This is a genomic window from Caloramator sp. E03, assembly GCF_006016075.1.
In the GTDB taxonomy this organism is placed as follows: domain Bacteria; phylum Bacillota; class Clostridia; order Clostridiales; family Caloramatoraceae; genus Caloramator_B.
Map to the genome: position 1 here is coordinate 403,700 of NZ_CP040093.1, position 230,686 is coordinate 634,385.

Sequence of the window (230,686 nt, forward strand, 5' to 3'; positions counted from 1 at the left end):
TTTTAAATAACTATATCTATATTATACTCCTCAAGCCACTTATTAACTTGATATATATATGCAAGGGTTTGCGGCCCACTCATAAGTTGACCAAACCAATTACAATTTATATTTTCTGCTCTTTTATCAACCGTTTCAATTAAAAAGTCTCTATTTATTATTTGATTTATAGGTGCATTTTTATCATCAATAATCTCCTTTACTTTTTTACAAATTAAATCTGTATATTTGGGGTTATGTGTTTTCGGATAAGGTGATTTTTTTCTATCTATTATTTCATCTGGGAGAATACCTCGAAGTGCCATCCTTAATATACCCTTTTCCCTTCCATCATAAAACTTATATTTTGGTGGAATGTTATATGCATATTCTACTAACCTGTAATCTGCAAAAGGAACTCTAACCTCAAGGCTATTTGACATACTCATTCTATCTTTTCTATTTAAAAGAGTAATCATAAACCATTTAATGTTTAAATAAAACTTCTCTCTTATTTTTCTTGTAAATTCATCGTCTTCTTCTAGATAATCAACCTGTTTTATTGTATTTTCGTAGTTATATTTAATTTTTCCTTCAATATCAAAATTAATTGCAGGATTTAAAATTGCCCTTCTAATTTCAATAGATTTAAGCCAAGGGAAACCTTTATAATTTATATCATCCTGTTTTAAATACCAAGGGTATCCTCCAAAAACTTCATCTGCACATTCTCCAGATAAGGCAACTGTTGCATTCTTCCTTATTTCCTTGCAAAACAAATAAAGTGATGAATCTATATCTGCCATCCCTGGCAAATCATTTGCCAAAACAGCCTTATCTAAATAATCAATAAGCTTCTCCTGTGTTATTACAATATTTCTGTGTAAGCTTCCTATTGAATCTACCATCATTTTAATATATGGCTTATCTGAGTTGGGAATAAATTCATTAGTTTTAAAGAACTTTTCATTGCCTTCATAATCTATCGAAAATGTTTCAAGAACTGTTCCTTTGTTTTTAAAAAACTCTCCTGCAACAGCTGAAATTATACTTGAATCCAAACCTCCTGAAAGAAATGTGCAAACCTTTACGTCTGCAGAAAGTTGCCTATTTATAGCATCTAAAACAAGTTGCCTAACATTGTCTACACACTCATTGAATGTTTGGTTGTTTTTATATGCTTTTGGTTTCCAATATTCTTTTATATTAAAACCATTCTTTGAAAAGGTTAAACAATGTGCTGGTGGAACTTCCTTTATCCCTTTTAATATACCATTTTCAAGTGACCTTGAAGGCCCAAGTGCAAATAAAGTTTCTATGCCATCTTTATCTAAAACAGCCTTAATTTTAGAATGTTGAAGTAAACTTTTTATTTCAGAGGCAAAAATAATTTCACCATCATTTAAAACATAAAATAAAGGCTTTACTCCCAAATGGTCCCTTGCCATAAAAAGAGTTTTTTTAGTTTCATCCCATACAGCAAAGGCAAATATTCCATTTAAATGCAAAACACAATCTTCTTTATAGTGTATAAATGTTGTCAACAGCACCTCTGTATCTGAATAGGATTTAAATGTGTATCCTAGATTTATTAGCTCCTTCCTTAATTCCTCTGTGTTATAAAGTTCTCCGTTATACACAATAACATATTTATTTCCGCCATATTCTTTAATCATTGGCTGATGCCCTCCTGCAGGGTCAACAACAACAAGCCTTCTATGTCCTAAAAGTATTTCTTCACCACTATAATATCCTTCTTCATCAGGCCCTCTTTTTGAAAGTACCTTAGTCATATTTTTAATGTCTTTAAATCTGTTTTTTATATTCTCATTATAATTTATCCAACCTGCTATACCACACAAAGCTATACCTCCCTTAATTATTTCGAAGTATTTGTTAAAGAAAAATATTTTTACCAATACTTTTTCCCCTGACTATTCTTCAATAAACTATAATATGAAGGGAGGCACCAATTAGCGCCTCCCTTTACATAAATTTAAAATTTATTATAAATCCATCCTAACACCATACTTTTTAAGATAGTCAATTCTTTTTTTATAATCTGGCAATATTGAGCTGACTAAATTCCAAAAATCCTTTGAATGGTTTTTGTGATAAAGATGACACATCTCATGAACTACAATATAGTCAAAGGCATCTGATCTTGCCATACTGCATCTGTAGTTAAACAAAAGCTCATCCCTATAGGTGCAGCTTGCCCATCTTTTTTTCTGCTCCTTTACCCTAATGCCTGTTGGAGTTTTGTTAAAATACCTTTGAAAATATTCTACTTTTTCCTTTGCCTTTTCTAATGTCTTCTCCCTGTACCACATTTCCATAGCCTTTTTAATAATATCACCATCTTTACTTTTTACCGTAACATAAAATTTACCGTTTAAAAGCTTTACAATAGGCTTTCTAACTTTTTCATCTATTACAATCTCAAGGGGGTAATTCCTTCCCAAATACATAAAGGACTCACCATTTACATATTCCCTTTTTATTGGCCTATTTTCCACATCATTTAGTAAAAATAGCTTCTTTACAATCCAGTCCGCCTTCTTTTTTACTATTTCTATAATCTTTTCATCTTCTACCCCTAAAGGTGCCTTAACGATTACTATATCTGGTGCCTTAACAGATATTTCAACTGTTTTGCGTTTTTTATACTCTAAATTAAATTCTATTGTCCTTGTCCCATACTGAAATTTAAGCTTCATATAATCCCTCTATTCCTTTGCAGCATAATGGATCTTTGCCAAGTTTAGAAGTTCTACTGTTAGTTTATCAATTTTGTCCCTTCCAAGTGTCTTAAAGTATCTCTTTATTAAATACATTCTTATACTTCTTTGCACATCATTTGTTTTAGTTGGATTAGTTGCCCAATCGATTGGAGTGTCCTTTAATATTTCATCAACTTCCTTTGTAATATTTTTAACGGTATCCTCTGTATCTGCTGCTATATAAACAGCTATTTCCTCTTTTACCACATCTATATCCTCATCTAAAACAATCTTTTTAATTGTTTGATATAGAGCATACTGCTTTTTGCTAAGTCCTATCTTTTCTGCCTCACTCTCAAGCCCTTTCTTAACTTCCTTTTCAATAAACTCCTCAAGCTTCTTCTTTCTATCTATCCAGCTATTTTCTGTTTCATCAAGTATCTTTTGAAGCTTTTCAAGAAGGCTTGTGTAGTAAACAGGGTTTTCATCCATTTTAACATTAACTACATGCCTTACTGCGTGTTCCATAGCTGATGCCTTTGCCTCATCAGAATTTAATGTTTCTACCTTGTTTTTAAAATCCTCTTCAAACAATGTAATTGGTTTTATCCACTGCACTACTCCCTTTGATTTTAAATGTTCCTCAATAATTTTTCTAACCTTTTCACCACAATCGGATATATCTAAATTCTTTGAAGGTTCATATTTTGCCTTGCAGGCAGCCCTTATATATGAAAGCCATTTTAAATCGTTTAATATATCATTCCCTACATGAAGTGGAAGTAGTGCCTCTACATAGGATGAAAACTTTTTATAGGCTATTTCAAACTCTGCCCTCTTATCCTCCATCTTTAGAGCATTTACAAGTTCATCAAGATTGTTTTTATCTATTCCCCTAAACATTCTAATTATCGCTTCTCTTACCGATAGCATTTCTTTATATATTTCATCCATAGAATACATAGGTGTTCCAAGGTCTTCTTTATCAAATATAGCAAGTGCCTCTTCTAAGAAATTTGTAATTCCATAGTAATCAACTACATAACCACACTGTTTTGTTATTGTTACTTTTTCTATCTTACCTTCTTCAATTTCCCTTTCAACTTCCCTTACGCTTGTTCTGTTTACCCTTGCAATAGCTTGAAGAAGGTTGTGCTCCTTTAGAGGTCTATCTAAATACATAACCTGCTCAATTGGTGCATCAAATCCTGTTAAGAGCATGTCCTTTACAATAATAAAGCAAAGCTTATCCTTTTCAACAGGCTTTTTAAACCTTTTTATAATCTCATCCTGCTGCTGTTTTGTTGTAAAATGTTCCTTTAGGTGTGGAGGGTCATTTAAGCTTCCTGAAAATATAACCCTTGCCTCATAGCCTTCCCCTAAAATATCCTTCATGTATTTATTTAGTGCATTATAATACTTAACACAGGCTTCTCTGCTGATACATACAATCTGTGCCTTAAATCCATTAGGAAGCACATTTTCTTTATAGTGGTATAATATATCCTTTGCTATATCTTCTATTCTTGATTCTGCTTCAATTATAGCTCTTTTATTTGCATACTTTTGCTTAATTGCTTCCTTTTCTTCATCTGTTTTGTCCTCAAAGGCTTCGCAGAAAATATCCTCTAAGCTGTCTCCCTTTATTTGAAGTTCATTTTTTCTGCCTTCATAGACTATTTTTACAGTTGCACCATCATCAACAGCCTGCTGAATTGAATATTTATCAATATATCCACCAAATGTCCTTGGTGTTGATTTATCCTCTTTATCTATTGGTGTTCCTGTAAAGCCAATAAACACAGCATTAGGAAGTGCCTTCCTTAAATTTGCTGCAGTATCTTTATATTGGCTTCTGTGTGCCTCATCTGCAAGGACTATCACATTGGATTTATTGGTTAAAACCTCGTATTCCTTTATAAACTTCCTTGTATTTTTTACACCACCTTCAATTACTTCCCTTTCCTCTGTTTCATTTTCAAACTTTTGTATAGTTGTCATAATAATCTGCGGCTGTGCCTTTGATAGAAGTTCCTTCATCTGTGAAATTGTTTCTGCTCTAACTGGGGTTGTTGTTTTAGATAGTGTTCTTACAAAGGTGTTGTAAATCTGCTTGTCTAAATCTATTCTATCTGTTACAACAACTATTGTCGAATCTTTTAGTTCATCTATTCTTCTAATCTTTCTTGCTAAAAACACCATAGTTAAGGATTTGCCTGAACCTTGTGTATGCCATATAACTCCACCCCTTTGGAGTTTATCCCTTCCATTTAGTATTCTATCTATTGCCTTATTTACTGCTCTAAACTGCTGGTATCTGCACACCTTTTTTATTGTTGTTCCACCTTCTGTTTCAAATAAAACAAAGTTTCTCATTAAATCAAGAAGGTTTTTCTTTTCTAAAACTCCCTGAAGTAGTATGTTTTGTCCAAAGTTTTCTAGACCTTCAATCTCACTTTTTTGAAATGGATATGGGTCCTTCCATTCAAGATAGTGGTCATATTTTGAACTTATTGTTCCAATATATCCATGGTATTTGTTTAAAATCATTGTAAAGAAGTTTATATAAAAAAGCTTTGGGTTTCCTTCTCCAAGGGATATATCCCTCTCATTCATGTATCTTCTTAGCTGCTCATAGGCTTCCTTTTTACCTATATTTTCATTACTGTTCTTTTCTAAAAACGGTGATTTACATTCAATAACAACTACAGGTATTCCATTGATAAATACTACTATATCGGGTATTATCTTGCCGCCTGAAAGGGTTTGTACTTCAAACTGCCTTGTTACTAAAAAATCGTTGTTTTCAATATTTTCAAAGTCTATAAAATGAACTGTGTGAAACTTCTTTTTTCCACTCCCATCTAAGTCCTGCTCCACTGCAAAATTTAGTTCAACAAGTACATTATATATTTTTTCGTTTATTTCAAGAAGGGATGTGCCTAATGTATTGGCATTGGTAATGTATCTTACAGCTTTGTTTATGCTGTTTTCATCCATCCAAGGATTTAATCTCTTAAGTGCCTTTTTTAGTCTATTTATTAAAACAGCATCAGAAAGGGACTCCCTTTCTCCATTCATTACTGATAGTTTATCTCCCTCTATAAACTCATAACCTAATTTTTCTTTTATATACCTTATGGCAGGTAGCTCCACAAGGCTTTCTTCATTTCCTAAATAGGACATTTAACCCCCTCCCAACAGAAATATATTTTATATATCCTTGAATACTATAAATACAGGACAGATATTCTAAAATAAATATCTGTCCATACTATTATAAAATTTATTTTAAATATTTCTCTATCTCATCTAAACTTTTCATATCTAATATATTTTCAACTATAATTTCTAATGTAGCAACATCTAACTCTTGTAATTTATGTTTTAAATCATTTGATATAATTCCAAATTTTTTTGTTAATAACTTTATTGCCGTTTTTGAAAGTGCTATAGTTTCCCCTTTTTCTATTCCTTTTTCTATTCCCTTTTCTATTCCCTTTTCAATCCCTTCTTGTCTAAATATATCTGCCAATGTCATAGCATACTCACTCCCTTCTGTAAAAATTTTCTCTATATCCTTTGTTATTTCCTGAAAATCGCTTTCTGTTATTTGTTGATATGAATTAAATATATATCTCATATATGTCTCAAAATATTGTAGCCCTGTTTGTTTATCCTCAAGTTCTACTAAGTACCTTGCTGCATTTAATATTGTTTTTTTCATCTTACTTGTATCATCTGAAAATATATCTTTTAATATTGATAGCATTATTCTTAACTGTACTTGCCCCTTTATATCCTCATCTTTATATCTTGATATGTCATACAAAAGATATTCAAAATTTGGTATATATCTTTTTATTTCTTCAGTAAGCTCATCATATCCTTCTATTATTGTTCCTAAATTATTTCTTATACTCCATTTTTCACTTCCGTGGTATACCACAAGGGGAATTATTACTGGTAATTTACCTAATCCCTCCTTCTTTATATTCATCTCCCATATCTCTACTATATATTTTAATAGCTGCAGGGCTGTTTGTTTACTTACATAGCTTTTGTGTTCAAATAGAAAATATATATATCCTTCTCTTTTATTTATATTTACCTTAAATAACATATCTGAGTATACTTCCTGTAGCCTTTCGTTTATAAAGCTGTCCTTTTGTAGCACCAATGTCTCTAAATCTATTAATTTTACTATTTCCTGCGGCAGATAGTTTATTATAAAATCCTTTGCTATTTCTATATTAGAAAATGTTTCCTTAAAAAATTTATCATGTGGATTCTGTATTTTCATCTATTTCACCTACTAAACTTTTTCTTATTATTAATACTATTATGTTTTTTATATAATTTCAATTTTAAATTATATATGATATGGCTATCCTTTAACATTTAACTCTAATCTTTCCTGTCAATAGTTTCTGCATTAACCCCTTTTTAAGTATTTCAAGTTTTTCCTTTTTAGCTTGGTATTCTTCAAGCTGGTCGTCTACTGATGATAATATATCGGTAATTTTTTGTTGTTCTGATATGGTGGGAATTGGTATCAATAAATTTTCTATAATATCTTTTTGCACATGTGGTATCCCTGTTCCTGCTGTTAGATTTTGTATGTAAGTTTGTTTTTTAGCCAGGTAGTAATAATAATATTTATTAACATTTCTTTCCTTGTTTATAAACTTTAATAAAGCCATAGTAGATGCAATATATCCTTCAAGTTCAGTTAGTACTATCCCCGCCTGTGAACCATCCCATAGTATTATTACATCATCTTTACTACATTCTACACAAGTTTTATCATCTGTATAATAAACTTCAGTATCCTCCATGGTTATATATCTTTTTACATCTTCTTGTATATATTTAAACATTCTTTTTGGTTTTTTACCCTTATATATTTCAGCTAATTCCCCCAACTTCTTAACTTCCCACTCCTTTGGTATAACCCCTATTTCAGTCTTTTTAAATTCCTTATGCACTATTCCCTTTGTTAAAAGTCTTTGCATTAGCCCCTTTTTAAGCTCTTTTGTTTTTTCTATTAGCTTATCAACATTTTCAATTTGTTCATCTACTGTTGAAAGTATGTCGGCAATTTTTTGTTGTTCTGATAGGGGGGGAATAGGGATGTCTAACTCTCTTATTTCTTCAAGGTGTAAATTTGTTACTGTACCTTGTTTAGCTCTTAATTTAATTTGTTTCATGCATTTTTCTGAATTCAAAAAATAACTTAAAAAAACATTATTGATTTTACTCTTTTCTTTTTTAATTTTAATTAAGCATAAACTAACAAAAATACTAAATTCTCTATCCCAATCAATTATTTTAGCAATACCAATAGTACCATTTTTTGAATATAAAATGTCTCCCTTTTCTGGATTGCACCTTTTTATCAATTCTAAATGTTCCTCTTGAGATATATATTTAACATTATTCCAATCTATATTATTTTTTTGAATATCGGTAACTCGCAAAAATGGTATTCCCTCATCTTGATAATTAGGAGTACTGTGTGTACCATCAGTTATCTTATCTACTAAGTTCTCTAATTTATCTACTTCCCACTCCTTTGGTATCTCTCCTATCTCCGTCAACTTAAACCCTTCTCTTACTTTCAATAGTCTCACCTGCCTTATATTTCTTCAAATCCAAGTTCCTTTAAGTATTCGTTTAGTTTCTTTTCTGTTTCTGTCATCTTTGTTTTTAACTCTTTTATTTCCTTTAATACATTATCTATATCTATTTCTTCCTCTTCTTCTGTTGTGTCTACATACCTGCTTATGTTTAGGTTATAATCATTGTCTATTATACCCTGTTTTTCTACTACTGAAGAATATTTTTCAATGTCCTCAAATTTGTCAAAGGCTTCAACTATTCTTTGTATATCCTCATCCCTTAACTTATTTTTATTTCCATCCTTAACAAAGCCTTGGCTTGCATCTATAAATAAAACTTTATCTTTTCTTTTCTGTGATTTATTTTTGTTTATTACAAGTATGGCAGCAGGAATACCTGTTCCATAGAATATGTTTGAAGGTAGTCCAATTACTGCTTCAATTAAATCATCATCAACAAATCCCTGTCTTATCTTTTGTTCTGCACCACTTCTAAACAATACTCCATGTGGTACAACTGTTGCCATCATTCCCTTATCATTTAAACTTGCCACTATATGTGATACAAAGGCTAAATCTCCATAGGATTTTGGAGGTATGCCGTAATGAAATCTATCATATTTATCATTTTGTGCCTCTTCATATCCCCAGTTTTTTACGCTAAAGGGTGGGTTTGCAAGTATCTTATCAAATGTCTTTAAATGTCCTGCCTCTGTGTGCATTGGATTTCTTATTGTATCTCCCTTTTGTATGTCTGCTCCCTTTGCACCATGAAAAAGCATATTCATTTTACATATTGCCCAAGTTGATAGGTTTATCTCCTGCCCAAATAAAGAAACATTTTTAGGATTTCCTCCATGTTCCTTTATATATTGTATAGATTGAATAAGCATACCTCCACTACCACAGGTAGGGTCATAAATTCTTTCTCCTTCCTTCGGCTTTACTATGTTTACCATAACCTTTACAACTTCAGCAGGTGTATAGAATTCTCCACCCTTTTTACCACTTTCATCTGCAAATTCCTTTATAAGATATTGATATGCATCTCCTAAAACATCCTCTGATTCAAGGTTTGAATTTGCAAGGTTAACACTATCAAATTTAAGTATTAGCTGTGAAAGCTTTTTATCTGGAACCCTTTCCTTATCGTTGTAGTTTGCTGTTGTAAGTACTCCAACAAGCTCTGAATTTTTAGGGCAGTCTTCAATTGCCTTAAATGCCTTATCAAGCTCTGGCCCTATATTTAAGTTTATGTCCCTTAGCTTTTCCCATCTTGCAGCCTCTGGAACAAAGAAGGATTCATAAAGGGTTGGGTCCTCTAATAAAACTTCTATTTCCTCATCAGGTATTCCCTGCTCTTTAAATTCATTTTTTAATTTTTCTCTTTCCTCATTAAATTCGTCATTTATACGCTTTAAAAAAAGCATACCAAATATGTAATCTTTATATTCAGGAGCAGAAAGCTCTCCCCTTAATATATCTGCACACTGCCATAGTATTGATTCAAGGTCCTGTAGTGTAAGTTTTGCCATCTCTTTAACCTCCATATATTATAAATTTCAAAAGATATTGACATCATAAATAATATTTTAACATATTGTAATAAAAAGCTTAATATTTTTAATGTGTAAAAAAGAGGCAGCAATGTGCCCCTTTTTAAATATTTTAAAACTTCTTAAATGCATCTACATTTTTTACCATAACTGATAAAATTGAAACTATCAGTTCCCTTTCTTTTTTGGCTTTTCATCTAAAAATATATCCTTATATTTTTTCATCTTGTCATTTATCCTATCCTTTAATAAATCTAAAACCCTTTCATTTTTCCTTAACTTTTCATCTATCATTATTTCCATACATTGTTCTATATTGCTAACAGCATAAATACTAAAAGTATTATTCCCTACAGCATCAATAACTTCATCCTTTAAAATAAGTTGATCTAAATTTGAATGAGGTATTATAACTCCACAGTCATTAACATTTAGAGCTTTGCATATATAATAAAAACCTTCTATTTTCTCATTTATCCCTCCAACTGGCTGTATTTCTCCCCTTTGATTTATTGAACCTGTTACAGCAATATTCTGTTTTATTGGAATATCAGAAAGGCTTGAAAGAAGTGCTATTAGCTCTGCAGCAGAGGCACTGTCTCCATTTATTTCCCCATACATCTGTTCAAAGCATATATTAGCATTGAAGGACATGTAATTATTTTGGCCAAAGGTTTCTCCTAAATACCCTGTTAAAATCAATACTCCTTTACTGTGAATACTGCCGCTCATTTGTATCTCTCTTTCAATGTTTATAACTCCGTTTTTCCCCGGGTAAGTAGTAACAGTTACTCGGTTTTGTTTTCCAAAGGCAAAATCCCCATAATCAATAACTGCAAGTGCATTTATTTCTCCTATCCTATAGCCTTCAAGATTTATTATATATTTACCTTCCCTATACATATCCAAAAGTTTATCCCTTATAATTCCATGCCTTTTTTCAAGGGAATAAATAGCATCTTTTACATCTTCCTTAGATATTTTAGTATTAGATTTTAGTTTTGCATTTGTGTTAGAAAGATCGATTATGTCCACTATCTTATCAAAGGAGGCAGTAAAATAGTTTCTGCTCTCTGCAATTCTTGAAGAATACTTCATTATTTCAATTATTCCTTCTCTTGTTATAGGAAGTATATTATTTTCTTCGCAATAGTTGCTTATAAATCCAAGAAATTTTAAAATTTCACCATTGTTATTTTTTATATCCTCTTCAAAATCAGCCTTTATTTTAAAAAGCTCTTTAAAATCATTATCATAATTAAAAAGCAGATAATATATATATGGACTTCCAAGTAAAATAACCTTAATATCAAGAGGTATGCTCTCTGGCTCTAAAGTTGCAATAGGAATTATATCAAACTGGTTTTTTAAGTTTTCAATGAAAATATTATTTGAAATGAGGCTGTTTTTTAAAGCATTCCAACCCTTATAGCTTAGTAAAAGCTGTAAGGCATCTATTATTATAAACCCACCGTTGGCTTTATGAAGGCTTCCTGCTTTTATCATAGTAAAGTCTGTAACAAGAATACCCTGTTTATTTTCATACTCTATAATTCCTATCAGATTATGAAATTCTGGTTTATCTTCAAATATTACCGGTGCTCCTTCACCTTCATTATTTGATACGATAATATTTACACAGTATTTTTTAAAAAATTCATCGTCATACTTTTCTGCTATATCTTCACTATCCATAAATGCATCTATGTTTTCAATTATATCCCTTTCCATATCCCTTAAATATTCAATTACCTTTGGATTATATCCATATTTCTCTTCAAGAGTTTTTATCTTCTCTCCTATTATCTCTATTGATACATAATCATCTAATTTTTTAAGCCTATCCTTCATCTCTTTTTTTAGCTGTTTAGTTTTTCTTATAGCTTCAAGAGCAATCATTTTAAGTTCACTAACGTCCTCATTTATTTTATCCTTTGCCTCTTGGGAAAGCTCATTATACTGCCTTTCTGTCATCTCCTCATTATCATTAATAAGAGGAATAAAAGCAAAACCTTCTCCTGTACTTTTAACATTAAATCCTCTAAACTTAGCTTCATCATACAATTTATCAACATATTTCAGCATTTCCTTTTGATAGGCATCCATAATCTCATTTCTTTTCTTTTCATATTCTTCACTTGAAAAAAAATCTGGAACTTCGTTAAATAAACTATCTATAAATTTTTCTATATCTTCTTTAAATTCCTTTGAAGTACCCGGATTTAACCATATTGCTATAGGTATGTTCTTATCCTTAAAATTATATACATAACACCAATCCTTTGGAGTAGGCATTTTTTTAGCATATTCCTTAATCCTTTTTATAACATAACTTCTTTTCCCACAGCCATTGTTCCCTGATACATATATGTTATATCCTTTTTTATTCATCAATAATCCCAATTCAATTGCATCTACTGCCCTTTGTTGTCCAATTATTTCTTTAAATGGAGTTATCTCTTTGCTGTTATCAAAATTTGGAAGTGAACTATAGTCTATCTTAATGTCATCTACAGTTAGTTTTTTATACTCCATAACGTTCCCCCCTTCGCTTTAGTATATAATATTCTTAAAATATCATTTTAAATAATACTTTTTTAAACTTTAACAAAAAAAAGAGGAACGAAAAATCATTCCTCTTTTTACTTTCCTATAATTTTCAATGATGAGCTTGCTCCTATTCTGCTTGCTCCTGCTTCAATCATAGCAACAGCATCTTCAAAGCTATGTACTCCTCCTGAGGCTTTAACTCCCATATCTTCTCCTACAGTTTGCCTCATAAGTTTTATATCCTCAACCTTTGCACCCCATTTACTAAATCCAGTAGAAGTTTTTACAAAATCAGCTCCTGCCTCCTTTGCAAGTTTACATGCCATAACCTTTTCTTCATCAGTTAAAAGGCATGTTTCAATTATTACTTTAACTAAAGCCTTTCCTTCTGCAGCCTCAACTACTGCCTTTATATCATCTCTTACATAATCGTATTCATTTGCTTTTAACATACCTATATTAATTACCATATCAACTTCCTGTGCCCCGTCTTCAATAGCCTTTTTAGTTTCAAAAGCTTTAACGCAGCTACTGTTTGCTCCAAGAGGAAAACCTATTACCGTACAAACCTTAACATCACTTCCTTCAAGCTCTTTTTTAACAAGTTTTACATGGCAAGGGTTTACGCAAACAGAGGCAAATTTGTTTTCCTTTGCTTCTTTGCATATTCTCTTAATATCATCAGGAACTGCCTCGGGCTTTAAAATAGTATGATCGATTATGGATGCAATGTAATCTTTGCTAATCATTTTAACTCTCCTCTCATAAGTGATATCTTTATTATAAAATAAAAAGCTATTAAATAAATATTTTTATTATTTTATATTTTTGTCATATTAATTCAATAAATGCATAATATATTAAAAATATCATAATTGGAGGTATTTCTATGGAAAAAGACAAAAGCAAAAATATAATTGAAAATAATAAGGACAACCAAAATCAAAATATTGAAAACAAATCATCATCAGATAAAGAAATGGAAAATTCTGAATATATATTCTGGGTTAATTAAAAGGGATTAAACAAAATTAATCCCTTTTTATTTGATTTATTATCTATTCCATCAAGTAAAAACCCTGCAGAAAACAGAGCAAAAGCCTGAAAATACTAAAATATAGAACAAATATTTTAGTATCTGGCAGTTCATCCTTCCTTATGGCACAAGTAAAAATACATAGACTATAACTACTGCTGCTGTTGAAACAACCCAAAGGGCATAATCATTTACAGTTCCACTGTTAATTGAATTTATAAAATCAAAATACTTTCTAAAATTATATTTAATCCCCAAGAAAAGTCCATTTTCTCTGACCTGAGAACATTTACTTTTCACAGCGATATAAAATGTATAATAATTATAATCTTTATCTTTTTCTATATTACCTACTTTGATTTTTAATCCCCATGTTAGTGCCACTAATGTAAAAGAAGCTAAAAGTATTATAAATATGATTAGCCAATATTCTGGTCTACAGTATCCTGCAAGCTTATAATCAATATCTGGAACTGTTATAACTTCATTAAAATATTTTTGTGAATACCCTTTTCCATATATTACATCTATATACTTTCCAATGTTTAATGTTGCTGATACTGCCGGAGTTATTATGTACCTTGAAACATACCTTGGAAGTATTCCTGTTAGAAAGCAAAGTATTGCCATAATCCACATAGGAATTCTCATAGTAAGAGGAACTTCCTTTGCATCTTCACATTCCTTTGGAAGCTGACCAAAAAATACTGACTGGATTATATTTATAAATGACGCTAAAGTTAAAACGCTAACTAAAAGTGCAACTATTGTAACAGGAATAAATCCTTCTTTATAACTTGCCTGATATATTAGCCCTTTTGATACAAACCCGTTAAATGGAGGAAGCCCACTTATTGAAAAAGCTCCAATTAAAAAAATTAAAGCAGTTTGAGGCATCTTTTTAGCAAGACCTCCAAGTTTATTAATATCCGTAGTACCAACAGAATAGAAAACTGCATCTGCACAAAGAAATAAAAGTCCGTTAAACAACGTGTAATTTAGTACATGATATAGACCTCCACTAATTCCAATGGCAGTTGAAAGTCCAATACCTGTTATAATATATCCTATCTGTGATATGCTCTGAAAAGCAAGAAACCTTTTAAAATCAGTTTGTATAAGTGTCATAGTAACTCCTATAAACATAGTAATAGTTCCTAATACAACAACCAAAATATGAATTGGTGGCAAATTCATACTTTGAAAAAGAACATATAAAAGCCTTATTATACCATACACCCCGGCTTTGTTTACCATTGAGGAAAAGAACATAAAAACAGCTGCCGGAGCTGTCGTGTATACATCGGCTGCTATAGAATGCCATGGAACAATAAAGGCCTTAACTGCATATCCAACAAATATTATTCCAAAAGCAAACAAAGTTATTGGAGTGTAGTTTTTATGCATTAAGACTGCAATCTGTGCCATATTAAGTGTATGGAGCTGTGCATATAATAGAATTGTCCCTATAAGTATAAAGGATGAGCCTATTGAGCCCACAACTATATATTTAAATGCAGCTTCAATAGCCCCTTCAATATGACTTCTAAAGGCTGTTAATGTTACTGCCGAAAAGGTTGATATTTCAATCATAACAAACATATTAAATATATCTCCAGAGAATATAAATCCTATTATACTTCCCGAAAGCATTAGATATAGTACATAGTATTTATCAATAATATCATCTTTTTCCATATACTTAAAGGAATATAAGCCAGATAAGAATATCGTAAAGGATGCTAATACTGCAAAAAATAGACTAAGCTGATCGACTACAAGACATATACCTACTACACTATCTGGTACAGGTATCCAGTTGCCCATCCAGTAGGAAATAATCTGTCCATCAATAATAACAGGCTTAATTAGAAGTAAAATAAGTATAAAAGATATTCCTGTTGAAACTGTTGTTATTATCTTTCTTACTAAGGCTTTCCCCCTAAATAAAGCATTTAAAAAAGCACCAAAAAACAAAATTATAATTGACAGTACCGGATAGTGCTGCATCACCCATTCAACCTCCTTATTTTATCAGCATCTATTGTCCCAAACTTTTCCTTAATTTTAATTACGAAAGATAAAGCCATTGCAGTAACACAAACACCTATTACTATGGAAGTTAAGGCTAAAGCCTGTGGAACAGGATCAACGAAAAATGTTTCAGGTTTAATCTCTCCTAATGTAAAAATAGATTCTGTTCCCCCTGCCTTAAAACCTACACTAACAAAAAGAAGGTTTATTCCATAATTTATAAGGCTTAATCCTATAACAATTTTAATAAGATTCTTTTTAACAAGAACTGTATATAATCCAAAAATTATAAGCAAAAATGAACATATATAATTCTCGATTATCAAAAAAAACACCTCACTTTAGTAATTATTGCTATTACCATCTGATGGCAGCAATACAAGCATAAGAAGCATTAAAAATCCAACTCCTGTTAAGACTTTATATATAACAGCGGAGCTTGTCCAAAATGTAGTTTCTAAATTATATAATTTTTGAATATTACCAATATTAAAAAACACATTTTTACAAAAATTAGCTACACATATTATTCCAATAAGAGCAAAAAAGGAATACGCTATTACCTCAATTCCTTCATTTTTTCTAATTAACTCCATGTTGAAAGTTTTCTTTAAACCTTCACTCCCATATCCAAGATATATAAGCATTACAGAAAATGCTATCAAAACCCCTCCCTGAAATCCTCCTACTGGAGCTAAATTCCCATTTAGAATTATATAAAACCCAAGTACAAGGCCAATTGGAGCAAAAATATCAGCACCAATTTTTACTATTATGTTTTTAATTTTGATATCATTTTTCATTTTCATCATCCTTCTTCCTTCTACCGTTCTTTAAAATTACATATAAACCAGATACAGCAGTTAATAAAATAAATGATTCACTCAACCTATCATAACCTCTAAAATCAAAAAACACTGCAGCTACAGCATTTATCCCTTGAGTTTTGTCTAAATTTCCTTTAACTATTACATCCTCAAGGCCTTTTGCACCTTTAACATCGTATTTTGATGGATTAGATAATAGATCATATATCTTTGTACCACCTTCATTAATTGTTCGGGGCAGCTTTGCCGCATATATCATTCCAAACATGCCTAATACTGTAATAATAGACAGTGAAAAATATATAAAAAATCTTTTCATAACTTGTCCCCTCCTTTGACCTTCTTTAAAGCCACTAAAAATATAACAGGGGAAAGCAAAGCACCAATAACTGCCTCTGCAATTGCAATATCTGGTGCTTGAAGTATAATAAACTCTAATGCTACAAAGGTACCTAAACCACTTAAAGCTATAATAGACGATAATATATTCTCAAAGTATACAGAAAATACTGCAAAAATAAGAATACCAATTACAATAATAGTATTTAATAAAAGTACGCTATTTGTCATTAAGAATATCCCTCCCATATTCATCACAAACGAAGTTTTTACTGGGCCTTATTCCAAACCTGTAGGCAGCTTTACAAATAGAATGTGTTGCAATTGGATTAGTAAGAAGTATAAAAAAAACTATCAAAATAGCTCTTACTCCGATTGAAATACTTCCTCTATAAAATGAATAGATTGCTCCTCCTATTACTGTACCTAAAGTTCCAAGTGTTGCTATGTTTGTACTTGACTGCATCCTACAGAAAGTATCTGGCATTCTTATCATTCCAACAGTTCCAGCAAAGGCAAAAAAACTTCCTAAAATTAAAAATATATCGACAATTATTCTCATAGTTTTCCCTCCAAATACCTTGATATTAACACCGTTTTTATAAAGCCAATCACTGTAATTATAAGGGCTATATCAAGATAAATTCCTCGTCCACTATATAATGAAAAAAGAATTAAAGCAACTGATGTCATAATTTCAATTGAATTTACTGCAATTACCCTATCAACCACATTAGGGCCCTTTGCTACTCTATATAAAAGCAAAAAACTAAGAAATATGTATAATATGCCAATTATAATTAATTCTATCACTTCCATATCCTCCCAATACAATTTTCAAGAGTACCTTTAATAATCTCCCCATCTTTAACATTATTAGTAGTTGCAACATCAATGCAGTGAATATAGTAGTAATTCTTTCCTCTATCCTCAGCAACGTCCATAGTAATAGTTCCAGGAGTCAGAGTTATAGAATTTGCAAGCATAGATAGGGCATATTCTGATTTTAGGTTAGATGGAATCTTTACTATGCCAGGATTTACTGGTAGAGAAGGACTAAGAGCACATTTTGCTACATCAACATTAGCTTTCCAAAGCTCCTTTGGGAAAATCACAAACACATACTTAATTAAAGCAACAAATTTTGAAGGATTAAATAAATAAAAGGGGGTATCGTGTATAAAAAAACTCGCTGTAAATAATGCTACAATATAACTTACTATAGCTCCTATAAGGAGCTCTTCAAAAGAAAATGCAAAGGTAAACAGTATCAATATTATATAACATAAAATGAATGTGGATATAACAGCTAAAAAATGATTTTTTTTCAAAATATCCCTCCTATCTTTCTATTTTTTCAAAGATTTTATCTTTAATAAAGTCTGTAAGTTTTTCAATCCCTTCACCGCTTTTTGATGAAATTCTAAAAATAGCTATATTGTGATTTAAATCCATTGCCATATTCTCAACCTTTACATCATCAAAATCAAAGAATTCTTTCATATCATACTTATTTATAGCAAGTATATCAGTTGTCGAAAACATAAGAGGATATTTTTCAACCTTATCATCACCTTCAGGTACACTAAGTATTGCTATCCTTATATCTTCACCTATATTGAACTCAGCAGGGCAAACAAGGTTGCCGATATTTTCCACAAAAACAACGTCTGTATTTTCCAGGTCAAAATACGGCAAAACATGTTTTATTGACATCGCCTCAATATGACAAGCTCCATCAGTGTTAAGCTGAACAACTGGTATTCCTAAAGCATCAATCTTTTTTGCATCTACCTGCCCAGCAATATCTCCTTCAATAACAGCTATTTTATATGTTCTTGATAACCTTTTTATAAGTTCAACTATAAGACTTGTTTTTCCAGTTCCTGGTGATCCCATAACGTTTATCATAAAAACCTTCTTCTCCTTAAGTTCCTTTTTTATTTCATTGCTACAATCCTCATTCCATTCAAATATTTGCCTAACAACCTTTATTTCCATCATTCCACCTCCAAGCTATCAATATAAAATTCTCTCCCAGATATTATTTTTATATCATAGCTCCCGCAAAGGGGGCATTTTACCTTATTACGTTTAATTATGCTTTCTTTACAACAATTTTGGCACTTTATCTTAATTGGTACTTTTTTTATTTTAAGTAATGCACCTTCAGCTAGTGTACCTTTTGATGCGATATTGAAATATTCTTGCATTATATCTGGTATTACCCCAGACATTTCTCCTACCATAAGCCTTATTTCAAGTATTCTTTTTGCATTGTGCTTTCTTGCCTCATTCTGCGTTATCTTAAGTATTTCTTCAATTATAGAAAGTTCATGCATAATACCATCTATCCAAACATAAAAAACATGAGGAACTACTTGTAATTATAAGGCACAAATCTGCAACTGCCTTGTCTTTAAACATATAAGTAAAAACAGGTATTTTTCTATATTCCTGCATCAACTCACCTCCTAAGTTTTTAACAAAAATAACTAACATATCCTTGGAAGCTGAGAACCTGATAATTTTGTCAATATTCTTGTCCCACCTATTGATGTTTTAAGTACTACTCTTTGCTTAACCTTTGATGTTACTTTCCCTATAATTGCAGCCTTCTCTCCACCCTTTATTTTTTTTAAAGTATTTACTACTTTATTTGCAACATTTTTAGAAACAACAGCAACTATTTTGCCTTCATTTGCTGAATATAAAGGATCAATTCCAAGTATCTCACATGCTTTATTAACTTCTTCAGAAATAGGAATACTTTCCTCAAAAAGCTCAATACCAATCTCTGTTCCTTCTATAAACTCATTTAAAGTTGTTGCAATTCCTCCTCTTGTGGGATCTCTTAAAATCTTTATATTATTTCCATATTCAAGTATTACTTTAGATAATTCATGAAGAGGCATACAATCAGATACTAAATTCATACTTTCAAAAACCTCTTCCCTTGCTGCCATTACAGCAACACCGTGGTCTCCAACATTCCCTGATACAATTACCATATCCCCATCTTCAATTCTATTTTTATCTAAAAAATCATATTTTAAATAACCAATACCTGTGGTATTGATATATATCCCATCTCCTTTTCCTCTTTCAACTACTTTTGTATCACCTGTAACTATCTTAACGTTACATTCATCAGCAGTTTTGCTTATAGACTCTATTATTCTTTTTAAATTCTCTGTTTTAAATCCTTCTTCAATTATCAAACTAATACTTAAATATTTAGGTTCACCTCCACACATACATATATCATTTACAGTACCACAAACTGAAAGCTTTCCAATATCTCCTCCAGGAAAAAAGAATGGTCTTACTACAAAGCTATCGGTTGAAAATACTATTTTATCAAATCCATTTAATATTGCTCCGTCATTTAACTTGGAAAGCTCTTCATTATCAAAATATGGCAAAAACATCTCCTCTATAAGTTGTGATGTTTTTTTTCCCCCACTTCCATGGGCAAGGGTTATAATATCATCCATTATCTCACCTCATACGGGAATACTTATATTCAGAAGCACAAGCTCCCTCACTTGAAACCATGCAAGGTCCCAATGGATTCTCCGGAGTACATATCCTCGAAAAGAATTCACATTCAAAAGGCTCTATCTTACCTTTTATAACATCCCCACATCTACAAAGCCCTGTATAATCGCAGGTTTTCAATTCTATCGAAAACTTTTTTGTTGCATCAAAATCACTATATTCATTTTTTAATTTGTATCCACTGTTTTTAATAAACCCAATGCCTCTCCATAAATCATCACAAAACTCAAAGTAGTTATCTATTGCTGCTTTAGCCTTTTCATTTCCTTTTTTCTTTACAGCTCTTATATATTCGTTTTCAAGAAAAGGAGTATTATTTTTTATCATCTCCGATAACCTGTATATTGAATAAATTATGTCTCCTGCTTCAAATCCACAAATAACTGAAGGTATTTTATATTCTTTTACTAAAAATTCAAATCCTTCTTCTCCAATTATAACCGCTACATTTCCAGGGCATAAAAATCCATTAACTTCAAAATTGTCCATATTTATAATATGTCTTAAAACTGGTTCAACCCTTTTATGAATACTAAAAAGGCTAAAATTTTTAATTTCCTCATTTATAGCAGTTTCAACTGCTACAGCAGAGTTTGGAGCTGTAGTTTCAAATCCTATTCCAATAAAGACAATTTCTTTGTCAGAATTTTTTTTAGCAATTTCTAAAGCATCCATCGGAGAATAAACAACTCTTATATCGGCACCTTCTGCTTTCCTTCTTTCAAGACTTTCATCAGAATTGGATCCCGGAACCTTTATCATATCTCCATAGGTTGTAATTATAACATCTTTAATTTTTGAAAGTTTTATAATTTCATCTATTATTTCAACAGGAGTTACACATACAGGACAACCAGGTCCTGATATAAGCCTTATGTTCTTTGGCAAAATGCTCTTAATTCCAAACTTTGCAATAGCCATAGTATGTGTTCCGCAAACTTCCATTATAGTTATTCTTTTTTTATATTCCTTTAAAATCCTTATAATATTTTCAACAGCATCAGATTTATTGAATTCTTCCCAAAGCATCAGCTACCTCCTTAATCATTTTTAAATTTTCAAGTGCAACTTCTTCTTCTATTTTCTCTATTGCAAAACCAGCATGAACTATTACATAATCCCCTATTTTTACATCTTTAATAAAATCAATCCTGATGTTCTTCTTAAATCCATAACTTTCTCCAATAGCATCCTTACCATTTATTTTAGTAATCTTCAATGGCACTGCTAAACACATTTTACTTCCCCTCCATAATATGCAATTAAACACTGTCCTAAAGATATTCCCTCATCATTTGTTGATACTCTGTTGTGGCAGTAAACCTTAAAGCCTTTTTTTTCAATACATCCCTTAACCTTTGGTAAAAGATACATATTTTGAAATACTCCTCCTGATAATACTACATCTTCAATCCCTGTTACACTTCCTATTTTTTCAACTATATCAGCACTAACCTTTGCAAGAGTATTCATAAACTTAGAGCAAATTAGTCCTTTAGATATACTTTTTTTAATATCACTTACTATCTGATCAATTACTACTGTCCAATCAAATTGAAAAATTCCATTTATATTCTCTATCTTATATTCATAATATTCATTTGTTTTTTCAGCTAAGCTTTCAACTAAAACTGCTCCCTGCCCCTCATAAGATACAATCTGTTTTATATTAATTATCGAAGCTACCGCATCGAAAAGTCTTCCAATGCTACTTGCAAGAGGAGCATTTATGCCCTTTTTGAGCATTTTCTCTATTATAAAAATATCTTCATTAAACTTGAAATCTTCTGGTATTTTATTATAGGTTTCATATAATACTGAATAGCCAACCCTATAAATCTCTTTAATTGCCTTATCTCCTCCAACTATATGTATAGGCTTTATAGTACCAAGCCTTTCAAAGCCTATATAGCTTCCTTTTAAAAATTCTCCTCCCCAAATCGTTCCATCAGTTCCATAGCCTGTCCCATCCCAAATCACTCCTATAACCTCTTTATCTATATTGTTATCAGCAATGCACGATGCTAAATGAGCATGATGATGTTGTATAAAGCATAAAGGTATTTTATCCTCCTTTGCCCTGTTTAATGCATATTCAGTTGATATATAATCAGGATGAAGGTCACAGGCTATTTTTTCAGGTTTGATATTAAACAAATTTTCAAAATGCTTTATCTGCTCCTGATAATATTGTAATATCTCCATATTCTTCATATCACCTATATGTTGGCTTAAAAATACATAATGTCCCCTTGATAAGGCAAAGGATGCCTTCTGTTCCGCTCCACAGGCTAAGACTTTTCCTACTTCTTTATTTAATTTTATTGGAAAAGGAACATATCCTCTCGACCTTCTTATAGGATATTCCTTACCTTCAAATTCCCTTATAACTGAATCATCACACCTTGTATATATATCTCTATCATTCATTAAAAATCCATCAACAATTGACGATAATTTCTCTATGGCTTCATCATTTTTATATACTATTGGTAAATCCGATATGTTAGCACTTGTCATGACCAATGTATCAATATCCTCATTTAAAATAAGATAATGAACTGGAGTATAAGGAAGCATAACCCCAAGATAGTTATTATCTATAGAAACACTTTTAAATGATTCTTTAAACTTTTTTTTTAAAAGTACAATTGGTCTTCTAAAGGATTTTAACATATTTTCTTCATACTCATTTACAAAGCACCATTTCCTTATAGTTTGAACATCTTTGCACATAAGAGCAAAAGGTTTTTCATCTCTATGCTTTTTATACCTTAATTTATTAACAATTTCATCGTTTAATGCATTACAAGCTAAGTGAAAACCTCCAATACCTTTAATTGCTATTATTTTACCTTCTTTTAAAAACTTAATAGATATTTCTATTGGATTTTCATAATATACTTTACCATTTTTATCTTTGAAAAAAAGTTTAGGTCCGCAATTAAAACAACAGTTCGGTTGTGCATGGTATCTCCTATCTTCTATATCTTTATATTCTCTATTGCAGATTTCACACATTGTAAAGTTTTTCATAGTAGTTTTTTCTCTATCGTAAGGAACATCTTTTATTATTGTAAACCTTGGCCCACAATTAGTGCAGTTTATAAAAGGATATCTATAGCGCCTATTTTTATTATCAAAAAGCTCTTTTAAGCAATCTTCACAAATAGAAACATCTGGGGACACCAATGTAAACTTCTCATCGTCATTTGTACTATTTATTATCTTAAAATCATTAAATATATTATTTTTTTTAATCCTCCTAATCGAAACATTTTCAATAAGTGCAAGCTTAGGACTATTTTGCTTAATTTCCTGTATAAAATTTATCAAGCATTTATCTTCTCCTTGTATTTCCATTACAACTCCATTAGATGTATTTTTAATCCAACCTTTTATACCATAGTTTTTTACCAATTTATGTATAAACGGTCTAAACCCAACTCCTTGAACTATTCCATTAATTTTTAATCTAATAGTATCCATATAAATCACCTTAAAAAATATTATATAACAGCAGTAATAATTAAATAATAATTATACAATCTGTTTATTTTGTCTATAAAGTTTCGTATATAATAGCTAAAGCCCTGATTTATCAAATTTTGAAACTTCCATGGTATATTTTTCCTATTTATGTTATTATTATAATACATCCAAAATAAAATTAAAATGACAATTATTATATAATTTTAATATTTATGTTATTTTACTATGCTATAAAATTTTATGATACAAATTAAAATAACTAATAAAAAAAGCCCCTTCGAGAAAACAATAAAATATGATATAATTTACATTATGATTTTGTAAAATATGATTTTTATAAATATAAAGTAAAGGGGATAGATGTATATGAGTTTTAAAGAAACACTTGCCAAAAAGTATGCTGAAGCATATCTTAAGAAATATGGTGACAGATTGACACAAGTTCAAGGTCACATTTTAAGCGTTAAAATATCAACCAAGGCTATACTTGGAATATATCATATACTAAAGGTGGATATAATATTAAGACCTGAAAGAAGTAAGAATGTCCAACGATGTCAATATATAAGAAAACAATGGTTTAAAAAGCCTGAATTTATGCAGCTCTCTCAAGGAAACCTTGTAATAATTCAAGGAGTAAAAGGTAAGAAAGGAAAGGATAACAGCGAAATAATTCAAGTTCTTAATATAATGAACCTAACAACAAAGAAGGATTTAATTCCTATGGATCATAACAAAATAAAAAAGATACAACAAAAACAAATTATTAAATAATTGCCCGCAAAATCTGCGGGCTTTTTATCTACTATACCAATAAAAACTATTAATTAAAGATATTATTCCTGAAAAAGCTAATACAATTATCCATTGTATTATGTTTAAGGCTTTTGTAGTAAATATTCTTTGCAAAGATGTACTATAGACAACTAATACAAGCATAATCATAGATGATGCAACTGCCAGTACCAGATAAATGTTTTTAAATAGTCCAATTCTAAAAACAGAGTGTCTTTCTGATCTACATTCAAATACGTGAAAAAGCTGGGACATAACAAGTGTGCAAAGCGCCACAGTCCTTGATAATTCAATGTCTCCTTTAAAATAATATAAGCTCATTGAAAAGGAAGTTATTGTACAAAACCCTATAAGTACCCCTCTTATAAGTATTTTTTTCCATAAGCCTTCTGAAAAAATACTCTCATTTTTGCTTCTTGGTCTTCTTTCCATAACATCCTGTTCTCCTGCCTCAAGGCTAAGTGCCATTGCTGGAAGGCCATCTGTAGCAAGGTTTACAAGAAGTATCTGAATAGGAAGTAGTGGAATAGGCAAATTAAGAATAGATGCAAGAAACATGGTAAGAACTTCTCCTATATTACAAGATAAAAGGTATCTTATAAACTTTCTTATATTGTCATATATTATTCTGCCTTCTTTAACTGCAGCTACAATAGTTGCAAAATTATCATCCATAAGTATCATAGATGATGCTTCCTTGGTAACATCTGTCCCTATTATACCCATTGATACTCCAATATCAGCTTCTTTAATAGCAGGGGCATCATTTACTCCGTCTCCAGTCATAGCAACACACATTCCAACTCTTTTATAAGCCTTTACTATTCTATATTTATGGGAAGGGTTTACCCTGGCAAAAACTCTTACTCTATTAATAATGCTATCAAGCTTTTTATCGTCCATAGAATCCAATTCATCACCAGTAAGTACAAGCCCATCTTTGTCTAATATTTTTAGCTGCGATGCTATGGCCTTTGCTGTTAACTTATGATCACCTGTAATCATAACTGGAGTTATTCCTGCAAGCCTACATTCTATTACTGCGTCAAAAACTTCTTTTCTCGGAGGGTCAATCATGCCAGCAAGCCCTGTAAATATTAAATTTTTTTCCGAAGTGTCGACGTTTTCTATTTTTTTATAGGCTGATGCAATTACCCTTAATGCCTCTTCAGCCATCTGATTATTATATTTATTTATACTTTTTCTAATTTCATCGGTTAATTCCTTAACCTCTCCCCTTACCAAGATGCCTGTACATTTTGGAAGTATGCTCTCTAGTGCTCCTTTTGCAAACATATACTTTCCTTCACTACTCATACATATTACTGACATCATCTTCCTTTCAGAATCAAAAGGATTTTCTTTAATAACCTTATATTTTTTTAAAAGGTTTTCCTTTGTTATGCCTACTTTTAAACCCATTATAAGAAGTGCAATCTCTGTAGGATCTCCAGAATATTTTATTTCCCTATTACTAATAGTGATACTTGCATCACTACACAAACAACAGCACTCAACAAATCTTTTTATATCCCCATCCTTTTCTGCATTAATGCTTCCAAATACTATATTTCCACTACTATCATAGCCATCTCCAGTGACGCTGTATAGTCTATCAGCTACATATATTTTCTTAACTGTCATCTTGTTTTGAGTTAAAGTTCCGGTTTTATCAGAGCATATTACATTAGTACAACCCAATGTTTCAACAGCTGGAAGTTTTCTAACCAGTGCATTTCTTTTCATCATCCTTTGAACTCCAAGGGCTAATGAAACAGTTACAATTGCGGGAAGCCCCTCTGGTATTGCTGCAACTGCAAGGCTTACCCCTATAAGGAACATTTTATAAGCATCTTCTCCCCTAAAAATCCCTGTTATAGTTACAACAGCACATATAATCAAACATCCATAAACAAGTATTTCTCCAAGTTTATCAAGCTTCTGCTGAAGAGGAGTTTTTTCAGTTTCTATCTCCTGAAGCATATCTGCAATTTTTCCCATTTGAGTATCCATTCCTACAGCTATTATCTTTGCTTTTCCTTTACCATGGGTAACATTACAACCCATATATAAAAAATTCTCATTAGAAGGTTTTTTGCCACCTATTAAAGGCTTTTTCTCAACTGACACAGACTCTCCTGTTAAAATAGATTCATCGCTCCTAATATTACTACCTTCAATAATTATACAATCAGCTGGAACTCTGTCTCCTGCTTCAACTTCAATCAAGTCCCCAATAACAACTTCTCTTGCTTTTATTATACTTAACTTCCCATCCCTTATAACTTTAGCTGTTGGAGCTGCAAGTTCCTTTAATGACTCAAGAGAACGCTCTGTTTTATATTCCTGTATAAATCCAAGAACTGCATCCATAATAACTATTATAAGTATTGTAATTGAATCAGCAACTTCACCCATAAAGCCAGAAATAGCTGTTGCAGCAAGAAGTACCCATACTATAAAATCGTTAAATTGAGATATAAATATTTTAATTGGAGAAATCCTTTTTCTTTTAACTATTTCATTATATCCATACCTTGACAATCTTTTTTTTGCTTCTCTCGTTGATAGGCCTGAATTATTATGTAAATTTTCATTAAATTTTAAATTTATTTTTTCCAAAAGCACCATCTCCTTTTTTAACCTATAACTATTTATATTTCAAAAATATATTTAGTATCACTTTTTATTTATATTAATTCCAAAATATAGATTATAATGACTTTTTGTAATATTTGTTTTTTAAGCTATAATATTTACTTTTTCAAGGCTTATATATATAATCTTTTATATACTTACGGAGGTGATTTTATGCAAGACATTATTTATATAACTGGTCATAAAAACCCTGATTCAGATTCAGTATGTTCAGCAATTGCTTATGCTGAATTAAAAAGAAAGCTTGGATTTAATGCTACTGCTGCTGTACTTGGTGAATTAAACAGGGAAACTGAATTTATATTAGATTACTTTAAAGTACCAAAGCCCATATTATTAAAAACAGTAAAGACTCAGGTATGTGATTTGAATGTTGATAATCCAATACCTGTATCCCCTGATGTATCAATTAAAACTGCCTGGATGTTAATGAAGAAAAATAATATTAAAACTCTGTCAGTAGTTGATGATAACGGAAGATTAATAGGTATTGTTACATTATCCGATATTACAAACAAATACATGGATATCCTTGAAAATAACATAATATCAACAAGTAAAACACCTCTTAGAAATATTATTGAGACTTTAAATGCGAAACTAATAACAGGAAGCAGTGAAGACTTTAAAACAAGCGGCAAAGTAGTCGTTGCTGCCATGGCTCCAGAGCAGATGAAACCTTTTATTGATGTTGGGGATATAGTCATATCTGGCAACAGGAAGGACAGCCAAAAAGCAGCATTAGAATACGGTGCAAACTGTATAATAGTAACAGGAGATTCTAAAGTTGATGATGAAGTAGTAGAAATAGCCAAAAAGAAAAAATGTATTATTATGACAACACCAAACGATACATTTGCAACTGCAAGGCTTATAAATCAGAGTATACCTGTAAAATATATTATGACAACAGAAAATATAATTAGTTTTGAAACTGATGACTTTGTAGATGAAATAAAAGAAAAAATGCTTCAAACAAGGTATAGAAGCTACCCTGTAGTTGATGAAAATAATAAGATAATAGGATTTGTTTCAAGATATCATCTAATTTCACAAAACAAAAAGAAAGTAATACTTGTAGATCATAACGAAAAATCACAATCGGTTAATGGAATAGATGAGGCTGATGTTCTAGAAATAATAGACCATCATAGAGTTGGGGACGTACAGACAGGAAAACCAATATATTTCAGAAATGAACCTGTTGGTAGCACAGCAACAATAGTTGCAAATATATATTTTGAGAATGGAATAAGGCCTTCTAAAAGTATTGCCGGTCTTTTATGTGCCGCTATAATATCTGACACATTAAATTTTAAATCACCAACCTGTACCTTTGTAGATAAGCATACTGCTGAAAGACTTGCCGAAATATGCAATATTAACATTGATGAATTTGCAATGAAAATGTTTAAGGCTGGAACATCTCTTCATGGGAAACTTCCAGAAGAAATTTTCAATCAGGATTTTAAAGAATTTAACTTTGGGAAATATAAAATAGGAATAAGCCAAGTTAATACCATGGACACAGAAAACATTGCAGACATCAAAAATTCACTAATTGAATATATGGATAAATTATGTAAAGATAAAAACTATAATTTAGTAATAATGATATTAACAGATATAATAAAAGAAGGTTCTGAACTTTTATTTGTTGGTGAAAATAAAGAATTGATATCAAAGGCCTTTAATATCCAAATAAGCGGCAACAGTGTCTATCTTCCAAATATAGTTTCAAGAAAAAAACAAGTCGTACCGCCTCTTTCTAATGCAGCAATTGAATAATAAAACAAAAATGCGCTTGCTTACATATTTGCAAAGCGCATTTTCTAATTCATAACTAAATTTCTACTATCACTATCCATAAAATCTCCCCAAAAAAAATTAAAAAATTATAAGTTTGACACTTTTACTGAAACTGGCTGTTCAAAAATCCCTCGTTTTACTTCAGTTGCAGTTATATGGCTTGCCTTTAACCTTTCTGTAAGATAATTACATGCATCCCAAGGATTAATTTTATCTCCACAAGTAAATACATCAACAGCGGCATAACCAAGCTCTGGCCAGGTGTGTATTGTAAGGTGTGACTCTGAAATAACTACAACACCACTTACACCCATTGGACTAAACTTATGAAAAGCAACCTCTCTAATCTCTGCTCCTGATGAAAGCGCTGAATCGACCATAATTTTTTCAATTAGTTCTCTATCATTTAGTATTTCTGAATCACATCCATAAATTTCTGCAAGAATATGACGACCCAATGCGTTCATTCTAATTCTCAACCTCCCTTAAAAAACATTAATATAGATTTAACACATCAAATAAATTGTATCAAATTTGCTCAAAATGTCAAGTAAATTTATTAAAATCCATAAAAAAATTAAATTAGAAATAAAACTTATCATTTTTTCTTAGAATATCTTCATCTTTTATATCAATATTATACTCATTTTAATTTATTATATGCCAGCATTCATAAATTAGCCTTAATTTTTATAACAAAATTTATACCTTTAGGTAAAATTCCTAAAGGTATAAATTTCTATTATTCAACATCTTTTAACGATAAACTTACTCTTTTTGAAGCAGTATCAATATTAATTATTTTAGCTTTTACAATCTGTCCTATTTTAACTACTTCTTGAGGCTTGTTTATTCTCTTTTCTGAAAGTTTTGATATGTGTATCAAGCCATCAACCCCTGGAATTATTTCTGCAAATGCTCCGAATTCAGCAAATCTTAATACTTTTACATCAACTATATCATCAACCTTGTACTTTTCAATAAATTCCTCCCATGGCTCTTTACCAGCTCTTTTGATACTTCCTGTAATCTTCTTATCCTCTCTATTTACTTTAATTACAATAAATTCAACAATATCTTTTTCATTTAACACTTCCTTTGGAGTTTTAATTCTCTTCCATGAAATTTCTGAAATTGGTATGAAAACATCTACATCTCCAACGCTAACAAAGACACCAGATTCAATCATAGACTTTACTGTACCCTTTAATGCTTGTCCTTCTTTTATATTTTCAAAAAATTCTTTTACTCTCTTGTCTTTCTCCTGCTTTATTATATCCTTTCTTGATACAACAATCTCAACATCATTCTTTTTCTCTTTTATATCAATTATCTTAACTTTAAGCTTCTTTCCAAGGTATTCCTTAATATCCTCATCCTTTGATAATCCGACCTGTGAAACTGGCATAAAGGCTTTAACATCTCCATACTGACACTCAAGGCCGCCCTTGTTTTCCTTAGTTACTATAACATCAATATAATCTTCTTTTTCCTTATATTCATAAAGCTTATTTATAAACTCATCTTTTTCTAGAGCTTTCCTGCTTACTAATACATTTCCTTCTCCATCATTTAGCTTAATTACTTGTAAATCATAAACATCTCCAACTTTAAATTTCTCTTTGAGGTTAACAGGAAAGTTTGATGCTTCTTCAATTGGAAGTATTGCATCGGATTTATAACCAATATCAAAGAATACTTCCTTATCATTTACAAGAAGCACTGTTCCTTTAACTATACTATCTTCATAAACTTCGTTATATCCTATAAAATATGCATCCATTTCAGAATTTTCATTTGCAATTATATTTTCCTTTTCCACTGTTTTATTCTCCTTTTTAACTTTAATATTTTGCTCGTTATTTATTTTGCTTATACTATTTAATTTATCTACGACTTCTTTTATTACATAATCTGGAGTTGAAGCTCCTGCCGTTATCCCTATGCTGCTTGCATTCTTTATAGAGTTAAAATCTATTTCATCTACACTTTCAACAAATAACGTCAAAGGACAGTTCTCACTGCATATTTCATATAGTTTCCTTGTATTTGAGCTTTCCTTTCCACCGACTACAATCATTACATCAACTTTTTTTGAAAGTTCTTTTGCTTCCGTCTGCCTTATTTGTGTAGCATTACATATAGTATTGAAAATCAGCATCTCCTTTGAAATGCCAATAAGATTGCATATTATGTTTCGCCACTTTTCTTCATTGAAAGTCGTTTGAGCTACAATACATACTTTTTCTATATTCTTCGGAAGGTTATTAACATCTTCTACAGTATTTATAATAATTGCACTGTTATCACACCAGCCATTAACTCCTTTTATTTCAGGATGCTCTCTATCTCCTATTATAATAATTTTATATCCTAAACTATATTTTTCTTGAACAATCTTATGTATATTCTTAACGTAAGGGCAAGTAGCATCAACTATAATTGCATTTTTGGCTATAAGGCTATCATAATCTTGCTTTGAGATACCGTGCGATCTTATTATAATCTTTTGTGAATCTTCGATTTTTGAAATATCCTCAATTAAGTCTATCCCTTTTGATTTTAAATCCTCAATTACCTGCCTGTTATGTATAATAGGCCCTAATGTAGCAGCTTTTTCTCCTTTTTCAGCTACTTCCTGTGCTTTTTGAACAGCATTTTGAACGCCAAAACAAAAACCAGCACTTTTAGCAATGAATATTTGCATATTAATCCCCCTTAAAACTATCTAATCTATTACTATCCGTAAAATCTAACTTATTAATTTAGTTTTACGTTAGTATCTCATATTTATAATTGATGAAAAATTGGTTTCATTTTTTCAAAAGTACAAAATTCTTTAAAACCTATTTTTTTCAATTCATCTTTCACAATCTGAATATTGTGTCCAATATCTTCATCTTTATGAGCATCTGATCCAATCGTAATAATTCTTCCTCCTAAATCTTTATATAACTTTAAAATATATTTAGAAGGTGTTAAATCAGCTAATTTATATCTGAAACTTGATGTATTTACTTCAATACCCTTTTCATGTTCAATTACATGTTTCAATATCTCAATTATTAATTCTTTTACGTTTTCATCAGGGTACTCTCCAAATTTATCATATCTTTTTATCATATCCAAATGCCCCAATACACTATATTCATCATATTTCTTTATTACTTTTAATATTTCTTCATAATATCTTTCATTATATTCTTGTTGAGTTTTTCCTTCTTGGAATTCATAAGTCCAAAATTCTTTATTGTCTACTTGATGGCAAGAAAGAATAACAAAATCAAAGTTATATTTATCAAAATCTTCTTTGAATTTTTCAATAGTATCCACTTGTATACCAAATTCTATTCCAAGTTTAATATTTATTTCATTCTTATATTTTTCTTTACATCTTTGAAATTCTTTAATATAAGCTTCATAATTACAATTTAAATCTGTTTTAACTCCATAATCAACATGCTCAGTAAAACAAATTTCATCAATTCCAAGTGATATTGCTTTTTTAATTTCATCCTCCATTTCACAGGTAGAATCATCACTGAAATTGCTATGCACATGATAATCTGCAAACATTGTGTTATCCTCCTTAATCCTTGAGTTCATACAGTTTTTGTATAACCATTTGGCTTAATTCAAAGTAATCATCGTTTGTCATTTTTTCCTTTTTATATTTTGTAAAATCAATAGGTTGTCCATATTTTATCTTTATCTTCGAAAATAACCTATAATTTCCTGTAATGAGAGTTGGTATTACTACCTTACCTGATTTTATTGCAAACATTGCAACCCCAGGGTTTGCCTTCCCAAATTCACCTGTCTTTACTCTTGTCCCCTCTGGGAAAAGCCCTATAATCTTTTTTTCTTTTAAAAGCTTTAATGTTAGCTTAATAGCATTCAAATCTGCTTCTCCTCTTCTAACTGGATAAGCTCCTAAAGCTGTTAAAAACCTCCTTAAAAATGCATTTTTAAACAACTCTGCCTTAGCCATATACCTAATTTGTTTTGGACATGTTATTCCAACTACAATAGGATCAAACAATGAAAAATGATTAGGACATATTAATGCTCCATCATCCATTGGTATATTCCCTACACCTTCAACTTCTATTCTATAAATCGCATTAAATATTATCCAAGCTATATTTTTAATAAAATTATAGAACATAATCTCACTCCCGTTTGTTTACGATTGAAAGTATTTCATCAACAACTTCGTCTATAGATTTTGATGTTGTATCTACTTCAATTGCATCATCAGCTTTCCTTAAAGGATTAACTTTTCTTGTAGAATCGATTCTGTCTCTATTTTCTATATCCTTACATACATCTTCAAAGGTCACGTTACTTCCCTTTTCTATCATTTCCTTATATCTTCTTTTAGCTCTTTCTTCTACTGAAGCTGTAAGAAAAATTTTATAATTAGCGTCTTTAAGTACATTAGTTCCAATATCTCTTCCGTCCATAATAACACTTTTTTTTGCTGCCATATTTTTTTGAATTTCAACAAGCCTCTGCCTAACATAAGATTTTGCTGCAACATCCGAAACTTTGCTGCTAACTTCAATAGTTCTAATATCCTTTGAAACATCTTCTCCATCAAGATATATTCTTCCATTTATAAAATCAATTTCCGTTTCTTTTAACATACATTCTATTGCATCATCATCATTTAAAGATATACCTTTCCTAATTATTTTTAGTGTTACAGCCCTGTACATAGCACCAGTATCTATATATTCTATATTTAGTTTTTCAGCTATAATTTTTGAGATAGTACTTTTTCCAGCACCAGCCGGTCCATCTATTGCTATTATCAAATTTCTCATAACATCCTCCATCAAAAAATCACAATATTATATATTCAATACTATTTTAAAAATTCCTTCAACGTAAATTAATAATTCTATAAATCAATTCTTAAATACTTTTATTCTTCTTTTTTACATGTAACATCTTCCATCATAGTTAATAAAATAAATCTTAACAGTTTAAACCTGCACAGTAACCTGTCGAAAAAGCTATTTGTAGATTAAAGCCACCAGTCAAAGCATCTACGTCTAAAAGCTCCCCTACTATATAAAGTCCTTTTACTATTTTTGATTCCATAGTTGAGGGGTCAATCTCCTTTACGTTAACTCCACCAGCAGTAATTATTGCCTCTTCGATAGGCCTTGTTCCTGTTATTGTGATTTTAAATTCTTTAAGCAATTTAACAATGTTTTTCCTTTCATCTTTAGTTATTGAATTAACTTGTTTTTCTGCATCTATACCTGAGAGCTTAATTACAACAGGAATTATCTTTGAAGGTAAAAGCTCATTAAGAGAATTTTTAAATTGCTTATTCTTAAACATTTCAAAATCCCTAAGTATCCTTCTATCCAGCTCATTATAATCTAAAGCTGGCTTTAAATCTATTAAAACTTCAACTTTTTGAGGAAGTATGTCTATTATTTTCCTACTTGCTGATAAAATTATAGGTCCCGATACTCCAAAATGAGTAAAAAGCATTTCTCCAAAATCTTTATAGACTATTTTATTTTTATGTTTAACGGATATTTCAACGTTTTTAAGCGAAAGCCCCATAAGCTCCTTTACCCATTCTTCTTCTGCTATTAGAGGAACAAGTGAAGGTCTTATATCTATTATGCTATGTCCTAACTTTTTAGCAAAATAGTACCCATCTCCTGTAGAACCTGTTAAAGGATAGGATTTACCACCAGTTGCAAGTATTATAGAATCACACTTTATTTTTTCTCCTCCTTCAATTTCAACTCCCCATATTTTTCCTTTAAAATCAATAATGTCAGTAACTTTAGTATTTAGCATTATTTTTACATTGTTCTCATTCAAATACTTTTCAAAGCATTTTATAATATCACTTGATTTATCAGACTCTGGAAATACCCTTCCTCCTCTTTCTACCTTCAGCTTAACCCCCTTATCTTCTATCATCTTCATCAAATCGTAGTTTGAAAATGTATAAAGGGCACTGTACATAAAATTAGCATTGGTAGTTATATTTTTTATTATCTCTTCAATATCTTTATCAGTAGTTATGTTACATCTTCCTTTTCCTGTAATAAAGAGCTTCTTACCCAATTTTTCATTTTTCTCAATGAGTATAACCTCTTTTCCTCTTTTTCCTGCAATAATAGCTGCCATCATGCCAGCAGCTCCACCACCAACAACAACTACACGACTCATATCTCTATCTCCTTTAAATGGCAAGTATCATTTATTAAAAGTATGTCATAACTTTCCCCATCATATTCAAGTATATTAAGTGATGTATTATCCTGCCTTATTTTATGTATATTTGTAACTTCCATACCCATAAGAACTGAAAGCATTACCTTTATTGTAATGCCATGAGATACAATCAATATATTCTTTTCTTTATTTTCATTTAATATTTTTTCTAATTTACCAATTGCTCTTGAAACTATATCCGGTATCTTCTCTGCATTAGGAATAATTGCAAGATGAGGGCTTTTTCGCCATACATTATAAATATCATTATACTTTTCTTGAATTATATTAAAGTTAAGTCCTTCCCAATCTCCAAGACTTATTTCTCTAAACTCTTTGCATTTTTCAACTTCCTTGTTATGTTCTTTAGCTATAATACATGCTGTTTCATAAGCTCTTTTCAAGTCACTTGAATAAAACAAATCTATATTCTCATCCTTTAATCTTTTAGCAATGGCCATAGCTTGTACTCTTCCCTCATAAGATAAAGGTATATCATTACTGCATCCCTGGGCACGTTGAATTTTATTCCATTCGGTTTCTCCATGCCTTACAATATATATCTTTGACATAACATTACCTCCACAGCTTATAAATTATAACAATAATAAGAATAACATAATTTATTATCATAAAAAAGTAAAAATGTATAAAAAAGAACCCTCTTACGAGGGCTCTTTATATTTATATTTAATAATTTCCTTGTGCATACATTGCATCAGCAACTTTAATAAATCCAGCGATATTAGCGCCTGCAACAAGGTTGTAACCAAATCCATATTCTTCAGAAGCTTTTTTGCAGTTATTGAATATATTTACCATAATCTGATGAAGCTTTGCATCAACTTCTTCAGCAGTCCAGGATAATCTCATGCTGTTTTGTGACATCTCAAGTGCTGATGTTGCAACTCCTCCAGCATTTGCAGCCTTTGCAGGGCCAACAATAACACCATGCTCAATAAAATACTGAACAGCTTCATTTGTACATGGCATGTTTGCACCTTCACATACAAATTTTACTCCGTTTGCTACAATGGCTTTTGCATGCTCTAATGTTATATCGTTTTGAACAGCACATGGCATTACTATGTCAACTTTAACTCCCCATGGCTTTTCTCCTGGGAAGAACTGAACACCAAATTTATCGGCATAATCCTTTACTCTTGCACCTTTGTTAACTCTTAACATTTCTACTAAGTAGTCTATTTTCTCTCCTACAACTCCATCTGGATCATAAATATATCCATCTGGACCTGATAAAGTTACTACCTTACCACCAAGCTGTTCAATTTTTTTACAAGCACCCCATGCAACATTACCAAAGCCTGAAAGTGCAACTGTCTTTCCTTCAAAGCTTTCTCCTTCATGTTTTAACATTTCCTGGCAGAAATATGAAACTCCATACCCTGTTGCCTCTGGCCTTATTAAACTTCCTCCATAGGATAATCCTTTTCCAGTTAGAACTCCGTTTTCAAAAACTCCTTTTATTCTTCTATACTGTCCATATAAATATCCAATTTCCCTTGCTCCAACTCCTATATCTCCTGCAGGAACATCAATATCAGGGCCTATATGTTTATATAGCTCTGTCATAAAGCTTTGACAAAATCTCATTATTTCTCCATCAGATTTTCCTCTTGGATCAAAATCAGAGCCTCCCTTACCTCCTCCTATTGGGAGTCCTGTCAAAGAGTTCTTTAATACCTGTTCAAATCCAAGGAATTTAATAATTCCAATATATACAGAGGGATGAAATCTTAATCCTCCTTTATATGGTCCTATAGCTCCATTAAACTGAACTCTGAATCCACGGTTAACCTGTACGTTTCCTTCATCATCAACCCATGGAACTCTGAAAATTATCTGTCTTTCTGGTTCACAAAATCTTTCAAGCAAGTTTTCTTTGATGTATTCTGGATGTTTTTCTAATACTGGAGTCAGAGAACTTAAAACTTCCTCAACCGCCTGCAAAAATTCTGGTTCATTTGGGTTTCTCTTTTTAACCCTTTCAATCACTTGACTAATGTACTCAGCCGGGGTAAGATTTTCCTTTGCCATATAAAAGCCTCCTCAATAATAAAAATAAAATAAAAATTCAATTCACAATTTCATTATGAATTAATAATTGTTTTTTTTCAACACCAGAATACTATATTATTCAAGTTTTAATTCAAATTATCACAGTTTTCTTTCACTTTTCTCTATTTTCTAATCCATTTCATATATTACGAATTGTCTGATAATTATTTAACTATTATACATCATTAGTTCCCCTTGCCCTATAGGTATATATATTATATTCTTCCCATATATTTTCAAGAGTTTTAAAGGTTTCAGATATGTTCTCCTTTTCCCTTAAGCCTACTGCTACAATTAATGCGTTTATAAGGCTAAGTGGCGCAACAAGAGAATCAACAAAAGAAGCCATATTGCTTTGGGCTATTAAAGTAAGATCCGAATAGGATGCCAAAGGTGATAAAAGGCTATCAGTTATGGCAACTACTTTCGCACCTTTACTGTTTGCGAATTTTAAGGCTTCTACCGTTCTACTTGAATACCTTGGAAAACCTATACCAATTACCATATCCCCCTCTCCAACTCTTAGGAGTTGTTCAAATATATCGCTTACTCCATTTGATACAACTTTAACATTATCAAGTATAAGTCCAAGATAAAATCCCAAAAAATCCGCAAGAGCCTGTGAACTTCTAAAACCAACTATATAAATTCTTTTTGCATTAAATATTTCATTAACAACGCTATCAAAAATGCTGCTATTAATCTTTTCTAATGTAACCCTTATATTTTCCATATCGGCCTTCAAAACGCTTTTTAAGGCATTTTCTTCACTTATAAAATCACTTGATATTTCAATTCTTTGAACAGCCGTCAGCTTATTTTTTATTAACTCTTGAAGAGCTGTCTGAAGCTTTGGATAACCACTAAATCCAAGTTCATTAGCAAATCTAACTACTGTTGATTCACTAACCCCTACTGTATTTCCAAGTTTTGCAGCAGTCATGAAAGCAGCTTTATCATAATGCTTTAGAATAAACTCAGCTATAAGCTTTTGCCCTTTGCTCATCCTTGGAAATCTAATTTGTATAAGTTTCATAAGATCATATTTATTGTTGCTTAAGTCTTTTTCCATGACATCACACCTCATATCTAAAAATAAAGAATTCTGCAAGAAAATTTATTATGAATTTCTTTTTTGCATGTTCATTTTATCATTTTTTTCATATATTTGCAATATATCCTTCAAATTATTTCAGGTGTGATTCGCTTGTATCATATATTGATAAGATGTCCTTGCCATCTTTTCTTGCAAGTCCGAATATTATACCCCTTTGTTTAAGATTTTTATTTAGAAAATCAACAACTTTGTACATATTCTCATACTCATCAAATTCCATTATAGCAATTAGTTTTAAATTCTCATGTTTAATATTCATGCTAAACCTCCCTAAACCATTGTGAAACGTCTTTAAGTATTTTAAAATTTGTAAGATCATAATGAAGAGGTGTTACCGTTACAAATCCCCTTTTAATATTATATACATCTGTGTTTTCCTCATCAATATCATTAGGTGTACCTGTTAAGCTGTATCCTATCGTACCATCTTCCATAGCTGACTCAATATAGCAGTTTTGATATATCCTGTTCCCCAACTGACATACCTTTATTCCTTTTATTTTATCCCTATCAATAGGAGGAACGTTTATATTAAGAACTATATCTTCTGACATATTATTTTTAACAGAATATCTTAATATTATCTTTGCATACTCAGCAGCAGCTCTATATATATTTCTATCTTGAAAGTCCAAAGTTTCATCATATCCTAAAGACACTGCTATAGAAGGTATTTTATAAATTGCGCCTTCAATAGCAGCAGATACTGTTCCAGAATAAATTACATCTGTGCCAAGATTATACCCCTGATTTATTCCTGATATTATTTTATCAAACTTATATGATGAAATTTTGTCAATTGCAATTTTAACACAATCAACTGGCGTACCATCAACGCTAAATGCCTTTGATTTTATTCCTTCAATCTTTACTTCTCTTATAACAAGAGGTCTATGAAGTGTAAGTGAATGCCCGCTGGCACTTCTTTGTTCACTTGGTGCAACTACAATAACATCATTTTCCTCCTCTATTTGCTTAACAAGTGTATGTAACCCAGGTGAATTTATCCCATCATCATTTGTAATCAGTATTCTCATATATATACCTCCATTTTATATATCATATTTATTATATATTTATATTTAAATAAACATACTAATTGTATGCTGTATTTTATTGAAAGGGTGCATAATAATGATTCAAATAGACGACGCAGGAAGTGGAAGCCTTGTTGGAGGAACTATTATTGGAATAATACGGACTGAGACATTAGATTATTTTTACGACATAATTCCTATTGAATTATTTAAAACTCCATATTTTGAAGAAAAAAAATATAAAGATTATTGTATTAACATAATAAAAGAAGGCTTTGAAAACTTAAAGGTTTCAAAGGATGAAAATGTTCAAATTTGCCAAGGTTATATATTTGACAAGGCAAGGGATTATTTAAAAGAAAAAGGATATAATTTTTTAAGTGTAAAAATCTCTGAACCACTTCAGAGCATTATAGAAGAAACATTTATGGACTATGCAATAGGCCTTGGCATACCATTAGACTATCTCCAATATACTAAATATCCTTTTCATTTTCATAGGCTTTTAAAATGGGTTTTAGCTGATTATAAAGAAAGACAAAAACTTTGTAAAACCGGATGGAACAGCTATAAAAAATACAGCTCAGTAAAAACCGAGCATTATACTGATTATCTTTTTAGCCCTAACTTTAGATGTTTAAAATGTGGTAATATAATAAAAGTACCATCTAAAGTCAGCGTAATTAGATTTATAACAAATAAAGAGTATTTTATATATCTTCATGAAGGCTGCTATTCTTCTCAATAGCAATAAGGCAAGGTGCTTCCTCCCTATTTATAAAACTTACTTCCATTATTGAATATTTTTTGGGGCTTAATTCCTTCAAATATTTTAATATATATTCCCTTTCTTTTTTGCCTTCCTCATGGGGATAAGCAACTATTGTAATCAAACCTCCAGGCAATAATAGTTTTAAGCCCTTTTCTAAAGCTGCTATAGTAGTTTCAGGTTTTGTAACTATATTTTTATTACCTTTAGGAAGATATCCAAGGTTAAACATTACTGCCTTTACTCCATCAGTTATATATTTATCCATATTTTCATGTCCATCATTAATCAGTATAACATTGCTTATATTATTTTTCTTTAATATTATGTTAAAATTATCTACTGCCACCTTTTGTATATCAAAAGAATATACTTTTCCATATTTTACTATACCACTTAAAAACAAAGTATCATTTCCATTTCCAAGAGTAGCATCAACAACTATATCTTCACTATTTAGTTTTTTTTCGATTAAATTCTTAGCCATGCCAGTAGCTTTTATAATTATATCAAACATCATATACCTCCTTTGGTATTTTAAAATATACTATTGTACCTTCTTCAATGGAACTTTCAATTTTAAAATAAGTATTTTCTCCATAGAGCCTTTTTAACCTTTCCCTTGTAATTTTAAGCCCAAAGCCAGATTCCATCTTTAAAACCTTTTCATATTCTTCCCTTGTCATTCCTACGCCTGTATCCTTTATTATAAACTCAACAAAGTCTTCATTCTCTTGTGCGTTTATATAAATATCTCCACCTATTAGTTTTGGAGAAATACCATGTTTTATTGAATTTTCAACTAAAGGCTGAAAAATAAGAAATGGGATATACATATTTATTATATCTGAAGGCAAATTAATATAAAGATTAATATCATTAGAATATATTATACTTGCTATTGAAAAATATATTTTTAATAGACTTATTTCTTCATTAAGTTTTATTATTCCTTCATTATTGTTCATAATACTTTTTAAATAAGTATTAATATTCACAAGAAGCTCATGCGACTTTATTGAGTCTATGCGACAAAGTTTTGCAATAAAGTTAAGCGAATCAAATAGAAAATTATTATATATTTTTTCTTTATTAAGTATGAAATATAAGGAATAATCTTTAATCCTTAAAACTCTCTTTCTCTTCTTTATAATCTCGTATTTTTCTTTTATAAACTCAAGTATATACTTATACATTTTTTTAATCAACCTACCACCCCTCATTATATCTTTGTTTTATTTATAATGTTTTTATTTAATTTTAATTACAAATTACACAAAAAAGTTCAGGATGCTCCTGAACTTTTAAAGGGATTTTATATATTCTACTTCTGACTTTGTAAGATATCTCCACTGCCCTTCCTTAAGATTTCCAAGGCTTAATCTACCTATTTTAATCCTTTTTAAAGCAACTACAGGATGACCAATTGCATCACACATCTTTCTAACTTGCCGGTTCTTTCCTTCATGGATAGTTATTTCAACTTCGCATAGCCCTCCTTTTACATTAAGTATTTTAATTTCAGCTGGTGATGTAATATAATCATCTATTTTAAGCCCATTTTTAAACTTTTCTATTTCATCCTTACTGGGAGTTCCCTTTATAATTGCTATATAGACTTTGTCAATCTCTTTTGAAGGATGAGTCAGTTTAAAAGCTACATCTCCATCATTAGTCAATATCAAAAGACCAGAAGTATCATAATCAAGCCTTCCTACTGGATAAATTCTTTCTTTTATCTTTACAACATCAAGTACTGTTTTCCTATTATATTCATCTTTTGCTGAAGTTATTACTTCAACAGGTTTGTTTAACATTATATATATCTTCTTATCCTTTGGTTTTATTACTTTCCCATCAACTTTAACAATGTCCTTTTCATCATCAATTATAGTAATGTCAGTTATTTTTTTATCATTAACTTTTACTCTCCCTTGAAATATTATTTCTTCGCACTTCCTTCTTGATGCAACTCCACATCGTGCCATATATTTTTGAAGCCTTTCTTTCATCACAACACCTCATAAAAAAATTTCTGTTTTTAAATTATAATTCAATACTCAAATAATGGCAATATTGTTATTTTGTCTGTTTGAATAAACAAATTATTAACAAATATAAAATTTCAAAATCCTATTATTAATCTTTATTTTTATATTTTACTTTGAGCAGTATACCAAAATTTTTTAATGCATATAATATATTGCAAGTTTTGTTTTTAATAATTTCATATTTGTACTCATGTATACCATGGTTGTTTTCGTTAATTTATTTACCTAAATTTATCATACTTATAATACATTATTGATATTAACTTTATCAAAATATATTTTAAAAACTTAGGAAAATATTCTTTATTTTTGTATACAATCTTGCTATAATTATTAATGTAATTTAGATTTTGCAATTTTTATTTTAAAATATTGCATTGGAGGTTATAAGATGAAAAAAGAGTTCTCATTAAGTAATGATAAGGTTATGATAAATTTTACTGCCAAATATTGCGATACTCCTGAAAAACTTTTAAATAGTGAAGGCTTTAACAGATTCCTTAAGGCTTACTTAAAAAAAATAGAGCGAAAAAACAGTGCTATATATAAATATTTAACCGAATGCTTTAAAATTTCTGATATGGATTTTATAGAAAAAGAAATGGTAAAAGTTTTTAAAATGTTAGTAACTCTGAGCGTTTCTGAAATAATAGAATTAAATCCTTTATACAAACCACTTTTAACACAACCAGAAAATTTTACTGACATGGTTGAAGACTTATACAGGTTCTGGAGGCGACTTGAAAGGTATACCATAATTTCAGACAACAAAACAAACGAGGGACTTCAAAACGTTAGCTTTATTGATGCTAACACTCAATTCTCAACACTTATTTTAAATCTTTACAGAAAAATAAGTGAAAACGTAAGCAAAATAAGACCTAACGTCTACAGACAACTTCCTGCAGGTGCTAACGCTGCCCTTGTACTAACACATTACAATTGGCAATGTCCTGATGAATATAAAACTTTAATGGAAATACCTTTTATTGAAACAATATCCCTTGATCCTCCCTTTATTGCTTATCCAAAGAAAAACACAAGGGAAGGATTCTTTAGCGAAATATATTATAATCCTCTTAAAGATTGCACAATAAACCCCGATCACTGGTTCTGCTATCCTGCAAAAGTTGGAAGCCTTCTTGCTTTCATATACTTTCATAGGGATTTTATGTCTCACGGAATATCACTATGCAATCTTTTTGAACTTGCAACAAAGGAAGAATGTATTGGAGCAAAACCTGATATTATCTATGTATTTGGTGCAAGAGATATTTCACAAAATGTAAAAACTGTCTTCTTTGATGATAATACAAACAACATAATGATGGGATATGTTAGTTATGGGGATGCTATAGATTATTTTGGATATATGAAAAAGATGACCTTAACACTTCATAACCTCATTATGATAAAAAAAGGTTATCTACCAATACACGGAGCTATGGTAAGCATAACATTAAAAAATGGAAGACATTCTAATATCATAATTGTAGGAGATAGTGGTGCTGGAAAGAGTGAAACTCTTGAAGCCTTTAGAAGCCTTAGTGAGGATTATATAAGCGACATGATAGTAATATTTGATGACATGGGAGTTATTAAGCCAAATGGCAATTACAAGCCCCTTGCTTATGGAACTGAAATAGGTGCCTTTGTAAGGCTTGATGATTTAGATCCTGGTTATGCTTTTAGGGAACTTGATAGAAGTATATTCATGAATCCAGATAAGGTTAATGCAAGACTCGTTATTCCTATTACAAGCTATAAAGACATAATGAGGGGTTACCCTGTTGATATGTTCCTTTATGCTAACAACTATGAAGATGTAGAAGAAAACATGCCCTATCTTGAATTTTTCAGCGATACTGATAAAGCAATTGAAGTATTTAAAGCTGGTGCAAGACTTGCAAAAGGAACAACCTCCGAAAGGGGACTTGTTAAATCCTATTTTGCTAATCCATTTGGTCCATATCAAAGGCAAAAGGAAACCGATATACTGCTAAATGAATACTTTGAAATGTTCTATAAGACAGGTGTAAAAGTAGGTCAAATTAAAACTTGCCTTGGAATACAAGGCAAAGAGAAATCTGGCCCTAAGAATGCAGCATTAAAGCTTTTTGAAGAAATAAATAACTTATAAAAAAAGAATGCCTTAAATAAGAGTTTTTATTTAAGGCATTCTTTTTTATGTAGTACATATTGATTACTCATTTTTTTGCTAAGTCTACGCCCAAGATATTGACAAAACTTAATAGATATAATAAAATCATTTATACCTCCCCGGGGTATTTATAATGTGAGTACAGAAAGGAGAATTAATATGAATAAGAGAAATGCTAAATCCATTCAAAGCTGGTCTTGGATACTGCTCATTATATTTTTAATTTTATCAATAATAAATTATAAATTTGGATTACTTGGGATTATATGCATGAGTGCTCCTTTATATCATGCAATAAGAGGTAATGGAAAAATTCATTGCTCCCATTACTGTCCAAGAGGTTCACTCCTTGGAAAATTCTTATCAAATATGAGCCTAAAAAATAAATTACCTGATTGGATGAGAAGCAGTCTCTTTAAAAATATAATTTTAACAATTATGCTTGTTATGCTATCTATTTCCATGTATCATGCAAATCATAAAGGCTTTAACCTTTTAAAGACAGGTTTTGCCTTGTTTAGATTCATGACAGCCTCTTTATTAGTTGGTATTATAATGGGCATATTCTTTAAGCCAAGATCATGGTGTCAGATTTGTCCCATGGGGCATTCAACGGCTCTTATTGATAAAGCAATAAGGCAGCAAAATTAAAGAAAGTACCACCAGTTGATTTTAAAAAAACTTATGCATAATACTGCATAAGTTAAAATTCACAGCTGGTTGGTACTAACTCTATTTACATATTGAATTATTTAATTTCAAATTCACAGTTTACAACAGCTGTTATTTCCTTATCGATAGAAGATGTATCAAATATACCCGTATCAGAAACCTCTGTTGAATATAGAGGTGTTATTTGAAATACTCCCATTTTGGCTGCTCTAAGCCTTCCTACTTTTGTATTGGTATTTTTAGCTATTTGCTGTGCTCTTTGCATAGCGTCATTTGTAGCAAGCCCTAACATATCAATTTTAAGTTCAGCTATTTTTGTATAGTAATACTGTGGAGGATAGGACTCAAAATGTACTCCCTGATTTATAAGCTCCGTTGACTCCCTTGAAATTTCAGTTATTAAATCTACGTTATAGGATTTTATCTCTACGTTTTGTGAGAGCATATATCCCTCAACTTTATTACCAATCATTCCATAGGGTAATATCTCATTTTTAACCTGTGTATTAATTGAAGAAAAAACTATATCCTTCTCCTCAATTCCTTTTGACATAAGATATTTTTTTACTTTATTATTGCTATCTTTAAGTACATTGTAAGCCTCATTAAGGCTTGATGAATAGGCTGAAAAGTATCCTGTCCATTTAACAAAGTCCGATTTTATCTGCCTTTTTGCAGAACCTGTTATAATTATAGTATTTTTTGATGATTTTACATTTCTAATTCCATAGGATATAAATGCTGCTGATACTATTAATGCTACTGATATTATAATTGATATAATTATACTGCTCTTTTCCTTCATAATTCCCCCTCCCAAATTGTAAACTTTATATTTTCATTATATTACTAATTTAATACAAAATAACTGCTTTTTAATATTTTTATCGCTTTAAGAATTATTAGAAATTGTTGAGTAAAAAACAGTTCCTAAAATTATAATCCCCCCAAGTATTTCTTTTAAGGTTGGTATTTCCTTTAATAATATTGCAGCAAAAATAATTCCATAAACTGGCTCAAGACAAGATATGATAGCTGCTGTTTTAGTTTTTATACCCTTAAGACTGGTTATAAATATTGAATGGGCAATTCCTGTAAAAACTGTACCTAATAATATAAGAAGCAATATATCCTTAAATTGAAAAACAGGTTTTTGTATGAATAAAAATGGAATAAGTACAATTGTTGCAACAAACTGCTCATAAAAAGCTATTATCATTCCTGAGTATTCTTTTACATATTTTCTATTAATAATCGAAAGTACAGCATAAGTAAAACCAGAAACTATTCCATATAAAATTCCTTGAGTTAAATTATTACCTAACTGAAACTCTGGGACAACAAGAACCACTCCAAAAAAAGTAATTAAGCATGTTAAAATATCTGTAAACTTAATTTTTTCTTTAAAAAAATAAGGTTCAAGTAATATAACAAAAACAGGAAAAGTTGAAAATGTTATAAGCCCTATTGCAACAGTAGACACCTGAATAGATTTAAAAAAAGTACTCCAATGAATTGCTAAAATTATCCCCATTAAAATTAAATAAAAATAATGCTTTTTCTCTTTAAGTTTTATATCCTTTTTAAGAATATGCATGATGAAAAATAAAAAAATGCTTGAAAATACCACTCTTCCAAGGACAATAATCATTGGTGGTAAATACAACAATTTCCCAAACAGTCCTGCTAACCCAAATAAAAAAACAGCTATATGAACCTCAATTAAACTTTTGTTTTTTAAACCCATATTAATCCCTTCTCCCCTATATAACTTGCATTACTTATATTTAAAACAATTCATAACTAATATCATTTTACCATATTATGTAGTAATTTTACTTAAAAAGCATATATCAGAATCTATACATTTATAAAATCTTATTAGCTTAAAAATAATTAGACCTTAAAGCTATATTAATTATATGTTTATATTAGAACCATTATTATTTATATTATAAGGTGATATTATGAGTGCGATAATTCTTTTAATCTTCCTTTTTGATTTCATAATGGATATTTTTAATATAATAAATGACAATAAAAATAAAAGATATTTATCAAAATCCCTCCTTATGCCTTTATTGCTTTTATTTTATATAACATATACTAAAAATCTAAATTATTATGTTATCTTTGCTTTAATATTTAGTTTTTTAGGTGATATATTTCTATTAAATGATAATAAAAAAAATTTCATGCTTGGTGGAGCATCATTCTTAATAGGACATACATTTTATATAATTTCTTTTATTAAAGAAATTGAAGTGCATTTTAAAATATCTTTATTCCACATCTTACTAATAGTACCCTATATCATATATGGAATATATGTATATAAAACAATAATAAAAAACATGAAAAATTTAAAAATAACAGCTATTTTATATATGTTTATAATATTATTTTCAAGTATAACTTGCCTTTTGGTAATATTATCTGGCAAACAACAATTAATCCTATCTTTCTTAGGTACTATATTATTTATAGTATCCGACTCACTCCTTGGATATAGCATATTTGTTCATAAAAATAGATATTCAGATTTTTTAGTTATGCTTACTTACGTTTCTGCCCAAACTTTATTAGTATTTGGTTTTTTATAGGTGCCTTAAGTTACCTTTGGTATCTTGGGAACAGTTAGTGTGAAAAAGTTTTCTCCATCCTTGGTGCCTGGCACCGGAGATGGAGAAAATAGAAAAAAAGTTCCATCCAATTGATAAGTGACAAACTTTTTTATGCCGTCGTTGTGGCTATTGATTAGTCATGACTTGTTACTTATTAAATGTTATTTATCGACAATTTTTATATTATATAAAGATTATTTACTCACTCAAATCAAATAATATTGATCTGAAATAAATAGTTTTAATTTAATTACAAAAAGTGTAAATCTAAACATTAATAGGCTGTGCAATATGCTCAGCCTATTAATGAAAATTTATAATTTTTTGCAGCTCCAGGAACAGATTGTGTTTTGATAGATACACGATGACAAAACTTTCTACTCTCTATATTTTAATCTTTAAGTGAAGCATCAATTAAATCCTTAAGTGCTGTTTCATCCATAAAACCTACATGTTGCTCTTTTACTTCAAAACCCTTGCTTATAATATATGTTGTTGGAATTCCTCTAACACTATACATATCTGATATCTTTCCATCATAATCCATAAGAGGCACAAACTTATAACTATTAACCTTTAAAAAATTTCTAACTGTATTGCTATCCTCACCTATATCAGTAAATAAAAAAACTACATCTTTATCCTTATACTCATCAACAACTTTAACAAACCCTGGGAGTTCAGCTTTACACGGTGGACACCAAGTTGCAAAAAAATTTAGCACAATTACTTTTCCCTTATAATCAGAAAGCTTAACCTTTTCCCCATTCAAATTAGTGAGTTCAAAATCTTTTGCAAAATTTAACTGGCCTTCTGTTTGCTCATTTTTTTGCTTATTAATAATCGTTTCATCTTCGCCTGATTTAATCTTCGTAAAGCTATAACCAATAATTACAATAAATGCAATAATTAAAATCATCCAAATTGATTTTTTATTCATAATCACAACCTCCATAAATAACCTGATAACCTATTAAAGTATCCAGTAAATAGCATTAATCCCGTCAAAATCATTATTATTCCCGTAATTAACTTAACTAATTTTGCTTTTTTTAATAATACATTTGTTTTGATATTATATCTTTGTATTAAGTAGGCCATAATAATAAATGGTACTGCAATTCCCATAGAGTAAACAAATAATAAAGCAATTCCATAAACTAGCGAACTTCTACTTGCAGCCATTGATAGAACTGACGCAAGTATTGGTCCTATACAAGGCGTCCAGCCAAATGCAAGCCCTACACCCAATAAAAAACCCTTTAAAAATCCCTCATTTTTAAGTTCAATGTTAAATCTTCTTTCCATCATCAAAAAATTTGATTTAATAATATCTAAATAAAATAATCCCATTAAAATTATTATTATGCCTAATATCTTGTCAAAGAAATTTCTATATGTTATTAAAAATTTCCCCACTCCACTTGCAGTAGCTCCAAGTAAAATGAAAATTAAAGAAAAACCTAATATAAATGAAAATGAATTTCTAAAAAGCCCCTTTTCCTTTACCTCCCCAGAAAGATATGCAAGATAAATCGGTATCAAAGGCAAAAAACATGGGGATAAAAAAGATGCAACTCCTTCAAAAAAAATAATTCCAAAAGTAATATCTCTCATAGAACACCTCCTACCCTACCAGGGTATATTTATATTCTATTATATTTGTTTATAGTTAGCAATAGCTTCCGTGGATATTTATATATGTTAAAAAATTTTTTGCTAAAAATAAAGCTTATCTAAAGTTAGAAGGCTTTAAAGTACTTTATTTATCATGTATAGCAAAAATAATAATTGCACCTTTAATTTTATTTTAATCCTTTTAATTTCAACCATATATCATATATATTTTATTGCAATCAAAAACAAGTTACTATACACTTAAGAGCGCCTCAATCTTGCCACATTTTTGAGGAGAATTACCCGATTTTTTTATTATAAAATTAAAATGTAACACAAAGAAAAAATTTATGAGGAGTGATTTGATATGCTAAGTAAATCAACCCAAAAGAAAATTGCATGTGTAATCTTGACCGGTGCTCTTACTTTCTTCTATGCAGCATCCGCATTTGCTACAACCCAGAATACGCCAAAACAGGCACCTATAAAAATTGACTTTTCAAAAATATCAGAAGCATTTGAAGCTAAATTAAAAAGTCTTGTAGATGCAGGTACTATTACTCAGGCTCAAGCTGATGCAGCATTAAAAGTATTTACATCTAAGGATCAAAGACCAAGCAGATTAGAGAGCCTCGTTAATGATGGCACTATCACTCAAGATCAGGCTAATGCTATTGAAGAGGCCTTTAAATCAGCCAGAGAGTCTAAAAAATCCATTCAAGATGTTTTAAGCAGCCTTGTTTCTTCTAACACCATTACTCAAACCCAGGCTGATTCTGTATCAAAGCTCTTTCAGCAAAAGGATACTAACGGAACACCTAAGGATCAAAGGCCAAGCAGATTAGAGAGCCTTGTTACTGCTGGCACTATCACCCAAGACCAGGCTAACGCTATTGAAGAGGCATTTAAGGCAGTTATTGATACTTTAAAAAGTACATCAAACTAAATTTATTATCAGCCATAAAACTTTAATTCATAAACATATTTTAAAGCAGCAGCATAGAAATATGCTGCTTTATTATTCATTTAATATTAATAATTTTATGGACATTATAACATTAATTAATTAAAATATAATTAGAGATTATATGTTTATTTGTAAAATAATTGAAAATAAATGTAAAAACTTTTAAAACTATAGGATGGTAATACCTATGAGTAATTGTTTGAAAAACAAAAAAATATTATTACTTAAAAACAACTGTCTACCAGAAGATATATCAGATTTTCTCCAAAACAATGGATACATTATAAAATCTATTGGTTTTGAAATAAGCTCTATAAATAAAGAATATGAAAATTTTTCACCGGATATTGTAATAATATGCATGAAGTCAGAAGAAAATTTAAATAATGTACAGGCAGTATATAAAGAATTAAAACAGATGAAAACTCCTATTATGTTCATAACAAATAATACATCCGAAACAATGTTTAAAAAGATTAAAGAAATTAGCAGTTATGGGTTTATTGTAAAAGATACAGATAAATATGTAATACTTTCCATAATTGAAACATTTTTAAAGATATATAAATCTAATTTTAAGAAAACAAGAAATTATAATCATTGGCAATTTGATGAAGACTCTCCAGTTGGAATTTTAAAATGTGACGCTAAGGGAAATATTATTTATGCAAATAAAAGAGTTTTAGAAATATTAGGTTCTCCAAGTATTAAAGAGACAAAGAAAATTAACTTATTAAACTTTCCTTTGCTAATTAAATTTGGCCTTTCAAATAAACTTAAATATTGTCTTGAAAATAAAAAATCAAAGACATTTGAGATAAAATATAAGTCTAAATGGGGTAAAAATTTATGGTTAAGAATACATATAAAAACAAATATAAATAAAAATAAAGTATTAGGTGCTCAAATAATTCTTGATGATATAACTGATAAAAAATTAAAAGAAGAAAGGCTTAAACATTTATCTAATACAGATTTTCTTACAAATACATATAATAGACGTTATTTCAATAAAAGATTAGAAGAAGAAATAGAACGTGCAAATATAACAAATAGAAAGTTTTCATTAATAATGCTTGATATTGATCATTTCAAAAAAATCAATGATGAATTTGGTCACCATGCTGGTGACTTGGTTCTAAAAAGTATAGCTCAATTAATAAAAAATAGAATACGTAAAACTGATATTTTGGCTCGTTGGGGTGGTGAAGAATTTATTATACTACTTCCTGAAACAGAAATAAAAAATGCTGCAATTTTAGCTGAAGATTTAAGAAATATGATAAACAACCTAAAATTCAAAGACATAGGTAATGTTACTGTAAGCCTTGGAGTTGATAATTATCATTCAGATGATACAATTGATTCAATAATAAAAAGGGTTGATAAGCATTTATATGCATCCAAATCTGCAGGAAGAAATTGTGTTGTAACTGGTATATAACGAAATAGTGCCTCTAATGTAAAGGCAAACTATACATCTTACACAGTTTTAGTTTGCCTTACTTTAGATGGCACTATAATTTTATAATCCGTTCTTTTTATAATCTTTATAAAAATTCTCAACTGACCTATTATATGTCTTTTCCCCTTCTTTTGAAAAAAAGCATCCCGGAACTTCACCGTTTTTTCTATGATATAATACACATTCACAACATTTTCCATGCCTTGAGCACGGATAGGTACATGTACAATTTGCCTTTGAATCACATACCATAACAAAAACCTCCTAATTAAAAACTAATTAAAATAATACAAATTATATTTTAGTTCACCATCTAATTTTTAAAGCTATGAACAGGTGCAGGAATTCTTCCTCCTCTTAATATAAAATCAGAGCTGGATATTTTACTTACAGCCATAATCGGGGCCTGTCCTAAAAGACCTCCAAACTCAACCTTTTCCCCAACTGATTTTCCGTAAACTGGTATTATCCTAACTGCAGTAGTTTTATTGTTTATAACACCTATTGCAGCTTCATCAGCAATTATTGCTGATATTGTAGTATCTGGAGTATCTCCTGGAATTGCTATCATGTCAAGTCCAACTGAACATACACATGTCATAGCTTCAAGTTTTTCAATGCTTAATGCACCTGTTTCTACTGCATTAATCATTCCTTCATCCTCACTAACAGGTATAAATGCTCCACTTAATCCCCCAACATGGGAAGATGCCATAATTCCTCCCTTTTTAACTGCGTCATTTAATATTGCAAGGGCAGCTGTAGTTCCTGGACAGCCGCATACTTCAAGACCCATTTCTTCAATTATCCTTGCAACGCTATCTCCAACTGCTGGGGTTGGAGCAAGAGATAAATCAACTATTCCAAAGGGAACACCAAGTCTTTTTGAAGCTTCAAGAGCAACAAGCTGTCCAGCTCTTGTAATTTTAAAAGCTGTCCTCTTTATAGTTTCAGCAACAACATCAAAACTTTCGCCACGAATATTTTCAAGGGCAGATTTTATAACTCCCGGACCACTAACACCTACATTAATCACACATTCTGCTTCTCCAACCCCATGGAAAGCTCCTGCCATAAAAGGATTGTCTTCAACAGCATTGGCAAAGACAACAAGCTTTGCACATCCTATGCTACTATTATCCCTTGTAAGATAAGCCGTTTCCTTTATAATCCTTCCCATGTCCCTTACTGCATTCATATTTATTCCTGATTTTGATGTTCCAACATTAACTGAAGAACAAACTTTCTCAGTACATGCAAGAGCCTCTGGAATTGAATTTATAAGAATTGTATCTCCTTTCGAATTACCTTTATGAACAAGGGCTGAAAACCCTCCAATAAAATTTACACCAACAGCAGAAGCAGCTTTATCAAGAGTTTTTGCAAATTCAACATAATCAGTATCATCACAGCTTTGTGCTATAAGTGATATAGGAGTTACAGATATTCTTTTATTTATTATTGGAATACCAAATTCCATTTCTATTTCTTCACCTGTTTTTACAAGATTTTCAGCAAGCCTGGTTATTTTATCATAAATTTTTTTCCTTGATTTTTTTCCATCACTATCACAACAGTCAAGAAGTGAAATTCCCATTGTAATTGTTCTAATATCAAGTTTTTCCTTTTCTATCATATTTATTGTTTCTAAAATGTTTTTATTATTAATCATTTTCCCAACTCCTATACGTAATTTATTATATTTCATGCATATATCTGAACAAATCTTCACGCTGTATCCTAACTGAAACTCCTATCTCCTTTGCTTTATTTTCAAGTTTTTCTTTTAACTTTTCAAAATCAATTGCCATTTTTTCAAGATCAACAAACATAATCATTGTAAAATAATCTTGTAAAAGTGTCTGGTTTATATCAAGTATATTTACATTATTTTGAGAAAGTACAGATGTTATAGCTTGAATAATACCTATCTTATCTTTTCCTATTACTGTGACAAATGCTTTCATTATTTTCCCTCCTATATATTTTTTATAAAAAAGTACAGAAAAAGGGACTAATTAAATTAGCCCCATAAAAGAACAGAATATATCAAATACTTATTTGCTATGTATTTATAAAATCTCTGTTCTTTTACCTGAGAGCTTCACCAAAATACTTTGGTTTTCCCCTTCGGTGCTCAATCGAGTCTCTCCAGAGTTTCGTCCAATGACAGTTTGATCTTAATCATTCTGCCATCTTCATCCGACAATATGAAACTATATCAAGTATTTTAACATAAAGTCATTTAATATATCAAGTTTTTATTGCAAAAAAATAGTTAACAACAAATAAAATTCATTAACTGTTGTTAACTATTTTCATCCTAAATATATTTAATATGTTCCTAATTTTCTTTTTAAAACCTCATCTACTAACCTGGCTCTATTTTGCCATGAGTTATTTTTAGCAAACTCTATTCTCTTTAGCCTAAGTTCTTCACTGTCCTCAGCCAAAAGATTATCAATAAATTTTCTAAATTGTAAATAATCCTTTGAATTGATAGTATAAACATATTTGCACATTTTTGCCTCATCAAAATCTGTGGCAACGACTATTTTACCTGCACTTAAATACTCATACATCTTTATAGGATTACAACCTCTTGTCATATTTGTTATTTTAAAAGGTATAAAACATATATCAAAATATTGAAGATAATTTATCAGCCTATCGTAGTTTTTATTTTTAAGATAGTATACATTATTAAGCTTTAAGGGAAATCTTGCTAAATTAAACAAAGGTCCTATAAATACAAAGTTGATATCCGGATTTAAATTAGCAATGTTATTAACAAAAGGCCAATTAATCCAAGTTGCAATAGCTCCAAAATATCCAACAGTAATATTGTTATTTTTGGGCATATCACAGGGCCTATCTGAAAAAATATTACTAGCCTTATTAAAATATTCATAGTCAGCTCCATTAGGGCATAAAAATACATCATCTCTATAGTAGCTATGATATTCAAATAGTTTATGAGATGTTGTAAATATGACATCTGCCTTCCTAATTAAAATATCTAGTCCATTTTGCCAACTCTCAAACTCATTGCTAACCTCATCTATTGCATCAAAAACTAATAATCTATAAGGATATTGTTCAATAAAGGATGCAAAAGGAGGATATGTTATCCAAAGAATAGGTAAACTATCTAATTTAGAAATTCTATAGGGGTTTATTTTATTGCAAATATAGAATTCTTTAAAAACCTCTTTAAAATAACTATTTGATTCTTGTGGGTTATAATTGCAAAATATTATTCTATATCCTATGTTATTTAAAGCCTTAAAGAGCTGCTGAGGCCTTTGATAGGATTTATAGTAATTTATTGTTGGGGGATATAAAATAGTATCCAATTTTACCACTTCCTTAATGCTTTTAATATATAATATTTAAAAGCACCAAGAAGTGTTAAGCATTAATTGACAATAATCTTCATAAAGTGCATTCTCTTTGCTGCAGGTTTAATATAGCTTGTATTTATTGCATCAAAGGTATGTTGCGTTATTAAAGGTATTCTAATACCTCCATTATATGTGAAGGCCGTTATTATAGCTGAATGATAAATAAATCCTCTAAAATTTTCATATTGAATTATATCACCAAGCTCTAATAAGTCTAAATCCTGTACTTCCAAAGCTTTAAGCCCTGGAAGCTTAAGCTGATATCTTGATTTTAAACACCAATAAAGAGAATTAGCAACTGACCATGTTACAGACCATGAATCATCATACAAATTATCTGTGCTTTTATTGTTATACCACCAAGCCCACGTACCTGAATAATCCATTGGTGCTCCACCTGCTTTTAAACACTGTGAAATAAAATTTGTACAGTCTCCTCCTCCATCGGCATGTCCTTGAAAATACCTGTATTTAGGATTCGGAGTTATCCCATAGGTATAGGCATATCTTACAGCATCAAACCTTGAGTATAAGTTATTTCTTAGAAAATCATAAGAAATATCCATAGACACTCCTTAAAAGAGTACTTTTATTTATAATATTCATCATATTTAAAAAAGATAACAAAAATATAATTATTCTTTTTCATACTCTTTAAAACACTCTATTAAATATTTGTTACTATCAAAATCCTTAACTGCAACCCTGATATAAGATTTATCAAGACCTTTAAAGGTAGAAGCTTTCCTAATGAGTATGCCTTTTCTTATCATAAAATCAAACAACTTATTTTCATCACCTTTTAAAAGCTTTATCAATATAAAGTTACAGTCTGTATCAAAAGCTCTTAATATATTTATTCTTCTTAAATTTTCAATCATATAATGCCTTTGCTCATTTATATATTTCTTTGTTTTTTGTATATATAAAGTTTCATTAAATATCACTCTTCCTGCTTCTTCTGCAAAAGTATTAACTGACCAAGGAAGTGAAAGCTCGTAATATTTTTGAGCTATAGTTTTATTTGTAAAAGCATATCCAAGCCTGATTCCTGGAAGTGCAAAAAATTTTGTTGCAGCTCTTATAACAGCAACATTTCTGCTTTCTCTAAATAGTTTTATGCTGTCATAATAGAAAGGACAAAATTCAAAAAATGCCTCATCAAGAAGTAAAAAAGCATCCCTATCCTCAATGACCTCTACTATATTTTTTAATCTATCTTCTTCTAACCTTTTTCCTGTTGGATTATTTGGATTGCCAAGTATTATACAATCGCCTTTTTTTATATTTTTATATAATAAAGCCTCGTCTATATTAAAATCTTCATCTAAATATAGCTCTAAAACTTCTTTATTATGTACCCTTGCTCTTTTTTCATATTCTATAAATGATGGATGAAAAACTACTATTCTATTAAACATCATTATAAATACATCTATTATCTCAGCAGCTCCATTTCCAACAACAACTTCATCATCGCTGCAGCAGAGATATCTTGAAATGCTTTTTCTAAGATTCCTGTATTTTATATCAGGATATTTATCAACATCCTTAAAAGCATTATTTAAAACATTGCCTAATATTTTGGGAGGTCCTAAAGGATTTATATTGCTGCTAAAATCGATTATATCTCCTTCATATAAATTTTTATAACTTAAAATATCCCCACCGTGAACCATAACAGCACTCCTTTAATAATTAAATAAAGGATAAGTAATAATATTTCTGTTCTGTACATTATTTCAACAGTTTTTTTAATATCTTCCCTTGAAAGCTCTCTAATCCTGTTTCCTATCTTAGGCTTTTTTACAAGCTCACCAAAATAGATATTGTCGCCTCCAAGCTGAACATTTAAAAGCCCTGCAACAGCTCCTTCTGGATAAGCACAATTGGGACTTTTGTGGTTTTTTCTATCCCTTATCATAATTTTAAATCCGTTTTTAACATCATATCTAAAAATACTCGACAAATTCATAAGTGCACCTGTAACTCTTGCTGGAATAAAATTGAATACATCATCACACTTTGCAGGAAAAAATCCTATATATCTGTATTTTTCATTCATATATCCAAGCATAGAATCCATAGTATTTATCATTTTATACATCATGCCTAATGGTGCGCCACCTATCATTATGTAAATTAATGGCGCAATAACCCCATCAGATGTATTTTCTGCAACTGTTTCAACCGTAGCTCTTACTATTTCTCCTTCATCAAGATGTGAAGTTTGTCTTCCTACTATAAATGAAAGCCTGTATCTTGCCTCATCAAGGCTTACATTAAAAGCTTTATATATTTTAAAGGCTTCATCATGAAGACATCGTGCAGCAATACAAGTATATATAAAATATGCATTTACTGTATGGTATAAAATTTTATAGGGTTTTAAAAATTTTAATATTGTAAAAGGTATAAAAAAAGATAGAAGTATATTAATAAAAACTATAAAGAATCCTCCTATTTTAAGCCCCTTTTCATCCTTTAAAAGCCTTCTTGCTAATTTTTCTTCAAAAGATATTATTCTACCCATAAGCTTTACAGGATGAGGAAAAAAATATGGATCTCCAATAATGATATCTATAATTGAGGCTATAAATAAATCTACCATTTTATCACCTTATCAAACTATAAATATAATCAATATCTATATTTTTTCTAACTATCTTTGCAAGTTTTTCAAGTTCTTCTTCCCTTTTCATATTTATATCAACACTTTTTTTTATTGTTAATCCTTTTTTCATTCTTAACATATTTAATATCTTCTCTCTAAACTCCCCAGAATCGAATATACCATGAATATATGTTCCAAAATACCTATTATCCCTCATATCTCCATCTAATAGTTCTACAACCTGTCCATCCTTTTCCTTTATCCTAACAAAAGGATTTTCGTTCCCTAAGGTTTTGCCTAAATGTATTTCATACCCATATATATTAAACCCAAGTGCTTCCCCTTTTACCCTTACAGTAATTTTATCCTTATCAAGAACGGTAACCGTGTTAAAAACCCCAATACCTTCTTCTTGAGTCCTATCCTCCACTTCACTACCATACTCATCTATTATACTTTTTCCCATCATCTGATATCCTCCACAGATTCCAAAAACAATTCCATTAAAATCTTTAATGATTTTATCAAATCCTAATCTTTTAAGCCATCTTAAATCTTCAATAGTATTTTTACTTCCAGGTATAATTATCATATCTGCACAGTCAATATCCTCCATATTTGACACATATCTTACACTTACATCCTCATCAAACTTAAATGCATCAAAATCAGTAAAATTTGACATCCGCGGAAGCTTTATAACACATATATCAATTATTTTTTTATATTTTTATTAAATTCAATAGCTCCATCCTCCTCATCAAGCTTTAAATCCATATAGGGCACTACACCAACAACTGGTATATTTATAAGTTCCTCAATCCTTTTTATTCCACTTTCAAGGAGAGCTTTATCCCCTCTAAATTTATTTATGATAATTCCTTTTATCATTTTCCTCTCATCTTCCTCAAGAAGCATAACGGTACCGTAAATAGATGCAAATACTCCCCCTCTATCTATATCTGCAACAAGAATAACAGGGGAATTTGCTATCTTAGCCATACCCATGTTAACAATATCATTATCCATTAAGTTTATTTCTGCTGGGCTTCCTGCTCCTTCTATAACAACTATATCGCAAAGTCCCTCTATGTTTTTATATATATCCATTAACATGCCTTTAAGTTCTGCTTTAAACTCAAAATATTCTTTTGCATCCATATTCTTATATGGCTTCCCCTTTATAATGACTTGACTTTTTCTATCGCTTGTCGGTTTTAATAGTATTGGATTCATTAAAACTGATGGCTCAACTTTAGCAGCTTGTGCCTGTAAAACTTGGGCACGTCCCATTTCAAGGCCTTCTGATGTAACATAAGAATTTAATGACATGTTCTGAGATTTAAAGGGATAAACTCTATATCCATCGTTATAAAAAATCCTACACAGGGCTGCTGCAATTAGACTTTTACCAGCTGAAGATGTTGTTCCTTGTATCATAATTGAAGGCATACAATCAACTCCTTGTAACTTCATTTAGCCTCTAAATATTCTAAATCTATCTTTAAATTCGATTGGGGTATTATATATGGTTTCCCGTTTGATGGGTTTTTTAGAATTGAAACATTTATTCCATAAACCCTTTTAATCAATTTTTCGTTTAAAACATCTTGTGGTTTTCCGGTAATTTCTACTTTACCATCTTTCATAACAACGATATAGTCACTGTATTCACATGACATATTCAAATCATGAAGAACGCAGAGTACGGTTATTCCATATTTTACATTGAGATTCCTTAAAGTATCCATAATTTCAATCTGATGATGAATATCCAGATGAGATGTAGGCTCATCTAATAGAAGTATCTTACCCTGTTGTGCCAGGGCTCTTGCAATTATTACCCTTTGCCTTTCTCCTCCACTCAAAAGATTTATATTCTTATCCTTAAGCTGAAGAGTATTTGTAACATTCATTGCCCAAAGAGCTATATCTATATCCTTCTTTTTTTCACCTTCAAATCTTTTAACATGGGGATATCTTCCCATTAGAACAACATCAAAGGCAGAAAATGTACAATCACTATCTATCTGCTGAGGCACATAGGATACAATCCTTGCAAAATCTGTACCTTTATATTCAGTTATATCCCTTCCTTCAATAAAAACAACATCTTCCCCTGGCATTATAGTTCTTGCAATGTGCCTTAATAGAGTTGTTTTCCCTGAACCATTAGGACCTATAATACTATAAAAATGTCCAGAGTTAAAATTCAAAGATATATTTACTAATATTTCATTCAATCCAGCAATAAAATTAAGATTTTCTATTTTTAAAATATCACTTTTATTCATTATTTCACCTTTCTTTTCTCTCTATAAAGAAGATAAATAAAATATGGTGCTCCAAAAAATGAAGTTATAACTCCAACTGGTATTTCAGCAGGAGATAATATGCTTCTTGAAAGAATATCACATAAAACCATAAATGAAGCTCCCCAAAGCATCGTAAGAGGCAATGCCTTTTTATAATCAGGTCCTATTATCATTCTAACAACATGAGGCATTATAAGTCCTACAAAACCGATTATTCCACTTACAGAAACAGATGTTGCTACTATAAGTGAAGATAGTACAAGCATAGTATTCTTTACTCTTTCAACTTCAACTCCAAGGCTTGCAGCTGTTTCTTCTCCAGTTGTTATTATATTTAAGTCCCTTGAAAAAAAATATATTAAAAGTATTGATGGAATTATTACAAGCATTAATAAAACAACATTTTTATAATTTGCCAAGGCAAGACTTCCTAACGTCCAAAATACTATTTTTTCTACCTGATTCCTATCAAGAACCATTATAAAAGAAATTATGGAAGATAAAAAAAAGTTTACAGCGACACCTGCAAGAAGAAGGTTTGTGTTTGAAGCCCTATTGCCAACCTTTGCAATGTTGTAAACAACAAAAGTTGTTAATATAGAACCTATAAAAGCACTAACTGCTACACCACTAAGACCAAATAAAGTGTCCTGCATGCCTAATACTATTGCAATAGAAGCACCAAGTGCTGAACCAGATGATGTTCCAAGTATAAAAGGGTCAGCCATTGGATTTTTAAAAATCCCCTGATATACAAGCCCTACTGAAGATAATCCCATACCTATAAAGCAGGCTAAAAAAGCTCTTGGAAGACGTATGTTTAAAATTATTATCTCATTAGTTTTTGAAATACTGTTTCCATAAAATATTTTTGATAATACTATACTAAAAACTTCTGGTACTGAAATTTTAACAGTTCCTATTGCAGAAGCAGAAGCAATAAGAAGTATAAGTATTATAAAAGATATAAGTACAATAAAACCTTGGCGGTTTTTATATTTAACCACAATTGTCATTCCTCTCTTTAAGCTATATATTTTATTAATGCCATGAAGGTTAGACCTTCATGGCGATTTAAAAAATTTATTTAAAAAGCTCAGGATGTATAAGCTTTGCAAGTTCTTCAAGACCCTGTGCAAGCCTTGGTCCCTGCCTATCAAGCATATTATTATCTATTTCAAGAAGTTTCCCTTCCTTAACAGCTCTTAAATCCTTATATCCAGGAGTAGATGAAATTCCAGCTTTTGAATCATAATATTTAGAGCATATTATAATATCAGGATCGTTCTTTACAAGCTTTTCTATGCTGTATTTCCATCCTTCAGCATCCTCAGCTATGTTAGTTCCACCAGCCATCTTAATCGCTTCATCAATAAAAGTTCCTTTTCCTGCAGTATAATCTCCATATTTTCCATAGCTAATAACATAATAAACCTTAGGTTTGCTCGCATTCTTAACCTTTGATATAACCTCATTAACTTTTTTCTTCATATCGCTTACTATCTTATCTGCTGCTTCTTTTTCACCTATTATCTCTCCAACTTTTTCTATTGTTTCATAAGCTCCATCGAAATTTTCAGCCCCATATAAAACCACAACTTTTATATTAAGCTGTTCTAACTTTTCAAGGCTTTCCTTTTTAAAATGAGTAGAAGCTATTACAATATCAGGTTTTAAAGATACAATTTTTTCTATATTAGGCTCCATCAGAGTTCCTATTGATTCTATACTGCTAATATCCTGAGGATAATCACAGTAGTCAGTTCTCCCAACAAGTCTATCCTTTGCATTTAATGCAGCAACTATTTCTGTTATATTAGGTGCTACAGATACTATTCTTTCAGGTTTTTTGTCTATTGTAACCTGCCTATTATAAGAATCTGTTATTGTTAAAGGATAGGAAACAGAAGATTTTTTCTGTTCTTGAACTTTATTTACTCCAGTACAGGATGCAAAAATAAATGTAATAAATATAAAAAAGCTTAATAAAAGTCTTTTAAATTTAATGTTTTTCATTTTATACCCTCCATCTTTAACTTTCTATTCCTTTTCTAGCCATAACGCCTTTAGTATAATAGTGCTTAATTTCCCTCATTTCAGTAACAAGGTCTGCTGCATCTATTATCTCCTGGGGTGCATATCTGCCAGTCAATATTAATTCTGTTTTTTCGGCTTTTAATTTTATAAGCTCCAACACTTCATCAACACTAATAAGTTTATAAAACATTGCAATATTTATTTCATCAAGAACAACAACGTCATATTCCCCGCTGCTTATGATTTTTTTACATTTTTCCAATCCTTTTCTTGCTGCCTCAAAGTCCTCCAAAGAAGGTTCATTCCTTATAAAGCACCCTCTCCCAAACTGTTCAATTTCAAAGTTAGGTAATATTTTAGCAGCATTAAGCTCACTATATTCCATTCCCTTTACAAACTGTCCTATATATACTTTTTTCCCTGCACAAACAGCCCTAAGACAAAGCCCAAAGGCTGCTGTAGTCTTTCCCTTCCCATTTCCTGTATATACCTGAATATATCCTTTTTCCAAACTATAACCTTCTTTCTCATTCTAATATTTCTTTTAAATTATAAATGCAGTTTATAGCCTTAATAAACATAAAATCATAATCGTAAGAAATAACATTAAAGGTTCCATGATTTATTTTAAATTTATAAAAGTATGTATTGCTGCTAAAAACCTGTGAAAGCATACACCTTATAACTCCTCCATGAGTTATTATTAGTATCCTTTTTTTATTTTTATCAATATCTTTTAAAAAATCGCAGGTTCTATCAAATACATCTTTAAGGCTTTCTCCCTCAGGAAATCTATAATTTAAATAATCCTCTTTCCACTTTTTATATTCCTCATTATATCTTTCTTCAATTTCTTTATAGCTTAAGCCTTCAAATATACCAAAATTTATCTCTTTAAGTCTATCATCAGTTTTGTAATTTAATTTAAGTATCTGTGCTGTTTCAATCGTCCTTTTCATCGGGCTGGAATAGACTTCATCAAATTCTATCCCTTTTATATGCTCTTTTAATCTTTGAATTTCTTCTCTTCCACTATTGCTCAGCTTAGAATCTAAAGAACCTCCAAAATGCCCTTTTTCATTTATTTCTGTTCTTCCATGCCTTAATAATACTATATCCATAGTCTCACCACTAAAAATGTAAATATTGATACTACCTCACCAAGTTCAATTGCAGCACCATAAACATCTCCTGTAAAGCCACCTATCATTCTATAGGAATATTTCATCAAAAATAAATCAAATGTAAATACAGTTATTAAAGAAATCGCAAAGATTGCTTTTTCTATTAAGAATCCTATTGATGTAAAAATTATAAAACTAATTATAAGATATTTTATTGAATCTTTTCCTGTGAACATATTTCCAAGCCCTCCTGGCTTTGCACTTTTGCCAAAACTAAACAAGAAGGATGCTCCAAGCCTTGATATTCCACAGGATAAAATAAGGGTTTTCAATACAAAACTATATGGCAAACTTCTTATTAAAATATATTTTAAAAGCAATATAAAAACTATTGCTATAACTCCAAAACTTCCTACCCTGCTGTCTTTCATTATCTCAAGTACTTTTTCCCTTGAACGTCCTGAAAAAAAGCCATCAGCTGTATCAGAAAGCCCGTCAACATGAAGTCCTCCTGTTGTAAATACTATTGCAAAAACAGCACCAAAAGAAGCTAAATCACTATTTATAAAGTTCAATAAATAATATACTATTCCTGCAATAGAACCTATTATAATTCCAACGAGTGGAAAAAACAGGGTTCCTTTTGCAAGGGTATCCCTCTCCATTTCAATTTGTTTTTTTATTGGAAGGCGTGTTAAAAACTGAATCATTAGAATAAAAGATTTTACCATTATTTTAATCTCAAAGGAATCCCACAGGTTACAATATAAACTTCATTGCAAACTGCAGCAACCCTTTGATTTACCCTCCCTATTATATCTCTATATACCCTTGCAACATGGTTTTCTGGAACAATTGAATCTCCAACTTCATTAGTTACCATAATAAGATTCCCATCTAACTCTTTAACTTTCTCTATAACCATATTAATTTCATTAAATACTTTGTCTTCTATTTCCCTTTGTAGTTCTATTGAAATTTTTTCTTCATCCTTCGACATATCAAACATTATGTTAGATGCTAAAATTGTTATACAATCAATGAGATAGTTTTTACTTTCCTTTACTGCTTCAAATAGATTATATGTACCTTCAAATGTCCTCCAAATTAATGGTCTATTTATCCTATGAATATTTATCCTGTCCCTCATTTCATCATCAGTTATTCGAGAGGTTGCAATATATACTACATCCTTTTCATTTTTATAAATCGATTCTGCAAAGCTGCTTTTACCGCTCCTTGCTCCTCCGGTTACAAGTATTATTCTTGACATACAATCACCTTATATCAACAAGAAAATCATTGTTTATCATAGCATCTTCAAATGTTCCCATCTTGTTTATAATCTCCAAAGCAGCTTCAATTATGTTAAAAGCAAGCGGGCAGCCCGAGCCTTCTCCAAGTCGCATTTTAAGGTTAAGCATCGGTTCAAGTCCTAATTCCTTCATCATTATTGTTGCCCCAGGCTCAGCAGAAAGATGGGATGGAAACATATACTCCCTTGATAAAGGATTTAATTTGTATGCACAAAGAGCTGCTGCTGATGATATAAAACCATCTATTACAATAGGAATCCTATTTTTTGCAGCAGCTAAAAAGCACCCGCAAAGCCCTGCTATATCAAATCCCCCAACCTTTGATATTACATCTATTACATCGTCTTTATTAGGTTTATTAATCTCAATAGATTTTTTAACAACCTTTTTTTTATTTTCATACTGTTCCTGTGTAAGCCCTGCACCTTTTCCAACAACAATATCAGAATCTATTCCTGACAAAACACTTAAAACTGCTGCACTTGTTGCAGTATTTCCAATTCCAAGTTCCCCTGTGCCTAAAAGGTCATATCCTTTATCAACAAGATTATCAACAATCTCTATTCCAACTTCAATTGCCTTTATTGCTTCATCTCTTGACATTGCAGGACCTTTCATCATATTTTTGGTTCCATAAGCAATTTTCCTATTAATTATATTAGGATTTTTAAAATCTGCCTTAACCCCTATATCAACAACAGTAACATCTGATTTTGCAAAGTTTGATAAAATACTAATCCCCATTATATTCCTTGTTGCGTTATCAGTTAAAATAGCTGTGATATTTTGCGGGCAGGCACTAACTCCTTCATCAACAACTCCATTATCAGCACACATAACAATTACATTCTTTTTCTTTATGTCATTGTGTACCTTTCCTGTGATTCCAGCCATTCTTGCAGCAATATCTTCCAGTCTTCCAAGGCTTCCAATTGGCTTTGCAAGATTATCAAGCCTGCTCATAGCTTCTTTTACTTTTTCCTCATACAAAGGCTTAATCTGACCTATAGTTGAATTTAGCAAATCCATAACAAACCTCCTAACAAAAAAGCACCCAAGTGGGTGCAGAATTTCAAAAAAACCTTCACCAAAGGTGAAGGCATATTATCTTTATTAGCCTTTCCTTCCCACCGAAGTAATTAGCACTATCAAAGGCAGGTCTCCTGGCTGACGGGTCCTCCTCATTCCTCCTTCCCGGAAATCCAGTGGATAGGAACTTGTCGCCGTATACAGTAGCGGGGGCTGCAGCGGATTTTCACCGCTTTCCCTTTTAAACCTAATAGGTACCATTGATATGTTATTTACTTTTATTACCTTTAATATACCATTTTTTTATAAATTCCACAACTGCTTATTACAATTTTTGTTTATTTTATTTATTATATTTTAATCTCCCCTCTCACAATAAATAAGAGCCTTATAGGCTCTTAAAATCTATTAAATAAGTTTCTCATTAAAAAATCCATCCATCATCAATGTTTTAGCTCTTTTTTCAATTATATCATTATTAATAGTATAAAGATTAAGTTCCTTCATCCTTTCAAAATATGAAGCCCCCGCAAAAGTATATCTTTTTCTAAGTCCTTCAACACTTTCTTTCATATCATTTTCATAAGCTATTATATCTCCGACAGCAAGAGAGGTAGGAAGCTGTATAGGTTTAAGACCAAGCCCCCATCTTACTGCATTATATCCGGCTAATGTACCAGTAACTATAGCCTCTGTATGCCCAACAAATAATCCGCTCTTTTCTCCTCCAACAAATAAATTTTCAATACCTGTAACCTTCATAGTATTATCCCTTGGTGCCATAGAAAGATACCTTATAGAATTAGCTTTTCCTCCTGAATAGGGGTCTTCAAATCTTACGTTTTCAAAGCCTTTAATTTTTCTAAGTTTTTCAAGAGGATAATAACTTGTCATAAGCTTTGCATGACCAGTATCAAGAAGCACTATATTCTCTGCAAATTCTTTTAGGGCATACTGCTGGCAAACTTTAATATTAAGCTTTTCTAAGTTTACATCTTCTTTAGGAATTTCAACAATGTAAACCCCATCTTTTTCCAATTTTTCTCTTATTTCATTTGAAAGTGATTCTTTATTGAGCTTACATGAGCCGCTCATTGCACCATAGCTGTCGTCCCCTCTCATTCCAAGCAAATCTTCAACTCCAGCTCTTTTACTTATGCTTATTCTTGGACCATAGGAAGGACATCTTAATATGCACATAGAGCAGCCTTTACCATACCTTAAACAGTTCCCCATAGGTCCTGTGGAACCAGTTGTTTCAATAAATACATCCCCTTCAATATAGGTACCATCATGCAGATATATTCCTTTTATACACTTTCCAATAGTTTCAACGTCAACTACCCTTGTTTCAAACATCATATTTATATTTCTTTCTAAAAGATATCTTCTTACGGTCGGTTCCATCTTTATAACATCATATAAAGTTGCATGTTTGTGCCCAGGAAATTCAACATTTCTATGTCTTGCACATTTATCAGTTAATTCAAAAAGATCTCCTCCTCCTAATGCTATCATCTCCTGTGCAGCAGTATATCTCCCATTATTTCTCATAATACCTCCAACATTTCCAAGTCCTAAAAGCATATCCGTCTTTTCAATAAGTAAAACATCAGCTCCACACTTTTTAGCCTCAAGGGCTGCTGCACATCCTGACCAGCCCCCTCCGATTACAATAACTTTCATTTACTTATCCCCCTTAAAAATACTTCCTTAGGATCATACTGCTGTTTACATGCTCTTATTTTTTCGTTATTTTTACCTTTTATTATACAACTGCCACATATTCCTTCCCCACAGCACATAGTAGTATTGTTAACTGTTGCAAAATTTATATATTTATCGATGTTATATATGAAATTAATCATCTTTACATGGAATTCATCACTTCCAGCAGAAAGTACAGTTTTAAAATTCCACTTTTTAAGGAGTTTTTCTATTTCAAATTTATACTGCTCCTTTAATTCCCCACTATAATCTAAAAAAGAAACATCTTCAACATTGCATCCAAGGGATATGAAATATGGTTTTGCAAAATTTTCTCTGCTTCTTCCTCTATCAAGCATCACATAAACTTCATTATTATTCTTTATAATTTTTTTTGCTGCTAAAACAGCAGGAGCAGATGCAATACCTCTGCATAAAATCAAACAGCTTGAATTTTTAAGTTCCTTCAAATACTTTTGTCCTTGAATTCCATTCCAATAAGGACCCTTTACTAATATCTCCTTTTCACATTCAAAAATAGCCTTACTTTTTATTCCCTGTTTCTTTATAACTACGCTTATTACATTATTTACAACATCGCTGTCTAAAATAGATATAGGTATACTATAGGGATCAATGTCTTTTTCGTTTTTAAGGAATACAAAAGAGCCCAGATTATTAAGGTTTCTTGATAAGCTTTTTGTAACTTTAATATCAAGTTTTAATATATCATCTCTTAAATACTCTTTATTTATTATGCTATATTTCCTAAACTCCCTTGTTTTATTGCTCTTACCCCCATTCCAAATATATTCTTGATATATGCATGTTCCTTTCCAGTTTAAGCAGTCGCAAAATTCTTTGCCATGAAGCTGAGAACATATTATACATTCACCTTTTGTAGCAAGCTCACAAGGGCAGTAGACACTTCCAGCATCTATACAATCTACATACCTAAACACAACTAAACCCCCTTCCATATATTCAGAGTATTCTTGAAGGGGGCTTTTGGTTACCTCATTTTCGCTATTTTTTCTATCAACTTTTTAAGTTCCTGTGCAAAATTCTTTCTTTTAACCTCTCTATCACTAAAGACAGGATATTTACCAACTATATAATCCTTTACATAAACTACTACATTCCCAACTATTTCATTTTCTTTGATTGGTGAAAATAGAACCGAAGGTGCGTATACTTCTATCTTTAAACTATCCATTTCATCTTCCTTTACAGGTATATATAAATCCTTTTCAATTTTGCCAGCTATATATTTATAATCTCCTCCATATACCTTGAAAGATTTTACAAGTTCATCTTTTCCAAGTATTTTTACATATTTATAGTTTTTTGCTGCATAATCTACAAGCTGTGCTGCATCCCTCCATCTATCACTACTATTTAATACTACACAGATAAATCTTCCATAGGGATTTTTAACTGATGCAACAAAACATTTTCCAGCTTTTCCTGTATAACCTGTTTTTACTCCATCTGAATTTGGATATTGATATAAAAATTTATTTATACTATTATAACTCCTTGTGAATTTTCCACTCTCTCCAGAATCTACATACTTTGTAGAAGATATTTTTACAAAGGTTTCATCCTTCATTGCATAAGCTGTTATCCTTGCAAGATCAATTGCAGTTGTGTAGTGATTTTCCATATCAAGTCCATGGGGGCTTTTGAAGCTTGTATTATATGCTCCTATTTCAAAAGCCTTGTCTGTCATAAGTTTTGAAAAAGCTTCAACACTACCTGATATATGCTCTGCAATTGCAATGGCAGCATCATTACCGGAGCGGAGTATAAGACCATATAAAAGTTCTTCAATAGTTATTTTTTCCCCTTTTTTATAACCAACAACAGAACCTTTTATTGAAACTGCTTTATCTGAAATAGTTACTAATTCATTAAGATTGCTTTTTTCAATCGCAATAATTGCTGTCATAATCTTTGTAGTACTTGCCATTGGAAGAACCATATCCCCATTTTTTGAATACAATATTCTTCCCGAGTCTTGATCTATTACTACACCTGAGAGGCATTTTAAGTTTATATCTTTTTTAGGGCTATAAGTAAAGCTACAAAAATATATTAAAATAATAAAAAGTAAAATAGCTTTTTTATATTTCATATTATATGCCTCCTATAACCCAAATAAATAAGCCTATTAAGTAATATCCGCACACCTTTTTAAGATGTGCGGTCATAATTATGTTGCATTAAATGCTGTGCTTTCTTCTGTTTTTACTTCATCCTTATTTTTATCCTTTTTAAACAAGGTTACAATTTCATCAATAAAATCAGGTATGTTATCTATTATTCTTTCAATAGACCCTGCCTGAGCAACTGGAAGCAATCTTACATAATCTTGCTTTACTACAAGAAAAGCAACAGGCTGAAGTGAAACTCCTGCTCCACTTCCACCTCCAAAGGGCATCTTTTTATTTTCATCTCCTTTTGCAGCTTCTTCTTTAAATTCTGTGCCACCTGATATAAAGCCTATACTAACCTTAGAAATTGGGATTATTACAGTACCATCCTGAGTTTCAACTGCATCGCCTACAATAGTATTAACATCAATCATCTGTTTTAAATTATCAAGAGTAGTCTTCATTAAGCCCTCAATTGGATGCTCCATACGCTACACCACCTTTAATTTTAAAATAATATTTATAGGCTAATAAAACCTTCAAAAGTTTAAAGAAGAAAGCTAATACAAAAAATAATTTAATATAAATTTTAAAATCAAGGTACAACTCAATTTTTTCATTTTTAAGATCTGGTACTATTTTATATGTTGAGTAAAATTTTTTTGCAGTATTACTTAAAAAACAATCAAATGAATAAATAATAGCATTAATCAAGCCATAAGTTAAAGCTGTTTTATCCGGGGCTGAAAATCCAAAAGTCAAACTGAAATCTACATTTATATTTGATTTATTAATCAAATATCCTATCGATGGCAATGACTTTTTAGCAATATCAATAATTATCTTAGGAGGAACATTAAATTTAGAAGCTTTATTTTTCTTTCTTAATTTATTTTTTTCATTTATTTTAATTTTTATAACTTTAAATAAAATAATATTTATCATTATTTTTTTGTCCTGGTTTATATTTATTGAAAAACATATAGTGCTTATGAGGAAAAATAAGATTATCAATAAAATTACGATTAATATAATTGTTATCATCTTTACACCCCGGAATAAGTATTTCTTTTATTTATTTTTCCTCATAAGCTAAATTAAATTCAATAAGTTCAGGTAATTCTTTAATATTTTTAAATCCAAAATACTTTAAAAAATCATCGGTGGTGCAATATAGTATTGGTCTTCCTGGAGCATCAAGCCTTCCATTTTCTTTTATAAGTCCTCTTTCAATAAGAGTAGCTATTGCCCTATCACTCCTTACCCCTCTTATTTCATCTATTTCCATCCTTGTTATAGGCTGTCTATATGCAATTATAGATAAAGTTTCAAGAGCAGCTTGAGAGAGATTCTGTCTTCCCTCTTGCTTTACAAGCTTTTTCACATAGGCAGCATATTCAGGTTTTGTTGAAATCTGCACTTTATTATTAAATCTTACTATATAAAGTCCTCTATTTTCAGCTTTATAATCCTCAGATAAAAATTCTATTATAGCTTCAACCCTTTTTTCGCTTATTCCTACTATCTGTGCTAAATCTTTTATTAAGACAGGATCTCCTGCTGCAAAAAGAACTGATTCTATTATCCCTTTAAGCCTCTGTTCATCTTCAAACTGAAAGTCCATTAAGAAATCTTCCATAGCTCATCCTGCCCTTCTATTATGATTTCCTCAAAGTTTCTGTATTGAATAGCTCTTATAATCTTAAGTTTTATAAGTTCAAGCATTGCAAGAAAAGTTACTACAATTTCAAGTTTTGATTTTGCGTTCTCAAAAAACTTATTAAATGATACTCTCTTATAGGAATATATAGTGCTTTTAATATATTCCATCTTATCCTCAATCTTAAACTCATCGTAATCTATATCCTTTGGTATTTCACTTCTTTTATTAAACTTTTTCTCATAAGCATTTATCACATTTTTATAAGCCTTCATAAGGTTTTCAACTGTAATATTATTGAAATATATATCCTTATTTTCAATATCATCTATTATTTCAGGATCCTTAAAAAAAATAATGCTGCTTTTTTCATATTCCTTTAGTTTTTCTGCAAACTCTTTATACTTTTTATACTCTACAAGTTTTTGTACAAGTTCCTGTCTTGGATCAACATCTGCAGATTCCTCATCCTCCTTGTTGCTTGTCCTTGGTAATAGCATTTTGGATTTAATCTCAAGAAGAGTTGATGCCATAACTAAAAATTCACTTGCTATCTCAAGATCAAGATCCTCCATTGCCTTTAAATATGCAATATATTGGTCCGTAATCTCTGCAATAGGTATGTTATATATATCAACTTCCGATTTTTTTATTAAGTGTAAAAGAAGGTCTAAAGGACCTTCAAACATTTCAAGTTTAATATTTATTGACATATTATCACCATCATACAATCATTATTACAAGTTTTAGTATATATAATTTAACTATGTGAATTAAAAAAGATAACATATAGCTCACTTGTGGTATCCAAAGCAATGCAAAAATTAAAAACATACCCCATCTTTCAATTCCATAAATAAATTCAGCAACTTTTCCTCCAAATAACTCTCCAAATATCTTTGAGCCGTCAAGAGGGGGAATGGGAATAATGTTGAAAACTGCAAGGCCTGTATTTATTGTAAATAGTTCCCCTAAAAAATATACAATCCCTTCATTTGTTGGATTAAACAAATAAAAGCAAAGAGCTGTAAAAAAAGCAAGTATAATATTTGAAACCGGCCCTGCAAAAGATGTAAGTATTACTCCTAATCTTCTATTCCTATAATTTCTTGAACTGATTGGAACAGGCTTTGCCCATCCAAACTTAAATAAAAATAATGATATTATTCCTATTGGATCAATATGGGCAAGTGGATTTAAAGTCAGCCTTCCATATCTGTAGGGTATATCATCACCTTGAAGAGTGGATATCAATGCATGAGAATACTCATGAATTGATAGGGATATAATTATTGCTATACCTGTCATTAAAAATTGTCCTATATCATAATTAAACATGGTCTTGTCCTCCAATTTTTTGTAAAGTTATCATTGATTCTGCTTTCTTTAATGATATATATTCTTTTCTTTTTTCTTCTGGTAAATTCAAAATATCACTTATATCAATTTTTATTAAATTTTTATATTTTATATAGTTTTGGATTCTAATATCTTTTTCAAATGCAACATCAAGAACCTCATCTTTTATATTCCTTTTGTTAAAAAGATATTTATACACTTCAAAGTCACACTTTAAAAGTTTATTTTCTATATTTTTAATATTTATTACTTCATCTATAAAGTTCTCACCTAAGCATAAAAAATCCTTTAAACTATTAAGTACTTCTTCTTCGTTTTTATAAAAAATAAGGATTAACTTATCCTTAAAACTTAGTCTACTAAACTTTATTTTATCATAATCTGTGAATATATATATATTTGATTTTATAATAGATTCTAATATTTTGTATCGTTTTAAAAAGGCACATGATAAAAGAACATTTTTTTCATTAAAAAGGCTCTCCATCTCTAATCTTATTCTACTTCTAGGAAGTTTTAATAGATAACCTCTATACAAAGCCTCTTCTAAACTTTTTTTAGTTTTATCTTCAAAGTCAAATTCAAATCTTGATGCATATTTTATACCTCTAAATATTCTTGTCGGATCATCTTTAAAACTTTTTTTATGAAGTATCTTTAATTTTTTATTTTTAATATCCTCAATTCCATTAAAAGGATCAATAATTTCAAATTTCTCATCCTTTAAACTAACTGCAATTGAATTTATTGTAAAATCTCTTCTTTTTAAATCCTCTATAATTCCTGCTGATTTTATTATAGGCTTTGAGGATGTATCTAAATACTTCTCCGACCTTGCCATTACAAAGTCAACATCAAAGCCTTTATAAAAAAACTTTGCTGTATGAAAGAAACTGTTATATTTAAAATCGCATTTTAATATCTCAGCAATTTTTATAGTAGTTTCATAATGCTCATTTTCATCTAACTCACTGAGAAAATCAAAATCTATAGGCTCAAATCCCATCAAAATATCCCTTACTGCTCCTCCAACAAGATAACCATTAATATTTAATAGCTCAAATATACTTGAAAAGGTTTTAACTATTTCATAATTTAAAAACCCCATTCTAAGACCTCCACAAAAGCTCAGTAAAATATAAACACAAAAATAAAATATAATTTATTATACCATTACTTTAACTATTTCTAAATAAAAACTGAAGTGCCTGCATAGCAGGCACTAATTGTTAAAACTTCAAAAATTTATTTTTTATCTCAATGAAAATTTTTTAATCTTCAATCTCTGTATAGGTTCTTTATTATTAAAATATTTAGTAATTTCCTCTTTACTATCTATAATATATTCTTTTCCATTCAATTTTATTTTAATTGCTTTTACTATTATATTAACGTTTTGTTCCTTCGATGAATCGACAATAGTCGCCTGATAGATACATGTTTTAGAAGATGAATTTTTATCAAACAAGAGATTCCCTGTTTTACATGTAATATTTATATTATCATTATCAGTCCCTATTATTAATTCAACTTTTACATCATCTGATAGATTATTTAAATCATTCTTATTACTTGTTAAAGTAGTAGAAAATGTCGTTTTATCAGGTACTATTTTTTTATTTATCTGCATTTCGTTAAAATTAATGTAATTATAGTAATCTCCCAAGCTAACCTTTACACTTCCTAATTCCACCTGCCTAGTACCCTCTGAATTTCCTAATACACTATTTTTGGTATACTTTATCTGTGCCTCTCCTAAATCTATACTCCCAGTTTTTTTAGGTTTAAAATAGATTTTAAAATTATAGGGCTGAGGCGGAGATTGATTGTTTTTAAATTCGAAATCATTGATTTGTCCAATAACTTTGCCATTTTCAACTTTAAATCCATTTGGCAGACTTTCCTGATCTACTTCTATCCCTTCAGGAATATCATACTCAAAATTGATATTGCTATATACAATTGATTTATTTATAACATTATATATACTCTGCATAATGGAATCAACTTCATCAGGGTTATTAGTTACAAATTTTAAACCTCCACCTGCACTTACTGCTGCATTTATAAAGTCATCATTGATATCGCCATCCTTTGTTTTTAAACCTATAAAGTGAGTCTTTACTCCTATCGCATTTAAATCATTAAGAACATTAATTGCTTTTTGAGCAGCATTTCCATCATAATTACTACCAAGGCCTTTTATACTCCCATCGGACAGCATATAAAATGTAGGATTGCCATCAGTTAACACTATGATATGTTTTTCATTATTGTCATTATTAAAATATCCCTTTGAAAGAAGCAGAGCTGCTTGTAAGTTCGTTCCTCCAATTACTCCATCACTTATAGCATACATGCTGTCAATTTTATTTTTATAATCATATAATGTACTGTTATCTATATTTTTTAAACTGCTACAAATGCTCATATTTTTATACTTTGTACTCCAAGTACTCCAATAATTACCATATAAATCATATACATATCTGCTGCCGCTGTTATTGTTTACATATGTATCAAAGTCAACCAAACCAACCTTATCATTGCTTATTCTATTATTATATATAGAATCCATTAATTTCTTTGCTGCTTCCTTTGACTTATCCATTTTACTATTGCTACTCATCGAACCTGATGTATCCATTATAAGTATTATTGAAACAGGTTTCCTTTCAATACTAACTTGTCCTTGTGGTTCTATCATAAATGCTACTTCTAATTTTTCATCTGTATAAATCTCAGTTTTATTTTTTTGGGCTGTAAATTGCAAATTAGTTGTATCAGTATAAGAACAGCTGTTAGAATCCTGCACAAGTATTTTAACTGTTGTTTCTACAGTTTTTAAATTGCCGTTTCCTTGATTATTCTTATAAGTAACAGTGATCTTCCCTAAATCGTTTAAACTTTTAACATCAATGATTTGCTTTGATTTTAAAACAATATTATATTCTATATACTTTTTTGTTTCCTTTGACAATCCTGAAGCAGTCAGTACTTGAGAATTAAAGCTTGCATTGGGCAAATTGGATGAACTGTAATTGAACTGATCTGGAACAGCATAGCTAAAACTAATTGGAACCTTATCATCAAAATCCTTAGCATTACCGTTTATATAGTATCTGTATATTACATTAATTTCTTTATCCTTGTAAATGGTATTGCTTTGAACAATACAATAGGCTTCAGTATCTAAAATAATACTAGCATTTGCAACTATGTTAATCCCCTGCATCATAATTAAAATAACCGCAATAAGGATTGAAAAAATTCTTTTTTTCACATTATCACATCCTATTTTTTAATTATTTGTCTTCTTGTATTAATTAATATGTCAGTAGTCTTTGGATACCCAGTATATATTTCTTTAATATATAGATCTTCAAGTATAATACCTTTTGAAAAGAATTGATATAACCTCATACAGTCATCACTATTATAAAAATCAAAATAGTTCATTATTTCTTTAGAAATTTCTTTATTCCACTCAAAAGTTAAATTTTTTCCTTTTAAAATTATATCTCCTAAGCTTATTATATTGCCATAGATTCTTGTGTCTTTATCAGTATCTATTGTTACATTTTTTGAACTTGCTATTAAAACTTTATAGTCACTAAGGTCATAATCTACCCCGTCAATCATTTCTCTATTTAGGTTAATATCTATATCATTATTAGAAAGCCTTATATAAATTTTTTTCTTTACATTGATAATCTGAATATCCCCATTTAAGCAATCAAAATCTAAATAATACTTTAAAAAGTTAAATCTTTCATCTCCGTATCCATAAACTTGAGAATTTAATCCTTTATCTTCGAACTTTATCTTTCTAATAATTTCAGTTTTTTTAGTATCCGCTGTATATTTAGCCTCATCCTCTAATGAATAGTTGGGATTTAGATACTGGTTATTGTTAGCAATAAATAAAAATGGATAGTAGCTTCTTTCAACATCGTTTAATTCAATTTGAGATTTATTCATTTCAAAGTCAAATATATCTGGACTAACTATATGGTTATTTAAATATGTACTAACATAATTCTTTGCATTATTTATAACTGCAGCTCTGTTTCCAATCTTGTTTAGTGTATCCCATACATCAAACATACTTATCTTTGAAAATTCATCTTCTTTATTATTTGTATCCAAATAGTAATCTCGATAATTGTATCCATCTATTTTGTATGTATACATATTGAAATTTGGATTAATAGCCGTAGTTTCAAAGGTTTTAAAAATATTATTATCAGAATTTTTTAATTCCTCTATAAAAGCCGTACCAAACAAATAAACCTTTCCATCTATTTTAAGCTTTGCAGAGTCATCATTTATAACAATTGAAGAAGAACTGTTAAAATTCGAATCATCATCCGATTGCTCAAAGGAAATCAAATCCTTTTTAATATATATACTATTATCATTATTTTCATCTTTAGCATATAAAGAAACATTATCAGCTATAAAAACATTCTTATTAAAGTTCATTGAAGAATTTACGGCTTCTTCATCAGTAACAACCGAATTGCAATATACATCTCCGTTAACTGTAACCTTTGAATTTGATGATGCTGTCCTTATATAACCACTGTTTAAATAATATTTATCTTTATCCTCTCCATTTGTAACACCTTCTTTTTCTTCAATGCCTCCAACTATCGCTGTTCCGTTAATTACAACATTTCCCCTTATATTATCACTCATATTAAAGTTTGACTTGTTAACTGAGGATTCATTTAACCCTTTTGCAGTGTCCTTATTAATACCCACAATAATTCCTCCATATTTATAATAAGCAGCATTCTCGTTTAATTTATTCCCTGAGCCTCTTACATATACATCACCATTTATAGTAGAGGTACTTTCTCCGTTTATTACAAAAAGATTTTTCCCTGCCAATATACAATAGTCCAGCAAAGGGTTATATCCTTTCTTTTCAAGATTTATATTAATATTCTCAGAAATATCTTTAAAAGGTGTAAATGTGAAATTTGTAAACAGCATCCTCTCAACCTTTTTACTATTTAATGATGCTTTAACTATTAAAGAATCTACTAATCCTTTGTCATTTTCATAAAATAATCTGCTATGGTCTTTTATGCTTTGAAACAAACTATTATCTGAATCAGAATAAAATTGATAGGTTATATTTAAATCTTCCGATTCCATTTTTCCAATATCTTCATTTATCTTCTCTTTAACATCTTCCCACTTTAAATCCATGGGTAGTTCCATCGCCCCTACTTTAATCGGCAATGTAATTTCATTTTTTAAATACTTATTTAATTTATCTACATAATAATCATGAAAAATTATTTTCATCTCATCTTCAAAATTATCTGTGTTATATGCTGCTTTTATTCTTTCATCATCTAAATTAGGCTCTCCTGATGGAGTAAAGCAATATTCGTTTACTGCACTTTTAGCAGCATTTCCTACAGCATTTATATAATTTATTATTATATTAGTTGCTGCATCGGTATAATAAAAGGCTTCATTTTTATTTTTATAATTTGCACTCTGTCTTAAAGATGATAATGTAATTTCCATTAAGCCCACACTTAAAGTAAATAGTACAACAATAATTAATATTACAAAAATCATAGCTGAGCCTTTTTTCTTTTTCACAGGTATCACACCTCTTTAATCATTAACACTAAAAGTATAAATGCTCTCCTTTAACTTTTTTCCATCCTTTTTTATTGTAATAATAACTTTTTTATTAATAAACTTTTTTTCATCTACTGTTTTTTCAATTAAATTAGGATAAATAGAAACAATATTAAAATTGTATTCTCCTTCTTTAATCTTTTTATACAATTTAATTGTTTTATTGCTGTAAATTTCATTTTCATAGACACCATCAATAAGAATATTTAAACTTTTATCTTCATCTTTTTTCATCATATTGGCATATATTATAAAATTTGGATTTTCTATGGGTATGTTTATTTCTCCAGAAGATATGGAATTATATGTAATATCATAATTTGCTTTATTATTATTATAGGTTATCCTTATCTTAAAATCCATGTTTTGGCCAACAGGTATTGAATATATTGAATTAATCTTTATATTGTTTTCATCTAATATTAAATCTATATCTTTAGATGAAATTTCATTATTTATTTCCTCAACATTATAATGAATAGTATACCTGTTATCGTTGGGATAGGAACTTTCTTTTAAACTATTATTCTCTAAAAAAGCTTCATAAGCATAGCTTAAAACTGAAGCTAACTCTAATTCTTCCCTTGATGACTTATTTACATTTATATTAGATTCAATAATCTTTGAAATAGGAAGGATAAGCATTCCAAAAACAGCTACAGCGACTAAAACTTCCACTAAAGTATATCCCTTTTTATATTTATTTTTCATTTTATCATCTCTTTTCAACATATACCTTATTTCCATTAGTTGTTATGTTAAGCCTTGGCAGGTTTTTATCATCATTTAGTACATAAACTTTTACCTTCTTATCAGACTCATTCTTTATATTTAGCAGCACTATATTTTTATCATCTGCATATTTTCTTCCTGATGAATATATAGAAATTATAATACTGTCTGTGTTTGGTTTAAATTCTTTATAGGTATCATCTTTAGGATATTTATCACCCTCAGTTGACATTTTATAAAGAAGAGTATCTTTATTTTGTTTTATTTCTATCTCAGCCTTTTCAATCTGCTTATTTTTTCCATATATTATTGTATTGTCTCCACTCTTTATAATTTCAATTGCGCTTGTTGGAGAATTTAAAGTTGATGCTGTTATTATAAAATCCTTATTCTCTAATATGTAACTATCAGTTACTTTTTCAGAAGTTTTTTTTGAAACATCTAATTTAGAAAACAAATAATCCTTCCCTGTCTTTAAATTTAAATCCTGCCACTGTCTAATTGGCGCATTTTCATCTTTAAATCCAAAAAAGTTTAAATCAAAAGATACTGCTAAAGTATTGCTTTTTTCCGTTGGTACTATTGAAATATTATCAATTGAGTAAATCGTATTGAATTTCTGTGTTTCGGTTAAAAGCTTTTTTAGATTATCGTAGCTTATCTTGGTTGATATCTTCAGTGTATGATAAAAACCTCCATCAATTTTTTTATTGTTATTAGTATATTTATACTCCTGCCTTGCAGAAACTGGAAGATCATTTATTTCCGCATCATATTTTCTTAATAAATTTAGTGCATCAACTATACAGAATTTTTCATCTAAATTTTTTGAAAGCTTTTGAGAGATATCAAAATAGCCATATTTAGTTTCTTCTATTTTATTCTTGTTTTTATTAAATATTTCAACAGCTCTATTTAATTCCTCCTCCCTATTTATAAGCTTTTGATTTTCTTCTTTAAGATTTGATATCTTTCCCAACATAAACTGATATATATAATAATATCCAACTCCTATAATAAAAATTAATAATATCAATAATAACTTTTTATCCCTATCCGTAAGCTTTAACATATTCATCACTTCCTTACTATGTCAGCAGTTATTGAAGTTCTCTTTTCATTTCCTTGTTTTGAAATACCATTAAATACTACATTGCTGAAAATATCCGCATTTTGCATGTTATTTATGAATTGAGCTATATTCTCTTCTTTGTTTGATTTAATTACAAAAGATAGCTTGTCCTTATTTATTATCATATTTTCTAAATTAATTTCTGTTGGAGTTATGTCTTCTAAAGTTGTTATAACTTCATTTAACATTTCATTTTGTTTCGATATTTCATCTACAATTAGTTTTTTGCTATCAAATAAATTTTTTATTGCAGTATATTCCTTAACCTGCTGCTCTATTGGAATAAGCTTATTTATTCTCTCTGTAAGCTTTAAGTTTTGAATTTTTAAATAGTAAATTCTATAAAGCGATAACGCTGTCAAAACAATAAATAGGATTATTTCTATAAAAATAACATAATATATTTTTTTATTATCATTCTTTTCTTTCTTAATTTGCCTGTTATATGCCTCAAATAGATTTATATCTTTATTTATCATCAGATTATCAAACATAATATCCCCCTTAGTTATAAAAGCATTGAAATTGGGATTATATAATCTTCTAATTTTATATCCTTTTTGCAATCAACAAAATCAAATTTATTCAATATGTCAACAGAAATACCTGTTTTCTTTGAGAGAATATTTGAAATATCATAATAATCACAAAGTTCTCCTGTTATATAAATATTTTTTATATCCTGCCTCTCCCTCATTCTATAAAATTCAATAAGTTTAACAACATTGTCTATTAACTCATTGAGCTTATACTCATCAGCTTTAAAATTATAATTATCCTTGTTATACAGCATATCTCTTATATCGAATGGATAAGTTTTTGTAAGCTGTATTATGTTGTTTTTTATAATTACACATGTCAAAAAACTTCTCTCGATATTTATAAGCATTGCATCATCATTTTTTCCTATTTCAAGCTTTGATGAAAGTCTTGAAAGAACATTTGATTCTATATCAATTTTATTTATTTTCATATTTAATTTTTTCATAATTCCAATTACCTGTTCAATTATGATTTTGGGAATAGCAAACACAAGGAGCTTTAATTTTTTATTTTTTTCTTCTTTAATTATTTCTATTATCTTATAGTCCAGTATATATTTATCAATGTTTACAGGAAAATACTGAGATGATTCAAATTTTAACATATCATAAATTCTATCCTGTGAAACAAAGGGCAAAATGATTTCTCTTACAAGTAAATTAGTAACACCTGACAAAACAACATTTACATCAAATTTTGATATTTTATTTTCTAAAAAATATTTATTTAATGCGTTTAAAATTTCCGTTTCATTATACAAATCAGAAACTATATTTATTTCACTTTCAAGCCTTAACTCCTTACAATTCATTATTTTTAACCTTCTGCCTTTTTTACCCTCGGCAATCTTTACATAGCTATTGTTTAGTTCTATGCTCAAACTATTAAACATATCTATACTCCTTATTTCCTAATGTTGTATTTAATTAAATAATCCTTATCTATATTTCTAAATTTAAAGTCATAATTAACTTTAAACTTAATCTCTATGCTTTCTAAATCACCATTATCATATAAAATCTTTTTTATTTCAAAATATTTTACAAATCCTTTTAATATAGTTTTATCAACCCCATTTTTTGTAATGACTATGCTATCATCTTCATAATTTATTTCTATATTAACGCTTTTTTCAGCATCAAATTCAACTTTAGAGTCATCATTAGGTGGAAGATATAAAATCAGCTTTTTTCCACCATCTGTAACTTCAATTTTTTCCTGATATGACATCTGTAGAGACTGCATTGTAAAATCCATAAAACTCTTTACCTGTGATTCAATATATGCCTTTCTCTTTTCTTCAAATAGAATTTTATAGTTTGAATTAAAAAAACTATATAAAGCCCCTAATAAAATGAACAATACTGCAGATGTAATTAATATTTCAATAAGGGTAAAGCCTTTTTTATTCATATAAAACCTCTATTCAACTGTAATATTTCCTGAAGGTACCTCATCTATATGTATCTTCTTTGATATATTTTCAGATTTTTTAATAACTATATCACTGAATTTTTTATCATCTATATCTTTATAATCGTAATCTTCTTCAAGTTTAACATGAGATAGAAAAATTTCTGCATTAGGAGAAAAGTATATATAGTTATTTGATGTGTTAATTGTTTGACCTTCAATTATAAATTCAAAATCCTTTATATCAGCTTCTCTTATGGTATTGTTTTGATTTTTTAAATATACTTTTTTGTCATTTTTATTTATCTCTATATAATAATCCTTAAAGTTCATCCCTTTATTCCCGTTTTCATAGGTATCCCTTAGCATTGATGCAATTTCATCAGCAGTTGATTCTATCTTTGATTTAACCGAAAACCTTGTAAAGTTTATATAGGATATAGACAGAAGTATTCCTAATATTGCAGCTACAATTACCATTTCAATCAGTGTAAAACCTTTTTTCATAATAATCACCTTTTTAGTAAAGTAGGAGGGGCAAAACGCCCCAAAAAATTTTATTTATAATCGGCATCAACACTCGGATAAAGAATTTTAAAAGTATTAGAAACATCTGTAGTTTTAGCAACACCAACATTTAATTCATTATTAGTAATATTTAACTGATAGTAAAATTTATATCCTTTTAAAAATTTCACTTCAGGAACAGTATCAAATTGAGTATTATCAACTAATTTGTATCCTGATGTGTTACCATTTGCATCAATAGTTTCAGTAACACTTTCACCTTCTGCGATTTTTTGTTGTATCATATTTGCTATCGTTTTTGCATTTGCAATATCTGATGTCTTTTTAGAATTATTTATCTGTTTTGTTACCTGTGGCACTGCTATTCCAGCCAATATTGCAATTATTGCAACAACAACTATCATTTCAATCAAAGTAAAACCTTTTTTCTTATTTCTTTTATTCATAATTATTCCTCCTTAAATATTAATGTTTCCATAAAGTTTAAACATTGGCAGTATAATTGCTGCAAGCATGAAACCTACAATAATTGCTAAAAAAACTATCATTAAAGGTTCAAATACTGCTGTAAGCCTTGTTACCATGTTTTCAACCTCATTTTCATATAGATCAGCAAGTTTTGAGAGCATAGACTCTAAATTCCCACTCTCTTCACCAGTTTTAATCATAACTGGTACAAGTTTTGGGAATACTCCCATTTCTTTTATAGGATCGCTTAGTCCCTCACCTCCTCTAACCTTTTCTACAACTCCTTCAAATTTTTCTTCAATAAAAGAGTTTTGCAGAAGTTTTTTAGTTGTTTCAATAGCAGTTATAAGAGGCACGCCTGCATTTATAAGTGTTGATAGGGTTCTTGTAAGCCTTGCTATTGATGAATAAAGAGTTATTTTACCAATTATAGGTATTTTAAGCTTAAAGCTTGATATATATATACTCACTGAAGGAGTTTTACTATAATATCTTATTAAAATTATAAACACCATAACAAATATAAATATTTGTAGCCAGTTGTTCTTCATAAAGGAGCTTGCCCGTAAAATAAATCTTGTTATAGATGGAAGCTCAACACCTAAATCATTGAACATTCCAACAAATGTTGGTATTACAAATATTAAAAGCAAGTTTAAGACTACTAAAGCAACTAAAATTACTATTATAGGGTATATTAATGCATTTGTTATCTTTTGTTTTAATTTCATTTCTTTTTCAAAATGTATCGCCATCTTATCAAATGAATTATCAAGGGAACCTCCTACTTCTCCAGCCTCTACCATATTTATCAATATCTCAGGAAATACATTGGGAAAATTTCTCATAGAAGTTGAAATTGCTGTTCCCTTTTCAACATCCTCTGAAAGCTTAAAAATAGCATTTTTTAAAACCTTATTGTTTATTTGATCCTTAATTACATTAAAACAAGTCAATACATTGAGTCCTGACTGTAAAAGTGTCGCTATTTGCCTGCAAAAAACAGCTAAATCTTTTGAAGTAACTTTATTAATAAACTTTATGCTTAACTCTTTATTTAATAGGTTATTTTCATTAAGGCTTATAATATATAGCTTTTTTTCTTTCAACTGTCTAATTGCATCTTCTGTATTATCAGCTGAAATATTCCCCTTTATATTTTTCCCCCTATCATCTATCGCCTCATATACATAATTTGCCATAATCATCCCTCATCAATCCATAGAATAAGTAACTCTTAAATATTCTTCAAATGTTGTTTCACCTTTTATAACTTTTTCAATGCAACTATTTTTTAATGTAACCATTCCTTTTTTAATTGACAAATCCTTAAGTTCATCGCTGCTTAATCCTTTATTTATCGCTGCTCTTAACTCTTTATCTATAGCTAAAATTTCGTATATCCCTGTCCTTCCAATGTAACCTTTCTGTCCACAATATATACAGCCCTCCCCTTTATATAGCTTGTACATTTTTGTTTCATCAAGTCCCATTGCCCTTATTTCACCTAATTCTGGGCTATATTCTGTTTTACAGTATGGGCATATCTTTCTAACAAGCCTTTGAGAAATAACTCCAACTAAAGATGAACTAATCATAAACGGTTCTATACCCATGTCTATTAGTCTTGTTACAGAGCTTGGTGCATCATTTGTATGAATTGTTGATAGTACTAAATGCCCTGTAATTGCTGCCCTTACAGCAATCTCTGCAGTTTCTTTATCTCTTATCTCTCCAATCATAATTATATCCGGATCCTGCCTTAGTATAGACCTTAGAGCCGATGCAAAGGTAAGCCCTGCCTTAGGATTTACTTCAACTTGATTTACTCCATATATTGTGCTTTCAACAGGATCTTCAACTGTTATTATGTTTCTATCTCCAGTATTAAGCTCTTTAAGTGCTGCATAGAGGGTTGTAGATTTACCACTTCCCGTTGGTCCTGATACAAGTATTATTCCATGGGGTGATGATACTAACCTTTCATATTGTTTTAAATCATATTCAAGAAAACCTAAATTCTTTTTATCCTTTAAAAATTCCCTTTTATCTGCTATTCTTATAACTATCTTTTCTCCAAATACAGTTGGAAGGGATGATATTCTCATATCATATTCTCTATCATATATTTCAAAGGATGTCCTTCCATCCTGGGGTATCCTCTTTTCAGCTATATCCATGTTACCAATTACCTTAATCCTAGCAATAAGCGGGGCATGAAGCTCATACTCAACCTTCATTATTTCATATAAAATTCCATCAATCCTAAATTTAATCCTAACTTCATTTTCAAAAGGTTCTATATGTATATCACTTGCTCTTTGATTTATAGCTTGTTCAAAAATTGCATTTACAAGTTTTACAATTGGTCCTTGAGCATCATCATCTGAAGGCTTTATATTCTTATCAAATTTAAATATCTTATTTTCCTTTTTAAATTCTTCTGCAGCCTTTAGAGCTTCCTGTTTTCCGTAATATTTATTAATAAATCTTTTTATATCTTCTTCCTTTGATAGTACAGGTTGTACATGTTTACCTGTATATATTGCAACATCCTCTATTGCAAATATATTTAAAGGGTCTGCCATCGCTACATAAAGGCTGTCATTTTCAAGTCTTATGGGCAAAAGAGTATGCCTTTTGGCAAGGGTTTCTGTTATAAGCTTTACCGCTTCTTGGTCAATTGGATACCTATCAAGCTTGACATGCGGTATACCAAGTTGATATTCTAACACCTCTATAATTTGGTCCTCTGTTATAAATCCATTTTCTACTAATATCTCTCCAAGCTTTTTATTAGTATTTTTTTGTAGAGCTAATGCCTTCTGAAGCTGCTCGTTTGTTATAAGTCCTGCGTCAATTAAAAACTCTCCTAGTTTTTTCCTAACTTTCATTGCTTGTCCTTCCATTATCAAAAATAATTTTTTATATTTAATTTTATATTATTTTTTCTACAATGTAAATTAAATCAATTTATAATATTTAATTGTTAAAAATTTGTTGTATATTCCATTTTAATATTTTTAAAACATTTACACACCCTTTCTTATCGTTGCAGTATATATATTTTAAAAATTCGTACTGTTTTCTACAAAAACTTTTCAAATAATTTAGTATTTCACAATATATTTATCTCTATTTTTATTTTACTAAACTATAGCAACATTTCCAATATAATTGTGATAATAAATAATAAATTTAGACTTTTTTTGTAATAATAGGCTGATTATAAATATTTATAAAAATAATTATAACTACTAAGAAAAAGCTTAAGCAGTCAAAATTTAAATTTTTTTACTATAAACTTATAAAGCCTATAATCTATATATAAAACTATTAGTTATAACAGATTATAGGCTTTACCACTTTTTATACTGTTTTAAAACTTTTTACTTTAATAATCTTTCCTTACTTTTCAATATCATTTATCAATTTTTAAAACCTTTGCGAGTGCCTTTGCTGAACTTGCTTGTAATGTAAGAGTGATAATTATAGTTGTAAAAGTTACAGAAGAAATTATATCTGCATTAGGAATTTTTTTTGATAAAAGCATTCCTGATAAAGCTGCAGGAATAACCCCTGTCTCTCTAACCCACATAATATAAATCATTTCCTTTAAAGTCCACTCTGCCTTTCTATCAAAGGCAATAGAAACAAAAGCAGAAATAGGTCTTGCAATAAATATTAAAGTTGCTACTAAAAGTATTGATTCTTTCCAATATTTAAATAACAGCGTAAAATTAATATGTGTGCCCAATAATATAAATATCATCATCCTTAATATTAGAGTAGTAACTTCTTTAAATCTCGTATGAGTCATATAATATTCATCAGGTATGAATAAATTAAACATCTTTTTATTACCACAAATCATTCCAATAACAAAAACAGCCATAAAGCCACTAACGTTAAGCCTTGTAGCAATTACATAAGAACCTGCAACCGCAACAAGTGCCATTTCTGAAGGATGTTCTTCGAAATATGCATATTTTTTATGACCTACAAGAAATGTTGCAATATAACCTATAATTGCTCCAATTAATATTCCTCCAATAGAAGTCTTTAGAAGATCTACTATACTTTGGTTTATTGAAAATGTACCTTTTGTTATAATATTTAAAACTGCAAATGTTAAAATTGCACCTGCAGCATCATTAAATGCAGATTCTGAAATTATAGTTTGTTTTAATTTTTCTCCTACATTCAAACTTTTAAAAAGTGGAACAAGTACTGATGGATCAGTTGATGCTATTACTGAACCTAATAACAATGCATATTTAAAATCTATTTTAAAAATAATTGAAGCAAAATATCCAGTTATAAAAGCGGATATAATTACTCCTATTGTAGATAAAGAAGCAACTGAAAACTTAACTTTTTTAAGAACTTTAAAATCTATTTCTCTGCCTCCATCATACAGTATGTATGCTGCACCAAATGTTAGTACCAATTCATTACCCAATGGATATTTATCAATGTTAACTATATTCAGAACAAAGGGCCCTAGTATTATTCCTGCTAATATGAACATAACCACATCAGGAAGTTTAACAATCCTACTTAATTTTGTAAAAATAATACCCGAAAAGATTACAATGGTAATAACTTCAAGTAAGTCTACTACGTTCATTTCTTTACCTCCATACTTAATTTTTCGCAATATATTCTATCATCTTTTTAAAATCATTATGTTAAGTTGATGTAAATTCTATATTGAAAAAATTTAGGATGCGGTAACCGCACCCTGCTAATTAACTTTTATCCATTCTTTAAATACCTTTTTCATAAAATCTGTAAGCTTCATATTTTTTACATCGCAGTCAACAACAGCATCAACTTCCCCAAGAACATTGCTTCCATCTATTGCTTTAATAACACCAACCTTATCTCCTTTTTTAAGAGGAAGTTTTATATCTTTCATAAGTTCAAGCTTCTTTTCATATTGGGGTTTACTTCCTTTTTCTACTATTAAGTTCAAATCCTGCTTTGCAACTATGTTGATTTTTTCTGGAAGGGATTTAGGTATAGTAATACTTTCAATAACCTCTCCCTTTTTCATCACACTTATACTCTCATATCTTGCAAATCCTAAATCAAGAAGTTTTCCAGCATCTGCATTTCTTTCTTTCCACGAAGGAGAACCCATTATAACAGAAATAAACCTTATTCCATTCCTTTCAGCGGTTGCTGAAATACAATAAAGAGCCTCTTTAATATAACCTGTTTTTAATCCATCACAATCCTTATAGGTCTTAATCATTTTATTCCTGTTAGTTAATGTAAAGGGCTTTTGTCTTCCTTCGCTTATCGTTTCCATCCATATCTTAGTATATTCAAGTATCTTAGGATGCTTTAAAAGCTCTCTTGACATTATTGCAATATCATAAGCAGAAGAATAGTGGTTATCTGGGAAGAGCCCAGTGCAGTTATTAAAATGGGTATCATTCATATTAAGTTCTTTTGCCCTTTTATTCATCTTTTCAACAAAGGCTTCTTCTGTTCCCTCAAGATATTCTGCAAGAGCTATTGCAGCATCGTTAGCAGACTCAACAGCCACCCCTTTTAAAAGTTCCTCAACAGTTCTAATCTCACCGGCATCAAGAAACATAGTACTTCCACCCATTGACTTTGCCCTTTCACTACAAACTACTTTATCAGAAAGTTTAATCTTTCCACTATCAACTGCTTCCATAACTAAAAGCATCGTCATAATCTTTGTTACACTTGCAGGTGTTAGCTTCTCATGTGAATTTTGCTCATATATAACCTTTCCTGTACTATTTTCAACAAGTATTGCAGATTTACAGTTAAGTTTTACTATATCCTTTCCATTGGATTCAGCCAATGTTTTATATGGAATATTAATTATAATATAAAATACTAATATAATTGTTATTATTTTTTTATATTTCATAATGTGTGCCTCCTAAATTATTTTGGTTTTTCTATTTTTATTTTTTCCAAATAAAAATAAAATAATATAAAAAAAGCTGCATTAGCAGCTTTTTTTAAAATCTTTTTATTTCACTTTTTGTAACTATTCCAAATATAAGTGGTCTTTTTTCAACCTTATTATCTACAATATCAAATGCTTCATTTATTTTTTCTTCCGAAGCTTTTGCCTTTGATATATCGTTTGCATGTATTTTAGCAATAGTTTCTCCTTTATGAACATAATCTCCAACCTTTTTAGATAAAACTATACCAACTGAAAGATCAATACTGTCTTCTTTTGTTTCTCTTCCAGCACCAAGTGAAAGGGCAGCAAGACCTATCGTATCAGCAGTTATTTTTGAAATATACCCTTCCTTCTTTGCTTTTACATCTATTATATATTTTGCTTTAGGAAGAAGCTCTGGCTCATCTATTACCGAAGTATCTCCTCCCTGTGATTTTATGAATTCTTTAAATTTTTGCAATGCCTTACCACTTTGTATAGAATCCTCAATCATAATCCTTGCTTGGCTTTCATCTTTAGCTTTTCCTGAGAGAATTAGCATTTGACTACCTAAAACAATACAAAGTTCATACAAATCAGAAGGCCCACATCCTTTTAATGTATCGATTGCTTCTTTAACCTCAAGTGCATTACCAATAGCATATCCAAGGGGCTGATCCATATCAGATATTACAGCCACTGTATTTCTCCCTACGCTTGTTCCAATGTCCACCATCTCCTTTGCAAGAGCAAAGGAATCATCTACAGTTTTCATAAAAGCACCACTTCCAGTCTTAACATCAAGGACAATACAATCTGCTCCTGCAGCAATCTTTTTACTCATAATGCTTGAAGCAATTAGTGATATATTATCTACTGTTGCAGTAACATCCCTTAGGGCATAAAGCTTTTTATCTGCAGGAGTCAAATTCCCTGTTTGTGCTCCAACTGCAAATTTTATTTTATTGACATTTTCTATAAACTTATCCTGAGACATTTCTACTGAAAATCCTTTTATTGATTCAAGCTTATCAATAGTTCCTCCTGTATGCCCAAGCCCTCTTCCTGAAAGCTTTGCAACAGGAACTCCAAGTGATGCAATCATAGGTCCAAGTACAAGAGTTGTAGTATCGCCAACTCCTCCAGTACTGTGTTTATCTACTTTAATTCCATCTATCATAGATAGATTTATTTTATCTCCTGAATTAACCATAGCCATAGTAAGGTCTGCAGTTTCCCTTTTATTCATTCCTTTAAAATATATTGCCATAAGAAGAGCAGAGGCCTGATAATCTGGGATATTTCCTTTTGTATAGCCATCAATAAAGTATTCTATCTCTTCCTTTGAAAGTTCACCGCCGTTTCTTTTTTTGAGAATGATATCATACATTCTCATAACTATCCCCCCAATTACATTCTAATTATAGTTTCTTTAATCAAAGAAACAAATTTAGCCTTAGCTCTATTTGCAGTCTCAACAACTCTTGTATGATCAAGTGGCTCTAAGTTTTCTGCTATTGCCATGTCCGTAATAACAGATACCCCAAGAACTTTCATACCCCCGTGGTTTGCAACAATTACCTCTGGTATTGTTGACATTCCAACTGCATCAGCTCCAATAAGCCTTAACATCTTCAATTCTGCAGGTGTTTCATACATAGGCCCTGAAACTGCAACATAAACCCCTTCTTTAACTTTTATATTAAATTCCTTTGCAACATCCTTTGCAATTTTAATAAGCTCCCTGTTGTATGGCTGAGACATATCAGGAAATCTTGGCCCAAGCTCCTCATAGTTTCTACCAATAAGAGGATTTGTACCCATCATGTTTATGTGATCTGTTATTATCATAAGATCTCCAGCTTCAAAGTTTTCATTCATACCTCCTGAAGCATTTGTAACAATAAGTTTTTCAACTCCAAGAGCTCTTATCACCCTCACTGGAAATGTTACCTGTTTTAAATCATATCCTTCATAATAATGGAACCTTCCATTCATAGCAATAACATACTTATTACCTATATTGCCAAGTACAAACTCTCCTGCATGACCTACAACTGTTGATTGTGGGAAATAAGGTATATCCCCATATTTTATTACCATTTTATCTTCCATTTCCTCAACAAGGCTTCCCAGCCCTGTACCAAGAATTACTGCAACATCGGGTATTTTATCTATTTTAGATTTTATATACTCTTTTGCTTCTTTAATCATTTCAACATAATCCATATTATCATTCCCCCTATATGTGATTTACAATTCCTTTTATTAAAGTTTTAAATTTATCCCTTACCATGTTAGAAGTTTCAATTACCTCCTCATGATTTAGTGGCTTATCTAATATGCCACTGGCCATATTAGTTATACACGATATCCCAAGTACCTTCATACCACTATGCTTTGCTGCAATAACCTCTGGAACAGTAGACATTCCTACCGCATCTCCTCCAAGAGTTCTAACCATTCTAATTTCTGCTGGTGTTTCATAGTTAGGACCTGTCATCATAAAGTAAACACCACTTACAACTTTAATATCCTTTTTAGCAGCAACATTAAATGCTAAATCTATAAGCTCTTTATCATAAGGCTTAGACATATCTGGAAATCTTGGACCAAAGTCATCAAGGTTTTTACCTATTAAAGGATTTGTACCTGAAAAGTTTATATGATCTTTTATTATCATAAGATCACCAGGTTTAAAAGAGGTATTTACTCCTCCTGCTGCATTTGTAACTATTAGCTTTTTTATACCCAATTTTGCCAAAACCCTAATGGCAAAAGTAACCGTCTTCATATCATATCCTTCGTAAAAATGGAATCTTCCATTCATCATTATAACCTTTTTACCTTCGAAATTTCCATATATAAACTCTCCAGCATGACCAGCAACAGTTGATCTTGGAAAGTTTGGAATCGATTCATAATCTATAACCATTTTATCTTTAACCTCATCAGCAAGAGATCCCAGTCCCGAACCAAGTATTATCGCAATCTCTGGAACATCTTTTATTTTATTCTTTATATAGCTGTAGGATTCTAATACCTTTTCTATGTATTCCATAATCTTACCCCCTATATATTTCTTTTGCAAAACTTTCTCCTTCAATATTTGCATCTACTCCTAAAAGCTCTGTTATAGTTTTTCCTATATCAGCATAAGTCTTTCTAATTCCAATGTTTACATTTGACTTCAATTGATTTCCATAGCAAAGAATAGGTATATATTCCCTTGAATGATCTGTACTTGGAGTTGTAGGATCACAACCGTGATCAGCAGTAATTATAAGAATATCATCTTCCCTCATAACTTCCATAATTTTTGGAACCATACTATCAAATTCTTTGAGAGCATTAGCATAGCCTGTAACATCATTTCTATGACCATATATCATATCAAAATCAACAAGGTTAGTAAAAATTAGCCCCTTACAAGGTCTTTTAATATATTCAATAGTCTTTAATATGCCATCCATATTATTTTTAGTATGATCAGCTCTACTTATGCCATACCCTGAATATATATCTTCAATCTTTCCAACAGCACAAACTTCCATGCCAGATTCAATGATAAAATTAAGCATCGTCTTTTTAGGTGGCTTTAGCGAGAAATCCTTTCTATTTGAAGTTCTTTTGTATTCTCCATTATTTCCAACAAAAGGCCTTGCTATTACCCTTCCTACGGAGTGCTCTCCTTTTAAAAGCTCTCGTGCTATGCTACACATCTCATAAAGCCGTTCAAGAGGTATTATTTCTTCATGGGCAGCAATTTGAAATACACTATCAGCAGATGTATATACAATAGGATAGCCAGTTTTTACATGTAAATCCCCAAGCTCTTCTATTATTTTAGTTCCAGAGGAAGCATAGTTCCCCAATATCTTTGTACCTATCCTTCTTTCAAATTCATTTATTAAATCCTTAGGAAAACCATTTGGATAAGTTGGGAATGGTTTATCAAGTATTATCCCTGCTATTTCCCAGTGTCCAGTTGTTGTATCCTTCCCTGAAGACTTTTCAAGGGACTTTCCGTAACACCCTATCGGACTTTCACATTTTTCAATTCCTTTTATACCGTCTATATTGCCAAGACCAAGCTTTTGAAGGTTTGGAAGGTCTAATCCTCCTAATTGTTTTGAAATATTGCCAATTGTATCACTTCCTTCGTCATTAAAATCTTTAGCATCAGGTAACTCTCCGATTCCAACGCTATCCATTACAATTAGTATAACCCTGTTTATCATAATATCTCTCCTTATTAATTGAAATATGACCTTTTATTCAAATTTCAAATTCATTGGAATTTTATTATAACTCAAAAAATAGAAAATAAAAAGGGCCTTATGCCCTTGGATGCGTCTTTTTATAAACATCACCAATTCTATTTTTAATCATTTCAGCATATATCTGTGTTGTAGATATATCTGAATGCCCAAGCATCTGTTGAACAGATTTCAAATCAGCACCATTTTCAATTAAATGGGCAGCAAAAGAATGCCTTAGAGTATGTGGAGTTATTTCTTTATCTATATTAGATAATGTTGCATAATACTTAATTATCTTCCAAAAACCCTGTCTTGTCATTTTTCCACCATGAAAATTCAAAAAAAGTGCTTTCTCATCTTCCTTTTTAACAAAATAGCTTCTATATTTCCTTAAATAATTTCTTAATGAATCTATTGCAATTTTGCCAATTGGTATTATTCTTTCTTTACTTCCATTGCATTTGATATATCCTACCTCAAGATTCACATCATCAACTTCAAGGTTTACAAGTTCGGTAACCCTTATTCCTGTTGCATAAAGCACTTCAAGCATAGCTTTATCTCTCGCACCTTTGGGCTCTGAAACATTTGGGCTGGAAAGCAAACTTTCGATTTCAGATACAGTAAGTATCTGTGGCATCTTTTTTTCAATCTTAGGAGACTCTAAATCTAAAGTTGGGTCATAAGCTATAACATGATTTCTAAGTAATATTCGATAAAAAGCTCTAATAGAAGCAAGACTTCTTGAAATAGACGATACTGCCCTTGCTTCTTTTTGCATATAAAGAATATAAGCAATAATATTAGTTTTTTTAACATTTCTAAAGTCTATATTGTTATTCTTTAAATACATTAAAAACTGCTTAATATCCCTGCTATAAGAGTCAATTGTATTTTTACTAAGCTTTTTATCAAGGGTTAACTCTTCTAAAAAATCATTAATAACTTTATCCATTTAAAAGTCTCCTTTTTAACAACTTTTATTATTTATATTCAACATTAAAATAATAATTCCTTCATAGTTTATTTAAAAATCTATTATTTTGCTAAATAATTTTATAAATATTTCAAAATATGTTTTTCTTTTAAAATCATTATCTAAAACATAAATAGAATTATTGTGTAAAATACTATTTTCCGTAAGAGTATTTATTAAATAATTTATTAAATAAGGCAAAAATATTCCAATAAAAAAAATTATTAAAAAAACCTTAATATATAGCAAAATTACCTTCCTTCCTAATCCCATTGTAACACCTCTACTGTACAATCATATAGGTTGAAAGGCTCTTTATTAAAATTGGAGATATATATGCTTCTATGACACTACCAATGCACATTATAATAAAAAATATAACAATAATAGCTGTATAGGATAAAATGCTGCTCTTTACACTAACTGGAACACTTTTTATTTTTGCCCTAAAGGTTTGTAGGGAAAATATGAGACTTAAAGCAGAAATAATCAAAAGGCAAGGTATATAAAGTATGTTTTGTGGTAAAATTGCAATGAACATAAATAAAAGTCCCTTCCAACCTAACCCATCGATTAAAAATGCTATTGTAAAACCTACTATAAACCCTCTAAATGTAGTTATAAATAAAGTTACTGGAACACCTATTATAGTTATACTTAAAAGCCATATAAAAAAAACTGTTTGAAAATTGTTCTTTAATGATTGATAAAATATTTGACTGTTAGGTATGTTTTGATTGTTAAGCACTTGAAAAAAATTATTAAGATATATTACAAGATCCTGCTTTTTGTTATAATCAAGTGCTTTTATAGTAAAAGCACCTGCTGCAATCCCTATAGTAAAAAATAAAATAACTGTAAAGTATATACCTATATTCTCATGAATACTTTTAGATATAACATCTTCATATCTTCTTTTCATAAAATGTCCTCCTTCTCATTAGTTTCTATAAATTTATATGAAAGGAGGACAAGTATTATGTTATATAAATTTTTTTGCTGCTAAAATACCAGAAATAGTTTTTGCATCTTTAATTTCACCATTATAAATCATATTAAGAGCATCTTCATATTTAACATACATTATTTCAAGATTCTCATCTTCATCAGGATTAACCTTTCCATCCTCCATTTCAGTACATAGATATATATAAAGCTTTTCATTGGAGAATCCAGGAGAGGTATATAAAATATTCATTAGCTTAAGGCTTAACGCTTTCTTTCCTGTCTCTTCTTCAAGTTCCCTAACTGCACATTTTATAGGTTCTTCACCTTTTTCTAATTTTCCCGCTGGTATTTCAATTAAAACTTCTTCAAAGGGTTTTCTAAATTGCTTTACAAGTATTATTTCTTTTTTTTCATTTATCGCAACGATTCCAACTCCACCATTGTGTTCAACTATCTCCCTCGATGATTTTCTACCACTTGGAAGTTCTACCTCATCAACCCTAAGGTTTATTATTTTTCCTTTATGAATATATTTTTGTGAAATTGTTATTTCTTTAAAATTCATCCAAATCACCCCGTATATTTTTTAAAATTTAGCATAATAATATAATACCACATTTTTAAAGGAGATGAATTTTTTATGAAAACTAATAATAAAAAACAATTAATATTATATGGAAAATTTGAAGAAGTAATTAATTTTTTAAAGGATAGCCAAAAAAAATATATATATGTTTTAGAGTTAATACAAGCCTTAGAAGATGAAAAATCAACATTAAAATATATAAACTAATCTACCATAATTTTAACTCTAATATTATAGATTTTATGAAATTAAATATTCTATTGTTAACTATTACTTTATGATTAATATTTTTCCCTAAATTACTATTAATTACTTTATTAAATCCTAATTTTAAATTATCAAAGAATATATTATATATTATCAACATTAAAGTTAAGGATACTAAAAATAAAATATTAAAAGCACTAACTTCACATACTACAAGTCCTGATATAAAACCAATTACATTTATTCCACCCTTTCCCAAGGCGGTATACCCAAAAGCCTCGAATAGATAATATGTACTTATTACAATAAATGATATAAAATAAACTTCATATATCCATCTTAGTCTAAAAAATAAAGTTAAGATCCATATTAAATAATATAAGTTTATTGCTCTTTTAGGTTTTGAATTTGCAATTTGAAACCTATGAACAAGTAAAGATATGAAAATCCCCTTTAACATCCAAAAGTCCTCATTGAAAAAATAGTTTAACCAGACTGAGAATATAAAAATAAAAATTATATTTGTAATATCATTTGAAAAAACTTTACATAATCTTTTATTTTGTAATATATCAAAAAATACCCCTATAAAGTAAGTAATCAGAAAAATACTAATAAAAGTTAATAATTTAAAGTAGGATATCTCTCCTTTTATATAATAAATTATAAAATTTAAAATCATGCAGACAACAATTACTGTTTCGCTTATAAATTCTAATCTTATAAAATTATTTTTAATAAAATATTTTTTTTGAAAAAAAAGAACCGATATTAATAGCATTATTGTTTCTAAAATTGCTACGTATAACACTAATATCACTTCCCTAAAAGTAACATTATCTGTTTTTTAAAATACTTGGATAAAATAAAATGAAGCTTAGAATTATTATTAGTTTACCCTAAGCCTCATGTAATATTAATAAACATATTTTATTTATCCAAGCTTTGCTTTTAATCTCAATTTATCAGCAACCATTGCAATAAATTCGCTATTTGTTGGTTTCCCTTTATCATTATGTATAGTATATCCAAAAAGTTTATTTATAGTATCTACTTGTCCACGGGACCAAGCAACTTCAATAGCATGTCTTATTGCCCTCTCAACCCTACTTGCAGTTGTGTTGTATTTTTTTGCAATTGAAGGATACAATTCCTTCGTAACCGCACTTAAAAGTTCAACATCGTTAACAACCATTTGAATTGCTTCCCTTAAATAAAGGTAGCCTTTAATATGTGCAGGAACTCCTATTTCATGAATAATATTAGTAATTTCAGCTTCTAAATTGTTTGGATTTGATAAATTTGTAGATTGTGTTGAAACAAATGAACTCCTTCTTATTTCACTTGTTACCATACCACTTGAAAACATCTGCCTTATTCTATTGCTAAATATCTCCATATCAAAAGGTTTAACAACATAATATTCAGCACCAAGATTTATAGCTCTTTGTGTTATTTTATCCTGCCCAACAGCAGATAATACAATTATCTTTGGCATTGATATATTTGTCATTGAATTAATCTTTTCAAGAACTCCTAATCCGTCAAGATGCGGCATTATAATATCAAGTACAAGCACATCTGGCTCATAAGTTGATACAAGTTTTACTGTTTCAATACCATCCTTTGCTATTCCAACAACTTCAAAGTCATTTTGTGCTTTCAAATAGTCACTTAAAATACTTGCAAATTCTTTATTGTCATCAGCAATAACTATTTTTATCCTTTTATTCTCCATTTAACCTCCCAACCTTCCTTTCCATATATTAGCAATTATATTTATTCGACAAACATTAGGGATTTCCTTCTTTATTAAGTAAAAAAATTTTTAAAAAACATTTTTTTAAAAAACAAGTCGGAAGAAAAAAACATTATTTTGAAACTTCCGACTTATGCTAAATTAAAAATCAATACCTGCCTCTTTAAGCATCCATTCTATATATATACCATATCCCATATCAGGTTTATTTACAAATACATGAGTTATAGCACCAACAAGCTTCCCATCTTGTATTATAGGGCTTCCACTCATTCCTTGTACTATTCCACCAGTTTTACTTAAAAGCTCATTATCTGTAATTCGAATTATCATACTTTTAGAATTTGGTTTTGTTTGTTGTGTTAGCTTTTCTATATAAATATCATATTCTTTAACTTCATTTCCATTTATAGAAGTTAATATCTTTGCTGGACCCTCTTTTATTTCATTCTGCATTGCTATTGGTATAGGCTTACTATAAAGGGGTTTATCTACTTTTCCTGTAAATTTTCCATATATTCCTGAAGGCGTATTCTTTTCTATACTTCCAATTTCATCTTCTATTGAAAAAGTTCCTTTAAGTTCCCCTGGTTTTCCCCTAACTCCTTGTTCAATAGCCATTATTTTTGCTGTATATATTTTACCACTGTTAATTGGAATAATAATCCCTGTGTCTACATCGCTTATTGGATGTCCAAGAGCTCCAAATATATTTGTCTTATCATAATAAAAGGTTAACGTTCCAATTCCTGCTGTTGAATCTCTTACCCATAATCCTATTTTATATTCATCCTTATTTTTTGTTTCTAAGGGTTTTACTTCTACCGTCCTAAATCCATCATTATTAGATAATTTTATCTTTAAAATAGAATCTTTATTACTATTAATCATATTTGACAGTTCGTTACAATTATCTACTTTAGTTCCATTTATCTCAACTATTCTATCTCCAATATTAATTCCTGCTGCTAATGCAGGGCTTTGTTTCCATCCCTTTCCTGTTTCAACATCTGCAAAACCAACAACTAATATACCATCTATATTTATTTTAACTCCAATAGGCTGTCCTCCTGGAATTACCTTAAACTCTGGCACAAAACTTAATGTCATCTTCTTTACTGGAATTATACCAAAAAGCTTTATGCTAATATTTAAGCTATTATTTTTATTCGTTAAACCCTTTTCATTATTATTAGATTCAACTTTATATATAAAATTATTTTTTAAACTGTTATTTTTAAAATTTATTTGTTCACTTTTACTGCCTGAAATTTTAATATTTCCTGGCATAGACATAACATTAATCGTTGCAGCAAACAAAGCAATCGCTATTATTATACTAAACCCTGTTGCAATTTTAAAATATTTACTTTTCAAGCATATCACTCCTTAACAGGCAGTCTTTAATTCTCACCTTCTTTCTACATCTAAATTAACCTTTTTGATGTCCATATATACTATAATAATCTGTACAACACTAACAATATAAAACTATAATGTAAAGCATGCTCTATTAATTTTATTTATAAAAATAAGAAAAGCTAAAGTAAAACCTTAGCTTTTCTTATTTCACATTTAGTTTTTTCTGCAAGTTCAAGCATCTCTTTAGAATGACTACGAGTGATTTCTGTTACTGCTGCACCTGAAAGCATTCTTGCAAGTTCTTCAATTTTGTTGTTACTATCAAGTTCATACACTCTTGTATAAGTTTTGTTATTATTAACAATTTTTTCTATTTTAAAATGTGTATCAGCCATAGAAGCAATCTGTGGAAGATGAGTAACACAAAGTACTTGACGAGCTCCTGATATTAGGCACATCTTTTCAGCTACACATTGAGCTGTTCTTCCACTTATACCAGTGTCAATTTCATCAAATATTAAGGTTGGTATCCTATCAACCTCTGCTATAACCGTTTTTATTGCTAGCATTATTCTTGAAATTTCTCCTCCAGAAGCAACCTTATTTAAAGGCTTTAAAGGTTCTCCAGGATTTGCTGTCATAACAAAGCAAACGTCATCATTACCATTCTCTGTTATTTTTTCACTTTCTTCCACATTTATTTTAAAAACTGCTTTTTCCATACCAAGATATTTAAGTTCATTTTCAATCAATTTTTCAAGTTCTGATGCAGTTTTCTTTCTTTCCAATGTCATTTTCTTTGAAAGTTCATAAAGCTTGTCTTTATATTCTTGAAGATTTTTCAAATATATATCTAATATTTCTTCGCTTCTTTCTATATTTAAATATTCTTCTTTTATCTTTGACAGATAATCTAAAATTTCTTCAATAGAATTTCCATATTTGCGTTTTAACTTATTTATTAAATCAAGTCTTAACTGAATCTCTTCAAGTTCATTTTGATCAAATTCAATAGAATCTTTATATAATCTTATTTCATCTATTACATCCTCAAGTTTATAATAAACATCTTCAATTGTATTTTTTATATTTTTTAGTTTATCATCAAATTTTTCTATTGATTCTATGTGAACAATGCTTGTACCTATTTTATCAAAAGCACATTCTCTATTTTCTCCTCCATAAAGTTCATCATAAATTAATGATAGAGAAGAATAAATCTTCTCAGCATTATATAATATATTTCTTGTTTTTAAAAGTTCATCATCTTCCCCAAATTTTAAATTAGCTTCAGTTATCTCTTGTATTTGATATTTTAAAAGATCCATCCTTTTTATCTTATACTCTTCATCTTTTTTTAGCTTTTCTATTTCTCTTTCTATTTCCTTAACTTTAATATATACCTCTTTAAATTCCTGCTTTATACTCTTAAAGTTATTGCTACAAAATGAATCAAGTAAATCCAAATAGCTATTCTCATTTAAAAGAGATTGATGTTCATGCTGTCCATGAATATCTATAAGTAAATTGCTTATCTGTTTTAAAAGCCCTAAAGTAACTGTTCTGTTATTTATCCTTGAAATAGTTCTTCCACTTTTATTTATTTCTCTTGATATAATTAAAACATCGTCAACTTCAATTCCATTGTTATCTAAAATATCCTTTACCTCATTGGTGTTTTCAAACACGGCTTCAACATAAGCAGATTCTTCATCGCCCCTTATTATATCCTTATTTTGCTTCTCACCAAGTACGAAATTAACTGAATCTATTAAAATTGACTTTCCTGCACCAGTTTCTCCAGTTAAAATATTTAATCCCTCTGAAAAACTTATATCTAAACTATCAATGAGTGCAAAATTTTTTATATGAAGCTTAAGGAGCATTTATACTCCTCCTATTCATTTAATATTTTTTTAAACTTTATAACCATTTCCTGTGCCTTTTCAGGAGTTCTTGCAATTATAAGTATAGTATTATCTCCTGCAACACTTCCTACAAGGCCATCAAGTCCCATATTATCAATTGCTTCTCCAGCTGCAGGACCAGAACCCGAGAGTGTTTTTACCAATACAATATTGTTTACATAGTCAATATTAATTACAGATTGGGTAAAAATACTTATAAATTTATCAGTTAATATGCTTTTTCCTTGAGAAATAGGTGCATATTTATATTTTCCGCTGCTTGAAAGAACTTTAATTAATTTTAATTCCTTTATATCCCTTGATACAGTTGCTTGGGTAACATCTATTCCCGCCCTTCTCAATTCATCAACAAGTTCTTCTTGAGTTTCAATATCCTTCTCACCAATTATTTCTAATATCTTTGCATGCCTTGCAATTTTCATAAAAAAACTCCTTTCTTTATTCCCTTTCATTCTTCAGTTTATTCCTTAAGACATCATAAAAACTTCTATCTAAAACCTTTATAAGTTTCGTGGTATATGGAGCTTTTTTTATAATAACACTGTCCCCATTTTTAAGCTTATATCCTTTTTGACCATCTGTGGTTAAATATACACATTGGCTATCATCTGCAACTTCTACCCTAACGATTTCATCTTTTGATATAACAATTGATCTTGCACTTAGTGAATGACAGCATATTGGAGTTATTATTATAGCTTCTATTTTAGGATTTAATATAGGCCCTCCTGCAGATAAGGAATAAGCAGTTGAACCAGTCGGGGTTGATATAATTATTCCATCTGCATTATATGTATCCATATATTCATTATTAACAAAAACCTTCAAGGTTATAATCCTTGCAAGTATGCCTTTTGTAATTCCAAAATCATTAAGACAATAAAAAGTATCTTCCTCTAGTCCGTCTTTTACAACCTTTGCTTCAAGCATTAGCCTCTCTTCAATTGAATACTCATTATTTAAAATTTTTTCAAGAGCATCAAAAACATCTTCAGCCTCAACTTCAGCAATAAATCCTAAATGTCCTATGTTTACTCCAAGTATTGGAGTATTATATTTTACACATTCTCTTGCAACCCCAAGTAACGTTCCATCTCCTCCAAGGACAATTGCAAAGTCACACTTACCATAAAGTTCTTCATTTTTGCATCCAAGTTCAATCCTATTTATTTTAAACGCAACTTCTTCCGGAAGAAGAACTTCACATCCTTTTTGGTTAAGCCATTCTAGTATTTTTTTTGTCATTTGTAAATCATTATCCTTCGACATATTTGTAATTATTGATGCCTTTACCATCTTTTCACCGCCACAAAATCTACTATATTATTTCAATAACAATTACAAAAATCCTTTTTTTATTTTATAGATATTTATGTGATTTTTCTACAATGTCATTTATTAATTCATCTATGAACTCAATTGCAATATTACCATAATTAGTAAAATAAGCAAGATACTCAATATTACCTTCTGGGCCTTTTATAGGTGAATAAGTAAGACCTTTTAGTACAAAGCCCATACCTATCGCAAAATCCACTATATTTTTTACCACTTCCTTATGCACATTAATATCTCTTACTACACCTTTTTTCCCAACTTTCTCTCTACCTGCTTCAAACTGTGGTTTAATAAGACATATTACTTCTCCCTTTAAATTAAGAAGCTGTTTTACAACAGGAAGTACAAGTTTTAAAGAAATAAAAGAAACATCAATGGATACAAAATCAGCCTTTGTATCAATATCCTCTGGTTTCACAAAACGAATATTAGTTCTTTCCATACACACAACCCTTGGATCCGTTCTAAGTACCCAAGCAAGCTGTCCATATCCAACGTCTATAGCATATACCTTTTTTGCCCCGTTTTTTAGCATACAATCAGTAAAACCACCCGTTGATGCTCCTACATCTATCGCAACCTTGTTTTTCAAATCTATAGAAAACTCATTAACTGCTTTTTCAAGCTTAAGTCCTCCTCTACTTACATAGGGAATTGTTTCTCCTTTGACTTCAATATTTGAATTAACAGGTACCTTTTCTCCAGGTTTGTCAACTCTAACATTATCAACAAATACTAATCCTGCTAATATATTTTTTTGAGCTTTTTCCCTCGAATCAAAAAATCCATTCTTTACAAGCAGTATATCTATCCTTTCTTTACTTTCTGCCATAGTCTTCTCCTTATATGTTCATCAATATTTTTTCATATATTCCGTCTGCATCTAATCCATATTTTTTATACAATATTGCAGGAGCTCCATGGGTTACAAATTCATCTGGAAAGCCAAGCCTTATTAGCTTTCCTTTATAGTTTTTCTCACTTGCATATTCTAAAACTGCACTTCCAAACCCTCCTGCAATTACCCCATCTTCTATGGTAATTATGGTATTATATTTTTTAAAAATGCTCTCAAGAAGTATAGTATCCATTGGCTTTATAAATCTACAATTTATAAGTGCTGCATTTATATTATTATTGATTTTTAGTCTATTCAAAGCTTTAATAGCAAACTGAATCATTCTTCCAACAGCCAAAACTGCAATATCATTACCATCTTTTAAAATTTCCCATTTTCCTTTTATAATAACCTCATCTTCATTAAAAGGGAAAGTAACATCAAAGTCTCCTCCCCTTGGATAACGTATAGCAACAGGTTTATCATACTCAAAGCACCATCTTAACATAATTCTAAATTCATTTATATCCTTTGGAGATAACATTGTAATATTTGGAATAGATCTTAAGTATGCTATATCAAAAATTCCCTGATGAGTCTCTCCATCTTCCCCAACTATACCAGCTCTATCTATTGCAAATACAACAGGAAGATTTTGAAGACATACATCATGTATAATCTGATCATAGGCCCTTTGAAGAAAAGTTGAATAAACAGCAAATACCGGTTTTAAACCATTTGCAGCAAGCCCTGCTGCAAAGGTTACAGCATGCTGTTCTGCTATACCTACATCAAAAAATCTTGTTGGAAATTTATTTTTAAATTCATTTAGTCCTGTGCCATCAGGCATTGCAGCAGTTATTGCAACAATATTTCTATTTCTTTGAGCAGCTTTAATAATTTCCTCTCCAAATACTTTTGAATAGTTTGTTTTTACAGTAGCTATGTTTTCTCCAGTTTCTATTTCAAAAGGACCTATTCCATGAAATTCTTCTGGGCTTTCTTCTGCAAAGCAGTACCCTTTTCCTTTTTTAGTAATAACGTGAATAAGAACTGGTCCTTTTTTATTTTTAGCCCTTTCTAAAACTTCACTAATCCTTTGTATATCATGACCATCAATTGGCCCTAAATATGTAAAACCCATTTCTTCAAATAGCATTCCCTGAACAAGTAAATATTTTAAGCTTTCTTTTAATTTTTCTGCACCTTTATATAAATTATTCCCTACTGTAGGAATTTTTTTCAATATTAATTCTAAATCATCTTTTAAATTTAGATAGGTTGGATCTGTTCTTATTTTGCTTAAATAAGCAGCTATGCTTCCAACGTTTTTTGATATTGACATCTCATTGTCATTTAAAACTACAATTATGTTAGTATTTGAAATACCTGCTTCATTTAATCCCTCAAGGGCAAGACCTCCCGTTAAAGCCCCATCTCCTATTACAGCAACAACATTATACTTTTCATTTTTAATATCCCTTGCTTTAGCCATGCCAAGAGCAGCAGATATTGATGTACTACTATGACCTGCTGCAAAAACATCATAAGGACTTTCACTTGGCTTTGGGAAGCCACTAAGTCCTCCATATTTTCTTAAAGTACTAAATCTATTTTTTCTTCCTGTTAATATCTTATGAACATAAGATTGATGACCTACATCCCAAATTATTTTATCTTCAGGCATATTAAATACTCTATGAAGAGCTATTGTAAGCTCAACTACACCAAGATTAGAGGCAAGATGGCCCCCTGTTTTTGAAACAGTATAGATTAAAAAATTTCTAATTTCTTCAGCAAGTTTATAAAGTTCATCTAATTTTAATTTTTTTAATTTACTTGGAGAATTAATTTCATCTAACAAATTCATGATTCATACCTCGTCAGTATTTTTTCCTTTTCATTGATTCTATAAACCAAGCTACTCCATAAACAATATTATTGCTTTGAGATATTGCAAAATTCTTCCCTATAGCCTTACCACAAACTGTTAGAGAAGCAATAGTAGCACTTATAGCTAATGTTAGTATAGTTTTATTTTTTATGTTTATAATATCCATCATCTTGGTAATAATTACAGCGCCTGTAGCACCACTTACTACCCCGCATATATCACCAATAACATCGTTACAAAAATTTGATACTTTGTCAGCATTACGTATTAAAAATACTGAAGTTTTGGCTCCTTTCACTTTTCTTGAGGCCATAGAATGAAAAGGAACTTCATCAGCCGCTGTAACTGAAACTCCTATTATATCAGATAAAATACCTATTAGAATAATTATAATCAAAATAACAAATGCAATAAATATTCCGACATTGGAAAGCAAAACATTAGAAATAAAACTAATAAAGGACGAAATTAAAAAAGTCCATAACGTTATTCCTATTATCCATTTATAATTTGTACCTTTACTTCCTGATTTTTTTATATAAAACTTTATTTTTTTATTTTTCCCTTTTTCCTTCATACTAATAACCTCTATGTATTGTCCAAGTGGTAGAAGAAAAGGTTAAGTTTGCGGCTTAGGTCCAGCAGGCTTTCCCACTTTCAAGACCTCAGCGTCGCCGCTGTGGCGGTTTCCCTTTAACCAAAAGTCCATATTGTTACCATATATGGGGCTGGATTACCACTTAGTCCACACTGCAATCCCTTTTCTCCCTCCAAAGGAACAGTCTAGGAGTTTTCCTCAACAGCTTAGTCTATTATTAGCCTCTTTTGCAAAGTTGGTTTCCTATAGCAATAACATAAAATTCTGGATCCGGGAATTTTATGTCTGATCTATCCTCCACCAACTTCGCTCAAGGCAGGCTACACTGCACGCAGCTATATACCGCAATGCAGGTTTAATCCCATGCCGTACTTTTAAAGCACGTACATAGGTCTCCGCGAGGGTAGGGTCGATTGCGCATGCCGTTGCGGTCGCCCCATCCCCCTTACTCCCAGCACCAACCCACTACTGGGCGTAGCGAGCCAGCACAAGGAACTTCATCGATGTGCCCTTTGACGGATTTTTAGCCCCGTCTTCATAATAAACTTAGCTGACTAGAATACTGCACCACTTGGAACAGATTATTATTCTATCATAACTTAATCATCATAACAATATTTCATTCTATGCAATAATACCAATTATTATCCCTAAAAGAGCTCCTGCAATAACTTCTATTGGCGTATGTCCTATTAGCTCCTTTAATCTCTCTTCTCTAATTCCATTTTCCTTTATAATATCATCTATTATTAAATTTAATATCCTTGCTTGATTTCCAGCTGCTCTCCTTACACCAGCTGCGTCATACATAACTATTAAGGCAAAACATAATGCTATAGCAAATTCTGGGCTGTCGAATCCAACTATATATCCACACTTTACTGCCAAAGCTACTGAAAATGCTGAATGGGAACTTGGCATTCCTCCTGAGCCTATTATCCTTGAAAAATCTACTTTTCCAGCTGTAAAATAAGAAGTAAAAATTTTGAGAAATTGTGCTACTGCCCACCCTAAAACTGCAGCTATTAATATTTTATTGTTTATTATTTCACGCAACATCAATTCCTATCACCCTTAGCTTTCTCTATGAAGCAAATAATCAGTAAGATTTAAAAGGAAGCCACTATTATCAATAATTTTAGCACTTTCTGTAGCTTTCATAGAATACTCTTTTGCAATTTTTTTTGATTCTTCAATCCCTAAGATGCTTACAAATGTAGATTTATTTTTCTGTTTATCAGCTCCCGTATTTTTCCCAAGCTTTTTAATATCTCCTTCATAATCAAGTATATCATCAACTATTTGAAAGGCAATCCCAAGGTCTTTTCCATACTGCAAAACTGTATTATACATATCTTCTCTTTCAGCAATTATACAACCACAAAGACATGAAGCTGTAATCAACGCTCCTGTTTTTTTTCTATGCATTTCGTACAGAGTATCTAAATCTATACTTTTGCCTTCACTTTCTATATCAATAACCTGACCTCCAACCATACCTGTTATCCCTGATGCTTTTGCAATAGTATATGCAGCCTTTACATAGCTTATTTTATTCTTTTTAACAGCTATATCAAGCATAATCTCAAATGCATAATTTAAAAGTCCATCACCTGCTAATATTGAAATTGCTTCTCCATACACCCTATGATTTGTAGGCCTTCCCCTTCTTAAATCATCATCATCCATTGCTGGAAGATCATCATGTATTAAGGAATAGGTATGTATAAGTTCTATTGCACAAGCAAATTCCAATATATCATCAATTTTTCCACCTAATGCCTCACATATAGAAATTGATAGTATTGGTCTTATCCTTTTTCCACCTGCAAGAAGGCTGTAATTCATTGATTCTATTATTTTTTGGGGAGCGTTCTTATCTATTATTCTTTCAAGAACCATATTTACTAAAGTCTGTTTTTCTATTAACTCTTTTTCAAAATCCATAGTTACTCCTCCTTTAAAGCAAAGTCCTCTTCGAAGGTATTATCATCTTTGCCTTTAACTATTATACTTATTTTTCTTTCAGCTTCATCAAGCTTCTTATTGCAAAAATCGGCAAGCTTCATACCTTCTTCAAATAGCTTTAAGGACTCCTCTAAGGAAAGATCATCCTCCTCCATTATATTCGAAATTTCCTCCAGCCTTTTTAACGCTTCTTCAAAGCTCTTATCATTTTTATTTCTTCCCATAGATATCCTCCATAATCTTCTCCACCTTACATTCTACAACTCCATCACTAAGGTGAAGATTAATATTATCATCAATGTGAAGCTTTTTTACGCTTTTTACTATTTCTCCTTTACTCTCAATATATGCATATCCCCTTAATAATACCTTTGCTGGATTTAAGGCATCAAGCTTATTCAAAACTGCCTCAAGATGTTTTCTATCAATATTTATTCTGTTTTGAATATTGCTTAGTATTTTATACTGAAGAACATCTACATACTGCTGACTCTGCCTTATTAAGTTTTCAGGAGATTCTGAGTTAAGTAGTCTAATCAAATCCTTTACTTTATATCTATTTTCTAATATCTTATCTTGCAAATTCGAAAACATTATGTTTTCTATGCTTTTAATTTTATATTTTAAATCATCATAACAAGGGACAGCCATCTCAGCAGCATGAGAAGGAGTTGATGCTCTAAGATCAGAAACAAAATCTGCTATTGTAAAATCCGTTTCATGCCCAACAGCAGAAATTACTGGAATTTTACTTTTATATATTGCCCTTGCAACAATCTCCTCATTAAAAGCCCATAGCTCTTCAATTGAGCCTCCTCCCCTTGCTATTATTATAACATCAATATCATCTCTTGTATTAAAATATTCTATTGCCTCAACTATACTTTCCTTAGCTCCTTCCCCCTGAACCTTAGCAGGATATAATACTATATTTACATTATAAAATCTTCTTGAAGAGACATTTATAATATCTCGTATAACTGCTCCCGTTGGAGATGTCACAACTCCTATTTTTTGCGGGAACACAGGTATAGGCCTTTTTCTTTCCTTGTCAAAAAGCCCTTCTTTCTCAAGCTTATCCTTTAATTTTTCAAAGGCAACATACAGGTTCCCTAATCCATCCCTTTCCATACTACAACAATATAATTGATACTGGCCATCCCTTTCATATACTGAGATATACCCTGTTATTATTACATTCATTCCATCCTCAGGCATAAACTTTAAGAACTGATTATAGCCTTTAAACATTACACATTTTATTTTGGCTTCTTCATCTTTTAATGTAAAGTACATGTGTCCAGAAGAGTGAAATTTAAAATTTGATATTTCTCCTGTTACTGTTACATTGCATAATTCTATATCATTTTCAATTATATCTTTTATGTATTCAGTTAAAGTAGAGACTGTAAAAGGTTTTTTATTCATAATTATTAAAAGCCTCCAAAACATTTTCAATTAGCATTGTCGTTGTCATAGCTCCAACTCCTCCTGGCACTGGAGTTATATACGAAGCCTTTTCAAGCACTTTTTCAAAATCCACATCACCTTTTAATTTACCATCAACCATAGTTGTTCCCGCATCTATTACTACTGCTCCTTCCTTTACCATGTCAGCAGTAATAAGGCCGGGTTTTCCAACAGCACTTACTATTATATCACATTCTAAAAGTTGAGATTTCAAATTAAAAGTCTTTGAATGGCATATCGTAACCGTTGCATTATTATTTAAAAGCATCATTGCACAAGGTTTTCCTACTATATTGCTTCTTCCAACTACAGCTGCCTTTTTCCCAGAAATTTCAATACCATAAGCTTTAATAAGCCTTATAATACCTTTAGGAGTACAAGGCAATAAGCATTTTTCCCCTCTAAAAAGCCTTCCTGCATTTTCTGGGTTAAAACAATCAACATCCTTACGATAATCAATTATACTGGCAATTTTATTTTCATTTATATGCTTTGGCAAAGGAACTTGTACAAGTATTCCATGTATATCTTTCCTTATATTTAATTCCTCAATAAGCCTTATAAGATCTTCCTCTTTTGTGTTCATTGGTAAATTATATGTAACAGAACCAAGCCCCGTTTGAATACATACTTTTTCTTTATTTTTAACATAAGCTGCTGATGAAGGATCCCCTTCAACTATAATTGTTGCAAGAGTTGGTTTTACTGCCTTTTCAGCTTCTATTTTCCTTATCTCCTCTGCAAGTTTTGCTCTTATTCCTTCTGCTATCTTTTTTCCATCCATTATAATCCCCACATCAAATACCTCCCTGATTCATATATCCAATATAGGCAATCCCTACTGCGTTATCCGAAGCATATTTAGGATCGCCAAAAAAAACAAGATTATAAAATCTTTTTGAAATATAGTTTCTTAAAAATTCACTTGATGCAACCCCTCCCATTATTAAAACAGGAAGGTTATATGTCTTTAAAATATTGTTTATAGTTTTTTCTATTGTTTTAGAGATGCAAAGCATTGCTGCATAGCATATCTCATAAGGATTATAGCCCATATTTATATATTTTAGTCCTAACGTTTCCTGTCCTGAAAGATTAAATTCTAATCCATCAACCCTTGATGGTATTCTAAGGCCAGCATCATCTTTAGACATGGCAAGTGAGTCTACATATTTACCTGCAGGAAATTCAAACCCTAAAGCTACGCCAATTCTATCAATAAACTGACCAAGGCTTATATCCTTAGTCCCTCCAATTTTCTTAATAAAATAACCTTTGTCCCTTTTTATGTGTAAAACTTCTGAAGTCCCTCCAGATAGATGTAATGCAACAAATTCTTTATATTCAAAATCTATAGAACGGCAAGCCGCTTCAATATGCCCCTCCTGGTGTGTTGTATAATAAATATTTATATTATTTGTATATGCAATAGCCTCTGCTATACTTTGTCCTGCTTTAAATACTGGCATATATGATTCTTCAATAGGTCTTGGCTTTATACTAACACATACGGCATCAAGATTGCTAACAGATTTATCATTTAAAATAAGAGGCAAATTATTCACATGCTGAAAAAGGGCTTCAGATTGCCTCAAGCCCTTTTCTCCAGTCTTTATTTTAAGAAGTTTTCTGGTATCATAAACTATTTTACCATTATCAACAACTGCAACAGAAGTCGTATAATTGCTTGTATCAATCCCTAAAACCCTACACATTATTTTATCTCCCTTAGTATATTGCCAAGTACTCCATTAATAAATACCCTTGATTCATCCGTGCTGTATTTTTTTGCAAGCTCAATAGCTTCATTTACTGCAACAACATTTGGAACATCTTCCCTATAAAGCATTTCATAAACTCCTAGCCTTAAAATTGCAAGATCAACCTTTGCAATTCTTCCCATCTTCCACCCAGGTTTTAAATATCTTTCTATATAACCGTCAATTTCTTTTTTGCGATTTTCGACTCCTTCTAAACAGTTTTTTAAATATTCAACATCATCCTTTGAAAGCTCTAATTCGCTATTTTCAATGAAACTTTCAAGTACCTCTGATGCATTTGAATTATTAACATTCATCTGGTATATCAATGTCATCGCTGTTTCCCTTGCAAGTTTTCTACTCATTAGTATTCCTCCAATTATTTCCATTCATCAGGTAGTATTTTTTGAATTGTTTCTACTATACTCTCTTTATTATCTATCTTTTTTCCAATATAATACCCTATAAATACACATATTGCAATAAATAATGCTTTTAAAAATCCAATAGTTAATATGAATATTGCAAGGATAAATCCTACAATTGCTCCAATAAACTTTCCCCGGTTATTGTGGAAGATATTTAACAACACTTCTTTCCACATTTTAACACCTCACTATTCAAAACGAAGCTTTGTATTTTGAGCTATATCCTCTATAACAACTTTTATCTCTCCTACCGGGATTTCTGCTATATTTTCTATATAGTTTTTAACATTTTCTTGTACATTTTTAATGGTACTTGGTATATTAATATCAGGAACTACCAAAGCCTTTATTAATATGTTCATATTATCCTTACCCGGTTTTACAAAAACTTTAGCATCCTTTATTCCTTTTGTCTGTTCTATAGTTTTAAGCACAAGAGATTTAATTGTTTCATTAGATATGTACATATCCCCTTCGGGCATACTTTTTAATACTCCTATTTTAGGGCTTCTTGAACCAATAAAAATTGAAATTATGAAATACATGTTTATTATTATTAATAGTAAAAGAATTATAAAATAGTACCACTTATAAACTCCATAGAGGTTATTTAAAAATTGTAATGCCCTATTATAATTAACATAATTTAAAGGCATAAGCATAAGCAGACCATAAAAGCATGTAAGGGCAATAATATATAGAATAAGCAAAAACTTATTCAAACTATTCATAAATTCATCTCCTTTGTAATTTAAAATTAACCCTCCAAAAATAGAGGGTTAAAAATACTACTTTGTTTTTTTAGGGATTTCTTCTTCCTTAGATTCTCTTTGTATGTTTATTCCCTGTACATGTATATTTACTTCAACAACTTTAAGGCCTGTCATTGTCTCAACAGCTTTTTTAACATTTTGCTGTACTTCCCAAGCAACTTCAGGAATTCTAAATCCATATTCGATTATAAGAAAAAGGTCTATAGTAACTTGTTCTTCACCAAGCTGCACCTTTATTCCTTTATTTGAAGATTTCATCCCAAACTTTTCTGCGATATCATCTGTAAATCCTCCACTCATTCCTGCAACTCCCTTAACTTCAGTTGCAGCAAGAGATGCTATAACATTTACAACCTCTGGTGCTATCTTCACTTCTCCTACTTCACTTATAATAGTTGTATTTTCATCCACCTTTACCACCTCCTGCAAAGAAAACTATAACTTAAGTCTACATCTATTATAGCAAAAAATCAATAATTTTACAAAACTATATAATGCGGCGAAAAGCTTACTTTTGTTTTTCGCCGCATTACATAAAGCATTATTGTTTTGCTTTTATGGTTATATTAGATGGGGAAATATGAGTTGTTCTTACAATTATATCCTTTAGCTGATTAGCCTGTTCATCTGTTAATTGTTCATTTGTTTTTACACAGAGCTCAACCCCATTATCATCAATAAAGCATATTGCATCCTCAAATCCTCTTTCTTTAACAAGAGTTTCAACCGTATTTTCTTTATTACCCCAGTCTAAAAGTTGCATAAGCTTTGTAGAAGCAACTGCTTTTGCTTCTTTATTTGCCTGATTGTCACTGATTATCTTTTCATATTCCTCCTTCATAGCACTTCTTTGATTATCTCTTCCCATTCTTGATTCAGCAAAGAAGTTTGTTGTCTGACTTTTAGAAACTGACTTTGAACTTACAGCATTTGTATCTTGAACAGTATCGTTAAATCTCTTTGCAAACCATCCTGCACATCCAATAAGTACTATTAAAACAGCAATTATAATTGTTTGACGTCTTAAGTTTGACATAATATCCCCCCATTATTTATTCTAAATAATTATATGAAAAAGCCTTTGACATTATACTACTTTTTCATAGGCATAACAGATACTTTACTTGCAGGTATATTAAGTACTGTTTTAACAGAATTTAGAATCCTTTCTTTTACTTCAGAATTACCTGCTCCTTCTGCAACAACTATTACTCCTCCTATGGAAGGATTAACCTGCTTTATAATATATGGCTTGCTAGTTCCTCCTTCATTAATCAAAACAACATTTTCATTTTTACTAATTTCAGTAGTTGTTCTAACTCCTCCTTGACTATCCTTCTCCTCCACTTTTCTATTTGTATCGTTTATATTTAAAGCTGGTACTGATTCACTTCCTCCTTCGAAGTATATCATAACCGATACCTTACCGACACCTTGTATTTGAGATAATGTATCTATAAGATCCTTTTTTACTTTATCTTCAAAACTTGCTGAAGTTGCAATAATGTTTGAATTAGTATTAACTTCAACAGAATTTTTTATATTATTAACTTTTTTTGTATTAAGCTTAACTATAATATCACCTATTAATATCAATAATACTCCACATAAGAATAAAATTAATAAATAATATATGGCTTTTTTCCTATCCTCATTTAATTTTTGTAAAATCCTTTTAAAATTCATCTCCACCCCTCACTTTACAAATTTAATAGAAGAAGAATTTATATTATATTTTTTTTCAAGCAATATGATAACTTCCTCATCCTTAAACTTATATTCATTTCTACTATTTTGTCCTATTACAACTTTATCTACGGATTTTATAGTTGAATTATCTTCTTCTAATTGAAGCTCTATGTATTTTATATTCACAAATCCATATATATCTTTATTATTACTCTCGTCAATAACAATATTTGTTACATTATATCTTTTTTTAGTAGCATCATATATATCCTTCTCGATACTCTCTTTTAGTTTCTCTTTAAAAACCTGTTCTGTTTGCATCCTAACTTTTTTTTGTATATCACCTTTATTTGAAATCAAAGCATCCGTATCCATTTCATTTTGATAATTCAATATATATGTTTCTATATCGCTTCTTCTATCAAAAATTTTAAATATTGGTGTTAATATTGTTATTATTACTATTAGCCCTGTTATGAACTTAGCATATTTTTTAAAACTGTTTTCAGGCATAATAAGATCAATAAACGCTAAAAACAACACCATAACCGTAATCGACAAAATATATTTTTTTAAAATCTCCAACATAACATCACCCTGCAAATACAATTAACCTTCCTGTCTGAGCTATTATTGTTATCATAATAAAAAACATAACCGCTACAGAAAGAACACATACAAATATCATAGTGATAGAACTCCCGACAGCACTAAGACAGTTTATAACTTTACGATCTACAATTGGCTCCATAACAGCACTTACAAATTTATATATAAGGGCTATTAATATAATTTTGATTAAAGGAAAAATACAAATAAGAAAAAGTATAATAAGCCCTGCTACGCTTACTGCATCCTTTAATATAAGGGAATATCCTGCAACTGTTGTAACCGCATCAGACAAGCATTTTCCAACAACGGGAATAAAATTATCAACAGCAAATTTAGCTGACTTTACTGCAACTTCATCAAAGGTTGCTGATGTATTTGATCTTATAGTTACTACGGCAGTAAAAATAGTCATTATAAAGCCCAATATCCAAAGGTTTATCTGCCTTACAAGGTCAGCAAGTTTAGATATCTTTAGTTCATCGCTAAGATTATTAACTATATTAAGCATTACAATTACCATAGTAATTGGAATTATTAAATCTCTTATTATATCACTTGTTATCTTTATTACAAACATTAAAATAGGATCAAGGGTTGCTGCTGATACAAATCCTCCAACTGCCGCTAAAAGAACAATTAATGCAGGCATTAGAGCATTCGTAAATTCTATCATATCATCGATTGCTTTTTTTCCAATATTCATTGATAGCATAAGGCTTTTAATTATTATTATTACCATTATAAGGTAACACACGTAATAAGCAATTTTTGATATTCCTTGGCTATCAAAAGCATTTTGTATATTTTGAAGTACTGCACACAATATACCTATAAATAGAAGTTCTACAAAAAGCCTTGAATTTGCAATTATTTCTTTAAATAATGCTTTTAATAAGCCTTGTGAAATAGTCTTTAGTGATAAACCTGTTGAACCTGTTGCTTTATATGTATCTATCATTTTAGAAAAGCTTATATCCGGCAAATAATTTTCTTCCTGTTGCAATCTTTGAGAATAGACCTCAAGTTTTGAAATATCAAAAAGAGTATTTTCATCTACTTGAGCATAAACTTTATAATTTAAAAAAAATAAAAGGGTTAAAAATATAAATAAAAATCTTCTCATCATAATTTTCACCTATGGCATTATTTTCAAAACCATGTCCATTACAGCCATCAGTATAGGAATGGCAAGGGCAATGATCAATATTTTACCTGCCATTTCTATTTTTCCAGCAATTGAAGTCTGGCCTGCATCCTTGCATATCTCAATACCAAAGGATGCTATATATGCAATTGCAATTATTTTAAGTACTATATTAATATAAGTAAATTCAATGTTAACTTTCGCTGCTATTTGCTGAAGAGCTTGTATTACAACAGTAATTCTGCTAATCATCATAAGGAATATTATAATACCTGCAATAAGGCTAAGCTCCATTGCAATTTCAGGCCTTTCATCCTTTAGCAATACTACAATTATTGTTGAGATTATGCCAATAATAACAATTTGTATTATCTCCATTAAATCACCTTCTACAATTGGAAAAGAGTTTTTATACTATCAAAAAGCTTGCTTATAAGTCCTATTACCATCATAAGAACAACAACAAGGCCTGTCAGTGTAACAATGGTTGCTTGTTCATCTTTCCCCAAATTTTTCAATATCTTATCAAGTATAGCTATCAAAATACCAACGGCTGCTATTTTGAAAATAAGCTCAACATCCATAGATATTCACCTCTTTTAAATTAAAATTATGACTATTAATATACCAAAGGAAACTCCAAGATATTGATAAAGCCTTTCTTTTTTCTTTTTAGCTTCTTCAGCATTTTTTTCAAAGGTTTTAAGTTTCTCAAGGGTTATATTAAAATTCTTTTTTTGAGCTTCCAAATCTCCAATTCCAAGAGTTTGCATAAAAGTTCTAATTACCTCAATCTCTTCATCTTCTAAATAAAGCTCTGACTTTACTAATTCTAAAGATTTATCAAAGGCTTGTATAATACCTTCAACTTGTTTTTCTTTCAAAAGATTACTAATAGTAATAAGCAACTTCTTAACAGCCTCACTACAGCCTAAGGAAACATTATAGAATGCTTCAGTTACAGGTGTTGATTTAAATACAACTTCAGATTCGAGCATATTTAGTATATACTGTATGTCTCTAATCTGGCTTATCCTTTCAGAAAATACCATTGAATATAAAAAGCCAATAGTAGATGTTGATGCAATTATAATTATGCTTCCCAAAACTTTTAACATAGAACCCCTCCTTTTTCTTTAGCTATTAAAAACTCAAAATGTTTTCAATAGTTCCTGGTCCATTTTTTCTGCTAAGTATTACAATCCTTTCAAATGCTCTATTTTCCATAAGCCTTTTAATACCAGGCTTATTTAAAACTTCATCAATGTCCTTTCCATGTACTGTTGCTATTACTTTTACTCCTGAATTTATTGCTTCTTCAATAGCTTCAGCATCCTTTAAACTCCCTATCTCATCAACTGCTATTATCTCTGGAGACATAGATCTTAGCAACATAATCATTCCTTGCACCTTTGGGCACGCATCTATTACATCTGTTCTAATTCCGACATCCTTCTGAGGTATTCCAAGATAACATGCTGCTATTTCAGATCTTTCATCAACAACTCCTACTTTATATCCTCTTAAATCTATATTTTCACATCCATAACTTAAAATCCTTATTACATCTCTTAAAAGAGTAGTTTTCCCACATCCTGGAGGAGAAGCAATCAAGGTATGCTTTATACCATCTGAATATATTTTTTTAACTAAACTCATTCCGCAACCTTTGACTTCTCTTGCAATCCTTATATTTAAACTTGAAACATTCCTTACCGTTTTTATTCTATTTTCTTCAAGTATTGTTCTGCCAACAATTCCAACTCTATGTCCTCCTTTTAAGGTTAAAAATCCTTGTTTTATTTCTTCCTCAACAGCATATATGGAAAAATCGCTCATAAGTTGAAGCGTTCTATCTATATCATCCTTTTCAACAATATAAGCCTTTGAATAATTCTTATTTAATCCATTTTCACAAATAAAATAATCTGTTCCATTTTTAAATACCATAAGTGGCTTCTGTACCCTCATCCTTATTTCTTCAATTCCACATATTTCATTAAAATTAAGCTTACCTAATTCTCTTACTATTTTTTGTGGAAGAAGCGGTAATACTTCTCTTTGAAGTATCTCTGAAATAGACTTATCATCCGTTTCATTCATGGACATGTCCCCCTTTCTTAATATAATGTTTATTATCATCCCTAAAAATTTATAACAAAATATTATATTAAAAAATAAAAAAACTTCCCGATAAAGCGGGAAGTCAAAATTTTTATTTATCTTTGCACTTGCAGTTATCATCATCACAATTGCATCCAAAATAAATTGGCTTATCACAGTTTGGGCATATAATTTCTTCTTCATCGTCATTAAACATTTCTTCATCAAGATAAACTGTTTCATGACAATTAGGACATTCAACTTCTACATAGCCCTCATCTTCATCTTCAAAATCGTAGTCATCATCCTCTTCATATACGTCATCCTCAAGCCTTGCAAGATCTTGATCCATTGTATCAATATATTCATCAAGTTCATTTTGATTTTCTTCAAGTATTTCTATAGCTTCTGCCATCTCATCCATTGTTTCTATTATAGCCTTAAATAGCTTACCTTCCTTACTACTGCAATCAAGATCTAGACCTTCCATTAGGCCTTTTAAATATGCTACTTTTTCTTTAACACTTTCCATTGTATTTCCTCCTTATGAATAAAATAATATTGATTAATAATAGCTAATTTATACAAAAAGCTACTACTAATCAATATTAGTATGCATTATACACGGGACATATATTCTCCTGTTCTTGTGTCTATCCTGATAACATCACCAGTATTTACAAATAAAGGCACCATGAATGTAGCTCCTGTTTCAACTGTTGCTGGCTTCATAGCGTTTGTTGCAGTATCACCTTTAAATCCTGGCTCTGTCTCTGTAACTGTAAGTTCAACAAAGTTTGGTGGTTCTACTGAGAATGCCTCTCCTTTGTAGAACTTAATAATTGCAAACATATTTTCCTTAAGATATTTAATTGCTTCTTCAACTTTTTCATAGTTTAATGGAACCTGGTCATAAGTATCCATATCCATGAAATAGTAAAGAGTTCCATCATTATAAAGATACTGCATTTCCTTTCTTTCAATTATTGCTTCTGGGAATTTTTCTGTAGGGCTGAAAGTCTTTTCTACAACTGCACCTGTAACAACATTTTTAAGTTTAGTTCTTACAAAAGCAGCTCCTTTTCCAGGTTTTACATGCATAAAATCAACTATTGTGTAAACTTGTCCATCCAATTCAAAAGTTACACCTTTTCTAAAATCTCCAGCTGAAATCATTAATATTATCCCTCCATTAGATATTATTTACTATATAAATTATTTTAAACTTAATTATTATAAATTATTAAATTTTTATATTGATTCTATAATTCTATAAGCTCTTTTATGGAATTAGAAAGTACTTTATATCCATCCTCTGTTACAAGAACTAAGTCTTCTATCCTTACTCCTCCATATCCTGGAATATATATTCCAGGTTCATCAGTAACAACCATTCCAGCCTGTAAAATGCTTTTACTAAATGCACTAAGCCTTGGCTGTTCATGAATTTCTCTGCCAACTCCATGTCCTAATCCATGACCAAACTTATCTCCATAACCTTTAATACTTATTATATCCCTTGCAACTTTATCTATTTCAGAGCAAGGCTTATTAGGACTTATCGCTTCAAGAGCAGCTTTATTTGCTTCAAGAACTATATTATATATCTCTTTTTGTTTCTCATCTGCTTTACCAACTACTATAGTTCTTGTCATATCTGAACAGTATCCTTCATATACACAGCCAAAGTCAAGGGTTAAAAAATCGCCTTTCTCAATTATCTTTTCTGTAGCAACACCATGGGGAAGAGAGGATCTTACACCAGAGGCTATTATTGAATCAAATGAGAGCTTAGATGCACCATGCTTTTTCATAAAAAACTCAAGCTCAACTGCAACATCTTTTTCTCTTATACCTGGCTTTATAAAATTTAGTATATGTAAAAAAGCATCATCTGCAATCTTTGCAGCTTTACTTATAAGTTGAATTTCATCTTCATCTTTTATCATTCTAAGCTTTTCTAGCGTACCTTCTAAATTGATTAGCCTTATTTCACCTAATACTTCCTTTAATTTTATATATTCTGAAAAACTTATCCTGTCTTCTTCTATTCCTATGCTTTTTATTTCATTATCTACAGCTATTTTTCTAATGTATTCATGTACTGTTGGAGGTTTGTATTCAACTATTTCAAAATTTTTCACCTGATTTTTTGCCTGCTCTGTATACCTTGAATCAGTTATAAAAAAAGATTTATCCTTTGTTATAACTGCAAAGCTCTCATCACCAGTAAATCCAGTAAGATAATTCCTATTTGCATCACTAATTATTAGTGCTGCATCAATTCCTAACCTTTCAAATTCATTTCTAAATTTAGCTATCCTCTTCTCTACCAAACTTTCACCCCCATGCTGTTAAATTTCAAAAATAAAACTTCAAAGCTGTTTCATGTTTATCCTAATCATAACAATAGTATTTTAGCAAATTTGTAGATATAATGCAAACTATAATTGATTTACCTTAAAATTTCAACTTTTTTCCTCTTTAATAACTTTTTTGCTATTTTTTAATTATGTTTCCTTAATACAGTTAAGAACTTTTGTATTAATTATTAACTAAATTATCACTTCCAAAATCCTCTTCTACTTCCACAGATTTTAAATAATAATAGAGTATCTGTAGATGGGCAATATAAGATTGTTCATTTCTTTTAATATCTAAGCTTTTTATTTGACAAATCCTTTCATCTTCCTCACAGCATTTAATAAAATTACATAGGTTTTCGTAACTACCTTTTATCTCTACATCAACGGGGATAGCATAAAGATTCATAACATTTATATTATCTGATTTACTGTAATTTTTTATTTCATAAGGTGAACTAAAATCAACACTATATAAAGTTAAGCTTAAAGTTTCACAAAAAGATTTTAATCTGTTTATTATTTTAGAGTTATCTTCGGACTTTGGAATATATAAACTTAATTTTATTAACTCATCAGAATAATTTTCATATATATTTGAATTCTTTTTTTCTTCTAATATTTTAATTTTAAAATTTAAGTCTTTTATTTTATTCATAATAGGTGAAAAATAGTAAATATAATATATGTATAATATTGATAAAATTATGGTTGTTGAAAATAAAATTCTCTCTCTTTTAGTCAAACCATTCATATTTTCACCTTTTTAAAAAAATATTTATAAAGAATTTATATTTGTTTTTTGCTATTTCGTATCTTATATTCTCTGGCCTTATTATTTCACCTTTATAAACATTTTCAAGGTTATTTATGTAGTTACTTATTAAATTGTAATCTAAAACTTCTCCTTCTAAAGTTATTTTTTTATTTATATAATAAATAGAATTAATATTTATGTTATTTGGTTTACACTCATGTATTTTTGTAATTAAAGAAGCCAAGTTCATTTTATTATCTTTTAAGCTCATATATAAATCTTTATAAAATTTATAAGTATTCTCATTACTCTCTTCGTATTTGTACGTTTTTTCCAATTTATCTGCCTCATGTTTTGTTATTTTAAACCTATAATATGGAACATACATCATAAAAAATAAAATAATTCCAAAAGCAAGAATATAAATGACTACTCTCTTTTTATTTTTAATCAAATATCTGTTTTCAATTATAATATCCTCTGCGAAATTTACATCATACATAGTTTCACCTTCTTAAAAGTATCCCTATATTACTTAAATATTTACCACTTTCTATTTCATTACATATTTCAATTAACTTAAACCTGAAAAATCTTAAATAAAGACAGGTATTATTTAAATACATAATAGCTCTTTCTTTGCTTTCATTTGAACCTTCAATAATATCCATTTTTAAGCTTAATTTTTGGGATATTCTAAAGCATAGATCAATCATTGTTTTTGATACAGCAAAAGTCTGTACTTCTAAATTTTTTTTATAATGATTTTTATAATCTTTTAAATAGATATTGTAATCATTAATAGTGGGACCTATATATTCTTCCATTTCAAAAAGAACGTTTTTTATTATATATTTTTTATTCATAGTTGGTAAAATGATAAGTTTTGTTATTAAGTTTCTATTATCTATGACATATCTAACAATTTTTGGTTTTAATCTTTTTTCATTTATGATATTTTTAATTGCATTTACAATTTCTTCCTCATTATATTGGTCTAATAAATTAATACAATATCCGTATTTTATACTTAGTTTAAAAAGGTTTTTTTCTGCATAAACTATATTTATAAAATTATCACCCAAATAAACTGATATAATTCCTTTACAAAACATAAACCCTCCTATTATTTTGTAACAGGTTCAGTTATAACCTTTTTAATTTCGTATTCAGTGCTCTTGTGTCTTCCCAATGAATCTATTATATACTCAACATAATTCCCTTTTATTGTAGATGTAATCTTAATAATACATGTACATTCACAATCTTGTTTTTTATCAGTAAATTCAACATTATTATCCTTTACTATCATATAGTATGTAACATTTACAGGATTTGCAGGGTTAAACTCTTTTACTTTTTTTATTCCAAACTCAATTCCTGCTTCAGCATTATATAAAGACTGCTGTTTAAAAATTATATTTGAATTAATTTTATAATTTATTATGGTTAAATCTATTATTTTAAGTAAAAAAGTCATTATAGGTAATAATAATATAATTACATATATTACTGCAGAGGCTTTTTTAGTCATAAAAATCACCTCTGCTCAATACATAAAAGGTATTAGAATAACTCCCAAAATAAAGAGTTAAAGTATATAATCTATCTTTCATCTTTTTTATTTGTATTTTAGTAATTCCTGAAGCTATCTGCTGTGAATCAGTATCAAACCTTAATATGTTATTTTTTATATATACTCTTTTACCATCAATAAAAAAATTATTATCTTCTATTCTAATATCATTAGATTTAATAATATTTTCATAAAGGAAATCAGCAGCAATATTCATATTTTCCTGTATATTTGTTATATCTTCAATTTTATATAAAAATATATTATTATAAGATATAAAATCCAACATGTAAATTGTAATAAAAGAACATATCATAGCAGCTATTAAGGTTTCTATTAATGAATATCCTTTCCTCTTCATTATTTTCTCCCTATTTTAATACCAAAAGCCTAATTAAAAATTCTTTTTTTATAGAGAAAACACTTACATCAATGCCATCCATATAATTACAATTTATATTTTTTATAGTAACTCTATACTTTTTTCTGTTATCAACAATATGTTCATCTTCAATAAGATTTATAAATTTATTGCTAATTTCATTAACATCATCACCACAAAAAGACATATTTTCAATTGGAATTTTTAAATTACTACTTTTAAACATCTCACATATTGACCTTGCTATGTAAAAAGCTTCTTCCTTTTCTTTAACAATTTTATTTATTTCTATTGCTCTGTTTTGAATATTAAAGATATTAATTAATATAAAAGAGATTATAAAACATAGTAAAACTATTTCTATAAGAGTAAACCCTTTATATATTTTCATCTGTTCACCTTCATTATCCTTGTATAGCCAATTGTCAAGGTTATTGCCTCTTCTCTTCCTGTTTCTTTATCAACTAAAGTTATTGTACACGGCGGATTAACATTACCTTTAGGATAAAAAGTTAGCTTATTTTCACTATTTAGAATACTAAACGTACTTTTGTTCCTGCTTATAAAAACATTTTTGGGAAGCTTTACATGTTTTAGTACCATTGATGAAGATATATTTGTACCAATAGCATATATCAAATATTCATTATATTCTCCCTTACCATTATCATTTAAAAATATCACTCTAACAGAAGTTGAGTTTTTACATATCGCTTGCATTTTAGCATATCTTAAATCCCCTATAAGCTCTTCACAGGATAGGCTAAGCCTATCTTTTAAAATATACGGTTTGACCTTAGGATAACATAGAGAAAGCATCATAATAATTAAAAAAACAGTAAATAGAATTTCTATTAAAGTAAATCCTCTCTTACTGTTCATTAAAATGACCTCCATTTATCTTTTAAAATAATATCCATCTAATTAATGTTTTATACTTAAATAAAAATAAAAAACAATTAAATAGTTACATAAATATGTCCTAAAATTTAATATAACCCCATAAATCTGCATAACCAATTTTACATGGCTTTTTTAATAGAGCCTATCTTACATTATCAGATTTATGGGGGTTATTAATTTTTTAAGCTTTTTAAATGATGTAATCTGATCAAAGCATTAGCTTATTTATATATAAATTAATCATCTTTTCACCCCAGAAAACAGTAAATATAGAGGCTATAGATATAAAAGGTCCAAAAGGAATAAAATCCTTTCTTGATTTTATTTTTAAAACTATTAAAACAATACCTACTATTGCTCCTAAAACAAATGATAAAAAAAGCATTATTATAGATAATTTAAATCCAAGGTAAAGACCAGATACAAAACAAATTTCAACATCACCCCATCCCATACCTTTTGTTAAAATTACTATTAAAGCTATTATTCCTGCAGAAAATGCTGCACCTAAAATATTGCTTAAAATTATATTATTGTGAAACTTAAGTAAAGTAAAAGCAATTCCTGTTATGATGCCAAATACAATTGTATTAAAGTAAACATCTGTAGTTTTTAAATCTATCATTCCAATTACAATTAAAGTAGAAACAAAAACTGCATATTTAAAAAAATAAAAAGATAATCCATATTTATAATAAAGACTAACAAAAAGTATTCCTGTAAATGCTTCTATTAAAGGATACATAACAGAAATTTTTTCATTACAAAACCTACATCTACCTTTTAAAATTATGTAACTTATCACAGGAATTAAGTCATACCATTTTATTTTATTACCACAGCTTGTACAATGAGATGGTGGATAAGAAATGGACTCATTATTTGGTATTCTATAAATACATAAGTTTAAAAAACTTCCTATAACGAGTCCATATATAAAAATTATTATGCCCATTATAAAATCTACTCCCCTATTTGCCATCATTTTTTATAGTATTTCTCATCATTTGGATTTTCTATAAAATCCTTTAAATCTTTTATTGTGCTTACTTTAAAAGGAAACTGTTGTGGCCAATTGGTTAAATATTTTTTGCTCTGATCATCCGGCATAAGCTTTCCTTTTACATTTTCAAGGGTATCTGCATCACTAATAGCATTATCTTCATCATTTTCAACGTTGTAAAGCTCAACAGCGCTTATAATAGTTTTAGCATCAGATAAAAACATTGCTTTCTTTGCACTTTTTGAGTAATTACCTATTCTTGGCACAATAGCAGATAAAATAATGCCAAGAATTGCAATAACTGATAGCAATTCAATAAGGGAGAAGCCTTTATGTTTATAAATCATAAACCAATCGCCTCCTACCCCTATTATTGCCATGTATGTTAATTTTATTCATATTTACCATTGACCTATAAATTCATACATTTGAAAGATAGGCATTACTACTGATAAGACAATAAATCCAACAACCCAAGATAAAAAAATTATTATTATTGGTTCAATAATTGAAACCATTCTCATAGAACTATTTTCAACCTCAACTTCATATATATCAAAACATTTCTTAAGCATTATATCAAGATTACCTGATTCTTCACCAGTTTTTATAATATTTATTATTGTTGAGGGTACAATTTTTTCTACAGCAAAGGCATCAGCCATGTTGCTTCCTTCTTTTATCTTATTTAGCACATTTTTAAGAGATTTTTTTAATAATATATTTTCTATTGTTTCTATACATATATCAATACTTTCTACTATAGGTATGCCACTTGAAATAAGCATTGAAAAAGCTCTGATAAAATTAAGCCATTCAACATTTCTATATATAGGAATTCTTAATTTTATTGAATTTAAAATTATAGCCATTGTTTCATTATCAAATATATATTTGATAGCAACCAAAAAAATCAGCAAAGGAATTACTATAACTAAGCTATTATATCTTACAAAATTACTGATACTAAAAAGTAACCTTGTTGAAAAAGGTAATTCCATTATATTAAACTGGCTAAACAATTTAATAAAAGAAGGTACAACCTTAAATATTAATACATTTATTACAATAAAAGCAGTAATTGCCACAAAGGACGGATAGATTAATACTTGCTTAATTTTTTTCTCAAACCTTTGCTTCCATTCAAAATACTCTGCCATTGACTGCAATGTTTCATCAAGCTTTCCACTGCTTTCCCCAACACTTATCATTTTAATTAATATCTCTGGTATTACATTATCTATACAAAGAGCACTTGATAAATTCATTCCTTTTTTTATATTTTCAACTACTTCTTCAAAATAATCTTTATAAACAAAGCTTATATTATACTTAATTATTTCAAAGGCTTGTATTATGTTAATGCCAGCACCATTAAATAAAGCTAATTGCCTGCAAAACAAAGCTAATTCTTTATTTGTCATCTTATTAGACTTTAGAAACATTAATATACTTCTTCTTTTACCTTTTTTAATATAAAAAGGATAATATCCTATATTTCTTATTATTTTCATTGCATTTTTTTCATCTTCAGCCTTTAGCTTTCCTTCTATTGTAATACCATTTAAGTTTTTTGCTTTATATTGATATACAGGCATTAGCTACACCTCTTTAAAAGTTGATAAGCCTCTCCATTATATCCTTATCAACACAATAGGTCATTGCATCATCATAAGTTATAATACCTTTTTTATAAAGTTCAACAAGAGACATATCCATAGTTTTCATTCCATATTTCCCTCCTGTTTGAACTGCTGAATCTATCTGATGTGTTTTACCTTCCCTAATAAGATTTCTAATTGCAGGTGTTGCAACCATTATTTCAAGAGCACAAACTCTTCCTTCTCCGTCTGCTCTTGTAATGAGTTGTTGAGATATTATTCCTTCAATAACTGCTGAAAGCTGTACCTTTATCTGTTGCTGCTGATGAGGAGGAAAAACATCAACTATCCTATCAATAGTCTTCGAAGCCCCTATAGTATGAAGCGTTGACATTACAAGATGTCCTGTTTCAGCTGCAGTTATTGCAATAGAAATAGTTTCAAGATCTCTCATCTCTCCTACAAGAATAACATCAGGATCTTCTCTTAAAGCTGATCTTAAAGCTGCAGAATATGACTTTGTATCATATCCAATTTCTCTTTGATTAACTATACTTTTTTTATGTTTATGCAGATATTCAATAGGGTCTTCAAGCGTAATTATATGTCCGCTTCTTGTATTGTTAATTTCGTTTATCATAGCTGCAAGTGTAGTTGATTTTCCACTTCCTGTAGGACCAGTAACAAGTATTAAACCTCTTGTTTTTTTACAAAGGTTTTTAATAACAGGGGGCATATTAAGTTTTTCTAAGGTAGGCATTTGCAGTGCTACGGTTCTAAGTGCCATAGCATCACTACCTCTCTGTCTAAAAATATTTACCCTAAACCTACCAATGCCCTGAACAGAATATGAAAGATCTATTTCTCCGATAGAAATATATTTTTGATACTGCTCCTCAGTAAGAACATATTTTGTATATTCTTCAACTTCCTTTGGTGTTAACCTTTCATTTCCATAAGGCATCAGATTTCCATTTATTCTCATAGTTGGTGGTATACCAACAGTAATGTGTAAATCTGAAGCATTAAGTTCAACTGTTTTTGCTAATAATTCTTGAAATGGTATCATTTTGTACCTCCCATTCTTCCATTTTTATTATTTTAAGATATTCATCAAAAGTTGTAATGCCTTGTAAAACCATCGCTTTACATGAGCTTTCAAGGGTAATCATTCCTTTTTTAATGCATAAGGATCTTAATGTGTTTATGTTTCTACAGGTGATTATCTTTTCTCGTATTTCATTTGTTATGTCTAAAACTTCAAAAACTCCTGTCCTGTCTTTATATCCGGTATTATTACATTTTTTACATCCTTTTCCTTTATATAATTTCACTTTTTCATTATTATTAAATCCAATAATATATTTTTCATATTCATTTGCTACATATTCCTCTTTACAATTAGGGCAAATCTTTCTTACAAGCCTTTGAGAGATAATTCCAGATATTGATGCGGCAATTAGATAAGGCTCTATCCCCATGTCTATAAGCCTTATAATAGACGATACACAATCATAAGTATGAAGTGTGCTTAAAACAAGGTGACCTGTTGTAGCAGCTCTAATTGCTATTTCTGCAGTTTCATAGTCCCTTATTTCACCAACCATTATAACATCTGGATCCTGTCTTAATATTGCTCTTAAACCAGTAGTAAATGTAAGTCCTGCCTTTGTATTGACGTTAACCTGGTTTATTCCTTCTATCATATATTCAACAGGATCCTCAATAGTAACAATATTTTTATCGTCTATATTGAATTCTTTAATTAGGGTATAAAGTGTTGTTGTTTTTCCACTTCCTGTAGGACCTGTTACAAATAAAATTCCCTTACTGTTATTTAAAATTTTATTAATAATTTTTATATCTCTGTCGCAAAATCCAAGCTCCTTTATGCCTAAAAATATATTTTCTCTATTTAAAATCCTTATTACAGCTTTTTCCCCATAAATACCTGGCAAAGTTGAAACCCTTAAATCATATATAGCATTATCTATTTTTTCTACTATCCTTCCATCCTTAGGAAGTCTCTTCTCTGCAATATCCATACTTGCAAGAACCTTTAATCTTAATATCAAAGCATCAAATATTTCCTTTGAAAATCTTTGATATTCACAAAGGTGCCCATCTATCCTAAACCTAACTTTTAAATATGTCTCAAAAGGCTCTATATGTATGTCACTTGCATTTGATTTAATAGCATCTTTTATGATGTCATCAAGCATTTTAACTATTGAAATATTTTTTATTTCAACAGAGTTCATCCTATTATCCCTCGTTATTTGTAATAATTTACTATAGAGATAAATTATTCTTTACTATTTCAAATATAATATCAATTTGTTTTTTGTCAACTGATATGCCATTCCATATTTCTTGAGAAATTACCCCTTGAGCAATAAGCATATAAAGCCCATTATAGATTTTTAATCCATATTGCTCTGCATAACTTAAAAATAAAGTTTTTGAAGGATTATAAATTAAATCAATAGCAACAGAAAAATTTTTAATTAAATCTTTATTAACAGGACAAGCTTCTATATTTGGAGCCATACCACATGGAGTACAGTTTATAATATATTCAACATCTTTTATATTAGGTAATAAATCATAAGATATAATTTCTACACAATCTGGCCATTTCTGTGATAATCCAACTTTAACATCTCTACTTGCAACATATATATTTTTTATGCCTTTATCTATTAAAGAACATAATACCGCTCTTACTACTCCACCCGTTCCTAATATCAATGCATTTTTTCCCTCTACTTTTAAATTATACTTATCAAGCATCAATGAAAAACCCTGATAATCTGTGTTATAGCCTATTGCTTTTTCCCCATCAAACAAAATCGTATTAATAGAGCCTATCCTTTTGGCCTCTTCACTTAGTTCATCTATATAATCAATTGATGATATCTTATAGGGAATAGTAACATTTAAACCTTTAATACCTGAAATTTTACACTCTTCGATAAAATCCTTAAGATTACATGGTTCAATCTCATAAAGTTCATATTTGCCATTGATATTCATTCTTTTTAATATTTCTTTATGTACAATTGGAGAAATACTATGACTTAGTTTTTGTCCAATAAGCCCATATAAATTATCCTTCACCATCTGAAAACTCCTTTTCATATATTAGATTTTTCTTAATTAAACCTTCAATCTTTCTTATAATTTTTGTTGTTATAAATTCTTTACTTGAAATTGGATCAACAAGAATTGTATATGTTTTACACCTGTTTCCTCCTAATATATCAGTAAATATTTGATCTCCAATAACACATGTATTAAAAGGGGCTGCATTAAGCTTTTTCATTGCACCTTTAAACATTATCTTCATAGGCTTAATTCCTACAACAGAAAAATAATCAATATCTAAATCCCCTCTGAATAGTTTAACTCTTCGACCGGAACTATTTGACAGCAGGCATATCTTAAAACCTTGTCTTATAAGATTATTTATTAGTTCTTTAACAGATTCATCAGCAATTTTACTACCCCAAGGCATAAGAGTATTATCTATGTCAATTATAAGATTTTCTATTCCTAATTCTTTCAACTTATAAAAGTTTATTTTGTAAATGTTTTTATAATAAAAATCTGGCATCAAAAATTTTTTCATAATTACCTCAACTGACTTTTCTTTAATATCTCCTTATATTATACATAAATTAAACATTATTTCCAATATAGACATAAGTTTGACTTTTTATTCTAATATAAATACTTTTTATTTTGGATACAAAAAAAGAAGCAGCATAATACTGCTTCTAAACCTTCATTTCCTTTGCAAGCTTTTTTAGAGCCTTTTTCTCTATTCTTGATACATAAGATCGCGATATTCCAAGTAAAGCCGCTATCTCTCTTTGTGTCTGGGGTTCTCCTTTCAAGCCATATCTTAACTGTATTATAAGTTTTTCTTTACCTTCAAGTATTTTTTCGATTAGATTATACAGTTTTTTTATAGCTACCTTATTTTCAACTTCATCAAGAACTGCATCACTATCAGTTCCAAGCACGTCTATGAGGCATATTTCATTGCCTTCCTTATCTATTCCGATTGGATCTTGAAGGTAAACTTCAGATTTTGATTTTTTGTTTGCTCTTACATACATCAATATTTCATTCTCAATGCACTTTGCAGCATAGGTTGCAAGCCTGTTGCCCTTATTATAATCAAAGCTTTCAATAGCTTTAATAAGCCCTATAGTTCCTATAGAAATAAGATCATCTGCATCTTTACCCTGTGGGCTAAATTTTTTTATAATATGGGCAACTAACCTTAAATTCCTGGTAATAAGCTCATTTTTGGCATTTTCATCTCCTGATTTATATAAGGAAAAAAGATTTTTTTCTTCTTCTTCAGTTAATGGGTAAGGAAATGAACTACTATTTGCAACATATCCTATGAAAGGAACAGAATTGTTAAATAGACTAAAAAACATATCCAACAACAAACTTTCACCCCCGGTAGAAGTATTATGTACATACCAGTAACTACCGGGACTTTGGATATGTTTTACTATATATTAATACATATAAATTTGAGTTGTAATATTATTTTACCATAGTTTGGTACAATTTGGAATATCAATTAAAACATTTTAACTATTTTTTTGTTTTGAAGCAGCTATCTCTTTTACCTTTGCAATCATTATATCAATTGCAACTTTGTTGTATCCACCTTCTGGAATGATTATATCTGCATATCTTTTAGTAGGTTCCACAAATTGGAGATGCATAGGTCTTACCACATTAATATATTGGTTTATTACCGATTCTAATGTTCTTTTCCTTTCTTTTATATCTCTTTGTATCCTTCTTACTATTCTAACGTCTGCATCAGTGTCTACAAATATTTTAATATCAAGCATATTCCTAATTTCAGGTTCAGTAAGTATTAAAATTCCTTCCAGAATTATAATATCCTTAGGTTCAACTCTAATAGTTTCTTTAGATCTATTGTGAATTCCAAAGTCATAAATGGGCTTGTCTATTGCCTTACCTTCACAGAGCATCTTTAAATGTTTTAATAAAAGCTCTGTATCAAAGGCATCTGGGTGATCATAGTTAGTTTTAATCCTTTCTTCAAAGGATAAATGGCTCTGATCCTTATAATATGAGTCCTGCTCTATAATACATATTTGTTCTTCATTAAGACTCTTGTATATTTCCTGAGCTACTGTACTCTTGCCAGAACCCGTTCCCCCTGTAATTCCAATAAGTATTGGTTTACTCATTATTATCCCCCTTTTCTTTTACAAGCATATCAAAAGACTTTAGTGGCTTTATTGATTTTATCTTATAAATCATCTGTGGATGTGGAGTTGAATCAATTTCATTTCCTGCATCATCCCAAATTTCATCAAGTTTTATAGAAAAGTTATCATCCTTAGGAGTTAGTATTTCAATTTCATCTCCTTTAAATATCCTATTCCTTTGTTCAATAGTTGCTATATTTGTTTCAAAATCATAATCAACAACTATTCCAACAATATCATGAGTTCTTATATATGATGACGTGCTATATATCTGCTTTTTAGGTTTTCCAAAATAAAAGCCTGTAGAAAATTCTCTATGGCTTGCCTTTGAAACTTCTTCAAGCCATTTAGGATTAAACACATAATTTTTACTATCTTTAAGATAACTATCAATCGCCTGCCTATAGGCTTTTGTAACTGTTGCAACATAATATGAACTCTTCATTCTTCCTTCTATTTTAAAACTGTAAACCCCGCTTTCCACAAGCTCTGGTATATACTCTATCATGCAAAGATCCTGAGAATTCATTATATATGTTCCTCTTTCATCTTCAAATACTGGAAAATACTCTCCAGGACGTTTTTCTTCCATAAGATAATATTTATATCTACAGGGATGAGCACATAATCCCCTATTTGCATCCCTTCCTGTCATATAATTCGAAAGAAGGCATCTCCCTGAATAGGATATACACATTGCTCCATGAACAAAGGCTTCAATTTCTAAATCATCTGGTACTTTTTCTCTAAGCTCTTTTATCTCTTTTAGTGACATCTCCCTTGCAAGAACAACCCTCTTTGCTCCAAGTTTATACCAAAATTCTGCCGACTTATAGTTTACATTATTGGCCTGGGTACTGATGTGTATTTCAAGCTCAGGAGCAGTTTCTTTAACAATAGAGAAAACACCTAAATCAGAAATTATTACAGCATCAACTCCTATATCACTTAGAAACTTAATATATTCAGGCATACCTTTAATGTCATCATTGTGTGGAAATATGTTTATAGTCACATAAACTTTGGCACCTTTTTCATGGGCAAATTCAACTGCCTTTTTCATAGTTTCTCTATCAAAGTTGTCAGCCATTGCCCTAAGGCTATATGCCTCTCCTCCTATATATACTGCATCAGCACCATATATAATAGCTGTCTTCAATTTTTCAAGATTTCCTGCTGGAGCTAAAAGTTCAATTTTTTTCATCAAAGCACCTCCTTAACCTTACAGCTTAAAGCAATACCATCACCAATTGGAAGTACCACCGTTTCAAGCTCTGGCATATTTGATATATTGCTTAAATATTTTCTCATCCTTTTTACTATAGTAATTTTTCTTCTTATGAGCAACTTATTTGTTGCAATCATTCCTCTAAAAAGCACATTATCACATATTAAAAGACCATTAATTTTAAGATGTTTTAGGCAATAGGGAAGAAACTTTTCATAGTGACCCTTTGCAGCATCTAAAAATACCAAATCATATTCTCCTTCAATATCTTTTAAAACCTCAAGAGCATCTCCTTTTAATATTTTAATATTTTTTTCCATATTCATTATTTTTATATTTTTAGTTGCCAGTTCATACATAGAATCATTCTTTTCAATAGAAACAACCTCACAACCATCTCCAGCAGCCAATGCCATAACAAGAGCAGAATAACCAATTGCAGTACCAACTTCAAGTATCCTTTTTACATTATGTGATTTTATTAAAACTCTTAAAAACTGTGCTACCTCAGGATGAATTATAGGAACGTTATTTTCCTTGGCATATTCTTCTAAGGTTTTTATATATCCTATACTTTCAGGAATAAGACTTCTTATGTATTCTTCTATATAATCATGCGCAATATTGCTCATTTTAACCTCCAAACATAACAAACATAAAATTAATACATGGAAGATTTTAATCTTTTTCTTCCATGTATTAAATATCTTTTACAAAAATTTTTATTTTAATTCTAGTTAGTCTTTAACATCTTCTTATATTTAAGGAATTCATCATAACTATTTGTGAAATAATGGCTTCCATCACCCTTTGACACAAAATATATATAATTAACATCAGCAGGATTTAAAGCTGCCATAATTGAATTTTTTCCTGGATTACAAATAGGTCCTTGTGGAAGTCCAATATATTTATAGGTATTATAAGGAGAATCAACTTCAAGGTCTTTATAATATAAAACGCTCTTATGAGTACCCAATGCATACTGAACCGTTGCACAGGATTCAAGTTTCATATTTTTTTGAAGCCTGTTGTAAAAGACTTTAGCAATTATAGGTCTTTCAATATCGAGTTTTGCCTCTTCCTCAACTATTGAGGATATTGTAATTATTTCATCAAGAGAATAATTAGTATTTTTCATTTCTAGAAAAACTGCAGATTTATAAATTTCATTAAATCTTGAAAGCATCTTATCTATTATTTCATGATTACTTGTTCCCTTTTTAAATTGATAAGTATCAGGAAACAAATACCCTTCAAGCCTTGATTGTCTACTCTGGGGTATGGATTTTAAAAAATCATAATCAAATTTGCCAGTTTGGCATTCTTTAATAAAAGAATTTATATCATTAACAAGACCTTCTTTATTTAATTTCTCTGCTATTTCTTTTATTGTATATCCCTCAGGTATAGTCACAAAAATAACATCAGGATCTTTATCTATTTTACCATTAAAAATCTTTTCAAAAACCTCCAAAGGAGTCATGGAAGTGTTTAAAATATACACACCTTGCTTTAAATTCTTTCCAAGATTCTTACTTCTTACATAAAATTGAGCAAATAATTTATTTTTGACAATCTTGCTTTTATACAATTTATCAATTACTTCATTTCTATTTTCACCTTTTTCCACTCTAAATATCTCTTGTTTCTTACTTTTGGAAATTGGTGAGTTAATGTATTTTTTATAATCCATATATAAAAACAAAGTAAAAAATATGAGTATAAAAAACATTATTAGTAAGCTTTTGAAAAATTTTTTATAAATAAAATCCATAACCCCACCACTTTTTCTATTTATATTCATATTATATTATTTAAACTTTTATTTAACAAGGCTTAAATACTTTTACTTCTTGAAACTTCTTTCTTTCTAAGATTTGTATCAAGGATCCTCTTTCTCATTCTAATACTTTTAGGTGTAACTTCTACAAGTTCATCACTTGTTATAAATTCAAGACATTGCTCTAAGGACATTTCAATAGGTGGGGTAAGCCTTAGTGCTTCATCTGAACCAGCTGCTCTCATATTTGATACATGTTTCTTTTTGCATACGTTTACATCTATATCTTCTGCTCTTGAACAAACACCAACAATCATCCCTTGATAAACTGGGGTTCCAGGAGCTATAAATAGAGTTCCCCTCTCCTGAGCATTGTAGAGCCCATAAGTTACAGCTTCACCAGTTTCAAAAGCCACAAGTGCTCCTCTGCTTCTTTCTGGTACATCGCCTTTATAAGGCTCATATCCATAAAAAACATGATTCATAATTCCATTTCCTTTAGTATCCGTCATAAATTCATTCCTATATCCAATTAGTCCTCTTGCAGGTATCTTAAACTCAAGCCTTACATAACCATTTATAGCTGATGTCATATTTACCATCTCAGCCCTTCTTATTCCCAGCTTTTCCATTACAACGCCCATGTAATCCTCAGGAACATCAATTGTAAGATATTCAATAGGTTCATATATGTTATTTTCTATTTCCTTTAATATTACCTTTGGTTTTGAAACCTGGAATTCATATCCTTCTCTTCTCATAGTTTCTATAAGTATAGATAGATGAAGCTCTCCCCTTCCCGATACCTCAAAAGCATCAGTTGAATCAGTTTCCTTTACTCTAAGGCTTACATTTGTTTCAAGTTCTTTGAAAAGCCTATCTCTAAGATGTCTTGAAGTCACATAATCGCCTTCTCTTCCAGCAAAAGGACTATCATTAACACTAAAAGTCATTGATATAGTTGGCTCATCAATCTTTACAAAGGGCAAAGCCTCTGGATTTTGTATATCTGCAATAGTTTCACCTATACTTATATTAGATATACCTGCTACAGCTACAATATCACCAAGAGAAGCTTCTTCAACTTCCTCCTTTTTAAGACCACTAAAAGAATACAAAGTTACAATCTTTCCATTTCTTATAGTTCCATCAGTTCCACAAACTGCTACCTGCTGATTTTTTCTTATTTTTCCTCTTTCTATCTTACCTATTGCAATTCTTCCAACATAATCATTTGAGTCTATAGTTGTAACAAGCATCTGTAGAGGCTCATCTAAATATCCTGCTGGTGCAGGTATATTGTTTATTATGGTTTCAAATAACGGCTTTAGGTTATCTGAACTATCAGAAAGGCTAAGTTTTGCAAATCCTTCCTTTGCAGAACAATAAACTACAGGGAACTCAATCTGATCGTCATCGGCTCCAAGCTCAATAAATAACTCTAAAACCATGTCTATAACTTCCTCTGGTCTTGCATCTGTCCTGTCAATTTTATTAATAACAACAATAGGCTTTAATTTTAACTCAAGGGCCTTTCTTAAAACAAACCTTGTTTGTGGCATAGGTCCTTCAAAGGCATCTACTAAAAGAACAACGCCATCAACCATTTTAAGTACTCTTTCAACTTCTCCACCAAAGTCAGCATGTCCTGGTGTATCAACAATATTTATTTTTATTCCGTTATAAACAACGGCTGTATTTTTTGAAAGTATTGTGATTCCTCTTTCTCTTTCAAGATCATTAGAATCCATAACCCTCTCTTCAACTTTTTCATTATTCCTGAATATACCACTTTGTTTTAACATTCCATCTACAAGGGTAGTTTTTCCATGGTCAACATGGGCAATTATTGCAACGTTTCTAATATCATCTCTTATAACTTTCTCCATTTTAGCAACCTCCAAAAATAATAGGATACTATTTAGTATCCTATTGTTAACAATATTTTATTGTAAGCAATATAAATATGAATGTCAATGCTTGTATAAATTTGTTACTCGCTCAATTACTGTTGATAAGATTATTCCTGCAATTCCAGCCGATACAAACTCTCCAAAGCCAATTGTACCAACAGTAACAACGTATGGCATGTTTGTTATTTTGCTTACCCATATCGATACTATAAATGCATTAAGTAGTATTGGAGGAATTACAGCTAAGTATTTATTAGGCATCTTTGAAGTAAGATAAGCAGCAGCAAGTGTAGTTAAACTCCCAAATACTATATCAATAAGTCCTAATCCGCCAAATATATTTGCCAACATGCAACCTAAAAAAAGCCCTGGTATTGCCTCTGGCATATAAAAAGGCAGTATTGTCATTGCTTCAGATAATCTAAACTGAACTGCACCATAAGATATCGGTTTTAATACAACTGTCAGTACATAATATATCGCTGCAATTACACCTGCTTGTATTATATATCCATTTTTGTTTCCTCTCATAAATTATTCCCCCACTATTTTTTAATAAGTTCTTCTGTAAAATCTATATCCATAGCATCTCCCAATATTTTCATGATATCCTCCCAAAGCCTTGAAAATCTCATTTCAGCTTCAAGATAATTTCTTATTTCAGGATTAAGGCTAATTATATTTAAAAGATTATTAAGAGAATCAATTTGTTCCTTTGAAGGTTCAACACCTTTAAGCTGCTGTGAATATAGTTCTAATTGCTTCTTTCTAAAATCCTCTACCATTCTTTTATGGTTTGGATTTGAATTTATTTTTTCCATAGCTGATTTATACTCTATTACTTCAGGTGCTAATTTTAAAGCTCTTGCAAGCTCATGGGCTTTATCATATACGTTCATGTTACCAACCTCCTACATAAATTAATTATTACCACAAATAATAACTTTTTTCAATATATTTAAAATTTTTTGAAGCCCAGTACAAAATGCACTGGGCTTTGATTAGATTTCCATTATTATTGGTAATATCATGGGTTTACGTTTTGTCTTTTCATATAAATATTCTCTTAAATCATCTTTAATGCTTGATTTTAAAGCTGCCCATTCTGTAATTTGATTTTTTAGGCACTTTTCTAAAGAAACTTTAACAATGTTTTTTGCTTCTTCCATAAGGTCTTCAGACTCTCTTACATAAACAAAACCCCTTGATATAATATCTGGTCCAGCAATAACCTTTCCTGTTTCTCTCTCAATTGTTACAACAACTGTTAATATACCGTCTTGTGATAAATGCTTTCTATCCCTTAGCACTATGTTTCCAACATCTCCTACTCCAAGGCCGTCAACAAGAACCTGACCTGCTGGTACATATCCGCTAATCCTTGCACTATTTTCGTTTACTTCTAAAACTTGGCCAATGTCAGATATAAATATATTATTTTCATCCATTCCAAGTTTTTGTGCAAGTATTGAATGCTGTTTTAAATGCCTATACTCTCCATGAACAGGCATAAAATACTTAGGTTTAACAAGGGTATGTATAAGCTTAAGTTCTTCTTGACATGCATGACCAGAAACATGAACATCTGCAAGGGACTCATATATAACGTTAGCTCCCCTTTTAAAAAGCTGATTTATAACCCTTGAAATAAGCTTTTCATTTCCTGGAATAGGAGTTGCTGATACTATCACAAGATCATCTTTCATTATTTCAACTTTTCTATGTTCTGAGGTAGACATCCTTGCAAGAGCTGACATAGGCTCTCCTTGGCTACCAGTTGTTATAATCACAATTTCGCTGGGTTTGTATTTTTCAATATCATCAATGTCTATAAAAAGGCCTTCTGGATATCTTAAATACCCAAGCTCATTTGCAACCTCAACAATGTTTTCTATACTCCTTCCTGATATTGCAACCTTTCTACCATACTTATATGCTGAATCCATTATTTGCTGAATCCTATGAATATTAGATGCAAAAGTAGCTACAATTATTCTTGATTTTGTTTCACTGAAAATCTTATCAAAGGTTTCCCCCACAGTCCTTTCAGACATAGTGTACCCTGGTCTTTCTATATTTGTGCTATCTGCCATAAGAAGCATAACACCTTGTTTCCCAAGTTCAGCAAGCCTTGCAAAATCCATAATCTCTCCATCTATAGGAGTATAGTCGATTTTAAAATCTCCAGTATGAACTATTATACCTACTGGTGTATGTATTGCAAGAGAACAGGAATCAGCAATGCTATGATTATTTTTTATAAACTCAACTTTGATTTCTCCAAAAGTAATAACGTCTTTAGGTTTAACAACCTTTAAAGTACAATCCCTAAAAATGCCATGCTCTTTTAATTTAGTTTCTACTATACCAAGGGTAAGCTTAGTTCCGTAAACCGGTACATTTAGCTGCTTTAATATATAAGGCAATGCCCCTATGTGATCTTCATGTCCATGGGTTAAAATAATGGCCTTAACTTTTTCTTTTTGTTTCAAGAGGTAGTTAATATCTGGTATAACAATATCTACTCCAAACATCTCTTCCTCTGGAAACATAAGCCCGCAATCTATGACTATTATATCATTTTTATATTCAATAACAGTCATATTCTTTCCAATCTCATTAACTCCTCCAAGTGGAATAACTTTTACTTTATCTTTTTTTGCCAAACACATTTTCCCTCCTTCGTTGTCCCATATATTACCAATTATATATAAAATAAAATCAATCAATTTTATTCATTTACAATATAATGATTTTAACCTGCAATATAGTATATAGTCAACATTTACTTTGAGTACTTGCATTTGCTACAATATCCAAAAAACTTAACACTATGATTAGTTATTTTAAAATCATACTTTTGCTCAATTTTTTCCTCAAGTGTTTCTAACAAGTCCCCTTCCACCTCTTCAACATTTCCACAATTTATACAAACAAGATGATGATGTTGATGATCCTCCTCTTCATGTATTAGCTCATATCTATTACATCCATCATCAAAATTCATTCTACATACAAGCCCCATCTTCTCCAAAAGTTGAAGAGTTCTATATACTGTTGCAAGACCTATTTCAGGGCATTCTTTTTTTACAATATCATATATTTCCTCCGTTGAAAGATGCTTTCCTTCATTATCTATTATAACATTAAGTACAGCTCTTCTTTGAGGAGTAAGTTTATACCCTCCTGTTTTTAAACGCTGCTTAAGTTTTTCATTTTCATCTTTGGAAAATACAATCATATTTACACCTCAATTCAAAAGCTAATCAATTTATTTTACAATATTTTACATGAATTGTCAAGAGATTCTCAATTGAAATAAAGCTTTTAAAAAAATATTTCAATTTCGTCTTTAATATTAATTTCATTAATATCTACAAAACATCTATATGCCTTTACGATAACTCCCCTATCATAAGCTTTTTTTAGTTTTTCCCCAAAAATTTTATCAATTTTGTAGTTCGGTGTAAAGCTTTCAACATAATCCATAAAAGCAATTATTACTATCGCAGCTCTATATTTATTATTAGCCATTATTAGTTCGTCTATGTGTTTTCTACCTCTTTCTGTCGGTGCATCAGGAAATTTTGATATCCCATTTTCTTCATAAGTTGCACATTTTACCTCAACAAAAATACCATTATAGATTTCATCTTCAATAAAAAAATCAAACCTACTGTTTGAATACTGTACTTCTCTTTTTATTTTACCTTTTACCCAATCTATTCTTCCATTTGTCACTGCTTCTTCAAATACTTTGTTTGCTAAAGAAGAATTAACACATACTATATTTTTATCCTTGTAAACATGAAGCAAGCTATATTTTGTCTTTCTATTTGGTTTATCACTTTTCTGAAGAATAACTTTAGTTCCTTCATAAAGTAGTTCAGTCATCCTTCCAGTATTAGGTACATGAACTAATTCAATTCTATCATCAACCTTGATTAATGCCTCAAACCTATTAATCCTTTTAATACATAAGCCATTGACCTTTTCTCCCTGTATAAACATTATACTTACCTCATCACTGAATTAAATCTTATATATAAAACAAAGGATATACCAATGGTATATCCTTATTCTTCGTCATCTTCAAAGTCTTCTTCATTTAACCATTCTTCATAAGCAGCTGCAACCTTTTCAAATTCATCATCATCTTCAATAGTTGTAAGCATTTCTTCTCCATCTTCATTTGTTGTAAGTTTTAGTACAACTGCATCTTCTTCATTTTCTTCATCTACAGGGTATAACACATAGTATTCATTTCCATCAACTTCAAGAGCAGTTATAACTTCAAATTCAGTTTCTACTCCATCCTCATCAGTTAATACTACAGTATTTTCGTTGTTTTCCATAGCAAACACCTCTTTTCTAATTATAATGTTATTGTAATTTTATTTTTAAAAGCTGTCAATCATTTATTTGTTAATTCTGTTAAGATAAGTTTGTAGTATATATGTTGCTGCAATAGTGTCAATTACTTCCTTTCTCTTTTTTCTAGAAACATCAGCATCTATTAACATCTTTTCTGCTGCTACAGTTGTCAATCTCTCATCTTCTAATTCTATATCTAACTTTATTCTGCCCTTTAATTTATCACAAAAATCAATAATCTTTTCTGCCCTTGGACCTATTGTTCCATTCATGTTTTTAGGAAAGCCTACAACTATTTTTTCAACCTGATATTCATTGATAATATTTAGTATTTCATTTATGTCTTTTTTAATACCTGTTCTTTTTATAGTTTTTATTCCCTGTGCCGTCCAACCTAAGGGATCACTTATTGCAACTCCTATAGTTTTGTCTCCAATATCAAGTCCCATTATCCTCAAGATTTTATCCTCCCTATACTATTTTTATACAAAATTCTGGGCAATATGCTGAACAATATCCGCAAAGAACACATTTATCTTCATCTACTTTTGCCTTATTATTAACAACTTTTATTGCCTTATTTTTACACTTTTTTTCACATTCTCCGCAACCTTTACACCAACTATCTATATGCAATCTTCTTTTTCTATTTTTAAGTTTTGTAAGTATATCTTCATCAATCGTTCTTCCTTCAAATATGGAAATATTTGTATATACCTCTTCTAAGGATTGCATACCTACTGCAATAGAATGTATGTTAGGATTATTTAAAACAAAACTGAAGCATTCTGTTGAATTTGACATGAGGTTTCCACCCCCAAGAGGCTTCATTGAATATATTCCTTTCCCAGATTTATTTGCTTTTTCAACTGCCTTTAGCATATCATCAATACTACCATCTATAATTCCAAGTCCTTTTATGTTTACAATAGGATGTATAACATCTATCTCTTCCATAGTGCATATAGCTTCAACCACTTCAACAGCATGTGTTGAAACTCCTACTGCATCTATTATTCCACATTTTTTTGCATCTATAAGATATCTTAAGGCCTCAGAATGCCCTTTTAATGTTAATCTGCTTTCCTGCTCATGAAGGCAAAATATGCTTAATTTTTTTAGTCCAAGCTCTTCTAATGCTTCCTGAACACTTTCTCTCATACCTTCATAAGTGTAATCATAAGATTTTGATGATATTATTATGTTTTTATTTTTTGAAAGCTCAATTGCTCTTTTTATATATGGATATGTCTTATATAGTTTTGCAGTATCTATAAAATTAACCCCCATATCAAATGCAGTTGCAATAACTTTTGCTCCTTCTTCTATATCTAGATTTGCTTGCAGAGGTCCCACAGTAAGCCCTCCAAAGCATAGCTTTGAAACTACCAAACCAGTTTTCCCAAGTCTGACATATTCCAACACTAATACCTCCAATTATATAAAATATAGACGGTACGAAAAATACCGTCTATATTTTATATATAATTTTAATAACTTTTATCACTTTGACTCTTAATAAACATCAATTTATTTTTCATTTATAAAGCCTCTTAAAAGCTCTTCTAATATTTCATCTCTTTCAAGCTTTCTTATTTTTGCTCTTGCATTTTTATAGCTTGTGATATATGTAGGATCACCTGAAAGTATATAACCAACAAGCTGATTAATAGGGTTATATCCTTTTTCTTTAAGTGCATCATATACCTCATTAAGTATCTCTTTTATTTTTTCTCTATTTTCCATATTAAATTTGTATTGCATAGTACCTTCTTGGCGTTCGGTCATAAAAACCACACCTTTCCCACGTTATTAACTATAAACATAATATACCACTATATTAAAATTAAATCAAATATGAAATTAGTAATTTAAAAAATTTAAGGCGGTAAACCGCCTTATTTAATCATATTTTCGATTATAGAATACACGCTTTCGAGGGCTTGAGTAACTTTACTTGTATCCTTTCCTCCTGCTTGAGCCATATCTGGTCTTCCTCCACCGCCTCCACCAGTTATCTTTGCAACTTCTTTAACTAGATTTCCTGCATGAATTCCAGATGCTACTGCATCTTTACTTGCCATAGCAATAAAGGTTACTTTTCCATCCTTAACATTAGCAAGGACAACAGCAGATTTTCCAAGCTTATCTCTTAACCTGTCTCCAAGTTCCCTTAAAGCATCTGCATCAAGTTCAAGACAAGCTACTGCCACCTTTATCCCTTTTATATCCTTTGCAGAATCTATTATTTGTTGTAAAGAACCTAAAGCCATTTTAGATTTTAAGTTTTCAATCTCTTTATCTTTATCCTTAACTTCCTGAATTAAAGCTTCAGCTCTTCTAACTATATCATTTATTTGAGTCTTTAATGCTAAAGCAGTATTTTTTAAAGTATTTTCCAAGTTTTCAACATAATTTAAAGCACCTTTTCCAGTAACAGCCTCAATCCTTCTAATACCTGCAGCGACTCCTCCTTCAGATATTATCTTAAACAGACCTAATGTAGAAGTATTTGAAACATGTGTGCCTCCACAAAGTTCAATGCTAAATTCTCCAGCTTTAACTACTCTTACGATATTACCATATTTTTCACCAAACAACGCCATTGCACCCATATTTTTTGCTTCATCAATTGTAGTTTCAATAGTTTTAACATCTAATCCTTCTAAAATCTTTTCATTTACCATGTTCTCAATTCTTCTTAAATCCTCATAAGAAATAGCTTCAAAATGGGTGAAATCAAATCTTAATCTATCATAAGATACTCGAGAGCCAGATTGTTCTACATGGTTTCCAAGTATTTTTCTTAATGCAGCATGAAGAAGGTGTGTTGCTGTGTGGTTTCTTGCAATATCAAGTCTTCTATCCCTATCAACTACAGTACTAACAATTGAATTTACTTTAATGCTTCCCTCAATTACCTTTCCAACATGTATTACTTTATCATTAGCTGTTTTTTTACAATCAAATACCTCAACTTTAAATCCGTTTCCAATTAAGTATCCCCTATCTCCTATTTGACCTCCCATTTCAGCATAAAAAGATGTATTGTCAAGTATTACTGAAACATCATCGCCTTCATTTGCCATATCAACAACATCTCCATTTGAAACTATAACAAGTACTTTACCTTCTGATTTTGTATCTGTATATCCAGAGAATTTAGTTGTAATTTCTGCAGGAAGTGTCATATATATATCCATTTCTGTTCCCATATAGTTTGTTTCTTCCCTTGCAGCCCTTGCTCTTTCTCTTTGCATTTTCATCTCTTCATTAAAACCATCTATGTCTACTTTCATTCCTTGTTCATCAAGTATTTCAATAGTTAACTCAAGTGGAAAACCATAAGTATCATAAAGCTTGAATGTATTTGCTCCCGATAATATGTCTTTACCTTCTTTTCTAAGATCATCTATATATTGATTGAGTATAATCATTCCTTGATCAATAGTTTCGTCAAACCTTTCTTCTTCAAGCTTTATAACCTTCTTTATATAATCTTTCTTTTCCTCAAGCTGTGGATATGCATCCCGTGAGTTTTCAATTACAACATCACAAAGCTCCCAAAGGAAAGTTCTATTTACTCCAAGAAGTTTCCCGTGCCTTGCAGCTCTTCTTAAAAGCCTCCTTAAAACATATCCTCTACCTTCATTTGAAGGAAGTATACCATCACTTACCATAAAAGTAACGCTTCTTATATGATCCGTAATAAGTCTTAAAGATACATCTTTTTTGCTATCATTCTTATATGTAGTGTTTGAAATTCTACAAACTTCATTTAATATGTTTTTCATAGTATCTATATCAAATATACTATTCACACCTTGCATTATCGTTGCAATTCTTTCAAGCCCCATACCTGTATCTATGTTAGGGTTTTGAAGTCTATTGTAGTTTCCATTTTCATCTTTATCAAACTGTGTAAAAACAAGATTCCAAAACTCAATAACTCTATCTTCTTCTCCAGCCTTTAAAAATTCTTCAAGCGTATTTATTTTACCTTCTCCTCTGTCAAAGTGTATTTCAGAGCAAGGCCCACATGGTCCTTGACCTATTTCCCAAAAGTTATCTTCTTTGCCAAGTCTAAATATCCTTTTTGGATCTATATCAGTTTTGTTTACCCATATATTGTATGCTTCATCATCATCAAGATATATTGTTACATAAAGCTTATCCTTAGGAATCTCTAAAACATTGGTTACAAACTCCCAGGCCCATGGTATTGCACTCTCTTTAAAATAATCACCAAAGGAAAAATTACCAAGCATTTCAAAAAAAGTTGCATGCCTTGCAGTTTTTCCTACTCTCTCAATGTCCCCAGTTCTAATGCATTTTTGGCATGTTGTAACTCTTCTTCTTGGAGGTATTTGTTGACCAGTAAAATAAGGTTTTAAAGGAGCCATACCTGCATTTATAAGAAGAAGGCTTTTATCATTTTGTGGAATTAGCGAAAAGCTTGGAAGTCTCAAATGACCTTTTTCTTCAAAAAAAGATAAATATTTTTCTCTTATTTGATTTACACCCATCCACTTCATGTTATCCCTCCTAATTTGCTTATATATAATATTAAAAAAGCCCTCATCCCTAATTAGGGACGAAGACTTATTACTCCGTGGTACCACCCTTATTACCATAAAGGTCACTTTAAACTATAACGGATGAACCGTCTTTGCCTACTAAATTCAGCAAAGAAGCTTTGGGACTGCTTCCACTATATCCTCTAAGGACTCTCACCACCCGTCCTCTCTCTTAAAGAAAGATTATAGCGTACTCCTTCCCTTCATAGCCTTTAACTTCTAATCATTATATATAATATGGTCATATTTGTCAATTGTATTTGCTTATACAATTCTTGGTTAAATTATAATAGATTCAAACATCTCCTAAAACAATCAATATAAACTTCTAAGTATATATCTATAAGCTACTTTTATTATACCTGCAATTGGAATTGAAAGTACAAGACCCCATCCTCCAAAAAACTTTCCACCAATTAAAAGTATTATCATTATAAAAACTGGATGTAATCCTATACTCTCTCCCATAAGCTTTGGTGCTACAACACCACTTTCAAACTCCTGTATTATAAAAAAAACAACTACAACTATCAGAGACTTATTTAATGACTGTGAAGATGCTGATATAAAAGCTGGTAAAAATCCTATTACTGGCCCAAAATAAGGTATTATATTTACTATACCGTTTATGAATGCAATAATTAAAGGATATTTTATTTTAAGTATTACCATAGCTATAAAGGTTAAAAAAAATATAATTATTGATAAAATTATCTGGCTTTTTATAAAACTACCAATAACTTTGTCTATTTCACTTCCAAGCTCAATTACTTTATTTCTTATCCTGCTTGGAATAAAAGATTTTATAAAATTTATTAAGTATTCTTTATCCGTTAAGAAATAATAAACAAATACAGGCATTAATATAAAAGTTGGTATCTCCATTGAAAATTCTATTATATCATTAAAAAACTTTCTTAAATAACTTGTTACAACCATTTCAACTTTAATAATACTACTATCAACTACTGATTTCATATAAGAAGGAAGAGAATTGTATCCTATGTTTATTTTAAAACTATCAACTATTCTTCTATATTCATCTATATTCTGAATAAGTGAAAGAATATCTTTTACTATACCTGGTACTATAATAATTATTAATATAAAAAAAAGAGTTAAGAAAAATAAAACAGATAAAAAAGCAGCAATTTTTATACTTATCCCTTTGGATTTTAAATAATCTGTTAATGGGTTCAGCATATAAGCAATAAAAATAGAAAATAATATTGGTTTTAAAAAACTCATCAAATAATAAGCTAATAAAATTATAGTTAGATAAAATAACGTTATAATTATTTTTTTAGCCTCAATTTTTATCATAAACTTATCACCTTACTAAATTCTTAAATGATATGATATTGGTTATATCTATATCATCTTCATCAACAATTATTTTTTCTTTACCAAAAACAGTTTTCTCATTTATTATTATTATCTTTCTTCCTTCAAAAATATCTTCATAAAAACCTCTCTTACAGATTAATGCTTTTAATTCTCCATTAAATTCATCAAAAATCAAATCATTTAAAGCTCCAAGCCTTTTTCCATTAATATCTATTATTTCTTTGTCCATAAAATTTTGAAGCATTATATATTTATACTTTTTTATAAAACTCTGATTCAACTTGTAAATATCGTTTTTAATAACTATAACATCTTCGTATTTTTCTACATCTCTAATTAGAAGTAAATTAAAGGTAGGAAATATATTTTTTGTAGTAATAATAAAAGAATATATTTTTAATTTATTTATATCAATTAAAAAATCTTCTATTCTTCCAATTATATTTCCTTTTTTATCAACAACACTGCAGCCTCTAACATCAAGATATTTTTTCACATTAATCACATCCTTTTAAGTTGTAGTATGAGTTCTTTTGCTATATAATTCTAATAGATTTTATAAGAGGTGAAAGAAATGAATAAGAACATTTATAATGCATTTATTATATGTATTATCTGCATACTTCCCTTAATTATAACGCCAAACAGACTTGATTATTATTACGAGGCTAAAACATATCTGCTGTATATTTTGTGTTTTTTTACATTTATACCATTTATTCTTCTAAAATTAAAAAAACATTTTAATGATAACAAATTAATTTATTATATACTTTTTGCTTATATATTTACTTTATCTATATCAACTTTCTATTCTATTAACTTTTATCAATCACTATACGGGAAAATATATAGATACGAAGGTTTTTTGACTCTGATTTGTTATATTATTATTTTCTTTATAGCTTCATCTTCTTATACTTTTTCAAAAAATCATTTGATATATCTTTTTACATCTTCATCACTTATATCAATCTATGGAATTCTACAATACTTTGGATATAATTTAGTTAAAGTCGATCCAATAAGGAGCAAATGGGTAAGATATGTATATTCAACTATTGGTAATCCTAATTTTCTTGGAAGTTACTTGGTTCTTATACTTCCTATTAGCATTTATTGCTTTATTAAATCAAAAAAAATTATATACATTGTAACTTCATCCCTTTTTTATTCAACACTTTTATTAACCAATACAAGAAGTGCATGGCTTGGTTTTGGTGTTTCATTTATATTATTAGCTATCCTTTCTTTAAAATATAAAAAAGGTCTTAAAAGTTTATTATTAGTTTTATTCCTTATATTTGCTATTGCATTATTTTTAAATTTTAATAAGAACAATGCATTAATAAAAAGATTTGATTCTATTATAATTGATGCAAAAACTTTTTATTTAAATAATGCTACAAGTGAATATTCTGGCTCTTCAAGAATATTTATATGGAAACGTGCCTTGAAATTAATACAAAAAAGCCCCTTTATTGGTTACGGACCTGATACCTTTGATTTAGTTTTTATGAGTAATTATAGAAATGATGTAAAAAAATACATTGGAAATATCATAATAGATAAAGCTCATAATGAATATCTTCAAATAGCAGTAACTTTAGGCATTCCTGCACTTTTTATATATCTATTCTTCTTATTTACGATACTATATAAGGCATTTAAAAATACAAAAAAAAATATCCTAATCATACCACTACTTTGTAGCATCATAGGATATCTAATACAAGCATTTTTTAATATAAGTGTTGTTTCAGTTTCCCCTGTGTTTTGGGCTTTTCTTGGAATATTATATAACTTTACTTCTTCTACAGGATGTCGTCAATAACTCCTCCCCCAACAACTATATCATCATTATAAAAAACAACTGATTGTCCTTTAGTAATTGCTCTAACAGGAGTATCAAACTCAACAACTATGCCTTCTTTATAAGGATATATTGTCGCTGGAGTTTCTTTTGCACTATATCTTATCTTAGCAGTAACCTTCATTTCCTTTTTTAAATTATCAAATGGAATTAGATTTACATCCTTTGCATAAAGCCTACTATTAAATACTTCTTTTTCTTCTCCAAGTACAACTTCATTTCTTTCAGGTATTATATCAACAACATAAGCTGGCCTTCCCAATGCTATACCAAGTCCTTTTCTTTGACCAATAGTATAGTTTGCAATACCCTTATGCCTTCCAAGAATATTACCTTCCCTGTCAACAAAATTTCCTGGATGTATTTTTTCTGGCACTCTCTCCTTTATAAACTTACCATAGTCGTTATCAGGAATAAAGCAGATCTCCTCACTATCAGGCTTACTTGCTACAGATAAACCTATTTCTTTAGCTATCTCTCTAACCTTATCCTTTGTATAATCTCCAAGAGGCATTAATGTATGCTGTAGTTGGTATTGCGTCATATTATAAAGTACATAGGTCTGATCTTTTAAAGCATCCTTTGATCTTAAAAGAAGGTATCTATTAGTATTTTCATCCTTTACAATTTTTGCATAGTGTCCTGTTGCAATATACTTTGCTCCAATTCCATGGGCTTTTCTTAAAAATTCATCAAATTTAATATGCTTATTACATGCAATACAGGGATTTGGAGTTCTTCCTGCAATATACTCGTCTACAAAATATTGTATAACTTTCTTTTCAAAAACCTCTTTAAAGTTCATAACGTAAAATGGTATATTAAGCATATCTGCAACTCTTCTTGCATCATTAACAGCAGAAAGGGAACAGCATCCTCCTTCTCTCTCTTCATATTCCTTATTGTAAGGCCAAACCTGCATTGTTATTCCGATTACGTCATAGCCTGATTTTTGAAGAAGATATGCTGTAACGGAGCTATCTACTCCTCCACTCATACCTACAACAACTTTTTCCTTCATCTACTCACCTACTCATGATGATGGTCATGATGATATTCTTTATCTTTAAAAGGTTCAAGACCATTTTTTATTCTGTAATCGTTAATTGCCTTGTGAATTGCTTCTTCAGCAAGTACAGAGCAGTGCATTTTAACAGCAGGAAGCCCGTCAAGTGCCTCTGCAACAGCCTTATTAGTAAGATTCCATGCCTCCTCTATAGTTTTTCCTTTAATAAGCTCTGTTGCCATGCTGCTTGATGCTATTGCAGCCCCACACCCAAAGGTCTTAAATTTAACATCCTTAATTATATTATCTTCAACTTTAAGATATATTTTCATTATATCTCCACAAGTTGGATTTCCAACTTCTCCAACTCCATCAGCATTTTCAATTTCCCCTACATTTCTTGGATTAGTAAAATGATCCATAACCTTTTCACTATACATTTATTATTTCCCCCTTATGTTTAAAAGTTTCATATAGTGGTGACATATCTCTTAGTCTTTGAACTATATCAGGTAGAACATTAAGTACATAATCTATATCTTCATCTTTATTTGCATCACCAAGAGAAAGCCTTAATGAACCATGAGCTATCTCATGAGGAAGTCCTATTGCTAAAAGTACATGAGATGGATCGAGAGAACCTGAAGAACAAGCACTTCCTGTTGAAGCACATATTCCTCTCTGATCAAGAAGCAAGAGCAAGGATTCCCCTTCAATAAATCTAAAGCTAACGTTTATATTCCCCGGCAGCCTTTTTTCAGGATGTCCGTTAAGCTTTGTATAAGGTATCTTCTCCATTATTCCTTTTAATAGCCTATCTCTCATTTTTCTTATTTTTTCATTGTGAGCATCTATATTTTCTGTTGCAAGCTCAATAGCCTTTCCAAGGCCAACAATTCCAGGAATGTTCTCTGTACCTGCTCTTCTTTTTCTTTCCTGCCCTCCACCATGAATTAAATTCTCTATTTTAACTCCCTTTCTTATATATAAAGCTCCAACACCTTTTGGTCCATAGAATTTATGGGCTGCCAGAGATAGCATATCTATATTCATTTCATTAACGTCTATTTTAACATTTCCAACTGCTTGAACAGCATCAGTATGGAAATATACATTTCTCTTCCTTGCTATCTTCCCAATTTCTGCAATAGGCTGAATAGTTCCTATTTCATTATTAGCAAACATTATAGATATTAATATAGTTTTTTCAGTTATTGCCTTTTCAAGCTCATCAAGCTTTACTGTTCCATGCTCATCAACATCAAGATAAGTAACTTCAAAACCATTTTTTTCAAGAAATTCGCAAGCATGAAGTATTGCATGGTGTTCTATCTTTGTTGTTATAATATGGTTCCCTTTATCTTTATTTGCAAAGGCAATTCCTTTTAGAGCCCAATTATCTGCTTCTGAACCTCCACCAGTAAAGTAAATCTCATCGCTCTTTGCACCAATAGCTTTTGCAACCTTCTCCCTTGCTTCTTCTATTGCACTTTTTGAACTTCTTGAAAAAGTATATATAGAAGACGGATTGCCAAATCTTTCTGTAAAATACGGCATCATCGCATCAAGAACCTCAGGTTTTACATAAGTAGTTGCTGCATGGTCCATATAAACAAACCTTTTGTCCATAATAATTATTCTCCCTTCCTTATACCATTTTTAATCTGATTGTAGTCATCTATCATATCCTGCAGGGTAATCGATTCAATAACCTTATTAACACTGTCCCTAATTTTTATCCATAAAAGCCTTGTTGCACAATAGCCTGTTCTTGCACAGGTAACTTCATCATCTATGCATTCTGAAATTTCAATTGGACCTTCAAGAACATTAAGTATATCTGCAACAGTTATTTCACTTGGAGATTTTGATAACACATAGCCTCCCTGTGCTCCTCTTATACTTTTTATAAGTCCTGCTTTTCTTAATGGCCCAAAAAGCTGCTCTAAATAATATTCAGATATATTTTGCCTCTCAGCAATTGTTTTTATAGATATTGGTTCGTCACCATAGTGAAGTGCTACCTCAAACATAGCTTTAACACCATATCTGCCCTTTGTAGACAGCTTCATAACATCCCTCATTTCAGAGTAAAATAGTATGATTTACATTTATACAATAGCATATCCGAGTATTTTTGTCAACATTCTTTCCAGTTATATTTGTAATAAGTCTCAAAAATTATATGCATCCTGAACAATTATGGCAATTGAATTTTACAGGTCTAATGGATTTAATAACAAACCCTTCCTTAGGTTCTGTTACATAGTCAATTTTAATGCCGTCAGAATATTTGATAACATTTTCATCTGCAAAATATGTAATTCTGCCTACTTTTTGAACAGCATCATCATTTTTAATATCATCAATTGCTAATCCGAATTTAGCACCATGACATGTTATTTTATCAACATAAATTCTAATTTGATTTTTCTCATTATATTGCTTTATAGTTTCAAATATTTTCTCTTCAGCTAATTTAGTAACTAAAATCTCCATGATTAACCTCGCAATTTAATTATTCTTATTATTAAAATTAACATTTTATGTGCCTTTTATACAAATACTCAGTTATTTACATTTTTAATAATAAAGATTATATACTTAAAATTTATAAGCAGCAATGTTTTTAAATAAATTAAAATATCAAAAATAAAAATTATAAGCAAAAATGGATAAGATATGCTAAAATATAAATAATATTATAAAATAATGGAAGGTGAAAAGAATTGCATAGATATTATATTGTTGTTTCAGGAATGGTTCAAGGAGTAGGGTTTAGATATTTTGTATATTATACTGCAACAAGGCTTAATCTTACAGGATGGGTAAGAAACTGCGACAACGGAGATGTTGAAATAGAAGTACAAGGTGAAAAAGAAATATTATTAAACTTCATTAACAAAATAAAAAAAGGAAATGGTTTTTCTGATGTAAAAGATGTTAAAATTAAAACTATTGAAATTATGAAAAATGAAAGAAGCTTTAAAATATATGCATAGTAAAATTACTTATGCAATATTTTATAAGCTTCTTTTTTAATTATCTTATTTTGTTTCAATTTGATTTATTTCTTTTAAGTCCGCTATATTATGTGCTTTTATAATGCTATCAGAAATAGTATATATTTTATTTTCAATATATAATATCCTATTTATGTTTTTATTGCTATAGTACCAATAATACCTTGAGTCTTTAAAATCCTCATCGCTTAAGTGAGTTATCTTTCCTTTTAGCTTAAATCCGTTAGATAAGCTAAAATCATATATATATGCCCCTTGAAAAGAAAACTTTCCATAGGATGTTATATCACTTTCATCTTCTACATCCATAACAGTAATTGGAAATGCAATAATGCCTTTCACCTTTGAAAACAAAAGTGCTTTGTGGTTGTAAAGTATCTCGGAATCTGTTCCCCTATCCCCTATTTTTTCTATATATATTGCTTTAGGATTTTTGACATCAGTAATGTCAAATACTGCCATTTTCATACCCATATTCAAAGCGATAGTACCAATTACATTTCCATTTTCATCCTTTTGCTCTTTTTCAATGGTTTCCTTTCCAAAACCTATTATATGATTTTCATCATAAGGATGAATATAATTGCTGTAACCTGAAATCTTAAGCTCACCTAAAATTTTAGGGTTTGTAGGATCTTTTAAATCTATAACAAATAAAGGGTCGACAGTTCTAAAAGTTACCACATATCCCTTATCTCCCATAAACCTTACAGAATATATCCTCTCATTAGGAGCTATTCCCTCAATTTTACCTTTAAGGTTCATCCTATCATCAAACACATATATATTGGTTTTAGAAATATTATCGTCATTTCTCCACTCAAGGCCTGATGTTGTAGCCACTCTAAAGAAAGTATTGTATTCATCCATTGAGAACTGGTTTAAAATACTTCCAGGTACACTTGCCTTTGCAATGAAATTAGTTTTTCCTTCATTAAATCCAAATTTATATATTAAAGTATTGTAATAAGAATCAGTCAGACTTTCCTTAACCATCTGATTATTTTTATAGTTTATTAGATAATGCGTTACTGTAACATATAAGTTTTTATCTGTTGCAAATATTTCCTCACCTGCACCGATATAGCTTGAGATTTGAACAGGTTTTTTAGAATTTTTAATATCAATTCCTGATATTGTTAAAAAGCATGGCTTTATAAATTGTGGAAAATATCTTATCTTATCATATTCAATGTTTTTAAAATTGCTATCTATTGCTGTATCTTTATATAAAGGGGTAATATTTTCGTCTTTTTTTATATCATAATAATGATATTTATTGGAAATTAGATAAACTATATTTCCTATCTTTCTTGAAGAAACAAAACTTCCTTCAATTTCATATTCTCTTTGAAGCTTTGGATTTTTTCTATCAGTAATGTCATAAACAAGAGCTTTAATGAATGAATAGTTATAATAATACGGAGGCATTAATCCTTTTTCATAATCCTTTATAACTGGTTTATCTAAAAATGAAGTTCCGATTATAGCAATATAATTTCCATCAACATAAATCTCATTGGGATTAAATCTATCATAAGTTAACACACTTTCAGTACACATATCTTCTGCCGGGAATGCCTTAATTATATAAACTTTATTATTAGCAACTTCATAGATATAATTGCCATCTGTCTTTACACTATCTCCTTCATCAACCCCTTCAACCTGTATATTAGTCTTTGAATATTCTACATTTGAATTCTTCATATCAACATTCTCAGCTACAGTTTTCTCCGAAGAATAATTTATATCCTTTTTAATATTTAATATATAATTGTAATTCTTTTGGCATTCTTCAAAAAGGGTTAATAATTTTTCATTAGATTCTACAAATGGTAGCTCATTTGACTCAATATCTTTGGATATTGTAAACTGCCTCTTTATAGTAACATTAGTAAATTTTCCATTTTTGTATCTGATGTTTTTTGATATAAAAAGAGTATAAGTTCTGCCATATTCATAAGCTTTTGCAGGAGAGATTACAATTGATTTTTTGTCATTTCCTAATGATATACTGATTGGATGTTTAGAATTCTTATAATCAATAACATATACATTATTGTTATTAACATATATTTCATCTAAAATATCGTCAAAGAGAACTATAAGTTGTTTATTAAAAGGAACATCTTTAATAGGCGGCAAAATCTTAATTGAATTTCTCTTTGCCATTACTAAGACATTAATTGATATTAAAATAAAAACCAAAGTTGCCAATAATACTGATATTTTAAAATTCTTTCTCATAATAACCCCTCTTATTAAATTTTTATTATATATGACCTATAATATTTTTTATTTGTTCCAACAAATGTGTCATATAGTATAAAAAATCTAAATTTTATAAAAAATTATGCCGGCTATAAAGCCAGCAATATTACATAAAGAAATATTAAATATAGTTTATTTCTTTTGCCTTTACAAATTTGCCATAAGGTTTTATATCTATCAGGTTATTATCTTTACATATAACTTTTCCTCTTAAAATAGTTGCAATTGGATATCCTTTTAACTTATATCCTTCAAAGACAGTATATTCAGAAGCTGAATGAAGTTCCTTGCCTTTTAATACAACTTCCTTCTCTGAATCAAAAATAACGATATCTCCATCACTTCCTGGGGCTATCACTCCCTTTTTAGGATAAAGCCCAAATATCTTTGCTGGATTTGTACATAATAACTGTACCATCTTTTCTAAATTCATTTTGCCTTTATTAACTCCTTCTGTAAAAATTAAAGAAAGCAAAGTCTCACTTCCACCAATTCCTGGTATTATATTAAAGCAATCTTTAGCACTCAATTTATCTTTTATGTTAAAAGCACAATGATCTGTGGTTATACAGCATAAAGTGCCGTTTAAAATACTATTCCACAAAACATCCTGGTCCTCTTTTTTTCTTAGTGGAGGTGCCATTATATATTTTTGTCCATCAATATTTTTATAACATTCATCTGTTAAAAGCAAGTAATGAGGACATGTTTCCCCGTAGACCTTATATCCATTTCCTTTTGATTTATTAATTGCTTTTGCACCTTCAGCAGTTGAAACGTGAACAAAATATACAGGTGCATTAAGACCTTCTGCTATTTTTATTACTTTATCAATTGCAACTTTTTCTGCTTCCCTTGGTCTGCTATCAGCATAATCTGATATTTTCGTTCTGCCTTCTTTTAAGAACTTATCCTTTGTTATTCTTAAAATATCATCATCTTCTGCATGAACCGTTACAAGCATATCTAATTCTTTTGCTTTCTTTAAAAGGTTCGGTATTTTATCATAAGGTAATTTGCTATTTTCATAGGTAGTATAAATTTTAAGACTTCCTATGCCATAATCTTTTATATTATACAGTTCATCTAGATTCCAGTCATACTTACCAGTAATTTCTACATGAAAGTTATAATCAACATAGCAATGTCCCTGTGCCTCTTTTTCTCTCTCCCAAAGAGCTTCTATTAAAGTTTTTCCAATAATAGGGCTTACATAATCAATTATAGTAGTAACCCCTCCAAAAGCAGCTGATAAGCTTCCTGTTTCAAAGTTGTCTGCTGTTCTTCCACTTTTGGTTTTCATATAATAATGTACGTGAGCATCTATTACTCCTGGTATTACATATTTACCTGCAGCATCTATAACCTCATCATTTAAATTCTCTTTTATATTTTTATCTATCTTACTTATTTTTTCATTATCTATTAGTACATCTGCTGTGATAATTCCATTTTCTGTTACAACAAATCCATTCTTTATAACAAGGCCCATATAAATCACCTCTTATGATTATTATAAAAGTCCTTCAATATTTTCTAATACGTTAAACAATTCCTTTTCATCTGGTTCTACTTCAATCGGATATCCAGATGCTTTTATTGCATTATTTGTATCTTTTAGCCCATTACCTGTTACTATACATACTACCATTTCATTGTAATCTATTATTTTTTCATTAATTAACTTCTTTAGCCCCGCAAATCCTGCAACTCCTGCAGGTTCACCAAATATGCCTGCTCTACTTCCCAGAAATCTCATTGCACTTAATATTTCCTCATCGGTAACATTTATAAATGTACCTTTAGATTCTCGTACTGCTCTTAAGGCTTTTTCAGCATTTCTTGGTACTCCAACAGCTATGCTATCAGCAATTGTATTCTCACTAGATGGTTTAAATTTTGTATTATTAAAAAAAGCTTCTGTTAGTGGTGCACATCCTTTAGCTTGTACACCAGCAAGTTTTGGCAATTTATTAATAAACCCTGTATTATATAAATCTAAATAACCCTTCCAAATCCCAGCTATTGTGCATCCATCACCTACTGAAACCACTGTCCAGTCAGGAACTTTCCAATTAAGCTGTTCACATATTTCAAGTGTTACAGTTTTTTTACCTTCCATAAGATATGGATTTATAGCAGCATTTCTATTATACCATCCATATTTTTCTATTGCCATTGTAGACAGCTTAAAAGCTTCATTGTATGATCCCTTTACACTTATAACATTTGAACCAAAAATCTTAAGCTGTGCAATCTTCCCTTGAGGAGCTCTTTGTGGAACAAATATAACTGTTTTTATTCTACAGGATGCTGCATTACCGGCAAGTGAAGAAGCTGCATTCCCTGTAGAAGAACAGCAAATTATTTTTTTATTCTCTTCCATAGCCTTTGCAACAGCTATTGCAGATGCCCTGTCCTTTAAAGATGCAGTTGGATTAATTCCATCATCTTTTATATATAGCGTTTTTAACCCTATTTCCTCTGCCAGTTTATCTGTTTTATATAAAGGAGACCATCCTACCCTGAGCTTTGGCTTAGGTCCATCTTTTTCAACAGGTAAAAAAGGCTCATATCTCCACATAGAATAATTATGGATATTCAAAAAGTATTCTTTATTACATATTTTAGAGATATAATCATAATCATATACAACATCAAGAATACCTTCAATTGTTCCACAGTCATCACATGTATATCGTCCAGAAACAGGCTCATATATTTTCCCACAGTTTATGCATTTTAAATATTTAACATTTTTCATTTTTATCACCTTTAAATTATAATTCTTTAAGAAGACCTGTCCTATCGTTAAATTCCTCAATAGTCCTATCAAGTTCTTGACCAATATGATGGAGTCTTCCCCAATAGTTATCATAGTCATACCACTGAGCATTCAACTCATCTAAATCATACATCTGCTGCTCAATCCAGGTATAATATTTGAGATTATGAATTCTTTTTTTACTCTTATAAGTTAATTCTTCAATGTTATCTGTCCTTATTCCAACAACATATCTACTATAGTCTATTGCAGCATCTATTAATTCATATTTTCTTCCTCTTACCTCTTCCATTTCTTTTAATCTCGATTTATACATTTCAGCAGAATCAGTTAAAACCGTAATTACCATATCATCTTCATTTAATTCATAATATTTAGCAAATTTTATGCAGCATAGTATATTAGCAGCACCTGATATTCCTACCCATGGAAGCTTTTCAATTAAATCCCGTTTAACTCCAAGACTTTTTAAATACTCATGTCCTGCTTCCTCATTGAAAAGTCTAAATAATGCAAGGCTTTCATTATCATCAATTCCTATTATCATATCAGTATTTTTAACATTATGTATCCAAGGAATATGCTTATCCCCAATTCCTTCTATTCTATGATCACCAAAACCATTATTAAGCAACGTCGGGCATTGGACAGCTTCACCTACTGCAATCTTACAGTTTGGATATTTATTTTTTAAGTAATCTCCACTTCCAAGAGTACCTGCTGAACCAGAAGTTAAGCATACTCCTGCAAGTTTCCCTTTATTTCCCTTTTCATTTTCTATAACTTCTTCCATTGCACTTCCTGTAACTTCATAATGCCACAGGTGATTACCGAGTTCTCCAAACTGATTAAATATCATTACATTTTCTCTTGTTTTTCTAAGCTCCCAAGTTTTATCATAAATTTCTTTAACATTGCTTTCACATCCTGGAGTTGCAATTATTTCATCAGCAACAGTTTTAAGCCAGTTAAATCTTTCTTGACTCATATTCTCTGGTAGTATTGCAATTGATTTGCACCCTAACAATCTTGAATTGTATGCTCCTCCTCGGCAATAATTTCCTGTTGATGGCCAAACAGCTTCATGATACGTAGGATCAAATTGCCCTGTAATTAGCTTTGGTATTAAGCATCCAAAGCTTGCTCCAACTTTATGACAGCCTGTAGGGAAGAATTTACCAACAAGTGCAAATATTCTTGACTTAACTCCGGTAATTTCCTTGGGTATTTCAATATAGTTAGGTAACCTATTAAACAATCCACCTTTTTCTTTTGGCTCATTTTTCCATGTTATTCTGAATAGATTAAGTGGATCTAAATCCCATAATCCTATAAATTTAAGCTTTTCTTTAATTTTGTCGTTAATCTCTTCTGGATTTTTCATTTGCCTTAATGTTGGAATAATTATTTTCCGCTTCTTTGCAACTTCAACCGTTTTTCTTAGACCTTCCTCATTAACATTAAGATCAATAAGCTTATATTGTTTAGCCATATTTACCCCCCTTAAAATAATATTACCTAACTTTATTTTATTATATTTCCAATTATTAGAAATGTCAAACAAGCTCTATACTTATTTTTTAAACAGATTAAAACCATCAAGCATTTTAGATACTATGAAAAATTAATACTTATCAAAATTATTATTTATATATTAGCTTTATAATTTTATAAATTAGACGATATATTTGTTAATATATTAAATATTATTATTAATTATTTTATATATTTTATTTAATATTTAAAAAATACATAAATTTAACAAATAATATGTCAATAATTGTTGAATTTTGAAGTGTTATTTTATAAAATAAATATTAATAATTTATATTTTGTTAGGGGGACATTATGAAAAACAAAAAAGTATTAAGAAAACAAATCATTTCACTTCTTCTTTTACTATCCTTAATTCCATTATTAATAGTTACATCTCTTAATTATTACATATCATTAAAAGCTGTAAAAAATCAGTACATAGAAACAATCGATCAAAGCATTAAAAGAGGTCTTGATGTAATTGAATCATCATATAAAAACAAAAGCGAACTAATATCTTTGCTATCCCAAGATCCTAATGCCAATGGTATATTGTCAAATAGTGACTGTGAAAAATGGCTAATGTTAACTTTAAACTCATATATTGAAAATTATAAAGATATATCTTCTATATATATGGGAGTTAATAATGGGAAAATGATAATTGCACCAAAGCAGGCTCTTCCAGAAGGTTATGATCCAAGAAAGCGCTCCTGGTATATAGATGCATCCTCAAGTAATAGCTTTGTAATTACTGATCCCTATGAAGATGCTATTCAAAAAGGAATTTTCATGGTAACTTATGCAAAAGCTATTAAGGATTCTTCTAATAATCTTATTGGCGTTGTAGGACTTGATATAAAACTTTCTACTCTATCAGAGCTCGTACAATCTATCAAAATTGGAAACAGCGGATTTGTAACAATAACTGATAAAAACGGTACAATAATAGCTGATAAGAAAAAAGAACTGTTAAATAAAACTTCAAAGGAAGTACCTTATATCGACGCTATATTAAAATCAAATTCTCAGTCTGGAACAGTACTTATTGATAAAGCCAAATATATATACATAGTAAAAAGTCACGACAAAACAGGATGGAGGGTTATAGGCCTTGTACCTGAAAAGGAGATATCCGAAGCTACAAATTCAATTAGAAATTATGATATAATAGTTTTTATTCTTTTTGCAGCTGCTTCAATATTAATTGGTATATTCTTTTCTAAAAAAATAGTAGATCCGATTAATGTAATAGTTAGTGTTATAGATAAGATTAAATCAGGAGATTTTTCAGTAAAGGTGCCTGAAAAATATATAAATTATAAAGGAGAAATTGGGGTTATTGCGGGTGGAGTTGACTCGATGCAAAATGAACTTAAAAAGCTAATACTAGATATAAAAAATGAAGCAAGCAGCATAAATTCAGTAATAAGTTCAGTTAACAGCAGTATAAGTGACCTTAACAATACAATAGAAAAAGTATCAGCAACAACCCATGATCTTTCTGCGACTATGGAAGAAACTGCAGCTTCTGCCGAGGAGATGTCAGCAGCTTCAATTGAAATAGAAAAATCAGTACAGGTTATATCTAAAAAATCTCAAGATGGAGCTTTTGAAGCTTCAAATATAAGCCAAAGGGCACAGAATACAAAAATATCCGTTGAAGAATCGCAAGCAAAAGCAAAGGAAGTATTTGAAAAAACTAAAGCAGAGCTTGAAAAGGCAATTGAAGAAGCAAAAATAGTTGAAAAGATAAGTACTTTATCAGAATCAATTATGCAGATAACTTCTCAGACAAATCTTTTAGCACTTAATGCAGCAATTGAAGCATCAAGGGCTGGAGAAGCTGGAAGAGGTTTTTCAGTTGTTGCTGAAGAAATTAGAAAACTTGCTGAACAATCTAAAAACACCGTTATTGAAATTCAAAACATAACTGGAAAGGTAAGCGATACTGTAAACAATTTAGTAAACAGTTCAAACAATCTTTTAGAGTTTATGTCTGTAAACGTTGATAATGATTATAAAACAATGATAGATGTTGCAGAAAAATACAGCTCCGATGCAAAATACGTAGACAACCTCGTTACTAATTTTAGTTCAACAGCTCAAGAACTTTTATCTTCAATAAACGAAGTAATATTGACCATAGAAAGCGTTGCAAAGGCTTCAAGTGACGGTGCGGGAGGTACAACTGATATAGCAGGAAGCGTATCCGATATACACAAAAAATCCAATGATATTATTGAAGAAATGTCAAAAGCGAAGGACGCCGCTGACAAACTAAACAACAGCATATCAAGATTTATAATATAGATAAAAAAGAGATGGATTATCCATCTCTTTTTTATCTATTAATTCTTTTAATGTATTCAAGTCTTTCTTTAAACTTCTTTTCAAGACCTTCCTCAGTTGGATTGTAATATATTCTGTTTTTTAAGTTATCCGGAAGGCACTGCATTTTTGCAATATTGTTTTCATAATCATGGGAATACATGTAGCCTTTATTATAACCAAGATCCTTCATAAGTTTTGTAGGTGCGTTTCTAAGATGCATCGGCACCTCTTGATTAAAGGTTTCAAGAGCATCTTTTTTAGCCATTTTATATGCCATATACACTGCATTAGATTTTGGAGCAAGGGACATATAAACAGCAGCCTGTGCAAGATTAACAGAGCATTCCGGCATACCTATAAATGTTACAGCCTTATAGGCTGCAACAGCAATCTCTAAAGCTCTTGGATCTGCAAGTCCTATATCCTCCGAGGCAAACCTTACTATTCTTCTTGCAACATATAAAGGATCTTCCCCTGCTTCAAGCATCCTTGCAAGATAATAAAGTGCAGCATCAGCATCGCTGTTTCTCATAGATTTATGAAAAGCAGAAATTAAATTATAATGCTGCTCACCATTTTTATCATAAAGGAGCGATTTTTTCTGCATACATTCTTCAACTACCGATTTGTCTATAAACTTAATACCATCGACTGTCTTTGCACCCTTTACAGCTAACTCTAAAGTATTAAGTGCTGTTCTGGCATCTCCATTAGAATATACTGCTATCATATTCAATGTTTCATCATCAATTTTAATGTTTATATCTTTAAATCCTCTCTCATCATTAATTGCATTTTTCAAAAGTTTTACAATATCCTCTGTTTTTAGCATTTCTAGTACAAAAACCCTTGAACGGGAAATAAGCGCTGAATTAACTTGAAAGGATGGGTTTTCAGTTGTTGCGCCTATTAAAATAATACTTCCCTTTTCAACATAAGGCAAAAAAGCATCCTGCTGAGCTTTATTAAACCTGTGTATTTCATCTATAAAAAGAACCGTTCTAATTCCCTTAAGTCTTGCCTCATCAGATTTTTGCATTACTTCCTTTACTTCTTTAATGCCTGATGTTACAGCACTCATAGTTATAAATTCAGATTGAGTCATATTTGCAATAATCATAGCAAGAGTTGTTTTCCCAACTCCCGGAGGCCCCCAAAGAATCATAGATGTTATATTATCAGTTTCAATAAGACGTCTTAAAAGTTTTCCTTTCCCTAATAAATGCTCCTGACCTACGAATTCATCAAGATTTCTTGGTCTTACCCTGTCTGCAAGGGGAGATTTTGTATCTTTATTATCATCAAAAAAAGAACTTTGTATAAAGTTCATATCCTCACCAGCCTAAATTATTATTTTTTAATATTATATAACAAAAGTTTATAATAGACCATAACAGGTTAATAACAAAATTATTATTAAGTAAAAACAAAAAGACAGGTATTATTAAATACCCGTCACTGACTTATTCTTCTATAAATTTTATGTCTTCCGTTGATATATTGACCCACTCCATACCTTTATCCCATACTACCTTTACCTTTATATCCGAAGTAAGTTTTTTTATCAATTCATCTCTTTTTAAATCTTTATTTACATATGTTGCTCTTGCTACTTCTATTCCTTTGATTTTTATACCATCTATTATTTGTTTATTTTTTATATCTGTTCCAAAACCTAAAAAATCCTGCATAACAAAAATATTTTTCATAGATTCATCTAAAAAAGCAGTAACAGTAATATCTTTATAAATATTACTAATCTTTGGCGTCATTCTCAATCTATATATTACACGATAATACTCTTGAGAATTATCTTTTGTATCTAAGATTACCTGCATATCATAAATAAAGTTATTACTTTTTTTACATTCTATTAGCATAAGATTTTCAGGGCGTTTTTTATCATATTCAATAATATTTTCCTGTGAATTAATACTTTTTACTTTATCTTGATAAAGACCGAAGAAAAATTTTGATATTATTAATAATATTACAGTACTTAAAACTATAAATAAACTTTTTTTCATTATATTTCCTTCTTTTAATATTATTATACTTTTTTATATTTTTTGTATTAATTCTTATTTATATATTAAATCATTTTTTATATAAAGTAAACAACTACTATATCCTAAAATTTTACATGAATCTTTATAATTAAAAGTAATTTATATCTTTTAATTATATGAAAAAATCAAAAATTAAGCCCATAATTGCTTCTTAATGAGCGACAAAGATTGGCTGTGCAGCAATTATGGGCTCAGCTTTTACACTAAAACTTTATGCACATAAGCAGACGTTGCAGCCTTTAAAAGCCCTCCATAATAGAGGTAAAACTCAACAACATCTCCAACTTTATAATCCTTTTTAGAATTAGTTACATTGAGTATGGTATGGTCGCTGCTTGCACCTATAAGCCTTATATCCTCATCAAAGGGGCGAATAAGATTAATATCTATATCCTGCCTTCCCATTGCAACTATTGCTCTTTTCATCATTCCCTTATCTTCAAATACAGGCTTTCCTCCAAAGGCATCCATACCAATATTTCCAATTGGAACCGATGGCTTTTCTTTAAGCTCAACTATCTGGGCCTTTAAAACAAAAGCATCATCATAAAGTCCATCTAACCTCTTTCCAAAGGCTGTCTCTCTTCCAAGAAGAATTGCTTCTCCTACTCTTAAATTATTAATTCCCTTTGGCAAAGTTCCCTTTTCCACAAGATAAAGACTGCTTGAATTTCCTCCTGATATTATTTCAACATCAAGATTATATTTATCCCCCATATCCTTTGAAATATCAACAAGCTTTGAAAGATTAACTTCATCTGGAATAACTCCCCCATAGCAGGTTAAATTAACTCCAAATCCCTTTATTTCAATACCTTTTATTTTTACAGCCTCACCTATGAATTCATCTATATTATCTGGCCACACTCCCTCTCTTAAATCACCAAGATCAAGCATTATAATTACATTATGAACTTTTCCTATTCTTTGGGCAGCCTCTCCTAAAAGTTTTAAGGTTGAAAGTTCTGAGTTTTGGCTGTAATCAGAGTATAATACCACATCATCGACTTCACAATGCATAGGTATTCTTAAAAGCACTTTTTTAGAAGGAATATCCTTTAACTTTTTAAGATTTTCAATCCTCGAATCAGCAAGCATATCAGCGCCTCCCTTTAGCATTGCCATAGCTGCCAAAGGATTAGCACAGAAACACTTCGTTACCCCCCATATTTTAACATTATGTCTTTCACACATTTGTTTTATTATTCTTGTATTATGCTCAAGCTTTTTAAGATTTATCTCTAATCTTGGATACATGTTATCCTCTCCATTGCTAAATTTCAAGACTTGCCTTTAAAAGTTTTAATGCCGCCTGAGGATACTTTTTCGAGAGCACTCCAAGAGATGCCATAATATAATGATTATCAACTAAAATTTTTGCCTCTTTAGTTGGGAAAAGCTCCGTTCCTTTTCCTCTTTCAGCAATTTTTTTCATTATATCAACTCTCCCTGGGAGCCTTGTTAGTGCTCCTCCAGTTCCTATTATATATTTTACCTGAGTTAAATCCTTACCCTCAGCAACACTTTTTCTTCCCGACTCCCCATAGAGCCTTCTTACCGTACCTGCATGCCTTTTTACTGCAGTTAAAACTGCCTCAAGGGTAAGCTTTTCTACAAATCTTTTTTCCTCATCAGTAATTGGTATAGGTTTATAATTTTCAATAATAGGCTTTATATCAAAGCCTAGTTCACTTGCAAGTTTTTCCTCTCCAATTCTTGACAGTACATTTTTCATATTTACATATACTCCAAGGTCGCCCTCAACAGTTCTTTTTGCCTCAGGCTCTGGAGATAATAGAATCCTTGCTATTTCATCAGAATCTTTAGTCACTGAGTGAACATCAGTTGTAGCTCCCCCAACATCAATAACAATTAAATCACCTATATCTTCCTTTAAAAGTTTTGCAGCCTCCATAACAGCACCAGGTGTTGGAATTATAGGCCCATTTACCATACTTCTTACCTTCGTCATTCCTGGAGCATGTACTATATGCTCCTCAAAGACACTTTGTATAACTCTTCTGCAGGGTTCAACATTTAAAAGATCAACCTTAGGGTAAACATTATCTACTATATAAAGTTTTGAATTATAATCTTTAAATATTTCCTTTATATCCTCATGGTTTTCTATATTACCTGCATAGATTACAGGAATTCCAAGGTTTAATGCTGCAATCTCCTCAGCATTATAAAGTGCAGTATCCCTCTCTCCAAAATCAAGGCCACCAGCAATTAATATTATATTAGGCTTTATATCCTGTATCTTTTTTATATCGCTTCTTCTAAGGCGTCCTGCAGTTACAAGATGAATAATAGCTCCTGCCCCAAGGGCAGCTTCCTTTGCAGCCTTTGCTGTCATATCATATACAAGTCCATGTACTGTCATCTTTAGACCGCCTGCTGCACTGCTTGATGCAAGAAAATCATCGTATTCAACTTCATCAATATTTAAGTTCCTCTTTAAATCCTCAACTGCACCTTTAAGCCCAATGGTTACATCTCCATCAAGAACAGTTGTTGGAGATTGCCCTTGCCCTATAAATACCGGATTATCGTTGTGAATGCCTGAAAAGGCATTCACAACCGTTGTAGTGCTTCCAATTTCTGCAACAAGAACATCAACTTTCATAAATGCACCTTCTAATCATTTTAATCCCTTTGATTCAAGTTCTCTTCTCTTTTTAACAAGGAAAGTAGCAACATGAACACCTTTAGTTCCTCTTCCAAAGCCTGCATCAACTCCAGCTTCAACTGCAAATTCATTTGCAACCTGGGTTCCTCCACAGGCAATTATAATTCTATCCCTTATGCCTTTTTCAATACACAGCTCATGAATTTTCTTCATGTTTTTATAGTGAATATTATCATGGCTTATTATAGTGCTTGCAAGTATAGCATCAGCATTAGCCTCAATTGCTGCATCAACAAGCTTTTCAACAGGAACTGAAGTCCCAAGATATATGCACTCTATTCCATATTTCTCTATTCCACCGTGCTTTATATCTATTATTTCTCTTAAACCAACAGAATGTTCATCGTTTCCAACGGTTCCTGCAACCACCTTCATAGGTCTTCTTTCAATATCTGCCCTTATCTCATCATCGGACATAACCTCAGGCTTTGGAGGAATGTAAAGCTTTGTTGCATCGATTTCAAAAGGAACTCTTCCCTTTATTTCAACTAAAGTTCCTTCAGCTTCCTGCATGATGTTTTTGTGAACTACTTCAACATCTACAAGACCTAACTTCTTTCCAATCTCAAGGGCAACTACCTCAGCAGTGCTTTCATCAACAGGAAGAAACATTGTCTGAAGTATATATCCATCTCCTGCCCACTCAACCTCTGGCTTTACATGCTCCCTGCTATAGTATTTTCTTGACTCATTAAGCCTTACATTTACATTATCCTCTTCATCAAGTTCATCAATATAAACTATTTTCTCTGGCTTTTCAAAGGTACATCCATCTATTAAATCTGATGGATTCACTATTCCCTCAGGAAGGTTGTTGTATCCAAAATGAGCTGTAACTGGTGCCATATAATCCTTATCCCTTGGATATACAGTTCCTGCACCTATTCCACCATCTATTTTTCTAACTATTCCATCTCCGTTTCTTTCAGGATAATATCCAGAATCAACAAAGAATCCTTCCTCAACAGCCTTAAAATATCCTCCAACCTCTAAAATCTCTTCCATGAAAAGAACTGCTCTCTCTTTTATCTCTCTTGCCTTTTCTTTTAGATAACCATCTTTTTTAAGTTCAATCATTTCCATAAGGCCGTCCATTCCGGCAAAGGCCTGTTTTGCTGTACTTACTGCAGCAATGTTGTTGTAATGCCATGGTACGTTTCTGCCTTCATCAGGAGTTATAGTTGACTGAATATCTGCACTTGTTAAAACTGATGTTAAAATATTTAAAACATGGGTTACCGTAGCTTCCCTGGTATCTGATTCAATATATTTTGTATTCATCTGAGCCCTCATTCTATATTCATGGAAAAAGTCTCTTAAAGCTACAGCATAGGGTAAGTCCAGCCTTAAACAAGGTGCAGGAGGGGCTGTTGGTGGAACTGTTGAAAGGCAGATATTTTTAGGATCCATACCAACCTTTCTTGAATACATACAATTTATTGCATGCTGAACCATAAGCTCAGGCATAACCTTCCATGCCTGTCTTGCAGTAGCATTAGCATTATGCGCACCATCTATTTGTGCCATATTAGCCCAAACCATTATTTTTTTTGCTTCAGCTGCATCTACAAAAGAGCGCACCATATTTACATTTCTATAAAGAACGTTGTACTGTGGATCCTGATGGGCACCATTTACTCCTTCTTCTGCAAACATAACAGCAATGTCAGGGCCTGCTTCCCCTGATACATAGGAATGGTAGTTGATTGGGCGGCCAACTTCATCCTCAATCATATCAAGAGCCTTTCTTTGTGCCCTTACCTGTTTTCTTGTAACCGGAATTCCTCCAATTCCCTGAGGAGTACCCTCAATAAGCCCGTCATAGTGGCTCTGTCCTGCAGTCCTTATAACCATAATATGATCTGCACCATGCCATGCAGCCATTCTCATTCTTCTTATATCATCCTCAAACCTTCCTGATGCTATTTCAGTTGTTATAACAGGCTTAGGCTGAGGATCAATATTTCCAAAATACTTAGATGAAGGAAGACCATAGCTGTTTTTTAAGGGTTTACTCATATCGTGAAAAGTAAAGGGACCCATCTCAAGATTATCAATAGGCTCTCTCCAGTGCCATCCTCTTCTTCTTGGACGATAATGCTCCAAATCCTTTAAAATCTCATCTATATCTATTTTTTCATTTCTTTTAAGTTCCATTACTTTTCACCTCCTTTAAAAATGTTTACTGCTAAGTCCCAATGAAGTCCCTGGGCCATCTCCCGTCCAACTTCCCTATAATCTCTGTTAAGATGCTTTGATACCTTTAAAACAACATGCCCTGCTCCTTTTCCCATAAGACCTCTGTCTATAGTATTATTTACAATATCCTTTGCTTCAAGGCTTGAAAATCCCATCCTTAAAAGGATTGACCTTTCAATTGATGGAGTTGTATTGTTTCTTGCCAATTCAACTAAAGGGTCAACTATTTTTTCAGCAAGAGCCCAAAATCTTTGCTCTAATTCTTCATCGGTAAGATCTTTAAGATGCTGCCTTCTAACTTCAAAATCATCAGCTCTTTTAATAGGCATAATCCCCCTCCTATTTTTTTATTCCAAGTTCATCTAATACCGATTCTACAAATTTTCTATTTGTTCTTGTTTCTAATGCTAAAAATTCAATATCTTTATCATTTACACAATCTACCTTTGCCCTATTTATTGCATTTTTTATATATGATTTTCTCATTTTATCCATATCTGCATGTCTAACTTTAATAAGGCTTGGATGCTCAGGAAGTATTATGTTAGTTCCAGGTATTTCCTCATCAGGATTCCCAAATTTAACTTCAACTCCATTTTTCTTTGCAAAGGAAAGCTGTGCTAAAGGATGCTTTCCTGCCCCTGTATATTCAGTTTCCTGAATAACTATGATTTTATCTTCATCCATCTGTTGTGCTAATGCAAAGGCAGCAGTAAGGGATGTATTTCCTGCAGGGCCTCTCTCCAGTCCCTCAAGCTGCGATAATGCTTCAGTTATATAAAATACCTCACCCTGTTTTACTAAAAGATAATCTTCCATATATCTTAATGCCCTTGCCGCACTTCTTGGAACATCAGAATGATCAGGGTCAGTGGTGTATGGAACTCCAAAGCCTGTGTGCCCAGTTGTAAAAGATTTTCTGTTAAAGGCTTTATCTGATGCCATATGAAGTCCAGTTAAATCAACACTAACACCTATTACCTTTGTATTTACAGCCCCAGCTTTAATAAGACCTCTTGCTGTACCTGTTAAGTTTCCACCTCCTGCATGGGTTGCAACTACTACATCAGGATCATGTCCTATCATCTCTCTGCACTGAATGGCTATTTCGTATCCTAAAGTTTCAACCCCTGCAATTCCAAAGGTAGAATAAAGTGAAGCATTAAAATATCCAGTTTCCTCAAGTATTCTAAGGAAGGTGTAGAAAAGCTCAGGGCCAACCGTTAGCTGTACAACCTCAGCACCAAGGCATTCGCACTTTCTCTGTTTTTCAAGTATTTCAGGCTGACCAATCTTTCTTGAATCATAGCACTCCTGAACTATAATGCAGTCTAAGTTTCTCATAGCAGCCTGTGATGCAACTGCTGCACCATAGTTTCCGCTGGTTGCAGCAACAACTCCCTTATAGCCAAGCTTTTTTGCTATATACACAGAAACAGAAGCTCTTCTGTCTTTAAAACTTCCTGAAGGATTGCATGCTTCATCCTTTACAAATATTCTTGCGCCTTTACCTTTAGGTGAAATCTTTCTAACAAGCTCTGTTAAATTTTTAAGCTCTAAAAGAGGAGTATTTCCAACTCCAGTTTCTCTTTGAATTTTCATAATATATGAAATTCCAAAGCCTATATCCCTCATCATTTTTTCATAATCAAAGGCAATGCCTCCGCTTTCATATATGGAGTAATCCATTCCAAGGGCTTTTTTCATTATTTCATTTTTTCTATTCATTACTGCATCAAAACTTACATCAACTTTCATTTATTGTCACCGCCCTTTAAAATGCCCCTTAGCTGTTTTCCAATTTTTAATAACTCAGGAACATATTCATCTCCAAATCCATATTCATACCTTGGATTTATTAAAACAAGTTCACCCTTAACTATTCTTCCTGTTAAAGTTGTAATCTCAACCTCATCATAAAGATTAGCATCATGATTTAAAAATCCCTTTACCCAAAGCTCGAGAGGAACCTTCTTTGTATCCTCAGGAAGCTTTCCCGTTCTTTCCTCTGGTTTTAAAACTATCTGATGTATCTGTACCCAGTCACCTTTTTTTGCATCAGACATTATATCACCTCTTTATATGATTCCTTACATCATCCATAAATACATGTGGTATTGGAAGATCCTTCATTGTAACAAGACCTGGCTTTGCATTTATAACATGGGGAATCATATTAACAGCTGTTGCAATGGTCCCTATTCCTCCAGGAGTTTCAGGTTTTATGCAAAGGTTGATGTTTGGATCTCCTTCAATCCATATATAATCACCTGTTTCAATGTTTTCAAGTTCTGGATGTATCTGCTGTGGATGCTCAAGTATAATTACCGGCTCTCCATTTTTAAGTCCATAGCCACAGTGTCTGCATCCTGCAACCATACCTGGCTCTACAACAACATCCTTAGTTTCTCTATGAACCTTTGATATAATTGGCTCTCTTGTCTGTTTTACCTCATCGATTTCAATTCCAAGAGCATCTGCAATCATTGGTATTGATTCTTCAAAGCCAACATGTCCATAAATTGATCCGTCTTCAATTCCCTTCATAAACTGCTCATAAGTTGTACCAACGCCCTGCTCAACCATAACTGTCTTTCCAAAGGGTGATAAGTCATTTATTCTTGCTGCTCTTATCTTCTTTACACTTCTACATGCTGCAGTTAAAGTTATTATTAAAGTATCCAGTACAAACCCAGGGTTTACTCCTGTTCCAAGTATTGTAACTCCGTTTTCCTTTGCAAGTCTATCCATCTCTTTTGACATTTCAGGAGCAACCTTATAAGGATATGCCATCTCTTCAGCAATAGTTATAACGTTCATCTTATTAGAAACTATTAATTTAATAGGTTCAAATACTCCTTCGACAAAAGAATCAATTGAAAGTAAAACCACATCTGCCTTTGTTTCTTCTAAAACTTTCTTGGCATTAGTTGATACTTTTACATTAAGCCTTCTTCCAATTTCAAGGTAATCTCCAAGATCCATTCCTTCTTTGCTTTGATTTCTTATTATACCCCCTACAATTTCAAAGCCTTCCTTTTCAAGAATCATTTTTGCCATGCCGCCTCCCATGTTGCCAATACCCCAAAGTATTACTTTAATTTTATCCATATATTAACCCTCCAAAATTAATTTTTTACATATTTTTTTGCATAAATCATGCCATAATTTTTATAGGAATTTTAAATTTCAATTTATATATATACATAAATTTATAACATACTGCATTTTTATTATTAATTTTTATTCTTTTATGATTATTCTTAATCTTAAGCGCAATTATTTTTGCAGAATGCTATATGAGTATATAAGCTTATATACAAAAAAAATGCACCCATGCAATTTTTTTTGCATAAGGGTGCAATTTTTTTATCATATTTTTATATTATACCTTTTAATTTTTTGCTGAAGAGTCTGCCTTTTTATTTTCAAAAGTTTTGATGCCTTAGATATGTTATTTTCGCACTTTTTAAGGGCTTCTTTTATTATCTTTTTTTCAATCTCATCCATATATTCATCAAGGGAAATCCTAAAGGAATAATTATTAATATTAAGCATATTTTCATCCTTTGAATTAAATAAAGTATCCTGTATTTGGTGTGTAAAATGTTCCTTTTGAAGTATATGGCCTGAAACCATGTTCATAGCCCCTTCAATATAATTCTTAAGCTCTCTTACATTTCCTGGCCAATCGTATGACATAAATGCATCATATACTTCCTTTGACACATCCCAAACATCTTTAGAAAATTTATCATTGTATTTTTTTATAAATTCTTTTATAAATAAAGGTATATCTTCTTTTCTATCCCTTAATGCTGGTATTGTAATATTAACAACACTAAGCCTGTAATATAAATCCTTTCTTAAAGTACCATTAACAATTGCTGTATAAGGATCCTCATTTGTGGTTGCAATTATTCTTACATCAACTGGTATATCCTTAACATCTCCAACCCTTCTTATATAACCTTCCTGAAGAACTCTTAAAAGTTTTGCCTGAAGGGATATACTCATTGAATTTATCTCATCTAAAAGCAGTGTTCCTCCATTTGCCTGTTCAAATAGGCCAATTCTGTCAACAGCACCTGTAAAACTTCCCTTTATGGTTCCAAAGAGTATGCTCTCAAGAAGTCCCTCAGGAAGTGCTGCACAATTAAGGGCAACAAAAGGTTTTAAAGCTCTTTCGCTTTCATTATGAATACATCTTGATAAAACTTCCTTCCCTGTCCCAGTTTCTCCATATATCAAAACTGTCGATGAAGAAGCAGCTGCTTTTTTAGCCATTTCTACACATTTTAAAAATTTAGGGCTGCATCCTGTTATGTTATCAAAACTATATTTTTTATCACTTTTAATCTCGATTTTGCTTTTTCCTGTAAGATGTATTATTCTATCATAAAGCTCCTTAACCTTTGTAAAATCCTTTGAGATTTCAATTGCCCCAGCTATCTCATCATCTAATTTTATAGGGAGAGTTATATTTACAGCGGTTATGTTATAACCTTTTTTGTTAACATAGCTTTGATATCTCTCTCCAATAGCTTCTCCGCTTTTTAGTACATTACATAATGTACTTGTGTTTTCATTAAGGCTTGGGAATAGCTCCAGTATTTTTTTACCTATTACCTCGCTTCCATCTAATCCCTCAAGGGTTTCCATAGCTTTATTATATATGATTGTCTTACCTTCACTATCAATTACATGAATGCCCTCGTCTATATTATCTATAAGTATCTCAAGGATTTTTCTATAAAAATCCATAATTATCTCCTTCCGGATATAAAGCTTTATTTTATAATGTTTTTCAGCTCTCTTCTAAGAAAGTCTATTGCATACATTGCAGCTCTTTCTCTTATTTTTTGTCTGTCCCCCGAAAAATTATATTTTATTGTTTTAACATTTCCATCTATGGAAAGCCCTATATATACAAGGCCCACAGGTTTTTCATCGCTTCCTCCGCCTGGGCCTGCTATTCCCGTAGTTGAAATGCCAATTCTAGTATTTGAAGCTTTTGCAATCCCTAATGCCATCTCTGCTGCCACTTGACTGCTTACAGCTCCATGTTTTTCTAATGTTTCTTTTTTAACTTTCAGTCGGCTTATTTTTGCTTCATTGCTGTAAGTTACAGCCCCTTCAATAAACACCTTTGAAATTCCCGGGTAGTTTATAAGCTTTGCTGCCACAAGTCCACCAGTACAGGATTCTGCAGTTGATATAGTTAAATTATTATCTATGAGCATTTTTCCTACAACATTTTCAAGGGTATCCTCATCTTCTCCATAAATATAATCCCCAAGACGCTTTTTTATTTCCTGTGCTATAGGTTCTATAAGCTTTTTAGCTTCAAACTCATCCTTTGCTCTTGCTGTTATTCTAAGTATTGCTTCGTTTTGTTTTGCATAGGGTGCAACTGTTGGATTTGTCATGTTTTCTATTAAATCTGAAACCTTCTCTGCCATATGGCTCTCTCCAATTCCAAAGGTTCTTATTACCTTAGATACTATTGCACCATCAATATATTTTTTAATATAGGGAACAACATAATTTTCAAACATAGGTATCATCTCAAAGGGAGGACCTGGGAGCATAATAAGCATTTTGCCTTTTTCATCTATTATACATCCAGGTGCTGTACCATTTTCGTTTGGAAGTATAACAGCCCCTTGTGGAAAATATGCCTGCTTTTCATTACTTTTTGCAAAATCTCTATTTAATTTTTTAAAATATCCCTTTATTTCCTCAAGCAAATCTTCATGAAGAATGAGCTTTTTCCCAAAATATTCTGCTCCTATCTCCTTTGTTAAATCATCCTTTGTAGGTCCAAGCCCTCCAGTTGTTATTACAATATCTGCTCTTTTAAAGGCAATATCATAGGCTTTTTTTAATCTTTCACTGTTATCCCCTACAACAGTTTGAAAATATACAAATATTCCCAAGTCTGCAAGCCTCTTTGATAGATATTGGGCATTGGTATTTAGTGTATCTCCAAGCAAAAGCTCGGTTCCCACTGATAATATTTCAGCTATCATTTTATCACTCCTAATTTTAACTTATATAACAAAAATACTATACATATTATACCATAATATATGCTATAAAATTAAACTTTTCTTAACCCTTTATATCAGCATAGAAAAGCTGCTGCATTTATGATATAATTTTTTTGCGAGGTGGTTCTAATGGAAGAAAAAATCTTAGAAATTTTAATGAACTTACAAAAAGACATGAATTCTATGAAGTCAGACATAGGCTCCCTAAAATTAGATATGGACTCTGTAAAAAGCAATATTAGTTCCATGCAAAGTACTTTAGCCGAACATACAAATATTTTAAGAGCATTAGAACATAGAACGGAAATTATATCAGCAGAAGTTGAAAATTTAAAACACGATATGGCTGAAGTTAAAGGAGAAATTAAATCTATAAGAAAAGATTTATCTCAAGTTGAAATGGTTACTGCCAATAACTGGTCTGATATAGCGAAACTAAAAGCTATAAAATAATTTAGATAAATAGTTTAAAAAAGGAGCATTATGCTCCTTTTATTAATATATTTTTCTTTAATTAAACCCGGTTTTTTATTGTTTTTATAGCTTCACTAATCTCTACAATATTTTGTGCGCCTGTACTCATATTTTTTAAGGAAACCATTTTTCTTTGCAGTTCATCCTCACCAATGAGAATTACATAAGGAATATTAAGCTTATCCGCATAAGCAAACTTCTTTCCTAATTTAGCATCTTCATAGTAAATTTCACATACGATTCCTTCATTCCTTAATAAATTAGCAATTTCTATAGAATAATCGAGAGTTTCTCCCATAGGAATAAGCAATACTTCAGATAATGTCGATGAAGCGTTTTCACCTATTATTTCAGCTTCCCTCAACTGATAGAAAAGCCTTGTTAAGCCGATGGATATACCAACTCCTGGAAGTTTTTGATCCGTATAAAATTCAGCAAGATTATCATATCTTCCACCGGAGCATACGCTTCCTATTTGTGGATAATTATTAAGAATTGTTTCATATACCGTACCTGTATAATAGTCAAGTCCTCTTGCTATAGTCAAATCAATTATAAAATTCTTTTCTGGAACGTTAAAGCATCTAATATAGTGCACTACTTTATTAAGTTCATCAAGTCCTAAAAGGAACTGTTCATTTTCTATATTAAGTTCTTTAAGCTTTAATAATATATCATCATTAGAGCCTTTAATCCCTATAAATTCCATTATACTATCTATTGAATCTCTTTCAATTCCTATTTCCTCAAGCTCTTTGATTACTGCATCATAACCTATTTTTTCAAGCTTATCTATTATCCTTAATACTTCAACCTTCTTATCTACCTTGACAGATTCAAAGAAACCATTAAGAACCTTTCTGTTGTTTATGTGTATAGTAAAATCCTCAAATCCTAAATCTTTAAAGGTTGAGTATATTATACTCGGAATCTCTGCATCGTTTATAATGCTGAGCTTTCCATTTCCTATTATATCTATATCACACTGATAAAATTCCCTGAAACGCCCCTTTTGGTTTCTCTCCCCTCTGTAAACTTTGCCGATATGATATCTTCTAAAGGGGAAATTCAGCTCAGAAAAATGCTGTGCTACATATCGTGCAAGAGGAACAGTTAAATCAAATCTTAAAGATAAATCCGTATCTCCCTTTGTAAATCTATATATCTGCTTTTCTGTTTCTCCTCCACCCTTTGCAAGAAGAACCTCTGATTTTTCTATAAGAGGTGTATCCAGTGGAACAAATCCATATTTTTCATAGTTCCTTCTTATAGTATCCATCATTTTATTAAATAATATCTGATCTTTTGGCAAAAGCTCCATAAATCCTGGAAGAATAGATGGTTTTACTTTTTGCTCCTTCATTTTTTCTCCTCCTAACTAAAATTAATGATATCGATATTAACTTCATTAAATCCTAAAATAACTTTATCAGCGCCATGCAGTTTATCTGATGAACCTACACCAATCACATACATTCCTGCATTTTTTGCAGCCTCAATTCCTGCCTCTGCATCCTCAAAAACAACACAATCCTTAGGTTCAATATTCAATTCCTTCGCAGCAAGCAGAAAAACTTCTGGATCTGGCTTTGCTTTTTTTACTTTATTGCCGTCTATTATAGCATCGAAGTATTTTTCAATTCCAAGATTATTCAATATAATCATTGCATTTTTACTTGCAGAGCCAAGGGCTGTTTTAATTCCATTTTCCCTTAAAGATATTAAAAACTTTTCTACTCCTATGAAAATTTCAGACTTATCGATTTTAGATATGTATTCTACATACCAGTTGTTCTTTTTTTCGGCAAGCTTTATCTTAGTTTCATCATCAAAGTTTAGCCCCCCAATCTCAAGAAGTATTTCAAGGGACTTCATCCTGCTGACTCCCTTTAGTCTTTCATTGTCTTTAATTGTGAATTCAAAGCCAAGCTCCTTGGCAAGTCTTTTCCATGCAAGATAATGATATTTTGCAGTATCAACTATAACTCCATCCAAATCAAAAATACACCCTTTAACTGACATATTTAAACCCCCAAACAAAATACAGTTGCTATAATCAAATAAACTATAGCATAAATGTCAAAGCATCTCAATCCTTTATATTTTATATGTCTGCAAATACCCCTATTCCCATCTGCAGTGCTTTATCATATATTTTATAGGCAGTTACTATATCCATAACCGATATACCAACCGTTTTATATATTGTAATATCTTCTTTAGACCTTCTTCCTTTAATCTTTCCTGTTAACAGCTCTCCTATTTCTCCGTCTATTCTATCCTTTGTTATAACACCTTTATTAATGGGTATTATAATATCCCCAGCCTCAGATAATACCGCTTCCTTTGAATCAACATAAAAACCTTCTGCCTTTGAAACTATGTATTCATCCATCTCCTGCATATTCGGAGTGTAGGAGCCTACTCCATTTATATGTGCTCCTTTTTTTACTTTTTTCCCATCAAATACAGGACTTTTTGAAGTTGTAACTGCAGTTATAATATCAGCATCACAAACAGCCTCATCTGAAGATTTTACAGGTATAATCCTTGCATTATACTCTTTTAATTCCCTTTGCATATTTTCAGCAAACTCACAAGATTTTTCATATTCAAGGCTATAAACCCTGACTTCCTCAAGCTCTCTTACAGATAACATAGCCTCAAGCTGGCATCTTGCCTGTCCTCCCGTCCCTATAAGAGCACCGATTTTTGAATCCTTATTTGAGAGTATATCAGTAGCAGCACCAGAACCTGCACCTGTCCTTAGCTGTGTTAAATATGTTCCATCCATTATACAACAAACATCACCCGTTGTCCCATCTAAAAGTATCATCTTTGCAGGAACTGAAGGGATATTTTTTTGAGCATTTTTAGGAAACACGCTGACTATTTTAATTCCAAGGCTGTTTAAATCCTCAACATATCCTGGCATAAACAAAGATTGTCCTTGGAATTTAGGAACATCTATATTTGTCCTTAAAGGAACTACGCTTTTACCCTCTGAATATAATTTGAAGGCAGTTTTTACTGCATCTATTGCATCCTTCATAGTAAACACTTTCTTTATATCTTCCTTCGTCAATAGTAACATACTATCCCTCCATATTTTAAATATATCTTCATTATAAAACTTTTCTTTATTTTTATGCAATAATTCATTAATTTAACCTAATTAGCAACAGAAGTCACCCACTTCTATAAGTTGGGGTAGCTCACTTAATTATAGTATAATAAAAAACCCATAAACTTAAAACCTAATCCTTTTTAAATGCTTAAGTTTATGGGTTTAAATAATCTTTATATTTATTTAAAATATTCAACCCCAGCTTCAAAAATCCTTTGATTCTTCTCAAAAGGAATATTTTTTAAAGTACATAAACCTATTCTTTCTGAATGTCCCATCTTCCCGAGTATCCTTCCATCTGGGCTTGTTATGCCTTCAATAGCAAAGGCAGAACCGTTAGGATTAAATTTTATATTATATGTTGGATTGCCATCAAAATCAACATATTGAGTTGTTACCTGACCATTTTCAAATAGCTTTTGTATTATTTCATCCTTTGCTACAAATCTTCCTTCGCCATGGGAAATTGGAATTGCATGAACATCTCCTACCTTTACATTATTAAACCAAGGCGATTTATTTGAAACAACCTTTGTTAATGCAATTCTTGATATATGTCTCCCTATTTCATTATAAGTTAATGTTGGACTATCATCTTCCATATCCCTTATCTCTCCAAAAGGTAAAAGGCCAAGCTTTATTAAGGCCTGAAAACCATTACATATTCCAAGCATAAGACCATCACGATTTTTTAAAAAGTCCATTACTTCTTCTTTAATCCTTGGATTTCTAAATACAGTAGCTATAAACTTACCAGAACCATCTGGTTCATCTCCGGCACTAAATCCTCCCGGTATCATTATAATCTGTGAATTTTTTATTCCTTTTATCATTTCGCAAATAGAAGTTTCTATATCCTTTGAAGTTAAATTTTTGAATATAGCTAAATTTATATTGGCTCCTGCCCTTTCAAAGGCTTTTATAGAATCATACTCACAATTAGTTCCGGGAAAAACAGGTATAAACACTCTTGGCTTTGCAAACTTTAAATCACTTTTGCTGCTAATAAAACTTTTTAAAGGAAATGATTTAATTACTTCATCTTTTTTAGTCTTAGTAGGAAATACCTTTTCAAGAGGTTTTTCCCATGCTTCTATACATTCATCAATAGATATATTAGTACTTTTAATTTTAATATAAGGTTCCTGTTGAGTTATACCAAGCATTGTATAATTTAAACCATAAAACTCTTTATCTATATCTGTATTATCATCTATCTCAACAATAATAGAACCAAGCTCTGGCATAAATAAATCTTTTTCATCTACTTGTTTTGAAAAGATAAAACCTATTTTATTTCCAAAACTCATTTTACTAATAGCTTCAGCAATTCCACCATATCTTACTGTATGAGCTGATAATATCTTCCCTTCCTTTATAAGGCATGTAACTTTTTGTAAGTTTTTCTTTAAAACATCAAAGCAAGGAAGGTCATATTCATCTCTTTCCATACTTAAAAGAACTACTCTGCTTCCCACCTTTTTAAACTCTGGAGATATTATATTCTTTGCATCAGCAATACCAACAGCAAAAGCTACAAGTGTTGGAGGAACATCAAGATGTTTAAAACTTCCAGACATACTATCCTTACCACCTATAGCAGGTATGTTAAGTACCTTTTGAGCATAAAAGGCTCCAAGCAATGCACTAAAGGGTTTCCCCCATCTTTTAGCCTCTTTCCTTAGTTTTTCAAAATATTCCTGAAGGGTAAGCTTAATATTTTTATAATCCCCTCCCATAGCAACTATTTTAGATACTGCTTCAACTATTGCATATACTCCTCCATGGAAAGGGCTCCACTTAGCAAGCTTTGGCTCATATCCATAAGCCATTAAAGTACAGGTTGTTGTATTACCATTTTCAACTGGTATCTTTGCAGCCATACCTTCAATTGGAGTTAACTGATATTTTCCTCCAAAGGGCATTAAGATTGTACCTGAACCAATTGTACTATCAAACATCTCAACAAGACCCCTTCTGCTGCATACGGAAAGATCTTGAAGGTTAGCAATCCACATCTTTGTTAAATCATCTTTATCCTCTAATATTTTATTAAAATAGCTATTTTTTTCATCAGGGGCTGTAACATAAACATCAACTCTTTGTGTTACTCCGTTTGTATCAAGAAAATCCCTTGATATATCAACTATAACGTTCCCTCTCCAGCTCATTTTAAGCCTTCTATTTGAAGTTATCTTAGCTACGACAGTAGCCTCAAGATTTTCCTCTTTAGCATAATCAATAAATTTCTGTGCATCTTCTTTTGATACAACCACTGCCATTCTCTCTTGAGACTCTGAAATCGCAAGTTCTGTTCCATCTAATCCTTCATATTTTTTAGGTATTGTATCAAGATCTATTTCAATTCCATCATAAAGTTCACCTATTGCAACCGAAACTCCTCCAGCCCCAAAGTCATTACATCTTTTTATCATTCTACTAACATTTGGGTTTCTAAAAAGCCTTTGAAGCTTCCTTTCCTCAACTGCATTTCCTTTTTGAACCTCTGCGCCACACTTTACAATTGATTCTTCATCATGCTCCTTTGAAGATCCTGTGGCGCCACCACAACCATCCCTTCCTGTTCTTCCTCCAATAAGAATTACAACATCTCCTTCGACTGGTGTTTGCCTTACGACATTCTTTTTAGGTACGGCTCCTATTACAGCTCCAATCTCCATCCTTTTGGCAACAAACCCCTCATCATAAACTTCATCAACAAAGCCTGTTGCAAGACCAATTTGGTTTCCATAGGAGCTATACCCTTTTGCAGCTTCCCTTGTTATTTTTATTTGAGGAAGTTTATTTGGCAGGGTATCCTCTATTTTTACTCTTGGATCTCCACTTCCTGTTATTCTCATAGCTTGATAGACATACGATCTTCCTGACAGAGGATCTCTTATTGCACCTCCAAGACATGTTGCAGCTCCTCCAAAGGGTTCAATTTCAGTTGGATGGTTATGGGTTTCATTTTTAAACATAACAAGATACTTTTCGATATTTCCATCTACATCAACATCAACCTCAATACTACATGCGTTTATCTCTTCTGATACATCAAGATCCTTTAAAAGCCCCCTCTTTCTCATCTCTTTCATTGCTATAGTTGCAATATCCATAAGGCATATATCCTTTTTATTATTTTCATATACATACTCTCTTGATGAAATATATTCTTGATATGCTTTTTCTATTGGCTTTGAATATTTACCTTCCTGAAAGTTTACGTTTTCAATATTTGTAAGAAAAGTCGTATGGCGACAATGATCAGACCAATAAGTATCTATAACTTTAATCTCTGTAATAGTCGGGTTTCTTCTTTCTATATTTTTAAAATAATCCCTGCAAAACTTTAAATCTTCAAAACTCATAGCAAGATCATGTAGATTTTTAAACTCTAAAAGCTCTTCATCATCAAATTCAATAAATCCATACAATATCTTAACGTTTTCAGGCTCTTTAAACTCATAGTCCATACTATTTAGCTTTTCTAATGTAGCTTCTCTTGAATCCACAGGGTTAATACAGTATTTTTTTATTCTTTCAAATTCTTCATCTGAAATATTTCCATTTAAAACTATAACCTTAGATACCAAAACAACAGGTCTTTCCTTCCCTGTTAATATCTGAATACACTGTGAAGCTGAATCAGCTCTTTGGTCATATTGTCCTGGAAGATACTCAACTGCAAAAACCCTATCTCCTTTATTAATATTTATCTCTTCATTATATGCAAAATCTACAGCTGGCTCTGATAATACATTACTCTTTGCTTTCTCAAATTCCTCATCTGAAAGTCCTAAAATATCATACCTATTAAATATTCTAATTTCTTTCACATCAATCCTAAGGTCTTCCCTTATATCCTTTAACAGCTTTTTGCTCTCAACATTAAATCCTTCTTTTTTTTCAACAAATAACCTTCTAATTTTTCTATCCATTTTCTCTACCCCTTACTATAATATTTGTCATATAACGAACATTATATTATATTTTTATAAAATCATTATGATTATTGTAAATATTATATCATAGAATATAATTTTTCAACAGATATAAACAAAAAATATAATGCTGTTGAAACTATTTTAAAAATGATTTATTATAATAATGTTTAAAATGCAAATGATTTGCATTTGTATTAAGGAGGTAGGTTTATGTGAAAAACAAGTTATATTTAATTTTAGCAATAATCGCTATTTTATTCTGTTCATCCTGCAATGTTAAAAATAGCGATAAGAAAGAAATTTCAAATAAGCTTAACGTATATACAAGTTTTTATGCTATGTATGATTTTACAAGTAAAATAGGTGGAGATAAAATAAATATTAAAAATCTTGTTCCATCAGGTATTGAACCACACGACTATGAACCATCCCCAAGTGATATTGCAAGTTTAGAAAAGGCTGATATTTTAATATACAATGGTGCTGGAATGGAAGGATGGATAGATAAAGTATTAGATTCATTAAATAATAAAAATCTTGTAATTGTTGAAACTTCAAAAGGATTAAAGCTTATAGAAAATACTGACATTGATGAGGATTTAAAATACGATCCTCACGTATGGCTCAATCCTCAAAATGCAAAAAAACAAATGGAAATAATTAAAGATGCTCTCGTATCAAAGGATCCTCAAAACAAAGAATATTATGAAAAAAACTATGCAGAAAATGCAAAAAAAATAGATAAGCTTGATAAGGAATATAAAGATGCGGTATCAAAATTTAAAACAAAAGATATAGTTGTTTCCCACTGTGCCTTTGGTTATCTTTGTGATGCATATAATCTCAACCAAATTGCAATTGAGGGACTTTTAGCTGATTCAGAGCCAACACCATCAAAGATGGCACAGATAGTTAAGTTTGCTAAAGAAAATAATGTAAAGTACATATTTTTTGAAGAACTTATAAGTCCAAAGGTCGCTCAAACAATAGCAAGGGAAGTTAATGCAAAAACAGCAGTCTTAAATCCTTTTGAAGGTCTTAAAGATGAGGACATTAAAGCAGGAAAGGACTACTTTTCTGTGATGAGAGAAAACCTAAAAGTTTTAAAGGAAGCTCTACAATAGAAGGTGATATTTTGGAAAATGTAATTGAAGTAAATAATTTAAGTTTTGGATATTCAAATAATCTTATACTTAAAAATATAAGTTTTACTGTAAAAAAAGGAGACTTTGTTGGAATATTAGGTCCTAATGGATGTGGCAAAAGTACATTGTTAAAACTTATGTTGAAAATTTTAAATCCTTTAAACGGAGATATTAAATTGTTAGGAAAAAATATAAAGGATTTTAAAGACTGGAGCAGCATCGGTTACGTTTCACAGAAGGCAAATTCCTTTAACACAAGCTTTCCTGCCACTGTTGAAGAAATAGTATGTGCAAATCTATATTCAAAAATAGGCATTTTCAAGTTTCCAAATAAATACCATAGGCAATTGGTATATAAAACTCTCGAAACAGTAGGTCTTGAAGGATGTGCTACAAAACTTATAGGAAACTTATCTGGAGGACAACAGCAAAGGGTATTTATAGCAAGAGCTCTTGTTAATAACCCTAAAATACTTTTTCTTGATGAACCTACTGTTGGAATTGATACAGAATACGAAAGTGCTATATACTGCCTTTTAGGAAAATTAAACAAAGAACAAGGAATAACTATAGTTATGGTTACTCACGACATTGAAAATATTGCCCTCCACGCTAACAAACTTTTATACATAAGTGATAAAGGAAATGTAACAAAGGCCAAAGATGAATCTATGATAAAAGATATTCTAAAAAAAGTTTATGGCTATGATTTAAATTTTGAAGCTCACTACTGTAAAAACTTATTTAAGAAAGAAGGTATCAAATGTTAGACATATTTCAATATGACTTTATGCAAAAAGCTTTTATGATTGGTATTCTAATTGCTGTTATAACTCCCTGCATAGGAGTTGTTGTAGTCTTAAAAAGACTTTCTATGATTGGTGATTCCTTATCCCACAACTCCTTAGCAGGGGTTGCAGCAGGGCTTGTAATTGGAATAAACCCTATAATAGGTGCTGTAATTTTTTCAATAATCGCCGCCTTTAGCATAGAATTAATTAGAAAATCCTTTTCAAAATATGCTGAAATAGCAATAGCAGTTATAATGTCAACAGGGATTGGACTTGCAGGCATTTTATCTGGCTTTGTAAAAAATTCTTCAAACTTCAACAGCTTTTTATTTGGAAGTATTGTTGCAATAAGCGATTTAGAGCTTTTTGTAGTAATAACATTAAGCCTGTTTGTAATAATTATTGTTTCTATTCTTTATAAAGAACTATTTTTTATAACCTTTGATGAAGAAGCCGCAAGGATTTCAGGGATTCCAGTTAAAACTATAAATTTTATTTTTACATTATTAACAGCAATAGCAATATCTGTATCTGCCCGTACCGTAGGCACCCTTGTTGTATCATCCCTTATGGTTCTTCCAGTAGCTTGTGCAATACAGATTGCTAAAAGTTACAAGCAAACATTTATATACTCTATTTTATTTGGCGAACTCTCTATGGTATTAGGACTTTTCATTTCCTATTACGTTAATTTAAAGCCCGGTGGTACAATAGTAATAATAGGTGTTATAATCCTTTTAATAATTTTAACAATAAATAAGATAGCTAAACTTTTATTAAAGAAAAAGTATAAGTCTCTTCAAAGGGGATGATTTTGTGGAAAACAAAAATAGATATAATGAGATATTAACTAAGGAAGGATTTAAAAAAACAAAGCATAGAACTGATATACTTGAGATATTATATAACTCAGACAAACCTTTATCTGCAGAAGAAATCTATCTGTATTTAAAACAAAATGACTCATCAATAAGCCTTTCAACTATCTATAGAAATATGGATAGGCTTATTGAAAGAAATCTTGTTATAAAAAATACACTTTTTAACGATAATAAAGCACGATTTGAAATCAGTAGAAAAAATCATAAGCATCATATAATATGCTTAAAATGTAATAAGATGATTGAAATAGATGAGTGTCCTTTTAAAGAACTTGAAAATAAAATCAAAAATGAAACTGGATTTGAAATAGAAACACACAAGTTTGAAATATATGGATACTGCGAAAACTGTAAGGATAATAAAAAATAGTTATTTAGTTTTTTTATGTTTAATTTATGTATTCTTGGGAACAATATTAACAGCGATTTAATACCAAAGTTCTAATCCTCGGATTGGGGTTATAAAAGTCTTTGAGTTATTAAATCCCTAATCCAATACCACAGGAGGTCTAAAAAATGCCCGATAAAACAATTATCTGCAAAGATTGTCACAAGGAGTTCACTTTTACAGAAGGAGAGCAGGCATTCTATAGAGAAAAAGGATTTCAAAACGATCCTTTAAGGTGTCCAGAATGCAGGCGAGCAAGAAAGCATGAAAGACATTCAGGCTCAAAAGACTTTAGAAAGTAACTAAACATTAAGGAGAGCAAAAGCTCTCCTTTTATCATAGGTGTAATATAAGCCATTGTGAACTACCCAACTTTATGAAGTGGTAACTTCCTGGTCAATACTCCATCTGAGTAAGTTTCCCAACACTCAAAGGGCTATTTCATCCCAGGTAATACCACTATGTGGCTAATTTTAGCTTGATTTTCGATATATAATTATTTTATATTTTATGTTTTATTCGTTAACCAACATTCATCACCAACTTTACGAAGTAGGCAATTTCTGTTTCTAATTAGGTTAAAATATTCTGCAGAATCTCATCTTTTTTAACCAATTATCATCCTAAATAATTCCCTAATTTTGTACTTTAATTCTTTTATATATTAATTATTTCAGAATTTTCTATAGCATCATTTATAAGTTCCTCTTTATTTAAAGCCTTTTCAGATGCTTCAATGTCATTTAATCTTGGCTTAGTCTTTGGATGTTTAGGAACAAATATTGTACAGCAATCCTCATAAGGAAGTATTGAAATATCGTATGTACCTATCTGCCTTGAAATATCCATGATATCAACCTTATCCATTCCTACAAGAGGTCTAAATATAGGCATTCCTATACCATTTGTTGTTACAAACATACTCTCTAACGTCTGGCTTGCAACCTGCCCTAAACTTTCACCAGTTACTATACAAAGTCCACCTTCTTTTATTGCAATCTCCTCTGCTATCTTTGCCATAAACCTTCTCATTATTATCGTTAGCTCATCTTCCCTGCACTTTTCTATTATTTCCATTTGTATCTTTGTAAAAGGAACAACATAAAGTTTTATCCTTCCTGTGTATTCGGAAAGCTTTTTAGCAAGATCTATAACCTTTTCCTTTGCTCTCTCACTTGTATATGGATGGCTGTGATAATATACACAGATTATCTCAAGACCCCTCTTTGCCATCATATATCCTGCAACTGGGCTATCTATTCCACCTGATAAAAGTAGCACTCCTTTTCCGGCACTTTTATATGGCATTCCCATAACTCCTTTATGTTCCTTTGAATATACATAAGCATTTTCCCTAATCTCAACGTTAACTACAATCTCAGGATTATGTACATCTACCTTTATTCCTGAAATATTTTTAAGTATATAGCCTCCAACTTGCTTTGAAATTTCCAATGAATTTAAATGAAAACTTTTATCTGCCCTTTTGCTCTCTACTTTGAAAGTTTTAACATTTAACTCTTTTAATTGCAATACTGCTGCATCCCCTATACTTTTAATATCCTTTTCAATAACATCAGCAACTGCAACTGATTGAACCCCAAAAATCTTTGTTATTTTATTAAGCATCTCATCATTATAATCATCAATGAATAATCTTCCAAGATCCTTAGTAATTTTGTAGTTTTTCCCTATTCTTTCCTTAATATTTTTAACAAGCAAATCTTCAAAGGTCTTTCTATTTAAACCTTTTAATGAAATTTCACTCGCGTATTTTACTAAAAGCTTTTTCATTTTTTTATCCTCCTTAAAAACTTCAATATATTTTTTAATGCTTCAATTGTTTTATCAACTTCATCAATAGTGTTAAGGTACGAAAAACTAAACCTTATAGCTCCAGAAATATAGCAATCATTAAGCCCTATTGCAGGAAGTACATAGTTTTTATGAGATGACTTTTTCGCTGAACATGCTGAGCCTGTTGAAACATAAATTTCATAATCTTCAAGTGCATGAAGTAAAACTTCACCTTTTATATCCTTAAAAGAAACGTTAAGTATATTTCCTATATGCACATCATCTATTGGACTATTTATTCTCACATCTTCAATTTCAGATAACCTATTCATAAAATGCTTTTTAATATTGTTTACATGCTCTATTTTTTGTTCAATATTATCACTTATTATATTTGCAGCAACTCCAAAAGCAGATATCATTGGAAGGTTTTCTGTACCTGATCTTATATCCCTCTCCTGACCTCCACCAGATATTAAAGGCCTTATATTTACACCTTTTTTAATGTAAAGGGCACCTACTCCTTTAGGTCCATGAATCTTATGGGCACTTATAGACATTAAATCCACATCTAACTTTTTAACATCTATTTTTATTTTTCCTGCAGATTGAACAGCATCCACATGAACTCTCGTTTTTTTATTTTTATTTCTAACTATTTTTATTATCTCCTCAATAGGCTGAATTGAACCTATTTCATTATTAACATGCATAATAGTTACAAGCTTTGTGTTATCTTTAATAGAATTTTTAAGTTGGTCTATGTTTAAAACTCCCCTGCTATCTACATCTAAATATGTAACTTCTACCCCTTCCACTTCAAGTTCCTTTAATGCTCTAAGAACACTTGGATGTTCAATTTTTGAAGTTATAACATGATCCCCGTTTTTAATAATTCCTTTAATTGCTGTATTGTTAGCCTCACTCCCTCCAGAGGTAAAAACTATTTCGTTTGCCTGTGCATTTATAAGCATCGCTACATTTTCTCTTGCTATCTTCATCTTTTTTTCAGCCTCAATACCAAGCCTGTGGGCAGATGAGGGATTTCCAAAATACTTTTCCATACAAAGTACAACCTCATCAATAACTTCTCTATGTGGTTTTGTTGTTGCGCTATTATCAAAATATATCATTTCGAGCTCCTCCTCTATAATAAATGATAAGGTTATTTCAAATATAATCTACAATAGCAATATATTTCTATTTTTCCTCTTTGTCAATGATTTAATTATTTACTATACTTTTGTAACATATACCTTATTTGCTCATAATATATATAAAGACAAATACTTTGAGGTGAACATAATGTATCATAAGCACCAGTTCTCAGGAACATCCTCCTACTGTGAAGATCATGAGCACAGCTACTGTAGTGAAAGTACAATCGGTCTTAATAAAACTCCTCACAGCCATTATCTAAAAGGTGTTACATCCTTTTCTAACGGTCACTGTCATACCTTTTGTATAACATCAGAAAAAGATATCCAAATACCTGGTGGATGGCACGTTCATCTTTATCATGGAATTACAGATCCCTTTGAAGGCCATACCCATAATATAACAGGATACACATTTTCAGAATAATGATATATTAAAATATTAACGCCACAATTAATCCAACTGTGGCGCTAATATTTTTTACTACATTTCTTTTATTATACCACATCCGAGCCTTCTTCCTGATGCACCAGTAGGCTGTGTCCTATAATCATCAGGGCTTTCATGTATTATTATCGTCTTTCCAATTATATCTGCAACTTTAAATTTATTAGTAAAGAAGCTCATATTTGCAATACCATCGTTTGAAAATAAAACAGGAAAATCTCCTGCATGATTTCCATGTGGCTGATTCCAAGGGTTATAGTGTCCACCTGCTAAAGCAAAAGGGTTATTTACATCTCCAACATCACAATTTCCTAATTCATGAATATGAAACCCATGAGGACCTACCTGTGGCATATTATCTTTAGCTGGCCTAAATTCCGGCAAACCTGAAATATCAACATAAACCATTGTACCTCCTAAAACTTCCCTAAAGTAAACATATCCATCAAGATTGGGTGCAAGAGGTCCACCTTTAATATGGGCATAAGCTTTTTTAGCATAGTACTGATCTGTATACCCGATACTTCTAAAATAGCAACTGCAACAATTCATCGAATCAAATATGCTTTTATTTTCAAAATTAGGAACATAAGATAACACTATTATACCTCCATTAAATAATTATACACATCAGTTTATTATATGCTTTAAAGCCATGAAGGTGAATATTTAATTATTTTTTCTATTGTGCTGCATTATAACCTGCAACATAACCAGATGACCAAGCCCATTGAAGATTAAATCCTCCACAATCCCCATCTATGTCAAGTATCTCCCCTGCAAAATAAAGATTTGGTACAATCTTTGATTCCAAAGTTTTAGGATTTATATCTGAAACATCAATACCTCCTGCAGTAACCTGTGCTTCTGTCCATGATTGTGTTCCTATTATCTCCAATTTCAAAGATTTCATTATTTTTACAATAGAACTTATATAATTCTCATTTAAATCCCCACATCTTATATGTATATCTTTAATATCAGCCAACTTTAATATTACAGGTATCATCTTTTTATTTATAAGACCAACAAAACTAAAATCAATAGGTTTATAAGGAGATGATTTTATTCTTTTTATTATGATTTCTTCTAACCTATCACTTTCAAAGTCTGGAAACATATCCACTACAATAAAAGGCTTTTTTGATTTATTAATATTTTCTACAGCAGTCCTACTTAGCTGAAGAATAGGGGGGCCTGAAATACCATAGTCAGTATAGAGAATTTCTCCTTTTTCCTTTTTAAGCACTTTATTATCTACCTCAATAGAAGCTTCTCCTTCAAACTTTACTCCTTTAATTGCTTTTAAAAACGGAGCATTAAGCCTTAATTGAACAAGAGCTGGAGATGGCTCTATTATTTTATGCCCTAACGCAGCTGCAATATCATATCCACTTCCATTTGAGCCAAGGTTAGGACTTGCCTTCCCTCCTGTTGCAACTATTACGGAATTAGCATTAAAGTTTCTGCCATCTTTTGTTATAATGACAAAGCCTCCTTTAACAGGCTTAATCTGTTTAACTTCTGTATCACAAACTTCTTTCACATTAAGTCTTTCTATTTCATATCTTAAAACATCAAGTACACTTGAAGCCTGAAAGCTATAAGGATATACTTTCCCATCATCCTGAATACTGCACATAATCCCAATTTCTTCAAAAAAATCCATGGTTTTATTTACATCAAATTGAGAATAAGCTCCATAAAAAAACTTAGGATTTTTACCATGATATCTACTTATGTCTATATACATATTTGTGAGGTTACATCTACCATTTCCAGTTGCAAGTATTTTTTTCCCAACTCTGTTCATTCTCTCTAATATAAAAACTTCAGCCCCTTCTCTCGCTGCCGTAATTGACGCAACAAGACCAGCTGCTCCTCCTCCAATTACTGCTACTGTTTTTCCACCCATATAAATCTTCCCTTCAAGATAATTTAAAAATATTATATCATTTTTATAAAAATATTAAACCTCCGGATAACCGGAGGTTCATATCAATCCTTATAAATTGGAAAACTTTCACAAATTTTCTTTACCCTGTCCCTTGCAGGTTTTAAATCCTTATCTCTATTTTCAATTACCCAATTTATAATATCTGCAATTGCAATCATCTCTTCTTTTCCAAATCCTCTTGTAGTAACAGCAGGAGTTCCAATCCTTATTCCACTTGTTACAAAAGGGCTTTCAGGATCAAATGGAATCGTATTCTTGTTTACAGTAATTCCTACTTCATCAAGAATATGCTCTGCATCTTTACCTGTTATATTTTTATTTCTCAAATCAATTAACATAAGATGATTATCAGTTCCACCAGATACAAGTTTAAAATCTCTATCCATTAATGCTTTGGCAAGAGTTTTAGCATTTTCTAATACTTTCTTTTGATATTCCTTAAATTCATCTGCCATAGCTTCCTTAAAGCAAACAGCTTTTGCAGCTATAACGTGTTCCAGTGGCCCTCCTTGTATTCCTGGAAATATGCTTTTGTCTATAGCCTTTGCATACTTTTCTTTACAAAGTATAGCTCCACCTCTTGGTCCTCTCAGTGTCTTGTGAGTAGTTGTTGTTACAAAATCTGCATACTCTACAGGATTTGGATGCAGTCCTGCTGCAACAAGACCTGCAATATGAGCCATATCAACCATCATATAGCATGAAACTTCATCGCATATTTCCCTAATTCTTTTAAAATCAATAATTCTTGGGTATGCACTTGCGCCTGATACTATCATCTTCGGCTTTTCCTTTAAAGCCATCTTTCTCAATTCATCGTAATCTATGTATCCCTCTTCATTAACTCCATAGGAAATGAAGTTATAAAGCTTACCAGAGAAATTAACTGGACTTCCATGGGTTAAATGTCCTCCATGGGAAAGATTCATTCCAAGTACTTTATCACCTGGTTCAAGAACAGTAAAATAAACTCCCATATTTGCCTGTGAGCCCGAATGAGGCTGAACGTTGGCATGTTCTGCATTAAATAATTTTTTTAATCTTTCTCTTGCAAGGTCTTCAACGACATCGACATATTCACAGCCACCATAATACCTTTTTTTGGGATAACCTTCAGCATATTTATTTGTTAGCTGTGAACCCTGTGCTTCCATAACTGCCTTACTTGTAAAGTTTTCGGAAGCAATTAGCTCAATTTTATTCTGTTGCCTACTCATTTCATTTAGGATAGCTTCATAGATTTCGCTATCTATTTTTCTTATGTTTTCCAACCCCATAATGTCACTTCCTTTTTTCTTATTTTTGTATATTATACAAATTAAATTATAAATATTAAAAGAAAGATTTACAAGATTATTATAATAGAGGCTGCATACAGCAGCCTGTTAATCTAATATTGTAACATCATTTTATTTACTTCATAAACTTTATCATCATTTCAATAAGATCATCAATTTTATTCTCTTCAAAATTGCTTTCAACTGCTTTTCTTATACAGTTTTTTGAGTAGTTCTCAAGTATAATTCCCCCAACTTTATTCATCGCAGCTCTTACTGCTGCAATCTGTATTAAAATGTCACTACAGCATTCATCCTTTTCTATCATCCTTTGTATTCCTTTTACCTGTCCTTCTATTCTTTTTAATCTTTTTATTATATCGTTTTTAGAATATTCCATTTTAACACCTCTAATATTATTTTATCAAATCTTTTACAACTTCACCAGCAATAATAAGCCCTGCAACCGAAGGTACAAAGGATATACTCCCTATTATTTTTCTTTTTTTGATTACGGTATCTTCTTTTTCATCAGAGGATATCATTATATCTTTTGGTTTTATAGGGGGTTCCTTTGAATATACTACCTTTAACCTTTCAACTCTTCTTTTTTTAAGTTCCTGTCTAAGTACCTTTGCAAGAGGGCACACACTTGTTTTATAAATATCTGACACTTCAAATTTTGTAGGATCTAGCTTATTTCCAGCTCCTAAGCTACTTATTATTGGGATATTCATATTAGTGCACTTTACAATCAAATCAATTTTAGATGATACAGTATCTATAGCATCAACAACATAATCATAGTCTAAACTCAAAAGCTCTTTTGAAGTATCTTCATTATAAAAATTCTTATATGTAACAACCTCAGCATCAGGATTTATATCTAATATTCTACTTGCCATCACTTCAACCTTAGGCATTCCTATTGTTTTTGTAGTCGCATGGATTTGCCTATTAATGTTTGTTGGGCATATATTATCTGCATCAATAAGCACTAACTTTCCAACATTACATCTTGCAAGAGCCTCAACTACAAATGAACCTACTCCTCCAATACCAAATACTGCAACTGTGCAATTTTTAAGTTTATCCATTGCTTCCTTGCCAATTAATATTTCAGTTCTTAAAAATGGATTAACCATAAAATTCCTCCAAAAATCTATTTAAAAATACCCGCCGTATCGTTAGATGGATTGAATGAACCTGCTCCCAGCAGGTGGGTGTCCTCCCTGATGCTTCTTGTTACCTTAAATTAAGGCCTACATTCCACATCAGGAGACCGGGCTCCCTTTGTATTAGTGTTGGCTCATACAAAGTCCATCCTATCGAATACAGCAGGCACTATTTATATTTAATATAGCACCATACATCATTTTTATCAATATATATATTTTATTTTATAATTTTTATATATCATTAATCCTTAATTTTTTAATTATTACTTGTGTTTACATAAAAAATTTATAATGAATTTTTAAGATATTGCAATTATAATAATTATATAAGCAATATATTTATACGGAGGATTTTATATGAAAAAAGCTAAAATTTTATCTACATCTATTATTTTATGTTTACTACTTACTATTATTCCTTCTTGTAAAACAAAAAATGTACAATCTAATTTGCCACAGTCCTCGTTAAGCCAACAAAGTCAAAACTCCACAACTAATACAAATAATAATTCCAATAATACAAATTCAAAAGAAGAAGATAATTCATTAGAAAATCAGGAAAATATAGTTTATATAAGTGCAAATAGCTTAATCGTAAGAGCTGAGGCTAATTATAATGCAAAGGTAATAGACAAGCTTTTAAAAGGAACAGAAGTTAGAATACTTGAAAATAAAGCAGATGATAAAAAAAATGTTTGGTATAAAATTAGCTATTCAAACAATAGTAAAGAATCAAGTGGCTGGATTTTGTCAAACTATACAGTTAAAAATAGGACTGATCTTTTAAGCAAAGATTTAAAATCACTTGATTTTAGTCCTCAAAATAAAGTATCAGAGTATGATAACAACCCAAGAGTAAAAGTTAAAGGAATTTACGTCACTATTTATTCTGCAAGTAATTCAAGAATAGATGAGCTTATTGAAATGACAAAGAGAACTAAGATAAATGCTTTTATAATTGACGTAAAAGACGATAAAGGAACTATGCTCTTTCCAACAAAAGCTGCTGAGAAATATGCCCCTGAAGCCAATAAAAAAGCACCAATTAAAGACATTGCAGCTTTTATGAAAAAGCTTAAAGATAACAATATTTACGCTATTGCAAGAATAGTATCTTTTAAGGATCCAACATATATAAAAGCTCATCCTGACAGAGCAATTATATATAAAGGTACAAATAAGGTATTTACAAACAAAGATAACCTTGCTTGGGCAACTGCTTATGATAAAGATCTTTGGGACTACAATATATCAGTTGCAAAGGAGGCAGCAGAGGTTGGATTTAATGAAATTCAATTTGACTATGTACGTTTTCCTGCCTCAAATGGTGGAAAACTTGATAAAATATTAGATTATAGGAACACTGATAACATACCAAAGCCTTTAGCAATTCAAAATTATTTAAAACTTGCATACAAGGAACTATCCCCTCTTAAGGTTTATATAGGTGCAGATATATATGGTCTGGTAGGCTCTGTTCCTGATGATATGGCATTAGGCCAATATTTTGAGGCAATAAGTAACGTTGTTGATTATGTGTGTCCTATGATGTATCCAAGCCACTATGCAAATGGAACATACAAACTTCAAATTCCTGATGCAAAACCCTTTGAAACTATATTTAATTCAGCAAAGGACTCAGTTGCAAGAAACAAAAATATTAAAACCCCTGCAATCATAAGGCCATGGATTCAAGATTTCACAGCAACATGGGTTAAAGGTCACATACATTATGGTGTAAATGAAGTATCAAATGAAATCAAAGCTTTAGAATTAAATGGTATCGATGAATTCATGCTTTGGAATGCAGGAAATAAATACACAGAAGAAGCTGTAAAATAATTTAAAGCACCTTGATATTTTAAATCAAGGTGCTTTTATTTTTTATATTTAAACATAATAAAGCTTACCTGAAATTTAAAAATAATTATAGTACCTTCTCAAGAAAAGCCTTAGTTCTATCCTCTTTAGGATTTGAAAATATAACATCTGGAGTCCCTTCTTCTACAATTTTTCCTCCATCCATAAATATTACTCTATCAGCAACTTCCCTTGCAAATGCCATTTCATGAGTTACAACTATCATAGTCATACCTTCATTAGCAAGATCTTTCATGACATTTAAAACTTCACCAACAAGCTCTGGATCAAGGGCTGAAGTAGGCTCATCAAAAAGCATTATATCGGGATTCATTGCAAGAGCTCTAGCAATAGCAACCCTTTGTTTTTGTCCACCTGAAAGTTTTGATGGATAATAATCTATTTTATCAGAGAGCCCAACCTTTCCTAATAGCATTTTTGCCCTTTCAATCACAACGTTTTTATCTTCCTTTTTCACTGTTATTGGAGCTACTATTACATTTTCTAAAGCAGTCATGTGGGGAAACAGGTTAAAATTTTGAAATACCATTCCCATCTTCATTGTTATTTTTCTAATGCTCTTTTTATCATTATAGTTCAGCTTTTCTCCTTCTATTATTATAGTTCCAGAGTCTACCTCTTCAAGATGATTGAGACATCTTAGAAACGTACTTTTACCTGAACCTGAAGGACCAATTATTACAAGTACTTCACCTTTTTTTACGTTTATATTAATGTTTTCAAATACAACAAGGTCATCAAATCTTTTTGTTACATTTTTAGCCTCTATCATGTACATTGTTCCATCTCCCTTAAGAATATCTTGATAATTTCTTCTCGACTGCAGAGAAAATACTTGTAAAAACTGTTGTCATTATAAGATACAATATTGCTGCTGTAAAAAGCATCTCTGTATATTTAAAAGTAGCTGAGGATATCTGAACAGCACTTCTCATAAGCTCAACCATTGCTATTGTAGAAACAAGTGACGTATCCTTTAGCATTGTAATAAATTCATTTCCAACTGGTGGAATAATAACTCTAAAGGTTTGAGGTAGTACTATTTTTTTCATAGTTTGAAAATAATTAAATCCAAGTGCCTTTGCTGCTTCAAACTGTCCCTTGTCTATAGAAATTATTCCTCCTCTTATTATCTCTGCCATATATGCACCACAGTTAAGGCTAAGACCTATAACTGCTGCAGTAAAGGGAGACATTGTAATTCCCATCATCGGAAGAGCATAATAGAAGAAAAACAACTGTAATATAAGTGGCGTACCTCTAAAAACCCAAATATAAAAGGAAGCAATTCCACTTGTAAATATATTTTTAGTTATCTTTAAAAGTGCAAGTATTACCCCTAAAATTGATCCAAAAAATAGTGTTATAACTGTTAATTTTATTGTCATGATACTTCCATCAAGTAAATAAGGAAGTTTTCCTATAATAAATTTGATATCCAATAGTAGCCCCCCTAATTTGCTATTTAAAGTTTATTTTGAATAGTAGTCAGTTTTAAACCATTTTAAAGATATTTTTGAAAGAGTACCATCAGCCTTTAATTCATCTATTGCCTTTTGCACTGCTTCCTTAAGTTTTTCATCTTCTTTTCTAAATCCAATTCCAAATGGTTCTTCCATAAGTTTTCCTGGTGATACATACTTGCCTTCTTCAAGTCCCATATAGTATCTTCCAACCTGGTCATCAGCAACAAGTGCATCTATTCTTCCAGCAGCTAAATCCATAAATGCCTCAGTTATTTTATCATATTTTTTTATCTCTTTTGTAACACCTGTTTTTTCTGTAGCAACTTCACCAGTTGAACCAAGTTGAACTCCAACAACTTTTCCTTTTATAGCATCAACACCACTAACTGATGAATTTTCCTTCTTTGTTATTATAATTGGACCACCTGATATATATGGCTCACTAAAAGCTATTTCTTTTTTTCTTTCATCTGTTATACTTAATGCAGATAAAATCATATCAAACTTTTTTGCTTTTAGAGCTGGAAGTATTCCATCCCATGCAGTTGGAACCCATTCAATATTAACTCCAAGTTTTTTACCTATTGCATTTCCTAAATCAATATCAAATCCAACAAGATTATTTTTGTCATCCCTATATTCCATAGGAGGATATGAATCATCAAGCCCTATCATTATTTTACCTGAACTTTTAATATTATCAGGAAGTAACGCAGCTAAACTATCATTTTTACTTACACTTAATAAAAAGTCTTCTTGTTTTTGTGCGCTATTCGGATTTTTCTCTGTGTCATTTGAAGACTTGCTACCACACCCAGCAAGAAGACCTGTTAATATAAATACTACCATTGTAAATAATACAACTTTTTTCAATTCAATCATCCTTTCCATTTTTATTATCATCTTATCATTATACATTCATAATTATACTTATTCAATAGTTAATTAAAAAAACATCGCAAAATTTATTATATTATTATTATGTTATGTTTTTAATGTTAATATTATTTTAAATAAATTAACATTCATAATTCTTATTATTACTTTAATTTATTTAATATTACAATATTATATAGTGCATATTTATAATACAAATAAAAAATAAGGCCACAGAAGTGACCTTATTTTTTATTTGTTATGCTTATTCCAAGCTCTTCAAGCTGTTTCTCATCAACTTCAGATGGAGAATTGCTCATAGGATCAGCAGCATTTTGATTCTTTGGAAATGCTATTACATCTTTAATATTATCAGTTTCAGTTAAAAACATTATTAACCTATCAAAACCATAAGCAAGCCCTCCATGAGGTGGTGGACCATATTTGAAAGCTTCAAGCAGATAACCAAACTTTGCCCATGCCTTTTCAATATCAAGACCTATAGCATTGAACATCCTCTCCTGAAGTTTAGTATCGTGAATTCTTATACTTCCACCGCCTATTTCCTCACCGTTTAAAACTATATCATAAGCCTTTGCCCTAACTCTTGCTATGTCTGTTTCAAGATACTCTATATCCTCATCCATAGGAGCAGTAAAAGGATGATGCACTGCAACATATCTTCCTTCTTCTTCATCAAATTCAACAAGAGGAAATTCTGTAACCCAAAGGAATTTATATTCTTTGTTATCTGGTCCTATAAGGTTAAGCTTTCTTCCAAGCTCTAATCTTAAGGCTCCAAGGGATGAAAAGGCTGTCTTTGGTTTATCTGCAATAATAAGAAGTAAATCTCCAACCTTTCCATCCATTCTATCTATTATAGCCTTTAACTCATCCTCAGTCATGAACTTTGCAAAGGATGATTTTATTTCGTTTTCCTTTATTGCAATCCATGCAATTCCTTTTGCTCCATATGTTTTAACATATTCAGTTAATCTGTCTATTTCCTTTCTTCCAAAGTCAGCACATCCCTTTGCATTTATACCTCTAATTTCTCCACCTTGAGCTGCTGTGTCGCTAAATACCTTAAAGCTACTATTTTTTACTATATCCTTTATATCAACTATTTCCATACCAAATCTTAAATCCGGCTTATCACTTCCATACTTTTCAATAGCCTCTTTATAGGGCATCCTCATAAAAGGTATTTTAATATCTATACCCTTAATCTCTTTAAATATCTTCTGAATAAGCCTTTCATTAAGTTCAATTACATCATCAATATCTACAAATGACATCTCAATATCAATCTGTGTAAACTCTGGTTGTCTGTTAGCCCTTAAATCCTCATCCCTGAAGCATCTTACTATTTGGAAATATCTATCATATCCTGAAATCATAAGAAGCTGCTTATAAATCTGTGGAGATTGTGGAAGAGCATAAAATTTTCCTGGGAAATTTCTGCTTGGTACAAGATAATCCCTTGCCCCCTCTGGAGTACTTTTTATGAGCATAGGAGTTTCAATTTCAAGAAATCCATTTTCATCCATAAAGTCTCTAACAACCTTAGCTGTTTTATGTCTTGTCATTATTCTTTTTTGCATGTCAGGTCTTCTTAAATCAAGATACCTGTATTTGAGCCTTATTGCCTCTGATGCATCAAGGTTTTCCATTATGTATATAGGAGGTGTTTCTGATTCTGAAAGTATTCTCAAATCTTCAGCTTTAATTTCAATTAATCCTGTTGGTATTTGATGATTTGGAGATTCCCTTAAAACAACCTTTCCAGTTACAGCAATAACATATTCACTTCTTAGAGGGTTTGCCTTCTCAAAGGCTTCTTTATTTATCTCTTCTCCAAACACAACTTGAACTATTCCTGTTCTATCTCTCAAGTCAACAAATATCAATCCTCCTAGGTTCCTTCTTCTTTGAACCCATCCCATTACAGTTACAGTTTTATTTACATCCGTTTCTCTTAGCTGTCCACACATTATAGTCCTTTTTAATCCTTTTATAGATTCAGCCATAAATACAACTCCTCCTTTACTTCTTTTTTCGCATAAAAAACCGCCCCTTAAAAGGGACGGTTATATACCGCGGTACCACCCTAATTGGCTTTCACCCACTTAATCTTTAACGCAGAAAACGTAACACCCTACTCAATTCAGGCATAAGCTCCCGGGTGTCATTCATCTTCCTTAACTCTAGAACAGCTCTCAGTTAAAGTGTTCCTTCCTGTAGAGTGTTTGAAGACTACTCCTCCCGATCAATGCTTTTATAATATTTTTATTAAATTATATGAAAACTAAAATAACATGTCAAGCCCCTTTAATTTTTTCTCAATCATTTCATCTATCCTTGTTACATACTCTTTTATATCCTTTACATTTGAAATTCTCTCTATTCTATTCTCATCAATAAATACAAGCTTCGTTATAGCCCCTGGACCAAATCCTGCAATGGATATATTTTCTGCAATCATTTGTATATTATATATGCACTCTTTATCTTTCATGCAATATCCGACATTTTCAAGAGGGCTTACCATATTTTTTTGCCTATACATATAATAAGGATACATTCCCATATTTTTTACATAATTTACAGCAATATCATACATACTATCTATTTCATCGCTCTTTGCTTTATATCCTCTTTCATTAAGATATGATGCCCTTTTTACTGCCATAGTATGTATCGTAATGCTATCTGGTGAGAGCTCTTTTAATTTTTCCATAGTATTTTTAACATCATTACTATTCTCACCTATAAGACCTATTATTATATCCATATTTATATTATCAAATCCTAAATTCCTTGCAATATAATATTTATCTACTATATCCTTTGAATCATGCAGTCTTCCTATCCTTTTTAAAGTTTCATCATTCATAGTTTGAGGATTTATACTAATCCTTGAACAGCCATATTCTTTTAAAACTTTTAATTTTTCACAATCAATTGAATCTGGTCTTCCAGCTTCAACAGTAAATTCCTTTACTTTAAATAAATCAATATTGCTTCCAAGCTCATTAAATATAATTTCAAGATTATCGCCACTTAAGGATGTAGGAGTTCCCCCTCCAATGTATATTGTATCTATTCTAAAACCCTTATTCTTTAAAAAATTCAAAGTGCACCTAATCTCCTTTTTAAGTGCATTAATATATTGATTCACAATCAGCTCATTTCCTTTAATAGGTGTTGAAGTAAAAGAGCAATATATGCAGCGTGAAGGACAAAAAGGCACATCTATATAAAGACTTATATCCTTTTTATTATAAGTTAAATATTTTGATTCATTTTTTGCAACCTCAAGGGCAAGAATAGCTTTTTCTAATGATAAATCATAGTTTGATAATAGATAATTTATTATATCTTCATCCTTTAATTTACTTTTATAACATTCATGAACTATCTTTGTAGGTCTTATTCCAACAAGTATGCCCCAAGGAATATTAATTCCCGTATAATTTTTTAAAGCTCTTAAAGCTGTTAGTTTAATAGCATTTTTTATTTGCTTTTTATCATCAGTAATTTTGTAATCCTCACAAATTTTCAAAGAATTATTTTCATAGATTTTGAATTTAGCAGATTTGTTATCATAATCAACTACGCTTTTAACATTAAAATCATCATCTTCAACAAATTCTATTTCACTTTTATTATAAAATAGTGAAACGATTTGAAATACCTCATATCTATAATCATGTCCTTCTAATTTTACCTTAATCATTTCCATCCCCTTAGTAATCCTGCTCTGCCTCTTTCTTTAAATTCATTAATAGTTTTTGGTTTATATTAAGTTCCCTTGCAATATCTTCATCATTAAGACCTTCTTCAACAAGTTCACAGTATTTTTCATAGTCGAACTCCTCAAGCATATTATCCGAACTCTTAATTTTAAATGGAAGGGTTTTCTTTTTTTTCATTTAATCACCCCTAAATTCTTTTTATACCTAATTTACCCAAATAGTAAAAAAATATTCATATTATAAAAAAGGATTATATCTTTTTTCTTCTCCAACTGTTGTAGATGGCCCATGGCCAGGATATATTATTGTATCATCATTATATATCATTATTTTTTCTTTTATGGATTTTATAAGCTGTTCATGAGAAGCTTTTTCAAAATCTGTTCTTCCAACGGAGCCTTTAAAAAGTGCATCACCTGTTAAAATGATGTTGTTAATTTTTAAAGACACGCTTCCCGGTGTATGACCTGGGGTTTCTAAAACCTCAATCCTAATATCCCCAACTTTTATTATATCTCCATCTTTTATATACTCATCTATTTCAAATAGTTTTATATTTCTTAATATAGGAGTTATATTTAGAGTACCTCCTTTTGTTAAATATTCATCTTCCTTATTCATGAGTATCTTTGCACCAGTTGCTTCTTTTATATCATAAACACCTGCAATATGATCTCCATGTCCATGGGTTAAAATAATATATTTTACATTTAAATTGTTATCTTTACATTCTGAAAGTATACCTTTTGAATTCCCACCTGGATCAATTATTGCACAATCCTTTGTATTTTTATCTCCTACAATATAGCAATTTGCCATATAAACTCCTGCAGGATAAACTTTTAAAATCATAATTTCACCTCTAAAAATTTTTTTTACTATCTAGCATAAGTGTAACAGGCCCATCGTTTATTATTTCTACCTCCATATATGCCTGGAATTTCCCTGTTTCAACGTTACTTACATATTTTTTACACTCATCAACAAATTTTAAATACATTTTCTCAGCATATTCAGGCTTTGCTGCCATCATAAAATTTGGTCTCCTACCCTTTCTGCAATCACCATATAGTGTAAACTGCGATACTACAAGTAGGCTTCCAGCAATATCTATAAGGGATAAATTTAGTTTTCCGGTTTCATCTTCAAATATCCTAAGATTGCATATCTTTTCTGCAAGATATACTATATCCTCATCAGTATCAGCATCTTCAACTCCTAATAGCACTAAAAGCCCTTTGTCAATTTTACCAACCACATTTTCATCAACCTTTACACTTGATGATTTAACTCTTTGCACTACCGCCCTCATAACCTCACCTCTTTTAATTTCTGTATACATCTATTATACCTTGAAGTTTTCTAAAATCCTTCATAATCTTATCAAGCTGATCAATATTGTTAACTTGTAAAGTTAACGCAATTATAGCAATATTATTTTTAGATGTCCTTGCATTCATCGCCTTTAGAGAAAGCTTAGCATTGGTTAAAATATTTGTAATATCTGAAAGAAGCCCATGCCTATCATAGGCCTCAATTTGAACATCAGCAAGAAAATCTGCTGTATGTTCTCCTGTCCAGCTTGCATCTACAACTCTTTCGGGTTCAATCAAGGAAAGGTTATAAAAATTCTTACAATCCTTTCGATGTATTGAAACTCCTCTACCCTTTGTAATAAAACCAATAATATCATCTCCAGGTACAGGATTACAGCACTTTGCAAATCTAACAAGTAAATCCTTTTCTCCCTTAACTACTATGCCAGGTTTCTTGCCTTCCCGGTTGTAACGTCTTTTTGACGTATCAATCCTTTCAGGTATTTTTAAGATAGATTCACTATCTTCCTCATTTTTTCTCATTTCTTCCTTTATTCGTGATATTATTTGACTTGCATTTATTGCACCGCTTCCTATTGAAGAATACATATCATCAATTTGAGAAAAGTTGAATTTTTTCAAAATAACATCTATATATTCTGATTTCATAGCATCTGAAAATGATAAGCCTTGTCTTTTTATTTCCTTTTCAAAAGAATCGCGTCCTTTTTCAACGTTTTCCTCTTTAAAGGTCCTTTTAAACCACTGTCTTATTTTTGTCTTTGCTTGAGAGCTTTTTACAATATTGAGCCAGTCCCTGCTGGGGCCCTTTGAAGTGTTTGATGTTATAATTTCTACTATATCACCAGTTACAAGTTTATAGTCAAGGGGTACCATCTTGCCATTAACCCTTGCACCTACACATCTATTTCCTATATCTGTATGAATCCTATAAGCAAAATCAAGAGGAGTTGAATCTATAGGAAGATCAATTACCGTTCCCTTTGGAGTAAATACAAAAACTTCATCGGAGAATAAATCTATTTTAACAGTCTCCATGAATTCTTTAGCATCCTTTGCATTTTTCTGATACTCCATAATTTCTCTTAACCACTTTAGCTTATTTTCTATTTCATCCTCTTGTATTCCCTCTTTATATTTCCAATGAGCTGCAATACCGTATTCAGCCGTTCTATGCATCTCCCAAGTCCTAATCTGTATCTCAAAAGGCTGACCTTTGGGACCTATTACAGTTGAATGAAGGGATTGATACATATTAGGTTTGGGCATGGCAATATAATCTTTAAATCTTCCTGGAATAGGCTTCCATAGCGTATGAACTATCCCAAGTGATGCATAGCAATCCTTTATAGTCTCAACAATAACTCTTATAGCAAGAAGATCAAATATCTGGTCAAATGTTTTATTTTTTTGATACATTTTCCTATAGATACTATAAAAATGTTTAGGCCTACCATCTATATCTGCTTTAATTCCAGCCTGTTCGAACTTTTCACTTAGAACCCTTATTATCTCATTTATTTCATTTTCTCTTTCAGCTCTCTTTTTTGAAACCTTATTTACAAGATCATAATATTCTTCAGGATTCAAATATCTTAAACTTAAATCTTCAAGCTCCCACTTTATTTTTGATATACCAAGTCTATGGGCAACAGGAGCATATATATCTAATGTTTCTTGAGCCTTTTCCTTTTGTTTTGAAGGAGGAAGATATTTTAATGTTCTCATGTTATGAAGCCTATCAGCAAGCTTTATAAGTATTACCCTTACATCCTTTGCCATTGCCAAAAGTACTTTTCTAATGTTTTCCGCCTGCTGCTCCTCCTTTGACTTATACTCTATCTTACCAAGTTTAGTTACACCTTCAACAAGGTTTGCAACTTCTATATTAAATTCCCTTTTAACATCCTCATAAGTATACTCAGTATCTTCAACAACATCGTGAAGGAGGGCAGCACAAATTGTGTCGGTATCAAGTCCCATTTCAATAAGTATTAGTGCTACTTCAACAGGATGCAAAATATATGGTTCTCCCGACTCCCTCATCTGTCCTTCATGAGCTTTTTTTGAAATATAATAAGCCTTATATATAGCATCAATATCAAGTCGCTCTTCAATATTTAATTCTTTTATTTTATCTGAAATCTTATTAAATAAATCTGATTCCATAACAGCCCTCTTTTCTTCACATTACAATATATGGCTGGTAATATTACCAGCCATATTTTTTATTAATTATATATTAATATTAAAAACTTTGCAATTGTTTTTCGACATAATAAATTAAAATTCATATTGAACTAATGAATTAACGTTATAGCCTTCAAGCTTATCTCTTCCATTAAGACCCGTAAGCTCAACAACAAAACTTATACCTGCAACTTCTCCACCAAGCTGTTCTACAAGTTTTGCTACTGCGGATATAGTTCCTCCAGTTGCGAGAAGATCATCAACTATAAGTACTTTCTGACCATTTTTTATTGCATCCTTGTGTATTTCAAGAGAATCAGTACCATATTCAAGGTTATATGTGTATCTTAATGTATCCGATGGAAGTTTTCCTGGTTTTCTAACAGGAACAAATCCAACTCCGAGAGAATAAGCAATCGGTGCCCCAAGTAAAAATCCCCTTGCCTCAGGACCAACAACAACATCAATGTCTTTATTTCGAACCTGCTCTACCATTTTATCAATTGTATATTTAAATGCTTCTCCATCACTAAGTAATGTTGTTATATCTTTAAAGCTAATACCTTGTTTTGGGAATCCTTCAATAACCCTTATTTTTTGTTTAATATCCATATAAAATCCTCCCCCGCTTATCGATATTTAAATTATACATTAAAATATACTAAAGTTTAAGTTTTTTTATAATTATTTAACTGATAGTTCCTTTATATTATTTATATAACCCAATACATATTTTTCTACTTCAGCAACAATATTTTTAACATCTTCATTATATAACCTATAGTACATTTCAAGACCTACCTTTTCACTTTTTACAAGATTTGCGTCCTTTAATATTCTAAGATGCTGCGATAAATTAGCCTGGCTAAACTCTATATCTTCATTAAGCCTGCATACACATTTAGGACCATTATATAAAAACTTTATTATTTTGTATCTTATTGGATGTCCAAGCGCTTTAAATATCTTTACCATTAATTCATCTGAATTCATTTTTTCACTCCCTCATCAATGTACTATAATATAATAAATCAATTAAATAATTGTTTTCAATATAGTAACAATTTATTATACCAATATTTTTAAAATATGTAAACGCCATATTATAACTACTATAAGCAATTAAATATGGCGTTTAAAGCTTATTATTTATGCGATTATATAATTGAATAAATATCCTGTAAATAGTATTCCTATGCCAACAATAGTTATAAATATAGCAAGAAGCTTTGGTTTTAATACTCTTCTTAAAAGAATCATTTCAGGTACACTAAGAGCCGTTACTGCCATCATAAATGAAAGAGCTGTTCCCATTGCAACTCCTGCACGAGTAAGCTCACTTACAAGAGGGATAATTCCAGCAGCATTAGAATAAAGAGGAACTCCAACTACTACTGCAATAAATACTGCAAAGGGATTTCCTTTTCCCATATAAGGTGCTAATGCCTTATTAGGAATCCAACCGTGCATAAATCCACCAATTGCTATTCCTATTACTACATAGAGCCAAATCTTTTTAATTAAATCCTTTGTAAAATTCCATGAATCTATTAATCTTTCCTTAATTGTAGGATTTGGAATTTCAATTTCAGTATTGATGTTCATTTCATATACATAACCTTCAACATATTTTTCAAGTTTTAATCTTCCAAGTATAATTCCACTAACTATTGCAATTATCTCACCAGAAACTACATATATTAACGCTATTTTGATCCCAAACAATCCATATAAAAGCCCAAGTGCAACTTCATTAACCATTGGTGCTGCTATAAGATATGAAAATGTAACTCCAAGGGGTACTCCTGCTTCAACAAAACCTATAAAAAGAGGGACTGCAGAACAGGAACAAAACGGAGTAACAATACCCAAAAGAGCTGCAAGCACATGACCTATAAATACACTTCCTTTGTTCTTTGCAAGAATTTTTCTTGTTTTTTCTGGTGGAAAAAAGCTTCTGATAAATGTTATAGCATAAATTATCATAAATAGAAGAATAAATATTTTTATTGTATCAAAAACAAAGAAATTTAATGCACTTCCAAGCTTACTCTTTTCAGATAATCCAAATACATTATAAACAAGAAAATCTGCAAATCTTTGAACAGGAACAAACATAAAATCATCTCCAATCAAATTCTAATAATTATATAAGAAATATATTTACTTTGAACAAAAGAAATAGGCTTTAAGCCTACTTCTCTTCGTTTATAAACTTGATAATTTCATCAACGGTACACACCTTACCAAAAGCTTTTACCTTTTCATTGATAACAATTGCAGGCGTCCTCATAACACCATAGCTCATTATATCCTTAATATTTTCAACCTTTACAATTTTTGCTTTAGCTCCACTCTTTGCAACTGCTTCTTTTGCATTTGCTTCAAGCTTTTTGCAATTTGAACACCCCGGTCCTAAAATTTTAATAACCATATACACTTCCTCCTCTACATATTTTTAATTATTATAAATAAATAATACCTATCTAATAAATTCTTTTAATTTATCTTGTTGATCTATCATTTGATATACTAAACTAAGTATATCTGTTCAAATTTAATGTTTTATAATCCAAACATCTTAATTATATAATAAAATAATTATATAATAATGTCAATGAATATTTTTGATAAACAATTATATTATTCATATTAAAAACTTATTAGCTTTATTATACTCTATATAGCTCAATTTTCAATATTGACATAATATATCACTTTATAATATATTAAAATTAAAAGTAAATAGGTGATGAAGTTCGCCATAAAGCATCTTGTTAAAGATTGATAACTTCTGCAATATTTATTATGCAGAAGTTTTATTTTTAGGAGGTAGTGCAATGGATTTAAATGTTTTTGTAGATTTTAAAAACAAAATAATAGAAAATGTTTCAAAAGTAATCGTTGGCAAAAACGATGTTATTGAACTTATAACCATTTCCTTTATTTGTGGAGGTCATGTGCTTTTAGAAGATATCCCGGGAGTTGGTAAAACTATGCTTGTTAAAGCCTTTGCCAGCTCTATAGGCTGTGACTTTAAAAGAATTCAATTTACTCCTGATCTTCTTCCATCAGACCTTACAGGAATAAACTTTTATAATCAAAAAAGCTGTGAATTCGAATTTAGAAAAGGTCCCTTATTTACTAACATAGTTCTTGCTGATGAGATTAATAGGGCAACTCCAAGAACACAATCAAGCCTCCTTGAAGCTATGGAAGAAAGTCAAATCACAGTGGATGGTCAAACAAGGAAATTAAGCCATCCATTTATGGTACTTGCAACTCAAAATCCTGTTGAATCATTCGGTACATTTCCACTTCCTGAAGCACAACTTGATAGGTTTTTTATGAGAATAAGAATGGGTTACCCCTCAAGACGAGAGGAAATTGAAATTATAAATAGAAATAAAGATAATAATGTAATAAATAATTTAAACCCGGTTGTAACTTTGGATGAAATTAACTATGTTAAAAATAACTTTTCAAATATAAATATATCATCAGATGTCATGGAATACATTATGGATATAGTTGAAGCTTCAAGAAAGGATGAAAAAATACTGCTTGGAGTAAGCCCAAGAGGAACGATTGCTCTTTTTAAAGCTTGCCAAGCAAAAGCAGCAATTGAAGGCAGAAGATATATCTTACCTGAAGATGTAAAGTATCTCTCACCTTATGTTTTAAATCACAGGATAATCCCTAAAGGTGTTAATAAAACAAATAATGCAGATCTAATAAAGTATATGCTTAATAGCATAAAAGTACCAGTTGAAAATTATTGAGGTGCATAATTATGATTTACGCTGCCCTTTTGATTATAATACTAGGCTTTATTTTAAATAACCTGTCTAAAAAATATATGATACATAATCTTGAATATAAAAGAAGATTGTCTAAAAACATAGTTGAAATAGATGAGGAATTTGAAATTTCATCAATAATTGAAAATAAAAAAATCCTTCCTATAACTTTTATGCAGATTACTGAAAAGTTTCCTGATTCAATATACTATAAGTTTGATGCTAACATTTTAGAATCAGCTAATTACCTATTTCACAAAGCAACCTACACACTTTTGCCCTATCAGAGAATTAAAAGAACTTATAAAGCAAGTTGTAAAAAAAGAGGAAGATTTTATTTTTATGATGTAGTTTTAACTTTAGGAGATTTTTTAGGACTTGATACCTATAGCAAAGCAATTGATTCATCTCTTCAAATAATTGCTCTTCCTAAATCTATAATTTTGAATAATGTTTTAAAGCCTTATGGGGATTATTATGGAGATATATCTGTTAAAAGATGGATAATTGATGACCCTGATCATATAGTAGGGATTAGGGAATACACGCCTTTTGATCCACAAAAGTTTATACATTGGCCTACTTCTTTAAAATCTAATAAGCTTATGGTTAAAAAATTTGATTTTACATCTGAAAATACTGCCCTCCTACTTCTTAATATAGAATGTAGAAAACCCTTTTGGATAGAAATAGATGAAAATAAAATAGAAAAATGCTTTTCAATTGCAAGAACAATAATTGAAGAATTACAGTCAGAAGGAATACCTTATGCTTTTGTAGATAACATACAAGGAAGCGATTTCTCACTAAAAAACAATAATTTTGTTTCTGGTTATGGTTTTTCGATGATGAATCAAATACTTGAAAATCTCGGAAAGGCATCCTTTGGAATTGAGCAAGAATTTGAATTAATATTAGAACATGTAATTTCTAACCCAATGAATTTTAAAACTACAATCATAATAACTCCTTTTTTACTTGAAAGTTATGTAGAGTATATTAATAAAATTTGTGATATTACAAATAGTATTGTATTAATATCAATGGATGATGAAAACCTTTCAAAAATAAATAATAAAGTTTTAATCTTTACTGAAAGGAGTGAGCCTATTTGAATAACATCCTTTTAATAAAGATAGTTAATTTCTTTTCATTTTTATTTTTGATTTTAAACTTCATATTATTACTTATGAACATAATAAATAATAATAGCCTGTTTTTTGTCTATATTACTATTTTCTCATTTATAGCTTATGAATTAAAATCAAAAAAAAATACTTACCTTTATATTTTTTGTATTTTTCTAGTAATTCCACTATTTTTTTATCATTCAATCATTTATATTCTTTTTATCATTACAATTTATTTTTTCACATTTTACTTTATTTTTTATAATATAGATAATATGAACTATAGCCTTTCAATTGAACAATTTACAAAAGAAATGTATGTAGTGTTAGCAGTTATTATAATAGGATTAATAGCTCAAAAGACTGCTTACTTAAACAAAGTATCAGGACCTTACATAATATTATTTCTAATATCATCTATAGTGCTTTTAAGAACATTAAGATATATCAATTACAATGGTTATGACAAAAAAATCGATAGAATTAATTTAATTTATTCCACTTTAATTGCAGCTTTAACCTTTACACTTAGTTTAGATAATATAAGGCAAAAAATTATACTATTATTAATAAAAGCTTATTATACTTTCATTGATATACTCATGTTCTTATTTTCGTGGCTATTTATTTTAATAGGGTACATTCTTGCTTTTATAGTTGATATATTAAAAAAGATAATCGATAAAAAATCCTTTAGAGATATAAATATACAAATACCAAAAATCCAGATAGAAGACATAAAAATTTCAGGTCCTCAAAACATGACTAATTTAATTTCATCAAACCCAATTTTAAACATTATATTAAAAAGTTTGATATTTATTCTATTAATCTATTTAATAGCTAAAATATTTAAACGTCAATACTACCTTAATGAAGCAACGGAATTTTATACTGAAAAAAAAGAATATATCAAAGAAAACAAAAACAACTTATTTAGTAGTTTTAAAAAATATATTTCTAATAAAAAGCCTAAAAATTATAATGAACTAATAAGATTTTATTATTTAAAATTTATAAAAAAATCTATGTTAAATAGAATAGAAATTAAAAATAGTGATACAACCTTTGAAATAAATAAAAAATGTGAAAAGATCTATGACAGTAAACTATTAAATGATATAAGAAGCATTTACATAAAAATCAGATATGAAGATATAAAAGCCGATAAAAAAATGTTTAAAGATTTTTATGAACATTATAAAAAACTTAAAGCAACCAAAATTACAGGCAGGTAAAACCTACCTGTAATTTTGTATAATCAGATTAACTGATTTAAAACCCATATATTCATTAATATCTATATTAAAGGCAATATCAATCATTATATCATTTTGAATACCTTTATATAGTTTTTCAAGCTCTTTTATGCCAAATTTGTTGATAATATAATCTTCAAACTTGTCTATTTCTCCAAAGTATAAACCATCTAAGGCTACCTTATTATTTCCACAATGTAACTTGAGCTTTAATACATTCCCTTTTTCCCCTAATTTCATAGCTCTTAATATCTTTACGTTTTTTTCAGCAAATAAAGGCTTTTCATTGCTTTTCCCATAAGGTTCAAGAAGTTTTAATTCTTGTGCTAATTCAATTGTTATTTCACTTAATGGAAGCTGCATATCTAAATATATTTTCCTTACTAAATCATCTTCAGCAATATTACTATCAGAGTTCAATTTCTCTCTTAAAACATCAATCTTTGATTTTTCAATTGAAAGTCCTGCTGCTAATGGGTGTCCTCCAAATTTAATTAAAATATCCCTGCACCTTAAAAGGCCTTCAAATATATTATAGCTATCAATACTCCTTCCGGAGCCTTTAACACAATCCTCTCCATCTGTCAATATTATTGTTGGTTTATTATATATTTCCTTAACCCTTCCTGCAATAATACCTGCTATGCTTTCATGTATCTGTGCATTATATACCACTAATATGTTATCTTTCTTTAAATCACTACTTTCAATTTCTTCTAATACATCTCTTACACCTTTAACAGTCATATTCTTTCTTTCCTGATTTAATTCTACAAGTTCCTTTGAAATTTTTACAGCTTCTTCTTTATCTCCTGTTAAAAAAAGTTCTACTCCCCTTTTTGCCACATCAAGCCTTCCCGTTGCATTTATGCAGGGTCCTATTATAAATCCTAAATGGTAGGTAGTTATACTTCTGCCATCAAGGCCTGATTCTTTAATCAATTCTTTAAGTCCTATGTTTTGAGTGTTATTAATTATTTCAAGACCTTTTTTAACTATTATCCGGTTTTCTCCTATTAAATCAACAACATCACAAACCGTTGCAATTGCAACAAATTCAATAAAAGATTCTATTTCTTTTCTGTCAATACCTCTCTTTTTATAAAGTAATTCAATAAATTTATAAGCAACTCCTGCACCACAAAGCCCCTTAAAAGGATAGCTACAATCTTCTTGTTTTGGATTAATTATAGCATCTGCACAGGGCTTTATATATTTTCTTTTACCATTTTCATCATCTTCAAAAGGTACATCATGATGATCTGTAATTACAACTTTAATTCCTCTATTTTTGGCATACTCAATAGGTTCTATGGCAGATATACCATTATCACAGGTTATTATAGTTGAAACTCCTTCTTGTATTACCCTATCTATTATGTTTATATTTATTCCATATCCATCATTTATTCTATGGGGTATCTCATATATAACATCAGCTCCCAATCTTTTTAAGGCTTTATAAAGTATATAGATACTTATAACCCCATCAACATCATAATCTCCTATAATGGCAATTTTCTCATTCTTATTAATGCTATCTATTATAATATCAGTACCATTATCATTATCTTTCATAAGTTCTGGATTATTCATATATTTCATATCAGGATTTATAAAAATTTTTGCACTCTCATAATCTATTATTCCCCTGTTTAGCAATACCCTACAGAGGACTTCACTTATTCCTAATTTCTTTGAAATATTAGTTATATCTGCATTTATATTTCTTAACATCCACTTTTCCAACAGAGCCAACCCCCTGCATATTATATTCTACACTATTATAATATCAGGAATATAAATATGCAAATTAAAAGAGCCATGTAACTGGCTCTTATGCAATCTTTCCTCTTTTTTCTAACATCACCCAGATTGGGCTTGCAATAAATATTGATGAATAACATCCACTTATTATACCAACTATCAGTGGAAGAGCAAAATCTTTGATTGAAGAAACGCCAAAGATATATACCGCAGTTATTGTAAATAATGTAGTTAAAACTGTATTTATAGATCTTGAAAGGGTTTGAGTAATACTTGCATCTGCTGTAATAGCAAAGCTCTTATATTTTCCTAACCTTCTGTTTTCTCTAATCCTATCGAAAACAACTATTGTGTCATTTATTGAATAACCAAGTATTGTAAGCATAGCTGCAATAAAGCTGCTATTTACAGGTATCTGTAAAACTGCATAAACAGAAACCATAACGAGAAGGTCATGCAAAAGTGCTATAATTGCTGCAACACCTGATTTTAATTCAAATCTAAAAGATGTATATATAAGTATACCTAAAGTTGCAACTATTGATGATGTTATAGCCTTTTGTCTTAATTCTTTTCCTATTGATGGTCCTATTCTCTTAGTAGCTTCACGTGCAGTATCATCAAGTTGATACTTTGCCTTTATTTCATTGAAAAGCTGTGCAATTTGGTCATCAGTAAAATCTTTACTGCTTATTTCAACTTTCTTACCTTCAAGTATCTCTCTTGCTGATGCTTTTGGATCATATTTTGCTGCTATTTTTCTAATATCCTCAACATTAAAATCCTTGCCTATCTTTATTGTAACTACTGTACCACCCTTAAAATCAATTCCATAATTAAGGTCTTTTATAAGCCATGTACCTACACCTATTATAATTATGATTAATGAAATACTAAACCATAACTTCCATCTCTCAACTATCTTAAACATCTTTTCCATGTCGCCACCCCCTATTTAACAGACGGTCTGTAGAAATTCACATTAGTAATAATTCCTGAATTAACAAAGGATTTTAGCAGGAATCTTGTTATAGTTATTGCAGTAAATAAGCTGCATAAAACACCTATATTTAAAGTTAATGCAAATCCTTTTACGGAACCAGATCCTAAGAAATAAAGCACAAATCCAGCAATAAGAGTTGTTATCTGTGAATCAAATATAGATGTAAATGCCTTATGGAAACCTAAATCTACAGCTGTCTTTAGGGATTTTCCAAGGTTTAACTCTTCCTTTATTCTTTCGAAAATAAGTACATTAGCATCTACCGCCATACCTATTGAAAGCAAAAGCCCTGCTATTCCTGGTAGTGTTAATGTTGCTTTTATTGATACAAAAACCAAAACAGTTAATATCATATAAACAACAAGGGCAAGATCCGCAATTAAACCTGGTATTTTATAATATAGGAGCATAAAAATCATTACAAGGGAAATACCTATTACTGCTGCCTTTTTACTTGTTGGAATAGCTTCAGCACCAAGAGTTGGCCCTATAGTTTCAACTGTAGCAGCACTTAATTTTATAGGCAATGCACCGGATTTTATAATACCTGCAAGTCTCTTTGCTTCTTCAACATCCTTACTTCCTGTAATTATAGCTTCTCCGTTTGGTATAACTTCTTGAACTGTAGGATTTGAAACCATATCATCATCCATATAAATTGCAATCTGCTGTCCCTTAAACTTTGCAGTAGCCTCTGCAAACTTTTTAGCTCCATCATCCTTTAACTTTAATTGAACAACTGGCTGATTATTTCTTGAATCAACACCAACAGTTGCATCAGCAACATCTTTACCTGTTAAAATTACATTATTATCAGGTCCTATAAATTTAAGTTCTCCTGTCTTTCCAATTGCATCAAGGGCATTCTTAGCATCGTAAATTCCAGGAATTTCAATTCTTATTCTATTCACTCCAGGAATTATAGCAACTGTAGATTCTTTAACACCAAGATTATTTATTCTAAGATCAAGAAGCTGCCTTGTTCTTTCAAGATCTTCCTTTGAAACTTGTCCAATAGCTTCCTCTTCAATATATACTCCGCCCTTTAAATCAAGACCAAGTGAAAGTAAATTTTTTATAGGTCTTACTTCATAATTTCCTAAATTAAGGCCGTTAAGTAATGTGTAGGCAAAAAATAAAATTAAAAATGTACTGATTATAAATGCGAGCATACCTCTTTTTCTCATACGCATCCCCCTTTTCACGTTGCTATGTTCTATTATACATCTATAGACATTTTAAGTCAACTTAACAGATTTATTCAACACTGTTATTTTCTGATAGTTTAATTTTTATTGCAATTGCACATTCAATTCTCTTTTTCATCATGCTGCATCCTAACTTATAAGGCTTATATATATCCTCATTGAAATTATAATTGTTTGCCTGGCATCCACCACTGCAGTAAAATCTTGCCCAACATTCAAGACAATCTGTCTTGTTATATATATGTCCATTTTTAAACTCATTAACTATTTCTTTATTTAAAGTGCCTTCAAAAACATTACCCATATTGTATTTTTCATTTCCGACAAACTGATGACATGGATATATATCTCCCTTTGGAGTTACAGCAACATATTCATGGCCTGCTCCGCATCCTGATATCCTTTTATATATACAAGGTCCTCCATTTACATCTATCGCAAAATGATAGAATTTAAAGCCATTTCCTTCTCTATTTCTTCTTATTATCTCATCAGTAAGCTTATCATATTGCTCAAAAATCTGTGGTAAATCTTCCTCCTTTAATGCAAGAGGGTTATCATCAGGAAGGACAACTGGTTCTATTGAAATCTCTTTAAATCCTTCATCAGCAAGATGTAAAACATCGTTATAAAAATCAAGATTTTCATGGGTAAAAGTACCTCTTACATAATACTGCTTTCCTTCTTTTCTTCTTGAAATCATATCCTTAATCTTTGGCATTATGTCCTTATATGTTCCTGATCCATCTCTTCTTATCCTTATTTTATCATTTACCCTTTCTCTTCCATCAATGCTTAAAACAATGTTCCCCATATTATCATCTATATATTCCATAATCTCGTCATTTAAAAGAGTTGCATTTGTTGTTATTGTAAATCTAATATTTTTATTATATTTTTTTTCTTCTTCCTTTGCATATTCTATTATTTTTTTTATAACTTCAAAATTTAATAAAGGCTCTCCTCCAAATAGATCTATCTCAATATTGCGCCTTGGACCTGAATTTTTAATTACAAAGTCTATCACTTTTTTACCAACATCAAAGCTCATAAGCTCACTTTTACCATGATAATTTCCTTCTGAAGCAAAGCAATATTTGCATCTTAAATTACAGTCATGAGCTATATTAAGGCATAAAGCTTTTATATATGATGGTCCTTCGCCATTTAAAATAACGTCTTTATATATATCTTCAGTATATAACATTTTTTCTTTCTTCAAATATTCAATTTCCTCAATACCTTCTTCAATCTCATCTTTAGAATATTTATCTTTTAAAATTCTATATATTTCCTCTTTGTTTTTTGCTTCATAATGATCCAAAATATCATACACTACATCATCTACAACATGTATTGCTCCACTGTTAACATCAATTACTATGTTTAAGCCACATTGTTTATACTTATGAATCTTCAACTTTGCACCTCCTTAAAATAGTACTTTTTTATAATAATATAAACTTAAAAATAAATAAAGCAAAAATATTTAAAAATTTAAAAAGCAGTAACTTTTATGTTACTGCCATTTTATTTACTTGCTTTCACATTCAAGATTTGCAACTGTACAGGAAGTTTTGCATGCTGACTGGCAGGAATTTGCACATTCTTTACATCCTGGCTTATTTATGCTTGACTTTAATACTCCATAATTTATTGTCTTTATATGTTTCATGTTAAATTCCTCCTTTAGCTACTTAATTATATTATTAATTTAACTACTAAATTATAACATACAATATATTATTACTCAATACTTACAGCAGGTATTATAATAAATTAATCTTTACTTGCAATGGTTATTCCTATAATTCCAGCAAGAGCACCAACAATTAAGGACATTACAAACATTATAATATAAGATTTAAAATTAAGTCCTCCTCTTTCTGCAAGCAAAGCAATAATTGCAATTAAAATAATATAAATTCCTCCAATTAAAGCTCCATGCAAAAATCCTTTGCTTCCTACTTTATAGGAACCATATATTGATGCATAACATATACTTATAATCGTAATTATCCACACAATGGTTTTCATATAATCCTGATTTAAATTTGAGAAAAAAAACACTAAAGATGTAATTAAAAGAAGTATTATTGAAAGTGCTATACCTCTCATTACTGCTTTTAGGTATATAACATATAGCTTTTCCTTATCTTCTTTTTCATACATAAAATCCACCCCCTAAAATATATATGAGGGTGATTATGAATATATGTATCATTCATTATTTTCTTCTTTATTTTCTTCTTTTTCAAATACAGATGATACTGAATACTTTGCCATACTAATTTTAACTTTATCAGGGCCTGTTTCAAGTATTATGGAATTTTCATTCATGTCAATTATTTTTCCATATATCCCTGATCTTGTCATTACATTATCTCCAATCTTTAAACCTTCAATCATATTCTTTAATTTCTTCTGTTTTTTCTGCTCTGGCATTATTAGAAAAAAATAAAATACTCCAAATATAAGAACCCAAAGTAAAATGTTTACTCCTCCCTGCATTTATTGCACCTCCAATATATTATTAATTATTATTATAACCAAATTTTGCATAGAATTCATCTCTAAATTCTAAAATGCTATCCTGCATTATTGCTTCTCTAATTTTTTCCATAAACCTTATTGTAAACCTTAAATTATGAATTGTAGTAAGCCTTGCACCTAAAATTTCTTGTGCCTTTAAAAGATGTCTTATATAAGCCCTACTGAAATTCTGGCATGTATAGCAATCACATTCTTCATCAAGAGGTCTAAAATCCTCAGCATATTCAGCATTTCGAACAACAAGCTTACCCTTACTTGTAAACACTGTTCCATTTCTTGCAATTCTGGTTTGAAGAACACAATCAAACATATCAATACCCCTAATTACTCCTTCAATTAGGCAATCTGGACTTCCAACTCCCATAAGGTATCTTGGCTTGTTTTCTGGCATTAAAGGTACAGTCCAATTAAGAACCTCATACATTATTGGTTTTGGCTCTCCTATACTAAGACCACCTACAGAGTATCCTGGAAAATCAAGTTTTATCATTTCTCTTACTGCCTCTTCCCTTAAATCTTTAAACATTCCTCCTTGTATTATTCCAAAGAGTGCCTGCTTTTCAGTATTTTTATGGACTTTTTTACATCTTTCAGCCCATCTAATTGTTCTGTATAACGAATTCTTTGTATAATCATAATCTGCAGTGTAAGGTGGGCATTCATCGAAGGCCATAATAATATCAGCCCCAAGAGCATTTTCAATTTCAATTGCTTTCTCTGGAGATATAAAATGTTTTGAGCCATCAATGTGAGATTTAAAGGTCACACCTTCTTCCTTAATATCCCTAAGTTCACTTAAGCTAAAAACCTGATATCCTCCACTATCTGTTAATATTGCCCTGTCCCAGTTCATAAAGCTGTGAAGTCCTCCAGCCTTTTCAATTAGTTTTTCTCCTGGTCTTAAATAAAGATGATATGTATTGCTTAATATTATTTGTGCCCCAATACTTTTAAGTTCATCTGGAGTCATAGCCTTAACTGTAGCCTGAGTTCCAACTGGCATAAATACTGGAGTGTCTATAGTCCCATGAGGTGTATGCAGTTTTCCAAGCCTTGCACCTGTTTTTTCACATTTTTTTATAAGTTCATATCTTATAGCTTCCATATTTGTCCTCCTATTTTAAATTATAAGCATTGCATCTCCAAAACTAAAAAATCTATATCTTTCTTTAACTGCAATGTTATATGCCTCCATTATCTTTTCTCTCCCTGCCAAAGCACTTACAAGCATAATAAGAGTTGATTCTGGGAGGTGAAAGTTTGTAATAAGACAATCGACTGCTTTAAATTTATACCCTGGATATATGAATATATCTGTCCAACCGGATTTTCCATGAATTATTCCATTATCATCTGCAGCAGTTTCTAATGTTCTACAGGAAGTTGTTCCCACTGCAAAAACTCTTTTATTTTTCTTTTTGGTTTCATTTATAATCTCTGCTGTCTTATCATCTATAATGTAAAACTCTGAATGCATTTTATGGTTTTTAATATCCTCAACCTTAACAGGCCTAAAAGTTCCAAGGCCTACATGAAGGGTAACGTAAACTATTTTAACTCCCTTCTTTTCGATTCTGTCTAAAAGCTCCTTTGTAAAATGAAGCCCTGCAGTTGGTGCTGCAGCAGAACCTTCAACCTTTGAATATACAGTTTGATATCTTTCTTTATCCTTAAGCTGCCTTTTAATGTATGGAGGAAGAGGCATCTGCCCAAGTTTATCTAATATCTCTTCAAATACACCATCATATTCAAACTCTATTATTCTTCCTCCAGCTTCTGTATTTTCTAATATAGTACATTTTAATTCTCCATCTCCAAATAAAAACCGTGCCCCTATTTTAGCTTTTTTACCTGGCTTTACAAGGGTTTCCCATCTGTTTTTATCTATTCTTTTAAGAAGCACAAATTCCATTTTAGCACCAGTATCTTCTTTAACTCCAAAAAACCTTGCAGGAATAACCCTGCTGTTATTTAAAACAAGGCAATCTCCTTCATCCAAGTATTCAACAATATCCCTGAAAATCCTGTGTTCAATTTTTCCATCTTCTCTATGGAGTACTAAGAGCCTTGATGCATCCCTTTCTTTTAGTGGCTCCTGAGCTATTAATTCTTCTGGAAGCTCAAAATAAAAATCATGTACCTTCATATTGTCACTCCTTAGTATGTTTTTTACCTAAATGTTCATAAGCAAGTTTAGTTGCTATTCTTCCCCTTGGTGTTCTGCTTATAAAGCCTATCTGAAGAAGGTATGGTTCATAAACATCTTCTATAGTATCATTTTCCTCACCTATTGAATAAGCAAGAGTATCAATTCCAACAGGCCCTCCTGCGAATTTATCAATTATTGTTAAAAGTATTTTCCTATCGATATTATCAAGTCCAAGTTTGTCTACCTCAAGTAAATCTAATGCTTCTACAGCAGTTTTATAATCAATAAATCCATTTCCTCTAACCTGAGCATAATCCCTAACCCTTTTTAAAAGCCTATTTGCAATCCTTGGAGTTCCTCTTGATCTTCTTGCAATTTCTAAGGCTCCTTCATCATCAATTCCAATTCCAAGTATTTTTGATGACCTTTTGACTATCAATGAAAGCTCATTAACATTATATAGCTCAAGCCTACATATTACTCCAAACCTACCTATGCTCCTAAAGGTGAAGTTAACATTCCTGCTCTTGTTGTTGCTCCTATAAGAGTAAATTTGGGAAGGTCTATTCTTATAGAACGTGCACTTGGTCCCTTACCTATTATTATATCCAAAGCATAGTCTTCCATTGCAGGATAGAGAATTTCTTCTACGCTTCTATTTAGTCTGTGTATTTCATCAATAAACAAAACATCCTTTTCTCCAAGATTTGTAAGTATTGCTGCAAGATCTCCGGGCCTTTCAATTGCAGGACCTGAAGTTATTCTTAAACCGCATCCCATCTCATTTGCTATTATACTTGACAATGTAGTTTTCCCAAGTCCTGGAGGTCCGTAGAGTAAAACATGGTCTAAAGATTCTCCTCTGTTTTTAGCAGCTTGAATAAAAATCGAAAGCTTTTCTTTTACATTTTCCTGGCCTATATATTCATCAAAGCACTTTGGCCTTAGGCTTCCTTCAATATCTATATCCTCAAATTTAAGCTCTGAGGTTATAATCCTTTCATCCATTTACATCACCTAACCTCTCATTAAAACCTTAAGTGATTTTTTAACTATATCCTCAACCTTTAAAGTTCCATCATCTACCTGTTTTATAGCTGACGCTGCTTCACTTTTTGTATAACCTAAAGTCATTAATGCTGCCAAGGCTTCCATACTTTCATCTTCAACTTTTACCTCTTCATTCTGTTTAATGAAATCATAATCCTTAAACTTATCCTTAAGCTCAAGTATAATTCTTTGGGCAAGTTTTTTACCAATACCCTGAGCAGAAGATAAAGTCTTCTCATCACCTGTTATTATTGCAAGTATAAAATTTGATGGTGAAATACTGGATAAAATAGAAAGAGCCGCTTTAGGGCCAACTCCCGAAACGTTAATCAGCATTTTAAATATGCTTATCTCTTCATGGCTTATAAAACCATACAACACTATTGCATCTTCTCTAACATATTGATAAGTATTTATCTTTATAATTGCATTTTTGTTTTTCACTTTTTCTATATCGCTTAAAGGCATATATATCAAATATCCTATTCCATTATTATCAAGTATAATATAATCATCTCCAACAGTTTCAACTGTGCCTTTTATATAAGCTATCATAATTCCACCTCATTTTATTCTAAACATTTCTCCTGCATGGCTTGAATGTCCGTGACAAATTGCAATTGCTATGGCATCGGCAGTATCATCTGGCTTTGGAATCTCTTTTAAATTAAGTATAACTTTTACCATCTGCTGTATTTGCTTTTTTTCAGCTCTTCCATATCCAACAACTGCCTGCTTTACCTGAAGAGGAGTATACTCATAAATGTCTATGCCATTTTTTTGTGCACAAAGCACAGCTACCCCCTTGCCTGTCCAACTATTATAGCAGTTTTTGAATTTTGATTAAAGAAAAGCTCTTCAAAGGCAACAGCATCAGGTCTATATTCTTTTATTATATCTTCTAATGAATTATACAATATTTCAAGTCTCCTTGGCATACTATCCTTGTTTGAAGTAATTACAGATCCATAATCAACTACTTTAAACCTATTCCCTTCGTAATCTAAAATCCCATACCCCATTATAGCAATTCCAGGGTCTATTCCTAAAATTCTCATAAGATCCTCCTAACGAAAGCACGTTCGTCTATTATTATATCATTATTTTTAAACTTTTTATATAAATCATAACATATTTTTATCATTGGTGAAAACTAAAAAGCCTTGACCTTTGCACTTTAATGCAAAACTCAAGGCTTAAATAAATTTTATTAAGAGTTATAATCTTCTTCTATCAGGTTTTCTGCTTCTTCTCTTGTTTTAAAAACTTTACCTTTAATTACTTCTTCTTTCTCTTGAATAGGCAAGTCCTCAACCTTTATCTCTGTTACTCTAAGGAGAGAAAGACTGTTGTCAACTTCAACTTTAAATATTGCCACGTAACCATCATTATCCTTGACAACATAGCAGTTAGCAGGCCATTTATCAGATATCTCCCTTGAGATTATAACCTTTTTTTCTTTTTCTGGAGAAAATTTAATTATTATATAGCCTAAATCTTTAAAATAGTTTTCCGCAGCATATATATCCATTCCTATAATATTTGAAGATGCTTTTTCGCTATATTCATCAATAAATATGGTGCCCTTTGTATATCTATCCCTCTTAATTATAACAGTAGACTCATTTATCAACTCCGATGAAGGAATTTTTACAGTTTCCTTTACAGTACTGTCAGTAATTTTAATAGGATTAGTCTCATTTTGCTGGCTTTTTTTCATATATTGAAGAATAGTAAAATATCCTGCAATAAAGCTAACTGCTAAGGTACAAGTTAATATTATTATATAGGCTAAACGTCTCTTTAGCATAATCTTTCCTCCTCTCAGAGGATATTATGCCCACTTTTTACCTTTTTATTCAACAAAATAAAATTTTATTCTTCTCCCCATCCTTCAGGAAAATTTGCGTTGTGCCAAACGTTTTGCACATCATCATTATCTTCAAGAAGATCAATTAACTTTTCAAGTTTTGTAGCAGATTCATTGTTTAATTCTACTGTATTATTTGGTATCATAGATATTTCTGCTGATAAAAATTCAATTCCATTACTCTCTAAAGCTGATCTTACAACACTAAAATCAGAAGGAGCTGTTATTATTTCATAGGTTTCATCCTCTGAAGAAAAGTCCTCAGCACCAGCATCAAGAGCCATCATCATAAGCTCGTCCTCATCAATTGAATCCTTTTTCTCAACAACAAGCAAACCTTTCTTTTCAAACATCCAGCTAACACAGCCTGTTGCTCCAAGATTTCCTCCATGCTTTTCAAGAAGATGTCTAACATCACTTGCTGTTCTATTTCTATTATCAGTAAGTGCTTCAATAATCATTGCAACTCCTGATGGACCATAACCTTCATATACTATTTCTTCATAGTTTTCTGCATCTCCTTCACCAGATGCCTTCTTTATTATCCTCATTATAGTATCCATAGGCATATTGTTTGATTTTGCCTTTGCAATACAGTCACTAAGCTTAGAATTTGACTCCGGATTGGGTCCGCCTTCCTTTACAGCAACAGTAAGTTCTCTTCCAAGCTTTGTAAATATCTTTCCTCTCGCAGCATCAGCTTTACTCTTCTTTGCTTGTATATTATGCCATTTTGAATGACCTGACATTTTATATTCCTCCTAACCTTTTTAAATACCATATTAAATATGATAATATAAAAGATTCTATACTTTTCATTTAAAAATATTAACACAATAAATTTATCAATGCAATATAATACATAGAAAAAGCCGCGTTAAGCGGCCTTTTTTACTTTAATATTGAATTTAAATCCTTTACAAGGGAGTCAACATCTATTCCATGAGCTAGAGCACCCTGCTCTAAGTTTTCAAATCTTGCTGCCATTCATCCAAAACAGCTCATGCCATATTTTACGAAAACATCAACAGTTTGAGGATATTTTGATACTATTTCTGTTATGCTCATATCCTTTGTTATCATAAAAATACCTCCTAAATTTTATGTCAAATAGATAATATCTATTTATTATTATTTAACTATTATAATATCAAATAGAATTTAATAGGTCAACAAAAAAACAAAAATAAACCCCTATGTATTAAAAACATAGGGGTTTATAATAACACATTTTATGTATTACTTCACAATGTTTATTTTTTTATTTTTGCATTTAAATCCTCAACAAGCTTGTTAACATCTATTCCGTGTGCCATAGCACCCTGCTCTAAATTCTCAAACCTTGCTGCCATACAGCCAATACATCCCATTCCGTAAGATGCAAAAACTTCCACAGTTTCAGGATATTTTGATACAATATCAGTTATAGGCATATCTTTAGTTATCATAGTACACCTCCAAATTATATAAACAATTTACTTTAGATTATGATATACTAATTAATAGTATGTATCAATTGTTATAGATATTTTCTATAGTATGTTTTAAATGCATAATAATGTAGAGGAAGGTCGATATGAAAAATATATCATGGGATGATATATCTAAACTTTCTGATTCAGAAATTACATATCTTCTTTATCTGGAAGGTAAAAGCATAGATGTTATATGTAAGATTAGAAATTTAGAAAAATCAAAAGTTGAAAAACAAATAATTGAATGTAAAATAAAATATAGAATATTTGAAAATTCAAAGTCAGAAAAAGATATAATAACAAAGCTCAAAAAATGTTTTAAAAGCGAACGCTTATCGATTATAGAACTGCTCCAAAAAGAAGATAAAGAAAATCTTGAAAATTATGTTATTAATAACCTTTTTAATTGTTCAAAGGAGGACTGCTCATTTTATATATGGTTATTGGGAGAGCTTAAAAGTAAAAGAGCTGTTCTACCAATATGCGCTTTTTTAAAAAGTAACGATGGAAATATAAAAAGGATTTGCTGTTCTGCCCTTGGGAAAATAGGAGATGTTTCTGCAGAAGATGCCTTAATTTCATGTTTAAATGATGAAAAACCTCAAGTAGTACAGTATGCAATAAAATCCCTTGGAAAAATTAAAAGCAAAAAGGCTCTTCCATACTTGAATAAAATTATAAATACTAAAAATCAAAAAGAATATATTATAAATTCAGCTATTTTTTCTATTAAAGAAATAATAAAGGGTGATAAGATTGACTAAACAGTTTTATACAGTCTTAAATAAAGTTGAAGTATCCTTTGAAGAAAAAAAATCTATTTTTATATGCAATATTAAAAGAGTTGAAAATGAAGATGATGCTTTAAAATTTATAAATGAAATCAAAGACAAATACAAAGATGCAACTCATAACGTTTATGCGTACATTACAAACAATGGCATATCAATGAGATATTCCGATGATGGTGAACCGCAAGGAACTGCTGGTCCTCCCGTACTTGAAGTTTTAAAGAGGGAAAAATTAAACGATGTTGCAGCTGTTGTTACAAGATATTTTGGAGGCACACTGCTTGGGGCCTCTGGTCTTATTAGAGCCTATAGCACATCTTGTAAAATGGGAATAGATGCAGCTAAAAAAGTAATGCGTAAGGAAGGCTGTATATTTGAAATGACATTTGACTATGATAAATATGGTAAGATTCAAAACTATCTTCAAAGGAAAAACGTAATAATAAACAATTCCGAGTTCCTTGAAAAAGTAAAGTTAAATATTACTTGTTTTAAAGATGATTTTGATAAAATCCGCTATGATATGATTGAATTTATGAATGGGAATGATATATGTAACTTAAAATATGATATAATGTGTTATGTAGATTCTGATAACAAAATAATGGAGGTATAATATGGATATATCTGAGTTTAAGAATAAAAAAGTATGGGCTGTAGTCGGAAACATACACAATAAAGATAAATTTGCTTATAAAATATATAAATTCCTTAAAGATAAAGGCTATACTGTATATCCTGTTGATCCAACTGGTAAAAATGTTGACGGTGAAAAGACTTATACATCATTACTTGAGCTTCCTGAAGTACCAGAATCCGTTAATATGGTTATAAACCCTGTAAAAGGAATTGAATATTTAAACCAAATACATCAACTTGATATAAAATACCTTTGGTTTCAACCTGGAGCTGAAAGCATGGAGCTTGTTGAAAGAGCATTAGCAAACAATATAAATGTAGTTTATAATAAATGTGTTCTTATTGAATTTTAGTAACAAAATAAGCCCACAATGATATTTTTTATGTGGGCCTATTTTTAATTCTCTTTTATAAGCTCAATTAAGTTCAAAAGCTGTTTTACCATTTTTTTGTACAACAAAACATCTTCCAAGATAAAAGTCATTTTCGTCTTCAGGATAAGTGCTATAGAATATAAGATCATTATCAACTTCATATATATAAAGAAGTTGACCTTTTGCAATCTCATAATTTTTCTTACCATTCAAATCAGTGTTATACAATCCAGTTCTATCAACGCTATCTATATAATAGATATTGCCGTTTACTTTAAAGCTTGCAGCCTTAACACCAATAATACTTTTTTCCTTTGTGTCTATTTTCATTTTATATATTTTCATATCATCATCTGCATTAGTATAATAAATATATTCATTGCTTATATCAAAATTTCCAATCCATTCATATCCCGTATCCTTTAAAATTCTGTTATTTACTATTTTCTTTCCATCTTTATATAAGCATAAGTCCTTTTCATTTATATAAAATACAGAAGAATTTACAACTTTAAAATCATATATTCCTCCAGATACTACCTTGCATTTATTTGTCCCGTCAATTTTTATTTTGTATATTCCATCTCTTTGAAGAAAATAAATATAGTTATTATATAATATTTTTTTGAAGGAGTTAAAATACATTTGGCATATTTCTCTCTCCCTATAGGTTAGCTTCATTTCCTTTCCATCTATACTAATCTTAAAAAAATTAAACCCAGAAAAATAATATATATAACCATTTAATAAATAAAATCCATCAGAAATATCTAAACTTCTTTTAGCAATGCAAATCTTTCCTGTACCATCCCTATTTATCCTATATAATCTGTTTTTATCGCTTTCATTTATATAATAAATAAATTTACCATCCATAATCATCCCAGATAGGAGCATACCATCAGTAAAAACCCTATCTTTAGTTATTTGCTTTTTATCCTTTCCATCAACTCTAACCTTATATATTAATCCATCATTTTCACTAACATAATAAATGTATCCTTCATTCACAAAGTACATCTTTGGCATTAGAAGTTTTGTTTCATTATAATTTTTTGATATCATAGTTTTTGCCAAAGTATTAAAATTCAGATAGACTGAAATAATTATAATTAAAAAAAACCCAACCTTTTTACCCATACCAATTACCTCATCAAATGTATTTTTCTTTTTAATTATATTCTTTAATGAGTAAAATATTCCTTCAATTTTTAGTAAGCCAATCGTACACAAAATTACAATATATATTTACACAACTTTCCAATTACATACTTATACTAATATTTTTCTCCCCCATATCTTAAGTTGAATTTTAAAATCTGATATAAAAAATTATATTTTAATAACATTTTTTATAAATAAAAAAAAGCCGACAAATACCGGCTAAATACTATATTCAACAGCTTTTCTATTTTTATAGTATACTGGAGTTAATTTTAAATCCTTTATCATTTTCAAAGCTTCATTTAAATTCTTTTCTATATCAATAGCTTTATGACTGTCTGATCCAATAGTTACTATCTTTCCTCCAAGTTCTTTAAACCTTTTATATATATTATAAAGATTTTCATAAGCTACTTTATCCTCAAGCCTTCTTGTATTTATCTCTATTGATATATCTCTTTGAGCCACTATTTTTAAAATTTCGTCAATAAAATCTTTATAGTCGTCATAATAAATCTCTTTATCTTCAAATCTGCCGTATCTTGCTATATAATCTATATGTCCAAGGCAGTCAATAAAATCATAGATTTTAATGTTTTCAAGCATACACAGGAAATATTCTTCATAAGCCTCCTTTTTATTTTTTCCAACATAATATTCATCATAAAAAGGATCAAATCCATTTACAACATGAAGAGAACCTAATACATAGTCAAAAGGACTATTGAGGGCTATTTTCTTATTCTCATTTTTATAATCTTTTGTCATTCCTATTTCAATTCCAAGAAGGAGTCTGTCATTTCTATATTTTTCATACTCATTAAAATACTCTTTAACATCAAAGGTAAATCTTCCATCTTCACACAATCCTAAATCCATGTGATCTGTTATAATAACTCCTAATTTTTTTTCATTTAATACTTCAATTGCTTCATTTATACCCATATTACAATCACTAGAAAAGCTCGTATGAACATGACAATTAAACATATATATAACCTCCAAATTCCCGTACTATAAATAAAGTATACAGCAATGCTTTATATATGTAAAATTATTCTTTCTAAAAATATAAAATTAAGAATAATATATCCCTTATGAAAAATACTATAAATGTAAAATTATTTTGGAGGTGATTATATGGCCAATCAAATTAACCGTAGTATAGGCTGTAATGTTACAGAATGTAAATATCATGCTCAAAACGAACCATACTGTTCACTTACAAGAATTGAAGTTACTCATCATGAAGAACCTGCAAGAAGAAAAGAAAGTACAGATTGTCACAGCTTTGAACCAAAGTAATTAATAAAGAACCGGCTCTACCGGTTCTTTATTAATTTAAATAAAAGCTATTTGTTTTGTTTAGGCTTTAAAATTTTAATGCTGCATTTTGAAATTAATCCTTTAAACTCTGCTATTATTTCAACAATTGTATCCTCATTTACAGTTTTTGCAGTAAAGGTTCCATTGTCAATTTTTCCATATTTCTCATTTACTTTGAAATTTATAAGGCTATTATCTATATCATAAGCATTTCCATAAAGGTCATAGCCAATTACTGACAATACTGTACTTGTTCCTGGTGTTACATTTAACAATTTAGAGCTTAAAGAAATTCCTGAAGGAACTACATCCTTTTGATCTACTACCATAATCCTCATCGTGGTACTTTTACCTAAAACACTTAAGCTTATATTTGCTGTACCGGGTTTTAAAGTAGTTATTTTCCCGAACTGGTCTACTGATACTACCGATGGATTATCAGATACCCAATTTGAATCCATCTCTCTAAAAGCTGTTAATGGTATTATATAATCACAGCTTAGCAAAGTAAAATCTCCATACATATTTAGCTGTTTCTTTGTTCCAACAGGAAGAATTATCTGCCCTGTTTTATCCTTTAAAGAATCTAATATTGATATACTCTGAACTATTGGTACAACCTTTTTATATACACTACTGCCAGCTACATTGAATTTTGTATAGGATAAAAATCCTCCATTGGCAGGGCTTACATATCTCTTATTTCCTCCGTTACCATCGACTGTGTAGACAACTCCTCCAACACTCCAACTCTTAAAGGCATGTAAATGCCCAAATACTACATTTATATTTTTTGAAGGATTTTTTTTCTTATAATCGCTTAATATACTTTCAAGCTTTGCCGCATCACCTGCAACCATCTGATGACCTGTATTAAAATAATCCTTTGTTGGAACGTGTGTATATATAAATATGTTCGTCTTATTCGTTTTATTAAGAACCCTTTGAAGATAGTCAAATTGCATAGAATCAGATGCTGTAATGCTCTGCCCAATTGCGCTGTTTAAAGAAATAAACAGTGAATTACCAAATTCAAAACTATAGGTTGGTGATCCAAAGTATTTTATATAATTATTAAGATTTCCAGACATAGCTTCATGGTTACCTGCATTAAACATTATTGGCTTATTTTTGATAATTGAAACCTCATTTTGTGCGTCTTTCCATTCTTCTTCAGAATCTGTATCAACAAGATCGCCATTTTGTATAATAAGCTCTGAATTATCATTATTTATAATATTATAAAGTTCATAAGCATACCCATCATCATGGCTATCAGAAATAAAGGATACAGTAAAATTATTAGGATTTAAAGGGCCTTTAATTGGTTCAACTGTAAACTTTACTACATTTTGTTCTGAAGTATTACCTGCTTTATCCTTTGCATATATAACTAATCTATGTTCTCCCTTTGTGAGATTTTCAGTAAGTGCATACCCCCATCCTGAACTACTATCATAATAAGTAGACAATCTCTTATCATCTAAATAAACAAATATATCAGAATTATTAACTCCAGAACGGTTATCCTTTATATTAAAACTTATTCTTGGAGTTACTGTTTTTATAATTGAGCTATCAAGTGGAGTTATGTTGGTAATTGTAGGGCTTTCAATATCCTTATCAAGATCAACAATAAACGTCCTTTTAAAAATTGGATTGTTTTTGTTTGAAAGCTTATCAGAAGCCTCAACCTCAAAAGTATGAGTTCCCTTTGATAAGTATTTTGCATTATAAGTCAAAACACCTGTTGACTCATTGAAAATTGCTGAAACTACCTTTCCATCTAGTCTTGCTACTATTGAATTTTTATTAATCCCCGATTTATCCTTTATAGTTACTGATATTGTTGTGCTACTGCTATATACACTGCCACTTGGTTTAAAATCATAAAACTCAGGTCCTTTGAAATCTTCATTATCAGTATATGTAAATCTTATATCATCAAAATATACTGTACCTTTATAATTTAAATTTTTATCACATTCTACCATATAAAAATAGTTTAGGGATATTGGTAGAGGCATATCTGATGGTATATCTGCATCAACATACTTCCAACCAGTCCAGTTGATTCTTTGGACAATATCAATTGTTCTGCTATTTGATTCTCCATCAGTTAAAACAACCCTAAGCCATGGTGCATGGCCATCTCCATAAACCCACATTCCTATTTTTTTAGGTCTTACATAAGTAGTATAAAGTGAATTAATATCATTTCCATTTTTATCTTGAAAGGTAGGTCTTATATTAATTGTCCCATTATATTGTTTTGTCCAATTTTTGTAATCATAGCTTACCTTTAAGCTGTACTTTCCATTTTTTGATACCTGTGATGTGATTGTACCTGTCCCTCCAACATATCCATCAACAGTATAACGTTTTAAATCAGCATGTTCAAAATTATCTATAACTGTAGAATCCTGCCCAACAATAATCTGAATTGTTGCTTTAAGACCTCCTGCTTCAGCTGTTACAGTACCGTTTCCTTTCTTAGCTTTTACTGTTAAAAGTCCATTTGAATCAATAGTACCAATATCACCTGAAATACTCCAT

At 30.5% G+C, this 230,686-nt stretch carries 237 protein-coding genes, 1 other RNA gene, 3 pseudogenes, 3 riboswitches and 2 other annotated features (1 of these 246 only partly in view); of the genes and pseudogenes, 28 read left to right on the forward strand and 213 right to left on the reverse strand.

The features are described 5' to 3' along the window. Positions 1–2: 2 nt before the first annotated feature. The 8 genes from asnB to deoC all read right to left on the reverse strand — a co-directional run bounded on the left by asnB (position 3) and on the right by deoC (position 13,178). Positions 3–1,841 (reverse strand): asparagine synthase (glutamine-hydrolyzing), encoded by a 1,839-nt coding sequence (asnB, locus tag FDN13_RS02140; RefSeq protein ID WP_138978671.1) that lies wholly within the window; start codon positions 1,839–1,841, stop codon positions 3–5. Positions 1,842–1,985: 144 nt separating this feature from the next. Next, positions 1,986–2,699 carry a M48 family metallopeptidase gene (locus FDN13_RS02145; RefSeq protein WP_138978672.1) on the reverse strand — a complete coding sequence of 238 codons (714 nt, stop codon included), beginning with the start codon at positions 2,697–2,699 and terminating at the stop codon, positions 1,986–1,988. Between the two features lie 9 nt (positions 2,700–2,708). Next, positions 2,709–5,888 carry a type I restriction endonuclease subunit R gene (locus tag FDN13_RS02150; RefSeq protein ID WP_138978673.1) on the reverse strand — a complete coding sequence of 1,060 codons (3,180 nt, stop codon included), beginning with the start codon at positions 5,886–5,888 and terminating at the stop codon, positions 2,709–2,711. A 100-nt stretch (positions 5,889–5,988) separates the two neighbouring features. Continuing rightward, positions 5,989–7,005: an Rpn family recombination-promoting nuclease/putative transposase gene (locus tag FDN13_RS02155; protein WP_138978674.1), complete on the reverse strand. Its 1,017-nt coding sequence runs from the start codon at positions 7,003–7,005 to the stop codon at positions 5,989–5,991. Between the two features lie 91 nt (positions 7,006–7,096). Continuing rightward, complete coding sequence (locus FDN13_RS02160) at positions 7,097–8,326, reverse strand: restriction endonuclease subunit S (protein ID WP_138978675.1); 1,230 nt, start codon at positions 8,324–8,326, stop codon at positions 7,097–7,099. Positions 8,327–8,340: 14 nt separating this feature from the next. Next, positions 8,341–9,858: a type I restriction-modification system subunit M gene (locus FDN13_RS02165; protein WP_138978676.1), complete on the reverse strand. Its 1,518-nt coding sequence runs from the start codon at positions 9,856–9,858 to the stop codon at positions 8,341–8,343. A gap of 189 nt (positions 9,859–10,047) precedes the next feature. After that, positions 10,048–12,414, reverse strand: coding sequence for a Lon protease family protein (locus FDN13_RS02170; protein WP_138978677.1), 2,367 nt, complete (start codon positions 12,412–12,414; stop codon positions 10,048–10,050). Positions 12,415–12,521: 107 nt separating this feature from the next. Next, the gene (deoC, locus tag FDN13_RS02175) at positions 12,522–13,178 is read right to left on the reverse strand and encodes a deoxyribose-phosphate aldolase (protein ID WP_138978678.1); all 657 of its coding nucleotides are present in this window, start codon (positions 13,176–13,178) and stop codon (positions 12,522–12,524) included. Positions 13,179–13,318: 140 nt separating this feature from the next. Here deoC and FDN13_RS14485 point away from each other — a divergent pair, with 140 nt between their 5' ends. Continuing rightward, positions 13,319–13,444, forward strand: a complete 126-nt coding sequence (locus FDN13_RS14485) for a hypothetical protein (protein WP_256372270.1) — start codon at positions 13,319–13,321, stop codon at positions 13,442–13,444. Between the two features lie 141 nt (positions 13,445–13,585). On the opposite strand, the gene FDN13_RS02180 is transcribed toward FDN13_RS14485, so the two are convergent. Genes FDN13_RS02180 through hypF form a run of 15 tightly spaced genes read right to left on the reverse strand, consistent with a single transcriptional unit; the run spans position 13,586 to position 23,715 of the window. Then, complete coding sequence (locus FDN13_RS02180; protein WP_138978679.1) at positions 13,586–15,475, reverse strand: complex I subunit 5 family protein; 1,890 nt, start codon at positions 15,473–15,475, stop codon at positions 13,586–13,588. Next, positions 15,475–15,825: a sodium:proton antiporter gene (locus tag FDN13_RS02185; protein ID WP_138978680.1), complete on the reverse strand. Its 351-nt coding sequence runs from the start codon at positions 15,823–15,825 to the stop codon at positions 15,475–15,477. Before FDN13_RS02185 ends, FDN13_RS02180 begins: the two co-directional genes overlap by 1 nt. Before the next feature lie 15 nt (positions 15,826–15,840). Then, positions 15,841–16,302, reverse strand: a complete 462-nt coding sequence (locus FDN13_RS02190) for an MnhB domain-containing protein (RefSeq protein WP_168190039.1) — start codon at positions 16,300–16,302, stop codon at positions 15,841–15,843. Further along, positions 16,292–16,645: a hypothetical protein gene (locus FDN13_RS02195; protein ID WP_138978682.1), complete on the reverse strand. Its 354-nt coding sequence runs from the start codon at positions 16,643–16,645 to the stop codon at positions 16,292–16,294. Before FDN13_RS02195 ends, FDN13_RS02190 begins: the two co-directional genes overlap by 11 nt. Further along, positions 16,642–16,896: a hydrogenase subunit MbhD domain-containing protein gene (locus FDN13_RS02200; RefSeq protein WP_138978683.1), complete on the reverse strand. Its 255-nt coding sequence runs from the start codon at positions 16,894–16,896 to the stop codon at positions 16,642–16,644. Before FDN13_RS02200 ends, FDN13_RS02195 begins: the two co-directional genes overlap by 4 nt. Further along, positions 16,886–17,227 carry a monovalent cation/H(+) antiporter subunit G gene (gene mnhG / locus FDN13_RS02205; RefSeq protein ID WP_138978684.1) on the reverse strand — a complete coding sequence of 114 codons (342 nt, stop codon included), beginning with the start codon at positions 17,225–17,227 and terminating at the stop codon, positions 16,886–16,888. The genes FDN13_RS02200 and mnhG overlap by 11 nt, the downstream gene beginning before the upstream one ends. After that, the gene (locus FDN13_RS02210; RefSeq protein ID WP_138978685.1) at positions 17,224–17,478 is read right to left on the reverse strand and encodes a monovalent cation/H+ antiporter complex subunit F; all 255 of its coding nucleotides are present in this window, start codon (positions 17,476–17,478) and stop codon (positions 17,224–17,226) included. Before FDN13_RS02210 ends, mnhG begins: the two co-directional genes overlap by 4 nt. Beyond that, positions 17,475–17,996, reverse strand: a complete 522-nt coding sequence (locus FDN13_RS02215) for a Na+/H+ antiporter subunit E (protein ID WP_138978686.1) — start codon at positions 17,994–17,996, stop codon at positions 17,475–17,477. The genes FDN13_RS02210 and FDN13_RS02215 overlap by 4 nt, the downstream gene beginning before the upstream one ends. A 10-nt stretch (positions 17,997–18,006) precedes the next feature. Next, positions 18,007–18,666 carry a hydrogenase nickel incorporation protein HypB gene (gene hypB / locus FDN13_RS02220; protein ID WP_138978687.1) on the reverse strand — a complete coding sequence of 220 codons (660 nt, stop codon included), beginning with the start codon at positions 18,664–18,666 and terminating at the stop codon, positions 18,007–18,009. Then, entirely contained in the window at positions 18,666–19,007 is a 342-nt protein-coding gene (gene hypA, locus FDN13_RS02225) for a hydrogenase maturation nickel metallochaperone HypA (RefSeq protein ID WP_138978688.1), read from the reverse strand. Before hypA ends, hypB begins: the two co-directional genes overlap by 1 nt. Then, on the reverse strand, positions 19,000–19,128 hold the full coding sequence (locus tag FDN13_RS14490; protein ID WP_256372271.1) for a hypothetical protein: 129 nt from the start codon (positions 19,126–19,128) through the stop codon (positions 19,000–19,002). The genes hypA and FDN13_RS14490 overlap by 8 nt, the downstream gene beginning before the upstream one ends. Before the next feature lie 32 nt (positions 19,129–19,160). Then, a complete protein-coding gene (hypE, locus tag FDN13_RS02230; protein WP_138978689.1) occupies positions 19,161–20,162 on the reverse strand; it encodes a hydrogenase expression/formation protein HypE in 1,002 nt (333 codons plus the stop codon). A 4-nt stretch (positions 20,163–20,166) separates the two neighbouring features. Further along, positions 20,167–21,255 carry a hydrogenase formation protein HypD gene (gene hypD / locus FDN13_RS02235; RefSeq protein ID WP_138978690.1) on the reverse strand — a complete coding sequence of 363 codons (1,089 nt, stop codon included), beginning with the start codon at positions 21,253–21,255 and terminating at the stop codon, positions 20,167–20,169. Then, complete coding sequence (locus FDN13_RS02240; RefSeq protein ID WP_138978691.1) at positions 21,233–21,463, reverse strand: HypC/HybG/HupF family hydrogenase formation chaperone; 231 nt, start codon at positions 21,461–21,463, stop codon at positions 21,233–21,235. Before FDN13_RS02240 ends, hypD begins: the two co-directional genes overlap by 23 nt. Continuing rightward, positions 21,454–23,715, reverse strand: coding sequence for a carbamoyltransferase HypF (gene hypF, locus FDN13_RS02245; RefSeq protein ID WP_138978692.1), 2,262 nt, complete (start codon positions 23,713–23,715; stop codon positions 21,454–21,456). The genes FDN13_RS02240 and hypF overlap by 10 nt, the downstream gene beginning before the upstream one ends. Positions 23,716–24,084: 369 nt before the next feature. On the opposite strand from hypF, the gene FDN13_RS02250 reads away from it, so the two are divergent. Then, positions 24,085–24,492, forward strand: a complete 408-nt coding sequence (locus FDN13_RS02250) for a hypothetical protein (RefSeq protein WP_138978693.1) — start codon at positions 24,085–24,087, stop codon at positions 24,490–24,492. Between the two features lie 24 nt (positions 24,493–24,516). Here the strand turns inward: FDN13_RS02250 and FDN13_RS02255 are convergent, their stop codons facing one another. Continuing rightward, positions 24,517–27,144, reverse strand: a complete 2,628-nt coding sequence (locus tag FDN13_RS02255; RefSeq protein WP_138978694.1) for a calcium-translocating P-type ATPase, SERCA-type — start codon at positions 27,142–27,144, stop codon at positions 24,517–24,519. Between the two features lie 180 nt (positions 27,145–27,324). Between FDN13_RS02255 and FDN13_RS02260 the strand changes: the two genes are divergently transcribed. Next, positions 27,325–28,959, forward strand: a complete 1,635-nt coding sequence (locus FDN13_RS02260; protein WP_138978695.1) for a putative manganese-dependent inorganic diphosphatase — start codon at positions 27,325–27,327, stop codon at positions 28,957–28,959. A gap of 107 nt (positions 28,960–29,066) precedes the next feature. On the opposite strand, the gene speD is transcribed toward FDN13_RS02260, so the two are convergent. The 11 genes from speD to surE all read right to left on the reverse strand — a co-directional run bounded on the left by speD (position 29,067) and on the right by surE (position 39,465). Then, positions 29,067–29,447, reverse strand: coding sequence for an adenosylmethionine decarboxylase (speD, locus tag FDN13_RS02265; RefSeq protein ID WP_138978696.1), 381 nt, complete (start codon positions 29,445–29,447; stop codon positions 29,067–29,069). Positions 29,448–29,722: 275 nt separating this feature from the next. Then, positions 29,723–31,687, reverse strand: a complete 1,965-nt coding sequence (locus FDN13_RS02270) for a bifunctional 4-hydroxy-3-methylbut-2-enyl diphosphate reductase/30S ribosomal protein S1 (protein WP_138978697.1) — start codon at positions 31,685–31,687, stop codon at positions 29,723–29,725. 83 nt (positions 31,688–31,770) lie between these two features. Then, entirely contained in the window at positions 31,771–32,556 is a 786-nt protein-coding gene (locus FDN13_RS02275) for a histidinol-phosphatase HisJ family protein (protein ID WP_138978698.1), read from the reverse strand. Between the two features lie 13 nt (positions 32,557–32,569). Continuing rightward, positions 32,570–33,148 (reverse strand): lysophospholipid acyltransferase family protein, encoded by a 579-nt coding sequence (locus FDN13_RS02280; RefSeq protein ID WP_138978699.1) that lies wholly within the window; start codon positions 33,146–33,148, stop codon positions 32,570–32,572. Positions 33,149–33,152: 4 nt separating this feature from the next. Continuing rightward, entirely contained in the window at positions 33,153–33,809 is a 657-nt protein-coding gene (cmk, locus tag FDN13_RS02285; RefSeq protein WP_138978700.1) for a (d)CMP kinase, read from the reverse strand. A gap of 154 nt (positions 33,810–33,963) precedes the next feature. Continuing rightward, the gene (locus tag FDN13_RS02290; protein ID WP_138978701.1) at positions 33,964–35,187 is read right to left on the reverse strand and encodes an NAD(P)/FAD-dependent oxidoreductase; all 1,224 of its coding nucleotides are present in this window, start codon (positions 35,185–35,187) and stop codon (positions 33,964–33,966) included. After that, the gene (locus FDN13_RS02295; protein WP_138978702.1) at positions 35,184–35,804 is read right to left on the reverse strand and encodes a histidine phosphatase family protein; all 621 of its coding nucleotides are present in this window, start codon (positions 35,802–35,804) and stop codon (positions 35,184–35,186) included. Before FDN13_RS02295 ends, FDN13_RS02290 begins: the two co-directional genes overlap by 4 nt. Positions 35,805–35,922: 118 nt before the next feature. Next, the gene (gene gdhA / locus FDN13_RS02300) at positions 35,923–37,290 is read right to left on the reverse strand and encodes an NADP-specific glutamate dehydrogenase (protein WP_138978703.1); all 1,368 of its coding nucleotides are present in this window, start codon (positions 37,288–37,290) and stop codon (positions 35,923–35,925) included. 196 nt (positions 37,291–37,486) lie between these two features. Then, the gene (locus FDN13_RS02305; protein WP_138978704.1) at positions 37,487–38,383 is read right to left on the reverse strand and encodes a MurR/RpiR family transcriptional regulator; all 897 of its coding nucleotides are present in this window, start codon (positions 38,381–38,383) and stop codon (positions 37,487–37,489) included. A 115-nt stretch (positions 38,384–38,498) separates the two neighbouring features. After that, positions 38,499–38,687: a DUF4264 family protein gene (locus tag FDN13_RS02310; RefSeq protein WP_138978705.1), complete on the reverse strand. Its 189-nt coding sequence runs from the start codon at positions 38,685–38,687 to the stop codon at positions 38,499–38,501. 1 nt (position 38,688) lies between these two features. Continuing rightward, positions 38,689–39,465: a 5'/3'-nucleotidase SurE gene (gene surE, locus FDN13_RS02315; RefSeq protein ID WP_138978706.1), complete on the reverse strand. Its 777-nt coding sequence runs from the start codon at positions 39,463–39,465 to the stop codon at positions 38,689–38,691. A gap of 97 nt (positions 39,466–39,562) precedes the next feature. Between surE and FDN13_RS02320 the strand changes: the two genes are divergently transcribed. Then, positions 39,563–40,213 (forward strand): hypothetical protein, encoded by a 651-nt coding sequence (locus FDN13_RS02320; RefSeq protein WP_138978707.1) that lies wholly within the window; start codon positions 39,563–39,565, stop codon positions 40,211–40,213. On the opposite strand, the gene FDN13_RS02325 is transcribed toward FDN13_RS02320, so the two are convergent. The 3 genes from FDN13_RS02325 to FDN13_RS02335 all read right to left on the reverse strand — a co-directional run bounded on the left by FDN13_RS02325 (position 40,176) and on the right by FDN13_RS02335 (position 42,246). Further along, positions 40,176–40,751, reverse strand: coding sequence for a tRNA (mnm(5)s(2)U34)-methyltransferase (locus tag FDN13_RS02325; protein ID WP_138978708.1), 576 nt, complete (start codon positions 40,749–40,751; stop codon positions 40,176–40,178). The two genes, FDN13_RS02320 and FDN13_RS02325, sit on opposite strands and share 38 nt — an antisense overlap. Continuing rightward, positions 40,744–41,442 (reverse strand): sensor histidine kinase, encoded by a 699-nt coding sequence (locus tag FDN13_RS02330; RefSeq protein WP_168190040.1) that lies wholly within the window; start codon positions 41,440–41,442, stop codon positions 40,744–40,746. The genes FDN13_RS02325 and FDN13_RS02330 overlap by 8 nt, the downstream gene beginning before the upstream one ends. A gap of 96 nt (positions 41,443–41,538) precedes the next feature. After that, positions 41,539–42,246 (reverse strand): pseudouridine synthase, encoded by a 708-nt coding sequence (locus FDN13_RS02335; protein WP_138978710.1) that lies wholly within the window; start codon positions 42,244–42,246, stop codon positions 41,539–41,541. 430 nt (positions 42,247–42,676) lie between these two features. Between FDN13_RS02335 and FDN13_RS02340 the strand changes: the two genes are divergently transcribed. Then, complete coding sequence (locus tag FDN13_RS02340) at positions 42,677–44,425, forward strand: phosphoenolpyruvate carboxykinase (RefSeq protein ID WP_138978711.1); 1,749 nt, start codon at positions 42,677–42,679, stop codon at positions 44,423–44,425. Positions 44,426–44,605: 180 nt separating this feature from the next. Beyond that, complete coding sequence (locus FDN13_RS02345; RefSeq protein WP_138978712.1) at positions 44,606–45,097, forward strand: 4Fe-4S binding protein; 492 nt, start codon at positions 44,606–44,608, stop codon at positions 45,095–45,097. 97 nt (positions 45,098–45,194) lie between these two features. On the opposite strand, the gene FDN13_RS02350 is transcribed toward FDN13_RS02345, so the two are convergent. Both FDN13_RS02350 and FDN13_RS02355 read right to left on the reverse strand, forming a co-directional pair. Further along, on the reverse strand, positions 45,195–45,923 hold the full coding sequence (locus tag FDN13_RS02350; protein WP_138978713.1) for an SIMPL domain-containing protein: 729 nt from the start codon (positions 45,921–45,923) through the stop codon (positions 45,195–45,197). An 87-nt stretch (positions 45,924–46,010) separates the two neighbouring features. Further along, positions 46,011–46,865 carry a DMT family transporter gene (locus FDN13_RS02355; RefSeq protein ID WP_138978714.1) on the reverse strand — a complete coding sequence of 285 codons (855 nt, stop codon included), beginning with the start codon at positions 46,863–46,865 and terminating at the stop codon, positions 46,011–46,013. 262 nt (positions 46,866–47,127) lie between these two features. On the opposite strand from FDN13_RS02355, the gene FDN13_RS02360 reads away from it, so the two are divergent. Then, on the forward strand, positions 47,128–47,721 hold the full coding sequence (locus FDN13_RS02360) for a lysoplasmalogenase (protein ID WP_168190041.1): 594 nt from the start codon (positions 47,128–47,130) through the stop codon (positions 47,719–47,721). 412 nt (positions 47,722–48,133) lie between these two features. Here FDN13_RS02360 and FDN13_RS02365 read toward each other — a convergent pair whose 3' ends face one another. Both FDN13_RS02365 and FDN13_RS02370 read right to left on the reverse strand, forming a co-directional pair. Further along, positions 48,134–48,682: a TlpA family protein disulfide reductase gene (locus FDN13_RS02365; protein ID WP_168190042.1), complete on the reverse strand. Its 549-nt coding sequence runs from the start codon at positions 48,680–48,682 to the stop codon at positions 48,134–48,136. Between the two features lie 2 nt (positions 48,683–48,684). Beyond that, positions 48,685–49,359, reverse strand: a complete 675-nt coding sequence (locus FDN13_RS02370; protein WP_138978717.1) for a cytochrome c biogenesis CcdA family protein — start codon at positions 49,357–49,359, stop codon at positions 48,685–48,687. Positions 49,360–49,726: 367 nt separating this feature from the next. Here FDN13_RS02370 and FDN13_RS02375 point away from each other — a divergent pair, with 367 nt between their 5' ends. Together FDN13_RS02375 and FDN13_RS02380 are read left to right on the forward strand one after the other, a co-directional pair. Next, positions 49,727–50,305: a hypothetical protein gene (locus FDN13_RS02375; RefSeq protein WP_138978718.1), complete on the forward strand. Its 579-nt coding sequence runs from the start codon at positions 49,727–49,729 to the stop codon at positions 50,303–50,305. 208 nt (positions 50,306–50,513) lie between these two features. Continuing rightward, positions 50,514–51,770 (forward strand): diguanylate cyclase, encoded by a 1,257-nt coding sequence (locus FDN13_RS02380; RefSeq protein WP_243120252.1) that lies wholly within the window; start codon positions 50,514–50,516, stop codon positions 51,768–51,770. A gap of 81 nt (positions 51,771–51,851) precedes the next feature. Here FDN13_RS02380 and FDN13_RS02385 read toward each other — a convergent pair whose 3' ends face one another. From FDN13_RS02385 to FDN13_RS02605, 45 genes and pseudogenes are all read right to left on the reverse strand, one after another. Beyond that, positions 51,852–52,043 carry a DUF6485 family protein gene (locus FDN13_RS02385; RefSeq protein WP_138978720.1) on the reverse strand — a complete coding sequence of 64 codons (192 nt, stop codon included), beginning with the start codon at positions 52,041–52,043 and terminating at the stop codon, positions 51,852–51,854. A 61-nt stretch (positions 52,044–52,104) separates the two neighbouring features. Next, positions 52,105–53,463 (reverse strand): PFL family protein, encoded by a 1,359-nt coding sequence (locus FDN13_RS02390; RefSeq protein WP_138978721.1) that lies wholly within the window; start codon positions 53,461–53,463, stop codon positions 52,105–52,107. A 25-nt stretch (positions 53,464–53,488) separates the two neighbouring features. Further along, complete coding sequence (locus tag FDN13_RS02395; protein WP_138978722.1) at positions 53,489–53,758, reverse strand: ACT domain-containing protein; 270 nt, start codon at positions 53,756–53,758, stop codon at positions 53,489–53,491. A gap of 106 nt (positions 53,759–53,864) precedes the next feature. Further along, positions 53,865–53,956, reverse strand: a riboswitch (glycine riboswitch). 168 nt (positions 53,957–54,124) lie between these two features. Continuing rightward, positions 54,125–55,147, reverse strand: a complete 1,023-nt coding sequence (locus FDN13_RS02400) for a glycosyltransferase family 1 protein (RefSeq protein ID WP_138978723.1) — start codon at positions 55,145–55,147, stop codon at positions 54,125–54,127. 62 nt (positions 55,148–55,209) lie between these two features. Next, a complete protein-coding gene (locus FDN13_RS02405) occupies positions 55,210–55,755 on the reverse strand; it encodes an amidase domain-containing protein (RefSeq protein WP_207670930.1) in 546 nt (181 codons plus the stop codon). Positions 55,756–55,830: 75 nt separating this feature from the next. Next, positions 55,831–56,874: a pyridoxal phosphate-dependent aminotransferase gene (locus tag FDN13_RS02410; protein ID WP_138978725.1), complete on the reverse strand. Its 1,044-nt coding sequence runs from the start codon at positions 56,872–56,874 to the stop codon at positions 55,831–55,833. Next, entirely contained in the window at positions 56,850–57,806 is a 957-nt protein-coding gene (gene cbiB, locus FDN13_RS02415) for an adenosylcobinamide-phosphate synthase CbiB (RefSeq protein WP_138978726.1), read from the reverse strand. Before cbiB ends, FDN13_RS02410 begins: the two co-directional genes overlap by 25 nt. Before the next feature lie 4 nt (positions 57,807–57,810). Beyond that, positions 57,811–59,261 (reverse strand): annotated as a pseudogene (locus FDN13_RS02420) (cobyric acid synthase). Between the two features lie 20 nt (positions 59,262–59,281). Next, positions 59,282–60,103 carry an ABC transporter ATP-binding protein gene (locus FDN13_RS02425; protein WP_138978727.1) on the reverse strand — a complete coding sequence of 274 codons (822 nt, stop codon included), beginning with the start codon at positions 60,101–60,103 and terminating at the stop codon, positions 59,282–59,284. Continuing rightward, a complete protein-coding gene (locus FDN13_RS02430; RefSeq protein WP_138978728.1) occupies positions 60,103–61,140 on the reverse strand; it encodes a FecCD family ABC transporter permease in 1,038 nt (345 codons plus the stop codon). The genes FDN13_RS02425 and FDN13_RS02430 overlap by 1 nt, the downstream gene beginning before the upstream one ends. Before the next feature lie 67 nt (positions 61,141–61,207). Continuing rightward, entirely contained in the window at positions 61,208–62,140 is a 933-nt protein-coding gene (locus FDN13_RS02435; RefSeq protein WP_138978729.1) for an ABC transporter substrate-binding protein, read from the reverse strand. A 16-nt stretch (positions 62,141–62,156) separates the two neighbouring features. After that, the gene (gene cobO / locus FDN13_RS02440) at positions 62,157–62,672 is read right to left on the reverse strand and encodes a cob(I)yrinic acid a,c-diamide adenosyltransferase (RefSeq protein WP_138978730.1); all 516 of its coding nucleotides are present in this window, start codon (positions 62,670–62,672) and stop codon (positions 62,157–62,159) included. A gap of 16 nt (positions 62,673–62,688) precedes the next feature. Further along, the gene (gene cobC, locus FDN13_RS02445; protein ID WP_138978731.1) at positions 62,689–63,282 is read right to left on the reverse strand and encodes an alpha-ribazole phosphatase; all 594 of its coding nucleotides are present in this window, start codon (positions 63,280–63,282) and stop codon (positions 62,689–62,691) included. After that, positions 63,273–64,016 carry an adenosylcobinamide-GDP ribazoletransferase gene (gene cobS / locus FDN13_RS02450; protein WP_138978732.1) on the reverse strand — a complete coding sequence of 248 codons (744 nt, stop codon included), beginning with the start codon at positions 64,014–64,016 and terminating at the stop codon, positions 63,273–63,275. The genes cobC and cobS overlap by 10 nt, the downstream gene beginning before the upstream one ends. After that, positions 64,016–64,558, reverse strand: coding sequence for a bifunctional adenosylcobinamide kinase/adenosylcobinamide-phosphate guanylyltransferase (gene cobU / locus FDN13_RS02455; RefSeq protein WP_138978733.1), 543 nt, complete (start codon positions 64,556–64,558; stop codon positions 64,016–64,018). The genes cobS and cobU overlap by 1 nt, the downstream gene beginning before the upstream one ends. Before the next feature lie 4 nt (positions 64,559–64,562). Next, positions 64,563–65,630: a nicotinate-nucleotide--dimethylbenzimidazole phosphoribosyltransferase gene (gene cobT / locus FDN13_RS02460; protein WP_138978734.1), complete on the reverse strand. Its 1,068-nt coding sequence runs from the start codon at positions 65,628–65,630 to the stop codon at positions 64,563–64,565. Positions 65,631–65,737: 107 nt separating this feature from the next. Then, positions 65,738–65,907: riboswitch (cobalamin riboswitch) on the reverse strand. Between the two features lie 131 nt (positions 65,908–66,038). Further along, positions 66,039–67,316 (reverse strand): FAD-dependent oxidoreductase, encoded by a 1,278-nt coding sequence (locus tag FDN13_RS02465; RefSeq protein WP_138978735.1) that lies wholly within the window; start codon positions 67,314–67,316, stop codon positions 66,039–66,041. Then, the gene (locus FDN13_RS02470) at positions 67,313–68,299 is read right to left on the reverse strand and encodes a sulfide/dihydroorotate dehydrogenase-like FAD/NAD-binding protein (RefSeq protein ID WP_168190043.1); all 987 of its coding nucleotides are present in this window, start codon (positions 68,297–68,299) and stop codon (positions 67,313–67,315) included. The genes FDN13_RS02465 and FDN13_RS02470 overlap by 4 nt, the downstream gene beginning before the upstream one ends. 50 nt (positions 68,300–68,349) lie before the next feature. Next, the gene (locus FDN13_RS02475; protein WP_138978737.1) at positions 68,350–69,474 is read right to left on the reverse strand and encodes a D-alanyl-D-alanine carboxypeptidase family protein; all 1,125 of its coding nucleotides are present in this window, start codon (positions 69,472–69,474) and stop codon (positions 68,350–68,352) included. A 78-nt stretch (positions 69,475–69,552) separates the two neighbouring features. Further along, positions 69,553–69,981 (reverse strand): GerW family sporulation protein, encoded by a 429-nt coding sequence (gene ytfJ, locus FDN13_RS02480; RefSeq protein WP_138978738.1) that lies wholly within the window; start codon positions 69,979–69,981, stop codon positions 69,553–69,555. Further along, positions 69,965–70,438 (reverse strand): hypothetical protein, encoded by a 474-nt coding sequence (locus FDN13_RS02485; RefSeq protein ID WP_138978739.1) that lies wholly within the window; start codon positions 70,436–70,438, stop codon positions 69,965–69,967. The genes ytfJ and FDN13_RS02485 overlap by 17 nt, the downstream gene beginning before the upstream one ends. A 130-nt stretch (positions 70,439–70,568) precedes the next feature. Further along, the gene (gene scpB / locus FDN13_RS02490; RefSeq protein WP_138978740.1) at positions 70,569–71,132 is read right to left on the reverse strand and encodes an SMC-Scp complex subunit ScpB; all 564 of its coding nucleotides are present in this window, start codon (positions 71,130–71,132) and stop codon (positions 70,569–70,571) included. Next, positions 71,117–71,866 (reverse strand): segregation/condensation protein A, encoded by a 750-nt coding sequence (locus tag FDN13_RS02495; protein WP_138978741.1) that lies wholly within the window; start codon positions 71,864–71,866, stop codon positions 71,117–71,119. The genes scpB and FDN13_RS02495 overlap by 16 nt, the downstream gene beginning before the upstream one ends. A gap of 10 nt (positions 71,867–71,876) precedes the next feature. Next, entirely contained in the window at positions 71,877–72,491 is a 615-nt protein-coding gene (locus FDN13_RS02500) for a site-2 protease family protein (RefSeq protein ID WP_138978742.1), read from the reverse strand. Then, positions 72,484–73,620 (reverse strand): CCA tRNA nucleotidyltransferase, encoded by a 1,137-nt coding sequence (locus FDN13_RS02505; protein ID WP_138978743.1) that lies wholly within the window; start codon positions 73,618–73,620, stop codon positions 72,484–72,486. Before FDN13_RS02505 ends, FDN13_RS02500 begins: the two co-directional genes overlap by 8 nt. 144 nt (positions 73,621–73,764) lie before the next feature. Beyond that, positions 73,765–75,795 (reverse strand): vWA domain-containing protein, encoded by a 2,031-nt coding sequence (locus tag FDN13_RS02510; protein WP_138978744.1) that lies wholly within the window; start codon positions 75,793–75,795, stop codon positions 73,765–73,767. An 11-nt stretch (positions 75,796–75,806) separates the two neighbouring features. Then, positions 75,807–78,137, reverse strand: a complete 2,331-nt coding sequence (locus FDN13_RS02515; protein ID WP_138978745.1) for a pilus assembly PilX N-terminal domain-containing protein — start codon at positions 78,135–78,137, stop codon at positions 75,807–75,809. 15 nt (positions 78,138–78,152) lie between these two features. Beyond that, entirely contained in the window at positions 78,153–78,890 is a 738-nt protein-coding gene (locus FDN13_RS02520; protein WP_168190044.1) for a prepilin-type N-terminal cleavage/methylation domain-containing protein, read from the reverse strand. A gap of 4 nt (positions 78,891–78,894) precedes the next feature. Continuing rightward, entirely contained in the window at positions 78,895–79,983 is a 1,089-nt protein-coding gene (locus FDN13_RS02525; RefSeq protein ID WP_138978747.1) for a hypothetical protein, read from the reverse strand. A gap of 5 nt (positions 79,984–79,988) precedes the next feature. Then, positions 79,989–80,537 (reverse strand): PilN domain-containing protein, encoded by a 549-nt coding sequence (locus tag FDN13_RS02530; RefSeq protein ID WP_138978748.1) that lies wholly within the window; start codon positions 80,535–80,537, stop codon positions 79,989–79,991. Positions 80,538–80,551: 14 nt separating this feature from the next. Further along, entirely contained in the window at positions 80,552–81,478 is a 927-nt protein-coding gene (pilM, locus tag FDN13_RS02535; protein ID WP_138978749.1) for a pilus assembly protein PilM, read from the reverse strand. A gap of 11 nt (positions 81,479–81,489) precedes the next feature. Further along, the gene (locus FDN13_RS02540) at positions 81,490–81,999 is read right to left on the reverse strand and encodes a PilW family protein (RefSeq protein WP_138978750.1); all 510 of its coding nucleotides are present in this window, start codon (positions 81,997–81,999) and stop codon (positions 81,490–81,492) included. Positions 82,000–82,008: 9 nt separating this feature from the next. After that, positions 82,009–82,506: a pilus assembly FimT family protein gene (locus tag FDN13_RS02545; protein ID WP_138978751.1), complete on the reverse strand. Its 498-nt coding sequence runs from the start codon at positions 82,504–82,506 to the stop codon at positions 82,009–82,011. Between the two features lie 50 nt (positions 82,507–82,556). Next, the gene (locus FDN13_RS02550) at positions 82,557–82,973 is read right to left on the reverse strand and encodes a prepilin-type N-terminal cleavage/methylation domain-containing protein (protein WP_138978752.1); all 417 of its coding nucleotides are present in this window, start codon (positions 82,971–82,973) and stop codon (positions 82,557–82,559) included. A 12-nt stretch (positions 82,974–82,985) separates the two neighbouring features. Then, positions 82,986–84,197: a type II secretion system F family protein gene (locus tag FDN13_RS02555; RefSeq protein WP_138978753.1), complete on the reverse strand. Its 1,212-nt coding sequence runs from the start codon at positions 84,195–84,197 to the stop codon at positions 82,986–82,988. A 12-nt stretch (positions 84,198–84,209) separates the two neighbouring features. After that, a complete protein-coding gene (locus FDN13_RS02560) occupies positions 84,210–85,889 on the reverse strand; it encodes a GspE/PulE family protein (RefSeq protein ID WP_138978754.1) in 1,680 nt (559 codons plus the stop codon). Between the two features lie 527 nt (positions 85,890–86,416). Then, positions 86,417–87,625, reverse strand: a complete 1,209-nt coding sequence (locus FDN13_RS02565; RefSeq protein ID WP_138978755.1) for a cation:proton antiporter — start codon at positions 87,623–87,625, stop codon at positions 86,417–86,419. A 117-nt stretch (positions 87,626–87,742) separates the two neighbouring features. Next, positions 87,743–88,909, reverse strand: coding sequence for a D-alanyl-D-alanine carboxypeptidase family protein (locus tag FDN13_RS02570; protein WP_138978756.1), 1,167 nt, complete (start codon positions 88,907–88,909; stop codon positions 87,743–87,745). 94 nt (positions 88,910–89,003) lie between these two features. Beyond that, complete coding sequence (locus FDN13_RS02575) at positions 89,004–90,329, reverse strand: pyrimidine-nucleoside phosphorylase (RefSeq protein WP_138978757.1); 1,326 nt, start codon at positions 90,327–90,329, stop codon at positions 89,004–89,006. A 14-nt stretch (positions 90,330–90,343) separates the two neighbouring features. Further along, positions 90,344–91,162: a purine-nucleoside phosphorylase gene (locus FDN13_RS02580; RefSeq protein ID WP_138978758.1), complete on the reverse strand. Its 819-nt coding sequence runs from the start codon at positions 91,160–91,162 to the stop codon at positions 90,344–90,346. 13 nt (positions 91,163–91,175) lie between these two features. After that, positions 91,176–91,994 carry a purine-nucleoside phosphorylase gene (locus FDN13_RS02585; RefSeq protein ID WP_138978759.1) on the reverse strand — a complete coding sequence of 273 codons (819 nt, stop codon included), beginning with the start codon at positions 91,992–91,994 and terminating at the stop codon, positions 91,176–91,178. A 4-nt stretch (positions 91,995–91,998) separates the two neighbouring features. Beyond that, the gene (locus tag FDN13_RS02590) at positions 91,999–93,171 is read right to left on the reverse strand and encodes a phosphopentomutase (protein ID WP_138981002.1); all 1,173 of its coding nucleotides are present in this window, start codon (positions 93,169–93,171) and stop codon (positions 91,999–92,001) included. A 100-nt stretch (positions 93,172–93,271) separates the two neighbouring features. Then, the gene (xerD, locus tag FDN13_RS02595; RefSeq protein ID WP_138978760.1) at positions 93,272–94,150 is read right to left on the reverse strand and encodes a site-specific tyrosine recombinase XerD; all 879 of its coding nucleotides are present in this window, start codon (positions 94,148–94,150) and stop codon (positions 93,272–93,274) included. Positions 94,151–94,454: 304 nt separating this feature from the next. After that, a complete protein-coding gene (gene spoIIM / locus FDN13_RS02600; RefSeq protein WP_138978761.1) occupies positions 94,455–95,093 on the reverse strand; it encodes a stage II sporulation protein M in 639 nt (212 codons plus the stop codon). 60 nt (positions 95,094–95,153) lie between these two features. After that, complete coding sequence (locus FDN13_RS02605; RefSeq protein ID WP_138978762.1) at positions 95,154–95,684, reverse strand: NUDIX hydrolase; 531 nt, start codon at positions 95,682–95,684, stop codon at positions 95,154–95,156. Positions 95,685–95,759: 75 nt separating this feature from the next. Here FDN13_RS02605 and FDN13_RS14175 point away from each other — a divergent pair, with 75 nt between their 5' ends. Then, positions 95,760–95,912 carry a hypothetical protein gene (locus tag FDN13_RS14175; protein WP_168190045.1) on the forward strand — a complete coding sequence of 51 codons (153 nt, stop codon included), beginning with the start codon at positions 95,760–95,762 and terminating at the stop codon, positions 95,910–95,912. A 1-nt stretch (position 95,913) separates the two neighbouring features. Here FDN13_RS14175 and FDN13_RS02610 read toward each other — a convergent pair whose 3' ends face one another. The 62 genes from FDN13_RS02610 to FDN13_RS02915 form a co-directional block, all read right to left on the reverse strand. After that, the gene (locus FDN13_RS02610; RefSeq protein WP_138978763.1) at positions 95,914–96,372 is read right to left on the reverse strand and encodes a hypothetical protein; all 459 of its coding nucleotides are present in this window, start codon (positions 96,370–96,372) and stop codon (positions 95,914–95,916) included. A gap of 474 nt (positions 96,373–96,846) precedes the next feature. After that, on the reverse strand, positions 96,847–97,650 hold the full coding sequence (spo0A, locus tag FDN13_RS02615; protein WP_138978764.1) for a sporulation transcription factor Spo0A: 804 nt from the start codon (positions 97,648–97,650) through the stop codon (positions 96,847–96,849). 162 nt (positions 97,651–97,812) lie between these two features. Further along, complete coding sequence (spoIVB, locus tag FDN13_RS02620; RefSeq protein ID WP_371414835.1) at positions 97,813–99,057, reverse strand: SpoIVB peptidase; 1,245 nt, start codon at positions 99,055–99,057, stop codon at positions 97,813–97,815. Positions 99,058–99,212: 155 nt separating this feature from the next. After that, positions 99,213–100,919, reverse strand: a complete 1,707-nt coding sequence (gene recN / locus FDN13_RS02625; RefSeq protein ID WP_138978766.1) for a DNA repair protein RecN — start codon at positions 100,917–100,919, stop codon at positions 99,213–99,215. An 11-nt stretch (positions 100,920–100,930) separates the two neighbouring features. Continuing rightward, complete coding sequence (locus tag FDN13_RS02630) at positions 100,931–101,383, reverse strand: arginine repressor (RefSeq protein WP_138978767.1); 453 nt, start codon at positions 101,381–101,383, stop codon at positions 100,931–100,933. A gap of 16 nt (positions 101,384–101,399) precedes the next feature. Continuing rightward, the gene (locus tag FDN13_RS02635; RefSeq protein WP_138978768.1) at positions 101,400–102,257 is read right to left on the reverse strand and encodes an NAD(+)/NADH kinase; all 858 of its coding nucleotides are present in this window, start codon (positions 102,255–102,257) and stop codon (positions 101,400–101,402) included. A 64-nt stretch (positions 102,258–102,321) separates the two neighbouring features. Further along, positions 102,322–103,131, reverse strand: a complete 810-nt coding sequence (locus FDN13_RS02640; protein ID WP_138978769.1) for a TlyA family RNA methyltransferase — start codon at positions 103,129–103,131, stop codon at positions 102,322–102,324. Between the two features lie 10 nt (positions 103,132–103,141). After that, complete coding sequence (dxs, locus tag FDN13_RS02645; protein ID WP_371414840.1) at positions 103,142–105,010, reverse strand: 1-deoxy-D-xylulose-5-phosphate synthase; 1,869 nt, start codon at positions 105,008–105,010, stop codon at positions 103,142–103,144. 10 nt (positions 105,011–105,020) lie between these two features. Next, on the reverse strand, positions 105,021–105,608 hold the full coding sequence (locus FDN13_RS02650; protein ID WP_138978771.1) for a hypothetical protein: 588 nt from the start codon (positions 105,606–105,608) through the stop codon (positions 105,021–105,023). A 645-nt stretch (positions 105,609–106,253) separates the two neighbouring features. Further along, on the reverse strand, positions 106,254–106,688 hold the full coding sequence (locus tag FDN13_RS02655) for a divergent PAP2 family protein (protein ID WP_138978772.1): 435 nt from the start codon (positions 106,686–106,688) through the stop codon (positions 106,254–106,256). Positions 106,689–106,703: 15 nt separating this feature from the next. Continuing rightward, positions 106,704–107,576 carry a polyprenyl synthetase family protein gene (locus tag FDN13_RS02660; protein WP_138978773.1) on the reverse strand — a complete coding sequence of 291 codons (873 nt, stop codon included), beginning with the start codon at positions 107,574–107,576 and terminating at the stop codon, positions 106,704–106,706. A 2-nt stretch (positions 107,577–107,578) separates the two neighbouring features. Next, the gene (gene xseB, locus FDN13_RS02665) at positions 107,579–107,821 is read right to left on the reverse strand and encodes an exodeoxyribonuclease VII small subunit (protein WP_138978774.1); all 243 of its coding nucleotides are present in this window, start codon (positions 107,819–107,821) and stop codon (positions 107,579–107,581) included. Then, positions 107,808–109,025, reverse strand: a complete 1,218-nt coding sequence (gene xseA / locus FDN13_RS02670; protein ID WP_138978775.1) for an exodeoxyribonuclease VII large subunit — start codon at positions 109,023–109,025, stop codon at positions 107,808–107,810. Before xseA ends, xseB begins: the two co-directional genes overlap by 14 nt. After that, positions 109,018–109,863, reverse strand: a complete 846-nt coding sequence (locus tag FDN13_RS02675; RefSeq protein ID WP_138978776.1) for a bifunctional 5,10-methylenetetrahydrofolate dehydrogenase/5,10-methenyltetrahydrofolate cyclohydrolase — start codon at positions 109,861–109,863, stop codon at positions 109,018–109,020. The genes xseA and FDN13_RS02675 overlap by 8 nt, the downstream gene beginning before the upstream one ends. 1 nt (position 109,864) lies before the next feature. Then, positions 109,865–110,782: an O-sialoglycoprotein endopeptidase gene (locus FDN13_RS02680; RefSeq protein WP_138978777.1), complete on the reverse strand. Its 918-nt coding sequence runs from the start codon at positions 110,780–110,782 to the stop codon at positions 109,865–109,867. Further along, positions 110,782–111,192, reverse strand: a complete 411-nt coding sequence (nusB, locus tag FDN13_RS02685; protein ID WP_138978778.1) for a transcription antitermination factor NusB — start codon at positions 111,190–111,192, stop codon at positions 110,782–110,784. Before nusB ends, FDN13_RS02680 begins: the two co-directional genes overlap by 1 nt. A 14-nt stretch (positions 111,193–111,206) precedes the next feature. Beyond that, a complete protein-coding gene (locus FDN13_RS02690; protein WP_138978779.1) occupies positions 111,207–111,431 on the reverse strand; it encodes a DUF2273 domain-containing protein in 225 nt (74 codons plus the stop codon). Between the two features lie 12 nt (positions 111,432–111,443). Next, the gene (amaP, locus tag FDN13_RS02695; RefSeq protein WP_138978780.1) at positions 111,444–111,986 is read right to left on the reverse strand and encodes an alkaline shock response membrane anchor protein AmaP; all 543 of its coding nucleotides are present in this window, start codon (positions 111,984–111,986) and stop codon (positions 111,444–111,446) included. A gap of 57 nt (positions 111,987–112,043) precedes the next feature. Continuing rightward, entirely contained in the window at positions 112,044–112,439 is a 396-nt protein-coding gene (locus tag FDN13_RS02700; RefSeq protein ID WP_138978781.1) for an Asp23/Gls24 family envelope stress response protein, read from the reverse strand. 130 nt (positions 112,440–112,569) lie between these two features. Beyond that, positions 112,570–113,064: a SpoIIIAH-like family protein gene (locus FDN13_RS02705; RefSeq protein ID WP_138978782.1), complete on the reverse strand. Its 495-nt coding sequence runs from the start codon at positions 113,062–113,064 to the stop codon at positions 112,570–112,572. 56 nt (positions 113,065–113,120) lie between these two features. Next, positions 113,121–113,714: a stage III sporulation protein AG gene (spoIIIAG, locus tag FDN13_RS02710; protein WP_138978783.1), complete on the reverse strand. Its 594-nt coding sequence runs from the start codon at positions 113,712–113,714 to the stop codon at positions 113,121–113,123. 9 nt (positions 113,715–113,723) lie between these two features. Beyond that, positions 113,724–114,305 (reverse strand): stage III sporulation protein AF, encoded by a 582-nt coding sequence (gene spoIIIAF, locus FDN13_RS02715; RefSeq protein ID WP_138978784.1) that lies wholly within the window; start codon positions 114,303–114,305, stop codon positions 113,724–113,726. A 4-nt stretch (positions 114,306–114,309) separates the two neighbouring features. After that, on the reverse strand, positions 114,310–115,452 hold the full coding sequence (gene spoIIIAE, locus FDN13_RS02720; RefSeq protein WP_168190046.1) for a stage III sporulation protein AE: 1,143 nt from the start codon (positions 115,450–115,452) through the stop codon (positions 114,310–114,312). 12 nt (positions 115,453–115,464) lie between these two features. Continuing rightward, the gene (spoIIIAD, locus tag FDN13_RS02725; RefSeq protein WP_138978786.1) at positions 115,465–115,851 is read right to left on the reverse strand and encodes a stage III sporulation protein AD; all 387 of its coding nucleotides are present in this window, start codon (positions 115,849–115,851) and stop codon (positions 115,465–115,467) included. Between the two features lie 11 nt (positions 115,852–115,862). Then, a complete protein-coding gene (spoIIIAC, locus tag FDN13_RS02730; RefSeq protein WP_138978787.1) occupies positions 115,863–116,057 on the reverse strand; it encodes a stage III sporulation protein AC in 195 nt (64 codons plus the stop codon). Between the two features lie 15 nt (positions 116,058–116,072). Continuing rightward, the gene (gene spoIIIAB / locus FDN13_RS02735; RefSeq protein WP_138978788.1) at positions 116,073–116,591 is read right to left on the reverse strand and encodes a stage III sporulation protein SpoIIIAB; all 519 of its coding nucleotides are present in this window, start codon (positions 116,589–116,591) and stop codon (positions 116,073–116,075) included. Positions 116,592–116,616: 25 nt separating this feature from the next. Continuing rightward, a complete protein-coding gene (gene spoIIIAA, locus FDN13_RS02740) occupies positions 116,617–117,576 on the reverse strand; it encodes a stage III sporulation protein AA (protein WP_207670903.1) in 960 nt (319 codons plus the stop codon). Between the two features lie 112 nt (positions 117,577–117,688). Further along, the gene (locus tag FDN13_RS02745; RefSeq protein WP_138978789.1) at positions 117,689–118,108 is read right to left on the reverse strand and encodes a CD1247 N-terminal domain-containing protein; all 420 of its coding nucleotides are present in this window, start codon (positions 118,106–118,108) and stop codon (positions 117,689–117,691) included. A gap of 86 nt (positions 118,109–118,194) precedes the next feature. Continuing rightward, a complete protein-coding gene (gene efp, locus FDN13_RS02750) occupies positions 118,195–118,752 on the reverse strand; it encodes an elongation factor P (protein ID WP_138978790.1) in 558 nt (185 codons plus the stop codon). 86 nt (positions 118,753–118,838) lie between these two features. Continuing rightward, the gene (locus FDN13_RS02755) at positions 118,839–119,912 is read right to left on the reverse strand and encodes a M24 family metallopeptidase (RefSeq protein WP_138978791.1); all 1,074 of its coding nucleotides are present in this window, start codon (positions 119,910–119,912) and stop codon (positions 118,839–118,841) included. A gap of 208 nt (positions 119,913–120,120) precedes the next feature. Then, positions 120,121–120,597, reverse strand: coding sequence for a type 4a pilus biogenesis protein PilO (pilO, locus tag FDN13_RS02760; protein ID WP_168190047.1), 477 nt, complete (start codon positions 120,595–120,597; stop codon positions 120,121–120,123). Between the two features lie 100 nt (positions 120,598–120,697). Further along, a complete protein-coding gene (locus FDN13_RS02765; RefSeq protein WP_138978793.1) occupies positions 120,698–121,198 on the reverse strand; it encodes a hypothetical protein in 501 nt (166 codons plus the stop codon). 4 nt (positions 121,199–121,202) lie between these two features. Beyond that, the gene (locus tag FDN13_RS02770; RefSeq protein WP_138978794.1) at positions 121,203–121,811 is read right to left on the reverse strand and encodes a hypothetical protein; all 609 of its coding nucleotides are present in this window, start codon (positions 121,809–121,811) and stop codon (positions 121,203–121,205) included. An 11-nt stretch (positions 121,812–121,822) separates the two neighbouring features. Continuing rightward, positions 121,823–122,230: a hypothetical protein gene (locus FDN13_RS02775; protein ID WP_138978795.1), complete on the reverse strand. Its 408-nt coding sequence runs from the start codon at positions 122,228–122,230 to the stop codon at positions 121,823–121,825. Then, positions 122,223–122,633, reverse strand: a complete 411-nt coding sequence (locus tag FDN13_RS02780; protein WP_138978796.1) for a hypothetical protein — start codon at positions 122,631–122,633, stop codon at positions 122,223–122,225. Before FDN13_RS02780 ends, FDN13_RS02775 begins: the two co-directional genes overlap by 8 nt. A 10-nt stretch (positions 122,634–122,643) precedes the next feature. Continuing rightward, positions 122,644–123,045: a type II secretion system protein gene (locus tag FDN13_RS02785; protein WP_138978797.1), complete on the reverse strand. Its 402-nt coding sequence runs from the start codon at positions 123,043–123,045 to the stop codon at positions 122,644–122,646. Then, positions 123,042–123,536, reverse strand: coding sequence for a GspH/FimT family pseudopilin (locus tag FDN13_RS02790; RefSeq protein ID WP_168190048.1), 495 nt, complete (start codon positions 123,534–123,536; stop codon positions 123,042–123,044). Before FDN13_RS02790 ends, FDN13_RS02785 begins: the two co-directional genes overlap by 4 nt. Before the next feature lie 229 nt (positions 123,537–123,765). Beyond that, a complete protein-coding gene (locus FDN13_RS02795) occupies positions 123,766–124,512 on the reverse strand; it encodes a prepilin peptidase (RefSeq protein WP_138981004.1) in 747 nt (248 codons plus the stop codon). A gap of 26 nt (positions 124,513–124,538) precedes the next feature. Next, a complete protein-coding gene (locus tag FDN13_RS02800; protein WP_168190049.1) occupies positions 124,539–124,907 on the reverse strand; it encodes a type II secretion system protein in 369 nt (122 codons plus the stop codon). A gap of 54 nt (positions 124,908–124,961) precedes the next feature. Then, complete coding sequence (locus tag FDN13_RS02805) at positions 124,962–126,158, reverse strand: type II secretion system F family protein (RefSeq protein ID WP_138978800.1); 1,197 nt, start codon at positions 126,156–126,158, stop codon at positions 124,962–124,964. A gap of 13 nt (positions 126,159–126,171) precedes the next feature. Continuing rightward, entirely contained in the window at positions 126,172–127,230 is a 1,059-nt protein-coding gene (locus FDN13_RS02810) for a type IV pilus twitching motility protein PilT (RefSeq protein WP_138978801.1), read from the reverse strand. Then, positions 127,193–128,422, reverse strand: a complete 1,230-nt coding sequence (locus tag FDN13_RS02815; RefSeq protein WP_138978802.1) for a GspE/PulE family protein — start codon at positions 128,420–128,422, stop codon at positions 127,193–127,195. Before FDN13_RS02815 ends, FDN13_RS02810 begins: the two co-directional genes overlap by 38 nt. Positions 128,423–128,453: 31 nt before the next feature. Then, positions 128,454–129,284 carry a shikimate dehydrogenase gene (aroE, locus tag FDN13_RS02820; protein WP_138978803.1) on the reverse strand — a complete coding sequence of 277 codons (831 nt, stop codon included), beginning with the start codon at positions 129,282–129,284 and terminating at the stop codon, positions 128,454–128,456. After that, positions 129,271–129,792, reverse strand: a complete 522-nt coding sequence (locus FDN13_RS02825; RefSeq protein ID WP_138978804.1) for a YqeG family HAD IIIA-type phosphatase — start codon at positions 129,790–129,792, stop codon at positions 129,271–129,273. Before FDN13_RS02825 ends, aroE begins: the two co-directional genes overlap by 14 nt. 148 nt (positions 129,793–129,940) lie before the next feature. Further along, positions 129,941–130,615, reverse strand: coding sequence for an RNA polymerase sporulation sigma factor SigK (gene sigK, locus FDN13_RS02830; RefSeq protein ID WP_138981005.1), 675 nt, complete (start codon positions 130,613–130,615; stop codon positions 129,941–129,943). A gap of 159 nt (positions 130,616–130,774) precedes the next feature. Beyond that, positions 130,775–131,410 (reverse strand): uridine kinase, encoded by a 636-nt coding sequence (gene udk, locus FDN13_RS02835; RefSeq protein WP_138978805.1) that lies wholly within the window; start codon positions 131,408–131,410, stop codon positions 130,775–130,777. Beyond that, on the reverse strand, positions 131,403–132,635 hold the full coding sequence (locus FDN13_RS02840; protein ID WP_138978806.1) for a peptidase U32 family protein: 1,233 nt from the start codon (positions 132,633–132,635) through the stop codon (positions 131,403–131,405). The genes udk and FDN13_RS02840 overlap by 8 nt, the downstream gene beginning before the upstream one ends. Further along, on the reverse strand, positions 132,635–133,291 hold the full coding sequence (locus FDN13_RS02845) for an O-methyltransferase (RefSeq protein ID WP_138978807.1): 657 nt from the start codon (positions 133,289–133,291) through the stop codon (positions 132,635–132,637). Before FDN13_RS02845 ends, FDN13_RS02840 begins: the two co-directional genes overlap by 1 nt. A gap of 101 nt (positions 133,292–133,392) precedes the next feature. Then, positions 133,393–134,466 carry an endolytic transglycosylase MltG gene (gene mltG, locus FDN13_RS02850; protein ID WP_138978808.1) on the reverse strand — a complete coding sequence of 358 codons (1,074 nt, stop codon included), beginning with the start codon at positions 134,464–134,466 and terminating at the stop codon, positions 133,393–133,395. Between the two features lie 32 nt (positions 134,467–134,498). Beyond that, a complete protein-coding gene (gene typA / locus FDN13_RS02855) occupies positions 134,499–136,331 on the reverse strand; it encodes a translational GTPase TypA (RefSeq protein WP_138978809.1) in 1,833 nt (610 codons plus the stop codon). An 84-nt stretch (positions 136,332–136,415) separates the two neighbouring features. Further along, positions 136,416–136,886: a QueT transporter family protein gene (locus tag FDN13_RS02860; RefSeq protein WP_138978810.1), complete on the reverse strand. Its 471-nt coding sequence runs from the start codon at positions 136,884–136,886 to the stop codon at positions 136,416–136,418. A 14-nt stretch (positions 136,887–136,900) separates the two neighbouring features. Continuing rightward, positions 136,901–137,254 carry a YlbF family regulator gene (locus FDN13_RS02865; protein WP_138978811.1) on the reverse strand — a complete coding sequence of 118 codons (354 nt, stop codon included), beginning with the start codon at positions 137,252–137,254 and terminating at the stop codon, positions 136,901–136,903. Between the two features lie 102 nt (positions 137,255–137,356). Further along, positions 137,357–139,021, reverse strand: a complete 1,665-nt coding sequence (locus FDN13_RS02870) for a ribonuclease J (RefSeq protein WP_243120254.1) — start codon at positions 139,019–139,021, stop codon at positions 137,357–137,359. A 119-nt stretch (positions 139,022–139,140) separates the two neighbouring features. Beyond that, positions 139,141–139,596, reverse strand: coding sequence for a Fur family transcriptional regulator (locus FDN13_RS02875; RefSeq protein WP_138978813.1), 456 nt, complete (start codon positions 139,594–139,596; stop codon positions 139,141–139,143). A gap of 86 nt (positions 139,597–139,682) precedes the next feature. Next, positions 139,683–140,366 carry a DNA/RNA nuclease SfsA gene (gene sfsA / locus FDN13_RS02880; protein WP_138978814.1) on the reverse strand — a complete coding sequence of 228 codons (684 nt, stop codon included), beginning with the start codon at positions 140,364–140,366 and terminating at the stop codon, positions 139,683–139,685. A 65-nt stretch (positions 140,367–140,431) separates the two neighbouring features. Further along, positions 140,432–140,710, reverse strand: a complete 279-nt coding sequence (locus FDN13_RS02885; protein ID WP_138978815.1) for a DUF1292 domain-containing protein — start codon at positions 140,708–140,710, stop codon at positions 140,432–140,434. A gap of 63 nt (positions 140,711–140,773) precedes the next feature. Next, on the reverse strand, positions 140,774–141,187 hold the full coding sequence (ruvX, locus tag FDN13_RS02890) for a Holliday junction resolvase RuvX (RefSeq protein WP_138978816.1): 414 nt from the start codon (positions 141,185–141,187) through the stop codon (positions 140,774–140,776). A 13-nt stretch (positions 141,188–141,200) separates the two neighbouring features. Further along, positions 141,201–142,151, reverse strand: coding sequence for an aldo/keto reductase (locus tag FDN13_RS02895; RefSeq protein WP_138978817.1), 951 nt, complete (start codon positions 142,149–142,151; stop codon positions 141,201–141,203). A 108-nt stretch (positions 142,152–142,259) separates the two neighbouring features. Then, positions 142,260–142,517 (reverse strand): IreB family regulatory phosphoprotein, encoded by a 258-nt coding sequence (locus tag FDN13_RS02900; RefSeq protein ID WP_138978818.1) that lies wholly within the window; start codon positions 142,515–142,517, stop codon positions 142,260–142,262. A gap of 110 nt (positions 142,518–142,627) precedes the next feature. Then, a complete protein-coding gene (gene alaS, locus FDN13_RS02905; protein WP_138978819.1) occupies positions 142,628–145,264 on the reverse strand; it encodes an alanine--tRNA ligase in 2,637 nt (878 codons plus the stop codon). A 52-nt stretch (positions 145,265–145,316) separates the two neighbouring features. Then, positions 145,317–145,522: a binding site (T-box leader), on the reverse strand. 99 nt (positions 145,523–145,621) lie between these two features. Then, positions 145,622–146,629: an AI-2E family transporter gene (locus FDN13_RS02910; protein ID WP_138978820.1), complete on the reverse strand. Its 1,008-nt coding sequence runs from the start codon at positions 146,627–146,629 to the stop codon at positions 145,622–145,624. 7 nt (positions 146,630–146,636) lie between these two features. Continuing rightward, positions 146,637–147,149 (reverse strand): PRC-barrel domain-containing protein, encoded by a 513-nt coding sequence (locus FDN13_RS02915; RefSeq protein ID WP_168190051.1) that lies wholly within the window; start codon positions 147,147–147,149, stop codon positions 146,637–146,639. A gap of 441 nt (positions 147,150–147,590) precedes the next feature. Between FDN13_RS02915 and FDN13_RS02920 the strand changes: the two genes are divergently transcribed. Further along, positions 147,591–148,487 (forward strand): O-antigen ligase family protein, encoded by an 897-nt coding sequence (locus tag FDN13_RS02920; protein WP_168190052.1) that lies wholly within the window; start codon positions 147,591–147,593, stop codon positions 148,485–148,487. On the opposite strand, the gene mnmA is transcribed toward FDN13_RS02920, so the two are convergent. The 5 genes from mnmA to FDN13_RS02945 form a co-directional block, all read right to left on the reverse strand. Continuing rightward, positions 148,468–149,547, reverse strand: coding sequence for a tRNA 2-thiouridine(34) synthase MnmA (gene mnmA / locus FDN13_RS02925; RefSeq protein ID WP_138978823.1), 1,080 nt, complete (start codon positions 149,545–149,547; stop codon positions 148,468–148,470). The two genes, FDN13_RS02920 and mnmA, sit on opposite strands and share 20 nt — an antisense overlap. An 8-nt stretch (positions 149,548–149,555) precedes the next feature. Then, positions 149,556–149,972 (reverse strand): Fe-S cluster assembly scaffold protein NifU, encoded by a 417-nt coding sequence (nifU, locus tag FDN13_RS02930; protein WP_138978824.1) that lies wholly within the window; start codon positions 149,970–149,972, stop codon positions 149,556–149,558. Continuing rightward, entirely contained in the window at positions 149,965–151,161 is a 1,197-nt protein-coding gene (gene nifS / locus FDN13_RS02935) for a cysteine desulfurase NifS (protein ID WP_138978825.1), read from the reverse strand. Before nifS ends, nifU begins: the two co-directional genes overlap by 8 nt. Before the next feature lie 5 nt (positions 151,162–151,166). After that, the gene (locus FDN13_RS02940) at positions 151,167–151,604 is read right to left on the reverse strand and encodes an RrF2 family transcriptional regulator (protein ID WP_138978826.1); all 438 of its coding nucleotides are present in this window, start codon (positions 151,602–151,604) and stop codon (positions 151,167–151,169) included. Positions 151,605–151,713: 109 nt separating this feature from the next. Next, positions 151,714–152,031: a hypothetical protein gene (locus FDN13_RS02945; RefSeq protein WP_138978827.1), complete on the reverse strand. Its 318-nt coding sequence runs from the start codon at positions 152,029–152,031 to the stop codon at positions 151,714–151,716. Positions 152,032–152,261: 230 nt separating this feature from the next. Here FDN13_RS02945 and FDN13_RS02950 point away from each other — a divergent pair, with 230 nt between their 5' ends. Further along, positions 152,262–152,534 carry an acylphosphatase gene (locus tag FDN13_RS02950; protein ID WP_138978828.1) on the forward strand — a complete coding sequence of 91 codons (273 nt, stop codon included), beginning with the start codon at positions 152,262–152,264 and terminating at the stop codon, positions 152,532–152,534. Between the two features lie 45 nt (positions 152,535–152,579). Here FDN13_RS02950 and FDN13_RS02955 read toward each other — a convergent pair whose 3' ends face one another. From FDN13_RS02955 to FDN13_RS02970, 4 genes are all read right to left on the reverse strand, one after another. Further along, on the reverse strand, positions 152,580–154,805 hold the full coding sequence (locus FDN13_RS02955; RefSeq protein ID WP_138978829.1) for a beta-propeller domain-containing protein: 2,226 nt from the start codon (positions 154,803–154,805) through the stop codon (positions 152,580–152,582). Positions 154,806–154,950: 145 nt separating this feature from the next. Continuing rightward, the gene (hydA, locus tag FDN13_RS02960) at positions 154,951–156,321 is read right to left on the reverse strand and encodes a dihydropyrimidinase (RefSeq protein ID WP_138978830.1); all 1,371 of its coding nucleotides are present in this window, start codon (positions 156,319–156,321) and stop codon (positions 154,951–154,953) included. Positions 156,322–156,342: 21 nt separating this feature from the next. Next, positions 156,343–157,593 carry a threonine synthase gene (gene thrC, locus FDN13_RS02965; RefSeq protein ID WP_138978831.1) on the reverse strand — a complete coding sequence of 417 codons (1,251 nt, stop codon included), beginning with the start codon at positions 157,591–157,593 and terminating at the stop codon, positions 156,343–156,345. Positions 157,594–157,609: 16 nt separating this feature from the next. Further along, positions 157,610–159,106 (reverse strand): pyridoxal-phosphate dependent enzyme, encoded by a 1,497-nt coding sequence (locus FDN13_RS02970; RefSeq protein ID WP_138978832.1) that lies wholly within the window; start codon positions 159,104–159,106, stop codon positions 157,610–157,612. Positions 159,107–159,462: 356 nt separating this feature from the next. Here FDN13_RS02970 and FDN13_RS02975 point away from each other — a divergent pair, with 356 nt between their 5' ends. After that, positions 159,463–161,463 (forward strand): methyl-accepting chemotaxis protein, encoded by a 2,001-nt coding sequence (locus tag FDN13_RS02975; RefSeq protein WP_138978833.1) that lies wholly within the window; start codon positions 159,463–159,465, stop codon positions 161,461–161,463. Between the two features lie 31 nt (positions 161,464–161,494). Here the strand turns inward: FDN13_RS02975 and FDN13_RS02980 are convergent, their stop codons facing one another. The 11 genes from FDN13_RS02980 to FDN13_RS03030 form a co-directional block, all read right to left on the reverse strand. Further along, positions 161,495–162,814, reverse strand: coding sequence for a replication-associated recombination protein A (locus FDN13_RS02980; protein ID WP_138978834.1), 1,320 nt, complete (start codon positions 162,812–162,814; stop codon positions 161,495–161,497). Positions 162,815–162,947: 133 nt separating this feature from the next. Beyond that, positions 162,948–163,511, reverse strand: coding sequence for a hypothetical protein (locus tag FDN13_RS02985; RefSeq protein WP_138978835.1), 564 nt, complete (start codon positions 163,509–163,511; stop codon positions 162,948–162,950). Positions 163,512–163,751: 240 nt separating this feature from the next. Continuing rightward, positions 163,752–164,810 (reverse strand): ornithine racemase Orr, encoded by a 1,059-nt coding sequence (orr, locus tag FDN13_RS02990; protein WP_138978836.1) that lies wholly within the window; start codon positions 164,808–164,810, stop codon positions 163,752–163,754. A 16-nt stretch (positions 164,811–164,826) separates the two neighbouring features. Beyond that, positions 164,827–166,182 carry a GlmL-related ornithine degradation protein gene (locus FDN13_RS02995; RefSeq protein WP_138978837.1) on the reverse strand — a complete coding sequence of 452 codons (1,356 nt, stop codon included), beginning with the start codon at positions 166,180–166,182 and terminating at the stop codon, positions 164,827–164,829. Positions 166,183–166,197: 15 nt separating this feature from the next. Then, positions 166,198–168,402, reverse strand: coding sequence for a D-ornithine 4,5-aminomutase subunit OraE (gene oraE, locus FDN13_RS03000; RefSeq protein ID WP_138978838.1), 2,205 nt, complete (start codon positions 168,400–168,402; stop codon positions 166,198–166,200). Continuing rightward, on the reverse strand, positions 168,402–168,773 hold the full coding sequence (locus tag FDN13_RS03005; protein ID WP_168190053.1) for an ornithine aminomutase subunit alpha: 372 nt from the start codon (positions 168,771–168,773) through the stop codon (positions 168,402–168,404). The genes oraE and FDN13_RS03005 overlap by 1 nt, the downstream gene beginning before the upstream one ends. 10 nt (positions 168,774–168,783) lie before the next feature. Beyond that, positions 168,784–170,202 carry a 2-amino-4-oxopentanoate thiolase subunit OrtB gene (gene ortB, locus FDN13_RS03010; RefSeq protein WP_138978839.1) on the reverse strand — a complete coding sequence of 473 codons (1,419 nt, stop codon included), beginning with the start codon at positions 170,200–170,202 and terminating at the stop codon, positions 168,784–168,786. Next, on the reverse strand, positions 170,199–170,510 hold the full coding sequence (gene ortA, locus FDN13_RS03015; RefSeq protein ID WP_138978840.1) for a 2-amino-4-oxopentanoate thiolase subunit OrtA: 312 nt from the start codon (positions 170,508–170,510) through the stop codon (positions 170,199–170,201). The genes ortB and ortA overlap by 4 nt, the downstream gene beginning before the upstream one ends. 4 nt (positions 170,511–170,514) lie before the next feature. Beyond that, entirely contained in the window at positions 170,515–171,555 is a 1,041-nt protein-coding gene (gene ord, locus FDN13_RS03020; RefSeq protein WP_138978841.1) for a 2,4-diaminopentanoate dehydrogenase, read from the reverse strand. A gap of 261 nt (positions 171,556–171,816) precedes the next feature. After that, the gene (locus tag FDN13_RS03025) at positions 171,817–173,208 is read right to left on the reverse strand and encodes a sigma-54 interaction domain-containing protein (RefSeq protein WP_138978842.1); all 1,392 of its coding nucleotides are present in this window, start codon (positions 173,206–173,208) and stop codon (positions 171,817–171,819) included. A 26-nt stretch (positions 173,209–173,234) separates the two neighbouring features. Continuing rightward, positions 173,235–174,476 (reverse strand): competence/damage-inducible protein A, encoded by a 1,242-nt coding sequence (locus FDN13_RS03030; protein ID WP_138978843.1) that lies wholly within the window; start codon positions 174,474–174,476, stop codon positions 173,235–173,237. 177 nt (positions 174,477–174,653) lie between these two features. On the opposite strand from FDN13_RS03030, the gene FDN13_RS03035 reads away from it, so the two are divergent. Then, positions 174,654–174,950 (forward strand): hypothetical protein, encoded by a 297-nt coding sequence (locus FDN13_RS03035; protein ID WP_243120255.1) that lies wholly within the window; start codon positions 174,654–174,656, stop codon positions 174,948–174,950. A 61-nt stretch (positions 174,951–175,011) separates the two neighbouring features. Here the strand turns inward: FDN13_RS03035 and hisS are convergent, their stop codons facing one another. The 4 genes from hisS to FDN13_RS03055 form a co-directional block, all read right to left on the reverse strand. Continuing rightward, positions 175,012–176,334 (reverse strand): histidine--tRNA ligase, encoded by a 1,323-nt coding sequence (gene hisS / locus FDN13_RS03040; protein ID WP_138978845.1) that lies wholly within the window; start codon positions 176,332–176,334, stop codon positions 175,012–175,014. A gap of 11 nt (positions 176,335–176,345) precedes the next feature. Next, on the reverse strand, positions 176,346–176,993 hold the full coding sequence (pgmB, locus tag FDN13_RS03045) for a beta-phosphoglucomutase (protein ID WP_138978846.1): 648 nt from the start codon (positions 176,991–176,993) through the stop codon (positions 176,346–176,348). 82 nt (positions 176,994–177,075) lie between these two features. Further along, complete coding sequence (locus FDN13_RS03050) at positions 177,076–178,065, reverse strand: ornithine cyclodeaminase family protein (protein WP_138978847.1); 990 nt, start codon at positions 178,063–178,065, stop codon at positions 177,076–177,078. A gap of 212 nt (positions 178,066–178,277) precedes the next feature. After that, positions 178,278–182,039 (reverse strand): phosphoribosylformylglycinamidine synthase, encoded by a 3,762-nt coding sequence (locus FDN13_RS03055; protein ID WP_138978848.1) that lies wholly within the window; start codon positions 182,037–182,039, stop codon positions 178,278–178,280. A gap of 218 nt (positions 182,040–182,257) precedes the next feature. Here FDN13_RS03055 and FDN13_RS03060 point away from each other — a divergent pair, with 218 nt between their 5' ends. The 5 genes from FDN13_RS03060 to FDN13_RS03080 all read left to right on the forward strand — a co-directional run bounded on the left by FDN13_RS03060 (position 182,258) and on the right by FDN13_RS03080 (position 185,552). Beyond that, positions 182,258–183,169, forward strand: coding sequence for a metal ABC transporter substrate-binding protein (locus tag FDN13_RS03060; protein WP_138978849.1), 912 nt, complete (start codon positions 182,258–182,260; stop codon positions 183,167–183,169). A gap of 11 nt (positions 183,170–183,180) precedes the next feature. Further along, positions 183,181–183,960, forward strand: coding sequence for a metal ABC transporter ATP-binding protein (locus tag FDN13_RS03065; RefSeq protein WP_138978850.1), 780 nt, complete (start codon positions 183,181–183,183; stop codon positions 183,958–183,960). Next, entirely contained in the window at positions 183,954–184,793 is an 840-nt protein-coding gene (locus tag FDN13_RS03070) for a metal ABC transporter permease (RefSeq protein WP_138978851.1), read from the forward strand. The genes FDN13_RS03065 and FDN13_RS03070 overlap by 7 nt, the downstream gene beginning before the upstream one ends. Positions 184,794–184,797: 4 nt before the next feature. Further along, the gene (locus FDN13_RS03075; protein WP_168190054.1) at positions 184,798–185,232 is read left to right on the forward strand and encodes a Fur family transcriptional regulator; all 435 of its coding nucleotides are present in this window, start codon (positions 184,798–184,800) and stop codon (positions 185,230–185,232) included. A gap of 146 nt (positions 185,233–185,378) precedes the next feature. Then, positions 185,379–185,552, forward strand: coding sequence for a zinc-ribbon domain-containing protein (locus tag FDN13_RS03080; protein WP_138978853.1), 174 nt, complete (start codon positions 185,379–185,381; stop codon positions 185,550–185,552). A gap of 355 nt (positions 185,553–185,907) precedes the next feature. Here FDN13_RS03080 and thiI read toward each other — a convergent pair whose 3' ends face one another. Beyond that, positions 185,908–187,044, reverse strand: coding sequence for a tRNA uracil 4-sulfurtransferase ThiI (gene thiI, locus FDN13_RS03085; protein WP_138978854.1), 1,137 nt, complete (start codon positions 187,042–187,044; stop codon positions 185,908–185,910). Next, positions 187,041–188,180 (reverse strand): cysteine desulfurase family protein, encoded by a 1,140-nt coding sequence (locus tag FDN13_RS03090; protein WP_138978855.1) that lies wholly within the window; start codon positions 188,178–188,180, stop codon positions 187,041–187,043. Before FDN13_RS03090 ends, thiI begins: the two co-directional genes overlap by 4 nt. Positions 188,181–188,352: 172 nt before the next feature. Here FDN13_RS03090 and FDN13_RS03095 point away from each other — a divergent pair, with 172 nt between their 5' ends. Continuing rightward, on the forward strand, positions 188,353–188,631 hold the full coding sequence (locus FDN13_RS03095) for a YmaF family protein (protein ID WP_138978856.1): 279 nt from the start codon (positions 188,353–188,355) through the stop codon (positions 188,629–188,631). A gap of 57 nt (positions 188,632–188,688) precedes the next feature. Here the strand turns inward: FDN13_RS03095 and FDN13_RS03100 are convergent, their stop codons facing one another. The 6 genes from FDN13_RS03100 to ssrS form a co-directional block, all read right to left on the reverse strand. Further along, positions 188,689–189,204, reverse strand: coding sequence for a superoxide dismutase family protein (locus FDN13_RS03100; RefSeq protein WP_138981007.1), 516 nt, complete (start codon positions 189,202–189,204; stop codon positions 188,689–188,691). A gap of 130 nt (positions 189,205–189,334) precedes the next feature. Beyond that, the gene (locus tag FDN13_RS03105; RefSeq protein WP_138978857.1) at positions 189,335–190,567 is read right to left on the reverse strand and encodes an NAD(P)/FAD-dependent oxidoreductase; all 1,233 of its coding nucleotides are present in this window, start codon (positions 190,565–190,567) and stop codon (positions 189,335–189,337) included. 83 nt (positions 190,568–190,650) lie between these two features. Further along, entirely contained in the window at positions 190,651–191,886 is a 1,236-nt protein-coding gene (gene glyA, locus FDN13_RS03110) for a serine hydroxymethyltransferase (protein WP_168190055.1), read from the reverse strand. Positions 191,887–192,022: 136 nt separating this feature from the next. Then, positions 192,023–192,286 carry a metal-sensitive transcriptional regulator gene (locus FDN13_RS03115; RefSeq protein ID WP_138978858.1) on the reverse strand — a complete coding sequence of 88 codons (264 nt, stop codon included), beginning with the start codon at positions 192,284–192,286 and terminating at the stop codon, positions 192,023–192,025. A 16-nt stretch (positions 192,287–192,302) separates the two neighbouring features. Next, positions 192,303–193,031, reverse strand: coding sequence for a tRNA threonylcarbamoyladenosine dehydratase (locus FDN13_RS03120; RefSeq protein ID WP_138978859.1), 729 nt, complete (start codon positions 193,029–193,031; stop codon positions 192,303–192,305). A gap of 24 nt (positions 193,032–193,055) precedes the next feature. Next, a non-coding RNA gene (gene ssrS, locus FDN13_RS03125) (6S RNA) lies at positions 193,056–193,233 on the reverse strand. Between the two features lie 188 nt (positions 193,234–193,421). Here ssrS and FDN13_RS03130 point away from each other — a divergent pair. Further along, the gene (locus tag FDN13_RS03130; RefSeq protein WP_138978860.1) at positions 193,422–194,906 is read left to right on the forward strand and encodes a putative glycoside hydrolase; all 1,485 of its coding nucleotides are present in this window, start codon (positions 193,422–193,424) and stop codon (positions 194,904–194,906) included. Positions 194,907–194,991: 85 nt separating this feature from the next. Here FDN13_RS03130 and FDN13_RS03135 read toward each other — a convergent pair whose 3' ends face one another. The 13 genes from FDN13_RS03135 to FDN13_RS03195 form a co-directional block, all read right to left on the reverse strand. Continuing rightward, positions 194,992–195,723 carry an amino acid ABC transporter ATP-binding protein gene (locus FDN13_RS03135; protein ID WP_138978861.1) on the reverse strand — a complete coding sequence of 244 codons (732 nt, stop codon included), beginning with the start codon at positions 195,721–195,723 and terminating at the stop codon, positions 194,992–194,994. A gap of 13 nt (positions 195,724–195,736) precedes the next feature. Beyond that, complete coding sequence (locus FDN13_RS03140) at positions 195,737–196,387, reverse strand: amino acid ABC transporter permease (RefSeq protein ID WP_138978862.1); 651 nt, start codon at positions 196,385–196,387, stop codon at positions 195,737–195,739. 30 nt (positions 196,388–196,417) lie between these two features. Next, positions 196,418–197,329 (reverse strand): amino acid ABC transporter substrate-binding protein, encoded by a 912-nt coding sequence (locus tag FDN13_RS03145; RefSeq protein WP_243120256.1) that lies wholly within the window; start codon positions 197,327–197,329, stop codon positions 196,418–196,420. A 203-nt stretch (positions 197,330–197,532) separates the two neighbouring features. Then, a complete protein-coding gene (gene aspS / locus FDN13_RS03150) occupies positions 197,533–199,317 on the reverse strand; it encodes an aspartate--tRNA ligase (RefSeq protein WP_138978863.1) in 1,785 nt (594 codons plus the stop codon). A gap of 49 nt (positions 199,318–199,366) precedes the next feature. Then, positions 199,367–199,569, reverse strand: a binding site (T-box leader). A 26-nt stretch (positions 199,570–199,595) separates the two neighbouring features. Beyond that, on the reverse strand, positions 199,596–201,026 hold the full coding sequence (hemZ, locus tag FDN13_RS03155; protein WP_168190056.1) for a coproporphyrinogen dehydrogenase HemZ: 1,431 nt from the start codon (positions 201,024–201,026) through the stop codon (positions 199,596–199,598). Between the two features lie 10 nt (positions 201,027–201,036). Beyond that, positions 201,037–201,222, reverse strand: coding sequence for a hypothetical protein (locus tag FDN13_RS03160; RefSeq protein WP_138978865.1), 186 nt, complete (start codon positions 201,220–201,222; stop codon positions 201,037–201,039). A gap of 60 nt (positions 201,223–201,282) precedes the next feature. Continuing rightward, positions 201,283–201,897 (reverse strand): MBL fold metallo-hydrolase, encoded by a 615-nt coding sequence (locus tag FDN13_RS03165; protein ID WP_138978866.1) that lies wholly within the window; start codon positions 201,895–201,897, stop codon positions 201,283–201,285. A 10-nt stretch (positions 201,898–201,907) separates the two neighbouring features. Further along, positions 201,908–202,357, reverse strand: coding sequence for a D-aminoacyl-tRNA deacylase (gene dtd, locus FDN13_RS03170; RefSeq protein WP_138978867.1), 450 nt, complete (start codon positions 202,355–202,357; stop codon positions 201,908–201,910). 13 nt (positions 202,358–202,370) lie between these two features. Then, positions 202,371–204,551, reverse strand: a complete 2,181-nt coding sequence (locus FDN13_RS03175; RefSeq protein WP_138978868.1) for a RelA/SpoT family protein — start codon at positions 204,549–204,551, stop codon at positions 202,371–202,373. Positions 204,552–204,665: 114 nt separating this feature from the next. Then, positions 204,666–205,184, reverse strand: a complete 519-nt coding sequence (locus tag FDN13_RS03180) for an adenine phosphoribosyltransferase (protein ID WP_138978869.1) — start codon at positions 205,182–205,184, stop codon at positions 204,666–204,668. A gap of 72 nt (positions 205,185–205,256) precedes the next feature. Continuing rightward, a complete protein-coding gene (locus FDN13_RS03185; RefSeq protein ID WP_138978870.1) occupies positions 205,257–205,565 on the reverse strand; it encodes an ArsR/SmtB family transcription factor in 309 nt (102 codons plus the stop codon). Positions 205,566–205,721: 156 nt separating this feature from the next. Continuing rightward, positions 205,722–206,690, reverse strand: coding sequence for a permease (locus FDN13_RS03190; RefSeq protein ID WP_138978871.1), 969 nt, complete (start codon positions 206,688–206,690; stop codon positions 205,722–205,724). A gap of 76 nt (positions 206,691–206,766) precedes the next feature. Further along, positions 206,767–207,006 (reverse strand): thioredoxin family protein, encoded by a 240-nt coding sequence (locus tag FDN13_RS03195; RefSeq protein ID WP_138978872.1) that lies wholly within the window; start codon positions 207,004–207,006, stop codon positions 206,767–206,769. A 305-nt stretch (positions 207,007–207,311) separates the two neighbouring features. Next, positions 207,312–207,376, forward strand: a riboswitch (Fluoride riboswitch). 36 nt (positions 207,377–207,412) lie between these two features. Here FDN13_RS03195 and FDN13_RS03200 point away from each other — a divergent pair. The 3 genes from FDN13_RS03200 to FDN13_RS03210 all read left to right on the forward strand — a co-directional run bounded on the left by FDN13_RS03200 (position 207,413) and on the right by FDN13_RS03210 (position 210,740). Beyond that, positions 207,413–208,354: an AAA family ATPase gene (locus tag FDN13_RS03200; protein ID WP_138978873.1), complete on the forward strand. Its 942-nt coding sequence runs from the start codon at positions 207,413–207,415 to the stop codon at positions 208,352–208,354. An 11-nt stretch (positions 208,355–208,365) separates the two neighbouring features. Continuing rightward, complete coding sequence (locus FDN13_RS03205; RefSeq protein ID WP_138978874.1) at positions 208,366–209,487, forward strand: DUF58 domain-containing protein; 1,122 nt, start codon at positions 208,366–208,368, stop codon at positions 209,485–209,487. Positions 209,488–209,777: 290 nt separating this feature from the next. Then, positions 209,778–210,740, forward strand: a complete 963-nt coding sequence (locus tag FDN13_RS03210; protein WP_138978875.1) for a hypothetical protein — start codon at positions 209,778–209,780, stop codon at positions 210,738–210,740. Positions 210,741–210,743: 3 nt separating this feature from the next. Here the strand turns inward: FDN13_RS03210 and recJ are convergent, their stop codons facing one another. The 16 genes and pseudogenes from recJ to FDN13_RS03290 all read right to left on the reverse strand — a co-directional run bounded on the left by recJ (position 210,744) and on the right by FDN13_RS03290 (position 223,809). After that, positions 210,744–212,513, reverse strand: coding sequence for a single-stranded-DNA-specific exonuclease RecJ (gene recJ / locus FDN13_RS03215; protein ID WP_207670933.1), 1,770 nt, complete (start codon positions 212,511–212,513; stop codon positions 210,744–210,746). Positions 212,514–212,598: 85 nt separating this feature from the next. Next, complete coding sequence (gene secF, locus FDN13_RS03220) at positions 212,599–213,459, reverse strand: protein translocase subunit SecF (RefSeq protein WP_138981010.1); 861 nt, start codon at positions 213,457–213,459, stop codon at positions 212,599–212,601. A 20-nt stretch (positions 213,460–213,479) separates the two neighbouring features. Beyond that, positions 213,480–214,718, reverse strand: coding sequence for a protein translocase subunit SecD (secD, locus tag FDN13_RS03225; protein WP_138978877.1), 1,239 nt, complete (start codon positions 214,716–214,718; stop codon positions 213,480–213,482). A 70-nt stretch (positions 214,719–214,788) separates the two neighbouring features. Then, positions 214,789–216,159 carry a thioether cross-link-forming SCIFF peptide maturase gene (scfB, locus tag FDN13_RS03230; protein ID WP_138978878.1) on the reverse strand — a complete coding sequence of 457 codons (1,371 nt, stop codon included), beginning with the start codon at positions 216,157–216,159 and terminating at the stop codon, positions 214,789–214,791. Positions 216,160–216,273: 114 nt separating this feature from the next. Further along, positions 216,274–216,414, reverse strand: a complete 141-nt coding sequence (gene scfA, locus FDN13_RS03235; protein ID WP_138978879.1) for a six-cysteine ranthipeptide SCIFF — start codon at positions 216,412–216,414, stop codon at positions 216,274–216,276. Positions 216,415–216,518: 104 nt separating this feature from the next. Then, a complete protein-coding gene (locus FDN13_RS03240; protein ID WP_138978880.1) occupies positions 216,519–216,911 on the reverse strand; it encodes a TIGR04086 family membrane protein in 393 nt (130 codons plus the stop codon). A 48-nt stretch (positions 216,912–216,959) separates the two neighbouring features. Next, positions 216,960–217,250 carry a preprotein translocase subunit YajC gene (yajC, locus tag FDN13_RS03245; RefSeq protein WP_138978881.1) on the reverse strand — a complete coding sequence of 97 codons (291 nt, stop codon included), beginning with the start codon at positions 217,248–217,250 and terminating at the stop codon, positions 216,960–216,962. 22 nt (positions 217,251–217,272) lie between these two features. Next, positions 217,273–218,397 carry a tRNA guanosine(34) transglycosylase Tgt gene (gene tgt / locus FDN13_RS03250; protein ID WP_138978882.1) on the reverse strand — a complete coding sequence of 375 codons (1,125 nt, stop codon included), beginning with the start codon at positions 218,395–218,397 and terminating at the stop codon, positions 217,273–217,275. A 15-nt stretch (positions 218,398–218,412) separates the two neighbouring features. Then, positions 218,413–219,438: a tRNA preQ1(34) S-adenosylmethionine ribosyltransferase-isomerase QueA gene (gene queA / locus FDN13_RS03255; RefSeq protein WP_138978883.1), complete on the reverse strand. Its 1,026-nt coding sequence runs from the start codon at positions 219,436–219,438 to the stop codon at positions 218,413–218,415. Positions 219,439–219,442: 4 nt separating this feature from the next. Further along, positions 219,443–220,449, reverse strand: a pseudogene (gene ruvB / locus FDN13_RS03260) (Holliday junction branch migration DNA helicase RuvB). Positions 220,450–220,458: 9 nt separating this feature from the next. Continuing rightward, entirely contained in the window at positions 220,459–221,046 is a 588-nt protein-coding gene (gene ruvA, locus FDN13_RS03265; RefSeq protein ID WP_138978884.1) for a Holliday junction branch migration protein RuvA, read from the reverse strand. A 9-nt stretch (positions 221,047–221,055) separates the two neighbouring features. Next, positions 221,056–221,549: pseudogene (gene ruvC / locus FDN13_RS03270) on the reverse strand (crossover junction endodeoxyribonuclease RuvC). Between the two features lie 152 nt (positions 221,550–221,701). Next, complete coding sequence (locus FDN13_RS03275; protein ID WP_138978885.1) at positions 221,702–222,301, reverse strand: hypothetical protein; 600 nt, start codon at positions 222,299–222,301, stop codon at positions 221,702–221,704. A 65-nt stretch (positions 222,302–222,366) separates the two neighbouring features. Beyond that, on the reverse strand, positions 222,367–223,110 hold the full coding sequence (locus tag FDN13_RS03280) for a YebC/PmpR family DNA-binding transcriptional regulator (protein WP_138978886.1): 744 nt from the start codon (positions 223,108–223,110) through the stop codon (positions 222,367–222,369). A gap of 142 nt (positions 223,111–223,252) precedes the next feature. Then, positions 223,253–223,444 carry a DUF1858 domain-containing protein gene (locus FDN13_RS03285; RefSeq protein ID WP_138978887.1) on the reverse strand — a complete coding sequence of 64 codons (192 nt, stop codon included), beginning with the start codon at positions 223,442–223,444 and terminating at the stop codon, positions 223,253–223,255. A 170-nt stretch (positions 223,445–223,614) separates the two neighbouring features. After that, positions 223,615–223,809 (reverse strand): DUF1858 domain-containing protein, encoded by a 195-nt coding sequence (locus FDN13_RS03290; RefSeq protein WP_138978888.1) that lies wholly within the window; start codon positions 223,807–223,809, stop codon positions 223,615–223,617. 128 nt (positions 223,810–223,937) lie between these two features. Between FDN13_RS03290 and FDN13_RS03295 the strand changes: the two genes are divergently transcribed. Genes FDN13_RS03295 through FDN13_RS03305 form a run of 3 tightly spaced genes read left to right on the forward strand, consistent with a single transcriptional unit; the run spans position 223,938 to position 225,619 of the window. Next, positions 223,938–224,600, forward strand: a complete 663-nt coding sequence (locus FDN13_RS03295; protein WP_138978889.1) for a HEAT repeat domain-containing protein — start codon at positions 223,938–223,940, stop codon at positions 224,598–224,600. Continuing rightward, a complete protein-coding gene (locus tag FDN13_RS03300; protein WP_138978890.1) occupies positions 224,593–225,243 on the forward strand; it encodes a YigZ family protein in 651 nt (216 codons plus the stop codon). The genes FDN13_RS03295 and FDN13_RS03300 overlap by 8 nt, the downstream gene beginning before the upstream one ends. 1 nt (position 225,244) lies before the next feature. Continuing rightward, positions 225,245–225,619, forward strand: a complete 375-nt coding sequence (locus tag FDN13_RS03305; protein WP_138978891.1) for a CoA-binding protein — start codon at positions 225,245–225,247, stop codon at positions 225,617–225,619. A gap of 63 nt (positions 225,620–225,682) precedes the next feature. Here FDN13_RS03305 and FDN13_RS03310 read toward each other — a convergent pair whose 3' ends face one another. Both FDN13_RS03310 and FDN13_RS03315 read right to left on the reverse strand, forming a co-directional pair. Then, entirely contained in the window at positions 225,683–226,780 is a 1,098-nt protein-coding gene (locus FDN13_RS03310; protein ID WP_168190058.1) for a DUF5050 domain-containing protein, read from the reverse strand. A gap of 243 nt (positions 226,781–227,023) precedes the next feature. Next, the gene (locus tag FDN13_RS03315) at positions 227,024–227,794 is read right to left on the reverse strand and encodes a histidinol phosphate phosphatase (protein WP_138978893.1); all 771 of its coding nucleotides are present in this window, start codon (positions 227,792–227,794) and stop codon (positions 227,024–227,026) included. A gap of 150 nt (positions 227,795–227,944) precedes the next feature. Between FDN13_RS03315 and FDN13_RS03320 the strand changes: the two genes are divergently transcribed. Next, the gene (locus FDN13_RS03320; protein WP_138978894.1) at positions 227,945–228,109 is read left to right on the forward strand and encodes a DUF1540 domain-containing protein; all 165 of its coding nucleotides are present in this window, start codon (positions 227,945–227,947) and stop codon (positions 228,107–228,109) included. 47 nt (positions 228,110–228,156) lie between these two features. Here the strand turns inward: FDN13_RS03320 and FDN13_RS03325 are convergent, their stop codons facing one another. Next, positions 228,157–230,686: the 3' portion of a phosphodiester glycosidase family protein gene (locus tag FDN13_RS03325; protein WP_168190059.1), read on the reverse strand. It continues 1,631 nt past the right edge of the window; the window shows 2,530 of its 4,161 coding nt (coding positions 1,632–4,161); its start codon lies beyond the right edge, outside the window; it ends in the stop codon at positions 228,157–228,159.

What these genes read in the sequence shown, in the direction of transcription:
- secF (WP_138981010.1), bottom strand. Translation starts at nt 213,459, where the DNA reads ATGTTTAAGATAGTTGAGAGATGGAAGTTATGGTTTAGTATTTCATTA.
- mnhG (WP_138978684.1), bottom strand. Translation starts at nt 17,227, where the DNA reads ATGAGAATAATTGTCGATATATTTTTAATTTTAGGAAGTTTTTTTGCC.
- nifU (WP_138978824.1), bottom strand. Translation starts at nt 149,972, where the DNA reads ATGTATAGTGAAAAGGTTATGGATCATTTTACTAATCCAAGAAATGTA.
- FDN13_RS03195 (WP_138978872.1), bottom strand. Translation starts at nt 207,006, where the DNA reads ATGGTTATTAAAATTTTAGGACCGGGGTGTTCAAATTGCAAAAAGCTT.
- FDN13_RS02320 (WP_138978707.1), top strand. Translation starts at nt 39,563, where the DNA reads ATGATTCAAATAGACGACGCAGGAAGTGGAAGCCTTGTTGGAGGAACT.
- FDN13_RS02385 (WP_138978720.1), bottom strand. Translation starts at nt 52,043, where the DNA reads ATGGTATGTGATTCAAAGGCAAATTGTACATGTACCTATCCGTGCTCA.
- FDN13_RS03180 (WP_138978869.1), bottom strand. Translation starts at nt 205,184, where the DNA reads ATGGATATTAAACAAAAAATAAGGGTTATTGAAGGATTCCCAAAACAA.
- FDN13_RS02585 (WP_138978759.1), bottom strand. Translation starts at nt 91,994, where the DNA reads ATGGAATACATAGAAAAGGTATTAGAATCCTACAGCTATATAAAGAAT.
- surE (WP_138978706.1), bottom strand. Translation starts at nt 39,465, where the DNA reads ATGAGAATACTGATTACAAATGATGATGGGATAAATTCACCTGGGTTA.
- FDN13_RS02560 (WP_138978754.1), bottom strand. Translation starts at nt 85,889, where the DNA reads ATGAAAGTTAGGAAAAAACTAGGAGAGTTTTTAATTGACGCAGGACTT.
- FDN13_RS02640 (WP_138978769.1), bottom strand. Translation starts at nt 103,131, where the DNA reads ATGGCAGAAAGTAAAGAAAGGATAGATATACTGCTTGTAAAGAATGGA.
- FDN13_RS02790 (WP_168190048.1), bottom strand. Translation starts at nt 123,536, where the DNA reads ATGAACAGTAAGAGAGGATTTACTTTAATAGAAATTCTATTTACTGTT.
- hypB (WP_138978687.1), bottom strand. Translation starts at nt 18,666, where the DNA reads ATGGAAATAAAGGTTGTTAGGCAAATATTTGAATGGAATGAGGATTGT.
- FDN13_RS02340 (WP_138978711.1), top strand. Translation starts at nt 42,677, where the DNA reads ATGAAAAAAGAGTTCTCATTAAGTAATGATAAGGTTATGATAAATTTT.
- FDN13_RS02815 (WP_138978802.1), bottom strand. Translation starts at nt 128,422, where the DNA reads ATGAACTCTGTTGAAATAAAAAATATTTCAATAGTTAAAATGCTTGAT.
- hydA (WP_138978830.1), bottom strand. Translation starts at nt 156,321, where the DNA reads ATGGGCCTTGTTATAAAGAATGGATTTGTTGTAACAGAAAATGGAATT.
- FDN13_RS02945 (WP_138978827.1), bottom strand. Translation starts at nt 152,031, where the DNA reads ATGGAGATTTTAGTTACTAAATTAGCTGAAGAGAAAATATTTGAAACT.
- FDN13_RS03165 (WP_138978866.1), bottom strand. Translation starts at nt 201,897, where the DNA reads ATGATTTTAAAAGTTTATCCTGCAGGAGTTTATATGGCAAATTGCTAT.
- sigK (WP_138981005.1), bottom strand. Translation starts at nt 130,615, where the DNA reads ATGTTTTTTAGTCTATTTAACAATTCTGTTCCTTTCATAGGATATGTT.
- FDN13_RS02955 (WP_138978829.1), bottom strand. Translation starts at nt 154,805, where the DNA reads ATGAGAAAGAATTTTAAAATATCAGTATTATTGGCAACTTTGGTTTTT.
- FDN13_RS02980 (WP_138978834.1), bottom strand. Translation starts at nt 162,814, where the DNA reads ATGAACTTTATACAAAGTTCTTTTTTTGATGATAATAAAGATACAAAA.
- deoC (WP_138978678.1), bottom strand. Translation starts at nt 13,178, where the DNA reads ATGATTAGCAAAGATTACATTGCATCCATAATCGATCATACTATTTTA.
- yajC (WP_138978881.1), bottom strand. Translation starts at nt 217,250, where the DNA reads ATGCAGGGAGGAGTAAACATTTTACTTTGGGTTCTTATATTTGGAGTA.
- alaS (WP_138978819.1), bottom strand. Translation starts at nt 145,264, where the DNA reads ATGAAGTGGATGGGTGTAAATCAAATAAGAGAAAAATATTTATCTTTT.
- FDN13_RS03305 (WP_138978891.1), top strand. Translation starts at nt 225,245, where the DNA reads ATGGATATATCTGAGTTTAAGAATAAAAAAGTATGGGCTGTAGTCGGA.
- FDN13_RS02810 (WP_138978801.1), bottom strand. Translation starts at nt 127,230, where the DNA reads ATGATACCATTTCAAGAATTATTAGCAAAAACAGTTGAACTTAATGCT.
- tgt (WP_138978882.1), bottom strand. Translation starts at nt 218,397, where the DNA reads ATGGAAGCTATAAGATATGAACTTATAAAAAAATGTGAAAAAACAGGT.
- mltG (WP_138978808.1), bottom strand. Translation starts at nt 134,466, where the DNA reads ATGAATATAAATAGAAAAAGTGGTGGGGTTATGGATTTTATTTATAAA.
- hypD (WP_138978690.1), bottom strand. Translation starts at nt 21,255, where the DNA reads ATGCTTTGGGAAGAATTCAATAAATCTGATGCTGTTGAAAATATTATA.
- FDN13_RS02580 (WP_138978758.1), bottom strand. Translation starts at nt 91,162, where the DNA reads ATGGATTATGTTGAAATGATTAAAGAAGCAAAAGAGTATATAAAATCT.
- FDN13_RS02150 (WP_138978673.1), bottom strand. Translation starts at nt 5,888, where the DNA reads ATGTCCTATTTAGGAAATGAAGAAAGCCTTGTGGAGCTACCTGCCATA.
- FDN13_RS02345 (WP_138978712.1), top strand. Translation starts at nt 44,606, where the DNA reads ATGAATAAGAGAAATGCTAAATCCATTCAAAGCTGGTCTTGGATACTG.
- FDN13_RS02270 (WP_138978697.1), bottom strand. Translation starts at nt 31,687, where the DNA reads ATGCAAATATTCATTGCTAAAAGTGCTGGTTTTTGTTTTGGCGTTCAA.
- FDN13_RS02275 (WP_138978698.1), bottom strand. Translation starts at nt 32,556, where the DNA reads ATGTTTGCAGATTATCATGTGCATAGCAATTTCAGTGATGATTCTACC.
- FDN13_RS02570 (WP_138978756.1), bottom strand. Translation starts at nt 88,909, where the DNA reads ATGAAATATAAAAAAATAATAACAATTATATTAGTATTTTATATTATA.
- FDN13_RS02795 (WP_138981004.1), bottom strand. Translation starts at nt 124,512, where the DNA reads ATGGGCATAATAATTTTTATATATGGACTCGTTATAGGAAGTTTTTTA.
- FDN13_RS02995 (WP_138978837.1), bottom strand. Translation starts at nt 166,182, where the DNA reads ATGAAAGTTGATGTTCTTGTTGCAGAAATTGGAAGCACTACAACGGTT.
- FDN13_RS02255 (WP_138978694.1), bottom strand. Translation starts at nt 27,144, where the DNA reads ATGGTGCTTTTGGAAAAAATAAATTTAAAATTTAATGAAAATTTACAT.
- pgmB (WP_138978846.1), bottom strand. Translation starts at nt 176,993, where the DNA reads ATGTCAGTTAAAGGGTGTATTTTTGATTTGGATGGAGTTATAGTTGAT.
- FDN13_RS02505 (WP_138978743.1), bottom strand. Translation starts at nt 73,620, where the DNA reads ATGGGGTTTTTAAATTATGAAATAGTTAAAACCTTTTCAAGTATATTT.
- mnmA (WP_138978823.1), bottom strand. Translation starts at nt 149,547, where the DNA reads ATGAAGGAAAAAGTTGTTGTAGGTATGAGTGGAGGAGTAGATAGCTCC.
- FDN13_RS02280 (WP_138978699.1), bottom strand. Translation starts at nt 33,148, where the DNA reads ATGTTCTATAATTTTATTAAAAATATAGCTTGGATAATATTTAATGCG.
- xerD (WP_138978760.1), bottom strand. Translation starts at nt 94,150, where the DNA reads ATGGATAAAGTTATTAATGATTTTTTAGAAGAGTTAACCCTTGATAAA.
- FDN13_RS02635 (WP_138978768.1), bottom strand. Translation starts at nt 102,257, where the DNA reads ATGGTAAAGGCATCAATAATTACAAATATGTCGAAGGATAATGATTTA.
- FDN13_RS02605 (WP_138978762.1), bottom strand. Translation starts at nt 95,684, where the DNA reads ATGAATTTTAAAGAAATAACAATTTCACAAAAATATATTCATAAAGGA.
- FDN13_RS02325 (WP_138978708.1), bottom strand. Translation starts at nt 40,751, where the DNA reads ATGTTTGATATAATTATAAAAGCTACTGGCATGGCTAAGAATTTAATC.
- FDN13_RS03240 (WP_138978880.1), bottom strand. Translation starts at nt 216,911, where the DNA reads ATGTATGAAAAAGAAGATAAGGAAAAGCTATATGTTATATACCTAAAA.
- FDN13_RS02970 (WP_138978832.1), bottom strand. Translation starts at nt 159,106, where the DNA reads ATGGCTAAACAATATAAGCTTATTGATCTTAATGTTAATGAGGAAGGT.
- FDN13_RS02885 (WP_138978815.1), bottom strand. Translation starts at nt 140,710, where the DNA reads ATGGAAAACAACGAAAATACTGTAGTATTAACTGATGAGGATGGAGTA.
- FDN13_RS02900 (WP_138978818.1), bottom strand. Translation starts at nt 142,517, where the DNA reads ATGACCGAACGCCAAGAAGGTACTATGCAATACAAATTTAATATGGAA.
- FDN13_RS02430 (WP_138978728.1), bottom strand. Translation starts at nt 61,140, where the DNA reads ATGACAATTGTGGTTAAATATAAAAACCGCCAAGGTTTTATTGTACTT.
- FDN13_RS03175 (WP_138978868.1), bottom strand. Translation starts at nt 204,551, where the DNA reads ATGGAATCAGATTTATTTAATAAGATTTCAGATAAAATAAAAGAATTA.
- nusB (WP_138978778.1), bottom strand. Translation starts at nt 111,192, where the DNA reads ATGAGTAGAAAACTTGCAAGGGAAACAGCGATGACATTGATATACCAG.
- FDN13_RS02770 (WP_138978794.1), bottom strand. Translation starts at nt 121,811, where the DNA reads ATGTTTTGTAAAGGAATTATATCAGTTTATTTGGGTGATAATTTTATA.
- FDN13_RS02200 (WP_138978683.1), bottom strand. Translation starts at nt 16,896, where the DNA reads ATGACAAATAGCGTACTTTTATTAAATACTATTATTGTAATTGGTATT.
- typA (WP_138978809.1), bottom strand. Translation starts at nt 136,331, where the DNA reads ATGGAGAAAGTTATAAGAGATGATATTAGAAACGTTGCAATAATTGCC.
- FDN13_RS02310 (WP_138978705.1), bottom strand. Translation starts at nt 38,687, where the DNA reads ATGAATATTAAACATGAGAATTTAAAACTAATTGCTATAATGGAATTT.
- spoIIIAA (WP_207670903.1), bottom strand. Translation starts at nt 117,576, where the DNA reads ATGAATGAAACGGATGATAAGTCTATTTCAGAGATACTTCAAAGAGAA.
- udk (WP_138978805.1), bottom strand. Translation starts at nt 131,410, where the DNA reads ATGAGTAAACCAATACTTATTGGAATTACAGGGGGAACGGGTTCTGGC.
- ytfJ (WP_138978738.1), bottom strand. Translation starts at nt 69,981, where the DNA reads ATGGAGCATCCAATTGAGGGCTTAATGAAGACTACTCTTGATAATTTA.
- hypE (WP_138978689.1), bottom strand. Translation starts at nt 20,162, where the DNA reads ATGGATGATATTATAACCCTTGCCCATGGAAGTGGGGGAAAAAAAACA.
- FDN13_RS02650 (WP_138978771.1), bottom strand. Translation starts at nt 105,608, where the DNA reads ATGAAGGAAAAAGGGAAAAATAAAAAAATAAAGTTTTATATAAAAAAA.
- FDN13_RS02555 (WP_138978753.1), bottom strand. Translation starts at nt 84,197, where the DNA reads ATGGCAAATTATGTATATGAGGCGATAGATGATAGGGGGAAAAATATA.
- FDN13_RS03310 (WP_168190058.1), bottom strand. Translation starts at nt 226,780, where the DNA reads ATGGGTAAAAAGGTTGGGTTTTTTTTAATTATAATTATTTCAGTCTAT.
- scfA (WP_138978879.1), bottom strand. Translation starts at nt 216,414, where the DNA reads ATGAAACATATAAAGACAATAAATTATGGAGTATTAAAGTCAAGCATA.
- FDN13_RS02335 (WP_138978710.1), bottom strand. Translation starts at nt 42,246, where the DNA reads ATGAAAGAAAGGCTTCAAAAATATATGGCACGATGTGGAGTTGCATCA.
- hemZ (WP_168190056.1), bottom strand. Translation starts at nt 201,026, where the DNA reads ATGATTAAGGTAAAATTAGAAGGACATGATTATAGATATGAGGTATTT.
- dtd (WP_138978867.1), bottom strand. Translation starts at nt 202,357, where the DNA reads ATGAGGGCGGTAGTGCAAAGAGTTAAATCATCAAGTGTAAAGGTTGAT.
- FDN13_RS03200 (WP_138978873.1), top strand. Translation starts at nt 207,413, where the DNA reads ATGGATTTAAATGTTTTTGTAGATTTTAAAAACAAAATAATAGAAAAT.
- FDN13_RS02985 (WP_138978835.1), bottom strand. Translation starts at nt 163,511, where the DNA reads ATGAAAAAAAGTTTATTTATAGTTTTAAGTACTGTAATATTATTAATA.
- ortA (WP_138978840.1), bottom strand. Translation starts at nt 170,510, where the DNA reads ATGTCTGATGCAAAAAAAGGTGACTGGGTACAGATACATCAGATAGTT.
- FDN13_RS03190 (WP_138978871.1), bottom strand. Translation starts at nt 206,690, where the DNA reads ATGTTTGTTCCTGTTCAAAGATTTGCAGATTTTCTTGTTTATAATGTA.
- FDN13_RS02705 (WP_138978782.1), bottom strand. Translation starts at nt 113,064, where the DNA reads ATGTCAAACTTAAGACGTCAAACAATTATAATTGCTGTTTTAATAGTA.
- FDN13_RS03290 (WP_138978888.1), bottom strand. Translation starts at nt 223,809, where the DNA reads ATGATAACTAAAGATATGCCTATAACTGATATTGTATCAAAATATCCT.
- spoIIIAD (WP_138978786.1), bottom strand. Translation starts at nt 115,851, where the DNA reads ATGGAGATAATACAAATTGTTATTATTGGCATAATCTCAACAATAATT.
- FDN13_RS02545 (WP_138978751.1), bottom strand. Translation starts at nt 82,506, where the DNA reads ATGAAAAAAGGTTTTACACTGATTGAAATGGTAATTGTAGCTGCAATA.
- FDN13_RS02680 (WP_138978777.1), bottom strand. Translation starts at nt 110,782, where the DNA reads ATGTGTAGGGTTTTAGGGATTGATACAAGCAATTATACGACTTCTGTT.
- spo0A (WP_138978764.1), bottom strand. Translation starts at nt 97,650, where the DNA reads ATGGAGAATAAAAGGATAAAAATAGTTATTGCTGATGACAATAAAGAA.
- hisS (WP_138978845.1), bottom strand. Translation starts at nt 176,334, where the DNA reads ATGAAGGAGCAAAAAGTAAAACCATCTATTCTTCCAGGATTTATGGAG.
- FDN13_RS03145 (WP_243120256.1), bottom strand. Translation starts at nt 197,329, where the DNA reads ATGTATAATGATAAGATGATAATAAAAATGGAAAGGATGATTGAATTG.
- oraE (WP_138978838.1), bottom strand. Translation starts at nt 168,402, where the DNA reads ATGGAACTTAAAAGAAATGAAAAAATAGATATAGATGAGATTTTAAAG.
- pilO (WP_168190047.1), bottom strand. Translation starts at nt 120,597, where the DNA reads ATGAATAAAATAAAAGACTTAAATTTTAAAATTAAAATATTAGAAGAA.
- FDN13_RS02525 (WP_138978747.1), bottom strand. Translation starts at nt 79,983, where the DNA reads ATGTTAAAGCTTACGGATAGGGATAAAAAGTTATTATTGATATTATTA.
- FDN13_RS02465 (WP_138978735.1), bottom strand. Translation starts at nt 67,316, where the DNA reads ATGAAAGTTATTGTAATCGGAGGGGGCTGGTCAGGATGTGCAGCAGCC.
- FDN13_RS03070 (WP_138978851.1), top strand. Translation starts at nt 183,954, where the DNA reads ATGTTAGACATATTTCAATATGACTTTATGCAAAAAGCTTTTATGATT.
- aspS (WP_138978863.1), bottom strand. Translation starts at nt 199,317, where the DNA reads ATGGCTGAATCTATAAAAGGATTAAAAAGGACTATAATGTGTGGACAG.
- scpB (WP_138978740.1), bottom strand. Translation starts at nt 71,132, where the DNA reads ATGGAAGATTTCTTAATGGACTTTCAGTTTGAAGATGAACAGAGGCTT.
- FDN13_RS02840 (WP_138978806.1), bottom strand. Translation starts at nt 132,635, where the DNA reads ATGAAAAAAATTGAACTTTTAGCTCCAGCAGGAAATCTTGAAAAATTG.
- FDN13_RS02390 (WP_138978721.1), bottom strand. Translation starts at nt 53,463, where the DNA reads ATGATTAATAATAAAAACATTTTAGAAACAATAAATATGATAGAAAAG.
- FDN13_RS02575 (WP_138978757.1), bottom strand. Translation starts at nt 90,329, where the DNA reads ATGAGAATGTATGATATCATTCTCAAAAAAAGAAACGGCGGTGAACTT.
- FDN13_RS02800 (WP_168190049.1), bottom strand. Translation starts at nt 124,907, where the DNA reads ATGATTTATAAACATAAAGGCTTCTCCCTTATTGAATTGCTATCAGTT.
- glyA (WP_168190055.1), bottom strand. Translation starts at nt 191,886, where the DNA reads ATGGGGTTGGAAAACATAAGAAAAATAGATAGCGAAATCTATGAAGCT.
- FDN13_RS02240 (WP_138978691.1), bottom strand. Translation starts at nt 21,463, where the DNA reads ATGTGTTTAGCAGTGCCATTGAAGATTACTAAAATAAATGGTAAGGAT.
- xseB (WP_138978774.1), bottom strand. Translation starts at nt 107,821, where the DNA reads ATGGGAAGAAATAAAAATGATAAGAGCTTTGAAGAAGCGTTAAAAAGG.
- FDN13_RS02145 (WP_138978672.1), bottom strand. Translation starts at nt 2,699, where the DNA reads ATGAAGCTTAAATTTCAGTATGGGACAAGGACAATAGAATTTAATTTA.
- FDN13_RS03120 (WP_138978859.1), bottom strand. Translation starts at nt 193,031, where the DNA reads ATGGTTAATCCATTTTTAAGAACTGAAATATTAATTGGCAAGGAAGCA.
- FDN13_RS02745 (WP_138978789.1), bottom strand. Translation starts at nt 118,108, where the DNA reads ATGGAAAGTGTTAAAGAAAAAGTAGCATATTTAAAAGGCCTAATGGAA.
- cbiB (WP_138978726.1), bottom strand. Translation starts at nt 57,806, where the DNA reads ATGGTAGATTTATTTATAGCCTCAATTATAGATATCATTATTGGAGAT.
- ord (WP_138978841.1), bottom strand. Translation starts at nt 171,555, where the DNA reads ATGGATAAAATTAAAGTAATACTTTGGGGTATTGGCAACATGGGAGGC.
- FDN13_RS02290 (WP_138978701.1), bottom strand. Translation starts at nt 35,187, where the DNA reads ATGAGTCGTGTAGTTGTTGTTGGTGGTGGAGCTGCTGGCATGATGGCA.
- FDN13_RS03320 (WP_138978894.1), top strand. Translation starts at nt 227,945, where the DNA reads ATGGCCAATCAAATTAACCGTAGTATAGGCTGTAATGTTACAGAATGT.
- FDN13_RS02295 (WP_138978702.1), bottom strand. Translation starts at nt 35,804, where the DNA reads ATGTCAAAGATATATATTGTAAGGCATGGAGAAACCGAATGGAATAAA.
- FDN13_RS02165 (WP_138978676.1), bottom strand. Translation starts at nt 9,858, where the DNA reads ATGGCAAAACTTACACTACAGGACCTTGAATCAATACTATGGCAGTGT.
- FDN13_RS02865 (WP_138978811.1), bottom strand. Translation starts at nt 137,254, where the DNA reads ATGAACGTATATGATAAAGCCCATGAGCTTGCAAGAGCTTTAAAATTA.
- ortB (WP_138978839.1), bottom strand. Translation starts at nt 170,202, where the DNA reads ATGAAAGTTGATGTAAGTTTTGATGCAGTAATGAATAGAAAAAATGAA.
- FDN13_RS02655 (WP_138978772.1), bottom strand. Translation starts at nt 106,688, where the DNA reads ATGTTGCGTGAAATAATAAACAATAAAATATTAATAGCTGCAGTTTTA.
- FDN13_RS03005 (WP_168190053.1), bottom strand. Translation starts at nt 168,773, where the DNA reads ATGCCTATTAAAAGAGCTGATGATTTTGAAGTTAGAAGGCAGCATCTT.
- FDN13_RS02940 (WP_138978826.1), bottom strand. Translation starts at nt 151,604, where the DNA reads ATGAAGCTGTCTACAAAGGGCAGATATGGTGTTAAAGCTATGTTTGAG.
- FDN13_RS03275 (WP_138978885.1), bottom strand. Translation starts at nt 222,301, where the DNA reads ATGCTAAAGAGACGTTTAGCCTATATAATAATATTAACTTGTACCTTA.
- FDN13_RS02370 (WP_138978717.1), bottom strand. Translation starts at nt 49,359, where the DNA reads ATGAGAGATATTACTTTTGGAATTATTTTTTTTGAAGGAGTTGCATCT.
- FDN13_RS02550 (WP_138978752.1), bottom strand. Translation starts at nt 82,973, where the DNA reads ATGAATAAAAGAAATAAGAAAAAAGGTTTTACTTTGATTGAAATGATA.
- FDN13_RS02875 (WP_138978813.1), bottom strand. Translation starts at nt 139,596, where the DNA reads ATGATTGTATTTTCCAAAGATGAAAATGAAAAACTTAAGCAGCGTTTA.
- FDN13_RS03050 (WP_138978847.1), bottom strand. Translation starts at nt 178,065, where the DNA reads ATGTTACTATTGACGAAGGAAGATATAAAGAAAGTGTTTACTATGAAG.
- FDN13_RS02380 (WP_243120252.1), top strand. Translation starts at nt 50,514, where the DNA reads ATGAGTAATTGTTTGAAAAACAAAAAAATATTATTACTTAAAAACAAC.
- FDN13_RS02350 (WP_138978713.1), bottom strand. Translation starts at nt 45,923, where the DNA reads ATGAAGGAAAAGAGCAGTATAATTATATCAATTATAATATCAGTAGCA.
- FDN13_RS03315 (WP_138978893.1), bottom strand. Translation starts at nt 227,794, where the DNA reads ATGTTTAATTGTCATGTTCATACGAGCTTTTCTAGTGATTGTAATATG.
- FDN13_RS02195 (WP_138978682.1), bottom strand. Translation starts at nt 16,645, where the DNA reads ATGAAAAGATTTTTTATATATTTTTCACTGTCTATTATTACAGTATTA.
- FDN13_RS02355 (WP_138978714.1), bottom strand. Translation starts at nt 46,865, where the DNA reads ATGGGTTTAAAAAACAAAAGTTTAATTGAGGTTCATATAGCTGTTTTT.
- FDN13_RS02765 (WP_138978793.1), bottom strand. Translation starts at nt 121,198, where the DNA reads ATGTATGATGTAAATTTCGCAGAGGATATTATAATTGAAAACAGATAT.
- FDN13_RS14175 (WP_168190045.1), top strand. Translation starts at nt 95,760, where the DNA reads ATGAAAACTAATAATAAAAAACAATTAATATTATATGGAAAATTTGAA.
- FDN13_RS02910 (WP_138978820.1), bottom strand. Translation starts at nt 146,629, where the DNA reads ATGATAAAAATTGAGGCTAAAAAAATAATTATAACGTTATTTTATCTA.
- sfsA (WP_138978814.1), bottom strand. Translation starts at nt 140,366, where the DNA reads ATGTTTATACAGGGAGAAAAGGTCAATGGCTTATGTATTAAAAGGATT.
- xseA (WP_138978775.1), bottom strand. Translation starts at nt 109,025, where the DNA reads ATGAATAAAAAACCTTTTACAGTCTCTACTTTAACTGAATACATAAAA.
- pilM (WP_138978749.1), bottom strand. Translation starts at nt 81,478, where the DNA reads ATGTTTAATAGTTTGAGCATAGAACTAAACAATAGCTATGTAAAGATT.
- FDN13_RS02540 (WP_138978750.1), bottom strand. Translation starts at nt 81,999, where the DNA reads ATGAATAAAAAAGGCTTTACCCTTATTGAAATATTAATTACATCTGCA.
- FDN13_RS02775 (WP_138978795.1), bottom strand. Translation starts at nt 122,230, where the DNA reads ATGACTAAAAAAGCCTCTGCAGTAATATATGTAATTATATTATTATTA.
- ruvA (WP_138978884.1), bottom strand. Translation starts at nt 221,046, where the DNA reads ATGATAGCTTATATAAAAGGCACAGTTGAAACTGTTGGAGATGATTAT.
- FDN13_RS02495 (WP_138978741.1), bottom strand. Translation starts at nt 71,866, where the DNA reads ATGTCAATAAATATTAAACTTGAAATGTTTGAAGGTCCTTTAGACCTT.
- FDN13_RS02520 (WP_168190044.1), bottom strand. Translation starts at nt 78,890, where the DNA reads ATGAAAAATAAATATAAAAAGGGATATACTTTAGTGGAAGTTTTAGTC.
- FDN13_RS02435 (WP_138978729.1), bottom strand. Translation starts at nt 62,140, where the DNA reads ATGAAAAACATTAAATTTAAAAGACTTTTATTAAGCTTTTTTATATTT.
- FDN13_RS02565 (WP_138978755.1), bottom strand. Translation starts at nt 87,625, where the DNA reads ATGAACGTAGTAGACTTACTTGAAGTTATTACCATTGTAATCTTTTCG.
- nifS (WP_138978825.1), bottom strand. Translation starts at nt 151,161, where the DNA reads ATGGACAAAAGGTTTGTTTATATGGACCATGCAGCAACTACTTATGTA.
- FDN13_RS02630 (WP_138978767.1), bottom strand. Translation starts at nt 101,383, where the DNA reads ATGAAAATTGCAAGGCATGCAAAGATATTAGAAATAATTGGTGAGAAG.
- FDN13_RS02305 (WP_138978704.1), bottom strand. Translation starts at nt 38,383, where the DNA reads ATGGAAAAAGACTTAAGCAACAATAAATATGATCTTATGAAACTTATA.
- FDN13_RS03210 (WP_138978875.1), top strand. Translation starts at nt 209,778, where the DNA reads ATGAACTATAGCCTTTCAATTGAACAATTTACAAAAGAAATGTATGTA.
- aroE (WP_138978803.1), bottom strand. Translation starts at nt 129,284, where the DNA reads ATGGTGAAGGATAATTTATATGGGCTTATTGGACAAAAACTAAGTCAT.
- FDN13_RS02780 (WP_138978796.1), bottom strand. Translation starts at nt 122,633, where the DNA reads ATGAAGAGGAAAGGATATTCATTAATAGAAACCTTAATAGCTGCTATG.
- FDN13_RS02395 (WP_138978722.1), bottom strand. Translation starts at nt 53,758, where the DNA reads ATGAAAGCATTTGTCACAGTAATAGGAAAAGATAAGATAGGTATTATT.
- FDN13_RS03185 (WP_138978870.1), bottom strand. Translation starts at nt 205,565, where the DNA reads ATGAATTCAGATGAATTAATGGTAAAGATATTTAAAGCGCTTGGACAT.
- spoIIM (WP_138978761.1), bottom strand. Translation starts at nt 95,093, where the DNA reads ATGAAAAGAAGATATGAAGATGTTATATCTAAAAGTATTCATGAGAAT.
- FDN13_RS03025 (WP_138978842.1), bottom strand. Translation starts at nt 173,208, where the DNA reads ATGGATTTTTATAGAAAAATCCTTGAGATACTTATAGATAATATAGAC.
- amaP (WP_138978780.1), bottom strand. Translation starts at nt 111,986, where the DNA reads ATGAATAGTTTGAATAAGTTTTTGCTTATTCTATATATTATTGCCCTT.
- FDN13_RS02365 (WP_168190042.1), bottom strand. Translation starts at nt 48,682, where the DNA reads ATGAATAAAAAATCAATTTGGATGATTTTAATTATTGCATTTATTGTA.
- FDN13_RS02610 (WP_138978763.1), bottom strand. Translation starts at nt 96,372, where the DNA reads ATGTTAAAGGGGATTTTCATATCTTTACTTGTTCATAGGTTTCAAATT.
- recN (WP_138978766.1), bottom strand. Translation starts at nt 100,919, where the DNA reads ATGCTCCTTAAGCTTCATATAAAAAATTTTGCACTCATTGATAGTTTA.
- FDN13_RS03130 (WP_138978860.1), top strand. Translation starts at nt 193,422, where the DNA reads ATGAAAAAAGCTAAAATTTTATCTACATCTATTATTTTATGTTTACTA.
- FDN13_RS02825 (WP_138978804.1), bottom strand. Translation starts at nt 129,792, where the DNA reads ATGAAAAAATTTTTGATGCCAGATTTTTATTATAAAAACATTTACAAA.
- FDN13_RS03080 (WP_138978853.1), top strand. Translation starts at nt 185,379, where the DNA reads ATGCCCGATAAAACAATTATCTGCAAAGATTGTCACAAGGAGTTCACT.
- FDN13_RS02805 (WP_138978800.1), bottom strand. Translation starts at nt 126,158, where the DNA reads ATGCCTGTATATCAATATAAAGCAAAAAACTTAAATGGTATTACAATA.
- FDN13_RS02475 (WP_138978737.1), bottom strand. Translation starts at nt 69,474, where the DNA reads ATGAAATATAAAAAAGCTATTTTACTTTTTATTATTTTAATATATTTT.
- cobC (WP_138978731.1), bottom strand. Translation starts at nt 63,282, where the DNA reads ATGGATATAGTATTATTAAGGCATGGAAGAACAGAAATAAATGAAAAA.
- FDN13_RS03105 (WP_138978857.1), bottom strand. Translation starts at nt 190,567, where the DNA reads ATGGGTGGAAAAACAGTAGCAGTAATTGGAGGAGGAGCAGCTGGTCTT.
- FDN13_RS02360 (WP_168190041.1), top strand. Translation starts at nt 47,128, where the DNA reads ATGGATATTTTTAATATAATAAATGACAATAAAAATAAAAGATATTTA.
- FDN13_RS03035 (WP_243120255.1), top strand. Translation starts at nt 174,654, where the DNA reads ATGAACTTACAAAAAGACATGAATTCTATGAAGTCAGACATAGGCTCC.
- FDN13_RS03280 (WP_138978886.1), bottom strand. Translation starts at nt 223,110, where the DNA reads ATGTCAGGTCATTCAAAATGGCATAATATACAAGCAAAGAAGAGTAAA.
- FDN13_RS03135 (WP_138978861.1), bottom strand. Translation starts at nt 195,723, where the DNA reads ATGTACATGATAGAGGCTAAAAATGTAACAAAAAGATTTGATGACCTT.
- FDN13_RS14485 (WP_256372270.1), top strand. Translation starts at nt 13,319, where the DNA reads ATGGAAAAAGACAAAAGCAAAAATATAATTGAAAATAATAAGGACAAC.
- secD (WP_138978877.1), bottom strand. Translation starts at nt 214,718, where the DNA reads ATGAGAAAAAGAGGTATGCTCGCATTTATAATCAGTACATTTTTAATT.
- FDN13_RS02660 (WP_138978773.1), bottom strand. Translation starts at nt 107,576, where the DNA reads ATGGATTTTGAAAAAGAGTTAATAGAAAAACAGACTTTAGTAAATATG.
- cmk (WP_138978700.1), bottom strand. Translation starts at nt 33,809, where the DNA reads ATGAGAAATTTGATAATAGCAATAGATGGACCGGCTGGTGCTGGAAAA.
- FDN13_RS03295 (WP_138978889.1), top strand. Translation starts at nt 223,938, where the DNA reads ATGAAAAATATATCATGGGATGATATATCTAAACTTTCTGATTCAGAA.
- thrC (WP_138978831.1), bottom strand. Translation starts at nt 157,593, where the DNA reads ATGAAAAATGTTAAATATTTAAAATGCATAAACTGTGGGAAAATATAT.
- FDN13_RS02260 (WP_138978695.1), top strand. Translation starts at nt 27,325, where the DNA reads ATGCAAGACATTATTTATATAACTGGTCATAAAAACCCTGATTCAGAT.
- hypA (WP_138978688.1), bottom strand. Translation starts at nt 19,007, where the DNA reads ATGCATGAACTTTCTATAATTGAAGAAATACTTAAGATAACGCAGAAT.
- FDN13_RS03095 (WP_138978856.1), top strand. Translation starts at nt 188,353, where the DNA reads ATGTATCATAAGCACCAGTTCTCAGGAACATCCTCCTACTGTGAAGAT.
- FDN13_RS03115 (WP_138978858.1), bottom strand. Translation starts at nt 192,286, where the DNA reads ATGGAATATTCTAAAAACGATATAATAAAAAGATTAAAAAGAATAGAA.
- FDN13_RS02410 (WP_138978725.1), bottom strand. Translation starts at nt 56,874, where the DNA reads ATGGTTCACGGTGGGGATATTTTAAGTTATAAAAATTTATATGAAGGA.
- FDN13_RS03205 (WP_138978874.1), top strand. Translation starts at nt 208,366, where the DNA reads ATGATTTACGCTGCCCTTTTGATTATAATACTAGGCTTTATTTTAAAT.
- cobU (WP_138978733.1), bottom strand. Translation starts at nt 64,558, where the DNA reads ATGTCAAGAATAATACTTGTAACCGGAGGAGCAAGGAGCGGTAAAAGC.
- FDN13_RS02500 (WP_138978742.1), bottom strand. Translation starts at nt 72,491, where the DNA reads ATGTTTAATTATGATATAGGACAATTTTTAATGACAGGTATAGCAATA.
- FDN13_RS02485 (WP_138978739.1), bottom strand. Translation starts at nt 70,438, where the DNA reads ATGATAAATATTATTTTATTTAAAGTTATAAAAATTAAAATAAATGAA.
- gdhA (WP_138978703.1), bottom strand. Translation starts at nt 37,290, where the DNA reads ATGGCAAAGGAAAATCTTACCCCGGCTGAGTACATTAGTCAAGTGATT.
- FDN13_RS02190 (WP_168190039.1), bottom strand. Translation starts at nt 16,302, where the DNA reads ATGAAAAATGATATCAAAATTAAAAACATAATAGTAAAAATTGGTGCT.
- FDN13_RS02180 (WP_138978679.1), bottom strand. Translation starts at nt 15,475, where the DNA reads ATGCAGCACTATCCGGTACTGTCAATTATAATTTTGTTTTTTGGTGCT.
- speD (WP_138978696.1), bottom strand. Translation starts at nt 29,447, where the DNA reads ATGAACGCATTGGGTCGTCATATTCTTGCAGAAATTTATGGATGTGAT.
- FDN13_RS02860 (WP_138978810.1), bottom strand. Translation starts at nt 136,886, where the DNA reads ATGAGAGGAAACAAAAATGGATATATAATACAAGCAGGTGTAATTGCA.
- FDN13_RS02785 (WP_138978797.1), bottom strand. Translation starts at nt 123,045, where the DNA reads ATGAAAATATATAAAGGGTTTACTCTTATAGAAATAGTTTTACTATGT.
- efp (WP_138978790.1), bottom strand. Translation starts at nt 118,752, where the DNA reads ATGATTTCAGCTGGAGATTTTAGAAAAGGTGTAACTTTTGAATTGGAT.
- hypF (WP_138978692.1), bottom strand. Translation starts at nt 23,715, where the DNA reads ATGGATACTATTAGATTAAAAATTAATGGAATAGTTCAAGGAGTTGGG.
- FDN13_RS02845 (WP_138978807.1), bottom strand. Translation starts at nt 133,291, where the DNA reads ATGAGCAATATTGCGCATGATTATATAGAAGAATACATAAGAAGTCTT.
- spoIIIAB (WP_138978788.1), bottom strand. Translation starts at nt 116,591, where the DNA reads ATGTTAAAAGTTTTGGGAAGCATAATTATAATTGCATCAACATCTACT.
- FDN13_RS02155 (WP_138978674.1), bottom strand. Translation starts at nt 7,005, where the DNA reads ATGAAAATACAGAATCCACATGATAAATTTTTTAAGGAAACATTTTCT.
- orr (WP_138978836.1), bottom strand. Translation starts at nt 164,810, where the DNA reads ATGTATCCAAGATTAGAGATAAATCTTAAAAAGCTTGAGCATAATACA.
- FDN13_RS03090 (WP_138978855.1), bottom strand. Translation starts at nt 188,180, where the DNA reads ATGATATATTTTGATAATAGCGCAACAACAAAACCACATAGAGAAGTT.
- FDN13_RS03055 (WP_138978848.1), bottom strand. Translation starts at nt 182,039, where the DNA reads ATGGATAGAAAAATTAGAAGGTTATTTGTTGAAAAAAAAGAAGGATTT.
- FDN13_RS02375 (WP_138978718.1), top strand. Translation starts at nt 49,727, where the DNA reads ATGCTAAGTAAATCAACCCAAAAGAAAATTGCATGTGTAATCTTGACC.
- thiI (WP_138978854.1), bottom strand. Translation starts at nt 187,044, where the DNA reads ATGAAAAAGCTTTTAGTAAAATACGCGAGTGAAATTTCATTAAAAGGT.
- spoIIIAE (WP_168190046.1), bottom strand. Translation starts at nt 115,452, where the DNA reads ATGAGAAGATTTTTATTTATATTTTTAACCCTTTTATTTTTTTTAAAT.
- FDN13_RS02170 (WP_138978677.1), bottom strand. Translation starts at nt 12,414, where the DNA reads ATGGAGTATAAAAAACTAACTGTAGATGACATTAAGATAGACTATAGT.
- spoIIIAC (WP_138978787.1), bottom strand. Translation starts at nt 116,057, where the DNA reads ATGGATGTTGAGCTTATTTTCAAAATAGCAGCCGTTGGTATTTTGATA.
- queA (WP_138978883.1), bottom strand. Translation starts at nt 219,438, where the DNA reads ATGAAGGTACATGATTTTTATTTTGAGCTTCCAGAAGAATTAATAGCT.
- FDN13_RS03160 (WP_138978865.1), bottom strand. Translation starts at nt 201,222, where the DNA reads ATGAAAAAAAAGAAAACCCTTCCATTTAAAATTAAGAGTTCGGATAAT.
- FDN13_RS14490 (WP_256372271.1), bottom strand. Translation starts at nt 19,128, where the DNA reads ATGCAGGAATATAGAAAAATACCTGTTTTTACTTATATGTTTAAAGAC.
- spoIIIAG (WP_138978783.1), bottom strand. Translation starts at nt 113,714, where the DNA reads ATGAATTTTAAAAGGATTTTACAAAAATTAAATGAGGATAGGAAAAAA.
- FDN13_RS02690 (WP_138978779.1), bottom strand. Translation starts at nt 111,431, where the DNA reads ATGTGGAAAGAAGTGTTGTTAAATATCTTCCACAATAACCGGGGAAAG.
- spoIIIAF (WP_138978784.1), bottom strand. Translation starts at nt 114,305, where the DNA reads ATGTTGGAGATTTTAAAAAAATATATTTTGTCGATTACGGTTATGGTG.
- FDN13_RS03100 (WP_138981007.1), bottom strand. Translation starts at nt 189,204, where the DNA reads ATGAATTGTTGCAGTTGCTATTTTAGAAGTATCGGGTATACAGATCAG.
- FDN13_RS02530 (WP_138978748.1), bottom strand. Translation starts at nt 80,537, where the DNA reads ATGTTTGATAATCTGATGATAAATAAAGATATAAATCTATTTGAGGCA.
- FDN13_RS03030 (WP_138978843.1), bottom strand. Translation starts at nt 174,476, where the DNA reads ATGATAGCTGAAATATTATCAGTGGGAACCGAGCTTTTGCTTGGAGAT.
- cobS (WP_138978732.1), bottom strand. Translation starts at nt 64,016, where the DNA reads ATGGTAAAATCTTTTATTCTAATGATTCAGTTTTTAACACGCCTTCCA.
- cobT (WP_138978734.1), bottom strand. Translation starts at nt 65,630, where the DNA reads ATGGATTTGCTAAATTCAACTATAGGTCAGATTAAGCCTTTGTATGAG.
- FDN13_RS02425 (WP_138978727.1), bottom strand. Translation starts at nt 60,103, where the DNA reads ATGAATAAAAGTGATATTTTAAAAATAGAAAATCTTAATTTTATTGCT.
- FDN13_RS02250 (WP_138978693.1), top strand. Translation starts at nt 24,085, where the DNA reads ATGAGTTTTAAAGAAACACTTGCCAAAAAGTATGCTGAAGCATATCTT.
- FDN13_RS02975 (WP_138978833.1), top strand. Translation starts at nt 159,463, where the DNA reads ATGAAAAACAAAAAAGTATTAAGAAAACAAATCATTTCACTTCTTCTT.